Genomic DNA, 230,686 nt, shown 5'->3' on the forward strand with positions numbered 1-230,686 from the left:
TGCTGATTTCCCGCGAGTTAGATGGGTCGCAGGTCAAATATAGCTTATGCTATACCCCGCCTGGCAGACCAGCGTCGGCCGGGGCTCAGGCCCTGTACCAGCAGATGCAGCGCTACTGGATTGAGCGCGTGTTTCAGGAAGCTAAGCAGCAACTCGGCCTGCACCAGAACCAGACCCGCCACTGGCCTGCCTGGCAGCACCACGTGGCCCTAACGATGCTGGCGCTGCATTTTATGCTGGCGGCCCAACTCGAAGGCCATGAAACGATTCCCTATTTATCCTTTACCAGCCTCAAACTGATGCTGGCCCAAAAGCTGCAAAATTTGCTGCACGAGGATGAGGCGCTGTTAGCTGCTGTGCGCAAACGCGCGGCTTACGCCGCCCCTAAACCCACCGTAAAACCGCCTACCTAACTTGCCAAAGTAGAGTTAGGTAACCTGGGCCAACCCGGGGCCCTGGTCTACACGGTGGCCGGCGCTGAAGTACTGAGTAGCGTGACCCTGCTGGTACCGCGCTTCACGTGGCTGGCGGCGGCCGGGCTGGTCATCGCCGTAGCGGGCGCAGCGGAGATGCACGCCACCAAAATCCCCGGCGGGCGGGCAACCATAGTGCTGTTAGTACTTATTGTTCTACGCCGGCCTGCCCTGGCCCAGCCGGCAAGCAGCCGGCAAAAAACGTTGGGGCGGCGGGGGCCCCACGCGGAGCCCCCGCCGCCCCAAAGGGCTACGCTTCCTAAAACCAGTTACTTGCTGAACCGGTAAGCGCTGGTGGTGCCGCCGCCACTCACCGTGAGGAGGTAGAGGCCGGCGGCGGGCAGCTGGGCCGTGGGCACCCGCAGCTCCTGCGCCGGCTCGGCCAGCGTGCGGCGCTCCTGCCACACCACGCGGCCGGTACCGTCGAGCACCCGCAACTCGACGGGCCCCGCCAGGGGCTGGGCAAAGCGCAGGGTTACTTCGGTGGTGGCGGGGTTGGGGTAGAGGGTGGCCGCGCCGGGGGCCGTGTTCAGCACGGCTTCGACGGGGCTCAGGTGCGCGCTACCATTGTAATCCACCTGCCGCAGGCGGTAGTACGACTGGCCGGCCAGCGGCATCGGGTCGAGGTAGGCGTAGGCGCGCCGCTGGGTGCTGGTGCCGCTGCCGGGCAACTGGCCCACAGCGGCAAAATCGCGCCCGTCGGCGCTGCGCTCCACAGCAAAGTGCGCGCAGTCGCGCTCCGAAGCGGTTTCCCAGCTCACGCGCACCCCGCTCTTTTGCAGGGCCGCCCCGAAGCGGGCCAGCTCCACGGGTAGGGGCTGCACCAGCACGATGGCAGCAACAGCTACGCAGCCGCTGCCGTCGTAGGCCACGTTGTAGGCGTGGCCCTGGGCCAACAGGCCCACGGCGTAGGAGTTCACCGTTTTGGTATCACCCGACAGGACCCCCGTCGGTACGCCCGCGGTGCCCCACTTGTGGGCCCCCGAGGCGCTGTTGTTGCCGATGGGGTTGCGGATGGGCTTGGAGAAGTTAGGGTCCAGGTTGGTGTCGTCGTAGAACAAGAAATCGATGAAGCCGTTGTTGTTGCCGGGCCGCACCGCGCGCACCGTGATGCCCGCAGCGTCAGCCGCTTCGCAATCGTACATCGGGAAGTTGACGGGCCCTACCCCGCTGGAAAACACCAGGTTGATGGTACCCGCTGGCATGCGCGCGCCAGTATCGGTAGTGCCGTCCCACACGAAGGTGTTGGCCGTGGGCGAGGCCGTGGTTTGCCGCTCCAGCACGCGGTCGGCGGCTGCCTCGTAGGTCTGGTTGTTGTTGCCGTCGATGAACACGATACCAAACCCAGCCTGGTCCATGGCCAGCGTGAAAGTGGTGGTTTGGTTCGGGGCCGTGCCCGAGCAGGCGGTGGTCACCGTGGGCGAGTTGGGCGCCGTCGTCGATGGGTACACGGCATTGTCCGGGTCGTTCACGAACATCTTGTACTGCGCATAGCCCAAGCTAGCCCCGCTGGTGGGCTGGCTCTTGCGCCTGGCCTTGTAGTCGCCGGTTACGCTGGTACCAAACTCGTTGGCCGTTACTAACATGCCGTACGGACTGATACGCGAGTAGCTCACCTGCTTCACGAAGAAGTCGGCACCGCCGAAGTTCGGGTTGGGGATGAGCGGGTATAGGACGAAGGTGGTGGCGAACTGGTTGTTGAAGGTGGCCCCTGTGAACGACCACGCCGAGGAATACAGCCGCCCTTTCTTCTCGCCGCGCCGGGCCACGGTGGCATTCGCGTCGTCGCGCACCGTAAAGTCCCAGCAGTCGTACCACGCCTTGCTTGTGGCCACTTTGCCGGCGCTATCCACTTGCTCAAACTCGACCCATACTTCCTGGGCCGCGCCGGTGGTATTTTCAAATACCAATGGGTTGTAGCCACCGGCGGGGGCGGAGGCCGTGCCGGCCACGTCCGTGTACATGGGCCCCACGGCGGCCTGCTCGGGCGTGGCAATTACGCCCCGGGCCGCCGCCAGGGTAGCGCTGTTGGTATTAACGCCAGTGGCCGGCTCCAGAATGGTTGAGGCCCCCAAAGTGCCGGTGCCGTACTTCACCTCTAGCTGCAGGCGGCTGTTGGCGTTGCCGGCGTTGGTGCGGCGCAAGCCATAGTACAGCTTTTCCCCGGGCTCCAAGTGTACGTAGAGGCGTTCGAGGCTAGCGACTGTGGCGTTAGGCTTGAGGAAGTTACCGGAGTTAGCCCCGTCATCGTGCTGCAAATAGCCGATGTAATTATTGACGCCCGTGGCCGTGCCCCGGTTGCCGGTGCCCGGTGTAATGTCCTTCGAACCCTCCGCGTAGGCCAGCGCCGGCAGTAAGCCCGCAAGCAGCAGCGCCGTTTTCAGCGACCGCACAGTTATTCTATAAGTACAATTTTGCATAAAAATGACAAGTAGCATTTAAAGATATTTACTGAACCAAAAAGTAGATAAAGCGCAAAAAAAGTAGACCCACTAGGCACAAAGCTACCGTCAGCAATGATAAGCTAAAATTAATAAAGTTATAAAAAGGTACCATATGAAATTAATTTGAGATTTTATTTCATAATAAAATGATATTTACGAATTAACTAGGCTTTGATGGGTACAATAATATATCCTAATCTAAAGATAGATACTGTCCCCTACCTAATTAATAGCATTAGTCGAAATATTTATTTGATAAATCCTACTTAAACTTGCCCGCCGACCATCCTGTTACTTGAAGCTTACCCAATGGGAGCCGCGCGGCTGGCTGCTTACAGCCCCGTAGCCCTTGCCTGCCTTGTACCTTGCGCGGGCTTCCCAACCGGCCCCCGGGCCCTCACTCTTCACCGTCCGCAGGCCGCTGGGCCTTACCGAATGCAATTACTTTTTAGCTACCTCCGGCGCTACTGGGGCCTGCTGGCCCTGGCCCTGGTGCTGGCCACCGTCAACCAGGTTTTCTCGCTGCTCGATCCCTACATTTTTCGTAAGCTGGTGGACCAGTTCACGGCGCGCTACCCCGACATGAGTGGGATGCGGAGCGTGCCATTCGGACCATTTTTTCGGGAGGCCATTCCGCTGCTGGCCATGATGTTGGGCGTGGCCATGGTGTCGCGCATTGCCAAGAATTTTCAGGATTACTACGTCAACGTTATCACGCAACGGCTCGGGGCGACCATGTACTCCGATGGCTTGCGGCACTCACTCGATTTACCCTACCAGGTGTTTGAGGACCAGCGCTCGGGCGAGACGCTGGGCAAGCTTCAGAAGGTACGCCTCGACGTGGAGAAACTGATACAAAGCTTTGTGAACGTGCTGTTTACGGCGCTTGTGGGCATCATCTTCGTGATGTGGTACGCCATTAGCGTGTACTGGCCCATTGCGCTGGGCTATTTCCTCACCATTCCGCTGCTGGGTATTCTGAGCTTTGCCCTCAGCAAGCGCATCAAGGTGATTCAAAAGACCATTGTGGCCGAAACCACTTCGCTGGCCGGCGCCACCACCGAGAGCCTGCGCAACATTGAGTTGATAAAGAGCCTGGGCCTAGCTCAGCAGGAAACCGACCGCCTCAACGGCATCACCGGCAAAATCCTGAAACTGGAGCTGCGCAAGGTGCGCTACCTACGCTCGCTGAGCTTCGTGCAGGGCACGTTCGTAAATTTATTGCGCAACGTTATCATCTTATTGCTCTTGTACTTGCGGGTACAGAATCACATCAGCCTGGGCGAGTTTTTCTCGTTCTTCATCTACTCGTTCTCCATCTTCGGGCCGTTGCAAGAATTTGGCACCATCATCGGCAACTACCGCGAGTCGGAGGCGTCGCTGGCTAATTTCCAGAAGATCCTCGACACCCCGCGCGACGTAAAGCCCCTGCACCCGGTCGAAATCAACAAGATTGAAACACTAGCCTTTGAGGACGTGCGCTTCAAGCACCTGAGCGCCGACGTGCCCGCCCTGGATGGCATTTCCTTCGGCGCAAAGCTGGGCGAAACCATTGCCTTCGTGGGGCCCTCGGGCTCGGGCAAAACCACGCTCGTGAAGCTACTTGTGGGCCTGTACCCGCCGCTGGCCGGCCGCATCCTCTACAACGGCGTGCCCAGCACCGACGTGGACCTCGACGCCCTGCGCGAGCAAATCGGGTTCGTGACGCAGGACACGCAGCTTTTTGCCGGCACCATCCGCGAGAACCTGCGCTTCGTGGCCCCCCGCGCCACCGACGAGGAGTGCCTGCGGGCCCTGCACGAAGCGGCCGCCGATACGCTGCTAGCCCGGGCCCCCCAGGGCCTCGACACGGTACTCGGCGAGGGCGGCGTGAAGGTATCGGGCGGCGAAAAGCAGCGCCTCAGCATCGCCCGGGCCTTATTGCGCCGCCCCACTCTACTCGTGTTCGACGAGGCCACTTCGGCCCTCGACTCGCTTACGGAGGAGGAAATCGGGCGCACGGTGCGCGAGCTCTCGGGCTCACGCCAGCACATCACTATCCTCATCGCCCACCGCCTCAGCACCGTTTTACACGCCGACCGCATCTTAGTGCTCGAACGCGGCCACGTGGCCGAAGCCGGACGCCACGACGAGCTGCTGGCCAGCAAAGGCCTGTACTACGCCATGTGGCGCCAGCAAATTGGCGAGCGGGCCCCCGCGCTGGCCAAGGCCTAGAGCGATTTTCAGGTCCGTACACAGCCTGGTTGCTGCCGGTCTGTCGGCTTTTTTAGCCGGCCGACCGCTTGTCGTCAGGGAGAACAAACGGAGGCTGGTCAACCGGTCGGCCGGCTGAAAAAGCCGGTGGACTGGACCGTATACGGACCTGAAAACTACTCTAGGCGCGGCAACTGGTTGTGCCAGCGTGTTTTTCAGGCCCACATGCAGCAGTAGAAACTTCCACAAAGCCCTTGCTCTTGAAGAACGGTTTTTCGGCAGCGGCCGCAGGGCCCCCGGCGAGGGTTTCGCGTTTGTGCGCGGTGCCGGGCGCCGGGGCCTGCGCCGGGGCGACCAGACTGGCAGCCGGAAGAGAAAATAATACCGCGCGCAAAGAATCGGAGCACACGTGGGCCCCAGGCCCGCAGCCCGGCCGGGAAGCAGAATAGCGGCAAACGGCAGGGACCAGTCCTGGCTAAAAGCTGGGCACTGGCAACGGCCAGAACACCGGAGAAGTCTGATAAACACCTGTTGGCAAGCAATTACTCAACTTTAGCGCTGGCGCGACACCTCCAGATTAGCACCAGAATTGGTCGGTAGGTTTGGGTATAAATCAGTTCACCCCTCATCCCCAAACCTATGAAAAGCCTGCTCATATCCGCTACCGCTTTGCTGCTTGCCGGCACGGCCCAAGCCCAGACAATGCCGGCGGCCCAGGTGCCCGCCGCCGCCAGGGCTACCTTCAAAGCCAAGTTTCCGACGGTGCAGCGCAACACCTGGGAAAAGGAAGGCAATGCTTTTGAGGCGGCTTTTAAAATGAACGGCAAGACGATGTCGGCCGTTATTACGCCCGCCGGGGCATTGCAGGAAACCGAGACGGACATGAGCGCCAGCGAATTGCCAGCCACCGTGCGCGCCACGCTGGCCCGCGACTACAAAGCGTACAAAATCAACGAGGCGGCCACCATCGTCCGGGCCGACGGCACGACGGTGTACGAAGCGGAAGTAGCGAAAGGGGGCAAGAAACATGACGTATTGTTCACAGCTGACGGCCGGGTGGCCCCCAAATAGAGCCCGCTAAATTTTTTTCACAACAATTACTTTACGCCTCCCGGCCACGCGGCCGGGAGGCGTTTTTTACCGCCCTGGCCAACGGGGCTTGGTTACTTAAGAAGAATGAGAACGTTGACATTGCGGCGGCTGGTGCTGCTAGGAATTATGGGGGGCACGGCGGGCACGGCCTGGGCCCAGGGAGGCGCGGTGCGCGGCACATTGCAGGAAGTGGGCACCAACAAGCCCGTATCGTTTGCCAGCGTGGTGCTGCTGCGCAGCCCCGACTCAACCTTTGTGGCCGGGGCCCAGGCCGACGAGGCGGGCGTTTTTGAGCTGGGCAAGCTACCGCTGGGGCCCTACATTCTGCGGGCTACGGCCGTGGGCTACCGCACCGGGCGGCGGGCTATCAGCCTCACGGCCAGCAACCCGGCCCTGGCCCTGGGGGCCCTGCACCTACGCCCAGCTGCTACCCAGCTTGCGGGCGTGGTGGTGACGGCCGAGCGCCCCGTGCTGAGTGGCGGACTCGACAAGCGGGTGGTGGACGTGACCAAGGACCTGACCGTGACCGGGGGCACGGCCATCGATGTGCTGCAAAACGTACCCTCCGTGACCGTAGACCAGACCGGAGCGGTGAGCATCCGAGGCTCGGGCGGGGTCACGATTTTCATCGACGGCAAACCCACCGGCACCACGCTGGACCAGATTCCGGCCAGCAGCATCCAGAGCGTGGAGGTCATCACCAACCCCTCGGCGCGCTACGACGCCAGCGGAGCGGGCGGCATCCTCAACATCATCCTCAAAAAAGAGCGCCGCGACGGCCTGAATGGCCAGGTGAGCGCCACCGGCGGCACCGGCGACAAGGCTAACGCCTCGCTGGGCCTGAACTATCGCAAGGGCAAGCTGAACGTGTTTGGCCAGTACGACTACCGCCGCGACCGCCGCCGCACCAACGCCACCCTCGACCAAACCACGGCGGGTGGCACCGGCACGCTACTGCTGCACCAAGACCGCCAGGGCGCCACGCTGCAAACCTCGCACAGTGCCCGCCTGGGCTTCGACTACGACTTCACGGCTGAGCAGTCCATTACGCTGGCCGTGCAGCCGCGCTTCAACCCCACTGCGGCCGACGAGACGCTGGACTCGCGGCAGGTGAACCAAACGACGGGCGACCAGCCTGTGCTGGCCGGCACCAACCGCCGGAACAACGCTACCACCGGCACCTTCCGCGCGGCCGACGTGACGCTTGACTACCGCCACACCTGGGAGCAGCGCCCGGGCCGCGAGCTGACGGCCAGCGCCGTGTACACGCCGTTGCTAGCGGATAACAGCATTGCCTCCAGCATTTTGCACCTCGACGGTAGCCAGGTAATCCAGCAGCAGCGCACCACCAACCACACCACCCAGGGCACGGCCCAGGTCGACTACGTGCAGCCGCTGGGCGAGAAAAGCCGCTTCGAACTGGGGGCCCGCAGCAGCCTGCGGCAATACGACTTGCGCTACACGTTTGCCAGCGCGCCGGCGTTGAATTTCGACCCGTCGAACCAGTTTATTTACCAGCAGTACGTGCAGGCAGCCTACGGCATCTACGCCGGGGCCCTGCGGAAGCTCAGCTACCAAGTGGGGCTACGGGCCGAGCAAACCAACCTGAACGGCACCCAGCTGGCAGGCAGCAACCCGCCGTTTAGCCAGCACTACCTCAGTCTATTTCCGAGCGCGGCGCTAACCTACGAGCTACCCCACGACCAGCAGGTGCGCCTGGCCTACACCAAGCGCATTGGCCGGCCCGATGCGGGCGAGCTCAACCCCTTCACCGACCGCTCCGACCCGCTGAACTTGCAAACCGGCAATCCGCAGCTGCTGCCCGAATACGTGCATTCGGTGGAGCTGGGCCACGAGCGCACCTTTGCCGGGGGGCGCAGCCTAAGCACCACGGCCTTCTACCGCCTCGAAACTAACACGGCCCAAGGCTTCCGCCAGGTGATAACGGACCCGCTAACGGGCAATATCGTGACGAGCACCACCCGCCTGAACCTGGGCAAGGAAACCTCCTACGGGCTGGAGGTGGTGGGCGCAAGCCCGCTCACGCCGTTCTGGAAGGTGAACGTAACGGCCTCTACGTTTCGCCGCCTCATCAGGGGCGGGGTGGCCGGCACGCCCATCAACACGGCCAGCCAGGTATACACGGCCCGCCTGAACAACACCTTCGCGCTCAACAAAAAGCTCGGGGCCCAGCTGGCACTCAACTACCGCTCGCCCATCAACTCGGCCCAGGGCACGCGCAGCGCCAACTTCAACGTCGATGTGGCGGCCAAGTACGCCGTGCTAGGCGACCGGGGCACCGTCACGCTGCGCGTAGCCGATGTGTTCAACACGCTGCACTTCGACTACACCGCCTACGGGGCCGATTTCTCCACCTTCAGCCACTTCAAGCGCGAGTCGCGCATTGCCTTCCTGGGCTTTGCCTACCGCTTTGGGCAGAACCAGACTACCCGCCAGAAGAAGGCCGCGGCCGACGACAATAGCGGCGGCTTCGAGTAACCTACCCAATGGGAATATTGGTAGTATTTATATCTAATGTTACGCAGCCGCCGTCGCCTTCCGCCCGTTTACTACGCTTATGACGACTTGCACGCTGGACCTGTACACGGATTATTTGCTGAGTTCGACGGGTCCGACGACGGCCACGGGCTTGTCGCGCCTGGTAGATGGGGCGTTGAGCCACGACCACATCACGCGCTGGCGGAGTAGCGCCACGTGGCATTCGGCCGACATTTGGCGGCAGGCCAAGCCCCTGATTCGCCAGGCCGAAGCGCAGCGGCCGGTCGAAGAATTCGCCGTGCGCGTCGTCGATGATTCCATGCTGGGAAAGGCCCACACCGATGCCAACGAGTTGATTTGCACCCACTGGGACCACCGCCAGCAGCGCTGCGTGAAGGGCCTGAATTTCGTCACCCTGCGCTACCAGACCGGGGAGCTGACCCTGCCGCTGGCCGGCGAGCTGGTGCGCAAAACGGTACCGGTCTACCACCCAGAAAACCAGCTACCAAAGCCCTTCCACCAAGAACGAGTACCTGCAACAAATGCTACGCGGGGCCCAGCCACAGGTGGCCTACCGCTACCTGCTGGCCGGCCGCTGGTACGCCTCGGCCGAGAACATGACCCTGGTGCACGCCCTGGGTCATCACTTCGCCTTTGCCCTCGAATCCTCCCGCACCGTGGCCCTGAGCGAAGGGGCACGGGCGCAAGGCCAGTTTCAAGCCGTGCACTCGCTCGTGTTTCCCGATGCGCTGCCCCTGCGCGGCTATTTGCGGTCCGTCCAGGGGACGGTACTCGTTACCAGACAAGTCTTTATAAACAAAGACGGTACTCAGGGTATCTTATATCTGGTCAGCAGCGACACCGACTTGACGCAGGCCCAACTGACCACGATTTACCAGAGACGGTGGAAAGTGGAAGAATACCACAAATCGCTCAAACAGAATGCGTCAATGGGTAAATCGCCCACCAAAACGCTGACCACGCAGGCCAATCATTTCCTAGCCGCCGTGCTGGCTTACATCAAACTCGGGCGGTAATCTAATTTAAGATGATATTTCGATTATAATTATCGATGACTATTTTAATTCGGGCGGTGTGCATGACCAACGATTTGCTGAACGAACAGGACTTGCGCACGAGTACGCCGCAACGCTGACGTAAGGAGCAATTGATGGCTTCGACGCTGTTGGTCTGGCCCTCGCCCTTGGGACAAGGCCGGTGCTGCCAACGGGGCAGCACTTTGGCGTAAGCTTTCCACTGGTCGGTAAAATACCAGCAGTGGCGGTGGTAGCGGCGGGGCAGGGCCTGCCAAAGTTTGCGTAACGGGGCTTCACCCCTGCTGCCCAGCGCCCAGCCCACAATCCGCCGCCGGGCCCGCTCGACGGCGAGCCACAACCAGACCTTGTGCTTTTTGTGGCCCACAAAGCTCCACAATTCATCCAACTCGAGGATTTCCCATTCCTTGCGCTGCGCCTTTTTCGGGCGTAACCGGGGCAAGGGCGGGGAGGCGGCCGCCGCTTTTTTTTAGCCGCTTGGCAATGGTCATGCGTGCCACGCCCGTGATGCGGGTAATACTGCGCTGCGAATTGCGCTCGACCAGCAGGGCCTCGACTTGCGCGTACTGCACGGCTTTGGCCACGGCGGCCGGCACGAACCGCGCCTGGTAGCCGCAAGCTTTATACTGGTAGCGGGCATGGCCATTGCTGTGCCCATTGCGGCGGATATCCGCGCTGCCGCATTTCGCGCAAGTGTGAATTGTCGTGACCATAAACAATATACGTAAGCCATCTCATTTTAGACCACCGCCAGATTTTTGGCGGTGGTCTAAAACAGGATGGTACGGCAAATTACCCGAAGGGCTTCGTAGGGCCACTCTTGCCAAATAACAGCAGCTCCGGGTCATCATAAGAGTGGTTCGACAACGGAAAAAGTTGCTGGATCACCCCGTTTTAGACCACCACCAGATTTTTTTAGTTCTACCCAGTTTATAACCTAAGTTGCGGACTATAGCCCAGCTTGGTCGAGGGAGTGAACGAAGATAAATAAGACAAGTTTGAGTACAAATCCTTCGGCCGTAACGGCATGAATCTGCTTGGGAAACGGGCCGTCAACTGGCTGAAGCAGGTTTCGATGGATTTGCAAAAGTGCTGAAGCATAAAGTTTTCGTGCGGGGCATGGGGCCGGGTACTGTTCTTTTTACGGGCCGTCTGCTGGCGATTGCCCGTGGCTTTTTCAAAGAGGTCTTCCCCGACGTAGTCCGTGTAACCCGCATCGGTGTAGCACACACTGCCCTGGGGCAGGTCCGGGGCCAGGCCCCGCATGCCGATCTGGTCGACTTCACTGCCCGCGTGGATGCGAAAATCGAACGGGATGCCGTCGGTGGTGGCTACGACCTACACCTTAAAGCCATAGAACCAGCACCGCTTGCTGGCGCACTTTCCATAATACGCCTTGTCCTTTAACAACTTACAGCGCGGGCAATGACTTACAGCGCGGGATACGGGTATTGTGGCACACCGCGACCGGAAAGGAGTCGATGACGTAATGCGAGTCCGTGTGCTAGGCCTTGAGCATCCGGCCAAAGGTGGCGAACAGGCCCGCCAGTGTGTCGGCCAGGGCAGGTAGCTGGTGATTGAAACCGCTCTTATCCAGACTTTGCTGTCCCCAATGCTGCTCCATGTAGCGCTTGCCCAGCGCTAGGTTACCGCCGAAATAACGGGCGGCCACCAGGGCGGTCGTTAGCACCTGCGCATCCGACAAGTGGCGGCGCGGGTCGGCTGGCCGCGCCCACTTGGGGCGGGTCTTGGTGAGTAAATCAGCGAGGAAGCAGTACATGGCGACGGTCTCTGTTCTGTCATGGCGAGCGGAGCTTGAAGGGATTGAATACTTCAAACCTAGTCTTTTCCACGCGGAACAGACTAGGTTTGTCCCCACTATAGTCCGCAACTTGGGTTAGTTAACTGCCGATGCCCAATCCCATTATTGACCCTAAACCACCGGAATCGAAGCGCGGGCTGTGGGTGCCGCTGCTGGCGAACGCTGTGATGGTGCTGCTGCTTGGGGTGCTGGTCCGCTCCGTGGCCGAACCCGATGCTGTGACCGGGGCCCCGCATTCGCGCGATGTGGCCTACGGGATGTTTTTCTTGCTGCTTGGGTTGGCTGGATGCGACGTGCTGGCGCTTTTTGTAGCCGCGCTTTTGCGCCGGTCGCGCTGGGTGAACGGCTTTGCCCTGGCGGGCTTGCTCGTGTTCCTGATTGGGCTGGGGTCGTGCGGCTACATGCTCAACAGTTTCTAGCCGGGGCTGGGCGCGGGCTGGCACTTGGGGCAGGTGTAGGTGGCGCGGCCGCCCACGTAGGTTTTCTCGATCTTGGTTTTGGGATGGCGCGGGCAAAAGGTGTGCGCGTCGGAGCCCGGCGTGGCCGATTCGTCCCACTCGCGGGCGTGGATGAGGAACGATTTGGGGAAATTTCGGTAGTTGGCCTCGTGATGGATGGCGGTAGTGAGCACCAGCTGGATAGCGGCGTGCAGGGCCCCCACTTCCTTTTCGCTCAGCGAGTTGCCAATGCGCTCGGGGTGGATTTTGGCCTGGAACAGCACTTCGTCCACAATCCAGTTGCCAAGGCCGGCGGTGAGGCCCTGGTCGAGCAGCAGCGGCTTGACGAACACCCGGCGGCGGCTGAGCTTCGCGTACAGCTCGGCGGCGGTGATTTGCAGCGCATCGGGGCCCAGTTTCTTGGCTTTTTGGTAGGCCGCGGCGCTGTCAGCCAGGCGGATGCGGCCGAACTTGCGCGGGTCGATGAAGGCCAGGCTGAGGCCGGAGTCGCTCAGATGCCAGGCCACACGGGTGAAGCGCGGGGCATCGGGCGCGTCGCGGTAGGCCCCAATGTCGCCGGTCATGCCGAAGTGCAGCACCAGCAGGCGGCCGTTGTCGAGCTCCACGAAGCAGTTTTTGCCCAGGCGGCTGGTGCCGGTGATGGTGCGGCCCAGCAGGGCGGCGCGCAGCTCGGCTTCGGGCACGGCCAGCACGTGGGCGTCGTTCACGTCGAGGCCGGTAATGGTCTGGCCCACGGCCACTTCATCGATGAAACGGCGGTAGGTTTCGACTTCGGGTAATTCGGGCATTGGGGGAAAATAAAGGAGCAGCGGCGGGTTATTAAGCGCAAGGCGAACGGCTTGGTGCGCGCTTTTTGCTTAACAACCCGCCGCTGCTAATTGGTTACTTCCGAACGGGCCCCGGGGTTACCGCCTCTGGGGCCCCTAGCGGCCGCCGGGGGGGCAATTCTCCTTCAGGAATTTAGTGTAGGTGCTCGACAAGTGGCGGCTGGTGCCTTCGCCTTCCGAGATGCTGTGGGTGCGGTTGGGGTAGCTCATCAGCTGGAAAGTTTTGTTGTTTTTCACCAGCTCGTTGATCATCTGCTCGGCGTTGTTGTAGTGCACGTTGTCGTCGCCGGTGCCGTGGATGAGCAGCAGGCGGCCGCGCAAATCCTTGGCGTGGGCCAGCGGCGAATTGTCCACGAAGTAGTGCCGATCCTCGGGCAACAGGCCCATGTAGCGCTCCTGATAGATGTTGTCGTAGTTCAGCTGGTTGTCGACGGCGGCAATGGAGATGCCGGTTTTGTAAATTTTGGGGTACTGCATCAGGAGGCTGAGCGTGGACGAGCCGCCGCCGCTCCAGCCCCACACCGCCACGCGGCTGGTATCCACGAAGCTATTTTTCAGCACTTCCTGGGCCCCCAGGGCCTGGTCGCGGATGTTGAGGCTGCCGATGTTGTGGTAGATGGCCTTGCGGAACTCGCGGCCGCGCGGCGCAGGGGCCCCCCGGTTGTCGAGCGAGGCGTAGATGTAGCCATCGTCGGCCATGTTGCCCTGGTAGAGGCGGTTGGCGCCCGTGCCGAAGCGGTCCGTCACCGTCTGGCTGGCTGGCTCGCCGTACACGTAGAACACGATGGGGTATTTCTTGGATGGGTCGAAGTTGGTGGGCTTCACCATCCAGCCGTCCAGAGTCACACCGTCGGCGGTTTTTACCTGGAAAAACTCCGTTTTGGGGGCCCTAATGCTCTTGGCCTGCGCGGGCAGCTCGCCGCCGCTCAGGCGCTGGTGGGCAGGCAGGCTCACCACATCGGCAGTGGGGAAGGCGCTGGTACTGGAGTAGTTGTGCAGGGCCAGCTTGCCGTTGGGCGAGATGTCGTAGTTGTGCGAGCCGGCTTCGTTGGCGGGCGTCACGCGGGTGGCCGCGCCGCCCTTCAGCGGCACGCGGTAGAGATAGGTTTGGGTGGCGTTGGCGGGCGAGGCCATGAAGTACACGGTGCCGGCGCGCTCGTCGATGGCTTCGAGGCTAATCACGTCGTAGTTGCCCTTGGTGAGCAGCTGCTCGTGGCCGGCGCGGTCCACGGCGTAAAGGTGGCGCCAGCCGTCTTTCTCGCTGGCCCACACGAACTTCTTGCCGCCCTCAATCCAATTCCAGCCCACAGCGCCGTCCTTGGCGTCGACCCAGGCCTTGTCGGTTTCGCTGTAAATGGCCCGGGCGGCCCCGGTAGCGGTGTTGCAGAGCATGATTTTGCTCTCGTTCTGGCGGCGGTTCAGCTGCTGCACAATCAGCTCGGCGGGGCCGGCCCACTCCATGCGCGGCAGGTAGTGCTGCACGGCGTCGCCGGGGATGTCCATCCACTTGGTGGGGCCCCCAGATACGGGCACCACGCCCACGCGGCAGCGGCTGGGGTCTTCGCCCACCACAGGGTACTCCACGGGCACGGTGTAGGGGTAGAGCGCCGCCGTGGTGTTCAACATCAGGTAGTTGCGCGTCTTGGTGGCGTCGAGCTGCCAGTAGGCCAGGCTCAGGCCGTTGGGGGCCCAGCGGAAGCCGTCGCGGCAGTCCAGCTCCTCCTCGTACACCCAGTCGAAGGTGCCGTTGATGAGGCGGTCGGTGCCGTCGCTGGTGAGGGCGGTGATGGCGTGGTCGGCCAGGTTTTCGACGTACAGGTTGTGCTCGCTCACGTAGGCCACCTTGCTGCCGTCGGGCGAGAACTTGGCGAACATCAGCGACGACTCCGGCCGGCCCTTGCCGAGCTGCGTGAGTTGCGCGGTTTTACGGTCGTACACCCAGTAGTCGCCGTGGGTGTCGTAGCGCCATACTTTCTGGGTGTTGGTGTTGAGCAGCACCCGCTGGCCGTCGTCGGCGAGCGAAAAGCGGCGCACTTTCAGCGGGGCCGCCTGGCCGGCGGGCGTCAGCTGCTGCTTGCTGAGGATGGTGACGCCCGCGCCCGGCTTGCGGGCGTCGAGCTGTACAATTTCGTCGTCTTGCGCCCGCAGGTAGCCGTAGCCGTCTTTGGTCCACTGGGTGCCGGGGCCCACCTGGGCCTGCGTGGCGGCGGCGGCGGCCAGCAGCAGGGCCCCGGCCATGCCCGCACGGCGGGCAATATTTTGTATCATGCGTTGGGTTAGGGAAGGATAGGGGTTGAGGGCCTGAAATTAGGGCCCCCGCGCTACACCGCCCGCCCCGGGGCCCTATTCGTGCAAAGTGGCCACGCGCTGGCCCTGCGGGTCGTACACGTCGCCGCTGGCCGCAATGAACAGGCGGCGTTGCCGGCCGTCCATCAGCACGTAGGGGAAATCGGTGCTGTTGGTGCGCGTGAGGTGGCCCACCACCACGGGCGTATCGTCGTCGGCCACGCGCACCACGTTCAGGCCACTGGTGAGGTAATAGGGCTGGTCGGGGTGGTTGCGGAAGGTGAGCTGGCCTACCAGGCGCACCGGCGTGGCGGCGGCAGTAGCGTCGGCATCGTCTTTGTCGTCAGCGTCATCGGCCTGGCTGCGGCGGGCCGGGGCCAGCGCCACGGGCGCGGCCGACGGCGCGGGGCCCCGGCGGCTGGCAGCAATCTGGGTTTCGGCGCGCCGCCAGCCTGTACCGATGGCGGCCAAGCGGGGCGTGCGGCCGGGGTGGCTGGCCGAGCCTTCGTCGGTGGCCACGGCGGCCAGGGCGGCCTGGGCCTGGGCCAGGCTGGCCCCCAGCTTGCGCAGCACGAAGCCCGAAAATTCATCGGCCTCCAGCTCGTCCTGCGGGTTCGAGCCGCCGGTGCGCAGCGTGTGGCCGTTGAGGTGGTGGCCCATCTCGTGGGCCAGAATGCTGATGCCGGCCCAGTTGGTGCGGCCGGCGCGGTTCACAGCGGCCAGGAAATCGGGGTTGTAGAGCAGGTAGCGCTTGCCGCCGTACACCACGGCCGCGGCGTTGTCGACCTCGCGGGTGGCGCGCAGCTCAAAGCGGGGCTGCAAGCCCACCACGTTGGTAATTTCCTGGATGATGCCGGTGGCGGCCGGGGCCGCGGTTTGGGCCCCGGCGGTGCCGGCCAAGGCAAAGGCCGCCAGCAGCCCTAGAGCCGTGCGGCGAAGAAAAAGGGAAACGAGCGTCGGCATAGCGAACGGTGAAAAAGCGAGAGAAACTGGGAAAGGAAAGGGGCCAGGCAACCGGCCCAAAAAAACGGCCGGGGCCCCTAGCGGCTGGTCGAGCCCTTGCGGAGCTAACGTAAACCGGAGGGCTTTTCGTTTATTTTTTGAGGCCCCGGCCCGCGCGCCCGGCGGCCAGTTCAAGTTTCGCGTAAAGCGTGCTATGAAATATCCCGAAACCCCCGCCGTGCTCGTCAAAGACAAGCACTTCAAGCTGGCCGACGTATCCACCGACGACAAGGGCCCCTTCGATGAAAAGTACGCCCACAAGGAATCGGCGGAGCCGCGCCTGGCTGCCCTACGCCAGCGCCTGGCCGAGCTCCAGGAAAACCTTTACGCTGAGCATCAGCGCAGCCTGCTACTAGTGTTTCAGGCGATGGACACGGGCGGCAAGGACGGGGCCATCGGCAACCTGCTGACGGGCGTGAACCCGGCCGGCGTGCAGGTGGCGGCATTCAAGGCCCCGTCGCCGGTCGAGCTGGCGCACGATTTTTTATGGCGCGTCCACCTCAAAACGCCGGCGCGGGGCCACATCGGGGTGTTCAACCGCTCGCACTACGAAGACGTGCTCGTGACCCGCGTGCACGGCCTGATAGACAAGAAAACCGCCCATCAGCGCTTCGACGACATCAATAACTTCGAGCAGCTGCTGACGCGCAACGGTACGCACATCCTCAAGTTTTTCCTGCACATCTCCAAAAAAGAGCAGGCCGAGCGCCTCCAGGCCCGCCTCGACGATCCAGCCAAACGCTGGAAATATGAGCCCGGCGACCTCAAGGAGCGCGCCCACTGGGACGACTACCAGGACGTGTACAGCGACGCCCTGGCCCACTGCTCTACCGACGGTGCGCCCTGGTTTGTCGTGCCCGCCGACCACAAATGGTCGCGCGACCTCGCCATTACCGAAATCGTAGTGGCCGCTCTCGAAAACATGGACCCCCGGCCGCCCACAGCTGATTTTGACGTGAAAGCGCAGGTAATTAAGTAACCCAAGTTGCGGAGTATTTGGGGGCATAAAAAAAGTCTGCTCAGCAGAGCAGGAGGAGGTTCGAGGTCTCTAACCTCCTCCTGCTCTGCTTTCCCTATGCGCGAACAGGCCGTTGCCATGTACTACTTCCTAGCTGATTTACTGACCACGACAAGCGCCGGCGTGGGCTCGGCCGGCCGACCCGCGCCGGCGCTTGTCGGATGCATAAGTGCTGGCCACGGCCTTGGTAGCGGCCCGCTACTTTGGCGGTAATCTGGTGCTGGGGCAGCGCTACATGGAACAGCATTGGGGCCAGCAAAGCCTGAATAAGAGTGGCTTCAATCGCCAGCTACCTGCCCTGACCGATACGCTGGCGGGCTTGTTTGCCCCCTTTGGGCAACTGCTTAAAGGCCTGCACACCGAGGCCCGCTACGTCATCGACTCCTTCCCCGTGGCTGTATGGCATAATACGCGCTGCCCGCGCTGTAAATTACTGACCGGCAAGTCCTATCACGGCCGTTGCGCCAGCAAGCGCGGCTGGTTTTACGGGTTTAAAGTGCAGGTCGTGGCCACCACCAACAGGATTCCGGTCGACTATTAGACCTCTTTCCTAAACACGTATCATTTTTTCAACGTATCCTCTGATGTTACGCGGCGAATTGGGCTAACTCCTGATTCATGGCTTTAAGGCCAGCTAAATAGAGTTGGGCTTTTAGGCGAAAATGACCTATTCCGTGCCGCACTTTAAGCGCTTCTAACTTGCTGTAAGCTAAAATAGCGGCAAAGAAATGATTGGCTTGGGTATCGGGCTTTTTCGTGGGCGACTTCCCCATGGAGGCATTCTGTTTGAGCGACTTATGGTATTCTTCGACTTTCCACCGTCTCTGGTAAATTGTCGTCCATTGGACTTGATTCAGGCTCGTATCGCTGCTGACCAGGTATAGCACGCCATGCGACCCATCCTTGTTTATGAAGACTTGTCGGCTCACGAGTACCGCTGGCTCGACGGACCGCAAAAAGACGCGCAGGGGCTGCTCAGCGGGAAAAGCAGGGGTATCGACGGCGTGAAACTGGCCTTGCGCCCGTGCCCCTTCGCTCAGGGCGACGGTGCGGGAGGATTCGAGGGCCATCACGAAGCCATGACCTAGCTCCAGGACGGCGTTCAAGTTCTCGGCCGAGGCGTACCAGCTGTCAGCCAGCAGGTACGCCTCGGCCACTTGTCGCTGGGCCATGCGCAGCATGGCCCGCAGGTACTCGTTTTTGATGAACTTGCTTTTGGCTTTGGTTTTCTGCGCTTTGGCGTCCCACACGGCCTCCGTTTTTTCGATAAGCTCCACCGCAATTGGCAGGGCCAGTGCGCCGGCCTGGTAGAGTAGGCTCACAAAGTTGAGCCCTTTGACAAAGCGGCCCTGGCTATGGTCCCAGTGCGTACAAATCAGGGCACTGGGGTCGGTATGGGCCTTTTCCAGGATGGAATCGTCCACGATAAGTACGGCAAACTCGTCGACCGGTCGCTGGTGCTCGGCCCGGCGAATCAGCGGTTTGGCGTGCGCCCAGACCTGCTCCGAGTCCAGATAGGACGTGCTGAGCTAGCGCGTAACTTGGTCGTGGCTCAATGCCCCGCCAAAGAGCCGGGATAAGCCCGTGGCAGAAGTCGGGCCCGTCGAGCTAATCAAATAGTCCGTGTATAAATCTAGGGTGCAGGTCATCGCCGAAAATAATAACTACTAATTTAGCCGCGTAACATCAGGTATTAAATTGCCGGGACCCCGTGCAGCTACGCACTAAGTTGGCGGAGTTGCTGGTACATGGCTTTTAGCCCGACGGTGTAGAGTTGGGCTTTGAGACGAAAATGGCCGATGCCGCACTTGAGCTTAAGCACTTCGAGTTTGGTGTAGGCCAGCACGGCAGCGAAGAAGTGCGTGGCTTGCGTGGCCAGCGCCTTGGTGGGCGATTTGCCCATCGACGCGTTCTGTTTGAGCGACTTGTGGTACTCTTCCACTTTCCACCGTCTCTGGTAAATCGTGGTCAGTTGGGCTTGGTCCAGGTCGGTGTCGCTGCTGACCAGATACAGGATGCCTTGGCTACCGTCTTGGTTTGTAAAGACTTGCCTGGTTACAAGCACCGCTTCCTGGACGGCCCGCAAATAGACGTGCAAGGGTTGCGTACCGGCAAATACCAGCGACTGCACGGGCTGGAACTGCCCTTGGGCGCGCGCTGCTTCGCTCAGGGCCACGGCGCGGCTGCTTTCGAGGGCAAAAATAAAGTAGTGGCCCTGCCCGGCGCGGCGACAAACAAGGACGAAGGCGTGGTGGTGCCCGCCCGGGCGCACCGGCAGATTTGGGTGGCCGTGCCGTTGGTACCGGCCGATTCCTTGCGCCAGCTCCGGGGGGCCCTGGCCACTGGCAGCCAAGGCAATAATTCGCTGCGGCTGGTTGTACAGGTAAGCTACGCGGGGAAGCACGATGCGGGCGCATCCAACCGCGTGCACCTGTACCGGTACCTTCAGCGCCTGTCACCGCCAAAGTAGCCCGCCGCGGCCGGGCAATGGCCGCCTTCCCGCGCCGCTGCAAAGCGTGTATACTATTGAAGCTGTTTAGGAAGTCGCCAGGCCGTCATGCTGATCTGGCGTCCGCGCAGCCGAAGCATCTCTACTTGCGGCAGTAAATAATTATACTCGTCGCGCAATAGGGTGCGGGGCTTGCCCCCGCCCGTTGTTACACAATTGGCGCGCGGTTCACGCAACGGCAGGCGGGGGCAAGCCCCGCACCCTACTGCTTTTTCGCAAATCACTTCGCGACGAGTATACTTGCGCGGGAGAGATGCTTCGACTGCGCGGACGCCAGATCAGCATGACGGCCTGATAGCTTCCTAAACAGCTTTATTTTCTGCGTTACAGGCTATCCCGGTGCGAGGGCGAAAACTATTCCTCGTTGTTGTCGCGCGCGGCTTTGCGGGTGAGGGCGGTGAGGGCCGAGCGGGTGATGGCCGACTCGCTTTCGTAGCCGCGGCGGCGCTCGTTAGCGGCGGCGCTCTCGCCGGTGGCGGGCAGGGCGCGGTTCATCCAGCCCAGCATATCGGTGGTGATGCCGGGCAGCAGGCCGTGGAAGCCCGCCAGGAGCTTGGCCGGCAGCGAGAGGATGATTTCGCCGTCGCCGCGCCGGGTGGCGTTCCAGATTTGGCGCGCGGCTTGCTCGGCACTCATCGTGAGGCCAGGCAAGGCGTCGGCGATGCTGAACCAGGCGAACTCTTTCTTGTGCTGGCCCTTCATTTGGGCCTGGCCGGCGCTACCGGTGCGCAACAAGCCAGGGCATACCGTCGTCACGCGGATGCCTTCCTGCCGCAGTTCGGCCCGGAAGCCTTCCGACAGGCCCACGAGGGCAAACTTGCTGGCGCTATACGGGACCATGTGCGGAATGGCAACCTTACCGCCCAGGCTCGAAATATTGACGATGCGGCCCTCGCCGCGCCGGCGCATACTGGGCAGCACGGCCTGCATGGCGTGCAAAGGGGCCCAGAAGTGCGTGTCCATCGAGTCCTCAAAGTCGCGCAGCTCCATGTTGTCGAGCGGGCCGGCGGTGATGATGCCGGCGTTGTTCACCAGCACGTCCACGGGCCCCAGGCGGCGCTCTACCTCGGCCACCATCGTGCGCACCTCGTTGGCGTCGGTAAGGTCGCGGGGCAAAGCCAGCACATCGGCCGCGGCGGCACCGTAGGAAATCAGGTCCTGGCGGGCGCGCTCCAGCTCGGCCGCGTCGCGGGCGCAGATGGCTACCCGGGCCCCCTCCACCACCGCCTGGCGGGCCAGTACCAGGCCCAGCCCGCGCGAGCCGCCGGTGATGAGCACCACCCGACCAGTGAGCTCGTAGCTGCCGCGGCGGTTGGCCCACAGCGTGGCGGCCACGGCGGCGGCCCCCAGGCCGGCGGCCAGCAGCCAGTGGCTCGAAGAAGACTTAGACGAATCGGGGGCGGGAGAGGAAGGCGCATAGTTCATGCAGGTTAGTATGGAAAGCGGGGCCCAAAGGTTACGTCGGCTGCCGATTTAATGTACCCCCGGGGGCCCCGGCGGCCGGCTGTGGGGGCCGCTGGCCCAGCGGCCCGGGTCAGCGGCTGGTTTTTGGCCCGATATTTACACTTTCGGGCCAAGCCCTGGGTTTTCGCTGGCCCCCCCTTGGCCCATCTTAGTCTTGTTGTCATGAAGTGTTTCTTATTACTGGCCTCGCTGGCGGCCCTGGCCACGCCAGCCGCCCAGGCCCAGGCCGTAGTCAAAACCAAAGCCAAGGCCGACGGCCAGCCCACCACCAAAACCAAAACCCCGGTTCCCGCTGCCCCGGCGGCGGCGCCCGCGGGGGCCCCGGCCAGCACCGAGGCCCGCGCCAACGCCCTCACTACCAATATGCAGCAAAACCTAGGCCTCTCGCCCCAGCAAGTTGAAAAGGTGCGCGCCATCAACCAGCGCGGCGTGGCGGCGGTGGAAAACGCCCGCGCCCGCTACCGCACCGACCCAGGTAAGCTCAAGGGCCTCATCGACGGCGTGGGCCAGTCGCGCCTCGAAGCATTGAAAGAAGTGCTCACGCCCGCGCAGTTCGACAAGTACCAGCGCAAGCGCGAGGAGAAAATGGGTGTGCCCAGCGCGCCGGCCACCCAAGGCAACGCGGCCCCCGGCCTGGGCGGCAACGAGTAGCGCCGGGCCCCGCACGGGTATTTTTTTGGAAAGCGTCGAGCCAGTTGGCCCGGCGCTTTTTCTTTGGCAAAACCATTTCGGGCACCGCTACCATCCAGCCGAAGAAAGGTAGTGCACGGAACCTGCATTTAGGATCCCCAGGGGGTATATTGCAATCGATTGCCCTTTCTAAACGCAGGATTTTGATTACTTCTTTACTACCGCGTTTGCCCTCGGGGCCCCGGCTTTGCGTGGCCTGGGCCTGCTGGCTACTGCTTGGGTTGGCCCGCACCAGCTACGGGGCCCCGGCCAGCGATACGCTGTGTACCCGCGCCGCCGTCGAAGATATAGTGGTGACGCCCAGCTTCTACAGCGTGCTGGAAGACCCCACCGGCACCCTGACGCTGGCCGACGTGCAACGCCCCGCCAACGCCCGCCGCTTCGTGCTGGGGGCCCGCACGGCCAGCAGCATGCAGCACGTGGGGGCAGTATACTGGGTGCGGCTGCCGGTGAGCAACCAGGATTCGACCGGCCGGCACTGGTACCTGGAGCTGTTCGACTCGCACATCAACGACATCACCTTTTACGGCCCCGACGGCCAGTGGCACACGGGGGCCGACGTACCGTTTAACAACCGCCGCTTTCGCTACAAGAATTACCTGTTCCGGCTGCCGCTGATGCCGAGCCGCACCGAGGTATTTTACCTGCGGCTGCAATCCAACTCCAAAACCAGCTTCCTCAGCCAGCTGCGCACCGAAGAGTTGCTGGACGGCTACTTCCAAACTGTGTACGGCCTGCTGGGCAGTTTCTACGGGGTGCTGCTCATCATGGTGGTGTACAACTTGTTCATCTACCTGCTGACCCAGGACCAGAACCACCTGCGGTACGTGCTGTACGTGCTGAGCTGCGGCCTGCTGTTCCTCTCCGAAGACGGCCTGGGCTTCCAGTACATCTGGCCCGAGCTGCCCTGGCTCAACCAGGCCGTTATTGCCGGGGCCCCCATCCTACTGCTGCTCACCTTCAGCTACTACGCCCGCTACTTCCTCGACGCGCCCCAGCGCCTGCCGCGCTTTGATCCCGCGGTGCGGGCCGTGGTGCTGGGCAGCGCCGTCCTGCTGCTGGTCGACGCGGTGTGGGTGCGGTCGGGCCTGGGCTTTTGGCTGTATTTACTGCCCTACGGCCTCATTTATTACGAAGCCGTGCGCGCCTACCAGCTTGGGTTTCGGCCGGCCCGCTTATTTCTACTGGCCCAGGCCCTGGTATCCGCCAGCCTGTTGTTCCTGATCCTGCGCAAGCTGGGCATCGACGCTTTGACCACTACGTTTACTGTGTACAGCCTCAACATGGCGTTTGTGGCTGAAGTCGTGGTGCTGTCCTACGCATTGGGTGAGAAGATCAAAGCCATTAAGGACGACACCATCGAGGCACAGAAGCAGCTGGTAGAACAGCTGCGCAGCAAGCAAGTGGACCAAGGCCTGCTTGTCGAACAGCTCCACCAAAACGAAATACTTAAAGATCAGCTCAATTTCGAGCTAGAAGCCCTGGTGGTGCAGCGTACCCAGGAAATAAAGCACAAGAGCGAAACCATCGCGGCGCAGAATCGGGGGTTGCTCGAAGCCAACGGCTTGCTCGCGTTGCAGTCGGCGGCCATAGCCAAGCTCAACACCGACCTGCAGGTAGACCTGCACAATGCACAGGCGGCACGGGTCACCGCCCAGGAAATGAACTTTGGCGAGTTCAGCCAGATCTACCCCGACAAAGACGCTTGCTTGGTGTACTTGGCCAACTTGAAATGGGCTGCTGGGTACCAGTGCCGTAAGTGCGGCCATGGCAAATACTGCGAGGGCCGCGAGCTGCACTCCCGGCGGTGTACCCGTTGCCGCTACGTGGAGTCAGCCACCGCCTATACCCTACTGCAAAAATGCAAGTTTTCCGCGGTAAAAGCTTTGTATGCCGTGTTCCTTTTGCATACCCACAAAGGCCAGTACGCCACTTCACAAATGAGCCAGTTACTGGACCTGCGACAGGCCACCTGCTGGAGTTTTAGCCAAAAAACAATCGATGCCATTAAACGCCGAAGTGCCGAGGCAGACTACAATGAGCAGGAGGATTGGACCCACGTTTTACTAGCTACCGCCAGCGAACATGACGATTCGGTTGCGCTTCAGCCCGTAGCTACCACCGCAACGGTGAAAAAGAAGGCGCCGCCAGATATGGAACGGGCATAAACTAGAAATTACTACTTGCCTGCATTCCTTATTATATTGTTTTTTAATAATTTTTCATCAGTTGCTTTTGCCTGCTAATACTGAATCAAGCCGGAAAATCCGGCTTTTTCTTGTGCTATAAGCGTATTCGCTGCTTGTTATTAAAGCTTAGAATAGCCTTGTGGAGCCATTCAGACGTATTTTTGAGATGGACATTTGCAACAACTCAAAATACCTTTGGCGTTCCTAATAGATAAATACGCTATTCGTTCTCTCCTCTTTGTGTGATAGACAATCCTCTTGCTATCTACAAACTTTCTACCTGTGCGGCCTTGGCTTTACAGAACCGGACACTTGAAACGTGTACCGCTTATAAGCGCAGGTGCTTACCCAAATTTTTAGGCCCAGGACTTTTACCCGCGGCCATCCCATCGGAGCAAGCCCGCTCACAAAAAATAGTAAAATTTAGAAGCAATCGTTTGTTCAAACCGATGGATCTCTACGTATTTTTGGCGCCCTGCTCTAAGTAGTTCTTGCTTCTCCTGCTCGTCTACGCTTTTCACTTTTCCATCCACACCTCGTTTTTTTATGGATCCAACCCGTTACTTTTCCACTTTCCGCAAAGCCGCGCTGGTAGCCGCTTGCGGATTGCCAGCCTTGGCCAGCCTCGCTGCACCGGGGCCCCTGCCGGGCCAGAGCTATGCGCAGAAACTTGTATCAAAGCGCCCGCCCGTAACCGTTTCGGGTCGGGTAATCCAAGCCAACGGCGAAGCTCTCCCCGGGGTGACCGTGCTGGTCAAAGGCACTGCCCTGGGTGTCAGCACCGATGCCAACGGTGGCTTTACGCTAAGTGCTCCGGAGGGCAGCACCCTGGTATTCAGCTACGTAGGTTATCTTCGACGGGAAGTTGCCGTTACCAGCGCCAGTACGCAGCTCAACATCACCCTGACGGCCGACGTGGCGGCGCTGAATGAAGTAGTAGTGGTCGGTTACGGCACCCAGGAGCGCGGCAGCGTAACGGGAGCCATTTCGTCCGTTAACGGAGCAGAGTTGGTGCGCCAGCCGGTGGCCGATGCTACCCAGGCTCTTCAGGGCAAAGTTTCGGGCGTAACCATTACTTCCAACGGCGGGGCCCCCGGCGGCGCCGCTGGTACTTCGGTGCGCATCCGCGGCATAACGTCGGCCGGCAACAACAACCCACTGTACGTAGTCGATGGCTTTCCGCTACCGGATAATGGCGATAGCCAGCTCAGCAACATCAGCCCGAACGACATCGAGACGATTGACGTCTTGAAAGATGCCTCTGCTACCGCTATTTACGGGGTGCGGGCAGCCAACGGGGTCGTCCTCATTACCACCAAACGTGGCAAAGTCGGTAAGACCAGCGTCAACGTGGACGCTTACCGGGGAGTGCAGTCCGTGGCCCGTCGGCTGGACCTGCTTAATGCCGAACAGTATGCGGTAATCAACAACGAGGCCCGCATTGCGGCCGGCCAGCCCATCGCACTGGATAAGCTACGCAACCCGGCTGCGCTGGGTCAAGGCACCGACTGGCAGGACTTAATGTTCCGCCGGGCCAAGATTCAGAACTACTCGCTCTCGGCCACCGGGGGCAGCGAAAAGGCTCGCTATGCGCTGTCGGGCACGTACTTCCAGCAGGACGGCGTCATCCTGGGCTCCAATTTCGAGCGCTTCACGCTCCGCGCTAACGGCGACGTGCAGCTAAGCCCTATTTTTAAAATCGGCAACAGCATCTCGCTAACCCACTCGGAAGACCGCCAGATTACGAGCAACAATGGCGAGTACGGTGCCGTGCAGCAGCTATTGCGTATGCCGCCCACCGTGCAGCCCTACCGGCCCGATGGCTACTGGTATCAGCCCAACAGTCCCATGGATAACTTCACGGAAGAGAACCCGTTGGCTACTTCCCTGCGGGCCAATCAAAAGTTCGTTCGCAACCGGGCCACCACTACGTTTTATGCCGAGCTGGAGCCAGTGAAAGGCCTACGCTTCCGGACTAACGTCGGGGCCGACCTTGTTTTCGAGAACTTCAACCAATTTGCTCCCAAGGGCCCGGAGTTGGCCGGCTACACCCAGCGCTACATCACCGCCGGGGCGGGCGCTACCGCCGGCTATTCCCCAAGCTACCTGATTGAGAACACGGCCACCTACGACCGCACTTTCGCCGAAAAGCACCATGCCACGCTGTTGGTAGGGCAGTCGGCGCAGGAATTTAACTACAGCAACGTAGAGGCTTACCGCACGGGCTACCTGCGCAACGACCTGCAAACCATCAACGTGGGGCCCATCAATACGCTGCTGGCCAACGCGGGCACCATCGACCCAGCCCGGCACCTATCCAGCTACTTCGGCCGCTTAAATTACGATTACGCCGGCAAATACATTTTCCAGGCCACTGCCCGCTACGACGGTTCCTCGCGCTTCGAGCCAGGCCACAAGTTTGGTTTCTTCCCCAGCGCGTCGGTGGGCTGGCGCATTTCGGAAGAGGAATTCCTGAAGGGCAACACCACCATCAGCAACCTCAAGCTGCGCGCCGGCTACGGCCGCGTGGGCAACGAGCTGAACGCCGGACGTTTCGCTTACCTGTACTCTATCAACTTCGGCGCAGTTTATCCCTTTGGATCGGACGGTACCATCAACACGGGGGGCGCGCCGACTCGCTTATCCAACCCCAATCTGCGCTGGGAGTACAACGACCAGGCCAACATTGGTCTGGAAATGGGTTTCCTGGATAACCGCATCGAGGCGACTATCGACCTCTACAACCGCAACTCGCCCAACCTGATTGCGCCCGTGCCGCAATCCCTCGTGTCGGGCACTTACGAGTCGGTGAACTCCAACGCCGCCAGCGCCTACAACCGGGGCATCGACTTCTCGCTGACTTCGCACAATTTCGTCGGTTCGAGCGGGGCCCTGACCTGGACAACCACCTTCAACATATCAGCCTACAAAACCCGCCTGGTGTCGTTGGGAGCCGGTATTCCCTACAACGGCCCACAGTATTTGAGTGGTAATATCGTGCGCTACGATGCCGGCCATGCCTTGGGGTCTTTCTACGGCTACGTGGCCGATGGTCTGATTCAGAGCAAGGAAGAGCTGAACGCCCTGAACGCCGGGGCCCTGGCTGGCACGGCCAAGTCCGCCAATTACCAGAACGCGGGCACCGCTCCTGGCGACATTAAATTCCGGGACCTGAACGGCGACGGCGTCATCACCGAAGCTGACCGCACTTTTATCGGTAATCCGAACCCGAACTTTACGTTTGGCCTCACCAACACCCTGGGCTTTAAGGGCTTTGATTTGAGCTTCTTTATCCAGGGCGTGCAGGGCAACGATATATACAACCTGAACCGCTACATCACGGAAAACGCTCTGTACGGCACCACCAACGGCACCACCAACGTACTGAACCGCTGGACCGGTACCGGCACCAGCAACGATATGCCGCGCGCCATCGTGGGCGACCCCAACAACAACCTGCGGATATCGACCCACTACATCGAGAACGGCTCTTATGTGCGCCTCAAAAACCTGACGTTCGGCTACACACTTCCGCGCAACCTCATGGGCCGCGTCGGAGCTTCGCAGCTGCGCGTGTACGTCACGGCCCAAAACCTGGTGACGCTGACCAAATACACCGGCTACGACCCGGAAGTGAGCGCCAGCGGCATTGACTTAGGCATCTACCCGCAAACGCGCGTGTTCATGGGCGGTGTCAACATCGGGTTTTAATCCTTTCTAATTTCCACTTGTACAGTCATGACTATCTCAAAATTTACGTGCGGGGCCTTTCTGCTATCGCTCGGGTTGCTGGGCGGCTGCACGGCTAAGTTTCTGGACGAGGCCCCGGCCGACCAGATAACCGACGCTAACTTTTACCAGACCCAGCAGGACGCCATCCAGGCCGTGACGGCCGCGTACAGCGAGCTGACTAAGGAAGGCCAGTACAATGCCGCCATGTGGGCCTTCGACATATGGGCCGATATATCGAGTACGGGCGGCGACGACGGCAACGACGGCATCGAGTACAAGCAGCTCGAAGCCTTCAGTATTCCGACCACCAACTTTATAGCTACCCGGCTTTGGGGCGGCTCGTTCATCGCGCTTCAGCGGGCGAACATCGTCATCCAGAAAGTGCCGGGTATTGCCAACATGGACCCTGTTATTCAGAAGCGCTGCATCGGCGAAGCGCAGTTTCTACGGGCCAAAATGTACTTCGACCTGGTGCGAGCCTACGGCGACGTGCCCCTGTTCAAGGCCCCGCCCACTAGCCCAACGGCGGTTAACATCCCCCGGACGCCCGCGGCCGACGTGTACAAGCAGATTGAGCAGGACCTAACCGATGCCATCGGCAACCTACCGCTTTCGTACAGCGGCGATGATTTGGGCCGGGCTACTAAGTGGGCCGCTACGGGGCTTTTGGCCAAGGTTTACATTACCGAAGGCAAGAAAACGGAGGCCGCCCAGCGGGCCCGCGAGGTCATTAACAACTCGGGCAAGACCATGTGGGCCAACTACGCCGACAACTTCAAGGTCGAGAACGGGAATAATAACGCCAAAGAGTCGCTGTTTGAAATACAGTACGTGAGCGGCCGCAACCAGTACGACCGTAACCAAGTGGGCTCAGCGATGAATGAGTTTTTTGGGCCCCGGGGCGCTAACCAAACGCCTGGCAGCGGCTACGGCTTCAACACCCCGGACCCAGACTTTGTGAGCGGCTACGAAGCGGGCGACACCCGCCGAGCCGCCACCGTATGGGCCCCCGGCGACACGTACCCCGACGGCAGCAAGGTGGCTTCCAAGGCCACCGGATCGCCATTTGGCTATAGCTGCAGGAAGTGGTTCGTCGGCAAGGTGAACACCAACATCTGGGATTCGGGCCTGCACGTGCCCGTGTTGCGCCTGGCCGAAATGTACCTGATTGTAGCCGAGGCCGTGGGCCCTACCACAGAGGGCCTGGAGGCCATTAATAAGGTGCGCCGCCGCTCGTTTGGCCTCGACTATACGGTGCCATCGGCGGCCCATGACCTCACGGCCGCTACCGGGAACTTCACCAACGCAGTGCTGCGGGAGCGTAAATACGAGCTAGCGTTTGAGTTTGACCGCTGGTTTGACATGAAGCGCGCTGGCACCCTTTACCCGACGCTGACGGACCACGCCTTTATTCCGCGCATGACGCAGCAGGCGGCAACGCTCAAGGGCATTGCCCCCAACGTGCACGGAATCCCGACCCAGAACAACTTGGTGCTACCCATCCCACAGACGGAAATCGACACCAACCCCGGCTTGGTGCAAAACCCTGGCTACTAGCCCTTCTTCACCGACTATTCAGCCTGATTTAACATGAAATATATTTGGAACAAGGCGGCTTGGGCACTATTGGCCGGCCCGCTACTTCTTACTGCCTGCGACAAAAACGACAAAGGGCAGCTGAACGGCCCCGTGCCGACGGCCACCTTCACCACGTCCGCGCCCAAGTCTGTGGGGCTTACCACGTCGGTTACCTTCACCAGCACCGCCACCGATGCCGCTTTCTACGAGTGGAGCTTTGGGGATGGCACGCGCGGCACGGGCCAAACCGTGACCCACATTTACAAAACTGGTGGCACCCTCAAAACCGTGCTGCTTACCTCCGGCAAGGGGGGCACGGGCATCTCTGACACGGTGAAAGTGGTGTTACCTCCCATCACCGACGCGGTGAAGCAGTTCCTGACGGGCGGCTCTTCCAAAACCTGGAAGCTGGACAACAGCGTAGATTCCACCATTGTGGTGGGCCCCAGCGATAAAGACCCGTACAGCTACTACCACGACGGCAAAGCGGGCAGCCTACCCGCTTGCCAGGCCGACGACGAGTTCACCTTCAGCACGGCCAATATGTACACTTACGACGCGAAGGCCCAAACCTTCGTAGCCGGTGGGGTGGGCTGCTCGGATCCGCGCTCGGGTACGTCCGACTACACGTTCGGGCCGGCCGTTGGGTCGGGCTACGCCATGCTTGAATTCAAAAAAGCCGGCACCTTCATTGGCGTGACGGACGCGCCTGATTTGATCTATCGCATCGTCAACATCGACGCCCAGCACATGCGGCTGCGCGCCGGCAAGGCGAGCGGCAACCTGGTGTTTGAAATGCGGCTGGTAGCGAAATAACTACTGCGGCCGAACGACCGGCCGCGTCTATTACTTGAGCAGTATATGAAATTCTTCTTTTCCCGTTGCCAGAGGAACGGGGCCAGCATTATGCTGGCCCTGAGCCTGATGGCCTGCACCGAAACTAAATCGGGCCCCACTCCAACACCGGTGCCCCCAACGCCCGTTGCGCCAACGCCAACGCCGGTGGCCACCAATTCCGAGGCCCGGGACTACGCCCAGTACACGGAGCTTGTCTGGGGCGACGAGTTTGACGGTGCGGCGGTGGACCCGACTAAGTGGGGCTACGACCTCGGCAACAACAACGGCTGGGGCAACAACGAGTTGGAGTATTATACCAACTCGACCGAAAACGCTTCTCTGAGTGGGGGCAACCTCGTCATCCAGGCTAAAAAGCAAGCCCAAGGGGGCCGCGATTACACGTCGGCCCGGATGCTGACCAAGGGCAAGCAGGACTTTAAGTTTGGGCGCGTCGACGTGCGGGCTAAAATGCCCAAGGGCCAGGGCATCTGGCCCGCCATCTGGATGCTGGGCTCCGACATCGACCAGAACAACTGGCCGAAGTGCGGTGAGATTGACATGATGGAGCTGCGCGGCCAGGAACCCTCCAAGATCCTCTCTACCATGCACTACCCCGACGCCGCGGGGGCCCACCTCTACAAAGGTGTCAGCAATATCACGCTGCCCAACAGTGCCAGCTTCGCCGACGATTTCCACCTTTTCAGCGTGGTGCGTAGCCAGAACCAGATGCGGTTCTTTCTCGATGGCACGCTGTACTACACGTTTTCGAGCAGCGACGCTTCCATCTACCCGTTCAACAACCCGTTCTTTTTGGTGCTGAACGTGGCCGTGGGCGGCGATTTCCTCGGCAGCCCCGACGCCAACACCGTATTTCCGCAGCAAATGACGGTGGACTACGTGCGCTACTACCAATACAAGTAGGTTTTTTTTCTGCGCTGGCCCACCGCCTGCTGCTCCGGTTGGGAGGCGGCCGGGCGGTGGGCCTTGGCTTGCCGCCCCACGGCCAGCATCCTGGGGCCCTGCTTAAGTAGCTGCACAAAAGCAACCGAACTACGGGTTGTCAGCGGCTAGCCGCCAGTTACTAGTGAATTGCAAATCAACTAGCAGCTGATAGCTAATGCCTGATAATTCGGTGAGTACTGGGCTGTGCGCTTAAGCGCCGCAAGCTGCCGGGCCAGCAAGCTGCTGCTTCGCCGGGGCCCCGTCCTGAACGAAAACCGGCCGCTCTTTTAACCTGCTCTATTTTCTTATGAAAACGATCCTTTACCGGCAGCTCGCGGCCCGGTGGCTGCTTCGTTCGTGGGTGGTGGCGCTGGCTTTGGGGGGAGTGGCGCAGGCCCAAACCAAAAGCCCCAAGCGCGGCCTGGCTTACGACTACAAATCTGCCGCCGACTTGCAGGCGCTGGCCCCCGGCACGAGCTGGTGGTACAACTACACCTCCGTACCCAATGCCAGCGTGGCGGGCATGTACGGGGGCCTGGCCGTCGACTACGTGCCCATTCAGTGGGGCGCCCGCCTGGGCAATGGCCCGGTGACGGCCGACCAGCTCGCCGCCAACATTCCGGCCGGCACGCAGTATTTGCTGGGGTTCAACGAACCTAATTTCCTTTCCCAGAGCAACCTGACGCCGACGCAGGCCGCGGCCATCTGGCCGGTGCTCCAGGAAGTGGCCCGCCGCAAAAAGCTCAAGCTGGTATCGCCCGCCCTGAACTACTGCGGAGGCTGCGTGCAGGAGAACGGCGTAACCTACTATTCCCCCACCCAGTACCTGGACGCCTTTTTTGCGGCCTGCCCCAACTGCCAGGTCGACTACATCGCCCTCCATACCTACGTGTGCGAAGAGCAGTACCTGCGCCAGAAAGTAGCGGAGGTCAAAAAGTACAACAAGCCCATCTGGCTCACGGAGTTTGCCTGCGGCGACGCGCCCACGGCCCAGATTACCCTGGCCGCGCAGAAAAAGTACATGCTGGATGCCGTGAACTACCTGGAAAACGAACCAGACATTTTTCGGTATTCGTGGTTTTCGGGACGTAATAACGAGATTCCCAACATCAACCTGCTGGGCGCCGATGGCCAGCTCACCGCGCTGGGCCAGCAGTACGTGGGCCTGCCGTTCAACGGGCCGGCCAACGACTTGAACCGGCTCACGCCGGTGGCCACCACCGCCTCGTCGAGCGAAAGCGGCACCACGGGGGCCCCCAGCGCGACCGACCGCAACATCAACTCCCGGTGGTCGAGCACCTTTGCCGACCCGCAGTACCTCCAGCTGGATTTTGGCGAGGCAAAGCGGTTTACGCGGGTGAAAATTGCCTGGGAAGCGGCCTACGCCAAGGATTACCAAGTGCAAACTTCGCTCGACGGCACCACCTGGGGGCCCCTGCTGACGGTGCTGGACAGCGACGGCGGGGTAGATGACCTGACGGGCCTCGCCGGCCGCGGCCGCTACCTGCGAGTGTACGGCACCCGGCGCGCCACGGCTTTCGGCTATTCCATTTACGAAATAGATGCGTACGGCACCGCCGATACGGCGCTGGCCACGGCGCCGGCCACCGGCCCGCCGGACCCGGCGGCCGGGCTACGCCTCTACCCCAACCCAGCGGCCACGGAGCTGCACCTGGCCTTGCCCGCCGGGGCCCTGGCTCGGAGCCTGGCAGTGATGGACGCCTTGGGAAGAACGGTGCTCGCGGGCCGGGACCTGGGGCCAGGAGCTGGGGCCACCCTGAACATTGCGGCGCTGCCCGCGGGCCTGTACGTGGTGCGCGTGGCAACGGCCGGCGGGCAGCTCAGCCAACGCTTCCTAAAACCCTAGAAGCTGCTTATGAAGTCGTCAGAGCGTCATGCTCATCTGGCGTCCACTTGCCGAAGCATCTCTACCGCGGCAGTGATTGTGATTAGTAGGACTTACGCAAAAAGTGTAACTTGAAAGGAAAAGCCATGAAAGTGACGGCACAACTGTACGGGCAGTTTTTGGTGAGCAGCCAGGTCAACTACACGGGGACGTATCTGGCCGAGCATCTGGAGGGCCTCTCGCACGACAACGTGCGCTATTTTCTCAAAACCCGGCGTTTCACCCCCCGCCAGCTCTGGCAGCAAGTACGCCCACAGGTGATGCTCAGCGCGCGGGGCTACGTCCTGTTTGACGACACGGTGCTCGACAAGCACCACAGCCGGCGCATCGAACTCGTACGCCGCCAGTACAGCGGCAACGCCCACGGCGTGATTGCCGGCATCGGCCTGGTGACGTGTGTGTACGTCAACCCCGAAACCGACCAGTTCTGGCTCATTGACTACCGCCTTTTCGCCCCCGACACCGACGGCAAGACCAAGCTCGACCATGTGGCCGACATGCTCGGGCAATTGGCCCCGCGCAGTATCCCATACCGCACGGTGCTCATGGATAGCTGGTACGCCACCACGGCCCTGTTCAAGTGGCTGCTGGACGAAGGCAAAACATTTTACTGCCCGCTGAAAAGCAACCGGCTCGTCGATGATTCCGGCGGCCAGCAGCCCTACCAGCCCGTGGCCTGCCTGTGCTGGTCGGCCGCCGAAGTAGAAGCTGGCAAAATCCTGAAAGTGAAGGGCATGCCCAAAGATTTCAAACTGAAACTCTTCCGCGTACTGGTGTCCACCCACCGGACGGACTACCTCCTCACCAACGAGGTTGAGCCCTTGCACACGGCCGCTGCCGAACACGAAAGCAGCGTCCGCTGGACGATTGAGCAGTTTCACCGCGAACTCAAGCAACTCACCGGCGTGCAGGCCTGCCAGTGCCGGCTGGCCCGCAGTCAGCGCAATCATATTGCCCTGGCCGTGCGCGCTTGGACCTGCCTTAAACAAGCCGCCTACCAAACCAAACAAACCGTCTATCAGCTCAAACAAGGCTTTTTGGATGAGTATATGCGACATGAATTACGCCAGCCTTCGCTCGCGTTTGCGTAAGTCCTAATTAGTTCAGTAGTAGAAATGCTTCGGCAAGCGGACGCCAGATGAGCATGACGTTCAATTTTGATTTGAATTTCCAGACTTTCTGAACAGCTTCTATCCAAGCAACCACACCGTTCCATCCTTCTAACTTCAACCTTCTGCCGCCATGCGCCAACCTGCTACCTATTTTCATTCGACCTCGCCGCTGGCTGATTTCCGCGGCGCGGTGCGCCTTTTGGTGTTGTGCCTGGCCCTGGTGGGCTGCCCGGCGCTGGCCATTGCCCAAAGTTTTTTGCACGCCGCGGGGCCCAAAATCGTGAACGCCAGCAACCAGGAAGTACTGCTGAACGGCGTGAACCTGGGCGGCTGGGCCTTGCAGGAAGGCTACATCATCAAGCCCGGCTGGCCGGGCATCAACGGCAAGCAAACCCAGGGCACGGTGAAGCAGACGCTCTATAATGCCGGGATGACGGACGCCGCCGTGGAGGCCTTTTACCAGGGCTACCGCGACAACTTCATCACCAAGCCCGACATCGACTACCTGGCCGCCCGGGGCTTCAACTGCGTGCGCTTGCCGCTGCACTATGACCTGTTTCTGACGCCGGCCCAGCGGGCGGTGCGCAACAGCGTGCTGCGCGGCACTACGACGTATGCTTCCTACGTCAGCACCCTGACCGACTGGTACAACGGCAACCAGCTGTTCGCGGACCCGGCCAATATGGAAGCCTTTCGGATGATTGACAACACGCTGGCCTGGTGCGCGGCCAACAACATGTACGTCATCCTCGATTTGCACGCCGCGCCCGGCTCACAGGGCACCGACGTGAACATTGCCGATGCCCTCCAGCCCCTGGATTTGTGGAACCGGGCCGTGTACCGCGACATCACCGTGCGGCTGTGGGAGGCCGTGGCGGCGCGCTACAAAAACGACGCCCGCGTGGCCATGTACGACCTGATCAACGAGCCCAACAACGTGCCCAGCAACCCGCCGATTCACGACCTGTTCCAGCGCCTCATCACCGCCGTGCGGGCCCAGGGCGACAACCACCTGCTGCTCATCGAGGGCAACGGCTTCGGCAACGACTTCAACTACATGGAGCCCTTCACCTTCGCTAACGCGCCCAACCTGGTGTACAACTCGCACCGCTACAGCAACACGGGTTACCTGATGGATAACGGCGTGAACTCGACTGGCGGGGGCCCCAACAGCCTGCGCTTCATCGGCAACCTCCAGAACTTCCGCACCCAGTACAGCGTGCCCATCTGGGTGGGCGAAACCGGTGAGAACAGCCCTGGATGGATGCACGATGCGGCCACCAGCCTCAACTCGGTAGGCATTGGCTGGTGCAACTGGACGTACAAGCGCTTCGACGCGAACCCCAACGCGGCCTTGCTGCGCATCACCCCGCCCTTCATCGTGGACGGTCCCGGCGGCCTGCCGCAGGTGCTGGAAAACATCAAGTTTGCCAACTGCGTGCCCAACCCCGACGTAGTGAGCGCCATTGCGCCCAACCAGAACGGCTTGGTGAACTACCCCGGCGGTGGCAGCTACAACGGCGGGCCGGCCGTGCCCGTGGGCCGCACCGTGTGGCTGCGCGGCGCCAACGGCAAGTACGTATCCGGCGAAGACGGTACCCGGACCATGACCTGCAACCGGGCGGACTATGGCGCCTGGGAAGCGTTTTTGGTGGTGGCCAGCGGCTCCCGGGTGGCCCTGCAGAGCCAAGGCAAGTACGTGTCGTCGGAAAACGGCATGGCCCCCATGACCTGCGGCCGGTCGTACGCTTCGGCCAATGAGACGTTTGACTGGCTGGGCAACGCGGACGGCACCGTTTCGCTGCGCGGCACCAACGGCAAATACGTGTCGAGCGGGGACGGCACCCAGCCCATGACCTGCACCAGCGCCACCGTTGCGGGCACGGAAACCTTCAATTTTGGCCTGATACCGGCCGGCACAGTGCTAGCCGGCCGGGCGGCCGGCGCGGCTACCACCGGCTTCTACCCGAACCCGGTGGCCGGCCGCCTCACCTACCAGCTGCCCGCCGGCGGCAGAGCCCACCGCCTGACCGTGGTGGACACCGCGGGCCGCCAGGTATTCAGCCGCACCTTCGACAACACGGGGCCCCAAAACACCGTCGACTTATCGGGGCTGAAGAGCGGGTTTTACGTGGTCCGCCTGTCCGGCCCCGCCTTTGACACAAGCTTTAAAATCACCAAACAATAGCCCTCCTTCCCATCAGCCTGCCAATGCCCCCATTGATGCCTCAAAAACTTCTTCCCCTGCTGCTGCTGCTGGCGTGCAGCGCGGGCCCCGCAGCGGCTCAGTCAGCTCCGAACGCTGGGGCCCCGGCCGCGCCGTACTCGGCCGCGGGCCGCAGTACCCGGGCCTTCACCACGGCCCAGGGCACCGATTTGCGCCTGACGGCCGCCCCGGCCCCGCTGGCGTTCCAGCCCGCCGGGCAGCCGCTCGAAACCCAGGTGTGCGTGTTCGTCGACCCCAACCACCGCTTCCAAACCCTACTGGGCATTGGCGGGGCCCTGACGGACGCCTCAGCCGAAACCTTCTTCAAGCTGCCCAAGCCCCAGCAGCAGGAATTTCTGAAGGCCTACTACAGCCCCACCGACGGCATCGGCTACACGCTGGCGCGCACCCACATCGGCAGCTGCGACTTTTCGAGCGGCAGCTACACCTACGTGGCCGACAACGACGAAGCGCTGAAAACCTTCAGCGTGCAGCACGACGAGCAGTTCCGCATCCCGTTCATCAAGCAGGCCCAGGCCGCAGCGGGCGGCAAGCTGACGATGTTCGTGAGCCCCTGGACGCCGCCGGCCTTCATGAAAACCAACCACGACCTGCTGCACGGCGGTAAGCTGCTGCCCCAGTTCCGCCAGGCCTGGGCCAACTACTACGTCAAGTTCATCAAAGAATACGAGCGCCAGGGAATTCCAATCTGGGGCCTGTCGGTGCAGAACGAGGAAATGGCCACCCAAAAGTGGGAATCGTGCCTGTACACGGCCGAGGAGGAGCGCGACTTCATCAAGAATTTCCTGGGGCCCACGCTAGCCAAGGGCGGCCTGGGCGCTAAGAAGCTCATTGCCTGGGACCACAACCGCGACTTGCTGTTTCAGCGCGCCAGCACCGTGCTGGACGACCCCGCCGCCGCCAAGTACGTGTGGGGCATCGGCTACCACTGGTACGAAACCTGGACTACCAGCGGCATGCTCTTCGACAACGAGCGGCGCGTTCACGAGGCTTTTCCCAACACCAACCTATTGTTCACCGAGGGCTGCGTGGAGAACTTCAAGTTCGATCACGTGAACGACTGGGCCCTGGGCGAGCGCTATGGCCACTCGATGGTAAACGACTTCAACGCCGGCACCGTAGGCTGGACGGACTGGAACGTGCTGCTCGACGAAACCGGGGGCCCCAACCACGTGGGCAACTTCTGCTTCGCGCCCATCATCGCCGACACCCGCACTGGCCAGCTCCTCTACACCAACGCTTATTACTACATCGGCCACTTCTCGAAGTTCGTGCGCCCCGGGGCCCAGCGCGTGGCCGCCACCGCCAACCGCGACTGGCTGCAAACCACGGCCTTCCGCAACCCCGACGGCAAGCTGGCCGTGGTGGTGCTGAACACCGGCGACAAAAAGCAGGACTTCCAGCTCTGGCTCAACGGCCAGGCGGCCCCCACCACCAGCCTGCCCCACTCCATCATGACGTTCGTGGTGGACTGAGGGGCCCCTACCAAGTTGTTTGAGTCAGCTAAAAAGTATTCCCGAAGGTCACGCTCATCTATTGTCCGCGCAGTCGAAGCATCTCTCCCGCAGCAGTAATCAATAATTTAGTCAGCGGGAAAGATGCTTCGACTGCGTGGACAATAGATGAGCATAACGTTCTTTTTAATGCAAAACTTCACCACTCACTTATGAACAAACGCATCATGGGGGCCGGCCTGGCGCTGGCCTTTGCTACCCTCGCCGCAGGGCCCCGGGTTGTGCCCGGGGCCGGAAAGCCTGGGGCCGTGAAGGTCGAAATCCGCCTAGCCGGGGACCGCTACGAACTGCTGCGCGCGGGCAAGCCCTACTTCGTGCGGGGGGCTGGGGGCGGGCAGTTTCCGGAGCGCATCGCGGCGTACGGAGGCAACTCCATCCGCACCTGGGGCACGGGCGACGCGCCTCAGGTTTTGCGCGCCGCCCAGGCCAACGGCCTGACCGTGATGCTGGGGCTGGACGTGGCCCGCGAGCGGCACGGCTTCAACTATGCCGACCCGCGGGCCGTGGCGGCGCAGCTTCAGAAAATAAAGGCCGAAGTGCTCAAGTACAAAGACAACCCCGCGGTGCTGCTTTGGGGCATCGGCAACGAGTTGAACCTGGAGTACACCAACCCCCAGGTGTGGGACGCGGTGAACGACATCGCCAAAATGATCCACGAAGTGGACCCCAACCACCCGACTTCAACCGTTTTGGCCGGGGCGGCCCCGCGCGAAGTAGCGTTCGTTAAGGCCCGGTGCCCGGCCGTGGACGTGCTAGCCATCAACACCTACGCCGGCCTGGCCACCCTGCCCGAGCAAGTGCGCACCGCCGGCTGGACGGGGCCCTACTTGGTAACCGAATGGGGGCCCACCGGCCACTGGGAATCCCAGCAGCTGCCTTGGAAAGCGGCCGTTGAGGAAACCAGCAGCCAGAAAGCGGCCGTGTACCAGCACCGCTACGAAGCCTCGGTGCTGCAAGACCGGGCCCACTGCCTGGGTGCGTACGTGTTCTTGTGGGGCCAGAAACAAGAGCGCACGCCCACCTGGTACGGCCTCTTCACCGAGGACGGGCAGGAATCGGAGGTGGTGGACGTGATGCAGTACCTGTGGAGCGGGCACTGGCCCCGCAACCGCGCCCCGCACATCGCCAGCCTGCGCCTGAACGGCCACGCCGCCGCCGATACCGTGTACCTGCGCGCGGGCCAGCGCTACCCGGCCGCAGCCGACGTGGCCGACCCTGACCACGACGCCCTGACCTACCGCTGGGAGCTGCTGCCCGAAGCCACCGACCTCAAAAACGGCGGCGATCGCGAAAGCCGCCCCGCGCCCCTGCCGGGCTTGCTCACCACCCCGGCCCCGGGCCAGGCGCAGGTGCAGGCCCCCGCGCAGGCCGGCGCCTACCGCCTGTTCGTCTACGCCACCGACGGCCACGGCAACGTGGCAACCGGCAACGTTCCCTTCTACATCAAAGCCCAGTAAGACACTTCACCAGGCCGTGCCAGCCGGTTGGCGCGGGCTGGCGCTGCCTCTCCAGTGAAAAACTCTTGCTTTAAAAACCTAGGGTTACTTCCCAATTTATTGGAATAGTTATTCGCTTGTTATCAAAAGTTTATAGTCAGGATGTCCGGCTCATCTGGCGTCCGCTTGCCGAAACCTTTCTACTACTTTGCCTGCATCATTCAACAGAGCAGGAGATCTATGATGAGCGGTTCCGCCCCTCAGCCGCGCTGGGGGCCCCAGCAGCCAACCTGACCGCGTTCACGCGCTACGCCGGTACCGAGGAAAGCCCAAGCGCTGCGCACCGCCATGCACTTGCGGTGGCGGCACTTCAATCGGAATGAGTGCTTTCCCTTTCCCACCGCTGACGGACGCGCCTACCGCTTCACGGCCAGGGACGAACTCCAACTGGCCTAGAGCCGCGGCCGCATTGTGAGCGGCACGCCCGCGCAGAGGAAGGCTGGGTTCAAGCGCTTGGCCAACGTGGCATCGACAAAATCCCCGCCGTCACCATCACGGCTGACTTCTGGGACCAGCGGCACCCGTATGAGTTGCTGGCGGAGGCGTTTGCGCTGCCGGCCGCGCGGCGGCTGGTGGGGGCTGGAATGTCTCCCAGCCCAGCTTGAGGATGAACGTGCTGACGATACCTAAAAACAGCACCCGCACGAAGCCTGTGCCGCGCCGCAGCGCCACCTGAATGCCCAGCGTGGCGCCCAGCACGTTGCACACGGCCATCGGCAGCGCCACTTGGTAGATGACCTGCTTCGTGTACACGAAGTAGGCCAGCCCGGCCACGTTGGTGGCCATGTTCACGAATTTGGCCGAGGCCGAGGCCGTCAGGAAATCGTAGCCAAACAGCCCCACGAAAGCAAACAGCAGCAAACTGCCCGTGCCGGGCCCAAAAAACCCGTCGTAAAACCCAATGGCGGCGCCCAGCACCACGCCCACCAGTACCTCGCGGCGGCCGTGCAGCCGCGGCGCGTGCGTGCTCCCGAAGTCCTTGCGCCACAGCGTGTATCCGGCCATTAGCACCAGCAAGGCCAATACGAGCGGCCGCACGGCTTCTTTGTGCAGCCCGCTCACCGTCCGGGCTCCCAGCAGCGCGAAGCCGCCCGCCACCAACGCCGTGAGAGCCACCGTGCGCCAGCGCAGCGGCACCGCCGTAGGGCCCGTGAGGTAGCGCCGCAGGGCCGCCACGGTGCCCGCCAGGCTGGCCACTTTACCAGTTCCCAGCAGCGTGGCCACCGGCGCGCCGGGCAGCAGCAGCAGCAGCGCCGGCAGCTGGATGAGGCCCCCACCGCCCACGATGGCATCAATAAAGCCGGCCACAAACGTAAAAAAGCACAGCAGGGCGATGGTCGCCACCGAAATTGTCTCCACGAATACTACGCTTAGCCACTTGCGCCAGGTACTCGGCTAGCCACCTGAATAAGCGAAAAGATACTTTAGGCGGTCATGCTCGTCTAGCGTCCACTTGTCGAAGCAGGACCGTTTTCATTGTCGCAAATAACTCTCAGTCAACTGCCCGAATTAGAAGGGCGGCTCCTCGTACTTGTTCAGGTTACCCTTCGGGAATGGTACCGGCGACTCGTTAATCTTTGAGCCCAGCCGGATGGTGTTGGGCGCAAAATTGTTGCCGTTGCCCCCGCTCGGCTCGTCATCGAAGTTGCTTGCGGGCAGGCCCTGGGGCTGATAGCCGCCCGCGTCGCCGAAGCCCCCCCCGAACCCACCGGCCTCACTGTCAAGATCAGCAAATTTGGTGAAGCGGCCGATGAACTTGAGCTGCACGGTTTCGAGCGAGCCGTTGCGGTGCTTGGCGATGATGACCTCGCCCATGCCCTGCGTGGGGTTGCCCTCGGCATCCTGGTCGAGGCCGTAGTATTCGGGGCGGTACAGGAAAATTACCATGTCGGCGTCCTGCTCAATCGAGCCCGACTCGCGCAAATCGCTCAGCTGCGGTTTCTTGTCGCCGCCCCGCGTTTCCACCGAGCGCGAGAGCTGCGACAGCGCCAGCACGGGCACGTTCAGCTCCTTGGCAATACCCTTGAGGGCCCTGGAGATACTGGCAATTTCCTGCTCGCGATTGCCGCCGCGGCCGTCGGTGTTGCCGCTCATCAGCTGCAAGTAGTCCACGATGATGAGCTGCACGTCCTTCTGCGAGCGCAGGCGGCGGCACTTGGTGCGCAGCTCGCGGATGCTCAGGGCCGGCGTATCGTCGATGTAAATCGGGGCCGCCGAGAGGTCGGTAATCTTGTGGTTGAGCTGCTGCCACTCGTGGTCGGCCAGCGTGCCCTTCTTAATCTTGTCCGAATCCAACTCCGCCTCGGCCGAAATCAGACGGTTAACAAGCTGAAGCGACGACATTTCCAGCGAGAAAATGGCCACTGGCCGCTTGAATTCCACCGCCGCGTTGCGCATGGCCGACACCACGAACGCCGTTTTGCCCATGCCGGGGCGGGCCGCAATAATCACCAGGTCAGAGGGTTGCCAGCCGCTGGTTACGCGGTCGAGGGCGGTGAAGCCGGAGGGCACGCCGGTGAGGCCATCCTTCTGGTTTTTCTTCTCTTCCAGCTCCTTGATGGCCTTGCCCATCAGGCTGCGCATATCGTCGAAGTTCTTGCGAATGTTCGATTCCGACACTTCGAACAGAGCCTGCTCGGTTTGGTCGAGTAAGGCAAATACGTCGGTCGTGTCCTCGAAAGCGTCGCGCTGGATTTCGCTGGCAATGCGGATCAGCTCGCGCTTGATGGCCGCCTCCGTGATGATGCGGGCGTGGAACTCGACGTTGGCCGCCGAGTTCACCTTCATCGTCAGGCCGGCCACGTAAAACGCACCGCCGCAGGCTTCCAGCTCGCCCAGCTCACGCAGCTCGTGCACCACGGTGAGCTGGTCGATGGGCTCCGACTTATCAAACAGGCTGATGATGGCCTTGAAAATGCGCTGGTGCGAATCCTTGTAGAAGCTTTCGGGGCGCAGAATGTCGATAACCGACGTGAGGGCATCTTTTTCAAGCATCAGGGCCCCCAGCACGGCCACCTCCAGCTCCAGGGCCTGGGGCGGCAGCTTGCCGGCGGCGCTGGCCTGGAACGGCTGTCCGCTGGTGCCGCGCCCCGCCCAAGCGGCTTTAGCACGGGCGGCGGATTGCTTGACGCGGTCGTCCATTTCGTCTGGCATGTGATAATGAAGCAATTGTAAATAAACGCCAGGAAATTGGCAAAAACTACGGCGGGCCCGAATAACAAAGCTAACCCCGGAAGGGGGTAAACCGGCTCATAAAATCGTGACCAGCCAGGGGCCCGGGCCCGGTTTGGCGGTCAGTTTTTGTACTTTCGCGGCCCCGAACGTGGCCACTGGCCTCGCACGCTTATTTTCTTCGCATGACCGATTTGACTTCTTCCGATTCCGCGCCGCAGCGCGTGCACCTCATCGCTGTGGGCGGCAGCATTATGCACAACCTGGCGCTGGCCCTGCATCGCCAGGGGGCCCACGTGACGGGCACCGACGACGAGATTTTTGAGCCCGCCCAGGGCCGCCTGGCCGCTGCCGGCCTGCTGCCCTCGCAGGAAGGCTGGAACCCGGCCCGCATCACCCCCGACCTCGACGCCGTGATTGTGGGGATGCACGCCCGCCCTGACAACCCGGAGCTGCTACGGGCCCAGGAGCTGGGCCTGAAAATCTACTCCTTTCCTGAGTACATCTACGAGGCCAGCCGCGACAAGCAGCGGGTGGTCATCGGCGGCTCGCACGGCAAAACCAGCATCACGGCCTGCATCCTGCACGTGCTGCGCTTTTACGGCCGCAAGTTCGACTACGCCGTGGGGGCCCAGCTGGCAGGCTTCGACCTAATGGTGCAACTGACGGACGACGCGCCGGTCATCATCATCGAGGGCGACGAGTACCTATCGTCACCGGTGGACCGGCGGCCGAAGTTCCACCTCTACCAGCACCACATCGGCGTGATTTCGGGTATCAGCTGGGACCACATCAACGTGTTTCCGACCGAGGAAATCTACCGCGAGCAGTTCCGTATTTTTGCCGGCATGACGCCTAAGTCGGGCGTGCTGATCTACGACCGGGACGATGAGCAGACCCAACTCATCGCCGTGCCCACCAACCCCAGCGTGACCTACATTGGCTACGGGCCCCACGAGAACGTGGTGCGCGACGGCCAGACGTTTTTGCTAACCAGGAAGGACGAGGAGGTGCCGATTCAGGTGTTTGGCGAGCACAACCTGCGCAACATTTCGGCGGCACGCGAGGTGTGCAAGCAGCTGGGCATCAAGGGCAAGGACTTCTACCGGGCGGTGGCCTCGTTCCCCGGCGCGGCGCGGCGGCTGGAGCTGCTGGCCCGCGGGGCCACGTCGGTGGTGTACAAGGATTTTGCCCACGCCCCCAGCAAGCTGCGCGCTACCGCGGGGGCCCTGAAGCAGCAGTTTCCACAGCGGCGGCTGGTGGCCTGCCTGGAGCTGCACACCTTCAGCTCGCTCAACCCCGATTTCCTCCCGCAGTACGCGCATTGCTTCGACGCGCCCGACGTGGCGGTGGTGTACTTCAACCCCCACGTGCTGGCGCACAAGCGCTTGCCCCCGCTGCCGCCTGCGGCCGTGGCCGCCGCCTTCCAGCGCCCCGACCTGCGCGTCATTACCGACAGCCACGAGTTGGCCGAGTTCCTCCACGCTCAACTCTGGGATAATACCAACCTGCTGCTGATGTCGTCAGGCACGTTCGACGGGCTGGATTTGGCCGTGCTGGCGGCCAAGGTAGTGGGGCTGGAGGCGCGGTAGCCATGGCCCCGGAGACACCATCAGTACAAGGCAAAAAATAGCTACCTTTAGCGGGCACCCAACGCCCTGGGGCCCAAGGCACCCGCCGTGGCTGTGGGCCGCGGATTAACCATTTCTTCCCGTCTCTCCCATGCGCTTCGTTCTTTCGTTTTTGCACTTGTCTGCGGCAGTCGCTGGCAGCGCGCTACTACTGGGCTGCTCTGCTAAAAGTGCTGACCCCAAGGCCACGGCCGTGGCCGACCGCGTGCTGACCGCCATGGGCGGCGCCAACGCTTGGAACAGTACCCGCTACCTGGCCTGGGATTTCTTCGGCGGCCAGTATCAGATTTGGGATAAGCAGACTAGCGATTTCCATTGGGAAAAGGATACGCTGGTAGCCAATTACAACCTGAACACCAAGCAGGGCCACGTGTACAGCCGCGGAAAGGACATTTCGGCTTCGCCGGCCGGCCAAAAGGTACTCGAAACGCTCACGCCCACCTGGATCAACAATTCGTACTGGCTGGTGATGCCGTTTAAATTGAAAGATCCGGGCGTGAACCTCACGTACAAGGGCGAGGGCAAAACGATGGACGGGGCCCCGGCCGACGTGCTGGGCATGACCTTTAATAAAGTGGGCGTAACGCCCGAAAACCGCTACGAAGTGCTGGTGAACCGCGCCACCGGCCTCGTGGACGAGTGGGCGTATTTTCCCAAGGCCACCGACGCGCAGCCGGCCTTTCGCCGGCACTGGAACGAGTACTCCCGCCACGGCCAACTACTGCTGGCCGCCGGCCGTAGCGAGGCTGACAAGCCCGCCCGGTTCGACCACGTTGCCGCGGCCCAAACCGTGCCCGACGGCGTGATGACCAGCAAGGTACCCGTCACCAAAATTCTGTAGCGCCGCGGCTGCACACCGCCCCGGCGCATTCGCCAATACGAAAAAGCCCACCTATTCGGCGGGCTTTTTCGTGGGTAGGGGCCCCGGTTTGGGGCCCCGGCGGCGGTCGGTAGTCAGCAGCACGGCCAAGGCCGTGAGGGCGGCGCGGAGCAGCCATTTCTGGGCCGGTTTCATGGCCGTCTTTATTTGGGGAAGAGCGTGTTGCCGGGTTCACGGCGCAGATCGCAACGGCCGCCGCCGGGGTTGCCTTCGCAGAGCGTGCCCACAATCCGGTCGCCCTCAAAGTTGAAGAAGCACGACGAGCAGCCCACGCCGGTGATGATGTAGCGGTTGGCGGCGGGGCTGAGGAACACGGTGTTGTCGCCGCCGCCGAGCAGCGGCAGGGCCATGGCCCGGAACATGCCGTTGCGCAGGCCCATACCTACCAGGTAGTAGGCGGCGGGCTCGTTGGGCTCAGCGGGGGCCTTGCGCACCATCACGCGGTCAATCACGGTGCCGTCGCCGAACTCGTGGATGAAGGCCGTGGCCAGCTCCGACTGCGACACCTTGAAATCTACTTTCTCGCCTGACGTTTGCGCAATCTGCTTGTTAGACACCGTCGGCTTGGTGTTGTACTCGGGCATGGTCAGCTCGTTGGTGCCACGGCGCGAGGTTTCGCAGGCCCCCAGCAGCAGGCCCACTAAAATAGTCAGTAGGCCCAGGCCCACCAAACGGGGAAGAAACGACATAGCGCGAAGTACGGAAGAGGGCCAGAACGCCAGACTAGCGGGGTTTGTAGTATTTCTGGGCCTCGGGCAGCAGGCGTTCGATGTCGGCAATTCGGGTAGCATCGGCGGGGTGGTCAGAAAAAAATTCGGGCGTATTGTTCTGGCTTTGAGCGGCCATGCGCTGCCAGAAAGGTAAGGCCCCGCGCGGGTCATAGCCCGCCATAGCCATAAAAATCAGGCCCAGGTGGTCGGCCTCGCTCTCCTGGGTGCGGCTGAATTTGAGCATGCCCACCTGGCTACCCACGCCTACGGCCTGCATGAACAGATTTTTGGTAGCCGTTGGGTTCTGCGAAAGGGCCGTGCTCAGGGCCGTGCTCAGGCCCTGAGCCACGAGCTGGTCGCTCATGCGCTCGGCGCCGTGGCGAGCCACGGCGTGCGAAATTTCGTGGCCTAGCACCACGGCCAGCCCGTTTTCGTCGCGCGTGAGGGGCAGGATGCCGGTGTACACCACCACTTTGCCGCCGGGCATGCACCAGGCATTTACTTCCTTATTTTCCACCAGGTTGAACTCCCACTGGTAGCCGTCGAGCTGGCCCTGCATGTTGTTTTGGGCCACGTACCGCTCTACAGCATGCTGGATGCGCTGGCCCACGCGCTTCACCATGGCCGCGTTGGCGGCATCGGTGGAGAGCTTGTTTTCGGTGATGAACGTGCGGTACTGCGTGGTGGCCAGCGAGTTCATCTCGCTGCCGCTTACCAGGCTGAGCTGGCGGCGGCCAGTGATGGGCACCGTGGTGCACGAGGCCAGCAGGACGAGGCCGGCGAGAAGGGTGGTTTTGCGGAACATACAGAAAGAATGATTGGGGAAAGGTAGAACGAGGCCCCCAGGCCCTGGCATTTTTTAGGCCAAAGACGTGCCCGGGGCCCCCAGCATACGTAAACCGATCAACCAAGTGTTCGCTGGGAGCCGTAGTTTTGGGCTTTCCCCGGTTTCTTTTTTCGCGCTATGAAAATTATCTGCATCGGCCGCAACTACGCCGACCACATCGCCGAGCTGCACAACGAAACGCCGGCCGCGCCCGTCATCTTCCTCAAGCCCGAAACCGCGCTGGTGCAGCGCGGCCAGCCGTTTTTTTACCCCGATTTCTCCACCGACATCCACTACGAGCTGGAACTGGTGCTGCGCATCAGCAAGAACGGGCGCCACATCGACGCGGCCTTCGCCCACACTTACTTCGACGCCATCGGCCTGGGCCTCGATTTCACGGCCCGCGACTTGCAAAACGACCTAAAAAAGAAGGGCTTGCCCTGGGAGCTAGCCAAGGCCTTCGACGGCTCGGCGCCCATCTCCCCCACTTTCCGGCCGGTGGCCGACTTTGCGGATTTGGCCAACATTAATTTCCACCTCGAAGTGAACGGCGAAACCCGCCAGACCGGCAACTCCCGCCTGATGCTGCACCCGTTCGCCCAGATTATCAGCTTCGTATCGCGCTACATCACCCTCAAGCAGGGCGACTTGCTGTTTACCGGCACGCCCGCCGGCGTGGGCCCCGTGCAGGTGGGCGACCAGCTAGTGGGCTTCCTCGAAGGCGAAAAGCTACTGGAAGTGGCGGTAAAATAAGGATGTAGCGCGGGCTTTGTGGTTCGCGTCGCTGCACGATTGCCAGCAGGACGAAGCGAGAGCTGCGGACTACAAAGTCCACGCTACAGTGCGCCGGCTGGATATTCAAGAAAAATAAGCGTTATAAACAAGTTGGTTTTGAGGGTATTGCAAATTAAGAAAATAGCTTTCCGACGGTGGCGAGCCTGGGGCTTGGTAGTGGCAGGGGCCTTGGCTTTAGGCCTGCGGCCCGGGCCTGCCGGCGGTCAGGAAGCCGACACAGCGGAGGAGCGCAAAGCCGCCCGGCCGCTACCGGCGGGGGCCCGGCCGGCGGTGGCCCCGGGCTACTTTTTGTTCCCCATTGCGCCGGGCACGCCGAGCTTTCTGGCCGGCAGCATGGGCGAGCTGCGACCCAACCACTTCCACGGCGGCATCGACATCAAGACCGCGGGCGGAGTGAACCGGCCCGTGTACGCGGCGGCCGACGGCTACGTGTCGCGGCTTAAGCAGTCGTCGTTCGGCTACGGCAACGTGCTCTACATCACCCACCCCAACGGGCTGACGACGGTGTACGGCCACCTCAACGAGTTCCGGGGCCCCGTGGCCGCCGAGCTGCTGCGCCGCCAGTACGAGAAGCAGGCCTACGAGGTGGAGCTATTCTTTGCGAAGGACCAGTACCCCGTGCGGCGCGGCGAAGTGGTGGCCCTCTCGGGCAATACCGGCGGCTCGGCGGGGCCCCACCTGCACTGGGAAGTGCGCGACGCCCAGGACCACCAGTATAATCCCTTGCAGTGGGGCGGTTTTGCCGAGCTGCAAGACCACGTGGCCCCCACCCTCCAGGCGTTCGCCGTGGAGCCGCTGAGCATTGAGGCGCGCGTGGCCAACCGCTACGACAAGAAGGTATTTGTGCCCCGCGTGCAGCCCGGCCCGGGCGTGGCTACCACCTGGCCCGACACCATCAACTGCTTCGGTACCATTGGGTTGCTGGTTCAGGGCTTTGACCGCTTCGACGGCGCATGGAACCGCAATGGCATCCAGCGGGTGGCGGTGCAGGTGAATGGCCAGCCCTATTACGAGCACAACATCGACGCCGTGCCCTTCCCGACGGGCACCCGGCAGGTGGCCAACTTCGTCGATTTTCAGTACCAGCACACCCAAGGCCGCCTGCTGCAAAAGCTATGGGTGGACGAGGGCAACGACCTGGCCCTGTACAATGCCCCGGGGCCCCAGCGCGGCCGCCTGAATGTGGAAGCCGGCAAACTGTACCGCGTGGATGTGGTGCTGGCCGACTCCTACAACAACCAGACGCCCTTGCACTTCGTGCTGCGCGGCCAGGTCCCGACCTACTTCAAAACCCGCGCCGCGGCGGTGAAGCGCCCGGCCCTGCGCTACGAAATCGACCGCAACTTGCTGAAGGCCGTGGCTGCCGACCCCGACACGGCCGCCACGGGCGGTAACCTCGTGCTTTACAAAGGCAACCGCCAGCTCGAAGTGAAGCCCAGCTACACCGTGGCCAGCGAAAACGTGTACCTCTACGATCTGCGCGCCGGCCTACCCGACTCGCTGCAATTCGGCGGCGTGACGAAGGTGTTTGATCGCCAGGCAATGATTCCCGCGGGCAAGGAAATAAGCTACTCAACGGCCCACATCAACCTGCTGTTTGGGCCCCAGACGCTGTTTACGAACCTGTACCTCGGCACCAGCTTCCGGCCCGAGGCCACCGGCAGCGGCTTCTGGACGGTGGGCAACCCCATCGCGCCGCTTTACTACCCGCTGCGCCTCACCCTGAAACCCGCCGCGCCACCTGCTGATTTGCGCCGCTCGGCCATCTACACAGCCACGCTGAAGGGCGGCCGCGCCTACCTGGGCGGGCAGTGGGACGACCAAGGCCAGATTTCGGCCGTGGTGAAGCAGTTCGCCTCCTACCGCATCCTCACCGACGAGAAAGCCCCCACCGGCAGCCTGGTGGGGCGGCCAGGCGGCCAAGTGCTATTCCGCGTCGGCGACGACCTTTCGGGCCTGGCCAGCTACAAGCTGCTGGTAGGCGGGCAGTTCCGGCTACTGCGCTACGAATACAAGAACGCGACGCTTTTCAGCGTATCCACCGACGCCCTGGGGCCCCGGCTGCGCGGCCCCGCCGAGCTGCACCTCACCGACCAGGCCGGCAACGAGCGGGTGATTCCGCTGAACTTGTAACACTAGAGTACGTTGGGAAATTTAAAAGAACGTCATGCTTCGCTGCGCTTTGCATGACGTTCTAAAAGCATTTCTATATTCTCCCATTCAACCATTCTTCCCATGTCCCTCGCCGCTGGCCAACCCGCTCCCGATTTCTCCGCCCTCGACCAAGACGGCAACCCCGTTTCGCTCGCTGCCCTGCGCGGCCAGCGCGTGGCTTTATACTTCTACCCCAAGGATGATACGCCCGGCTGCACCGCCCAGGCCTGCAACCTGCGCGACCACCAGGAGGAACTGAATACGCACAATATCAAGGTTATCGGGGTGAGCATCGACGGCGAATCGGCCCACAAAAAGTTCGCTATGAAGTACGACCTGCCCTTCCCGCTGCTGGTGGATACCGACAAGAAAATTGTGGAAGCCTACGGCGTATGGCAGGAAAAAAAGAACTACGGCAAGACTTACATGGGCACCGTCCGCACCACGTTTCTGATTGACGCCGAAGGCGTTATTGAGAAGGTCATTAAGAAGGTGGACACCCAGGACCACGCCGCGCAGCTACTGGCATAAGGCGCTGTAGCGCGGACTTTGTAGTCCACGCTACATTCGCGCGGCCCGTAGGTTTGCACTTTCCCAGCGGTTGGCCCCGATGTTGTTCAAGAACCTATTTCTTCTTATTCGCAGAATCAGCGGTTTAGGGGCCCTGGGGCTGGGAATGTCGCTATTGGCTAGCCCGGGGGCCCCGGCCCAGAACGCTCCGCCTGAGAAGCCCAGAACCACCCGCATCCTCTTCCTGCTCGACGCCTCGGGCTCGATGCTGGCGCCCTGGGAAGGGCAGTCGCGCTGGGACGTGGCCAAGCGCATGCTGGGCAAAATGGTCGATTCGCTCAACGCCTACCCCAACCTGGAGCTGGGCCTGCGCGTGTACGGCCATCAGTTTCCAAACAGCGCCAAGAACTGCGAGGATTCGCGCCTCGAAGTGCCGTTTGCGCCGCGCAACGCCGCGGCCATCAAGGCCAGGCTCACCACGCTCAAGGCCCAGGGCAACACACCTATTACGTATGCGCTACGGCAATCGGCGGGCGATTTTCCGGCCGATAAAACGGCGCGCAACGTGCTGCTGCTCATCACCGACGGGCTGGAATCGTGCAACGCCGACCCCTGCGCCGCTTCGCTCGATTTGCAGCGCAAGCGCGTGTTTCTGAAGCCGTTTGTAATTGGCATCGGGGCCGAGAAGGAGTTTGGCAAGCAGCTCGAATGCCTGGGCCAGTACTACAACGCGGCCGAGGTGAAAACCTTCCGCACGGTAATGAACGACGTCATTGCCCAAACGCTGGCCAAAACTACCGTGGCTGTGAACCTGACCGACGCCGACGGCCGGCCGGTAGAAAGCAACGTCAACCTCACATTCATCAACAACGTGACCGGCCAGCCCGAGTACAATTACGTCCACTACCGCGACGCCCAGGGCCGGGCCGACGTGCTGGCCATCGACGCTTTGCAGAGCTACGACCTGGTGATTAACACGGTGCCGGCCGTGCGCCAGGCCAACGTGCCCATCAAGGCCGGCAAGGCCAACGTGCTGACCTTCAAAACGCCCCAGGGCACGCTGTTTCTGCAACCGCCGCCGCTCACGCCCAACCCCTACGGCGTGGTGGCGGCCGTGGTGCGGGCCGCCGGGGCCCCCGGCACGGTAGCGTCCCTACCCTTCGGCACCCGCCAAAAGCTGCTGGCCGGCAACTACGAGGTAGAAGTGCTGACGCTGCCGCGCATCACGCGCCGCGTCAGCATCCGCCAGGGCCAGGAGGTGGCCGTGACGTACCCGGCGCCCGGCACGCTCAACATCACCGCCGATTTGAAGGGCTACGGCAGCATTTACCAGCTCAACAACGACGAGTCGCAAACCTGGATTTATAGCCTGCCCGACGGCGGCAGCACCCGGCTCAACCTGCCCATGCAGCCGGGGGCCTACCGCCTCGTGTTCCGTACCAAAACTGCCCTCGGCAGCAAGTTCACCGACGTGCGCAATTTCACCATCCGCTCGGGCCAAACGACTTCGGTGGGCCTTTTTGGCAAATAACTTACTACCCTACAGGCTCTTGAAAAGACAACTAGACACCGTTGAGAAAATCGCCTGGCCTGCGGCCCTCCTAGGCCTGGCGGCTAAGTGGGCCTTGGTGCCCGCCGGCAACTACTTGCTGCTGCTGGGGCTGGGAACCCTGGGCGTGGTGTATTTTCTGCAGTCGTACTGGCCAGCCGCGTTCGCGGCGGGCGGGGAGCCACTCGACTCCTCCGCGCCCGCGCCGTTTCTGGACGACTACCTGCGCAAGGTCACGAGCATCAGCGCCGCGGTTATGGTCATCGGCATCTTGTTCAAGCTGATGAACTGGAGCAACGGCAACACCATGCTCGTGGTGGGCGTGGCCACAATGGCGTTGGTGGTGGTGATAGCAGCATTTAGGCGACGCTTAAACCGGTTCGCCGTGGCCATTGCGGCGCTGGGTGGCTTAGCGCTGTACGTACCTTCCGAAACCCTGATTCGGCAGTTTCACCGCGACGACCCAGGGCTCGTGGAAAAGCTGGTGTACCAGCTCCACCACCCGCGCGACCGCGCCGCGGCGGCCGACGTGCAGCAGTATTTGCAACAGAAACGGAGCCCCAGGTAGGGAATTCCGGGCCGCATTTTCGGGGCGGGCCCCACGCCCCAGCGGCTGCACTACCCCGTTGCTTACCGTCATGCGGGCGCAACCGCTGTCTTCACCCCGGTCACCCACAGCTCGTTGCTTTCCAGCTGTTCGGTCATCATCGGCAGGAATAGCTTGAGGTTATTGGCGTACACCCCCGGCGAGTGCCAGAGCAACTGGAGCTTCTCGCGGGCCTGTTCGTTGATGAACAACTTCCCCTTGGCGGTGAGCAGCAGCATGGCCACGTCGCCGCTGTGCTCCGTCACCACGAACAGAAATTCATCCCGGTCCCGTATCATGCCGGCCCGCCAGTACGCCAAGTGTTCTTCCAGCTCGTATTTGTAGAGCGCGTAGCTCATGTCGCCGTTTAAGACCAGCGCTTTATGCAGCCTGCTTTGAATAACTTTTTTCATTATTTGTCGCCTGCCAGTAGCGGTTGGTACTAATTATTTTGTAGCGTATAAATCTGTAAAAACAGCGCTTTATCAGCGGATTATCTCAGCTATCTTAGGCCGTTAACTTCAAAATCGGCTAGGGCTGCTCTTAAAGTGACGCATCAAAGTTTCCGGCTTACCTGTGGCGAATAATTTGAAGGATATCCTTTTGCTGAGCGCAAATTAGCTTGCTACCCGCTACCAGTAAGCGAAAAACCGGGTAGCGGCCCGAATATAGCCGGTTATGCCAGCCAGGCCCCTTCGGCCCATTAAACCTCGTGGCCCCTCCGGCGTCCAACTACCACTTTACCGCTCAGCCCCCGGCCTCCCCGTTTGGAAGACCACGAAATTCTCCTCAAGTTCCAGGACCCCGCCAGTCGCAATTTGGCGTTTAACCAGCTGGTGCTCAAGTACCAGCGGAAGGTGTATTGGCATGTGCGCAAGATGGTGGTGGACCATAACGACGCCGATGACCTCACCCAGGACGTGTTCGTGAAGGTGTGGAAGCACCTGGAAAATTTCCGCCAGGACGCCCAGCTCTTCACCTGGATTTACCGCATCGCCACCAACGAGTGCCTGGGTTTTTTGAGCAGCAAGCGCCGCAAGTTCCTGCTGCCGCTGAACGACGTGGGCGCCGAGCTGGCCGAAAAACTGGAGGCCGACCCAGCCCTGGCCGGCGACGAAATCGAGCTAACCTTACAAAAAGCCATTCTGCAACTTCCTGATAAACAGCGCCTCGTGTTCAACCTGCGCTACTACGACGAAATGCCCTACGAGCAGATGGCCCAGGTGACCGGTACCAGCGTGGGGGCCCTGAAAGCGAGCTACCACCACGCCGTGAAAAAGGTAGAGGATTACGTGACCCGCGCCAGTGGCTGAGTGGCCACTACGCAAGATTTTTTCGGGACTAGATTAAACTTTGCTGAGCCTTGTTCATCCAACCGCCATGAAAACTGCTTTCAAGCTTGACGCGCATCCCCGGCGGCCCCTGCCGCCGCTGAGCGCGCCGCCGGCGCACTACTTCGAACAGCTGCCCACCCGCGTGATGGCGCGCCGCTCGGTTCAGCCCCGCGCCCTGGCGGGCAGCGCGGCCTGGTGGGCGCTGCTACCCGGGGCCCTGCGCACCGGCCTGGCCGCGGTGGCCGTGCTGGGCGGGTTTGCGGGGTCGTTTTGGCTGAGCGGCCTGGGCAGTGTGGAGGCCCCGGCAGTGAGCACCCGCGCCGCCACGGCCGCCCTCGACGCCGTGCCCCAAACCGAGCTGGTAGCCTACCTGCTGCGCCCCAGCGCCCACTTGGATGCTACCGATATGGCCCACTTGGTGGCGGCCCGGCCCGGCATGGCTGCCACCTTTTTACAGCCTTCCACGGCCGAACTCAACGAAGCCCTCGACGCGCAAGCGACCGAAGACGTCCGATACTTATAGCCTTTTGTTTTTGCTGATGAACCTGCTTGCTTCCTTCTTTTCTGCCCTGCGCGCGCCGCGCCGGCTAGCTTTAGCCGGGGCCCTGCTGCTGGCCGCTGGCGGCCAAGCCCGGGCCCAGGCCCCCAGCCAGCAGCTGCGCGCCGCCAAAACCGAGCGCCTGAGCCAGCTAGACAACGCCCGCATCGCCTTCTTTACCAGCCGCTTGTCGCTGACGCAAGACCAGGCCCAGCGCTTCTGGCCGCTCTACACCGAATTTATTACCCGCCGCCGCGAGCTGAACCGCACCGGCCGGCCGCTCAAGCGTGAGCAGATTGAGGCCCTTACCGACCCGCAGATTCGCGAGCACCTGGCCCAAATCTACATCACCCGGCAGCAGGAGTTGAACCTGGAAAAGGAGTATTTCAACAGGTTCCAGAAGGTGCTTTCGCTGCGGCAGGTGGCTCAGCTACTGGCTGCCGAGCGCGACTTCACCAAGGAGGTTATCCGGCGCGTGGCAGCTACCCCCGGGGCCCCGGCGCCGGGCGCACCGGAGTAAGTTTTCCCGCACCACTTTGCTCTGAGACGCCCCTGCTTGCTGGGGCCGCTGCGCCCCGCAGTGGCCCCTTTATTTTTGCCAAATAATCTAAACGGGCCGGCGGCGGTTACCATGCTTGGCCGTTGCGAGAGCGCGGCGTCAACCAGCTACCTACCCAGTGCGGAACCCCAAAAATCCGTTAAATCCGTCAATAATCCGTTAAATCTGTGGTCCTTACTCCCCGCCAGCTTTTCCTGAAACACCAGGCCCAAACCTCTGATTTCCCGCTGCTGCTGGAAATTGAGCGGGCTGAGGGCGTGTACATGTACACGCCCGAAGGCCGCCCGATTCTCGACCTGATTTCGGGCATTGGGGTGAGCAACGTGGGCCACCGCCACCCGCGGGTGCTGGCCGCCATCCACGCCCAGCTCGATAAATACCTGCACCTGATGGTGTATGGCGAGCTGGTGCAGGCCGTGCCCGCCCAACTGGCCGAGGCCCTGCACCGCACCCTGCCCGCGCACCTCGATTCGGTGTACTTCACCAACTCCGGCACCGAGGCCATCGAAGGGGCCCTGAAGCTGGCCAAGCGCCACACCGGCCGCACCGAGTTGATTTCCTGCCTGAACGCCTACCACGGCTCCACGCACGGGGCGCTGTCCATCACCGGCTCCGAAGATTTCAAGAACAGCTACCGCCCGCTGCTGCCCGACGTGCGCCACCTCCGCCACAACAATTTTACCGATTTGGCCCTGATTACCGGGCGCACAGCGGCCGTCGTCATCGAAACCGTGCAGGGCGAAGCTGGCGTGCGCCTGCCCACGCCCTACTACCTGCCAGCCCTGCGCCGCCGCTGCCGGGAAGTCGGGGCCCTGCTCATCCTCGACGAAATTCAGTGCGGCTACGGGCGCACGGGCACCATGTGGGCCTTCGAGCAGTACGGCATCGAGCCCGACATTCTGGTGTGTGCCAAGGGCATGGGCGGCGGCATGCCCATCGGGGCCTTTATTTCCACGACGGAAATTATGAGCGGCTTCAAAACCAACCCTATCCTGGGGCACTGCACTACCTTCGGGGGCCATCCTGTGAGTTGCGCGGCAGCCCTGGCCACGCTCCAAGTCATGCAGGACGAAAACCTGGCCGCCGGCGTCGCCGAAAAAGCGGCGCGGTTTCGGGCGCAGCTGCGGCACCCGTCAATCCGGGCGGTGCGCAGCAGCGGCCTACTGATGGCGGTGGAATTCGACTCCTTCGACGTGCTCAAGCCCATCATCGACAGGGCCCTGGCGCACGAGGGCATCCTCACCGACTGGTTCCTGTTCTGCGACAACTCGCTGCGCTTGGCTCCGCCCCTGGTCATCACCAACGAGGAAATTGACGCTGCCTGCGCGGGCCTGCTGCGGGCCATTGACTACGTGGCGGGCGGGTAGTGACCTACTAAAGGAATGTCATGCTGAACGCAGTGAAGCATCTCTATCGCAGCAGTAATTAATTACGCGGGAGAGACGCTTCACTGCGTTCAGCATGACCGTTTTTCGAACTGTCCTACAGCACGCCCTTATCCGTCATTTGCCTAATAGTTTCGCGGTAATTAATGCCGACGGGCACTTCCATGCCATTCACAATTTCGATGGTGTTGCCGTGGATGGCTTTGATGGCCATTTTCTGCACGAGGTAGGAGCGGTTGACGCGCAGGAAATCGGCGGGGTCGAGCAGGGCGGCCATTTTGGTCATGGTCATGTGCGCGACGACGACCTCGGCTTTCGTATAGATTTTGAGGTAGTCCTTCATGCCCTCCACGAACAACACGTCGGCAACGGACACGCGCCGGAACTTCTTGTTTTCCTTGATGAGCAGCAAACGCTGGCGTTCGGGAGGGCCCGGCGGCGGCTCGGGGGCCCCGGCGGGCACCAGCTGCTTGCGCGCCTTGCCAATGGCCTTGGCGAACCGCTCGAAGGTGATGGGCTTGAGCAGGAAATCCACCGCGTCGTGCTCGAAGCCCTGCACGGCATACTCGGAGTAGGCGGTGGTGAAGATGACGGCCGGCCGCCAGCCCGTAAACGTGTTCAGGAACTCCAAGCCGTTCATTTCCGGCATGTTCACATCGAGCAGGATGAGGTCGGGGCGCAGGGCTTCTACCCGGCCCAGGGCCTCTACGGCGTTATCGAACGTTGCCAGCAGCTCCACGAAGCCGAGGCGGCTGAGGTACTTCTGGAGCAGCTCCTGGGCCAGGGGCTCGTCGTCGATGAGGACGCAGGTTAGCCGGTTTGCGGGGGCCATAGGCGGAGCAGGATGTCGAATTGGGTGGCGGTGTGGCTGGTTTGCAGCGCGTAGGCGCCGGGGTACAGGATGTCGAGCCGGCGGCGGGTGTTGCGCGTGCCGATGCCCTCGTGGATATCCGCGCCCGCCTGCGCCGGCCGGGCGTTGGCCACCGCGAAGCAGAACGCGCCCCGCTCGTCGCGGTAGGCCCGGATGCGCACCCAGGCGTCGTGGCGCAATTTATCGACGCCGTGCTTCACGGCGTTCTCCACGAAGTTGATGAGCAGCAGCGGCGGGATGCGCTGGGGCCCCAAATCGGGCGCAATGTCCAGCTCCACGGCCAGCCGCCGCCGGTGCCGAATCTGCTGGATTTCGATGTAGTTCTGGATGAATGCCAGTTCTTTAGCTACGTCTACTTCGGTGGTGGCGGCGTCGTACAGCGCGTAGCGCATCATGTCGGAGAGCGACACGACGATGAATGCCGCCGTCTTGTCCTTGTCCTCAATCAGCGAGTACACGCTGTTCAGGGTATTGAATAGAAAGTGCGGATTGATTTGCGCCCGTAGGAATTCCAGCTCCAGCTTGAGGTTGTCTTTTTCGAGGGCCAAACTGCGCAGGCGCGACTGGGCAGCCCAGCGCCCCAACTTGATAATAAAGCTAATTCGGAAGTGTGTGTTAAGTTACTGCCCGTAGGCGAGGCGTAAATTTGGCTATGGATTACCTGAGTTTGCGCGAGCGGCCCCGCCAGTTTCTGGCCCTGACCAGCCTGCGAGCGGCGGAGTTTGACGACTTGCTGACCGACTTTGCCCCGGCCTGGGAGCGCCACCACCGCTACCACACCCTGGAAGGAACCCAACGGGCGTTCCCCGCCCACCGCGAGCGGGCCAACGCCGTGCTGGCGGGCAGCGATATAAAGCTCTTTTTTCTGCTCACCTACCTCAAAAGCAACGCCTTGCAAGAGCACCAGGCCGCCAGCTTTGGCATTTCGCAAGCGCGCGTCAGCCACTTGGCTACCGCCCTGCTGGGCGTGCTCAACCAGGTGCTGGCCCGGCGCGGGCTGCTGCCCGTGCGCGACGGCGGCGAGTTGGCTCAGCGCCTGGCTAACCACCCGGAGCCGGTCTTTGCCTACGACGGGGTCGAGCGGGGCGTACCACGTAACACGGACCGGGAGGCCCAGGCCGAGGAGTACAGCGCCAAAAAAAAGCGCACCGCGTAAAAAACATGACCTTATGCGATTCCACGCAGTACGTGCATTTTCTCTCGGCTACGGAAAGCGGGCGAGCGCACGACAAAAAACTGGCCGACGAGTACGCGCTGCACCTACCGGCGGGCTGCGTGTTACGGCAGGATTTGGGCTTGCTGGGCCACGCCCCGACCGGGGTCGTGGTGGAGATGCCCCACAAGAAGCCGCCGAAGCGGGAGTTGACGTTTGCCCAAAAGCTGTATAACCAGTTGCTGAGTCCGTTGCGCGTCGTTATCGAACACGCGCACAGCGGTATCAAGCGCCTGCACATGGTGCAGGGCACTATCCGCTTGCGCGGCGAATGGGTGCGCGATACGGTCATGGTCGTGGCCTGTGGGCTGCACAACCTGCGCGTGCGCAGCCCGCACCGCGCCCATCGCGCACCTGTCCACGCGAAACTCGCTAACTACGCCGAATAAGCTTTAATGACTGGAATAAACAAGCCAATGTTCAACTGTAAGAAGTGCAGGTAGAAGGCATTCTTGTTAAGCAGAAACGTCCAGGGGCCCCTCTCAGAAATACCTTTTACAATGTTGTGAAAATATACCGGTAAGCCCGGTACGGTATCGTTAATATAGTTATACAAATAATAAGAAACCAAGTCATAACTCACTATTGCGAGACCTAATGTCATGATTACTAGCAACAGTTTCAGCAGATGAGAGTACGCACGACGGATGAGGTGCAACGTAACGTAAAATGACCCGGCGATGACCCCCCATTTGCTTAGGGCGATTAGAAGTGTACTGCGGGGATGCTCGTCGCCGGTAAACCAACTGCTTTGGTAGAAAAACAAGCAGTACAGCGCTGCCCAGAAGGCAACATGCAACAGCACAGTGGTACGCCGGCTGGCATTAATGCCCAGTAGAAGGTTTGCAAAACCCGCCGATATTTTCGACATCGAGAATAAGCTAACGAAACGCCCAAACTGTTGCTGGCCGTGGCTATTCGTTGGAGAAATAATACTAGAGGGGCGGCGCGGGGCCTCCGCTAAAGTAATCCCATTTTCACCAGCCCCCCCAATCAGGGCCCCCAGCTTAATTGATGCGGCCTTCTTCATCGCCCGATACGTTGCGGTTTTTGTTGGCGGCCTTCACTTTCTGGTTGCCCAGCTGGTAGGTGAGCGTGGCCACGAAGTAGTTGGAATCCCAGCGGTAGGTGCTGTTGGTGCGCAGGTTGGCAAACTCGGTGCGCGTGACGGCGCGGGCCGAGCGGAAGATGTCGCTGTAGGTCACGCGCAAGGCGAGGCGGTCGTCCAGGAACTTCTTTTGGGCCCCCAGGTAGGCGGAGGCCTGGCCCCGGGCCTGTGCCACGCCCCGGGGCATGGGGCTCTGGAAGTAGCCCGAAGCGCTGAGCACCCAGCCGCCCTTCACGGCGAAGTCGTTGGAAATGCTGTACACGCCGCCGGCGCCCTGCACGGTGCGCGGCGCGTTGGCCACCGAATTCAGGAAGAACGTGGCGTAGCTGACGCCCAGGGCGTTGGTGATGGTCCACCACTTCCAGGGCGAATACGGGGCCGTCACGGACAGCGTCCACTCGCGCTGGCGGTCCAGGTTTTCGGCCCGCGACTGCGTGACGAGCGAGCCGGGGGCCTCGCGCTGCGTCACCCACGAAATCACGTCCGTGGTTTGCGAGTAGCCCAGCGCAAACACGTAGGCGCTGTTGGCGGTGTAGGTAAAATCGAGGGCGTGCGAATACTCAGGCCGCAAAAAGGGGTTACCCTGTGAGTAGGTGTACACGTCCTGGAAGTAGATGAACGGGTTGAGGCTCTGGTAGCTGGGCCGCTGGATGCGCCGGCCGTAGGCCAGGCTCACGAAGTCGTGCTTGCCCACCGCCCGGCTCAGCAGCGCCGATGGGAAGAGGCTGGTGTAGTGCCGCGCATTTTGCTGGCCAGTGGTGCGCAGCTCGCCCAGCGAATTGGTATTTTCGAGGCGCAGCCCGAAGCGGTAGTCCAGCCCGTAGCGCTTGCCGGCGAAGGTGGCGTAGGCCGCCGACACGTTTTCGCGGTACGTGAAGAAGTTGGTACGCAGGGCGTCGTTCTGCCAGTCGCCGGCTTGCAGCAGCTCGTAGCGGGCATCGTTTTCCGACGTTACGTAGCTGTGCTTCAGGCCCAGCTCCAGGGTGCCGGCGCGCAGCCGGCGCTCGTAATCGAGCTGGCCTGCCACGATGCGGATGCCCGTGGGCAGGTAGTTGCGCAGCTGCACGCCCCGGTCGGGCACGGGGCCCTGGGCAGTGAAAAATGTGTTGGCAATCCGGTTTTCGCCCGCCGACTGGTAGCGCGAGTAGTCCAGGTCGGCGGTGAGCGTGCTGGCCGAATCCAGGGTGTGCTTAAGCCCCAGGTTGCCCGAGTACTGGGTGGATTGGTAGGTGGTGTTGGTCTGGCTGTCGAGCGTCGAATCGACGGGGGCCCCGGGGCCGCGCAGCAGCTGGGTGGCGGCGTTGGCGACGCTGGTGCGGTCGGTGCGCAGGCCGCGCAGGTACAGGTTGAGGCTGGTTTTGGGGCTTACCTGCCAGTCGAGGCCGGCCTTGGCGTTGTGCGCCAGCTGGCGGGTGGGCGTGGCCGACGTGAGCAAGTGCGTGGCCGTCACGTCGCCGCCGGGGCCCCCCAGGTAATCAATCTGCGTCTGGTCACTCACGCTGGTTTGGCGGCCCGCCAGGTTGTAGCCACCGTACAGGGCTAGGGCCCCTTGCTTGTGGTTGAGGGAGAGGCCGGCGTTTTGGCGGCTGTTGGTGGTGCCGCCCGCGCCGAGCGTCAGGCTGCCCTTGGTGCCGTTTTGCAAGCTTTTTTTGGTGATGATGTTGACGATGCCGCCGGGGCCCTCGGCGTCGTACTTGGCGCCGGGGCTGGTAATCAGCTCAATCTTTTGCAGCTCCTGGCTGGGCAATCCCTTGAGGAACACCGCCAAATCGGCGGCCGCCAGGTACGTGCGCTTGCCGTCCACAATCACCAGCGTGCCTTTGCCGTTGAGCGACACGGTTTCCGTGCGCGGGTCGACGTACACGCCGGGGGCGCGGGCCAGCACCTCCAGGGCGGTGTAGCCGGTGGCGAGCGGCGTGCTGGCCACGTCCATCACCAGGCGGTCGGGCAGTTGCGTGATGCGCGGGCGCAGGGCCGTCACCTGCACCTCGCCCAGCTGCTGGGGCGCCGGGCGCAGCAGCAGCTGCACGGGCGCCGGTGGGGCCCCGGCGGCCACCACCAGCCGCTGCGTGCCGGGCAGCCAGCCCACAAACGAGGCTCGCAGCCGGTAGGGCCCCGGCGCCACGCCGCGCAGCACAAAGGCGCCGCGGGCATCGGCCACGGTGGCCTGCACCCCACTCGAATCCGGGGCGCTGAGCAGCACCACGGTGGCAAATTCCACGGGCTGGCGGGCGGCGTTCAGCACGGTGCCGCGCACGTCCACGCCCTGGGCCCGGGCCCCGGCGGCCCACAGCAACAAAAGGGTAAAAATTCGGAGCCGCATAACGTCGCTGGATTGGTTAGCAGCGAAGTACCGGGGCCCCGGGGCCGGGCCGAAATTTTTTCGACCAGCTCACGCGGGCCGTAGACGTACTCAACGGTTCCGGCAATGATTGCAATGCCGCGCCTGGTGCCCAGGCCCTCAGCCACTGTCCCAATCAATGGCCCAAACCCGGCTCATGCTGCCAGAGCAGCAAAGTGCCCCCCACCTACCGCCGGCCTAAATAGCAACTGCGGCTGCCCAGCGTAACGCCGAACAGCCGCAGCCGTTGAAAAGTAGTTGTGCCTGGGCACTGATAAAAAGCCTGAACACCAGCGTCTTAGCTGGCTGCCAAGTTTTTATTCCCAGCCGCCGCCCAGGGCCCGGTACACGTTCACCGTGGCGTTAAGCTGCTTCATCTTGGTTTCGGTCAGGTCGAAGCGGGCGTTCAGGGCGTCGCGCTGGGTGAAGAGCACCTCGGTGTAGTCGGCCCGCACCGATCTGAACAGGCTGTTGGAGATGCGAATGGACAAGCTCAGAGCCTGCACTTCCTTCAGCTTGGCCTCGTAGCCCTGCTCCAGGTTGTTGATGTTCGAGAGCTGGTTAGCCACCTCGATGTACGCGTTCAGCACCGTACGCTCGTAGTTGTACACGGCTTGCAGCTGCAAGGCGTTGGCCGTGGAATACAGGGCCTTGATGCCGTTGCGGTTGATGAGCGGGGCCGATAAATCGCCGGCTATCGAGTACAGCAGGGCACCCGGCGTGGTAAACAGCAAGCCGGGCTTGAACGCCCCGAAGCCTACCCCACCGGAAATACCCAGCGACGGGTAGAAATTGGCGCGCGCCACCTGCACGTCGAGTTTGGCGGCCACCAGCTGCTGCTCGGCCCGGCGGATATCGGGCCGGTTGCTCAGCAATTGCGCCGGAATGCCGGCCTGGATGGTTTTCGGTACCAGGCCGTTAAATTCCTCGGCGTTGCGCACGATGGGCTGTGGAAACCGGCCCAGCAGAAAGTTGATGCGGTTCTCGGTTTCAGTGATGCGCTGCCGAGTGACGTATTGCAGGCTCGTGGTGTTCTGGATCTGGGCCTCGAAGCGCTTCACGGCCAATTCGGTGACGCGGGCGGCTTCTTTTTCCTGCCGCACTACTCGCAGGGCATTGTCTTGGATCTCAATACTCTGCTGTAAAATCAGCAGTTGGTTGTCAAGCGCAAGGAGCTCGTAATACGACGTGGCAATCTCGGCAATCAGGTTAGTCACCATGAAGTTCCGGCCGTCTACCGACGCCAGGTAGCGGGTGGCGGCCGACTTGCGGGCGTTGCGCAGCTTGTGCCAGATGTCCACTTCCCAGCTCGCATAGGCCCCCAGCTGGAAGTTGCCCAGCGGGTCGGGCGTGCGGCGGTCGGGCTGGATGTTGATCTGGTCCTCCGTAGCCCCCTGAATAGTGTAGCGGCTCACGCGGTCGAGGGCCGCCTGGCCCCCCAGCGTTACCGAAGGCAGGTACTCGCCCTTGCGGGCCTGAATCTCGTTGCGGGCTATCTGCAGCTCCTGTTGCGTGATGTTCAGCTCCTGGTTACGTTGCAGAGCACTGTCAATCAGCGCTTTCAGGTTAGGGTCGGTAAAGAACTCCTGCCACTGCACTTTAGCCGTGCTGAGGGTATCCTGGGTGCTGTTGTTGTAAGTGGACGGCACGCTGCGGCGCACGTTGCGCCCCACTAACTGAGGCAGTTTACAACCCGCTACCGCTAGGGCCAGGCAGGCGGCGCTCAGGCCTTGGTAGATGCGTCGCTTAAGCATAAGGCTCTGTTTCTTCAATTAATACGCGAGGCTCAACTCCCTCGAACATGGGGGATTCGTTCTCGTCCCGGATAAGCTTGTTATCGCCAGCGAGGGTACCGAAGAAGTAGTACAAGCCCGGGATAATAATTACCCCGAACACGGTGCCAAACAGCATGCCGCCGAGGGCCGACGAGCCGATGGTGCGGTTGCCGATGGCGCCCGCGCCGGTAGCAACCACCAGCGGAATCAGACCGGCGATGAAGGCGAACGAAGTCATCAGAATGGGGCGGAAACGCACTTTGGCCCCTTCAATGGCCGCATCGCGGACCGACATGCCTTGCTCGTGCTTCAGCGCCGCGAATTCGACGATAAGTACCGCGTTTTTACCCAGCAGACCGACCAGCATCACGAGGCCCACCTGCGCATAAATGTCGTTGGCCAAGCCAAACATCTTAATAAACAGGAACGACCCGAACACGCCCGCTACCAGGGAGAAAATAACGGCCAGCGGCAGCAGAAAGCTTTCGTACTGCGCGGCCAGCACCAAGTATACGAAGAGGAGCACAATCGCGAAAATGATGGTCGATTCGTTGCCGCGGCTCACCTCGTCTTTCGACAAGCCACCCCAGTCGATATCGTAGCCGTGGGGCAGCCCTTTGGCCACTTCCTGCACCGCCTTAATAGCTTCGCCCGAGCTAAAGCCCTCGGCTGCGCCGCCCCGGATGGAGGCCGTGGTGTACATGTTGTAGCGGTTGATTTCGTTGGCGCCCTGGCTCTTCACGATTTTCATGAAGGCCGAGAACGGTACCATTTCGCCCTTGTCGTTCTTGGCCCACATGTTCAGGATGTCCTTTGGCAGGCGGCGGTATTCCGGCGAAGCCTGCACATACACCTTAAAGAAGCGCTGGTACTTGATGAAACCCAGCTCGTAGGTCGAGCCCACCATGATGCTCAGCGTGTTCATGGCGTTGCCAATGCTCACGCCTTTCTGCATAGCCAGGTTGTTGTCAATCTTCAGCTCGTACTGCGGGTATTCGGCCGAGAAGAAGGTGAATAGGCCGGCCAGCTCCTTGCGCTTTTTCAGCTGGGCCATAAATTCGTTGTTCACTTTTTCCAGCGCTTTGTAGTCGCCCGAGTTGGTTTTATCCAGCAATTGCAGCTGGAAGCCGCCCGCCGCGCCGTAGCCCGGCACGGCCGGTGGCTCGAAGAATTCGATGGTCGCGCCCGGAATCTGCTTGGCTTTTTTCTCTAGGTTGCCCACAATCTCGGCAATGGATTCCTTGCGTTCCGACCACGGCTTCAGGTCAAGCAACAAGGTGCCGGCGTTCGAGCCGCGGCCTTCGGTAAGCACTTCGTAGCCGGCCAGCGAGGAGATGTTGGCAACGCCGGGGATGTCTTTGGCCAGGCTGGCCAGGCGTTGCGATACGGCATTGGTTTGCTCCAGCGTGGTGCCGGGCGGCGTCTGCACAATGGCATAAATCAGGCCCTGGTCTTCGCTCGGAATGAAGCCGGCCGGCAGCTTGGCCGTGATGGCCCAGATGCCCAGCCCAAAGGCAATCAGCATGGCGAAGGTGATGAGGCGGTTGGCCACAATTCTCCCCAGCAGGCCGGTGTAGGCGTTGGTCAGCTTCTCAAACCCGCGGTTGAACCAGTCGAAGAAGCGCTGCATGGGCGTTTTCTTCTTGGGCTGGCCGTGGTGGTTTTTCAGAATCATGGCGCAGAGCACCGGCGTCAGCGTGAGGGCTACCAAGCCCGAAATCACAATGGCGGTGGCCATGGTAATGGAGAACTGCCGGTAGAAAATACCCACCGGGCCGCTCATGAACGATACCGGAATAAACACGGCCGTCATCATAATGGTGATGGCGATGATGGCCCCGCTGATTTCGCCCACCACTTGCCTTACCGCATTATAGGGCGATAAATGCTGTTCGTCCATTTTAGCGTGCACCGCCTCGATCACCACGATGGCGTTATCGACCACAATACCAATCGAAAGCACCAGCGCAAACAGGGTTATCATGTTGATGGTGAGCCCAAACGCCTGCATGGCGATAAACGAGCCCACCAGCGACACCGGCACGGCCAGGGCCGGAATCAGCGTCGAGCGCCAATCGCCCAAGAACAGGTACACCACCAGCGCCACCAGAATAAAGGCGTCGCGCAGGGTATGGATTACGTTCTCAATCGAGGCGTCGAGGAAATTCGACACGTCGTAGGTGATTTTGTAGTCCATACCGGGCGGAAAGCTGCTTTTCTTCAGCTCTTCCAGTTTGGCTTTCACCTCTTTAATTACGTCGCTGGCATTCGAGCCGTAGGTCTGCTTCAGTACGATGGCCGCCGACGGGTACTGGTTCAGGTTAGAGTAGATATCGTAGAATTCCGAGCCCAGCTCCACGCGGGCCACATCGCTCAGGTGCAGGCTTTCCCCATTTGGGTTAGCCCTGAGAATCACGTTTTTATACTCCTCCACGTTATTGAAGCGGCCCTTATAGCTGAGCACGTATTCCAGCGACTGCGCCTGCCCGCCGTCGGAGCGGCCGATACGACCCGGCGAGCCAATCACACTCTGCTCATCCAGCGCCTTCATCACATCATCGACCGAAATACTATAGGCCCGCATGCGGTCGGGTTTCAGCCAGATGCGCATGGCGTACTGCCGGCTACCCAGAATGGTGGCCCGGCCGATACCGCCCAGGCGTTGCAGCTCCGGCAGCATGTTCACCCCCGCAAAGTTGAAGAGGTACTTCATGTCCGTGTTCTTGTCTTTCGAGTACAAGTTCACGTACATCAGCATGTTGGGTACCACGCGGTTCACAATCACGCCCTCACGCTGCACTAGCACCGGCAGGCGGTTGAGCACCTGCGCGATGCGCGTGTTCACGTTTACCACGGCCTGGTCGGGGTTGGTGCCCAGGTTGAACACAATCTGGATATTGGCCTCGCCGGCACTTACGGCGTCGGAGGTCATGTACTTCATGCCCGGCACGCCGTTCACGGCCTGCTCCAGCGGAATTAGTACCGATTCGGTGAGCACCTTGGCGCTGGCACCGGGGTAGGCCGCGCTCACCATCACCAAGGGCGGCGAAATCTCCGGAAACTGCGAAGTAGGCAGTTGCAGGATGGCCAGCCCGCCCATGAGCAGGATGACCACCGAAATAACAATGGCAAATACTGGCCTGCGAATGAATTTACTAAACATATTCTGGCTGTAGTATGTGGAGGAACCCCTACTCGCTGTACACCTTCAGGTGCGAGATAACCGTCTTCGGGTCCTTGTATGTGTAGCTTATCTTATCGCCGTCCTTCACCTTACGCAGGCCCTCCAGCAGTATCTTGTCCTGGCTGGATATACCGGATTTAATGACGTACAGGTCGGGCATTTCAGACGCGATATTTATTTCCCGCTGATGCACCACGTTGTTTTTGTCGACCACGTACACGTATTTCTTCTCCAGAATTTCGAACGTGGCTTTCTGCGGAATGAGCAGCACGTGCTTGAGCGGCACCGTCATGAGGATGCTGCCGGTTTCGCCGTTGCGCAGCAGCCCGCCGGGGTTGGGGAAGGTGGCCCGGAAGGCAATATTGCCGGTTTCGTTGTTGAAGTCGGCCTCGATGGTCTTCACTACGCCGGGGTATTTGAATACCTCGTTGTTGGCCATCAGCAGCTTCACATTCACCACGTTATCAGCCTTGGCCTGCTCTTTGTAAGCCAGGTATTCGGCCTCGGGCACGTTGAAGTAAACCCACATTTTGCTGTTGTCGGAAAGCGTCGTCAGCAGGTCGCCCTCGTTCACCACGCTGCCCAACCGGCCTTGGAAGTGGTCCATAATGCCGTTAAAGGGCGCTTTAATGGACGTGAATTGCAGGTGGGTTTGGGCCAGGGAAACGTCGGCCCGGGCCTTGTTGAGCTTGGCCTTGGACAGGGCTAACTCGTTCTTCGACACAATGTTGCTGTCGGCCAGGCTCTTCGTGTTCTTGTATTCGATGTTTACGTAGTTGGCCTCGGCCTGCGACTTTTGCAAGTCGGCTTGGTACACCAGCGGCATAATCTGGAACATGGGCTGTCCCTTGGTCACGGCCTGGCCCTCATCGACGAATATTTTCTGTAAATAGCCTTTTTCCAGGGCCCGCAACTCAATATGCTGGTAGGCGTGGATCTGGGCCACATACTCCTTGGTAATAGTCGTATCCGTAGCCAGTGGGCTGGTGGTCAACAACTTGATTTGCTCTTCTTTTTCTTCTGGTTTGCTAGAACAGCTTGTGGTGCAGTACAACACCCCCAAGCTCATAAGCATGAATAATCTTTTCATAAAATCATTAAATACCATAGTAAACGGCTGATAATCCCGGAAGGTGTGGGGGTGGAGAAGTGTGCGGCACGTTGGAGGCCAGCCATTGCGCTAAAAGCCGTTGCGTGGGCAACACCTGGTTTGCGAGCGCTGGATTCTCAGCAACGACAGCTGTCGTTACTGAAAAAACGCATTCCATCTACTCGATGAAAATACCCAAATAGATGTTTTTACATGCTTCGCAATCAGTTTTTTTCCAGCGGCTACTAGTCGCTGAATGCCAGCTAAAACGCTGGTCTTAATCAAAATCTGTGAGAGCTAATCCATGGGAATACGCCAACGATATAGGGCTGCCATCGGCGTGGTAGGTAATACAAAGCAAGCCTGACTGTATTAAAAACACATGAAGCGCTGCAGACTGATCAAGAAAACAATGCCCTGAAGCGCACTATGGCTCGTTTCAGCGTTAAGCCTGGATTTAGGGTTTGGTTTAAGCCAACGCCTGCGGCAGTCTTCCACAACGTTGCCCGAGGTGGCAAATAGCTTGGCAAACGGGCGTTAACCAGAGGTTGTGCCTTCGTTGACTGGCCTGGCTTGGGAACCAGGCTAGGGCCCCGGGAGCAAGCGTGGCTGTTCGTTGCCTTGGCAAGGCCTCGTTGGGGCCCCACTACTGGGCAAGCCGTTCTTTAGCGCGGTTTCCGGTTTGGTGTACAGCCTGGTTGCTGCCAGTTCGCCGGCTTTTTCAGCCGGCCGACCGATTCTCGTCAGGAAAAATAAACGGCGGCGGGTCAACCCGTCGGCTGGCTAAGAAAGCCAGCATCCGCTTGCCGAAGTAGCTCAGGCACAGTTTTTTTGTCAAAGGTGGAACGTCCACCATTCCCCTAAGTGGCTTGCCCTGCGCTAGGGTCATTGCGGCGGCAGGGCAGCACATTATATTACTTAAAATAGCCAGCTTACTCCACAAAAAAGCTTGGTTTGCACCGGCCAATTAATGGCCGGTGCAAACCAAGCTTCCCATTTAGCTGTGGCGCGCCTAGCGAGCGGGTAGATCGTTGTAATTCAAAAAGCTCAAGCTCTCCTCTTTGATGCGGTCTTCGGGTAGGCCGTCCTTCACGCCCTGCGATATTTTGCGAACCAGCACACCCACTATTGCATTGCGGAAGCCCAGCTTCTCGGCCATCATGATACAGAAATCCATCTCGTTCTCGTCCACAATCCCGTCGGACAGCATCATGTCCACAAGGTCATAAATCTGGTCGAATCGCTCCGAGTCGGTGTTGGGTAGGTCGGAGAGGCAATTGGTGTTGCCGGCCACAATTTTGCGCACCTCGGTGGCCCCCATTCCATTTTTTTTGCCTACGGTGATGATGAAATTCATCTCGCGTTCGTCGATGTGGCCGTCGGCTTTAGCCAAGGCCGCGAGGTTGCAAAGGTGGCCTTTGATTTTTTTGGCCTGCTCATTTTCAAAAAAACCAAACATGGGACGATGAATTAAGGGTAGGACGCGGGTGGGAAGCAGCCTTTGGTGGTAGTCGACGGTAAGTTACAGAAATTTACCGGAATTTTATATCTCTTTTGGCAGAATCCATGGAACGACACACCTAAACCGGATGGGGTTGCTAACGGCAAAAAACTAGGTTTGTTCCGCCGAAAACCTCACCTTTGCGCGGTTTGCACTGAAAACGGCGCAAAATTGGATTTTTTGAATTACCATGAAACGAATTGGAGTCTTTACGAGCGGCGGCGACGCACCGGGCATGAATGCGGCCATCCGGGCGGTGGTGCGCACGGCCACGTACCACGGCATCGAAGTGTACGGCATCATGCGCGGCTATTCGGGCATGATCCGGGGCGAATTTGTGAAACTGGACTCGGCCTCTGTGTCGAACACCGTGCAGAAGGGCGGCACCATCCTCAAGTCGGCCCGCAGCCACTCTTTCCGCAGCAAGGAAGGCCGCCAACAAGCGTTCGACCAACTTGTTAACAACGGTATCGAGGGTTTGGTAGCCATCGGTGGCAACGGCACCTTCGCCGGGGCCATGATTTTTGAGGAGGAGTTTGGCATCCCCACCGTGGGGGCCCCAGGCACCATTGACAACGACCTCTACGGCACGGATTACACCATCGGCTACGACACGGCCGTGAATACGGCCCTGGAATGCGTGGACAAGATCCGCGACACGGCCGACTCGCACGACCGCTGCTTTTTCATCGAAGTGATGGGCCGTGATTCGGGCTACATCGCCATTCCGTGCGCCATCGGCGGCGGGGCCGAAATCGTGATGGTGCCCGAAACGCAGATGAGCGTGGAGGCGGCCATCGAAACGCTGCGCAGCGGTTGGCAGCGCCACAAAACCTCGTTCATCGTCATTGTGGCCGAGGGCGACGTGGAAGGCAACGCCCACCACGTCGCGGCCCACATCAAGGCCGCCATCCCGCAGCTCGACACCCGCGTGACCGTCATCGGCCACATCCAACGCGGGGGCTCGCCCACGGCCGCCGACCGCCTGCTGGGCTCGCAAATCGGCATTGCCGCCGTCGAGGGCCTCATGAACGGCATGCGCAACGTGATGGCCGGCATCATCGACCGCAAGCTGGTCTACACGCCTTTCATCGACACCATCAGCAAGAAGAAACCTATCAACCAGAGCTTTATGCGCATGGTGGAAATCCTGAGCACATAAGTGAGTGGGTGTTTGAGTGGGTGTTTGAGTGGGAGAATAGAAGAATGCCATTGCTCATTCAAACATTCACCCATTCAAACATTTACCCATTGGTAGGCCGCATCGCGGCGTAGCCACGTGAGCTGGCGCTTGGCGTAGCGGCGCGTGTTGCGCTGAAGCAGGCGCACGGCCTCGGCCCAATCATACTCCCCGGCGAGGAAACCGAAGATTTCCTGGTAGCCTACAGTTTGCAGGGCGGGCCAGTCGCGCTGGGGCAGCAGGGCCCGTACTTCATCAAGCAAGCCTTCAGCCAGCATATTTTCTACGCGCTGATTGATGCGTTCGTATAGCACGTCCCGTTCGCGGGTGAGGGCAACTTTGACGACCCGGAAGGGCCGCGCCGCGTCGCGCGCCGCGGTGTCCTGGGTATGGTAGCTCGAAAACGGCCGGCCCGTGCCGCGGGTGATTTCCAGGGCCCGGAGCACGCGCTGGGGGTTTTGCGGGTCGATGCGGGCATGGGCCACGGAATCGGTGGCGGCCAGCTCGGCCACCAAGGGCCCCAGGCCGTGCGTGGCCAACTCGGCTTGCAGCTGGGCGCGCACCTCGGGCAGCACGCCGGGCAGCTCGTCGAGGCCGTCGGTTACGGCCTGCACGTACAGTCCCGAGCCGCCGGTGAGGATGACCACGGGGTGCGTCCGGAATAGCTCGTCGAGCTTGGCCAGCGCATCGGCGGCGAACCGGCCGGCGCTGTATTCTTCGGCAATGCTATGGCTGTCAACGAAATGGTGCGGTACGCCCTGCATCTCGGCGGGTGTGGGCTTGGCCGTACCGATGCACATCTCGCGGAAAAACTGGCGCGAGTCGGCCGACACGATTTCGGTACCGAAGTGTTGGGCCAGCCGCACACACAAGGCAGTTTTGCCCACCGCCGTGGGCCCGGCCACGACGAGCAGCACCGGGCGCCGGTCGTCGGGCCGGGGCCCTAATTGGGCCAGGATTTCCGGGGGCAGTAAGTCGGTCGGGACGTCGGGCAAACCTTAAAAATTCAGCGGTGGGTGTTTCTCGTCGAAGTCGGTGGCGTCCTGGTAGGCCTTGGCTAGGGCCAGCAGCTTGGCCTCGCCGTAAAGCTGCCCGGTGAAGGTGATAGTGGCGGGCAAGCCGTTGGGGCGCATGCCATTGGGCACTACCACGGCCGGGTGGCCGGTAAGATTGGTGATGACCAGGCTGGGGCTGTTGAACGAGGGGCCCACGTAGGCGTCGAGGCCCAGCAGGTGCTTGTCCACGTCTTCTATCAGCACGCGGCGGGCGCGCTGGGCCTGGAGGTACTCCACGGCCGGCACGAAGCGGGCGGCCCGGAACGTGGTGGGCCAGGCGTTGCGGCCTTGGTTCACCAGCAGCGCGTCGCGGCCCGAGCGGGTGAGGTCGTCGAACGCCGCCGCGCCCTCGGCGCTGAGCACGAAGGCCAGCTCACCGGCGGGCAGGTTGTGCAGGTCGAGCGGCACCAGCTCGACGCCCAGCTTGCGCAGCGCGTCGAGCGTGGCCTTATCGGTACCCTGCGAAGGGTACGGCGATTCAAAATCGGCCTTGAGGTAGCCCACGCGCATTTTTTTCACATCGGTATCGAAGGCGCAGCGGAAATCGGCGGCGGCGCGTGGGCGCAGCAGCGTGGCCACGTCGCGCGGGTCTTCGCCCTGAATGGCCCGGAATACCAGCGCGCAATCCTCGGCCGAACGGGCCAGGGGCCCTACTTTATCCATGCTCCAACTCAGGGCCATAGCGCCGGCGCGGCTCACCTGCCCGAAGGTGGGGCGCAGGCCGGTAGTGCCGCAGGCCGTGCTAGGGCTCACGATGGAGCCCAGCGTTTCGGTGCCCAGCGCAAAGGGTACGAGCCCCGCAGCCACGGCCGAGGCCGAGCCCGCCGACGAGCCGCTGGAACCCTGCTTAAGGTCCCACGGCGAGCGGGTTTGGCCGCCAAACCACACGTCGCCCATCGCCAGCTCGCCCAGCGTAAACTTGGCCACCAGCACGGCCCCGGCGTCGCGCAGGCGCGTCACCACGGCGGCGTCCTCGTCCAGCAGTTGGTCTTTGTAAGGCACCGAGCCCCAGGTGGTTTTATAGGTTTTAGTACTGAATAAATCCTTCACGCCGAAGGGTACGCCGTGCAGGGGGCCCCGGTAGCGGCCGGCCTTGATTTCAGCGTCGGCGGCGCGGGCCTGCTGCATGGCCAGCTCCTCGGTGAGGGTGATAACGCACAGCAGTTGCGGCGAATATTTGCGCAGCCGCGCCAGGAAAAACTCCGTCAGCTCTACCGACGATACCTGCTTGGTGCGCAGCAGCTCGCCCAGTTGCCGCACGGTGTAAAAGGCCAGATCGTCGCGGTTAGCGGGCAGCTTTACTTTGCCGATGGGCGCCATCCGGTCGGGGCCCGGCTTGCCGGCGGGCGCGGCCAGGCGCAGGCGCAGCGGCACGGGGTCGAACACGAGCGCGGGGGCCACGGCGTTGGGCAGGTTGATTTTGCGCAGCGCGTCGTAGCTGCTGCGGTTGCGCCCGATGGCGCCCTTGGCCGAGTCAAGCTGGGCATCGGTGAAGTGCAGGCCCAGCAGTTCCTGGGCGGCGCGCAGCAGCGGCACGGTCACGGGTTCGGCGGCGGTAGGGCGGGCCACCAGGGCCCCGGCGCCAAAGCCAGCGGCGCCCAGCAGTAAGGCAGGCAGTAGTTTTTTCAGCATATGAAATCAATGGCAAGTGCTACGGGCAAAGCTAGGATAGTTTGCCCGTAGCGCGCCCTGTTGCACAGAGTTTAGTTACGCTGACCTTTGGTTGCAGGTCTGCGCGGCTGAACGGTCGCCAAACGATTACCGGCAGGACGACGCGAGAGCTGCGGGTGTGCAGAGTCCGCGCTACATTCCCGGGGCCCTGAACAAGCCGGCGTACAAGCCCACCAGCACTTTTTCCTCGCGCTCCCAGCTCAGGTGCGGGGCGGCGCGGCGGCAGTTGGCGGCCAGCTGCTGGGCGCGGGCGGCGTCGCCGCCGGGCAGCAGGCGGTTGAGGGCCGCGGCCAGGGCTCCGGGGTCGAGATCGGCCACGAGGTCGGCCACGTCGTAGGTATCGTTCAGGGCCCGGTACTCGGGGAAGTCGATGAGCACCTGCGGAATGCCGGCGTGCACGTAGTCGAAGAACTTGTTGGCCAACGAGTAGTAATAGCTAAGGCCACGGTTTTCGAGCAGCATCACCCCCACCGCCGCCTGGGCCGTGACGGCCCGCAGCGCGTCGGGCCGCACGTAGCCCCGAAACTCCACCTGCCCCGAGGCCAGCAGCCCTAGGCCCGCCGCCCGGGCCCGCAGCGCGGCCGAGCAGTCGCCCTCGCCGCACAGCACCAGGCGGCCGCACACCTGCGGCATGGCGTCGAGCAGGGCTTCCAGGCCGCGGCCCACGTTCAGTACGCCCTGATAGAGGACGTAGCCGCCGCCCCCCCCGGGCGCCGCTGCCGCCGCCGCTGCAACTGGGGGCCCCGGGCGGCTGGCGTTGCGCACCACGGCAAACGGCCGGCCGTGGCGCGCCTCAAACACCCGCGCCAGGGCCGGGCCCACGGTGTAGGCCAGCCGGGCGCGGGGCACCACGAAGCCCTCCACCCAGCGCCAGGTGCGCTGCACGGCGGGCCGGCCCACCACTTCGGGCGTTTCGGTGAACAGCTCGTGAGCGTCGTACACCAGCGGCTGGCCGCCCAGGCGAGCGCGCAGCCACATGGGCAGGGCCGTGTCAAGGTCGACGGCGCACCAGGCATCGGCGCGCCGGCGCAGCAGGTGCAGCAGCAGGCGCAGGTTGTATTCGAGATAGAACAGCTTACCCGTTTGGAACCAGCCGCGCAGGCGGTGCTGGCGGTAGCTTTGGGCCGGCAGGGCCCCCGAGGCGGGCCGCGCCCATCCTACCAATTCTACCTGGTAGCCAGCCGCTTGCAGGCTACCACAGATGCGCTGCATGCGCTGGTCGTGCACTAAATCAGTGGTGGCGGCGAAGAGCAGCCGGGGCCCGGCGGGAGGCCGCCGCGGCGGCAACTGATTTTTTCCCGGCGGCATCATGTTTTTGGTGGTAATTTGGCCAAACTTACGTCTGCGTGGGCTGTGCCACGCGGGACCCTGTTTTTATTCGTTCGTGTTTATGTCGCCTTCCCACACGGTTCCGCCGCCCACGCCCGTCGTTCCCCCGTTGCCCGCGCTATTCGATCAATTGGGGCAATCGTATGTACTGGCCGACCGGCAGGGGCTGGTGGTGGACGTGAACGCGACGTTCCTGGCTCTCACCGGCTACGAGCGGGCGCAGGTGCTGGGGCGCTCGTTTTACCGCCTGTTTGTGCCGCCCAGCGAACGCGCCGCCCGCGAGCAGGCCCACCAGGACTTCGTGCAGCGCGAACGCCTCGACAACGGCCTGGAGTGCGCCGTGCTGACACGCGCCGGCTACGTGCGCCTGCTGCGCTGGCAGGGTGGTTTTGCCCGCGACGCCAGCGGCCAGATAACGGGCCTGTGGCTGGCGGGCCAGGAAATTGCCGACCGCAGCGCCTCCCCGATCGCGCTGGCCGGCCACGACGGCTCGCACTTACAGGAGTTTCTTGACAACGCCCAGGACCTGGTGATGCACCTGAGCGCCGATAACAACCTGCTCTTCGTGAACAAGGCCTGGAAGGAAAAGCTCGGCTACACCGACGCCGACCTGGCCCACCACTCCCTCACCGACGTAGTGCACCCCTACTACAAGGCCAAGCTGCTCTACCAGCTGCGCAACCTGTACGAGGGCGAGCCGGTGAACAAAATCGAAACGGTATTCCTCACCAGCACCGGCAAGCCGGTGCACCTCATCGGCAGCCTAAGCGCCGTGCGCGAACCCGGCCAGCCGGTGAGCGGCCACGCCATCCTGCACGACATCACCGACCGCATCAAGGCCGAGCGCCTGCAAAAGGTGTACTACAGCATCGCCAACCTGGCCATCAGCGCCAAGAATTTGGCCGCCCTCTACGGGGCCATCCACCGCGAGCTGAGCAAGATCATCGAAACCAGCAACCTGTTCATTGCCCTCTGCGACGACGCCCGCACCGAGCTGCAGTTTGCTTATTACGTCGACCAGCACCCCCAGCCCCGGGCCCACGCCCCGCGGCCGTTCTCGTCGGGCATCTCGGAATACGTCATCCGCGGCGGACAGCCGCGCTACATCACCCGCGCCGAAATGCAGCAGCTAGTGCAGGACGGCACCATCACGTCCTTCGGGCTGATGCCAGAGGTGATGCTGGCCTCGCCCCTGAGCGTGGGCGAGCGCATCATCGGGGTGCTGGTCGTTCAGGACTACCACCGCCCCGACGCTTACGCGCCCGGCGACCTGGACGTGCTCCACTTCATCTCGAACCAGGTGGCGCTGGCCATCGAGCGCAAGCGCAACGAGGAGCAGATCCAGCGCCAGAACGCGCGCCTGAACGCCATTTTTGAGAGCGGCTCGCACCTGATGTGGACCGTGGACGGGCGCGGCCGCCTGGCCTCGTTCAACCGCAACTACGGGGCCTACTTCCTGCGCCGCAACGGGGCCCCGGCCACCCGCGGCCTCGACCTGCGCGTGGCCGACCTGGCCCGCATGGACGACGAGCCCCGCTCGATCTTTACGCAATACTACCAGCTGGCCGAAACCGGGCAGCCCCAGCGCTTTGAGGTGCGCCTGCGCGACCTGCGCGGCCGCGACCTCTGGATTGAGGTGCACCTGAACCCGATTTACCTCGGCGACGGCTCGTTTGAGGAGATTTCGGCCATCGCCCACGACATCACCGAGCAGAAGCGGGCCCAGTTGGCTCTGGAGGCCCAGGAAGAGAAGTTTCGCTCCATTTTCGAGTCGTTTCAGGACGTGTACTACCGCACCGACGAGGCGGGCTTACTCACCATCGTCAGCCCCTCGGTGTACGACGTGCTGGGCTACGAGCCCCACGAGGTGCTGGGCCGCCCGGTGCAGGATTTCTACTACGAAGCCACTACCACCGACCGCCTGGCCAGCTTGGTGGAGCACACCGGCGGCCTGCGCAACTTCGAAACTGCCATGCGCCACCGCGCCGGCCACCCCGTAAGCGTGCTCATCAACGCCCGCCGGGCTGTGCAGGGGGCCCCCGGCAGCGAGGGCATTGCCCGCGACGTGACGGAGCTGCACCAGATGCAGGACGACCTGCGCCTGGCCAAAAACACGGCCGAGGCCGCCCTGGAGGCCAAAACGCAGTTCCTGGCCAACATGAGCCACGAATTGCGCACGCCCATGAACGGCATCATCGGCATGATTGACCTGCTGAACCAGACGGTGAACACCGACGAGCAGCGCGAGTACGTGGATACGCTGCGCAAGAGCAGCGACGCGCTGCTCACCATCCTCAACGACATCCTCGACCTGAGCAAGATCCAGGCCGGCAAGATGCGCTTGCAGGAAGGGGCCCTGGAGCTGAAGGCCGTGCTGGAGCGTATCCGCTCGCTGTTTCTGTACCGGGCCGAGCAGAAGCGCCTCGTCTTCACCTACCACATCACGCCCCACACGCCGCGCTTCATCGTGACGGACGAGGTGCGGCTGCTGCAAATCCTCTCCAACCTGGTGGCCAACGCCCTCAAGTTTACCAACGAGGGCACGGTGAGCGTGGTGGTGTCGTCGGTGGCTACCGACGGTGACTACCACACCGTACGCTTCGCAGTGCAGGACTCGGGCATCGGCATTTCGTCCGACGACGCTTCGCGGCTCTTCACCAACTTCACCCAGCTCGACACCACCTCCAGCAAAACCTACGGCGGCACGGGGCTGGGGCTAGCCATCAGCCGCCAGCTGTCCGAGCTGCTGGGCGGTGAGATCGGCGTATTCTCCGACACCGGCCAGGGCAGCGTGTTCTGGTTCACCATCCGCTGCCGCCAGGCCCAGTTCGAAGACCTGCCCGTGCTGCTGCCCGCCGCCGAGGGCCCCGTGCAGGCGTTCCTCACCCCGCCCCACATCCTACTCGTCGACGACAACCCCATCAACCAGAAAGTGGGCCAGCGCCTGCTGCACAAGCTGGGCTGCGTGGTGGACGTGGCCATCGACGGCCCCGACGCCATTGCCCGGGCTACGGCGCTGGGGGCCAACTACGACCTGATTTTCATGGACATCCAGATGCCCGACATGGACGGCATTACGGCCACCCGCGAGATCCGGGCACGCCTGGGCACCGGCTGCCCGCCTGTGGTGGCCATGACGGCCTACTCGATGCAGGAAGACGCCAGCCGCTTCATGCGCCAGGGCATGGACGACTACGTGGGCAAGCCCGTGAAAACCCAGCGCCTGCACGAGGTGCTGCACCGCTGGGTGCGGCCCCGCCCCGCCCGCCGCACCCGTGCCGTCGCCGAGCCCCCCGGGCCCCTGGCCCTGCTGGCCGCCCCGGCCCCTACGGTGGCCCCCGAAGCCGTAGCAGAGCCCGCTGCCGGGCCTGTACCCGCCGCGCCGGTGGCCGCGCCCGTGGTGGCTGCGCCGGCCGCCAGCTTGGAACCGGTGCTCGACGTGGCCGTGCTGCAACAGCTACAGGAGCTGGGCGGCCCCGAGTTTGCGGCCGACCTGTACCGCGAGTTTGAGGAGGAGGCCGGGCAGCTGCTGGCCGAGGCCGCCCCGCTAGCCAAAACTGCCAACGAAACCAACGGCACGGCGCTGCTCTCGCCCCTGCACCAGCTCAAGGGCACGGCCGCCACTGTGGGCGCGGTGGCCCTCGCGGCGCAGGCCCGGGTGCTCGAAATCCAACTCAAGGCGAACCCCGCCGCCGATGTAAAAGATAATTTTCTCGTGTTGCAGCATTACTTTGTAGCGTTTACGGAAGCTTACGCGTCGGCACTGGCCCTGCCCGCCGACGCTGCTTCCGGCTAACGCCGCCTTGGTTTTTGTTTTTCACTCTCTTTGCCCCGCCTGCCATGCCCCCCGAAACCAGCACGAAAACTGTGCTCATCGCCGAAGACAGCTCCGTCATTCTCAACCTGACCCGCAAAATATTAGAGCTACAAAAATACAAAATTGTGCTGGCCCGCAACGGCGGCGAAGTAATTAAGCAACTGGAAGCCAACCCGGTAGACTGCGTGTTGATGGACATTAACATCCCCGTGATGGACGGCATGGAGTGCACCCGCGTCATCCGCCGCCACCCCGACCCGGCCATCAACCAACTGCCGGTCATCGCCATTACCGGCAACGCCAACAACTACTCCATGGAGCAGTTCCGCGAAGCCGGCGTAACCGACTACTTGCCCAAGCCGCTGGATTTCGACGCCCTGGTACGCGTGGTGAAACAGTACGTGAGCTAGTATTTTATAGTATGAATTTTAAATTATAAATTATAAATAAACGAATACCTTGCCTGCGTTCTCATCTAGGCGAAATGCAACTACCCGTTTATTTATAATTTATTAATTTGAAACCAACAATTGTGAACGGTGGGCCCCTGGCGCCACGAGGACAGGGGCCCACCGTTTGCCGAGCCCGAGCCCCCAATTCACCGCACCGTGACGATTACTTTTCTTGGCACCGGCACCTCGTCGGGCGTACCCATTATTGGGTGCACGTGCCCCGTGTGCCGCTCGCTCGACCACCGCGACCAGCGCCTGCGCACGGCCGTGCACGTGGCCGTGGACGGCCGCAGCCTGGTGGTGGACACGGGCCCCGATTTCCGGCAGCAGATGCTGCGCGCCCGCATTACGCAGCTCGACGCGCTGCTCTTCACCCACGAGCACAAGGACCACACCGCGGGCCTCGACGACGTCCGCGCCTTCAACTTCCGCCAGCAGCATGAAATCCCCATTTTTGGCGAGCCCCGCGTGTTGGAGCAGCTGAAAAAGGAGTTTGCCTACGTGTTTGCTGAGCACAAGTACCCCGGCGTGCCTCAGGTCAGCCTGCACCCCATTATGGCCGACGACGCGCCGTTTGACGTGCACGGCGTGGCGGTGCAGCCTTTGCGGGCCCGCCACCACAAGCTGCCCGTGCTGGGCTTCCGCATCGGCGGCTTCTGCTACCTCACCGACGCCAACCACCTGCCCGCCGAAACCAGGGCCCTGATGCAGGGCGCCGACGTCATTGTGCTGAACGCGCTGCGGCGCGAGCAGCACGTGTCGCACTTCACCCTGGCCGAGGCCGTGGCCATTCTGGAAGAACTGCGGCCCCGGCGCGCCTATCTCACCCACATCAGCCACCAGCTGGGCCGCCACTTGGCCGTCGAAGCCGAGCTGCCCGACTGGATTCGGCTGGCGTACGACGGGCTAAAAGTGGAGGTATAGCAACCGTGAGATTTTACCCGTTTTTTAGTGAGCAGTTTCTTTCACCGCTAACTCCGGCCGAAGTGCTGCGCTGTGTGCAGAACAGCACACTTACCACGCCGAACGATAGCTGGCGCGACACTTTTGAAGTAAATCCTGCCCAGCCTTTTCAAGGCGTAATGGGCGCTGATTCGTTTCTAATCGAACGTATACTATTTTACGTATTCGCCACGCGCAGCCTCCACCAATCAGAGGTCATGTGGAGGCAGCTGTAAGTAGTCAAGGAAACACAATATTTGGCGGTGGTCCAAAGCAGGATGATACCGGACCTTTAGTTTGTTAATTAAGTCAGCTTAAAAACACGTCAGGAAAGCTGGAAAGACGAATATTCAGACATCATAAATTGAGTGAAATACCGAAATCATCTCGCTTTGGACCACCGCCCAATATTTTTAGAGTATCGTCCGCAACCGGTGGCTTCCGTGGTAGTCGCTGGTGCATTGATACTGGCCACGATTATGGCCGGCCTGGGCATCGCTAAAGAATGGCTGAGTACCGGCACAAACAGCTTATTGTACCTGTTTTACTTTATACCGCCAACCGTTGCCTGGTTTTCTCTGTTAATAAAGCTCAAAGAGGAAGCTAATAAATCGCGGCCGTTTCTGACAGAGTTATTGAGGCTGGAGCCAAGGTAGCTTCGGCTACGTAGCTTCACGGCCTCCTCAGCGCACCGTGCACACCAACTATTACTTCCTGCGCCAGTTGGCCCCGGCCCTCACTGCCCAGCTGCGGGGCTACCGGGTAGCCAGCTGTTTTTCGCAGGAAAAGGACGAGCTGGTGATTGGGCTGACGGATGGCGGGCGCGAGTTTTGGCTGAAGGCGCAGCTCGGGGCCACGTTCCCGGCCCTGGCCCTGCCCGAAACCTTCCAGCGCGCCCGCACCAACTCCGTCGATTTGTTCCCCGAGCTACTGGGCGAGCAGGTGGAAACCGTGGCCGCCTGGCCCCAGGACCGGGTGCTGCAAGTGAACTTCCGCAGCGGGGCCCGGCTGGTGTTCAAGCTCTACGGCCCGCGGCCGAACGCCATTTTCCGCCTCACCCCCGACGCCCCGGCCCAACTGTTTCAGCAGCGCCTTCTGGCCGATGCGGACCTGCACCCACTGCCCACGCCGGGGGCCCCGGCAACGGCAGTTGTCAGCCCCGCCCCTGGGGCCCCAACTGCGGCAGATACCCGCCCCGCCCCGCCGAGCCCGGCTAACAGCGGCCCACCTGCGCCGTCCCCAAAATCCGACCAATCCGCTGAATCCGATAAATCTGTGGTTCAGACAAAGGCGAAGCTGCCGCCCGCACTGGCCGACCTGCCGGCCCGCTATCTGCGCGCCCACGGCTACGATGGGGCCCCGGCCGAAACCCGGCCGCGTCTGGTGAACCAAGTGCTGGCGCAACTCGAAACCCCGGCCTACTACTACCTCATCCGCCTCGACGGCCGCACGCGGCTGAGCCTGCTGCCGCTGGGCGAAATCCTGGAGACGCTGCCCGGCACCGACCCCGTGGGGGCCCTGCGGCGCTTCGTGCCCATGGCGCTGTCCCGCCGGGCCCTCGAAACCGAAACCAAGCAGGTGCGCCAGGCCCTCACGCGCCGCGCCGACGAGGCCACCACCGGCGCCGCCCACGCCCGCCAGCGTCTGCACGCCCTGGCCCACGAGGCCGGCTACCGCCACGCCGCCGACCTCATCATGGCGCACTTACACGAGATTCCAACGGGCGCGGCCGAGGTGGAGCTACTGGATTATTACACCAACCAGCCACGCCTCATCAAGCTCAAAACCGGCGAAAAGCCCCAGCGCACCGCCGAAAACCTCTACCGCAAGGCCAAAAACCAGCAGATTGAGGAACGCCAGCTCAGCCAGCGCATCGAGCGGCGCGAAACGGAGGCCTTCGGGGCCTTGGAGCGGCTGGAGGAGCTGGACACCCAGCCCGCGCTGGCCGAACTGCGCGCCTTCCGCACCTGGCGTAAGCAGCACGGCCTGGAGCCCGCCGCGGCCGCCGGCAAGGGCCCCACGGAGCTGCCGTTCAAGGTATTCGAAGACCGGGGCTTTACTATTCTGGTGGGCCGCAACGCGGCTAATAACGACCTGCTGACCCAGAAATACGCCCACAAGGACGACTACTGGCTGCACGCCAAGGATGTGAGCGGCTCGCACGTGGTGGTGCGCCACCGCGCCGGCCAGCCCGTGCCCGCGCCGGTACTGGAGCACGCCGCCCAACTGGCCGCCTGGTACTCGCGCCGCCAAAACGATTCGCTGTGCCCGGTCACCGTTACGCCCAAAAAGTTCGTGCGCAAGCCCAAGGGGGCCCGGCCCGGGCAAGTTATTGTGGAGCGCGAGCAGGTGCTGCTGGTGGTGCCCGCCAACCCCTTCGAGGCCCAGGAGCGGTAGCTAGGGGCCCTAGCGGCCGTAAAAAAAGCCCGCTTTGCAGCGGGCTTTTTTTGTTCAGTGCGCGCGGGGAGATTCGAACTCCCACACCCGAAGGCACCACCCCCTCAAGATGGCGTGTCTACCAGTTTCACCACGTGCGCAAACTTGGGGCACTGAACCGGACAACTTCGGCCGAAACCGGCTCCGCTGAGGCGGCGAAGCGGGTGCAAAGATAGGGTGGCGGGCCGGCCCCCGCAACGATGAACGGCTTTTTTTGCTTGTACCAGAGCCTCGCTTCACCTTTTGCGAGGCAAAAACTCCCCGTCTTCACGCCTTTTCACGCTCATTTTCTGCTGCATGGCTGCCAACTTGCCCCCTGCCAAACCCAGTTCTTTTTTTGGCCGCCTGGCCGAAAGCATCACCCGCTTCTCGGGTTCGACGGCGGCTTTTATCGGCTCAGTGGGCGTGGTGGCGCTGTGGGCAGCCACGGGGCCCTGTTCAAGTACTCCGAAACCCGGCACTGGTCATCAACACGGGCACCACCATCGTCACGTTTTTGATGGTATTCCTCATCCAGCGGGCCCAGAATAAGGATTCGCTGGTGTTGCACTCAAGCTCAACTAGCTAATTGCGGCCACCCAGGGCGCCAGCAACCGCACGATCAATGCCCAGGATTTATCGGAAGAGGAAATTAGGGTGCTGCACCAGTTTTATTACCTGCTGGCCGGAAGAGCCAAGCAGGGCACCGACCTCGGCCAAACCCACTCGGTGGAGGGGGCTGATGAGAACCACGAGGGAAGACTGGCTGCTCTGCGCGACGGCAAATAAAAAGGCGGCCCCCCGTACCGAGGGCCGCCTTTCTACGAATTGTGCGCAGCCTAGCGGGCGTGCACCAAAGGCGTGTCCACAAGGTGCTCGGACACGAACCATACTTGCAGTTCGTTGGTGCGCATCACGTTGCTCACGGCCAAGTCGTTAGTGCCATCGTCGCCCGAATCATCGGCTTTCTTGGCGATTTCGTGACACTCCTGGAGGATGATCTGGTGAGCTTCCAGCAAGCGCGAAATCTGCACCGGGGCCTCTTCACGGTCGCGCGGGGGGCGCGGGATAAGGGTATTTTCAGCCACATCGTGCGCCATAGCAATGGCTACACCACCCAGGATTTGGATACGCTCGGCGATGGTATCCACCAGCTTTGATTGCTTCTCGAAGTGCTTGTCGAACAACAAGTGCAGCTGGTAAAAAGTGGGGCCCGTTACCTGCCAGTGGCTTTTCTTGTACAGGTCGCGCAGCGTCATGGTATCGGCCAGCAGCTGGTTCAGCATCCGCACGCTTTCAAGGCGCACGTTGTCGGCCAGGCCGATGGGCAGGCGCTGGCTCACAGTGCCGAACTTCTGGGTGACGGCCGGGGCGTTGATTTGCTGGTTGAGGATGGGCTGAACGTTGATGTTTTTGTTCGGGCCTTTGGCAATGGCCACCGAGGTAGTCACGTCTTTGGCGGCTTTTTTAGGAGCAGCGAGTTTAGTTTTGGCAGGAGCGGCCATAGAACAAGAGATTAAGAAGATTTTTTAGGAAAGCAGGCCACTAGAACAGCCTGCTTCCCATACGTAAGTACAGAGTCTGGGTTAAGGCCGCGGGTATATTTGTGTAGTTTCTGGCCCTGCATTTTTAGGCCCCCCTGGCGCAACCGCCGTGCGGGCACAACTTTCCTTTTTCCTGGTTTTAAAACTTCATGCCTTTCCCCTTTTTCGGCGACGATAAATCCACCGTGGCGCGCCTGCTTGCCACCCTGCCCCAAACCGGCCGCCTGGCCTGGATTGGCCAGCGCCCGGCCCGCCGCCAGCCGCTGCTGAGCGTGCCTGAGGCAGAAGTCCTCACCGACGCCCACCTGGCCGGCGACCATGCCCGCCCCAAAGCCGGCGGCAAGCGCCAAATCACCCTAATTCAGGCCGAGCACTTGCCCGCGGTGGCCGGCTTCCTGGGCCTGCCGGTGCCCCTGGACCCCGCCCGCCTGCGCCGCAACCTGGTGGTGAGCGGCCTCAACCTACTGGCCCTCAAGAACCGCCAAATTCAAATCGGCGACGAGGTACTGCTCGACATCACCGGCGAGTGCCACCCCTGCTCGCGCATGGAAGAAGAGCTAGGCCCCGGCGGCTACAACGCCATGCGCGGCCACGGCGGCCTCACGGCCCACATTGCCCGCGGCGGCACCATCCGGGTGGGCGATGCGGTGCAGGTGGTCACGCCCGAGCTAGCGGCTGAATAACGAATCCGGTAATAACGAAACCGGGCCCCGACGCACAATGCGCCGGGGCCCGGTTTCGTTGCTAATATTAACGAAGTAGGGTGCGGGGCTTACCCCCGCCCGCCGCTGCACGGAATCGTAGAAACGGTGCGAACGACGGGCGGGGGCAAGCCCCGCACCCTACTTCTTTTCACAAACCACTTCACGGTATCTAGCAGCGCAAATTATGCCCCGTCCATCCGCACGATTTTGGGCGTGAACGAGCCGAGCACGTCCACTAGGTCGAGTTGGCTGGCCATTACTTGGTGGATGTTTTTGTAGGCCATCGGGGCTTCGTCGAGGCCGCCGCCGTGCAGGGTTACGCCGTAGGCGGCCAGGTGCTGGCGCACTTCGGCTTCGCCTAGCTCGGCCTTGGCGCGGGTGCGCGACATGAGCCGGCCGGCCCCGTGCGAGGCGGAGGCCAGCGAGGCCGCCGCGCCCCGCCCCCGCACGATGAAGCCGGGGGCCGTCATCGAGCCGGGGATGATGCCGAGCACGCCCGCCCCGGCCGGCGTGGCGCCCTTGCGGTGCACCACGGCGGCGCGGCCGTCGGCCAGGGTTTCACGCCAGGCGAAGTTGTGGTGGTTTTCCACTTTCGCCAACGGCTTATCAACCAGAGCTTTGGCTAGGCACCGGTAAATCTGGTTGTGGCAGGCCGAGGCGTAGTCCCCGGCCAGGTTCATGGCGGCCCAGTATTCCTGGCCGGTTTCGGTGTCGAGGCCCAGCCAGGCGAGGTGCTTGGCTTCGGCGGGCAACATGCACTGCTCCATCGCCAGGGCCGTATAGTGGTTGGCGGTGCTAGCGCCCAGGCCCCGCGAGCCGGAGTGCGAGAGCAGGCCCACGTACTGGCCCACGGGCAGGCCAAGGTCGTTGGCCGGGTCGGTGATGTCGACCAGGCCGAACTCCACGAAGTGGTTGCCCGAGCCCGAGGTGCCGAGCTGTTCGGCGGCTTTATCAAGCTTGTTTTTCAGGAACGGCACGGCCCGGAAGGCGTCGTCAGCGAGCACGGCGTGGTCGAGGCGCTGGCCCCGCTCCCAGGCCCGGCCCGAGCCGAACCGGGTATTATCCAGCAAAAGCTTGCCTACCTCCTGCGTGCGCTGGGCGAGAAATTTGGCCGGCAGGTCGAACACCGACAGCGCCATCCGGCAGCTAATGTCCACGCCCACGGCGTAGGGAATCACGGCGTTGTCCGTAGCCAGCACGCCGCCGATGGGCAGGCCGTAGCCGTAGTGGGCGTCGGGCATGAGGGCCCCGGCGAGGGTGACGGGCAGCTTCATGGCCGTTTCCATCTGGTGAATGGCGCCGGCCTCGATGTAGTCGGCCCCGAACGTGGCGTAGGGCTTGCGCTCGGCCAGGGCAATGTGGCGCGAGGGAGCCGGCAGCAGCGCCGCGGCGGTGTGGCTCCAGGCCAGGTCGGCCAGGAAAGTGGTGGGATTGGCCAGTACCCGGCCAAGCAGCGCGAGCTGCTCGGCTTGGGTGAGGCGCTTGTGTTCTTTGCGTTGGAGCTGCGCCAGCGCCAGGCCAATGGCCCGGCCCTCGGGAAACCCGAGCTGCCGCAAATCATTGCCGCGTAGTTGAGAAGCCATAAAAGAGTAAAGTTGCACGCGAAGCGGGACCGTACGAATTGGAGCCCCGGCGTTGATGAACAGTAAAAAAATTAGCCAAAACGGGCCGGGCAAAGAGGCGCGCCGCCGGTTAACATTTGCTCTACCAAACTGAGCTACCGCTGGCACGCCAGCGGGCAGGATTCGAACCCGCGACCTAATGAATCGAAGTAAGGCGGTGCTACGGCACCGGTCCATGGTGGCTACAAAAAACGGAGCAATAAGCGGCTGGCGTGAGGCCAAATGGCGACGGGACAGGTCGAAGGAACGCCAGCCTACGGCATCCGGTATTCAGCAATTGTTTCCAGCTGGGGCAACAGTCGCCCGGCCAGCTGGCGCGGCCCTACCGTTGCGCAAGCGCCCTGCCTCGCGGCAGCACTTCGGGGGTCGAACCCGCGACCGCGCCCAGTTTGGAGCGAAGAAAGGCCCGGCTACGGCACCCACCCAGAAACATGTAATGCTCAGCCGTCTCCGAAATTCAGGGCAACGGTCGGTAGGCGCGTATTTTCTCCCGCGGCCGAAGCCAGGGGACGGGAATCGAACCCGCAACGCGGCCACAAGGGCAGCACCGGGAACAGCCAGCGAAGTAACGCCCACCTACGGCACCTGAACCAAGCGGAGTTGGCCAAGTTGGGGCGGGCCACTCGGTGGCGCCGCCCCGGTCGGCGACTACGCCAAAATGCGCAGCCGTCTTCCCAATGGAATTATTATAAGGTCATAACGAGCAAGAAAGGTTCCTGGTATGGGGACCCTGATCCGGGAACGGGGGCCGCTTAAACGGTTGAAAGGTCGTTCCCGGGACCTGCTTGGAGCAGTTTTCGAGCCGGTGTACCAGTGCTATAAAACGGAATGGTACTCCGTTGGACGTTCGCACGAAAACAGAGTACCACTCCGTTTTACAGTCCTTGCGCACTGATCTGAAAACTGCTATAAGTCAATAGCAAGGGCGACGGACGGCGGGCCTATAGGATGAGGAGACCCGAACTCCCGCCGCCGCAGCGGCCATCCCAGCACCCGCGAAGCAGGGCCCGCCTACGGCACCTTGCGCCGCGGCGGCCGGGGGTTCCGCTTTATTGCCCGGCCGCTGTTGTTAAAGGGTTTAAAAATCGATTTTTTGGATTTCGGCGAGGGCCGAGTCGCCGTTTTCCAGGGGCCCCAGCACGTCGAACACCTTGTCGGACCAGCCGGCGATGAGGGCCACGCCGTCTTCGGCGCGCACTTCGAGCGGGGCCGTGCCGAGGCCAGCCAGGTCGAAGAGGTAGAGGCGGGCTTGGGGGGCCACGGTGCGGCGGTACAGGGCCCATTCCTGGGCCAGTGAGCTGCTGTTCCACTGGCTGTTCCAGAGCTGAACGTCGGTGAAAATCATCACTTTGTCCTGCACCTCGCGGCGCTGGCGCAGGTTCTGCACCACCAGGTAGCCGTTGGTACCGTAGCCCACTTCATCCTCGCGGCGGTAGAACTCCTCCACGTTGCGGAGCACGGGGCCCCGGGGCAGCGCCACCCGCTTCCACGTATCACCGAACATGCCGGTGACCACGTTTTGGCAGCGGCTCTGGAGCGACATGCCCAGCACGAGGCTCACGTCGTAGAGCAGGACTTTGCTGCGCGGCGAAATAGGCTTTTGCATGGAGCTGGACACGTCGCAGGCCACCAGTACGCGGGTTTCGGGGCCGAGGCCGCGCAGGTTGGCCGCGCTGTGGGCAATGGCGGCCTCCAGGGCCCCCAGCACCGCGGCGGTGTGGCCGCTGGGCACCGCCTTCACCTCGCGGTAGGCGGCCAGGAAGCGCAGGGGCAGCTGCTGGCTGCGCGCCACGGCTCGCCCATCGGCCAAGGTGGCGCACACCTGCGCCATGGTCGCGGCCGACACGTTGGCTTCGAGCAAGTTGCGCAGGTTGCGCAGCAAGGCCATGTAGCCCAGCTTGCCACTACCCACGAGCGTTTCCCAGGCGGTGCGAACGGCCATTTGCCGGTCGGCTTCGGTAGCGAAGGCTTGCTGGCCGACGGCCAACAGCTCGGTTTCCCAGATGTAGGGCGTAGGCAACTCGCCGCGCACCGGCTGGTCGAACACGGCTTGCTAGGCGGCATTTTTGGCGCTGGGGTGCACCAGAAACAACGCGTCGCGCAGGCGCACGGCCCCGGCCCGGTCGTACTTAGCCAGCTGGTAGGCGTCGAAACAGTTGAAGGCTTCGGCCAGGCCGCGCTGCATTTACTTGGAGGGGCGGCCCAGGGTTTTGCGGCCGGTGCGCGCGTTGGCCGCGGCGTAGTAGGCCAGCAATTCGGTAATTTCGTCGACCCGGGCCACCACGCGGGCCACGAGGCACACCACGGTGTTACCGCCGTTGTGCACGCGGGCCAGCTCCACGGCCAGCACCAGGGGCACCGAGCGCAAGTGCAATTGCTCGCGGGCGTACACCGCCAGCTGCGCCACGAACCGGGGCTCGTTTTTGGCCACCAGCGTACGCAAGCGCAGCAAGCGGGCATCGGCGGCTTCATAGAACTGGTCGCTGAGCGCGGCGGTGGCCACGGCAGCGTACAATTCCAGCTGCGGCGTGAGGGCAAAAGCGGGGGCCCCCTCGTGGTTAGTGGTGAGGGCGGCGGTGGTACGGAAGAAGAAGTTGAAGCGCATCTGGTGGGAATTGAATGGGTGGAAGAAGTAGAGCTCGGATTTTGGCAATAATTAATCAGGCCAATTTAATTCGATTTACTAATTATTAATTTCAATTATACATAGTTATTCCAGACAAATAAAAACGTGTTTTTATTTGTGCAGTAAGGCCACGAAAAAATCCGGCTTTGGGGGACCGGGCTTTCGTTAGGTACGCAATACAAGCCGAATTTATCGGGGTATTTTACGCAGTAAGAAAGCACGGCCGCGCCGGTCCCGCTGGCCGCGGCTGGGGCGGCATTTGGGCTGTTTGCTGGAAAGCAGGGTGGGAATGAACGGCACGGAGCGGATTGGCAACTGGCTAGGAAAGGGCCACTAAACAAAAAACCCGAGCGTTATGGGCTCGGGCAGTGTCGGATTTCAGCGGAGGCTAAAATCAGGCAAACGTACCGAGCAGAGACAGCCATTCTGGCTGCGTCTTATCCGAATTACTGGTGAATTTCAGGTAGCGGTACATAATTGTTTGCTTTTTAGTACGACACAGGTTGAGGATTAATTTTAATTACGCAACTAATTATTGCAGGATTAATTAAGGATTAGAGGATTAATTAATCCTGCAATAATTATTCAAACAACAATTCTGTGTCATGCTGAAGAAGGAAACATCTTACCAAGCTATGATTACGCTGCTGGCGTAGTTTACAAAAACGGGGTAGGGTGCGGGGCTTGCCCCCGCCCGTCGTTGCACGGTCTAGGCTCGAAGCGTGCAACGACGGGCGGGGGCAAGCCCCGCACCCTACTGCGCGACGAGTGCAACGGGGAAGGATGCTTACTTCGTCAGCATGACAGGGGGCCGGCGGGAAAACGCGGGGGCCCCAAAGGGCAATGGCCCCCGCTACCGGGGCCCCAAAGCCAAATAACACCCGCCTGAAAAACATCCGGGGCGGTTTTGCAGTACCTGCCGCGTATGCCGCGCCTTGCTACTTCCGACCACTACACGCTGGATTTGCCCGCCGGGCACCGCTTCCCCATCGCCAAGTACGCCCTGATTCGGGAGCAGCTGCTGTGGCAGGGCGTGGCCGCGCCGGAGGATTTTTACGAGCCGGGGCTATGCGCGGAGGACGACGTGCTGCGGGTGCACACCGCCGCCTACTGGCACCGGGTGCGCGATTTGCAGCTTTCGGCCCGGGAGGTGCGCAACCTGGGGCTGCCGCAGAGCCCGCAGCTGGTGCGCCGCTCGCTCAGCAGCAGCGCAGGCACGCTGCAATCGGCGCTGGGGGCCCTAAAAACCGGCATCGGCCTGAACCTGGCCGGCGGCACCCACCACGCGTTTGCCGACCGCGGCGAGGGGTTTTGCGTGCTCAACGACCAGGCCATTGCTGCCGCGCACCTGCTGGCGCACGGGCTGGCGCGGCAAATTTTAATCGTGGATTTGGATGTGCATCAGGGCGACGGCACAGCCGCCATTTTCCGCGACGAGCCGCGGGTATTTACGTTTTCGATGCACGCCGGGGCCAACTACCCGCTGCGTAAGGAGCAGTCGGACCTGGATATTGCGCTGGCGTTGGGCACGGGGGACGCGGAGTATCTGCGCACGCTGGAAGCCACACTGGGGCCCCTGGTGGACCGCGTGCGGCCGGACTTTATCTTTTACCAGGCGGGGGTAGATGTGCTGGCCACCGACAAGCTGGGCAAGCTGGCCCTCACGCCCGCTGGCTGCCAGCAGCGCGACGCGCTGGTGCTGGGCCTGTGCCGCGCCCGGGCCCTGCCGGTGGCCGTGAGCATGGGCGGCGGCTACTCCGAGCGGCTGGCCGACATCGTGGACGCGCACTGCAACACGTTTCGGGTAGCGTTCAACTTTTGGCCCTAAACGGGCGTTATCTACCCGCTGCCGTTGCCATGAAAAAACTTACCGCCTCCGCTTCCTCCCCCATCCTGCCCGCGCCGGTGCGCGTGCCCGTCACCCTTGCCGAGGCCTGCGCGCCGGGGAGCCTGGCCCAGGCCGCGTTTCGGCGGGCGCTGCTGGCGCTGGAGGGGCTGCGGGCACAGGTGCAGGCAGAGCAAGAGGCCCGCGCCACGGCCCGCCAGCGGTATTGGAAGCAGGTGGGCCCCGCCGCCGCCGCCGTGGTGGCCGCCCGCCGGGCCCTGTACATGCCACTGGAAGGGGCCCTGCTGACGCCCTACTTCAGCCGCCTGGAGGAGGAGCAGATTGCTCAGTTTATCGTGGGCAACGCCGGGACACTCATCGCGCGGTTTGGCGAAGACGAGGCGGCGATGGTGGCCAAGTACGCCCCGCCGCGTCCCGCGGGGGCCCCGGCCGAAGCTCCCGCCGGGGCCCCCACCCCGCCGCCGTCGGCCCAGGAGCAGGCGGCCGAGGCGCGCCAGCAGGCCCGGACGCAGCGCCTGGCCGAGGCCACCACTCTGGCTGCTCGCGCCGACCAGCAGCGTCTGCAAACCAGCGCCAAAACTGTGTACCGCCAGCTCGCCCGCACCCATCACCCCGACCTGGAGCGCGACCCCACCCAGCAGCGCGCCAAAACGGAGCTGATGCAGGAAATAACGTCAGCCTACGAAACCGGCGACCTCTACGCCTTGCTGCAGCTGATGGCAGACTCAGCCCACGCCGACGCGGCCGATGCCGACGTGCTCATCGAGTACACCCAAGCCCTGCACCGCCAGCAAATCGACCTCAAAAACCAACTCAACGCCCTGCAATACGGCCCCGACGGCCTGGGCACCAGAACCGGCAAGAAGCGCGAAATCGAGCTGCGCCAAATCAAGCGCGACCTGCGCGCCGAGGCCGAATACGTGCAGCAAGTGGCCCGCCAGCTGCACGAAACCGCCGGCCTGCGCGAAATCCTGCGCGAACTAGCCGCCGAGGGCCTTGAGACTGTGTAAAAATGTAGCGCGGACTTTGTAGTCCGCGCTACAGATCCTTCAGCGACCGTTCAACTGCGCGGACGCGCAGCGTCCACGCTACTCTTCGCCGCTGAGGCCCAAGGACTCTACGGCGGCTTGCACGGCCTCGGCTCGGTAGGCGGGCGCGGTGGCGGGGGCCCGCAGCAGGCGGAGTAGGCGGTGGTATTTCTCGCGGCCTTCGGCAAGCATCTGGTCGGTTACTTCGAGGGGGAAGACGCCGAAGGGCTCGGATTTTTGCACGCCCACCAGCAGGAACCGCTCGGCGCCCAGGGCGTCGGTATAGAAGGCGGCCTGGCGGTCGTAGTCGTAGGCCGAGCACTGCCAGCGGAAGTGGTCGGCATCGCGGGCGTTGGTGGTTTTGAAGTCGACGACGGTGTAGGGCAAGCCGGGGGCGTCCACCACCAGGTCGGCGCGAAGCTTGCAGAGGGTGCCGGTTTGGGGCTCGGTGAAGAGTACGCTGGGCTCGGGCGTGCCGGCTTCGAGCAAGCGGTTCAGCTCGGTGTTGAGTTTCACGCCTTCCACCAGCCACCAGACCAGCGTATCGTTCAGGCCAGGCTGGCCGGGTTGGTAATCAGTGGGTTCGAGCAGAGCGGTGTGGAAAGCGGTGCCGAAGCTCAGGGCCCCGGAGTTGCTGCCGTTGCCGCCATCGGTGCGCGGGGGGCGGCCGTCGAGGGCGTCGCGCAGGCGCGAGAGGTCGGAGTTGGCAATAGCCGGCAAGGCCCGGTAGGTGTCGTAGTCGAGGCGCAGCAGGTCGGGCCGGCGAAAGGCGGGGTCGGCGGGAAGGGAGGACATGCCTTGCTAACAGCAAAACGGCGCGTTTTGCTGCATTGGGGGCGGGATTTTTCTTATGGGGCTCCACGGGGGCCCTAGGGCTTTTTGCCCAGCACCAGCGTGGTATAGCCCTGTTGGGTGGAGAAAGTGCTTTGCAGCACATACCCTTCGCGGTACAAGGCACTCAGCACCTTGTAATAGCCCTCGCCAGAAGCAACCAAGCGTTTATTTGTCCTTCCACTCGGAAATTCTATTTTCTCACTTTTGCCCTCGCCCCGGGTAACCACCAACTGCACTGAAGCGCCATTGTCAAGCATCCGCACCACCACAAGATCCGGGCTAGGAGTTTGGGCGGCGGCAGGGCGCGTGGCAAGGGCCAACAGGCACGCGCTCAGGAAAAGGAGTTTTTTCATAGCAGTAAAATAAAGCTGAGTGCGTGAATAACGGCTGAGCGGCCGTTGAATTGGTAAAAAGGCGGTCATGCTGAGCGTAGCCGAAGCATCTCTCCCACGTCGTTGCACGATTGATTTACTCAGCGGGAGAGATGCTTCGACAAGCTCAGCATGACCGCCTTTTTACCAATTCAAACAGCTTCTGGACGGACGAGGCGAAATGCGCGTATGCGTTTCCAGCGCTAAGCTTTCTCATCCATTCCTACCAAAACCTTATGGCACCTTGGCTCCCGTTCGCCCTTTTATCGGCCGTGTTTGCGGCCCTCACCGCCATTTTTGCCAAGGTTGGCATCAAGGATGTCGATTCGGATTTGGCCACAGCGATTCGCACGGTGGTGATTCTCATCCTGGCCTGGGGCATCGCCATTGGGCGCGGGGCCACGGCCGGGCTGCCCGGTATGAGCGGGCGCACGTGGCTATTTTTGGGGCTGTCGGGGCTGGCCACGGGGGCCTCTTGGCTGTGCTACTTCCGGGCCCTGAAGCTGGGGCCCGTGAGCAAGGTGGCCCCCATCGACAAGCTGAGCGTAGCGCTGGCCATTGGGCTGGCGGTGGTGTTTCTGGGGGAAAGTTTGAGCTGGCGCACGGCCCTGGGCGCGGGCCTCATTGTGGCCGGCAGCGTGGTACTGGCACTCTAACATCCAAGGTGTTACCTCTGCAATATGTAAAGTCGTAATCGGTTTTATACCAGCCGTTTCACCCGTTTTTCACTCAACCCTGGGGGCCCCGGGCTCGTTTGTGGGGAAAGCCATTCGCTTCCACTAGCCTCTCCTCCTCATGCGCTTACAAAACCGCATCGCCCTCGTCACGGGCGGCAGCTCGGGCATCGGCACGGGCATCGCCCGGCAAATGGCCGCCGACGGCGCCACCGTATTCGTCAACTACCACGGGGGGCCCTCCGCCAAGGCCGATGCCGTGGTCAAGTCCATCACCGATGCCGGCGGAAAGGCTTTCGCCATCCCGGCCGATGTGAGTAAGGAGGACGAGGTGCAGGCCATGTTCGCCCACATCATCCAGCAGTGCGGCACGCTACACATTTTGGTGAATAACTCGGGCCAGCAGCAAGATGCGGCGTTTGTGGACATGACGCTGGCCCAGTGGCAGCGCGTGATTGACGTGAACCTGACCGGGCAGTTTTTGTGCTCGCGCGAGGCGGCCCGCGAGTTTCTGCGCCGGGGGCCCCAGCCCGAAATTGCCCGCGCCACGGGCGTCATTCTGCACACCAGCAGCGTGCACGAGGTCATTCCGTGGGCCGGCCACGTGAACTACGCCACCAGCAAGGGCGGCATCATGCAGCTCATGAAAAGCACCGCCCAGGAGCTGGCGCCCCACAAAATCCGGGTGAACAGCATCGGGCCGGGCGCCATCAAAACGCCCATCAACACCAGCGCCTGGGACACGCCCGAGGCCGAAACCGCCCTGCTCAAGCTCATCCCCTACGACCGGGTGGGCGTGGTGGAGGACATTGGGGGCCTCGCCGCCTGGCTCTGCTCCGACGAGGCCGACTACATCACCGGCCAAACCATTTTCATGGACGGCGGCATGACGCTCTACCCCGGCTTCGCCACCGGCGGCTGATTTTTTAGAATGTGGGGATGTGGAAATGTGAAAATGCGCTGGCTGTGTACGCGTATTTCTCTGCCTGCTAATTATTGGCAGCCTCACCTTTACCGGCATCCGCATCCGCACATTTTCACATTCCCACATTCCCATATTTTCACATTTTTAGCATGACTGCTGAACACGAACGCCTGCGCGACGTGGGGCCCTGGCGCACCTTCGGGCCCTACCTGGCCGAGCGGCAGTGGGGCACAGTGCGCGAGGACTACTCCGCCGCCGGCGAGCCCTGGAACTTCACCACCCACGACATGGCTCGCTCCTATACCTACCGCTGGGGCGAGGATGGCCTGGGCGGCATCTCCGACGACCAGCAGCTGCTGTGCTTCGCGCCCGCATTCTGGAACGGGCAGGACCCCATCCTCAAGGAGCGGCTGTTTGGGCTGAGTGGGCCCGAGGGCAACCACGGCGAGGACGTGAAGGAGCTGTACTACTACCTCGACAACACGCCCACCCACAGCTACATGCGAATGCTGTACAAGTACCCGCAGCACGCGTTTCCGTACGACTGGCTGGTGCAGCAAAACGCCAAGCGCACCCGCGACGACCCCGAGTTTGAGCTGGCCGATACGGCCGTGTTCCGGGAGGACAAATACTTCGACATCTTCATCGAATACGCCAAGGCGGGTCCCCAGGACGTGCTGATTACCATTACAGCGCATAACCGAGGGCCCCAGGCGGCGCCGCTGCACGTGCTGCCCACGCTCTGGTTCCGCAACACCTGGGCCTGGGGCGACGATGACTACTACCCCGACCTGCGCGCCACCGACGACGGCTGCATCGCGGTGGAGCACCGCGACCTGCCCGGCCTGGCCCTGCACGCCGACGGGGCCCCCGCGCTGCTGTTTTGCGACAACGAAACCAACGCGCCCCGCCTCTACCGGGCCGCACCCCGGCCGGGTGCCAAGTTCTTCAAAGACGGCCTGAACGAGTGCGTGGTGGGCGGCCACGCCGCCGCCGTGAACGCCGACCGCGGCGGCACCAAGGCCGCCGCGCACTACGTCCTCACCATTGAAGCGGGCGAGAGCCAGACCCTGCGCCTGCGCCTGGGCCCTAACGATTTAGCCACGCCGTTTGCCGACTTTGACGCGCTGGTGGCCCAGCGCCGGCAGGAAGCCGACGCCTTTTACGGGGCCCTGCAATGCGACCTGGCCGGCGCCGACGCCCGCGCCGTGCAGCGCCAGGCTCTGGCCGGGATGCTGTGGAACAAGCAGTTCTACGACTACGACGTGCGCCGCTGGCTGGCCGGCGACCCTACCCTGCCCGCCCCGCCCGCCAGCCGCCTGGAGGGGCGCAACGCCGACTGGCTGCACGTGCGCAACCACGACATCATCTCGATGCCCGACAACTGGGAGTACCCCTGGTACGCGGCCTGGGACCTGGCTTTCCACGCCGTGCCGCTGGCGCTGGTGGACCCCGAGTTTGCCAAAAGCCAACTCCGGCTGCTGTGCCACGACCGCTACATGCACGCCAACGGCCAGCTACCGGCCTACGAGTGGCAGTTTGGTGATGTGAACCCGCCGGTGCACGCCTGGGCCACGTTCCGGGTGTTTAAAATGGACCAGAAGCAGTGCGGGGGCCCCGGCGACGTGGCGTTTCTGGAAACCGTTTTCCACCGCCTGCTGCTGAATTTCACGTGGTGGGTGAACCGCAAAGACACGGCCGGGCGCAACATTTTTGAGGGCGGCTTTCTGGGGCTCGACAACATCGGCGTGTTCGACCGCTCGGCCCCGATGCCCCCCGGCGTGTACATCGAGCAGGCCGACGGCACGGCCTGGATGGCCCTCTACGCGCTGAACCTGATGCGCATGGCGCTGGAGCTGGCCCAAACCAACCCCGTATACGAGGACCTGGCCGGCAAATACTTCGAGCATTTCCTGGCCATTGCCCAGGCCATGACCGGCTTTGGGCCCCACGACATCGACATGTGGGACGAGGAGGACGAGTTTTACTACGACGTGCTGAAATCGCCCCAGGGCCGCACCCCGCTCAAGGTGCGCTCGATGGTGGGCCTGGTGCCGCTGTTTGCGGTGGAAGTGCTCGACGACGAGCTGCTGTGCAACGCCCCGCAATTCCTGGCCCGCATGAATTGGATTTTGGCCAACCGGCCCGACCTGGCGGGCCTCGTGAGCCGCTGGCAGGAGCCGGGTAAGGGCGACCGCCACTTGCTCTCGCTGCTGCGCGGCCACCGCCTCAAGGCCCTGCTGCGCCGCATGCTCGACGAGGCCGAGTTCCTGTCTGCCCACGGCGTGCGCGCCCTGTCCAAGTACCACTTGGACCATCCCTACGTGTTCCGCACCGACGGTAAGTCGTTCACGGTGGACTACGAGCCCAGCGAATCCACCACCAGCCTCTACGGCGGCAACTCCAACTGGCGGGGCCCCGTGTGGTTTCCGGTCAACTACATGCTCATTGAGGGGTTGCAGCGCTTCCACCACTACTACGGCGACGATTTCAAGGTGGAATTTCCCACCGGCAGCGGCCAGTACAGCACGCTGCTGGCCATTGCTGAGCAGCTCACCGCGCGGCTCACCGGCCTGTTTTTGCGCGGCGAAAACGGCCAGCGCCCCTGCTTCGGCGCCGATGCGCAGCAGCAAACCGACCCCCACTTCAAGGACTACCTGCTCTTCCACGAATACTTCCACGGCGACACCGGCCAGGGCCTCGGCGCCAGCCACCAAACCGGCTGGACGGGCCTCGTGGCCAAGCTATTGCAGCCCCGGGGCAAGTAGTAACATTCTTTCTCCTTTGCAATCCAGGCCGTCATGCTGAGCGCAGCCGAAGCATCTCTCCTCTCCCCCTGAGTAATCATTTTACTGCCGCAGTAGAGATGCTTCGGCTGCGCTCAGCGTGACGGCCTGCACAAATTCTCAAAACATGAACTACCTCGACATCACCACGCCCATTTCCGGCGAAATGGTGCACTGGCCCGACAACGCTCCGGTGCACCTACGCCTCACCCGCTCGTTTGCCTACGGCGACCCGGCCAACGTGAGCGAAATCAGCATGAGCGTGCACACGGCCACCCACGTCGATGCGCCGCGCCACTTCATCAAGGACGGGCCCGACGTGACGACGCTCGACCTGAATACGCTGCTGGGGCCCTGCCGCGTGGTGCGCATCCACGACCCCCGGCTCATCACGCTGGCCGAAGTAGAGCCCATCGACCCGCAGCCCGGCCAGCGCATCCTCTTCCGCACCCGCAACTCGGACGCCGACTGGACGCACCAGCCCTTCAACCCCGACTTCGTGAAGCTGGACTTCCCCGCCGCGCAGTTCCTCCAGCAGCGCGGCGTCGTCTGCGTCGGCGTAGACTACCTCTCAGTAGGCGGCGCCTACACCCACCACGCCCTGCTCGACTACAACATCACCGTCATCGAAGCCCTGGCATTGGGCGACGTGGAGCCCGGCGATTACGAGCTGCTTTGCCTGCCCCTGGCCATCGTGGGCGCCGACGGGGCCCCCTGCCGCGCCCTGCTACGCCCACTGTAGGGCGGAAACGGCTGTACCGCCAAGCTGCGCTGGCATGTCGTCAAACCAGCCGCAAACACAAAGCCGCCCCGGGGCCCCTCATTACAAGAGTTCCTGGGGCGGCTTTATGTCTGGAGGAGCCGGGGGCTACTTGCTTAGCCGGGGGCTACTTGCTTAGTTGCTTGAGAAGCTCCTTAGCGGCAGACTCCGACGAGGCCGGGTTTTGGCCCGTGATGAGGTTACCGGCGGTTACAATGTAGGGGCCCCAGTCGGCGCCTTTGGAGTAGGTACCGCCGGCGTTTTTCAGCATGTCTTCCACCAGGAAAGGCACTACGTCGGTCAGGTGCACTGCTGCCTCCTCAGTATTGGTGAAGCCGGTTACGGCCTTGCCTTTCACGAGCAGGTCGCCATTGGGGGCCTTCACGTGGCGGAGCACGCCGGGAGCGTGGCACACCAGTGCTACCGGTTTGCCGGCGGCGTAAGCAGTTTCGATCAGGGCGATGGATTTTGGATCTTCGGCCAGGTCCCAGAGCGGGCCGTGGCCGCCGGGGTAAAACACGGCGTCAAAATCGGCGGCTTTGATGGTATCCAGCGGCACGGTGTGGGCCAGGGCTTGCTGGGCGGCGGCGTCTTGCTTGAAGCGCTTGGTAGCTTCGGTTTGGGCCCCGGGCTCGTCGCTTTTGGGGTCGAGGGGCGGCTGGCCACCTTTGGGCGAGGCCAGCGTGAGGTCAATGCCGGCATCCTTGAACACGTAATAGGGCGCGGCAAATTCTTCCAGCCAGAAGCCAGTTTTTTTGCCCGTGGTGCCCAGCTCGTCGTGCGAGGTCAAAATCATGGCGATTTTCATAATCCTGTTTATTAGGGGTGAAGTGGAAATAAAACCGGTCGGGCCAACCCGTGGCGGGCCCGACCGGTTTGGCAACAGGCTTTAGGCCAGCAACTTGTAAAAGGTAACCTTGCGCTCGGCCAGTAGCGGCATAATCTGGCCCACCACCAGGTTCTGGTAGTGCGCCGAGTCACGGTGGGCTTCGAGGGCCGCTTGGTTGGCGTATTGCTCGTAGAAGAAGAAGCGGGCCGGGTCGGCGGCGTCCTGGTGGGCGATGTAGAGCAGGTTGCCCGGCTCGTGCTGGCGCACGGCAGCAGCGGCTTGCAGCATCAGCTGGCGCACGGTGGCTTCGTGGCCGGGCTGGGCGCGCCACTCGGCGGCCACGGCGATGATATCTTGGGTTTCAGTACTCATAATCAAGAGAATAAGGGGCGCCGGGTTAGGCTACTTTCACCACGGCTTTGCCGGTGTTTTCGCCCTGGAACAAGCCCAGGAACGCGGCCGGAATCTGGTCGAAGCCCTCAGTTACGGTCTCCTCGCCCTTCAGCTGGCCTGCGGCGTACCACTCGGTGAGCTTTTTGACACCCTCGGGCCAACGCGCGTGGTAATCGCTCACGATGAAGCCTTGGAGCTTGCTGCTGGTTTTGAGGAGCTTGCCCTCGGGCCGGGGGCCTACTGGGGCTTCGGTGGCGTTGTAGGTCGAAATCTGGCCGCACAAGGCAATGCGGGCGTGCTTGTTCAGCAGGTCGTACACGGCATCGGTGATGGCGCCGCCCACGTTGTCGAAGTAGCAGTCCACGCCGTTGGGCGCGGCGGCGGCCAGGGCCCCGGCCAGGTCGGACGTGGTTTTGTAGTTAATGGCCTCATCGAAGCCCAGCTCTTTCAGGTACGCCACCTTCTCGTCGGAGCCGGCCGTGCCCACCACGCGGCAGCCCTGGATTTTAGCCAACTGGCCTACTATCGAACCCACGGCCCCGGCCGCGCCCGACACCACCACTGTTTCACCGGCCTTGGGCTGGCAAATGTCGAGCAGGCCGAAGTAGGCTGTGAGGCCCGGCATGCCCAGCAGCCCCAGGAAGTAGCTGGCGGGGGCCTGGTCGGCGGGCACGCGCTGCACGGCGCTGGCATCGGCCACGCTGTACTCCTGCCAGGGCAGGTTACCCACCACCACGCTGCCCACGGGCAGCTGCGCGCCGTGGCTTTCCACCACTTCGGCCACCACGCCGCCCGAAATTGGCTCGCCCACCGCGAAGGGCGCGACGTACGACTTGGCGGCGCTCATGCGGCCGCGCATGTAGGGGTCGACGGATACATACAGGGTTTTGAGCAGCACCTGGCCCGCGGCGGACGCGGGCACTGCGCGGGTTTCGAACTGGAACTGCGCGGCCGTGGGCACGCCCACGGGGCGGCTGGCCAGCAAAATGGTTTTAGTATTCATAAGCAACGGTATAAGGAACCCAGCGGCTTAGGCTAGCTGGGCCAGAATGTGGGTGAGGTGCACGCGCAGGGCCCCTACTTCGGCGGACGACATGTGGAGCTTGGCGAGCATTTGGGTGGGGATGCTGCCGGCCTGCGCCTCCAGGGCCCGGCCCGCGGGCAGCAGCCCGATGATGACCGAGCGCTCGTCGCGCGGGTCGCGGCGGCGGCTGAGCCACTGCCGCTGCTCCATGCGCTTGAGCAGGGGCGTGAGCGTGCCCGAATCGAGCAGGAGATTTCCGCCCAGCTCCTTCACCGTCAGCTCCTGGCGCTCCCAAAGCAGTAGAAACACGAGGTACTGCGGGTAGGTGAGGCCCAGCGCCTGCAAGTAGGGCTGGTAGGCCTTGGTGAGCTGCCGCGACACGGCGTAGAACGGAAAGCACAGCTGGCTTTCCAGCTTCAGCAAGGAGTTATCAGCGGCGGCGATGGGGAGCGTTTCCATAGGGTTCGGCCAAATAAACGGCGTTCGGTTGCATAATGTTTGATTGTACACAATTAGATTTTGCTAAAAAGCTACCCCGCGCCGATTTCGGAGTGCTGCCCAAAATTCCAAGAAGCTGTTTGACTTACTCTTTTGGCTCCTGGAACGGGGGGTAGAAACGCATCCTTGCGTCTCCGAGTTGAACGATGTTTGGACAAGTCGTTCAAGCCGGAGACGCAAGGATGCGTTTCTACCCCCGGTTCTGACGTTAACTCAAACGGCTTCTAAATTCAGCGCTGGGCTACAAGCTAAAAAAATACGTGCCCGTAAGTTGCGCCACGCGGTTGTAGGCAGCATCAGCATTGAAGTTATGCCCGTAAAAGACCGTACCGTTGCCTTGGTGCGAGTTGCGCAATCCTAGGCCGTAACCAAGTTGCACTTGCAGGGGCCCCTGCCGGTAGCCAACGCCGAAGTTCACGCCCGCATCGAAGCGCCGGCTATTGGCACCGGGGCCGTAGGAAATCTTATCATCAAAATCGACTGTCGGGCTTGGCAAAGGGTCGTAAGCCGGCGCCACCAGCCCCAGCAGCCCGGGCAAGAGCGTGCGTAAATTCATCGGTTCTTGATGCGTCCTCTAACGAAGGGACACCGCCGATACTTTTTTATCTTCTTCAACGCCCTAATTTCCGCCCCTAGGCCCTGCTCGGGGCCCCGGACCGGCGCTAAGAATCTATCCAAAATAGAATTCTCCCAACGTCATGCTTGTCTGGCAGCCGCTTGTCGAAGCATCTCTGCTGCGTTGTTGAGAGATTGATTCAGTGAGCGGTAGAGTTGCTTCGACAAGCGGACGCCAGATAAGCATGACGTTACGAGAAGCCTATTCGGATAGGTTATAAAAACAACCCCGCCCGGTGGCCTAGCTACCGGGCGGGCAACCGGGCCCCGCGCCGCTACGCCCAGGGCCCTCAGCCAGACCAGCACGTTCGCACTGGCCTAGTTGGGGCCCTTATCTGCCCGGTGAGCCGCCCGCGCTACTAGGGCGGCAGCAAAGGCACAGTGGCTACGGCATTGCCGGCACGTGCTGCGCCAACCCCACACCGGTTTTGGTACGCTGCCCAAAATCCTAAAGCCAGCGCCGGGCTACAGATTAAAGAAGTATGTACCCGTGAGTTGCGCCACGCGGTGGTAAGCCACCTCGTCGCCGAAGCGGCGGCTGTAGTTATAGTTGGTCGTGCCCGGCGAGATAAGCAGTTCAGGGGCCTGGTACAGGTTACGCAGGCCCAGGCCGTAGCCCAGCTGCACTTGCAGGGGCCCCAGGCGGTAGCCCACGCCGAAGTTCACGCCCGCGTCGAGGCGGCGGTTGGCGGTGCCGGGGCCGTAGGCTACCCGGTCGTCAAAATATACCGGCACAGTGAAGGCAGCCGGACCCAGGTATGCCACGGAAGTGCCGGTTTGCCGGCCGCCCACGGCCACGGCCACGTAGGGCCCCGCAAACACTTGCAGGCCGTGGTCGCCGTGCAGCGTGTACACCACGTTCAGCGGCAGCTCCAGCCAATTGGTGCGGGTGGTGCCGGTGGTTTCCTGGGAGGTGTAGCCCGCCACGCCGCCCGCGTAGCTGGTGTTATGGAACTTGTTGCCTTTCTGCGAGAACACCAGCGCCGGCTGCAACGCTACCTTCCCGAAGCAGGCTTCGAAGGCCACGCCGGCCTGCCAGGCCAGCAGGGCCGACTTATCGTTTTGCGCTTCGCTCGCCGGCAGGTTCGAACGGTTGCTGGCCGGATCCGTTGTCGCCAAGGCGCGGTTTAGGCCCCCGCGCAAGCCGAGGCGAAACGTAGTTTGGGCCGGAGCCGGGGCGGCGCTGGCCAGCAGGGCGGCGCCCAGCGCGAGGGTAGCGAGTGGTTGCATGGGAATTAGGAAAGGACGTGGTGCTACCACGAGCCCCGCGGGCAGCCAAAGGGTTGCAGGTCCCCCAGAGCGCGGCCGCCCCGGGGCCCCTCAAAACACGTCGCTCAGGTTGAAAATACACCCTGCGGGCCCTGCACGCCCCAGGTATAGTCTACCCCCAAGGCAAGTATTCGCTTTCTTACTCAGGTACAGCCGGATGCCAGTACCCCAGCCGGCGCAATGCGCCCATAGCCGGTGGCGGGGGCCCTGGCCGGCTGCCCGTTGGCAAACACCACGCCGCCCAGCACCCGCGAGCGGGTGGGGTTGAAGCAATACTCGGCCTCGCCGTACACCATGCTGGGGCCCTGGAAACGGCCCTGGATATAGCCCCGCCCGGTCACGCTCTACTTGTTCCAGCCGATGGCCGGCAGGTCAGAGTAGGGAGCGGCCTGGCCCAAAACAAAATTGCCTTAAAGCCAGGAGGCCAGCATATTGCCCCCGCGGACAGCGCACAGGTAGCGGCGGGATGGAACTGTGCAAGGCGGTAGTTAGCGTCCGAGCCCAGGGCCCGCAGGTTGGTACGCAGCGCCGGAAACAGGCAGGTTTCGCCGGCGGCCGGACGCAGCTGGTTGGCGCGGGTGTTGCGCAGCACCAACGCTACCAGCCCCAGCAGCCCGGGCAAGAGTGTGCGTAAATTCACCGATTCTTAATGCGCCCTCTAACGAAGAGACGCCGCCGATACTTTTTTCCTTCTTCAACGCCCCAATTTCCGCCCCTAGGCCCTGCTCGGGGCCCCGGACCGGCGCTAAGAATCTATCCAAAATAGAATTCTCCCAACGTCATGCTTGTCTGGCAGCCGCTTGTCGAAGCATCTCTGCTGCGTCGTTAAACAACTGATCCGGTGAGCGGTAGAGATGCTTCGATAAGCGGCTGACAGGTAAGTATGACCGCCTAATTGGATAGCCTCTTAGCCCAGGCGCAACGAGGAGGCGCGCACCAGCAAATCGGGCTGGAGCAGCACCCGGCGCGGCGACACGTTCTGGCGCTTTTCGCCCAGTATTTCGAGCAGTAAGCGCGCGGCGGCCTGGCCCATTTGCTCGCAGCGCTGGTCCACGGTGGTCAGCATGGGCTCGATAAACGAGGAGAACAGCTCGTTGCTGAAGCCGGCCAGGGCCACGTCGTCGGGCACGCGCAGGCCCTGGCGGCGCAGCACTTGCAGGGCCCCCACGGCCGTAATGTCGCTGGCCGAAAATACGGCGTCGGGCCGCACGGGCAGCTTCAGCAGTAGCTCCATGCCCTGGATGCCGTCCTCCAGGCGCATGTCGCAGGTGTGCACCAGGGCCTCATCGAAGGGCACGTCGTACTCGCGCAGGGCGTCGAGGTAGCCCTGGCGGCGGTTTTTGTAGATGTTCAGGTGCTGGGGGCCCGCGAAATGAGCGATGCGCCGGCAGCCCTGGCTCAGCAGGTGCCGGGTGCTCTGGTAGGCGCCCTCGCGGTCGTCGAGCAGCACGGCGTTCACGTCGCGCCCCTCCAGAATACGGTCGAAAAACACCAGCGGCAGGTCGCGCTTGGCGGCCTTATCGAAGTGCTTGAAGTCGCGCGTGGTGCGCGCCAGCGACACCAAAATACCCTCCACCTGGGCGTTGATGAGGGTTTCGATATTTTTGCGCTCATGGGCCACGTCCTCGTTCGACTGGCAGATAAGGATGTTGAAGCCCGCCTTGGTGGCCACGGTTTCGATGCCCTTCACCACCATCGTGAAAAAGTGGCCGTCGATATGCGGCACCAGCACGCCCAGCATGTTGCTGCGGCCCTTGCGCAAGCCCGCCGCCAAGTGGTTGGGGTGGTAGTTGAGTTCCTTGGCGAGCTTGTTAACGCGCTTTTTGGTGGCGTCACTAATGCTAGGGTGGTTGCTCAGGGCACGCGAAATGGTGGACACCGACACGCTCAGGGCCGTGGCCATGTCGGTAATGGAAGCGCGCTTGGAAACCACGAGGCAGAGGATTTTAGGGGATGAGCAGCGAAAACCGCTGCGCAAATATCCGCGCAAAATTTATGCAATCCGACTGGGGCCCCGTGGCACTTCGCACCTAGCCCGGTAGTGGCTGCGGCAAGTAGGTGGGCCCCAGGCAGCGGGGCCCCTGGGCCGTCCATATTAATTTATCGATACACAGCTGGCGCTCCGTCATTTGCGGGTTCCAGGCGTGGTACACCAGGTACTCAGTTTGGCCGTCGGGGCCCACGGCGTGCGAGTGGTGGCCGGGGCCCCGCACGTGGCCCGGCACCGCGTGCAGCACCCGCGCGCCGGCCCCGCCACCGGCCTCCGAGTAGGGCCCCAGGATGCTATCAGCCACGCAAAAATCCACGCCGTAGCGATCAGTCAGGAAGTTGGCCCCACTGTAAAAGCAGTAGTACTTGCCCTGGTGGCGGCGCACGCAGGGTCCCTCCAGCGTATGCCACTGGGCAAATACCCGGTTATCGTAGAGCGGCATCCGGCGGTTGGCCTCGAAAATCGTCCAGGGGTGGCGGGCGCGCAGCACCGTACGCGGCTGCTGGGCCAGCCGGGTCATGGTAACCAGGCGATCCACGGCCAGGCCGGTGCCGGGGAAATAGCCGTCGTCCGAGTCGATAAAGTCGCGGGCGTAGAACAAGTACCACTGCCCGTCGTCGTCGCGGAACGGGTGGGCGTCGATGGTGAACTGGCTGCCGGGCACGTCGAGCGCCGCCACTTCGGTGTAGGGGCCCTGGGGCAACGCGCTGGTGGCCACATGTAAGCGGTGGCCCACGGTGGCGGCAATGGCCCCGCCGCCCCGCGAGTAGTACATGTAAAACGTACCATCGTGCAACACCACTTCGGGGGCCCAAAAGTCAAGGCCGTCGCTGCCGGCCGGCGGCGCCAGGGCCCCGCCGGCGTCGCGCCAATCCACCAAATTACTGGAAACCAACACGCTGAAAATCCGCCCGTCGGCCGTGCGCCCCTGCCCAGTGGTACCGAAGGCGTAGTACAGGCCTTGGTGCTGGAGCACGGCGGGATCGGGAAAGTTGCGCGGCACCACGGGGTTGGTGTAGGTGCGGGCGGCGGCGCGGGCGTTGCGCGTGGGCAGCAGGGCCAGCAGGCCGCCGGCCACGGCGGCCATGCGCAAGAAAGTGCGGCGAGAATCGGTAACGGGCATGGCGTAGGCTAAATATTGACGCAAGGCGCAACTGCGCGGCCAACCACGGGCCCTGCTAATGCCAGCGAATGTAGGTATTTTTCAAATATAGATGCAAACGTTTGCACAAAACAATGAATAACTTATACCTTGCGGAAGATAACGCCAACGATGTTTTTAGCAAGCGCTGGAGTGTTACTTTTTGCTCTTTTTGTATCAGTTCATGACTAACGTTTGCTTAAGATCATTCCGGCGCGGCATCCGGGGCGCGTTGGCCTTAGCCCTGCTGAGTCCCGCCGCCCGGGCAGTGCCGCCGCCTCCCCCCCTGGCCCCGCTGGCGTACCAGGAACTGGCCCCGGGAGCCATCCGGCCCGACGGCTGGCTGCGGCGGCAGCTGGAAGCCATGCGCGACCACACCACCGGCCACCTCGACGAAACTTACCCCAAGCTGCGCGACGACAACGGCTGGCTCGGCGGGGCCGGCGACGGCTGGGAAGAAACTCCGTACTGGCTCGATGGGGCCCTGCCCGTAGCGCATTTGCTGCACGATAAGGCCTTGTTGGCCAAGGTGCAGCGTTACGTGAACTGGTCGCTGGCGCATCAGCGGCCGTCGGGCTATTTTGGGGCCCTTACCAAGGCCGAGCGGGCCGGGGGCGCGTCAGTGGCCGCTGGGCCCCAGGGCGAAGACTGGTGGCCGCGCATGGTGATGCTCAAGGTGTTGCAGCAACATTATCAGGCCACCCACGACGCGCGGGTGCTGCCCTTCATGACGCGCTACTTTCAGTACCAGCTGCAAAACTTGAAGACCACGCCCCTGGGCCAGTGGAGTGAATGGAGCACCACCCGCGGCGGCGACAACCTACTGGTGGTGTATTGGTTGTACCGCCAAACGGGCGCGCCCTTTTTGCTGGAACTGGGCGAGCTACTTTACCAGCAAACCACGCCCTGGACGGCCTACCTCGGCGGGCGCGACTGGGTAATGGACGCCGCCGCCAACCAGACCGGGGCCCACTGGATGGACCGCCACGGCGTGAACGTGGCCATGGGCCTGAAGCTGCCCGTGGTATACGCCCAGGCCCACCCCGCCGACCCGCAGTATAACCAGGCTTTGCGCACCGGCTGGCACGATTTGATGACGCTGCACGGCCTGCCGCACGGCATGTTTTCGGCCGACGAGGACTTGCACGGCAACCTACCCACCCAGGGTACGGAGCTGTGTGCCATCGTCGAAACCATGTTTTCGCTGGAGCAAGCCGCCGCGCTGACCGGCGAAATCGCCTACCTCGACGCCTTGGAGCGCATTGCCTACAACGCGCTGCCCGCCCAAACTACCGACGATTATACCGACCGCCAGTACTTCCAAGTGGCCAACCAAGTGCAGGTGGCCCGCGGCGTGCTCGACTTCACGCTGCCCTTCGACCACGGCATGAACAACGTGTTTGGGCCCTACGCCGGCTACACCTGCTGCACCGCCAACATGCACCAGGGCTGGGCGAAGTTCGCCACCCACCTCTGGTACGCCACCCCGGCCCAGGGCGTTGCCGCCCTCGAATACGCGCCCAATACCTTGGTTACCACCGTAAATGGTACTGTGCCGGTGACCATCCGCGAGGAAACGGCCTACCCGTTCGGCGACCAAGTGGACTTCGTGGTCGAGCTTAAAAAACCCACCGCCTTCCCGTTGGCGCTGCGGCTGCCGGCGTGGTGCGCCGAGGCCATTGTGCTGCTCAACGGCCAGCCGCTGCGCACCGACTGGGGCGGGCAAATCATTACCGTGGCCCGCACCTGGCGGCCCCACGACCGCCTCACGCTGCGCCTGCCCATGGCGGTGCGCACCAGCAACTGGGCCCGCAACTCGCGCACCCTGGAGCGGGGGCCCCTGGTGTACGCCCTCAAAATACAGGAGCAGTGGCAGGAAAGCAGCCTGCCCGAAGAAGGCCGCTACTTCACCATCCTGCCCCTGAGCCCGTGGAACTACGGCCTGCCCCGGGCCGTGGTCGACGACCCGGCCGGCCACACCTCGGTGATATCTAAAACCTTGGCTACCAATACTAACGGCTTCTACTGGAACGCCGCCAACGCCCCCGTCACCATCACCACCACCGGCCGGCGCATTCCGGCGTGGCAGCTCAGCGCGGGCGTGGCCCCGCAGCCCGTCACGCCCCGCGATGGCGTGTACAAGGGGCCCGTGGACGCGGCCACCGAAACGCTCACCTTCCTGCCCTACGGCTGCACCAAGCTGCGCGTGGTAGCCCTGCCCGTCGTTCCCTAATCAGCTTCTTATTCCCCTCGCCCCTGCCCGTGCTTCGTCGTAAAATCCTGCTTTTCCTGGTGCTGCTCGGGGCCCTGCCGGGGGCCCGAGCCCAGGGCCCCGCGGCCGGCCGCACCTTCACCAACCCGCTGAAGGCGAACGGTCCCGACCCGTGGGTTGTCCGCCACGGCGGCTATTACTACTACACCAACACGATGGGAAAAAACCTCACGCTGTGGAAGTCGAAAACCCTTGAAGGAATAAAAGACGCGCCCGGCGCGGTGGTATGGACGCCGCCCGCCGCGGGGCCCAATTCCTACGAAATCTGGGCCCCGGAGCTACACTTCCTCGCCGACAAGTGGTACCTCTACTACACCGCCACGGATAAGGCTAATTTCAGCGACCAGACACGCTACATATTCGTGCTGGAAAACGCCGGCCCCGACCCCACCGCCGGCACGTGGGTGGACAAGGGCAAAATCAACACCCGCTATTCGGGCCTCGACGGCTCGGTGTTTGAGCACCAGGGGCGGCACTACTTCCTGTACTCGGCCTATGTGGGGCCCCAGAGCGTGCTGGCCATCGCGCCTATGGCCAACCCCTGGACGCTGGACGCCGCCCAAGAAACCATTATCGCCCAGCCCACCTACGCCTGGGAAAAAGGCGGCGGCCGCCAGATTCTGGAGGGCCCCGAGTTTTTGGCGGGCCGCAAGGGGCAGCTGTTCGTAGTATACTCGGCCAGCGCTTGCTGGGACGACAACTATTGCCTGGGCATGCTCACGGCCCGCCCCGGCGCCGACCCGCTGCGGGCCGATTCGTGGACGAAAGCGCCGCAGCCGGTCTTTCACCCATCGGCCGGAAACGGCGTGTGGGGCACCGGCCACAACGGCTTCACCACCTCGCCCGACGGGCGCGAGAGCTGGATTATTTACCACGCCAAGGCGGCCGCCGACGGCAAATGCGAGGGGCGCAGCACCCGGGCCCAGCGCTTCGGCTGGAACCCCGACGGCACGCCCAATTTTGGGGCCCCGGCCGCGCTGGCCACGCCCCAGGCCGTGCCGTCGGGCGAGTAACGCTCCTTTTTCAACACCCTAATACCCAATTTCTTTCCTAATTTTTTCGCATGAAAAAAATTTCGTTCTTGCTCTTGCTCGTGGCGTTGCTCGGCGCGCCGGGGGCCCACGCCCAAAAAGTCAAAACCAAAACCAAGGGCCCCGGCGCCGCTGCGGCCACGGGCCAAAGCGCCCGATGGCCGGCCGGAAAAGCCAATGCCTGGTACCGCGCCCGCCCCTGGATGTCGGGCGCCAACTTCACGCCCAGCACGGCCATCAACCAGCTCGAAATGTGGCAGGCAGCCACCTTCGACCCGCAAACCATTGACAAAGAGCTGGGCTGGGCCGAGGGTATCGGCTTCAACACCATGCGCGTGTTTTTACACAGCCTGGCGTGGAAGCAGGACCCGGCCGGCTTCAAAAAGCGTGTGAACGACTACCTCGCCCTGGCCGATAAGCACCACATTGGCACCATTCTCGTGTTTTTTGACGACTGCTGGAACAAGGACCCCAAGGCGGGGCCCCAGCCCGCGCCCAAGCCCGGCGTGCACAACTCGGGCTGGATGCAGGACCCCGGCGACCCGGCCTCGCGCGACTCGGCCACTTTCGTGACGTTGCGGCCCTACGTGACAGACGTGCTCACGAGCTTCGCCCACGATAAGCGCGTCGTGCTCTGGGACTTGTACAACGAGCCCGGCAACTCGGGCAAAGGCCTGGCCTCGCTGCCGCTGCTGCGCAACGTGTTTGCCTGGGCCGCCGCCGTGCGCCCCGACCAGCCCCTGAGCGCCGGCCTCTGGAACTGGGACCCCAGCTACGGGCCCCTGAACGCCTTCCAGGCCCTGCACTCCGACGTCATCACCTACCACTGCTACGATGAGGTGCCATCCCATGAGCGCATCATTGCCCTGCTGGCCTCCCACGGTCGCCCGCTCATCTGCACCGAGTACATGGCCCGGCCCCGCAACTCGCGCTTCGTCAACATCATGCCCCTGCTGAAAAAGTACAACGTGGCCGCCATCAACTGGGGCCTGGTGGACGGCAAAACCAACACCAAGTACCAATGGGACGTGCCCATCGCCGACGGCTCAGAGCCCGGCGAGTGGTTCCACGAAGTGTTCCACAAAGACGGCACGCCCTACCACCAGGACGAGGTGGATTTGATCAAGAAAACCAACGGGAAATAGGCAGTTGGAGCTGAGTTTTTAGCTACGGTGAGGCCGTCATGCTGAGCGCAGTGAAGCATTTCTCTGGCAGCAGTAAGCCGCAGTAATAAATCAACGGATTACTTACGCGGGAATGATGCTTCACTGCGTTCAGCATGACCATTTTTACTTGGCAACGCTCTCGTTTAATTCACCTTCCACAGTTCAACATTTTGCCGATAACCTTCCGCTTCCTCCTTCCTTCACTGCTGGCCCTGGGCCTGCTGGGCGGTTGTGCACGGCCGGCCCGGAAACCCACCACCGGGGCCCCCACCGCGGCCAGGCCTACCGCCCCGGCGACGGCTACGTTCACCAACCCGCTGCTACCGGCGGGGGCCGACCCGTGGGTCATCTACCACGACGGCTATTATTACTACACCCAAACCACGGGCAGCAACCTCACGCTCTGGAAAACCAAGAGCCTGGCCGACCTGAAAACCGCCGAGCACCGGGTGGTGTGGACGCCGCCCGCCACGGGCCCCAACAGCCACGACATTTGGGCCCCGGAGCTGCATTTCCTCCGCGGCAAGTGGTACCTATACTACGCCGCCGATGCTGGCAGCAACTCCTCGCACCGCCTCTGGGTGCTCGAAAACGCATCGCCCAACCCGCTGCAAGGGCCCTGGGCCGACCGCGGCAAGCTGGCCGACCCCGCGGCCGACAAGTGGGCCATCGACGGGTCGGTGTTCGAGAACAACGGGCAGCTCTACCTCATTTGGTCGGGCTGGGAGGGCGATGCCAACGGCCGCCAGAACATTTACCTGGCCCCCATGCAAAACCCCTGGACGCTGGCCGGGCCGCGGGTCCTCGTCTCCACCCCTACCTACGCCTGGGAGCGCAACGGCGACCTCCCCAACCCCAGTAGCCCACCCCACGTGGACGTGAACGAGGGTCCCGAAATACTACGCCACGCGGGCAAGCTCTACCTTGTGTACTCGGCCAGCGGCTGCTGGACGGATTTTTACGCCCTCGGGATGCTGACGGCCGATGCTGACGCCGACCTGCGCAACCCCGCCGCGTGGACGAAAAGCCCCGCGCCCGTTTTCCAGCAGTCGCCCGCCAATAAAGTGTACGCACCGGGCCACAATGCCTTTTTCACCTCGCCCGACGGCCAGCAAAACTGGCTCCTCTACCACGCCAACGACGCGCCCGGCCAGGGCTGCGGCCGCTTTCGCACGCCGCGGATGCAGCCCTTCACCTGGGGCCCCGGTGGGGCCCCCAGCTTCGGCCAGCCCGTACCAGCGGGGCAGGCGTTGGCGTTGCCCGCCGGCCAGTAATGCGTAGCGTGAACTCTGCGAGTCCGCGCAGTTGAGCGCCGTAGCACGGACTTTGTAGTCCGCGGCTCTCGCTTCGTCCTGCCAATAATCGTTCAGCGACCGTTCAGCGATGCGAACTCGCAGAGTCCACGCTACATGCAAAGGCCCGCTGATTACTTAGCGGGCCTTTTTAGCAAAAAACCAGGCTACTTGCCCGGGGCTTCAGGCGGGGCCACCTCGTCGGCAACCGACGCGGCGGTGGGAGCAGACGTTTGCTTGTAGTGGATTTCGGGCAGTGAGCGCAGGCGGTCGGCGGCCCACTCGGGCGTCACGTCGCGCTGGGGGTTAGCCAGCATTTCGTAGCCCACCATGAACTTGCGCACCGTAGCCGAGCGCAGCAGCGGCGGGTAAAAGTGCATGTGCAGGTGCCATTCGGGATATTCCTGGCCGTCGGTGGGCCGCTGGTGCCAGCCGGCCGAGTACGGAAACGACAGCTCGAACAGGTTGTCGTAGCGAATGGTGAGGCGGCGCAGGATGTTGGCCAGGTCGTTCTTCTCGGCGTCGTTCAGCAACTCCAGCGAGGCCACGGCGCGGCGCGGCAGCAGCAGCGTTTCGAAGGGCCAGGTGGCCCAGAACGGTACAAGCACCACCCAAGTATCGTTTTCGATAACGACGCGCTGCTTTTCACGCAGCTCAGTGGCGAGGTAGTCGGTGAGCAGCGTGCGGCCGTGCTCCTTAAAGTAGGCGGCCTGCTGCACGGTTTCCTTGGCGGGGTCGACGGGCACGGTGTGCTGGGCCCAAATTTGGCCGTGCGGGTGCGGGTTCGAGCAGCCCATGATGAAGCCCTTGTTCTCAAAAATCTGCACGTAGTTGATGTCCGGTCGGGCCCCCAGGGCCTGGTACTCGTCCACCCACACATCCACCACGCCCCGGATAGCCTCGGGCGTCATCTCGGGCAGGGTGAGGTCGTGCTGCGGCGAGAAGCAGATGACGCGGCCCACCCCGGTTTCGGACTCGGCAATCAGCAGGTTATCAATGTTGATGCCGCCGGGCGGGCCGTCGGGTTGTAGGGCCGCAAAGTCATTGTCGAACCGGAACGTGCCGGTGTACGGCGGGTTATGGGCCCCGTTGGCACGCACGTTACCAGGGCACAGGTAGCAGGTGGGGTCGTAGGCGGGGCGGTGGTCGGGGGGCGTTTTTTCCTGCTGGCCCTGCCAGGGGCGCAGGGCGCGGTGGGGCGACACCAGCAGCCACTCCCCGGTCAGCGGGTTGTAGCGGCGGTGCGATTGGTGGGTGGGGTCGAAGGCGGGCGAAGGCATAAAGAGGGAGCGCGGGAAGAGCAAGAGCGGATGGATTACGCGGCCACGGCAGCGCCTTGCAGCTCACTCACTCCGCCCACAATGGTGGTGTGGTAAGTTTCGAGCTTCTGTTGGAACCGCTGCTCAAACGCTTTTTCCATCGCCGCCACAAACGTATCGACCAAGGCCGCGGCCACTAGGTTGATGGTGCAGCCGCCGAAACCGCCGCCCATCATGCGGGCCCCCAGCACGCCGGGCAGCGGGCGGGCCATTTCCACCAGTGCGTCCAGTTCCAGGCAACTCACCTGGTAGTCGTCGCGCAGGCCGGCGTGCGAGGCGTACATGGCCTGGCCCACGGCAGCCATATCGTTGGCCTCCAAGGCATAGCAGGCTTCTTGCACGCGCTGGTTTTCCTGCACCACGTAGCGGCAGCGGCGGTACACCACGTCGCCCAGCACGGCGCGGCCAGCTTCTATCTGGGCCAGCGTCGCGTCGCGCAGGCTCTTTATTTTGGGATAGTTCTTTTGAAGCGTGGCCACGCCCTGCATGCATTCCTGGCGGCGCTTGTTGTACTCGGTGCTGGCCAGCGAGTGCTTCACGCCCGAATTGCACAGCACGAGGTGGTACTGGTCGGCGGCAAACGGAAAATACTCGTAATCGAGCGAGCGGCAGTCGAGGCGCACCACGTGGCCGGCACGGCCGTACAGACTGGCAAACTGGTCCATGAGGCCGCTCATTACGTGGGCGTAGATGTGCTCGGCCTGCTGGCCCATTTTGGCCAGCGTCATGCGGTCGAAGCCCGTGTGCAGCAGCTCGTTGAGGGCAAACGCCAGCCCGCACTCGATGGCGGCCGACGACGACATGCCCGCCCCCATCGGCACGTTGCCACCAAACACACAGTCGAAGCCCGGTACAGCCACCCCGTGCGCCTGGAACTGGGCCACTATACCCAGCAAATAATTGGCCCACAAGTGATTGCTGGGGGACACATCAGCCACCGCTACTTCATAGGTATCGGCTTTATCGAATGCCACCAGCCGCACCGTTTCGCCCCCGTTCAGGCCCACCGCGAAAAAGATTTCCTTATCGATGGCGGCGGGCAGCACCAGGCCGTCGTTGTAGTCGGTGTGCTCGCCGATGAGGTTGATGCGGCCAGGGGCCCGTACCAGCAGAGGCTCGTAGCCGAAACGGCGGTAGAAATCGGCGACAATGGCGGCAATAGGCATGAGCAGACAAGTTTAGGCCCCTGATGGTGTATGGTTGGGCGGGTTAAAGGTCAGATTTTTCTACAAAACAGACAAACGTTTGCGCAAAACTTGCTCAATTTAAGAGTTTTTTAACACTAAATCCCCTCTTCTGCAAAGTAAGTTTTTATTCCGGACATGAGAAAAGCATCGGAAACCTTTCCCATGCCCCATGCGCACCATTGCCCGATGGCCCTTGACCCTTTCTTGATAAAGTTTAATAAGTAACTCGCGAGGTTCAATGCGATGCAGATTGAAGCCTTGACAACCGCATTTGCCCAGCGGATTCACTAACGTGTTTACTCCTTTGCCCAACTAATGCGATGCCAACATACCGTGGCTACTTCCTTCTAGGAATGCTCGGGGAAATATTATTGTCAATTATGCAATCCTATGCTCAATTTTGGCGAGAAAGCATTCCCTACTATTTGCATTTTGCTTTTATACTTTTAGTTTTACGATGAGTAGTTGGCCACACAGTGCTGAGCAATTGTACCCAGGGCCCATTTTTTTCATTTGAAGGCACATACATCTGTTCTGTTTGGGTAAGCATCTTCCATTTAAAGTGCAATAAGCATTGCCGCCATTCTGACGGTTTTTTTGCCAAAAATAGCGCAAACGTTTGCATATTTTCAACTTTTTCTTTTTATCCTTTTTTTCTTTTTTTCATGAAAAAGCTGCTACTTTATCCTCGTTATCTACTCCCCGCTTTAGTGTGCTGCCTGCCCTCGATTGGGGTTGCCAACACCCTGGCTGCGTACCGCCCGCTCGTTGTTAGACGCGCCGCCGCGGCCCAGCCCGTGACCGGGCGCGTGACCGACGAAAAAGGCGGAGGCCTGCCCGGCGTAACGGTGCTCGTGAAGGGCACCCAGAACGGTACTTCCACCAACGCCAACGGCGAGTTCACGCTTGATGCGCCCGCCGGGGCCACTCTTGTTTTTTCTTCGATTGGCTACATAACCAAAGAGGTTGCCGTGAGTGGTGACGCTCAACTGAACGTGAGCTTAGCCGCGGACGTGCAGCAGCTTTCGGAAGCGGTGGTGGTGGGCTACCTTACCCAAGAGCGCCAAAACGTAACCGGCGCGGTAGCCACGGTGGGCGGCACGGACGTGCGCCGGGCCCCGGTGGCCACGCTTTCCGAATCAATCCAGGGCCGCCTGGCCGGAGTACAGGTGACCACCAACGGCACGCCCGGGCAGACGCCCAACATCAACATCCGCGGCATTGGCTCGCTTAGCAACGGCTCGGGGCCCCTGTTCATCATCGATGGACTGTGGGTAACCGGCGGCCTGCGCGACTTTACGCCGCAGGACGTGGAGAGCGTGCAGGTGCTGAAAGATGCTGCGGCCCTGGCCCCTTACGGCGTGTCGGGGGCCAACGGGGTGATCATCATCACTACGAAAAAAGGCAAGCTGGGTACGACGGCCATCAACTTCAACGCTTACGCCGGGGTGCAGAACATTGCCAAGCGCTACGACCTGGCCAACGCGGCCCAGTACACGGCCCTGGCCACGCAAGCCTACACCAACGCCGGCACCCGCGTACCCTCCGGCATAGCCAATCCTTCGGGCGTGGATACCGACTGGCAAAAAGAATTTTTCCGGACCGGGGCGGTGCAGGACTACAACCTGGGTTTTTCGGGCGGCGGCACCAACTCCAACTACCTTATTTCGGGCGATTACTTTAGCCAGTCGGGCACGGTGACTGGGCCGAAGTATGAACGCTACAACTTGCGGGTGAATTCGGGCTTTACGAAGGGCCGACTGAAAATTGGCGAGAACCTGGCCCTGACCCGCGCCAACCAGACGCGCCTCAACGGCGCACCGTTTATCGACCTGCTGCGCATCACCCCCATCACACCGGTGCTGGACCCGGCTAACCCGGGCGGCTATGGCTACGGCGATTCCAACACCCGGCCCACGTTCGGCTCGAACCCAATTGGGGCCCAGCGGCTGCTTAACAACATTGGGACCAATAACCAGCTGCAAGGCAACGTGTTCGGGGAGTTTTCCTTCCTGCCCTCGCTGCGCTACCGCCTTAACCTGGGCACGCAGTACCGAGCGTTCCACGACCAGCGCCAGCAGCAGGCCGGGGGCCTGGCCCCCAACAACCTAACGCCCGTTTCGGGCTACACCGACGCGCAGGGCAACGAAACGTTCTTACTAGCCGAGAACACCCTGACCTACGACCAGAGCTTCGGGAAGCACAACCTGACTGTGGTGGGCGGCTATTCCGAACAGCGCAACAACTTTGAGTTCACCCAGGGCGCGGCCCAGGGCTACGGCAACGGCCCCGTGTTTTACTGGGCCCTCGATGCCGGGGCTACTCCGCTGCCGGCCACGGGCTCGACCTTCGTGTGGACCAAGCGCTCCTACTTTGGGCAGTTCACCTACGACTACGATGGGCGCTACCTCGTGACGGGGGCCTACCGCCGCGACGGCTCGTCGCGCTTCTCTGCCGACCGCAAGTACGGCAACTTCGGGGCCGGCTCGCTGGGCTGGCGCGTGTCGAAAGAAAAGTTTTTTGAAGGCATCACGGCCATCAGTGACCTGAAGCTGCGAGCTTCGTACGGTATTCTGGGCAGTGACCAGCTCAACGGGCCTTACGGTGGCTCGTACTCCTACCAAGAATTTACTAACCCCAACGTCAACTACAACTTCGGCGGGCAATCGGCCAACGGGGCCATTCGGACGGCCTTAGGCTCACCCTCAGTGGGCTGGGAAGAGCGCAGTACCCAAAACTATGGCCTCGACCTGGGATTTCTAGACAATCGCCTGACTGTGAGCGCCGATTATTACATATCGGAGACGCGTAATGCTAACGTGTATCCCTCGATTCCGCTGTTTTTGGGTAATGCCGGCGGCAACCCCTTCCAGCAAATTGGGCGCATCCAAAACAAGGGCTTTGAGCTGCTCGTGAGCTACAACGAAACGAAGGGCAAATTTCACTACGGGGCCACGGCTAACCTTACTACCATCAGCAACAAGGTCCTGGATTTGGGTACCTCCGGTGCTAAGGCTAACTTCTTTGATGCAGGTTCCGGCCCCATCACCCGCACCGAAGTAGGCTACGAAGTGGGCTCGTTCTACCTCTACCAGTTCGATGGCATTTTCCAGTCGGCCGATAATATCAAAGGTAGCGCCCAGCCCAACGCTCAGCCCGGCGATGTGCGCTACCGCGACACCAACGGCAACGGCGTAATTGACCCCGGCGACCGGGTGCACGTTGGCCGGGTGTTTCCCAAGCTCCAGTACGGCCTGAACCTGACGGCCGGCTACGGGGCCTTCGACTTCGCGGTCTTCTTCCAGGGCGTGCAGGGCAACGACGTGTACAACTCGGGGGCCTACTGGCTCGGGCGCTTCGACGACCCCACCAACTACGTGGCTAACCTCTCGCCCTGGTCGCCCACCAACCCCTCGACCACTACCCCACGCCTGGCCCAGCAAAGCGGCATCAACTCGTTTGCCAACTCTACGCGCTTCCTGGAGGACGGCTCCTACCTGCGCCTGAAAAACCTGCAAATCGGCTTCACCGTCCCCAAAACGCTGGTGGAGAAAACCAAGGGCCTGAGCAGCGTCCGCATCTACCTCACGTCGCAGAACCTGTTCACCGCCACCCACTACTCGGGCTACGACCCCGAGACCATCGGCGGCCGCGACGGCTCGCTGCTCACGCGCGGCATCGACGAAGGCAACTTTCCCAACCCGCGCACCTTCACGGTGGGGGCCCAGCTGGGCTTCTAACCGGTGACCGCGCCGACTTTCTCCCGAATTTATTCCTTATCCTGATGAAATCTACTAAGACCTTGCTGCTGGCCGTGGCCGCCACCGGCACGCTGCTCACCACGGGCTGCGAAAAAAACCTACTCGACCAGAGCAACCCCAACTTAGCCACGACGGTCACGTTCTGGCAAACGAGCGACGACGCCGTGCGGGCCTCCACGGCGTGCTACGCCGGCCTGCAAAGCATTGGGATGTACCGCCGCTGGTTCTCGTTTTTATACGACGGGCGCGGCGACGACGGCTGGAGCCAGAGCCCCTACACGGCACTGCGCGACATGACCAATTTCGTGCAGACCGACTACAACTTCGAAGCCACCGCCAGCGCCTACCGCGACTGCTACCGCACGGTGGACCGCTGCAATCAGGTGCTGGCCAACGTGCCGGCCATCCAGATGGATGCCGCCCTCAAGAGCCGCATCCTCGGCGAAGCCTACTTCCTGCGGGCCCTGAGTTACTTTAACCTGGTGTCGCTGTTCGGTAGCGGGCCGCTCTCGACGCAACCGGCCGTCCTAAGCTACCGCCCGGCCCAGGGCAAAGAAGCCGACTTATGGGCCTTGGTTATCAGCGATTTGCAGGCGGCCATCGGCACGGGCACCGCGCCCAACCTGCCCGCGTCCTATCCCTCGGGCAGCGACCGGGGCCGGGCCACCGTGGGGGCCGCCCGCACGCTGCTGGGCAAAGCCTACATGCAAAACAAGCGCTGGGCCGAGGCGCAGGCCCAGTTCGCACTGGTCATCGGCTCGGGCACTTACACGCTCACCAACAGCTACACCGATAACTTTCGCCACAATACCAAGAACAATTCGGAGGGCATTTTCGAGGTGCAGTTCCTCGACAACAACATCGGGGGGCCCGACGGGCAGGGCGGCGTAGACGCCACTACGTCGCAGGGCTTCCAGCGGCCCAAGTTTTTCGGCCCACCCCAGAACGGCGGCACCGCCAACCTGGGCTTCACCGACTGCGAGGTGCGGCCCTGGGTGGTGAGCGAGCTGTTGCAGGAAGGTACCGCCGCCGGCCAGCGCGACCCACGCCTGGCGGCCACCGTGTTCTACAACTACCGCACCTTTGCCTCGGCTCTGCCGCAAAGCGCCGACACGCTGGTATACGACCAGTCGCGGCCGGCATCTTTCCAGCCAGGCACCTACGGCTTCCTCAACCGCTACCGGCGCAATAACTTCAACCTGGGCCGCACCTACTGGCGCAAGTACCAGAGCGACTACTACCGCGGCGACGAGAACTTCGACTCGCCCAACGATTTCCGGGTGATGCGCTACGCCGACGTGCTGCTGCTGCAAGCCGAGGCCCTGAACGAGCAGGGCCAGTCGGCCGCCGCCGTGCCCCTCATCAACTTGGTGCGGCAGCGGGCCGGGCTTGCGCCCCTGACGGCCGGGGACTTTAGCCAAGCTACTTTGCGCACGCAGCTGCGCCACGAGCGCGTGACCGAGCTGACCGGCGAAGGCCTGCACTGGTTCGACTTGCAGCGCTATGGCCTGCTCGATAACCAGGCCGGCATCGACCAGCTCAAGCAGCACGACGCGCAGTTCAACAACTTCGTGGTGGGCAAGTCGCGGGTACTGCCCCTGCCCCAGCAGGACGTGGACCTCATTGGCCTCACCCAAAACCAGGGCTATTAACCGGCAAGCCGGTTGAACTTTGACGGCCGCTTCGCCTTTTTCTGGAGGGAGCGGCCGTTTAGGCCTACAGCTGTATTAAGCTTGTTGCGGCAAAATGTTTTGCAACATTTTGTATAACAGCTCATTGCTAGACTCAATGAGTGGCGGTGTTGCAACATCTGGTGTGCTTAGGCGTTTCCAGCTTCCTGACAGATTTTGGGAATGACGCAGACTGCCAAAACAACGAATTTAGCGATGTAACGAGTCTGTTTATTCTCAATTCCTTGTGTACTTATGCGCTTCAAATTCCGTTTTTCCTTCCTGAACCCGCTGCTGCTGGCAGCCCTGCTTGGTTGTAGCAATTCCGGCTCGAGCACAGCTCCCGCGCCCACGCCGCCCATACCGCCCCCTGCGGCGTCCACAACCTACACTAACCCCCTGCTATCAACGGGCCCCGACCCGTGGGTGTACCAAAAAGACGGCTTTTATTACTATCTGCACACTACCGGCGTGAACGTGACGATCTGGAAAACGGCCAAAATGAGCGAACTAAGCTCGGCCGCGAGTAAGATAATCTGGACGCCGCCGGCTTCCGGGCTGGACTCACACAACATCTGGGCCCCCGAGCTGCACTTCCTGGATGGCAAGTGGTACGTGTACTTCACGGCGGGCCCCGGAATGTGCTGCGGTGGCCAGCGCCTGTGGGTGCTTGAAAACCCCAGCCCCGACCCCACGACTGGCTCCTGGACGGAGAAAGGCCAGATTGCCGTGCCCGGCCAGGACTTATGGGCCATCGACGGCACCGTGCTGGAGCAAAACGGCGGCCGCTATCTGCTGTGGTCGGGCCAGGAGGCTAACTCCGTACAGCAGAACATATACATCTGTAAAATGAGCAACCCCTGGACGCTGACCGGCCCCCGGGTGCAGCTCAGCCATCCTCAGTACGCCTGGGAGCTGAACGGCTACCCCAAAGTAAATGAGGGGCCGGAGGTAATTCAGCACGCGGGCCAGACGTTTTTGACGTACTCGGCCAGCCATTGCAGCACCGACGACTACGCCCTGGGGATGCTCACGGCCAGCACTACGGCCGACCCGATGGACGTTAACGCCTGGACGAAATCGGCCACGCCGGTATTTGCGAAAAATACCGCCAACCACGCCTACGGTCCCGGCCACAACGGCTTTTTCGTTTCGAAAGACGGCACCCAGAACTGGCTCATCTACCATGCCAACAGCAACGCCAATGAAGGCTGCGGCAACGCCCGCAACCCGCGGATGCAGCCCTTCACCTGGAACGCCGATGGCTCGCCCAATTTTGGTACGCCGGTGGCCATTGATACGCCGCTCCCACGGCCCGGCGGCGAATGAGCAATTACCATTTCTTTACTGCTTTACGGGCAACCCCCAAGTCTTTGACCCGCCTTACGCAAGCCGATTTTTTTGTTCCGCTCATGGATATTTTAACTCGCTCCCACTTACTGGCCGCCGTGGGGCTGGCGGGCGTTGCCTCGCTGGGGGCCCTGCAACCAGCCGTGGGCCAGGCCATTGCCGGGCTTAAATCTCCCGTGCCGACGGCCGTAGTCAACCCCGTGCTACCAGGTGATTTCCCCGACCCGTCGGTGACGAAAATCGGCAATACGTACTGGGCTACGGCCACGTCGTCGAACTGGGGCCCTGTGTTTCCGCTGCTGAAATCGACCAATCTGACGGACTGGACGCTGGTGGGCCACGTGTTTTCGGGCGAGCAGCCGGCCTGGGCCGACTACTACTTCTGGGCCCCGGAAATCAGCCAGGACGGCGGCAAGACCTATATTTTTTACGCCGCCCACAAAAAAGGCGGCAACCTGGCCGTGGGCGTTGCCAGCGCCGACCGCCCCGAGGGCCCCTACCGCGACCACGGCCCGCTGGTGGGCCAGCCCGACGGCTCGATTGATGCCTTTCCGGTGCGCGACGAAAAAGGCCAGCCTTACCTGGTGTGGAAGGAAGACGGCAACAGCATCGGCCAGCCCACGCCCATCTGGGCCCAGCCAATGAACGCGGCCCGCACCGCCCTTACAGGTACCAGAACCGAGCTGTTCCGAAATACGGCACCCTGGGAGGGCAGGCTTGTGGAGGGCGTTAGCATGGTGCGCCACGGCGGCTACTTCTACGCCTTTTACGCGGCTAACGGCTGCTGCGGCGGCGGCTGCACCTACGCCACCGGCGTGGCCCGTGCCAAAACTTTGCTGGGCCCCTGGGAGAAATATGCCCGTAACCCCATACTCACCCAAAACGATACCTGGAAATGCCCCGGCCACGGTACCGCCGTGGAGCGCAACGGCCACTGGTACCTGCTGCACCACGCCTACGCCGCGGCGCCGGGCGGCGAAATGGTGGGCCGCCAAGGCCTGCTGAGCGAGTTCGTCTGGAACGCCGGCGGCTGGCCCGTCTTCGTAAGCGGCGGCCCGGGAGCCCCTGCTCCGACCCGGCCCGCGCCGCCCGTGCGCGACGGATTTGACGGTGCGGCCCTGGGCCTGGCCTGGCAGTGGCCGGTAGAGTACCGCCCCGCCGCGACCGTGGGCGGGGGCCAGCTGCATCTCACGGCGCGGCCCGACCACGGCGGGGCGGTTCTAGGCCACACCATTTATACGGCCAACTACGACGCCACCACGACCCTGCTGCGCCTGGCGACGCTGCCCGCCGGTACCACCGCCGGCCTGGCTGCCTTCGGCGACCCCGACAACGCCCTGGCCCTGTTGGCCGGCGACGGCCGCCTGCGCCTCGTGCGCCGCGCCAAAGGCCAGGAAGAAGTACTGGTCGAAACGGCGCTGCCCACCGGCGCGGGGCCCCTGCGCCTGCGCTTGCAAGCCCGCCGTAGCACGCACTTTGCCTTCGCCTACAGCGCCGACGACGGCCGGACCTGGCAGGCCCTGATGCCCCCTGGCTCCGACGTTGACGGAGCATACCTACCGCCCTGGGACCGGGGTATTCGGGTGGGGGTGCTGGCGCAGGGCCCAGCCACAGCCGTGGCCGACTTTGACGAGTTTACGCTGACTAGCCAAGCGTTGTAGCGCGGATTTTGTGGTCCGCGGCCCGGCAATTGGCAGGGCGAGCCGAAGGCCGCGGACTACAGAGGCCGCGCTACGTTTTATGCAGAGCGGTTAGGAGACGAAGCTGCGCCGGGGCCCCTCAGCGCTGGGGCTTGGCGGGATGGCGCCGGGCTTCTTCGGCGGCGTAGAAGGCAGCTTCGCGGCGGTACGCGTCCTGGTTCCAAGTGGGCTCTACGGCGGCGGCTTGCTCGGCAGCCTGTGCCACGGCCTCGGCCAGGATGGGCGGGAACACGGCGGCCGTAGGGCTGGCCGTCAGGCCCGCATAGGCTTGGTCAAGGAGCGTTTCCAGGCGCAGGATTTCGGCTTGGCCGCCCAAGGGCAACTGCTCGATGGGCGTGCGTTGCTGAGGAAACGACTGGCCGCGGTAGCTGGCAGCGGGCGCTTCGGGCAGGGCCCCGCCGCGGGCTTGGGCGTGCCCCGCCGCTACGGGCGCAACTGCGGCGAACAAAGCTAGCAGCAACAGTTTGCGGGGGGAAAAGAGCAGGAATGCGGGCATGAGCGGACTACCCGGCGCGGCCAGCGCCCCAGGCGGCCCGAAGGTAAGGCCCCGGGCAGTAAGGCCCGGGGTCGGCCCGCCACCGCCCGGGGCAGGCACCCCGTCGGGGTGGCCGGCCGCTGCGTTGATGACGGTTCCGGCCCGCCACTACCCGGCGCGCCCCCCAAACGCCGCCAGCGGTAGCAGCAGCGGACTACGGGCAAGTAATTGCTAGATTAGTATTAAAGCCAAGTAGTTGATTCAGGTACTTTTATAAATAGAGCAAAGGATTTCCAAAGCCCCTGACTGCGGCCGGCGAAACCCCTGCTTTTTAGCGTTTTACTTCCCACGTTCTTTGCACTTTTTCGCTCATTTTTTATGTCTTTTCATTCTTTACTCGACTTGCTGGGCCGCTGGGGGCGCGGCCTGGCCTTGGCCGGGGCCGTGCTGGCCCCCGCGGCCAGCACGGCCCAAACTACGATAGTACCCCTCACCAACGGCCGCGCCGAGGCCGAAGCCGGCGTGCTGACCGGCGTGACGGTGGCCACCTCGCCCACGGGCTTTTCCGGCACGGGCTTCGTCACGGGCTTCGACAACAGCGACGCCAAAAACGTAGCCATCACCTTCAACAACCCCACGGCCGGCCTCTACAAGCTGTCGGTGGGCTACACGTCGCCCTACGGCTTGAAGGTGGCCAACCTGGACGTGAATGGGTCCAAATCGACCGTATCGTTTGCCGGCACCACCACCGGGCCCGCTTTTGCCGTCAGCGATGCCGGCACCGTGCTGCTACCGCGGGGCCTGAACACCGTCACAATCGGCGGCAACTACGGCTACTATGGCATCGACTACGTGCAGCTGACGGCCACCTCGGTGGCCCCGCCGCCCAAGCCGGCTAAGCAGCTGTCCGATCCGCTGGCCACGCCCACGGCCAAGGCACTACACGGCTACCTCGTCGATTTGTACGGCACCAAAATCTTGTCGGGCCAGCAAGATGACCAATACGGCAATACCAACTCCGAAGTCAAATACGTGCTGGCCACCACCGGCAAAGAGCCCGCCATCGTGAGCATGGATTTGTTCGACTACTCGACCTCGGCGGTAGCCGCCTACGGCACGCCCAGCGGCACCACTGAGCGCTACCTGGGCTGGAGCCGTAGCGGCAACGGCCGCGGCATCACCAGCCTGATCTGGCACTGGCGGGCCCCCACCGACTTGGTAAACCCCAACGACCCGAGCGGCGCTTTTTATACCGTCAACACCACCTTCAACTTCGCGGCCGCGCTGGCCGATACTTCCGGCACCAGGTACCACCTGCTGCTGAACGACATCGACCTGATTGCCGCGCAGCTCAAGAAGTTCCAAGCAGCGGGCATTCCCGTGCTGTGGCGGCCCCTGCACGAAACCCCTGGCACGTTTTTCTGGTGGGGAAACCAGGGAGCCGATAATTTTAAGAAGCTCTGGCAACTGCTCTACACCCGCCTGACGGTGCGCCACCAGCTGCACAACTTGGTGTGGGTGTACTCGGCCAACGCCATGCCCGACCCGAACTGGTACCCGGGCGACGCCTACGTGGACGTGGCCGGCGACGACATTTACCAGTCCACCCCGACGCCCAACCCCAACGTGAACATCTCGGGCAACTGGGCCGCGATGCGGGCCATGGCCCCCAACAAACTAGTCGCCCTCACCGAGAGCGAAAGCCTGGTGAACCCCGACCAGGCTCGGGGCTACGCCACGTGGTGGTCGTGGTTTTGCGCCTGGCAAGGCAGCTACATCCGCTCCCAGCCGGTGGCGTTCCTCACCAGTTTGTACAACGACAACGACATCATTACTAAGGACAAACTAGCCGATTGGGCAGCCCAAGGGACCCTGGCGGCCCGCAGCGGCGCGGCAGCCGCGGCGGCCGGCCTCACCGCTTTTCCCAACCCGGCCAGCGGCTACACCCTCAACGCCCGCCTGCGCCTGGCCACCGCCCAGCTGGTAATGGTGGAGCTAGTGAACGCCCTGGGCCAGCGCGTGGCCACGCTGAACCCGCGCCTGGCCGCCGGCGATAACCAGTTCCAGGTGCCACTGACCGGCGTGGCCCCCGGCGTGTACCAGCTGGTGGTGCGCCCCGCCAACCAGCCCGCCCTCAGCCAGCGCGTACTGATCACCAAGTAAGTACCCGGCAGCTTTACACGAAAAGGGGCCCCGGCTGCAAGCGCAGCCGGGGCCCCTTTTCGTGTAAAGCTGCCGGCGCGGCTACGGCACGGTATACAGCCGCGGGTGGTCGGCTTCGAATACGGTGAGCGGATCTTGGTAGAAACGCAAAAAGCCAGGTACGCTGGCGTGGCCGGGGTATGGCGCGTAGAAATGGCCGGTGTGAGCGTTGCGCCACACCATGAGGTAGGCGATTTGGCGGGCCTGCGGATCGGCTTTTATTTGGCCCAATAAATTCTCGTCGAACCAGTTGGGGGTTGTCAGCTTTTCCAGGCCGGCTTCGGTAAGGGCGGGGATTTTGCGGCGCTTGTGCGCCTCGCCCACGATGGCAGCCAGCGTCGCGACGCCCTTGTTGGGCGCGGCCACGGCGTTAAAATCGCCATAGTCGTCGAAACCCAGCACGTCCACGTAGGCGTCGCCGGGGTAGCGCTCGAAGTATTCGGCCATGTTGGGCACGCGGTCGGGCGAGTAGGCGAAGAGCAGGTTGTGCACCTGCTTTTCGTCGCGCAAGTACTTCACCGTGAAGCGCCAGAGCTGCACAAACTCGGCCCGGGTGCAGTGGCGCTTGCCCCACCAAAACCACGAGCCCGTGTGCTCGTGAAACGGCCGGAAGATGACGGGCACGGCCGTGCCGTCCGGCGCCTTTAGACCCCGGAAGTAGTCGGCTGCCACGTCCAAGGCCCGCAGGTAGGCCGCGTGCTGGGCCCCGCCCGGTAAAATGGCCGCCACCACGGCCGTGGTGTCGTAGAAGTTCTTGCCGGTCACGAAGTTGTCCATGTGCCAGCAGAAGGTGTTGAGGCCCCCGCGCTGGTAGGCGTCGAGCACCAGTTGGCGGTGGCGGCGCAGCGTGGTGTCAGTGGCCACGGTGCGACCCTGGCGGGCGGCGTTCACCACCTCGGCCACGTCCCAGCCGTACACGGCGGGGTTCGAGCCGCACACGCTTTTGATGTCGCTGCGGCCGGGCTCGTCGTGCCAGCCCACGCCGTATTGCGTGGCGTCCTGCTGGCCCACCAAAATACCCGGCCCGCTGGGGTGCAGCAAGTTGTAGAACAGCGCCTTGGTTTGGTACGTGGCCTTTTTGTCGACCACCGCCACGAGGTGCGGGAAGCGGCGCGGGGCCCCCGCCTGGGGCCCTAGGCCGGCCCGGCAACCGGCCAGGGCCAGCGGTGCGGCCAGCAGCCAGGCGGCTAGGTAATGGCGCGTCATTAAGCTGTTGGTCATTATTTTAGCGGCTGCGTGGCCACGCCCTGGTTCGTCATTTTAATGGGCAAAATACGGCTATTTTTATCGAAATGCATTTCGTCGAGGCACACCTCGCGGTGGTTACCTTCGGCGTCGCCGAGCGGATGGCAGTGGTAGGCGATGTACCAGCGGTCGGTACCCGGCACTTGGATGACGGCGTGGTGGCCAGCGCCAGTGCCCACCTGAGGGTCTTACTGCAGCACCTTGCCCACCCGCCGAAACGGCCCGAACGGCGCGTCGCCCACAGCGTAGGCCACCGAGTAGCCGGAGCCCGTCCAGTCGCCTTCGCTCCACATGAAGTAGTACTTGCCCTGGCGGCGGAACATCACGGGGCCCTCCACGTAGCCTAGGGGCGTGATGGACTTGAATGTAGTGCCGTCGGTGAAGGGCACGAAGCCGGTAAAGTCCTCTTTCAACTGCGCGATATTGCAGTGCGCCCAGCCGCCGTACATGAGGTAGTGCTTACCGTCAGCGTCCTTAAGCACGAACTAGTGGTCTGACAACTTAATTCCGTTTGTAACAGTAACGAGTGGACACCATCCGTTTTTCGCTAATGCCCCACCTCGCCAAACCCGTCAATCTACCGCCTGCCGATGCCGCCAAATTGCAGGCGATTGTCAAAAAAGGCACCCACAAGAGCCGCAAAATCGCGCGCGCCCGGGCCCTGCTGGCCATGAGCAGCGGCAAAAGTGCGGCCGCCGTGCAGGCCGAAGGGGGCATTTCCACCACCCAATACTACCGCCTCAAGGGCCGCTACCTGGCCGGCGGGCTGGCCCAGGCGCTGGAAGAGCGCCCGCGCAGCGGGCAACCGCCGAAGGTGACGCCCGCCCTGGAAGCGCGTATCACCAGTCTGGCGTGCAGTGAATTGCCGACCGGCGCGGCCCGTTGGACGCTCTCGCTGCTCAACGAAACCCTCGTCTCGCTCGACTACGGACCGGCCGTTTCCAAGGAAACGATTCGCCAGGTGTTAAAAAAAGCCACCTCAAGCCCTGGCTAAAAGAAATGTGGTGCATTGGCACCATCACGGGCGAATACCTGGCCAATCTGGAGGACGTGCTCGACGTCTACAGCGCCCCGGCCGCAGCGGGCGTGGTGCGCCTGTGTTTCGACGAGCGGCCCTGCCAACTGCTCGACCACGTGCTTACGCCGCTGCCGCCCAAGCCCAACGCGACCCAAAAAGAACACCAGGAGTACGTGCGAAAAGGCGTCTGCAACGTGCTGCTGGCTTATAACATCGACACAGGTCAGCGCCACTTACAGGTGACGACGACCAAAAATAAGGGCGATTACGCCCGTTTTATGGACTGGCTCGTGCAAACCCACTACCCCGAGGCGGCCAAAATCCAGCTCGTGCAAGACAATTACAGCACCCACACCTACGGGGCCTTTTACGAACACCTACCCCTCGAGACGGCCCGCTACCTGCGCCACACCCTCGAATTCCACTACACGCCCAAGCACGGCTCCTGGCTCAACATGGCGGAAATCGAATTTGCCGCCCTCTCCCGCCAGTGCCTGGACCAGCGTATCGCCACCCAGCAACGACTCGAACAAGAGGCATTGGCCTGGCAAGCCAAGCGCAACGCCGCCGCCACCAAAGTCAATTGGTCCTTCACCACCAAAAAGGCCCGCGATAAGTTGAAAAACAGATACGCTGAATTAACCAAAAAAACTGACGAAACTAAGTTGTCAGACCACTAGTCGATGGGCTGGGCCCCGTTGTAGAACTTGTCCACCAGCGGGTGGCCGAGGTAATCCCTGAACGGGCAGGCCGGGTTGTCGGCCACGGCCACCCCGATGCCGCCGCGCTGCTGATCGTTCTGAATATCGTTGGCCCCAAAAAACAAGTAGTACCGGCCGCCCTGCGCCGCTACGGCAGGAGCCCGCACGGCCCGGCCGCCCACCCCATAGTGCTGCGCGCCGCCACCGTAGACTGGCAACGCACCCGCGTTCGGAAACGCTAGCCCCACTGCTCTGTTGGGCCTGCTACGCAGGCCCAAAACCCCAACTCCTTTCTAGTTGCCGCGCCGCGCCCAGCCCAGCCCAGCCTGCCTGGGCCGGCCAGTACCGTACCCATACCTGCCCCCGAGTGCTATTAGCACAGCAAAGGATAGCAAAATAATTTTAAATATATAATTTATCTAATGTAATCTATTCCATACGCGTTACTCAACGGCAACCAGACGAAAACTTAAAAATCCAAAAGACATCGTAACCAAGGCACCACCGCGAAAGAAATAGTTTACAGCAATCGGCACATCAAAAAAGTGGTTAAAGACCAAATTGACAGCTAAAATGCCCATTCCTAGAACCAACATCAGATGCGCCAGCGTGAACTTTTTCATAAGAGTGACTTTGAGCAAGAAAAAACAGGATGTATCTAACACCACACAATGCAATCGTATGTGTCTGCTCAAATGTAAACAAAAATATAATACACCAAAGAAAATAACGCTTAACTAAAGTACGATTTAACCCGGAGGCGCGCATCGCCGCTGCCCATGGGCACTACCAGTAATTCACTGCTTGGGGGCTAACGCCAGCGGTTGGCCTTGGCCACACCGGCCCCCGGGCAAAACCCCACTTTCTTTGCACGGCAATTGCGCCCGCCGCGCCCGCGCGGGCTTCCAGCGCATTCGCCAGAGGGCCCTCGCCCTGCCGCCTGCGCCGTGGCGCCCGCCCAAACCCGCTTCCAGATGACAATTATTAACCCGCCGACTTTTTTTCCTGGCTCCAGCGCACCGACCTATTGGGAAACAAAAAAGCCCCTGACGTTACCGAAAGGGGCTTTTAGTGATCCCGCTGGGATTCGAACCCAGGACCCGTACATTAAAAGTGTACTGCTCTACCAGCTGAGCTACAGAATCATTTTGGGGGAAACAAGAAAGGCGTTACCTTCTTTGTGGGCACAAAAGTACGGCAAGCTTTTTGGCTGCGCAACTCCAACGCAAAAAAAAGTGCCTTGGTACTTCGCAGGGGCCCTATTGCTAGGGTTTATGGCACTGCCTTTCTGGGGATTGGGTGCCAACGCTGATCCGGGAAAAAATTTATCAGCGGCCCCGGCGGCCACTGCCGGGGCCCTGCCCCGGGTCGATTCGTTACTGGCGGCGCACCAGTACGCGGCGGCCACGGCCTTGCTGCGGCGGCAGGTGTGGGGCCAGCGTCGGGCCTCGGCGCGGGCACTACTGCAACTGGCCTACGCCCAGCAGCAGCTGGGCCACTACCCGGCCGCCCTGCTGTACCTGGGTTTGGCGCAGGCCCGGCAGCCCCGCCTCGATACCTGGCGGCAGCAGGCCATGCTGGCCGCCCGGCACCGCTTGGTGGGCTACCCCACCACCTGGCAACAGGAGCTGCGCGTGCGTGCCCAGCGCTACTACTATCCCGGCTTAGAGCTACTGCTGGCGGGGGCTGTGCTGGGGGCCGTGGGGCTGGGGTGGCGCTGGCGGCGCACCCGCCCAGGCGCCTGGCTCGGCTACGCGGGCTATTTGGGGATGGCGGGAACTTATCTGCTGGCCCTGGCCCCTACGCCGGTGGGCCTGGTGGCCCGGCAGGGCGCCGTGCTCATGGCCGGGCCGGGCGCGGGCGCGGCCTGGCTGAGCACCGCGGCGGCCGGCGACCGCCTGCTGGTACTGGGCCGCGAAGACATCTGGCTGCGCGTGCGCTGGCAGAACCGCGTGGCCTACGTGCGCGCCGACGACACCTTCGTTATCGAGTAGCGCCGCCGCACGAAGCGCAAAACGGCCGGGGCCCCAAAGGCCCCGGCCTGGCTTTTCTGGCCGAGAAATTATTACTGCATGTATTCCCACAGGCCTTGGGCGAGCAGGCCAAGAATGGGGCGTTGGTGCCAATGGTGGCGGTACAGCCCCCGGCCTTTGGCAGAGCAGTAGGGTTAAGTTTTAGTTGCACTTACCGAACTTGCCCTTGGCGTGCGCGCTGAGTTTGCGCCCGCATCCTAACTGCGTTTTTGTATTTCACTTTACGATGAGGACGACAGTTGCTTCCTGCGAAATAAAACGGGTGGTAAAACTGGTTCTCCGCGCCCTGGTAGGCGCAAAGAACCGGCAAAATCCTAGCCAGGCGCAGGCGTATTAAGGTTGGGGCAACTGCTGCCCTGGGGCCCCTAGAAATCGCCTTCTTCCTTGCGGAAGTTGGCCAGTACCAGCTTGTCCATCAGGCCGGGAAGCCACTTGTTCAGAAAAACCGTGAGCTTGCCCTGGCCCGTTAGCACGAGGGTGCGGCGGCGCTGCGCCACGGCCCGCAGCACGTGGGCGGCCACGGCCTCACTGGTCATCATCCGGCCTTCGTCGCGGGGGGTATCGTTCTGGGTTTGGCCGTTGGCCACCAGTGCGGCGTGGCGGATGTTGGAGGCGGTGAAGCCCGGCGCGGCCGTGAGCACGTTCACGCCCGCGGGCAATAGCTCGGTGCGCAGGGCTTCGAGGAAACCGTTCATGGCAAACTTGGAGGCCGAGTAGCCCGTGCGCCCCGGCAGCCCCCGGAAGCCCGCGATGCTGCTGATGCCCACCACGGTGCCCTTACTAGCCAGCAGGTGCGGCAGGGCGGCCTTGGTGGTGTACACGGTGCCGAAAAAGTTGGTTTGCATGAGCTGCTCCAGCACCCGCACGTCCACGTCGGCAAACTTGGCGCGCATGCTCAGGCCGGCGTTGTTGATGAGCACGTCGAGGCCCCCGAAGCGGGCCACGGTGGCAGCCACGGCGCGGGTGGCGGCGGCGGCATCGCCCACGTCGGCCTGCACGGTGAGGTGGGCCACGCCGGCGGCGGCCAGGGCCCCGGCGGTGTCGGCGAGGCGGGCCGCGTCGCGGCCGGTCACGGCCACGGCGTACCCGGCGCGGCCAAAGGCCAGGGCGCAGGCCCGGCCGATGCCAGACGTACCCCCGGTGATGAGCACAGTTTTTTGGGACATAATAAACGCTGGAAACGAAAGCCCAAAACTACGGCTGCGTGCCCGCGCCGCACGGGCCCCAAGCCCGCGCAACTGGGGACACCAGCGACGAAAAATGCCCACTGGCCAACTCCCGGGCGGGGGCCTCAGTTTCGTGGGCTACATTTAACCACGGAAAAAATCTACCCCTTGCTTTTTGCTTATGCGCCACGGTGTACGCCTTTGGAAATCACTGCTTGCGGCCGCCATACTGGTGGCACTGGGGGCCCCGGCAGCCCGCGCCCAAACCTGCCCGGCGGCGGCCACCTGCACCCCGGGCCGGGCCAGCGCGGCGGCCGCCACGGTCACGGCCTTCAACATGGGCATCCTCAACGTGGCGCTGAGCAGCATCAACAACACCACCCTGGGGCAGGCCGACGGCTACCAGGACTACAGCTGCCGCGCACCCGCCACCACTACGGTCACCGCCCTCTCGGTGGGCCAGAACTACACCCTCACGGTGCGCACCAGCCTCAACAACAACGAAACGGTGCTGGCCTGGATTGACTACAACAACGATGGCGCGTTCGACCCCGTGACGGAGGTCATCATGGCCGCCACCCTGGGCACGGGCACGGCCACCGCGGGGGGCCTGCACACCGCCACCTTTGCCGCGCCCGCCACGGCCCGCACCGGGGTGCCGCTGCGCCTGCGCATCGCCGCCGACTACACCAACAGCCCCGTGCCCACGCCGTGCTCCACGCCCCAGTTCTCGCAGGACGAGGACTACGCCGTGACGCTGGCCGCCAGCACCGGGCCTCCGGTAGCGGCCTTCACCACCAACGGCGCCACCACCTGCTCGGGCTGCGTGCAGTTCAGCGACGCCAGCCAGAACCTGCCTACGTCGTGGCTGTGGAGCTTCGGCGACGGCACCGCCAGTACTGCCCAAAACCCCAGCCACTGCTACGCCGCCGCCGGCGCCTACCAGGTGCGGCTCGTGGCCACCAACGGCAACGGCAGCGCCACCAGCGCGGCCACCACCATTACCTACAACAGCACCGCGCCCGCCGCCGCTACCTGCGCGCCGGCCACCGCCGCCTACTGCTGCAACTACGGCGTGGTGCGCGTGCGCCTGAGCACCATCGACAACGCCTCGGCCGACGGCAGCGCGGGCTACCAGGACTTTAGCTGCGCCCAGCGGGCGGCCCTGGTAGTGGGCGTGGCCTACCCGCTGCAAGTGACGACCGGCGGCACCCTGCCCCACGACACCCGCGTATACCTCGACCTGAACAACGACGGCGCCTTTGCCGCCTCCGAGCTGGTGGGCCAGGCCCTGAATACTGCCAGCCCCACGTTTTCGCTGAAGCTGCCCGCTACGGCGCCGCTGGGCCAGCCGCTGCGCCTGCGCCTCGTGGCGGACTACGCCGGCAGCGACCCGCAGCCCTGCAAGGGCCCCACCAACGGCCAAGTGGAAGACTACGCCGTGGTGCTGGCGGCCAATCCCAACCCACCGGTGGCCGCCTTCACCTCGACCTACGTGAGTGGGGGCTGCGTGAACCCCGTGCAGTTCACCGACCAGACCACCAACGCGCCCACGGCCTGGAGCTGGAATTTTGGCGACGGCACCACCAGCGCCCTGCAAAACCCAGCCCACCAGTTTGCCGCCGGCACCTACGCGGTGGCCCTTACTGTTACCAACGCCAACGGCGCGAGCAGCACCTCGCGGGCGGGCTTCGTTATTAGCGTGCCCTGCCTGAACTACTGCGCCTCGAACGGCACGGGCTTCGGAGCGGGCGTCAGCAGCCCCCTCTGGATTACCAGCGTGAGCGCCGCACCGGGCGGCTTCAGCAACGCCAGCGGGCTGGAGCCCGGCGGCTACGGCAGCTACGTGGCCAAAACGATTACGCTGGCCGCGGGCACCACGGCTACCCTCACGGTGGGCGTCAGCAGCAGCGCCACGCACCGCACGGTGGCCTGGGCCGACTTCAACCAGGACGGGGTATTTGCGGACAATGAGCTGCTGTTCAGCACTACTGTGAGCAGCAACACCTGCACGGGCACCTTCGCGCTGCCCGCCACCGCCCGCCCGGGGCGCACCCGCCTGCGCGTGGAAACCGACCAGACCACCCGAGCGGCCGACCCCTGCGCCGTTGACCTCGCCAACGGCGAAGTGGAGGACTACACCCTGCTCATCCAGCCGGCTACCCCCACAGCTACGGCGGCCACGGCGGCCCTGCCCGGCCTCACGGTGGCGCCCAACCCCACCGCCGACGGCCGCCTGCGCCTGCACCTGGCCGGCGCCGGGGCCCCCGGGCCCTACGCCGTAGAAATACAGAACCTGCTGGGTGCCACCCTGCTGACCACCGCCGTGCGCCTGGCCCCGGGCACCGACGCGGCCCTCGACCTGGGGCCCCTGGCCGCCGGCGTATACCTGCTGCGCCTGCGCGACCCTCAGGGCCAGGTGGCCGTGCGCCGCGTGGTACGCGAGTAGGTGTAGTTGTCAGTTGCTGGTTATCAGTAATTTAGTGCGCCGAGAAGGCCGTCATGCAGAGCGTAACGAAGCATCTTTATTACGGCAGTAAACCCAATTGATTGGATTAAGTAAGTACCCGTTGCTAATTAGTTTGATGTAGTGAACGTCATGCTGAGCGCAGTCGAAGCATCTCTTATTCGGGTATAACTACAACATTTATAGTTAGTTAGTCAGCATATATATTTGAACAAACTCAGCATGGCCATCTGTTTTAACATAAGCTATTTACCAACGGGTACTTAATTACTTAGTACGCAGTAAAGATGCTTCGCTGCGCTCTGCAAGACGGCCTCCGCAGCGCATTAATAACCAGCAATGACACCTGCTTTTTTTACGCTGGCGCGACCCGGGGCCCTGCTGGCCCGCTCCTTTTTTTCTGCACGCTTCTACTTTTTGATATGCTGACAACTTTACTGCGGCAATTTTGCAGCCTGGGGGCCCTGCTGGTGCTGCTGGTGCTGGGCCTGGCCGGGCCGGCGCGCGCTACCCACTTACTGGGCGGCGAGATGAGCTACCGCTACCTCGACGCCAACGGGCCCGCCGCGGCGCCGTTCCGCTACGAGCTGACGGTGACCATTTACAACAACTCGCTGCCGGGGGCCGTAGCGCCCAACAACGAGGCCGTCGTGGGCATCTATAACCGCACCACCGGGGCCCAGATTGTGCTCACCACCACCAACTACCCGCGCATCGTGACGCAGGGTGTCCCCGGGCTGATGAGCATCGCCTCCACCTCGCTCTCGCGGGTGCTGCTGCCGCCCACCGCCACGGGCTGCACCGTGACGGGGCCCCAGCAGCCGTTTCGGCTCCAGAAATTTGTGGGCGTGGTGAACCTGCCCGTGTCGTTCGACGGCTACTACGCCGTGTTCACGCGGGGTAACCGCAACGTGGACGTGACCAACCTGAACGCCGGCAGCAACAACCAGCCGCTGACGCTGTACACGAGCATGGCCCCGGCCCTGCTGCCCAACCACTCGCCAGTGTTTTCCGACACGGCCGTGGCCATTGTGTGCCAGAACGATACGACCATCAGCCTCAACAACGCCGTGGACGCCGACGGCGACCGGCTCGTGTACTCCTTCGGCACACCCTATGGGCGGTTTGTCAGTTCGAGGCAGAACTTCCCCACGGTGTTTCCGCCTCTGCCGCTGGCCGTGGCCTACTACGCCGGCTACTCGCTGGCCAACCCGTTTGGCACCGGGGCCGGCAACTTCGCGCTGCTGAACGCCAGCACCGGCGTGGCCCGCTACGGGGCCGCCAACCAGGGCAAGTACGTGGTGGCCGTGGACGTGGCCGAGTACCGCACCATCAACGGGCGGGAGGTGCTGATTGGCACCACGCGGCGCGACCTGCAGCTGGTGGTGGCGCAGTGCCCGAGCACGCTGGCCCCAGCGCTGGCCCCGGCGGTGGCGCTGCCCCGCGCCTACACCATCGAGGAAGGCCAGGCGCTGAGCATCCCCGTCACGGCCACCCAGCCGGCGGGCAACCCCCTGGTGCTCACGGCCAACAGCGCTTTGCTTGATGGCGCGGGCGGCTTCAATGCCACCTTTAATGGCAGCGCGGGCACGGTGGCCCCGGGCAGCCTCACGGGCACGGCTACGGCCACCGGCCGCGGCACCGTAGCCGGCACATTCGTGTACAATTCGGCCTGTGGCGAAGCCCGCGCCACGCCCTACGACATAGCCCTGACCGTGCGCGACGTGGCCTGCGGCGGCAAAACCGCGGCCGACGTGCTGCGCATCACCGTGACGCGGGCCGCGGGCCCCACGACCATTGCCGGCGATGCCACCGCGTGCGCCCAAACTGCGCACGCCTACACCGCCAACGGCGCCACCGCCACCTACCGCTGGCGCGCTACGGGCGGCGTCCTGGTGGGCAGCGCCACGGGCCCCACGGTGCAGGTGCTGTGGGGCAGCGCCGGCACGGGCACGCTGGTGGCCCGGGGCATCTCAGCCTACGGCTGCCTCACCGACTCAGTGAGCCTACCGGTGACTATTTTGGCCGCCCCGGTGCTGGCCGTGGCGGGCCCGCTCAGCATCTGCCAGGGCGCGTCTACCACGCTGAGCGTGAGCGGCAGCAGCACCTATACCCTCACCGGCGGCGGCACCACCCAGGCCGGCCCGGGGCCCTTCGTGGTGGCCCCCACCCAAACCACCGCCTACACCATCACCGGCGCGGCCAACCCCAGCGGTTGCGCCGGCACGGCCCAGGTAACGGTAACTGTGCTGCCGCTGCCCACCGTGGTGCCGGGCGCGGCGGTGGCCATTTGCTCGGGCGGCACGGCGCAGTTGGGGGCCCCGGCGGTGGCGGGCGTCACCTACCGCTGGAGCCCCGCCACGGGCCTGAGCGACCCGGCCATTGCCAACCCCACCGTGACGCTGGCCAACGCTACGGCCGGGGCCCTCACCGTTACCTACACCATCACGGCCACGCTGGCCACCGGCTGCGCGGCCACTGGCACCGTGGCCGTCACCGTCAGCCCCGTGCCGGTAGTGCGCGCGGGCATGGCCACCAGTGTGTGCGCGGGCCAGACCGTGACGCTGGGGGCCCCGGCCCAAGCCGGCTTCACCTACGCCTGGACGCCGGCCGCCGGCCTGAGCAGCCCCACCGCGGCCCAGCCCGTATATACCGCCGCCAACACCACCGGGGGGCCCATCGTGGTAAAGTTCCGGGTGACGGGCACCTCGCCCCAGGGCTGCGCCGGGCGCGACTCGGTACTTATTACCGTGAACCCGCTGCCGCCCCAGCGCACCATCACCGGGCCGGCCTTTATTTGTGACCCGTCGCAGGCCTTCATGGGCACCTACGCGGTGGCGGGGGCCAGCGCCACGGCTACCTACCAGTGGGCGGTGGTGGGCGGCACCATCACCGGGGGGCAGGGCACGGGCCTGGTCACGGTGCTCTTCACTTCGGGGGCCCCCAGCCGCTCGCTGAGCGTGGTGGAAACGTCGGCCTTTGGCTGCACGGGCTCGGCAGTTTCCAGCCTAAATATTCTGCTCGACCAGCCCACCATCAGCCTCAGCACGGCCTCGGTGGACGCCGCCAGCAACGCCCGCATTATCCTCACGTTCAGCGTACCCAACGGTACCAACACGCCCAACCAGGTGCAGGTGCTGCGCCGCGTAGCGGGTACCGGCGCCTTCGCCGTGGTGGGCACCGCGGCCCCCACCGCCACTACCTACACCGACGCCAACGCGGTGGACGCGGGCGCCAATTCCTACGAATACCAGCTTTCCATCGCCAACGGCTGCGGTACGGTGCTGACCACCGCCGGGGCCCAAACCGTGCGCCTGCAAGCCACCGCCACAACCGGCGCGGGCGGCTACAGCCAGGGCAGCGTGGCCCTGCGCTGGAACCCCTACGTGGGCTTTGCCGTGGGCGGCTACCGCGTGTACCGCCGCCTCGATGGGGCCCCCGCCGCGCTGCTGGCCACCGTGCCGGCCACCACGCTCGCCTACACCCTCTCCAATGGGGCCCTGGACACGAGCAGCGACGGCGCAGGGTTCGCCCAGAACTTCCGCGTGGTGGCCTTTAGCACTGACACCACGCCCCTGCTCTCGAACTCGAACGAGGCCCTGGTGAGCTTCGCTAACCCGCTGGCGTTCTACAACATCATCACCCCTAACGGCGACAACCGCAACGACCGCCTCGTCATCGACAACGTGGCCCTGTACCCCGGCAACTCGCTCACCATCTTCAACCGCTGGGGCCGCGAGGTGTACGCCACCACTAACTACCAGAACACCTGGGGCGACGCCCCCGACGTGGCCCCCGGCAAGTACTACTACCTCTTCAAACTACCCGACGGCAGCAGCACCAAGGGCTGGGTGGAAGTGGTGAAATAATTTGTCTCGAACCGCAGATTAAGTAGATTTAACGGATAAGAACGGATTATGAGAGACGCTAACCGGCTCCCCTGGGGCCCCCAAGTTGGCCTCAAAGAATCCGTTCTTATCCGTTAAATCCACTTAATCTGCGGTTCAGACATTCCCTAAATCCACTTAATCTGCGGTTCAGACATTCCGGGGGCTATTTTTGCAGTCCCATTATGAGCAAATTCAAAAATATCCCCGCCGAGCTGCTGCGTAACGTCAAAATCCAGGACATGGTGGCCGAGGGCAAGTGCCTGGTGCGCCTGGAGAACCTGGTGATTTTCGTGAGCCAGGTGGCCCCCGGCGACGTGGTGGACCTGCGCGTGACGAAGGCCAAAAAGAACTTCCTGGAGGCCGTGCCCACGCACTTCCACCAGTATTCGGAGCTGCGCGTGGAGCCCTTTTGCCAGCACTTCGGCACCTGCGGCGGCTGCAAGTGGCAGCACCTGAGCTACGACGCCCAGCTGCGCTACAAGCAGCAGCAGGTAGAGGACCAGCTCACCCGCATCGGCAAGGTTGAGCTGCCCAAAATTGCCCCGATTTTGCCCTCGCCGGCCCAAACCTACTACCGTAACAAGCTCGAATTCACGTTCAGCGACAACGGCTGGCTGACCACTGAGCAAATCAACGACGACTCGCGCACCTACAACCGCGAGGTGGTGGGCTTCCACACCCCGGCGCGGTTCGACAAGATCATCGACGTGGAGCACTGCTGGTTGCAGCCCGAGCCGAGCAACGAAATCCGCCTTTTCATCCGCGACTACGCCCACCAGCACGGCCTGGCCTTCAACAACCTGGTGCGCCAAACCGGCCTGCTGCGCAACCTCATCGTGCGCACGGCCCAGAGCACGGGCGAGACGATGGTGATTTTGCAGTGCTACCGCGCCGACGACGCCATCGAGCCGCTGCTGGACGCGGTGCTGGCCAAGTTCCCCGAAATCACGTCGCTCAACTACGTGCTGAACGACAAGGGCAACGAAACCTTCCACGATCTGGAGGTGGTGTGCTACCGCGGCAAACCCTACATCGAGGAGGATATGGAAGGCCTGCGCTTCCGCATCGGCCCCAAGTCGTTCTACCAAACCAACTCCGCCGGGGCCCACCAGCTGTACCAAGTGGCCCGCGACTTCGCCGATTTGCAGGGCACCGAGCTGGTGTACGACCTCTACACCGGGGCCGGCACCATCGCCAGCTTCGTGGCTAAAAAGGCCCGCAAGGTCATCGGCGTGGAGTACGTGGAGCAGGCCGTGGCCGACGCCCACGTGAACGCCGAAATCAACGGCATCACCAACACCGAGTTCTACGCCGGCGACATGAAGGACATCCTCACCGCCGCCTTCACCGAAACCCACGGCCGCCCCGACCTCATCATCACCGACCCGCCCCGCGCCGGCATGCACCCCGACGTGGTGCAGCGCCTGCTGGAGCTGCGCACCCCGCGCATCGTCTACATCAGCTGCAACCCCGCCACCCAGGCCCGCGACCTGGAACTATTAGACCCCGCCTACCGCGTAACCCGCGTGCAGCCCGTGGATATGTTCCCCCACACCCACCACGTGGAAAACGTGGTGCTGCTGGAGTTGCGGTAGTTGGTGTTGTGAAAAGTCCTTTAATTACCTGGCTCGTACCACTATTCCTAGGCTGGTTAGGTGCAACAATTACTTATCTAGTAAACTATTCTATCTTTTTCGATTTAGAAGAAGATTATTTTTACGTAGTCGCGTTTATTATTGGTTCATTTTTACTTTCGTTAGTTCTTAATTTGTTCTTCGTTTTTCAATTCCGCAAAAATTAGCACTATTGCGCTTAAAGACGCACAAAATAGCATTCGCATTAATTCTTTCGGTTTATGGCTTTGTTATTTCCATGCCATTTGTTTATTGGTTTTCAGGCATTGACTTCGCGTATCCAAAACACAGGCTTATTTTCCTTAATGCGGTAGCAAATGGCTTCATTTATGGATTAGCATACCATTATTATTACAAGCCGAAAACCCAATTGATTTGATAATTAATGGATTACTTCAACGACCCTGAACTGAACGGCAAATACCTCGGCACCATCACCAAGGATTTTGCGACTGTATCCGATACGCTGAAGGAGGCGTCGTACCAGATTCGCACGCGCGACATCAGCAAGTATCCCATCTTCGTGTTTGCCAAGCAGGAGGTGCCGCTGGGCAGCCTGCTGGTGAATGCCGACGAGCTGAATTTGCAGTGGCACGTGTATGCCAGCTACGTCGAACTATTTATCCAGCAAGGTATTATCGGCGCCGAGGGCATCGACAGCTTCGAGGAGAATTATAAAAACTCCGACGAGTTTTGCTGCCTATTTGTGCTGGATGAGGAGTTCACGAAATTCGTATTCGTGCCTTATCCAGAGGATTAACAATAAATAGCCCGTCATGCTGAGCGCAGCCGAAGCATCTCTCCCGCGTAAGTAATTAATTACTGCTGCTATAGAGATGCTTCGGCTGCGCTCAGCATGACGGGCTAATTGTCTTACGTTGGTTCCTCCCTTAAAACGCTTTCCAGCCTTGGGCTTGCAAGGGCACGGCCTGGCCGGCTTTGGTGACGAGACTCACGGCGTCTTCCTTGTCGGTGAGGTGGCCGATGATGGTGATGTCGGGGTGGTTTTTGATTTTCTCGTAGGCTGTGACGGGCAGCGTGAAGAGCAGCTCGTAATCCTCACCGCCGTTGAGGGCGCAGGTGAGCGGGTCGAGGTTGAACTCGGCGGCGGCTTCGAGCGTGGGGTTGGCCACCGGAATGTTGTCGGTGAACACCCGGGCCCCCGTGCCGCTGGCGGCGCACAGGTGCATCACCTCCGAGGCCAGGCCGTCGGATACGTCGATCATACTGGTGGGCGTCAGGCCCAGCTCGCGCAGCTCGTGCACCACGTCGAGGCGGGCTTCGGGGCGGAGCTGGCGCTGCACCACGTACTCGTAGTTATCCAGCTCGGGCTGGGCCTCGGGGTCGGCCAGGAATACCTGCTTCTCGCGCTCCAGCACTTGCAGGCCCATATAGGCCCCGCCGAGGTCGCCGCTCACGCAGAGCAAATCGGTGGGCTTGCCGCCCGAGCGGCGTACCGCCTGGCCGGCGGGAGCCTCGCCGAGCACCGTGACGGCCAGCGTGAGCCCGGTGCGGGTGCTGGTGGTGTCGCCGCCCACCAAGTCCACATTATACGCCTCGCAAGCCAGGCGCACGCCTTCATACAGCTCCTCGATGGCTTCCACCGAGAAGCGCGACGGCACGGCCAAGCCCAGCACGAGCTGGGTGGGCAGGGCATTCATAGCAGCAATGTCGGACACGTTCACGGCCACGGCCTTGTAGCCCAGGTGCTTGAGGGGGCAAAACGACAGGTCGAAGTGCACGCCTTCCACCAGCAGGTCGGTGGTCATCACCACTTCCTGCCCGGCGGTGGGGGCCAGGATGGCGGCGTCGTCGCCGATGCCGAGCACGGTGCCGGGCTGACGCAGGGTAATTTTTTGCTGAAGGCGGCGGATGAGGCCAAATTCGCCGAGGGCGTGGAGCGGGGTGAGGTCGGACATGGGCGGAGCGCAGGGAAATGGGCCGGTGGCGGCCCGGCCCCAAAGGTACGGCCGGGGCCCCGGGGGCCGTTTGGGAAGCTAGGCCAGGCGCGGCACTGTGCGCGGCCCCACACTACGCGGCTACCTTTGCCGTTGTCATTTCCTACTTTATTTACCCGCCGTTATGCCGCGCCCGTTTCGCTCCGCTTTTTCCGTTAAATCCGTTTTGGGGGCCCTGCTGGTGGTGGTAGCCTGCGCCGCCTCATGCAAGCGCGGCGGCGGCACTGCCCGCACCGCCGCCGACCCAGCCTCGGCTACGGCCGTGCAGTCGCAGCTGACGGTGCTGCGCGACTCGGCCGACGCCAAGTGGCAGGCAATGGTGGCCAGCGACGACCAGAAAATCGGCATCACGCGCCTGCTGCTGCGCGAGTTGCAGCAGCAGCCCGGCTCCAACCCCACGCAGCTGGGGGCCCTGGCCGCCACCAACGACCGCCTCAAAACCCGGCGCTACACCCAAATCAACCTGCCCTCGGCCCAAATCGACGCCTACGACGCCGCCCAGGATTCGCTGCTGCACGCCCTCTACCCCGTGGCCGCGCCCACCGGCGGGGCCCCCAGCGAAAACGCCCGCAACTTCGTGGAAGGCCTCCAGCAGCTCGACGCCGGCGTGGCCAGTTTCCGCATTCAGTACGACCGCGCCGCCAAGCAGTACAACGCCTACCTGGCCCTGCACCAAGCCGACGTGGCCCATTTCGGCGGCAAGTACCCGGTGCCGCAGCCGCTGCAGCTGTTCACCATTCAATAGGGCCCCAGCGAAGAAAGTCAGGAGGACTGCACATTGCGCTGAAAGCCTTAACTTTCAAGCGAATACCGTGCGGCGGCGCTAGTATCCCGTGGTTAATTCCCTCCCCCTTTTCCGCTCTTCATATCCCCAATTTTACGCCTGCTTTCCGTCGCTTGCTACCCTTGGTGCTCCTGGGCGGCCTTGTGCTCACCTCTTGCTGGAGCAAGGATGGCGCCCCCCGGCCCCACGGCCAGTGCGGCAAAACCCAGCCCTCCACGGCCTGAACTGGTACCGCTGGCGGCAACAACTAGCCGCGCCCAACAGTTGGGCAGGGATGAAACGAATTATTGATGCGGTGTACCCGTACTTCGAGCGCACCATCTTTGGCACGCTCATTTTCATCATGATGGGCGTCATCCTGCTGGCCACCGCCAAGTATGCCTACGACATCTACCTGAGCATCCGCAGCTATTTCCACCCCGATGCCTCTATCGATTACCTCCAGCGCGTCATGCACGAGGTCTTCGGCGGGTTCCTTATCATCGTACTGGGCGTAGAATTGATCGGGTCGATTCGGACCTATTTTCAGGACCACGTTATCAAAACCGACGTGGTATTCCAAGTGGCCATTATCGCCGTGTCGCGGCACGTCATCCAGATGGATTTCGACAAGGCAAACCCCCTCACGCTGCTGGGGCTAGGGTTTCTGGCCATCGCCCTCACTGCAGGCTATTCCATATACCGACGCATCGAGCTGAAGCAACCAAGTGACAATACTTCGGCTGGCAACAACTAAAACGCTTCCAGGCTACGGGCATCGCATCGGTACACCGGGCGGCGTAAAGGTGGAGTTCATCCAGTCATCAGGTTGGTTGGCAGATTGTGCGAGACTGCGCGCGGTTCGTTAGCGCTGCAAGCCCACAAAAATCTCAGTTAGCACTACACTTTCATTGGTAGTTTCAACCAAAAAAGCCGCCCGGATTGCTCCAGGCGGCTTTTTTGGTTGAAACTACCGTCGTTTACAGCGCCGCCAGTTCCTCGCGCACGAAGTCGGCCAAGGTGCGCAGGTAGTCGGTGCTGAAGTCGAAGCGGATGCCGGCGGCGGCGTAAATCTGGCCGATGGGCGCGGTGTAGCCCAAGGCCAGGGCCCGCTTGTAGGCGGCCAAGCCCTCAGCAGGGTTTTGGCGGTAGTGGCGCCACACAGCAATGGCCCCGAGCTGGGCCATGGCATACTCGATGTAGTAGAACGGCACTTCGTAGAGGTGCAGCTGCTTCTGCCACAGGAAGGGCTTAATGCCTTCGAGCCCGCGCCAGTCCACGGTGCGCTGGTTGAACTCGTCGAAGATTTCCATCCAGCGCTGGTGGCGCTCGGTTTCGGTGTGCGCCGGGTGCTCATATACCCAGTGCTGAAACTTGTCGATGGTGGCCACCCAGGGGAAGGTTTCGAGCACGCTCTCCAGGTGCGTTTTTTTGGCCCGGCGCAGGTCGGCGGGGTTCTCAAAAAATACGTCCCAGTGGTCCATGCTAATCAGCTCCATGCTCATCGAAGCCAGCTCGGCTACTTCCGACGGCGGGTGCTTGTCGGCGCCCAGCGCCAGGTGGCGCGTGAGGAAGCTGTGCACGGCGTGGCCGCCCTCGTGCAGCATCGTAACCACGTCGCGCAGGCTGTTGGTGGCGTTCATGAAAATGAACGGCACGCCGGTTTCATCGAGAGGGTAGTTATAGCCACCGGGGGCCTTGCCCTTACGGCTTTCCAGGTCGAGCTGGCCCATCTGGCGCATCGTGCGCAGGCAGTCGCCGAGGTACGGGTCGAGGGCCTGGAACACGGCAATGGTCTTCTCCAGCAGCTCAGCACCGGTGGCGAAGGGGCGCAGTGGCGGCTGGCCGCTGGGGTCCACATCGAGGTCCCAGGGGCGCAGGGCGGGCTGGTTCAGGTCCTGGCGGCGCTCCAGATCGAGGTCGTCAATCAGCGGCACCACCGTTTCGCGGATGGCGCGGTGGAAGTTGAAGCAGTCCTGCGCCGTGTAGTCGAACCGGCCCAGCGCGGCAAACATGTAGTCGCGGAAGTTCTCAAAACCCGCGTTCAGAGCCACCTGGTGGCGCAGGGTCACCAGCTCCGTAAACAGCGCGTCGAGGCCCTTGGCGTCATGCAGGCGGCGCTGCTGCACGGCGCGCCAGGCGGTTTCGCGCACGGCGCGGTCGGGGCTCTTGAGGCGGTCGGCGGCCTGGGGCAGGGTCAATTCTTCGCCGTCGAGCGTCACGGTCATGGCCCCGGCGGTGGCAGCGTATTGCTGCTGCTTGGTACTGATTTCGGTTTTCAGCGGGATATTCTCCGCCCGGTAGATTTCCGAGGCGCGCCGCACCGAGCGCAGAAATACGCCGTAGCGCGCCTGGTCGAGCCCGCCGAGGTAAGGCGAGGCCAGCATTTTCTCATTCAGGGCGTGGTCATAAGGAGCCACGCGGGGCTCAATCTCGTTCACGAAGTACTGGAACGCTTCGGAGTGGCCGGCGTCCTGGGTGGCACAGGTCATGCGGATGTAGCGCCAGGCGAGGTCCTCGCTCAGCACAGCTTCCAGCTCCGAGCGGTCGAGCAGCCAGCGTTCCAGCGCGTCGGCCGAAGCCACGGGCCGGGCCGCCAGCTCCTGGAAATAAGTTTCCAGCACGGCCCAGTCCGTCACCTGAAAATCTTCGGGTACGTAGTGGCGCGGCGGCCGCTGGGTATCGGTGGCCGAGGCGGCCGAGGGTTCAGCAAATTGAATCATCAGAAGAAATAGTAGGCGTCGTTGGGGCGCGGGAGGGCTAGGCCGGCGCGGTATGCAATATCCGCAATATTCAGCAAAATAGGGCCCCGGGACCGAACCGGCGGAGGCCTGCCAACTGCGGCGCGCGCCGAAAAGTTGCCCCGGGGCCCCAGCGCGGTTTTCCAGTTGAGGTGCACCTTTGCCAAGAATTAAAAATGATGAATTAAAAATGATGAATTAAAAATTTAATAGTCAAATTTTTAATTCATTATTTTAATTCTTGGAGACTTTTAGTGAAGCTGAGGCGATTTGAGCATTTACTATGGAACAAATTACTGAAATTAAACAGGTTATGATTCATCGCCTATCCGCTAAGTAGCTGCTCCACTAAAAGTCTCCAAGAATCATCATTTTTAATTCCTGCCGAAGGCTCCGAAACCGCCCTAGCCAATCTCAATCACCACGTCGTCGGTTTGGGGGTGGGCCACGCAGGTGAGGATGTAGCCCTGCTTCAGCTCTGAGTCCGACAGGCCGTCGCGCTCGTCGAGGTGCACCTTGCCGCTCAGGCACTTGCCGCGGCAGGCGGTGCACACCCCCGCCTGGCATGAGTACGGTAGATCGATGTCCTGATCGAGGGCGGCGTCGAGGATGGTGATGCCGGCGGGCACGGCCACCACGTACTCGGCCCCTTCGTACTGCACCGTGACGCGCCGGGTTCCGGCCGGGGCAGCGGCCGCGCTGGCCGACCCGTCGCCGTGCGCGCTGGCCGCCGCCACGGCGGCTTCCTCAAGCGCACTGGTCGAGGCCGTGAAGCTCTCCCAGTGCACGCGGCTCTCGGGCACGTTCAGCAGGGCAAACGCGGCGCGCGCCTCCGTCATCAGCCCCTCGGGCCCGCAGAGGAAATACTCAGCCTGCTCGGCCGGAAACTGGTGGCGCTGCTCCAGAATGCGCAGCAGCGTGGTGCGGTTGAGGCGGCCGGTATGCTGGTGGGGGCCCCCGGGGCGTAGCGGCTGGCTGTACACGTGCTCCACTTGCAGGCGGCCGCGGCTGGCAGCCTCCAGCTGCGCGAGCTGCGCCTGAAAGATGACGTTTTCCTCGTTGCGGTTGCCGTAAATGAGCAGCACGTGGCTGGCGGACTCACCGTGCAGCACGGCCTTCAGCATGGCCATAAGGGGCGTGATGCCCGAGCCGGCGCCCACCAGCACCAGCGAGCGGGCGGCCTTGGGGCTGGGCTTGAGGGTGAAGTTGCCGAGCGGGTTCATCACCTCAATTTCCTGGCCTACGCGCACGGTATCAAGCAAGTAGTTGCTCATCAGACCGCCCAGCACGCGCTTCACCGTTACGGCCAGGCGCGGGGCCTCGTGCGGGGTGCTGCTGAGCGAGTAGGCGCGGCGCTCTTTTTTGCCACCGGGCCCGCAGGGCAGAATCAGGGTCAGAAACTGGCCGGGCTGGGCCGCGACGGGCTGCCGATCGGGCCGCTCCAGGTGAATGGTGATGGCATCGGGGGTTTCCTGGGTCAGCGCAACAACAGTCAGGGTTTGGTACATTTCAGTAGAGGGGATAGAAAAAAGGAAAGCGGCGGCCGGGAGAGGGTAGCCGGGCTGGCGGCCCCCTGCGGGGCGGCCGGCCAGCGGCGCAGAACCAAGGCCCAAAGGTAACTTGCCACGGCCCCAGGGGTTTTCCACCGGGGCCCCCGCGCCAAAATTTTGCCCATGCCTACTCCTTTCCTCCGCGCCCTGGCGCTGGTCCCGGCCGCGCCGGTGGTGCCCATGCTCCTGGGGGCCCCCAGCGCCGCCCGCCTCGATTTCACCGCCGCCAACACCCTACTCACCCCCGAAGCCCTGCGCGACACGCCCGCCTTCGACGCCCTGGTGCAGCAGTTACTGGCCGCTCAGCACGCCGTCACCGGCCTCGGCGGCTACCTCGAAAACCGCGTTATCTATCGCCGCAGCGCCCATTTTGGGGCGGCCGAGGGGGCCCGCTCCCTGCACCTGGGCGTGGATGTGTGGGTGCCCGCCGGCACGCCCGTGGCCGCGCCGCTGCCCGCCACCATCCACAGCCTGGCCGACAACAACAACTTCGGCGACTACGGCCCGACCGTCATTTTGCAGCACGAGCTGGCCGGCACCGTTTTTTACAGCCTCTACGGCCACCTGGGCCGGGCCGAATGGCAACACCTGCGCCCCGGCCAGGCCCTGGCCGCCGGCGAAACCTTCGCCACCGTGGGGCCCTATCCCGAAAACGGCGACTGGCCCCCGCACCTGCACTTCCAGCTGATGCTGAACCTGCAAGGCCGCCAAGGCGACTTCCCCGGCGTGGCCCGGCCCGACCAGCGGGACCACTGGGCCGTCCTTTGCCCCGATCCGAATTTGCTGCTGCGCTCGCCTCTGCTAATGTAGCGCCGGGCGGCCGGCGAAAAGCCGGCAGCCCGGCCCAGCCTCATCGTTTTTAATCGAACTTGATGGCCACCACGGGCTTGATGCGCGATATTAGGTACGTGGGAATAAGGATGGCCAGCAGCGTGGTGCCGAAGGTGGCCACGTTGAGGACGAGCAACACTTTGAAGTCCCAGAAAATCGGCACCCGGTCCATGTAGTAGTTCTCGGGGTCGAGTGGGATAACCTTGAAAAAGTACTGGATGGCGCAGAAGCCCAGCCCCACCGCATTGCCGATGAGCATGCCGCGCACCGTAAGCGAGAGGCCCCGGAAGAAGAACATCTGCCGGATTTGGTTGTCCGTTGCGCCCAGCGCCTTCAGCACGCCAATCATATTGGTGCGCTCCAAAATCATGATAAAAATGGTAGCCACCATGTTGAACGTGGCCACGAAGATAATGAGCAGCAAGAAGATAATGACGTTGCGGTTGAGTAGTTGCAGCCAGTCAAACAGCTGGGCGTACTGCTCGGTAATCTTGTCAATTTTCAGGTCGTAGGGCAGCGCTTCGTAGAGCTGGTCGGCGGTGCGGTCGAGGCGCTTGAAGTCCTTGAGCACCACTTCCAGGCCACCCACCAGCGAGTCGGGCCAGGCGTTCAGCTCCCGAATCTGGCGGATGTCGCCCACCACGTAAGCCTCGTCGAACTCGTCGAGCCCGGTCTGGTAAATGCCGCTCACCCGGAAGCGCCGGATGCGTGGCGGGTTCTGAATGAAGTAGAACAGCGCCTCGCTGCCCACCTTGAGGTTCAGCTTGTTGGCCATCTTGCGTGAGAGCAGCACGTCGGTGCTGGCCGAGTCGGCGGGAAAGTGCAGGAACTCGCCCGCCACCAGGTTTTGGCGCATGGGCGACTGGCCTTCCCGCTCGTCGATGCCCTTCACCACCACGCCCAGCACCTCGTCGGGGGTTTTGATGATGGCCGTTTTGTAGGCATAGGCCTGCACCGTTTTCACCTGCGAAAACTGGTGTAGGCGCTTCTCGACGGATGGCCCCCCGATGGGCGCCACTTCGAGCGAATTATTCGTGTCGTAGCGCGACACCTGAAGGTGGGCCCCAAACGAAAAAATCTTGCCCTGAATCTCGTGGCGGAACCCTTGCAGGATGGCAAACGACACAATCATCACGCCCAACCCCATGGCGATGCTGATGATGGCTATTTTTGTGACCGACGAAGTGAAGGAGCCGGAATCGGCCCCGCCGTCGATTTTGTGCGATATGTAGCGGGCAACGTTCATGCAGTGCCGTAAAGCTACGCAGATTGCGCACCCCCGAACCCGGAATTTTCGCTTTTTACCGCAAAAGAACGCCCCTCCCGCCATGCCCAGCCCCACTTTGCTTCCCTCCCTGGCGCTGCTGCTGGCGCTGCGCACCTGCTCCGCGGCGCCGGGCCCCCATGCGGCCCAGCCGGCAGCCAGGGCCCCGGGGGCCCCCGCGCCGGCCGGCCCGGTAGTGGGCGCCGCCCGGCTGGCCCAGTACCTGCCGCTGCTGCAAGGCAAGCGCGTGGGCCTGGTCGTCAACCAATCGAGCCGCGTAGGCAACACCTATTTAGTGGACACGCTGCGCAGCCGTGGCGTGAACGTGACGGCCATTTTCGCGCCCGAGCACGGCTTCCGCGGTGAAGCGGCCGACGGCGCTACCATCCAGGACGGGCGCGATGCCCGCAGCGGCGTGCCCGTGCGCTCGGTGTACGGCAAAACCAAGAAGCCCACCCCCGCAATGCTGGCTGACGTGGACGTGCTAATCTTTGACATTCAGGACGTGGGGGCCCGGTTCTATACCTTCATCAGCACGCTGCACCTGGTGATGGAAGCCGCCGCCGAGCAGAACAAAGCCGTCATCGTGCTCGACCGGCCCAACCCCAACGGCACCGCCGTGGACGGCCCCGTGCGCGAGCCCGCTTTCGTTTCGTTCGTGGCCCAAGACCCGCTGCCCATCGCCCACGGCCTCACGGTGGGCGAGCTGGCTGGCATGATTAACGGAGAAAAGTGGCTGGCCGGCGGCCGGCGCTGCCGCCTCACGGTGGTGCCGCTGGGCCCCGGCTACACCCACGCCACGCCCTACGCCCTGCCTGTGCGCCCCTCGCCCAACCTGCCCACGCCCCACGCCGTGGCCCTCTACCCCACCGTGTGCCTGTTTGAGGGCACCAACGTGAGCGTGGGCCGCGGCACCGATTTCCCGTTTGAGGCCATTGGGGGCCCCGCGCAGCCGGCCAGCCGGCCGTTCTCGTTCATCCCGCGGCCCAACGCCGGCTCGCCCACCCCACCGCTCAACGGCCAGCGCTGCTACGGGCTGGATTTGCGCGGGGCCCCGGTGCCGCCCACCGGCTTCTCGGTGCAGTACCTGCTCGATTTTTATAAACAAAGCACCGACAAGGAGCATTTCTTCACCAAGTATTTCGAGCAGCTCAGCGGCACGCCGGCCCTGCGCCAGCAAATCATCGCCGGCAAAACCGAAGCCGAAATCCGCACCTCCTGGGAGCCCAGGCTGGGCCAGTTTAAGCAGTTGCGCCGGAAGTATTTGCTGTATCCCGAGCGGTGATTCATCATCTAACCAACGCTAAAAAGACCGTCGTGCAGAGCGCAGCATCTCTACCGCGTAAGTAATCGATTGGATTACTGCCGCAGTAGAGTTGCTTCGCTGCGCTCTGCATGACGGCTTTATTTCATTCATTGGTCTTTCCAATATCCTATGCTGAACATCATTTTCATGGGTACGCCCGACTTTGCGGTGGCCACCCTGGAGGCGCTGCTGGGCTGGCCCGGCGGCCAGGTGGTAGCCGTTGTCACGGCCCCCGACCGGCCCGCGGGGCGCGGCCGCCAGCTCCAGGCTTCGGCCGTAAAGGCCGCCGCCGCGGGCCACGGCCTGCCCGTGCTGCAACCCACCAACCTGAAATCGCCCGATTTTCAGGCCGAGTTAAGAAGCTACGGCGCTGATTTGCAGGTGGTGGTGGCGTTCCGGATGCTGCCCGAGGCGGTATGGGCCATGCCGCGGCTGGGCAGCATCAACATCCACGCCTCGCTGCTGCCGCAGTACCGCGGGGCGGCGCCCATCAACTGGGCACTCATCCGGGGCGAAACGGAAACCGGCGTGAGCAGCTTCTTTTTGCGCCACGAAATCGACACCGGCGACCTGATTTTTCAGGACCGCGTGGCCATCGCGCCGGAAGACGATTTTGGCACACTTTACACCAAGCTCAAGCACGCCGGGGCCCTGCTGGCCCGCCGCTCGGTGGAGGCCCTGGCCGCCGGCACCGCCCCCAGCCTGCCCCAGCAAATGGGCGGCGACCTGCGCCCGGCCCCCAAAATCCAGAAGGAAACCGGCCGGCTCGACTTCACCCAGTCGGCCGTCGATTTGGTGAACCTGGTGCGTGGCCTCGCGCCCACGCCCGCGGCCTTCGCGCCGCTGCCCGACGGCCACATCCTCAAGATATTCCGCGCCGGGGCCCTACCCGCCGGCTCGGAGGAAGCGCCCGGCACCTGGGCCACCGACGGCCGCCGCTACCTGCGCGTGCGCGCCGCCGACGGCTGGCTCGACCTGCTCGACGTACAGGCCGAAGGCAAAAAGCGCCTGGGCGTGGAGGAGTTTTTAAGGGGCAACAAAGTCATTTAACAACGAACATTTATCATTTAACAACTGCTGGGCAATTAAACTTTTACCCGACTTACCAGTACGCTTAGATGACTTATGCCGACTGTTTTTGACCGTATTGCTTGTTTAATATTAATTAATAACTGTTAAATGACAATGGTAGCATTGGTAGTGGCCGTGGCCGACAACGACGTAATCGGCCGCGCCGGGCAGCTGCCCTGGGGCCGGATGAAAACTGATTTGCAGCATTTCAAGGCCCTCACTCTGGGCCATCCGGTGGTGATGGGCCGCAAAACCTATGACAGCATCGGCCGGGCCCTGCCGGGCCGCCCCAACCTGGTAGTGACGCGCCAAGCCGGTTGGGCTGCGCCCGGCTGTGAGGCCGTGGCGTCGGTACTGGGGGCCCTGGCCCGCGCCCAAGAGCTTGATAGCGAGCTGGTATGCGTCATCGGCGGCGGCGAGATATACCGCGAGGCCCTGAACGCGGCCGATATGGTGCATCTCACCGAAGTGCACCACGCCTTCGAGGGCGATGCCACGTTCCCCGCCCTCTCCCCCACCGCGTGGCGCGAGGAAACCCGCGAGCGGCACGAAGCCGATGCCGATAATCCCTACGCCTTCAGCTTCGTGACGCTCCGCCGCCGCTGACGCTTTTGGTTACTGGTTGTTCGTTGGCAGGATTTAGGGCCCCGGGCGGTGGGCACTGGGCCGTCGTGCTGAGCGCAGCCGAAGCATCTCTACCGCAGCAATAAAGCATGATTTAGTCAACGGTAGAGATGCTTCGGCTGCGTTCAGCACGACGGCCTGGGTGCCCTATACCACCTGGGGGCCCTGAATATCGCCAATGGACAACTAGCAGCCAGCAACGCATGGACATCCGGCCCATTCCCTTCGCCGCTACTTATCCACTGCGCCACCAAGTGCTGTGGCCCGGTAAACCAATGGCGTACTGCCACTTGCCCGACGACCCACTTGGGCACCACTTCGGCGTGTTTCAGAATGAGGAGCTGGTGGCAGTGATTTCGCTGTTCGTGCCGGGGCCCCTGGCGCAGTTCCGCAAGTTTGCCACCCGGCCCGATTGCCAGGGCCAGGGGCTGGGCACGGCCTTGCTGCGCCACGTTTTCGCAGAAGCGGCCCGGCTGGGGGCCCAGCGTATTTGGTGCAGCGCCCGGCTGGCTACGCTGCCGTTCTACGAGCGGTTCGGCCTGGGGCCCGACGGGCCGTTTTTTCAGAAGGAGGGTATTCCTTACGTACGGCTGCAGAAAGATTTGCCGTAGCGCCGGGAGCCCCACAAACGCAAAAAAGCCGCTCCAAAAGAGCGGCTTTTTTGCGTTGGGAAAGGCGAATCTGTTTTTGCCTTTTACCGCAGTAGCACCAGTTTGCCCCAGTCGTTCTTGAAGGCTTGGTCGCCGCTGGTGGCGCGCTGCGAGAACTTACCGTCCGGGTCGTCGAGGCTGACGCGGTAGAGATAGGTGCCGTTGGCGAGGCGGTCGCCGTACTGGTCGGTACCGTCCCAGGCGAAATCGGTGAGGTTGTTGCCCAGGTGCAAGGCCCCCAGCTCGCCCATGAAAATCTCGCGCACCACGCGGCCCGTCAGGGTCATGATTTGGATTTTCATGTTGCGCGGCAGCTCCTGGCCTGTCACCGTGAACACGAAACGCGCCTTGCTCGTCACCGGGTTCGGATACGGGTACACGTTAGTGATTTGCGAGGCGTTCACGACCGTGAATTTCACCTGGAATTCCTGGGCCGCGGCGCTGAGGTTGGCCGTATTGCGGCCCTGCGCGCGCAGGGTATAGGTGCCGTCGGGCAGCGGGGCGGTACGGCCGGGGTGATAGTCGAGGTAGGCGGTGCTACCGGCCGCAGTGGTTTGCACACGGAAGGTGGCGTCGGGGCCCAGCACGTTCACGGCCGTGGCCGGGCCGGTGCCCGCTTGCAGGTACACGGTGAAGGCCGAGGCATCGGCCAGGGGCCGCAGCTTGTCGGTATCGGTGAGCTGGATGCTGACCACGGGGCGCGGCGACACGATTTCGCCGTTCAGGATGTGGCGGCCGTCGAAGGCCACGTCGAGCACCGGCGGCACGCTGGTGTTGCCCACCTGGAAGGGCGCCAGGTTCAGCTCGTTGTTGACGTGCGTGAGCTCGGGCAGGGCCTTGGGGTCGGTGGGGGCTACGGGCAACGGGTTGAACGTCACCCGCGTGGACAGATTCCCGAACTTGCCGGTGAGGGGCACTTCCACGTTTTGGGTCAGGATGGCGTCGGGCTGCAAGGGCGCCGTTACGGTCTGGACCACCGACGCCACCTGGGTGTTGGTGTTGCTGTCGAACACCTCCGTTTTCACCCGCATCGGGGCCCCAAAGGGCAGCGCCGACACGTTCTCGAACTGCACCGGGAAGGCCAGCTTGCCAGTGCCGGTGGCTTGAGCCAGCAGCGCGGCGGGGGCGTAGGTGGCAGCCGGTACCAGGTCGCGTCGCACGATGCCCTCGGGCACGCCGGTGTAGAGCACCAGCCACTCGCGCAGCTGCGGGGCCACGCCGTTGGGATCGTCCACGCTCAGCTCCAGCTGCAAGTACGGGTAGTCGACGGCCGAAATGCCGGCCAGCGAAAACCGCGACGACGGCACGTTGGCGTTTAGCTCTTTGGTCACACCGTTGGCGTCGATGCCCAGCAGGCGCAGCCGGAAGCTGCCCGTACCGTTGCCGCGCGTTACCTGGTGCAGCAGCGTTTTCCACTCCTGCGCCGGGCCAATGCGGGCCGAGGTGATGGTGGCCCGCGTGGCTTGCGCATCAAACGACCAGCGGCCGTCGGGGCCCGCCACGCTCGCGCCGGTCAGGGTATTGCGCTGCAACTGGGCGTAGTGGCTCTGCGACCAGCCGCTGGCCCCGTCAATTATACTCGTCACGAAGTAAGTTGCGAATGAGTTGCGGGCAAAGTACTAAACTTGTGTCATGAACGTGGAGTTGACCGTTTCCGAGCGCCAGCACTTGCGCCAGTTGCAGAAGCAACGACGCGATGACGAGGGGTACGTGAAGGTCACGGTCGTGCTGATGCTCGACGCGGGCCGTGGCCTGGCGACGGTGGCTCAGGATTTGGGCCTGGACGAGACGACGGTCTACCGCTACGTGCGGGCGTTTACCGACCTGGGCCTGGAAAAGTACCTGGCCCACGAGCAGCCGGGCTACTGGGGCCTGCTGTGCAGTGCCCAACTCGCCCACTTGTGCCGGGAAGTCAACACGACGCTCTACACCGATTGCAAAGCCATACAGGCGTGGCTGTTGCGCACCTACCAAGTGACCTATTCGCTTTCCGGCCTGACGGACTTGCTCCACCGCCTGGGCTTTACCTACAAGCTGACCACCCCCGTGCCCTGCCAGGCCGATGCGGCCGCGCAAGCTGATTTTCTGGACGAGTTGGTCGTGCTTGAAGCCCACGTTGAGCGGGGCGAGGCGGTGCTCTATTACGCCGATGCGGCCCATCCGACCCACAACACGCGTTGCACCCGCGCCTGGTGCGCCGTGGGCCAGGAACGCCCCCTGCTCACGGTCAGCGGCCGCGAGCGGGTGAACCTGAACGCGGCCCTGAACGCCTACGAACCGACGCAGGTGGTGCTCGACGAAACCGCGTGCGTCAACGCGCAGAGCACCCGGCGACTCTACGAGCAGCTGCTGGCCGCCCACCCCGACAAGGCCCGCATTTACGTCGTGTGCGACAACGCCCGCTACTATAAAAACAAGGAATTGCGGGTCTGGCTGGCCGACAAGCCCATCTGCCAGGTGTTTTTGCCCCCTTACTCGCCCAATCTGAACCTGATTGAGCGCTTCTGGAAATACCTGCGCCAGAAGATTATCAACTCCACCTTCTACCGCACCAAGGGCCAGTTCAAAAAGGCCGTGCTCAACTTCTTTGACCGGCTCCCCGAGTTTGGCCAAGACCTCACGTCCCTACTAACCCGGAAATATCATATTCTCGACGCGCAACCCTCTTCGTGACGAGTATACGCGGAACGAACTGGTGGCCCAGCGGCCATCCTCGCCCACAGCGGCCGTGGCGAAGCGCACGCGCCAGTACCACACCACACTGTCGCGCCCGGCGATAGCGGGCAGCGTGGGCCGCCAGCTTATCAGCAGCGGGGCCGTGAGGTCGGTGCGCTGCACCAGCGGGCTGTTGAAGGCCGCGGTGGTATCCAGCTCCACGTTGAAGAGGCGGGCAGGGCCGTTGGGGTCGTTGGTTTGGGCTACCAGGCGGGGCGTGCGGGTGGGCACGATGGCAAACTCGGGCGGGTTGAGCACCGTCACGCCGCCCTGCAAAAAGGTGTAGCTGAGCGTGGCCGTGTTGTTAGTTTCGTCCAGCTCGGCCACCTTCTTCTGGTAGTCCAGCTCCACCGTGAACTGGTTGTTGCCGAATACGTTCACGCCGCCTACCACAATGTTGGTGATGGGAAAAGCGTACACCGTGTCGCGCCGGAACGCCTGCCGGAACACCTGCGTGTACACGTCGTCGGGCCGGCTGGTGCCCACGTAGCTGCGGGTCACGCGGATTTCCACCTTATCGAAGGTGACCTTGCCGGGGTTGCTCATCCCGATGTTCAGCAGAAACGAGGGCGAGGCCGCCGTCACGTCGGTGGGCGGGTTAGCCGAGGCCACGGCCAGGGCCGCGCTGCTGGCCACAAAGTCGGGCTTAGCCGGCGCATACAGCGTCAGCGCGGGGTCGCCCTGCCAGCCGGTACCCAGCAGCTGCTCAATGCCCACGTCGTCTTTGAAGTACGCCAGTTTCTGGAGCCGTGCTACCAGCTCGTCGTGCACGGCCGTGATGGGCTTGCCGTAGTAAATGGGGTCGTTAAGCAGCAGCCGGTAAATCGTATCCTGCGAAATCGAAAGCCGGTCGGGGTAGCTAAAGCCGTACTCGCCGAGCGAGCCCAGGGCCCCGGCGCTGGGCACGTTGAAGAGCCAATCCTCAACGCGGGTGTAGCCGGTGGTGAAGGTGTGGTTGCCCGCGCAGCCGTTCAGGAAAAGCATCGGATACTTACCGGCGTTGGTGTAGCCACTGCCCGCGTCGGCGGGCGTGCCAAAGTCGAGCAGGAAATCGTTGTTGGAGCCGTGGCCGAAATACGTGATGAGTGCGAGGCCCGCGTTCAGCTCGGTGGCAATGTTGACGGGCACGGGCAGCGTACTGGCCACTTGGCGGGTCGTAACGGTGCCCCCGAAAAAGGGCCGCTCCACCCGCACCTTGCCGCGGTCCATCGTGGCCCGGAAATCGTCGGACTCCAGCTTATCAGTGCCCGCCACCAGGTGCAGCACATTTTTGCGCCACGGGGCCAAGCCCAGCGCTTCGTACTCTTTTAGCTTAGCTAAATAGGTGAGCACCTGCTGCTCGTTGACGACCGTGAGGCGGCCGGTGCGAATCTTGGCCCGGTAGTCGCCAGCCCGGAAATCGGCCGAAATCATGTTGTCCGACACGGCCCGCGAGCTGGTGGGAATCAGATCGAAGCCCATTTCGCCGTTGGTACGGAAAAGGCGGCCTTGGTAAGCCGATTCGCTGGGCACGATGCCCTTACCCAGCAGCAGCAGGTAGCGGTTGGGGTTGGCGGGGGCCCCGGCCACCAGCCACAGGCTAAAGTGGCGCAGTGCCAGCCACGACCGCTCGCCGTAGTGGAACTGGTCGTAGAGCTGCGGGGCCGTCACCACCAGCGTGTCGTAGGCCCCGCCGGCCGCCGAAGCCCGGTAGCCCGCGTACTGCCGCGGCGCCTTGGAGGCGCCGTACACCTGCGGGTGCGTGACGATGGCGAAGGTGGCCCGGGCGTTGAGGGTGCGGAACACCATGCGGCGGGGCGCGGCCGGCACCTCAGCGGCGGCCGCATCGGCCAGCAGCAGGCGGCGCGACTGCGCGGCGGTGGCGCTCAGAAACACGAAGCGCTGGCCCAGGGCCCCCAGGGTTTGGGCAGCGGCGGGCGCGATGCGCTGCACGTTCCAGGGGTCGTGCACGTCGTAGCCGCGCGCGGTGGCCGGCAGGCTGTCCACCTCAAACGTGGCCGGGGCGCTCAGCGTGGAATCGCTGCGAAAGAACTGGGGCCCGCCTTTAAACCAGCGGCTGGCCTGCGGCACCACCGCCCGCAGGAACGACACCCGGAAGGCGTCGCGGGTGGAACTACTGGTGCTGGTGACGGGCACCGAGCACCGGATGCGCACCGTGCCGTCGGGCCCTACGTCGGAGCGCAGCAGCGTGAAACGGCGCGTCACGTTGTCGTAGTTATTATACGTAACGGTACCTAGCGTGCGAAACACGGTGGGATTCGCCGGGTTGGCCACCGATACCTGGGTGAAGTGCGGCACCAGCGTGCCACCGCCCAGGCCCACCTCGATGGTGGGGGCCGGCGCGGGCCCCGTGCCCGGCACGCCGCGCAGCCCGCCCACTACGCCGTCGAAAATGCCATTGCCATTCCTCCCCCCTGGGATGGTGCTGGAGCGAAAGCCCTCGCTCGACCCCAGCCACGGTAGAAACGTGACTTGGTTGGGCCCCACGGGGTCTTCCACGTAGGTAGTGGTGATGGCCTGGGCGGGGGCGTATAGCCACCACGCATGGGGCGCGCCCCCGCCGGCCGACTGCGACTCGGCCATACGCCGGCCCTGGGGGCCCGTGGGGCCCGGGTAGGTCAGGAAGTACGCGGCCGTGTCGGTGTAGAAGCTGTAAAGCTGGTGGGGCTGGTCGCTGTTGACCTTATAGAGGTCACGGTCGAGCACGCCGTCGTTGCGCTGGCCGTAGAACTCCAGGTACGTGCTGGCGTCGAACGTGGCGGGGGCCCCGCCCTGGTACACGGCCAGCTCCTTGCCGCGCCGCCATAGCTGCAACCGGCTGGGGTCGAGGCCGTTGCCGAGGCCGGCTTTGGTCAGGTAGTCGTAGTCGAGGCGGTAGAGGGCATCGCGGGTGATTTTTATCTTGTAGTATGCCTGGCCCGGCACAATCCATTCGTTGCCATAGGGCCCCGACTGCGCCCGGGCCGCGCCGCCGCCCAGCAGCAGCAGCAGCCAGACACACGCCGTCCATTGCACCAGTTTGCGGGTATTGAGTTGTTTCATAACCTAATGAATGCGCCCGGCCATTGCCCCGGCCGGTAAGTTGGAAGGATATAGCAGCAGGTTAATTGGTTATTTAAAACCGTAGCCTAGGCTCACAATCAGCGAGTTGGTTTGCGAGCTTTGGCCCAGGGCCTCCACCGCGAGGCGCGAGAGGGCCAGGTCCACGCGCAGGCCGCTGAGGGCCACGCCGGCCCCCAGGCTGTACTGCCCCTTCTGCACCTTGCTGCCGCTGAAGTCGGTGATTTGCTGAAAGTCACCGACGCCCCCGCGCAGAAAAACCAGGCTTTTGTAGCCCAGCTCCACCCCGGCGCGCGGGTTGATGCTCACCGGCCCGCTGGCAATGAGGGTGTTGCGCTTGCCATCGGTAGTGATTTCCAGGTCGGTCGAGACCAGGGCCGTGAACTGTTGGGGCAGCTTGAACTGCCGGCCCGCGCCCAGCACCAGGCGCGGCAGCGTGACTTCGTTGCGGTTGGCGGGCACGGGGTCCGTGCCGTTGGCCACGGCGCTGTTGGGGCCCTTCTGGTACTGGTCGGCGTTGATGCTCCAGGCGGTGAAGGTCGTGGTCACGTCGCGGGCCACGGCTGCCAGCCGCCAGCCCTTGCGGTTGTACTGCACGCCCAGGTCCACGCCGAAGCCGTAGGCGTTGGCGTAGTTGCCCACGTTGCGGTAAATCAGCTTGGCGTTAGCCCCCACGCTCAGGCCCTCCACCCGCCCAATTTTGCGGGCGTAGGAGAGCAGCATGGCGTAATCGGCCACCGAGAAATAGGTAATCCGGCTGTAGTCGATGTAGCCGTACTCGTTGATGAGGTTGCGCGTGTCGGCGATGTTGTCCACGCCCAGGCGCATAATGCTTACGCCGACGGTGCTTTCCTTGTCGAGCGGCATGGAGAACGCGGCGTAGTCATTCTTCACAATGCCCGAAAACAGTTCGGAGTGCATCAGCACGCCGTCGTACTTGTGGGTTTGGTTGGCCAGGCCGGCGGGGTTCCAGTAGCCGGCGGTGGCGTCGTCGGCCAGGGCCGTCTGCACCTTGCCCATGCCCAGGGCCCGGGCCCCCACGCCCACGTTCAGGAAGTCGTTGCTGTACTTGGGCGCGGTGGTGCTTTGGGCGGCGGCGGGCAGGGCGAGGGCCCCGAGGGCCAGGGGCCCCAGCCACCGCCGGGCGGCGGCGTAGAGTTGGGTCATATCGCTAAAAGGACGGTAGATTTTTTTTCGCAGACGGAACGCAAGTTACCGCTTTCTAGTGCAGCGCGGGGCCCCGGAATCAGACAATAATCGGCAGCGGGCAGTGCAATTGGCTCCGGCGGGGGCCCAGCGCGGTTGCGACGACAAAAATATTTTTCGACTAAAAAGGGCCTAAACAACCCGCTGGGGGCTCTTTGCAATTCCATCTAGGAAAAACACCATATTATTTTACAACAGTACCTTGCAAAACAAAGTACCTACCATACATTTGTACTGTTCATCACCCACTAGCCTTCTCATCGCCCATGAAACTTGAAAACACCCAGGTGCAGATGCGCAAAGGCATCCTGGAGTTCTGCATCCTGGAAATAATTGCCCGCGGCGAGGCCTACGCCTCCGACATGCTGGAGGAGCTGACGGTGGCCCGCATGATTGTGGTGGAGGGAACGCTCTACCCGCTACTCACGCGCCTCAAAAACGCGGCGCTGCTCGATTATACCTGGAAGGAGAGCACCAGCGGCCCGCCCCGCAAATACTATGTCCTCACCCCGGCCGGGGCGCAGTTTCTGCAGGAACTGCGCGACACGTGGGAGGAAATGGCCCTGTCCGTGGGCATCATCCGCCAGGGCCGGCCGCCCGGCGACACCCGCTGATGCGGCCCGCTTTTTTGCCTTTCACTCACCCGACTTCAACCGGCCCCGTTCGGCCTTCTTTCGCATGAAAAAGAACATCAGCATCAACTTGCAGGGCCTCATCTTCCACATTGAAGAGGACGGCTACGAAGTGCTCGGCCGCTACCTGGCCGAGGTGAAAGCCCACTTCGCCAGCTTCCGCGGCCACCAGGACATTGTGGCCGACATCGAGGGCCGCATCGCCGAAATCTTCAGCGCCCGCCTCTCAGCCGCCAAGCAGGTCATTACCCTGGAAGACGTGGAGGCCATGACGGCCAAGATGGGCCGGGTGAGCGACTTCGCCTCGGACTTGGATGAGGACGACGAAGCCGAAACGGCCGGCACCTACGCCGGGGGCCCCACGGCCGGGGCCTACGCCGGCAGCACCGCCGGCCCCGCCGCCGCCGCCGCCGACGGGGCCCCCAAGCGCCTGTTCCGCGACATGGCCCACCGCAAGGTGGCAGGCGTGGCCGCCGGCCTGGCCCAGTACTTTGCCGTGAACCCGCTGTGGATCCGCCTGGCCTTCGTGGCGCTGGTACTGTTCAAGCCGTTTTTGCGCATCGGCCACACGTTTGATTTCGACAACCCGGTGAACCTCTCGGGCTTCGCCGTGCTGCTCTACGTCATCCTGTGGGTGCTGCTGCCGAAAAACTACGACGCCCCCAACCCCGACGACATTGCGCCCGGCACGGGGCCCCTGGCCGGCCGGCGCTTGTTTCGCGACACGGACACGGGCAAAATCGGGGGCGTGGCCGCCGGCCTGGCCTACTACCTCAACCTCGACGTGACGCTGGTGCGGGTGCTGCTGCTGGCGGGCCTGTTTGCGGGCGGCTTCACGCTGGTGCTCTACCTCATCCTGTGGGTGGTGGCCCCGGAGGCCAAAACGGTGTCGGAGAAAATGCAGATGCGCGGCGAGGGCGTGACCCTCTCGGGCATCGACAACAACCTGCGCGCCACGGTGCTCGACGCCGACGGCAACCCCGTGGCCCCCGCCCCCAACCGCCCGGTGGGCGCATTTCTGGAAGGCGCGGCCCGCGGGGCCCGGCCGGCGGTAAGCTTTCTCGGCACGCTGATTCGGTGGGGCGTGGGGGCCCTGCTCATCTTCACCGGGGGTAGCCTGCTGCTCAGCTTGTTTACCATGCTGGGCGTGGTAGCGGGCCTGCTGCCGTCGACCTCGGTGCGCGGCAACGGGTGGGGTGGCCTGCACTACGACAATAGTAGCAGCGCCCAGGGCTTTGCCTCGGTGCTGCACAACGTGCAGCCCTGGGCCGGCGTGGTGGCGCTGCTGGCGGTGGGCATTCCGGTGCTGGCGTTGGTGCTGCTGGGGCTGCGGCTCATCCTGCGCCGCTCGGTGGTGGGGCGCCTGGGGGGCCTCTCGCTGCTGGGCCTGTGGTTGGTGGGCGTGGCCGGTACGGCAGTGGCCGGGGGTCAATTAGCCCGCGAGTTCCGCACTCGTGGCAACGTGACAACGACCCGCCCGCTGGCCCCCGTGCCCGGCCGCAGCATGGTGCTGGCCGTGCGCCACGGCGACGACGAGGACGGCGACGAGTTTTTTGAAAGCGTCGATGTGAACATCGCACCCGCCGACAGCGGCCGGACGCCGTTCATCGAGCAAGAAGTGCGGGCCCGGGGCGCCTCGGCCGCCGCCGCCCGCCAGATGGCCACCTCCTCGGTGCACTACAGCTTCACCCAGCAGGATTCGGTGCTGACGCTCGACCGCGGCTTCACGCTCACCAATGACGCACCCTTCCGCAACCAGAAGGTGACGCTGACGCTGCACTTGCCCCTGGGCAAGAACTACCGCCTGACCAAGGACTTCGTGGACCGCCTCGACGACGACAATTTTCAGGGCAGCCGCCGGCCCAGCGGCAACGGCGACTACCGCGCCCGCCTATTGCGCAACGGCCGCTTCCAGTGCCTCGACTGCCCCGCGGTACCGAGCGATAACGAAAATAGCGACAACAGCAGTGCCGACAACAACGACAGCAACGACGACAACGGTAACGACGACAACAACGACAGCAGCGTGCGCCTAAACTACGGCGGGGCCCCCAGCTTCGACACGGAGCTGGGCAGCTACGGCAGCGGCCGCCGCTTGTTCAGCGAGACGGACTTTACCCGGGTGAGCGTGGTGGGCGGCTACCGTGTGGTGGTACGCCACGGCGACGCCTTCAAAATCGAAGCCGGCGGCAACCAAGACGAGTTGAACGACCTGCGGATATCACGCGACGGCAACACCTTGGAGATCAAGCCCCGCGACACTTCATTTTTCGGTAAAGACTGGAACCGCGACCAGCAGAAAGTGCTCATCCGCATCGAGATGCCGGCCGTGGAAAGCCTGGAGCTGGCCGGCGGTATCCAGGCCGACCTCGGCGGCTTCGACCGCCAGGACCGCCTGCAGGTGCAGCAGGCCGGCGTGAGCCACCTGCGCCTCAACGGCAACTACGGCACCCTGAAACTGTCGCTGGCCGGGCCCTGCCGCACCACCGCCACCGGCCACGCCGACGACCTCTCCTTCGACGCCGCCGGGGCCGCTGAGCTGGCCGGCGCCAACCTCCAAACCCGCACTGCCAAGGTGAACCTGGTCGGCGGCTGCAAAGCCCGCCTCAACGTGAGCGAAGCCCTGAAGGGCGACGCCGTAGGCGGCAGCGAGGTGGCCTACAGCGGTAACCCCAAAAGTGTGAAAGTGAACGCCATCGGCGGCTCCAGCTTCCACCGGCTGTAGGATTTATTCAGTCAGGCCGTCATGCTGAGCTTGTCGAAGCATCTCTCCAGCGTCGTTGCCCGACTGACTTAGTGAAAGAGATGCTTCGACAAGCTCAGCATGACGGCCTGACTGCATAGAAAGCCTCAGCCCTATCATACTACCGAACTACCGAGAAAAGGAAGGATCTCTCAGACTGGTGAGTGAAATGAGGTTCCTTCCGGCCGAAGCCCCCGGGCCGCCCCCTGCTGCAACAGGAAGGCCCAGGCTTCGGCCATTTCGTTTTTAATGGTGCCTTCGAGAATGGCTTCAAGCACGGCGTTTTTTAGCTCGCCCACGTCCTTAGAAGGCTTAAGACCAAAAGCTTCCATAATGATTTCGCCGGTGATGACGGGCTTAAAATTGCGTAGGTGGTCCTGGGCTTCCACCTCCTTCAGCTTCTCCTCCACCTCGCCAAAATTGCGCAGGTAGCGGGCCTTGCGCTCGTGGTCCTTGCTGGTAATATCAGCCCGGCACAGCAGCATCAGCCGGTCGATGTCGTCGCCGGCCTCGAAAAGCAGGCGGCGCACGGCGGCGGCGGTCACGGTTTCCTTCACCAGCGCGATGGGGCGCAGGTGAAGGCGCACGAGCTTCTGCACCATGCGCATCTCCTCGCCCTGGGGCAATTTCATATCGGCGAAGATGCCCGGCACCCACCGGGCCCCCTTGTCCTCGTGGCCGTGAAACGTCCAGCCCTGGGCCGGAAAATACCGTTTGGTGGCGGGCTTGGCGATGTCGTGCAGCACTGCGGCCCAGCGCAGCCACAGGTCGCCGCCGGCCGCCGCCACGTTGTCGAGCACTTGCAGGGTGTGGTAAAAGTTATCCTTGTGTGTCTGCTTGCCCACTTTTTCCACCCCGTAAAGCTGCGCCATCTTCGGGAAGATGAGGTGCAGCAACCCGGTCTGGAACAGCAGCTTGAACCCATAGCTGGGCAGCGGCGACTCGATGATTTTGTTCAGCTCGGTCGTAATCCGCTCCTGCGACACAATCTTGATGCGCTCCTTGTTGCGCACAATGGCGTCGTAGGTATCGGGCTCAATATCAAAGCCCAGCTGCGAGGCAAAGCGCACGGCGCGCATCATCCGCAGCGGGTCGTCGGAAAACGTCACGTCGGGCCCCAGCGGCGTACGGATGGTCTGCGTGGCCAGGTCCTGCATCCCGCCGTAGCGGTCCACCAGGGCCCCAAAGTCGGCCGGGTTCAGGCTCAGGCCGAGGGCGTTGATGGTGAAATCGCGCCGGGCCAGGTCGTCTTCCAGGGTGCCGGTTTCCACTTCGGGCTTGCGGCTTTCGGCGCGGTAGCTTTCCTTGCGGGCCCCCACGAACTCAATTTCGCCGGCCTCCTGGGTGGGCAGCATAGCGGTGCCGAAGTTCTTGAACACCGTGACTTTGCCGCGACCCGGCAGGCGGCGGCCCACCTCCTGGGCCAAGGCGATGCCGTCGCCCACGGTCACCACGTCGATGTCTTTGCTGGGGCGGCCCAGGGCCAGGTCGCGCACATAGCCGCCAATCACGTATGCCGGCTGGCCGAGGGCCCCGGCCGCGGCGGCGATGGTGCGAAAAATGGGCAAATCGGGCAACTGGGGCGTGGTCATGGACGCAAAGGTCGGGCGCGGGCCCCAGTGCTGCGCCCCGGGGGTCCTAAAATTCCGCCGGCGCGTACCTTGCGTGCCGCCTACCGCGGCCCTTTTTGCCAGTCTGCCGAAACGGGTTGCCCCCATCTATTCCCCCAACCCGCAGGTTACGACCATGCCATTCAAATTCCTACCGCTCGCCCTGTGCGTACTGCTGATTGGGGCCCTGGCTGGGCCCCCCGCGGCGGCGCAACCGGCGTTGCTACGGGCGCTGCCCTCGCCGGTACTGCTGCGGGGCAACGCCCAAACGGCCTACCGCGATCCGGCCGCACTGTACCACCGCGGCACGTTTTACCTCTACTTCACGCTGGTGGAAACCGAGACCGACGGCCGGGTTTTTTCCTACATGGCCTACGCCAAAAGCCGCGATTTGAAGACCTGGACGCCGGCCCAAAAAATTACCGAGCGCAACCAAAACCTCGATTTTTCCAGCCCGGGCAACGTTATTCGCTACCGCAACGAGTGGGTGCTGTGCCTCCAAACCTACCCCCGCCCCAACTACACCGCCGCCCAGATGCCGCGCTTCGGCACCGGCGACGCGCGCCTGTTCCTTATGCGCAGCCCCGACCTGGAACACTGGAGCGCCCCGGCCCTGATGCGCGTGAAGGGCCCCGGCGTGGACGAGAAAAGCCTCGGCCGCATGATTGACCCTTACCTGCTGGCCGACCCGCACGAAAAGGGTAAATATTGGGTCTTCTACAAGCAAAACGGCGTCAGCCGCTCCTACTCCAACGACCTAGTGAACTGGACGTTTGCCGGCTCGGCCGAGTCGGGCGAGAACGTGTGCGTGCTCCGCGAAAAGGACGACTATGTGCTCTTCAACTCGCCCAAAAACGGCATCAACATCAAGCGCTCCCCCGACCTCCAGCACTGGACGGACTGGGGGCCCCTAATTACCCTGGGCCAGGGCCAGCCGGGCTGGGAGTGGGCGCAGGGCCGCCTCACCGCCGCCGCCGTGCTCGACCTGCGCCAGGTGCGCGGCATCGGCCAGTACCTCCTGTTCTTCCACGGCTCGGGGCCCCTCACCGAAGAGCAAGGCGACTTCGACAAGAACGCCTCCATCGGCCTGGCCTGGAGCACCGACCTGCGCACCTGGCACTGGCCCGGGCAAAGCGCGCCGTAGCGCGGGCGCTACTCGCGCACCACTTCCAGGGCCCCGCTGGGCCCCAGGCGCACCACCCGCGAGGGGGCTACGCGGGTCGCGTCGTCGCGCCGCCAGTTCACCACGTGGTCGGCGCCGCGCAGCAGGGCGGGGTCAATTTCATCGTACACGGCGGGGGCCGGCTGGCCGGGCTTGTTGGCCGACGTCGACACCACGCCGTGGCCCAGCCGCCGCACCATCTTAAAGCAAAATTCGTCGTGCACGATACGCAGGCCCACGGTGCCGTCGGGCCCCACCAGGCCGGGGGCGATGGCGCGGCTGGCGGGCAGGATGTAGGTCGTAGGGCGGGTTTGGGCGGCCAGGGCGGCCTCCAACTCGGTGGGCACCTGGGCGACGTAGCGGGCCAGCATGGCCAGGTCGGCCACCAGCACGATGCTGGGTTTGCCGACCTCACGCCCCTTCAGTTTGTACAATTTCTCGACGGCCGGCGGCACTTCGGCATCGCAGCCCAGGCCCCACACGGTATCGGTGGGGTACAGGATAACTTGCTGGAGCAGCAGCGTATCGACGGCGGCGTCTACTTCTTGCTGGAAATATTTCATAGGATCGCAGATTTAACGGATTTCTAGTGGATTTAACGGATTTTTTGGGATTCCGCCGCTGGGGGCCCTAAAAAATGGCCACCCCAACTGGCCCAAAGGACCGCCAAGACGAGCAGAACCCCAAAAAATCTGTTAAATCCACTAGAAATTCGTTAAATCTGCGATTATGGTTTGACAGAGCTCCACTAGCACGCCACCGGCGCTTTTGGGGTGTACAAAGCACACAAGCTTGTTGTCGGCGCCGCGCTTGGGGGCCTCGTTGAGCAGCACAAAGCCTTCGGTGCGCAACCGGGCCATTTCGGCCTCGATGTCGTCGACCTCGAAGGCCACGTGGTGAATGCCGGCGGGCTTCTTTTCCAGGAACCTGGTGATGGCGCTTTCGGGGCTGGTGCCGGCCAGCAGCTCGATTTTGGAGCCGCCCACTTGGAAAAAGACCGTGTCGACGGCTTCGCTGGCCACGTGCTCAGTTTTGTAGGGCTCCGTACCCAATAGCTTGGCGTAGAGGGCCGTGGCGGCGGCTAAGTCGGGCACGGCCAGGCCGAGGTGTTCGAGGTTAGTGAGCATGAAAAGGCCGGGGCAGTTATTATTAGGAATGTTTCTATTTTTGTGGGCCCAAAGAAAACCGTTTATCTTGAAACGGTGTTCTTACGACGGGTTGGTTTTCTGCCGCCCCCCCTATCCCGCCAACAACCGCTCTTGCGCAATGCTTAAGCTCCCTATTTACCTCGATAACAACTCCACCACGCCCCTCGACCCGCGGGTCCTGGAAACAATGATGCCCTACCTGACCGATGTATTCGGCAACGCGGCCTCGCGCAACCACCCCTTCGGCTGGGCCGCGGAGGAGGGTGTAGACTACGCCCGCACCCAGATTGCCCAGCTCATCGGCTGCGACGCCAAGGAGATTATCTTTACCAGCGGCGCAACCGAAGGCGATAACCTCGGCATCAAGGGCGTATTTGAGATGTACGCTCAGAAGGGTAACCACGTCATTACCACCACCACCGAGCACAAGGCCATCCTCGATACGTGCAATCACCTCGAGAAAATCGGGGGCCGCGTGACCTACCTGCCGGTGGATGAGTTAGGCCTCATTAGCCTAGCCGACCTCGAAGCCGCTATGACGCCCGAGACGATTCTGGTGACCATTATGTACGGCAATAACGAGACGGGCACTATCCAGCCCATCCGCGAAATTGCCGCCATCGCCCACAAGCACGGGGCCCTGTTCATGACCGACGGTACGCAGGCCGTTGGTAAGATTCCGGTAGATGTGAACGCCGATGGCATCGACATCATGGCCTTCACGGCTCACAAAATGTACGGTCCTAAGGGCATTGGGGCCCTGTACGTACGCCGCAAAAACCCGCGCGTCAAGGTTACGGCCCAGATGGACGGTGGCGGCCATGAGCGCGGTATGCGCTCGGGTACCCTCAACGTGCCCGGCATTGTGGGCATGGGCAAGGCCTGCGAGCTGGCCCGCCTGGAAATGGCAGCCGACGCAGCCCGCCTCAGCGTGATGCGCGACCGCCTGCAAGCCGAGTTGATGACGCTGGAAGAAACCTACGTGAACGGCTCGGTAGAAAGCCGCTTGCCCCACGTGGCCAACATCAGCTTCAAGTACGTGGAGGGCGAAGGCCTGATGATGGGCATTAAGGACTTGGCCGTGTCGTCGGGTTCGGCCTGTACTTCGGCCTCGCTGGAGCCCAGCTACGTGCTGAAGGCCCTGGGCCTGAGCGACGACCTGGCCCACAGCAGCCTGCGCTTCGGCCTGAGCCGCTTCACCACCGACGAGCAAATCGACTACGCCATCAACCACGTGAAAGAGGCCGTCACCAAGCTCCGCGAAATGTCGCCCCTGTGGGAAATGCACAAGGAAGGCATTGACCTCAGCAAAATTGAGTGGGCGGAACACTGATAACGAAGGGTTTGGGGGTGCAAAGGCAGAAGTTTAGGAATTAATCCTCCCGACTTCGCTCTTTACCCTCCTACCCGCTTACCTTCACAACTTCATACCCTACTAAAATGGCTTATTCCGATAAAGTAATCGACCACTACAGCAACCCCCGCAACGTGGGCACGCTGGACAAAAGCAAGAAAAACGTAGGCACCGGCCTAGTGGGGGCCCCCGAGTGCGGCGACGTAATGCGCCTGCAAATCGAGGTGGACAAAGCCACCAACACCATCACCGACGCCAAATTCAAAACTTTCGGCTGCGGCTCGGCCATTGCGTCGTCGTCGCTGGCCACGGAGTGGCTGAAAGGCAAGACCGTGGACGAGGCCCTGGCCATCGACAACATGGAGATTGTGGAAGAGCTGGCCCTGCCGCCGGTAAAAATTCACTGCTCGGTGCTGGCCGAAGACGCCATCAAATCGGCTATTTCGGACTACCGCGTGAAGAACGGCCTACCCGCTCTGGAGCTGGCCCACCACTAAGCCACCGAAACCAAAAAGTAGCTGTCGCAGCAGATTGGTGAAAAGCCAGTCTGCTGCGACAGCTACTTTTTTGTCTTATTTAGAATCCTTCTTGGCTGTATATTTGTTAGGAAGTTGCAGCGTCTGCTGAAAATGGGCCCCGCCCGCGCACTGAAACGAATAACTGTTCCTGCTATGATTACCGTATCCGACAAAGCCAAGGAGAAAGTGGAGCGCCTGATGCACGACTCGGAGCTGGACGCCACGTACCGCCTGCGAGCGTCGGTGGCCGGCGGCGGCTGCTCGGGCCTGAGCTACAAGCTGGACTTCGACAACGAGGTGCGGCCGATGGACCAGGAGTTTGAGGACAAAGGCGTGCACGTGGTGGTGGATATGAAAAGCTTCCTGTACTTAGCCGGCACCGAACTGGATTTCTCGGACGGCCTGAACGGCAAGGGCTTCCAGTTCAACAACCCCAACGCCTCCCGCTCCTGCGGCTGCGGCGAGAGCTTTTCAGTGTAATCCACATTAAATACCCGAATGAATTAGGGGCCCCGTGCAATGCGTACGGGGCCCCTATTCTTTTGGCCTAATCCGTGCATGGGGCCCCCGGCACCGCCGAATTAGTTTGCTCCGCGGTTTCGTAAAATGCTCACCGCACCCGCACCAGTAGCTGCTCGGCGGCGTCCCGGTCTGGTGCGGCGGGTAGGGCCGAGGCGGCGAAGGTGGCCTCTACCCGAATTACCAGCTGTTCAGCCTCGGCCACCAGGGCCCCGTATTCGAATTCGCCGCGGCGGATTTACAGCAGGAATTCCCGGTTGGGGCGGCGCACGTGCAGTTGGCCGGTTTCGGCGATTTCGCCGGCCATTTGCAGCAGCCGGAACACGTGTAGCATGTTCTTGGCGTCGTAGTTCTTGCCGTGCTGCACCGTGTTCTGGTAGCGCTCAGCGTTGCGCTTGGCCACCCAATCCCAGTATTCCCGGAACACGCGGCAGTAGGTGCTGTAGCCGTTGCGGTTGAAGGAGAGGTAAGCAACCGGCGCCACGCCCTTGGGCACGGCCGAGAGCAGCACATCCTGCGACGTATCCGCGTCGCGCACCAAGCCCCGGTAACCCAAGCCCCGGTAACCCAAGCCCCGGCCGGGCGTCTCGTCCACAAACAGCGCGTAGAGGTCTGTAAGGTGGGGCACGTTGGCCAGGCCGCACTGCGCGGCATCGTAGCCCTACCGCGCCAGCCACGGGCCCACGGGCTGGCCCCCCGCGCCCACCGTCACGTAGCAGAAGTCCAGCACGGCCTTGCGGGCTGGCGGCTCGGGGTGGTTAATCTTCTTGTTTAGGCCCTTGGCCTTGCGAATCTGCGCCACGGCGTATTCGGCGAAGCTCTGCCGGCAGAGCTGGGAGAGGAAGTCCGGGGCCCTAAACTGCGCAAACAGCGGGTGCTGGTAGATGATGCAATCGGCCGGCGTGCCCAGTAGCTCCAGCACCGTAGGGTTATTTTTCAGCAGAAGCTCCACGAAGCGGAGTAGCTCGTAAAACACCTCATCGTTGGTCGCATTCGCCACCTGCGGCACGTAATCTAAGCCAAAAAACTGGTCTTCCGGCAGCACAAACACGCCCTTCAAATCGGTATCCGAGTGCGGCAAATCCGTGCCGTACGCCCGGCTGCCGCTTACGGCTTCGAATAAAATAAGGCCCTCGTGGCGCAAATCGGCAATGGTCATGGGGCGAAAGTAGCGCACGCGCAACGCCGCCGTAGCGCGGGGTTTGCTGGTTAACTGCTACGCCAGCCTCGGCGCAAAATCTCCTGCGCCAACGCGCCGTCCCAAAACCGCCCCCGCCGGCTTACCCCGCAAACGCCTCCCGTAGCAGCGCCCGGAGTAGCGCATCCAGCTCACCGGCCCGGCCGTCGCGCGCCACCGGCAGGGCCTCCCGCGCCGCCTGCCCCGCCGCTAGTTCTTCCCGCAGAAACGCCAGCAGCGCCGTGGGCTGGGGCCCCAGCGTCTTCTCGTTTGCTTGGGCTTTGCGTTGCAGCGGCGCGTCCACATCGGCCGCCAGGGCCCCGGGCAGCAGTGCCCGCAGCGGCGCGAACTCCATCGGTGGCACCGTCTGCCGTTCCCAAATCCAGCGGGCGGCCAGCGCAGCGCGCAGGGCGTAGAACAGCCGCTTCAGCCGTACTTCTTCGCCCGCCAGGTCTTCGGCTACGCCGCGCCGCAGCTGCCCCAGGTAGTGGTGCAGCCCCGCCTTCAGGTTGAACGCTCCGGGCAGGAACGGAGCCAGCCGGGCCCGGAAATCCAGCGCCTCGTGGTACACTACCGGCGACTGCAACCACTCGAACAGCGCCGCGTTGGTGCCGCGCAGTAGCCGCAGGGCCTTGCGCAGCTCCCAGCCGGCCAGGTCCAACTCGTCGTCCACGGGGAAGTTCAGCGTGTCGGAGCCCTCGTCCAGGGCCAAGTACCAGTCCGCCGGGTGGCAATAAATGAACCGCCCGTCGTAATCCGAATCCGGCGAAGGAAACCCCCAGGCCCGGCTGCCCGACTCGCAGGCATAGAGGATGCGGATGCCGTGCGCGGCTTCGAGGTCTACAAGGGCCGTTTGGATGCGGAAAGTCATTGAGTTTCTTAAACAGGAAACCTTATCTTCGCTGAAAGTGTACCCCATGAAAGAGAAATTTCAGGTTCAGTTATCCAGCGAAGTACGCGAGTTTATTGGAAGTTTAGACGAAAAAACCCGTGACAAGATTCTCTACAACATTCGCAAAGCCCAGCTAATAAACGACCAAGAGCTATTCAAAAAGCTAACCAACGGGATATGGGAATTCAGAACCTTATTCAACAAAACCAACTACCGAATTTTTGCTTTCTGGGACAAATCCGGTTCAGTTGATACCTTGGTGCTGACAACGCATGGCATCATCAAAAAGACCGGCAAAACGCCCCAAATTGACTTGGATAAAGCTGAGAGAATTCGTAAAATTTATTTCGAACAGAAAACTAACTAGCTATGAAAACCGACGATAAAATGAAATTCTATGCGCTGGACGAAGTCGTTGATGAACACATCGGCCCCGTCGGCACGCCCAAGCGCGACGCTTTTGAAGAGGAATTACGCCTCGACCTGCTCGGCAAAGCTATCAAAGAAGCCCGCCTGCAACGCAACCTGACCCAGCAGCAACTTGGGGAACTAGTGGGCGTGCAGAAAGCGCAGATTTCCAAGCTGGAGAACAGCATAACCGATGCGCGTTTTGATACGGTAATGAAGGTGTTTAAAGCGTTGAACGCAAAGGTTAATTTCAGTGTGGAATTACTGAATCAGAATTCGGTAGTTGTATAGTAAGGTCGGTTAATTAGAAATAAAGCATTACTTCCTCTTAAAAAAAATACTTAGAATGTATACTGTAAAATCAAACTCAAAGAACGAAGGGTTGGACTTTCATACTTTTAATGAGTAATTTCTAAACATATGTAGTCAGCGTAAACATGATGGAATGGCATCAGCATTTGCATTTATACTTTATGATTTTACAAATCCACAAATTGCTGAAGTTTTAAACAAAGAAAGCTATTGGCTAAGTCTTGATTCAACATCTGAAAAATATTTGACCGTTTTTAGCTTTCATTATAAACCCAAAATGCGTTATAGAAGAATAAAACATATAAATACCCAAGGAGACTACGAAACTAAGTATTTAACTAATATTAGCAGTTTCAACAACCCATCTCATGAATCAAATGATATTATTAAGAAGTACTTTGGAGAAGAAGTACAGGTAAAATATCCTGCTATACTGTTTTTTAAAATTCAAGACGGCCAGGTTATAGATTACACTATGATTGAGCTTGAAGAAAATCTAATTGAACAATCCTTCTTAGAACTCCAGGGCTATATCACTGTTGCTGTTGAGGCTCTAAAGAAAATCAGTATAGAGAATAAAGATAATAGCGAAGAAATATTCCACTTAGTTAACCTGCGAGTGGGCGATATGAGGGATCGACGAACGATAGGAAAAGTACTCAAGAAAATTACATCAGTGGCTGAACTTGGGTCCGCAATAATGGGGCTCAAACCATAATAATTAGTTTCACTACAACCGCGGGTCCACCGCCTCGCTTTCCAGCGCGAGGACGCCGAACACGCATTGGTGTACGCGGCGCAGCGGCTGGCCGGCCACGAAGCGCTCCAGCCCTTCCACGCCCAGCGAAAACTCGCGCAGGGCCAGGTTGCGCTTGGCTTTTGGCGCTCCAGGTTGCCGGGCAGCAGGTAATCAGGCCCGTAGATGATGCGCAGGTACTCGGGGCCCCGGCACTTGAGGGCCGGTTGCAGCGGGCTCTGGCCTTTCAGGGCCACGAAGTCGTAGGGCTTCACCACCATGCCCTCGCCGCCGGCCGCCGTCAGGTCCGTCCACAACTGGATGGCGGCTTCCACGGCGGCGGGGTCTTGCAACGCTACCACTTGGTAGGGCGTGGCGCGCAGCAGGCCCGGATCGGCCAGGGCGAGGGCGCGCAGGGTTTCCATGTGCCAAGAGTAGTCGCGGTCGAAGTACGTGTGGCCCTCGGTGGCGAGCAGGTGAAGGGGGCCAGCTTGAGGTCGTCGAGGGAATGCACGGGCCTGCAGTAGCGGCGGTAGGCGTCGGCGTAGTGGGCGGCGGCTTCGCGGCGGGCTGTCGTGCGGGCCAATAGGGCCCCGGCGCCGGCGAGGCCGCGGGCGGCGGCGGCGGCCAGCACGGCTTCGGCCTGGGGCAGGGCGGCGGTGGCGGTGGCGGCCACGGCGGCGTACTGGGTTTTCACCAGCTCCTGGGCCTTGGCCGACCACGGCAGCAGCTCGGCGTCGAGGCACACCCAGTCGGTGTCGAACTTCTCCCAGAAGCCGGCCGTGGCCAGGGCGTCGCGCAGGCGGGCCAGGAAGGCCGTTTCCAGGGCCCCATCGGTGAAGAAGTTGCGCCCGGTGCGGGTGTGTAGCACTTGCCGATATCCTCGCCCACCAGGCCCAGGCGGCGCTGGATGGCGGCTTCGTCGCGGCCCAGCACCACCACCACGCGGCTGCCCATGTGCTTTTCCTCGCAGACCACGCGCGCCACGCCCTGCCGCTGGTAGTAGTCGAAGGCTTCGGCGGGGTGCTCGAGCAGGTCGGGCAGGGCCGAGGTTTCGGTGGGCGACATGGTGGGCGGCAGGTACAGCAGCCACTTAGGATGCACGGCGAAGCGGCTCATCACCTCCAGGGCGGCCACCGCGTTTTCCTCCCGAATGGTGACGCCACGCAGCAGCCGGGTTTCGATGAACTGCTTACCCGTCACGTCGCTAATGTCAAGCAGGTCGTCGTTTTCGTGCTGGGCGGCATTGGTGCCTGGTGCTTGGTGCGCGGTGCTTGGATTGTCCTGCTGCGCATCGGCAGCTAACTACTTGTAATTCAGAGGGCGCACGGGCTCGCTGTACACCTGCGCGGCGGGCACGGCCACCAGCTCGCGCTCGGGGTACCGCAGGGCCGTGAGGCGGCCCCCGAACACGCAGCCCGTGTCGAGGTCGATGGTGTTGTTGAGCCATTCGGCGTCGGGCACGGGCGTGTGGCCGAAGGCCACCAGGGCCCGGCCGCGGTACTCGCGGGCCCACTCGTAGCGCACGGGCAGGCCGAATTCGTCAATCTCGCCGGTGCTCTCGCCAAAGAGCGCAAAGGCCCGCACGGCCCCCGAGCCACGGCCCTGCATGGCCTCGGGCAGGCCGGCGTGGGCCACGACTAAGCTGCCGCCGTCGAGCACGTAGTGGCTCACCAGGCCGTCGAGGAAGCGCCGCACGTCGCCCTTGAACGCCTCGGGCTCGGCTTCGAGCTGGGCCAGGGTTTCGGCCAGGCCGTGGTTCACGGTGACCTTTTTGCCGTTGAGGTGGCGCAGGAGCTTGATGTCGTGGTTGCCGGGCATGCACAGCGCGGTGCCGGCGCGCACCATGCTCATCACCAGGCGCAACACCTGCGGCGAAGCGGGGCCCCGGTCCACGAGGTCGCCCAGGAAAATGGCGCGGCGCCCCGCCGGCGGCGTCACCCGGATGCCCAAGTCGCGCACGTCGGCCACGGGCTCGTCGTGCAGCGCGTAGCCCAGCTTCTCCAGCAGCGCGCGCAGCTCGTGGTAGCAGCCGTGCACGTCGCCGATGAGGTCGAAGGGGCCCGTTTCCTCCCGGCGGTTGTTGTAGAGCTGGTCGCGGGTGATGCTTTGCACGGCGTCGATTTCCGCTTCGCCGCGCAGGTGGTGGATGTGGCGAAACCCTTCCTCCTTGAGGGTGCGCAGGCTGCGGCGCAGCGCCTGGCGGTGCCGGGCCACCACGTGGGGCCCCACGCCGCGCCGCTCGGGGCGCTGGGCGTTGCGGGCCAGGGCCACGCCGTCGGGCACGTCGAGCACCACGGGCACGGGCAGCACGTGGTACTGCCGGGCCAGGGCCACCAGGGGCTTGCGGCTCTCGGGCTGCACGTTAGTGGCGTCCACCACGGTCAGTAGCCCGCGCTTCAGGCGCTTGGCCACCAGGTAGTGCAGCAGCTCAAAGGCGTCCTGGCTGGCCGATTGGTCGTTCTCGTCGTCGGCCACCAGGCCCCGGCAGGTGTCCGACGACACAATTTCGGTGGGCTTGAACAAGCGCCGGGCAAACGTGGACTTGCCCGCCCCCGTGCTGCCAATGAGCAGAACCAGGGCGAGTTCGGGGACCTTCAGGGTATCTTGGGGCATTGGAAAGGAATACTTTGTAATAAAATCTTATTAATTACTCGCTCAAAAAGGACTCAGATACCCTCATTTTACTACGCATTAATTCTTAAAAAATGCCTGAAGCAACTGAATTTGAGGAGAAGGAATATGAAAACCCTTTGAATCACCAACTTCTTTTAAAGTCTAATAATTTATGGACACCTGGACAAGTTTTTGAAAAAGCATTTGGAATAGACTCTGCTCTTCTTGCGCTTAACTACAATTTTTGGGCTATCAACGGTTATGATTCAATACCAGAAGGAGTGTTTCTCAACACTTATAATTGGGACCATTTATGGACTCCGTCAACAAGAGCCCGTCAAAGATTTCCATCATTTAAATTAAATGTTTTGATACAAGCAAAAAGGCCGGAATATAGATTAGGAATAAATTCCGATTATGCGAATTATGGCATCAAAAATCACTATTGGCAATTCAGCGTAACCAAACATCAACAAGAAATTTTAGAGCAGGTTGAAACAGCACTTGCATCAGATGCACTAGTCACATACGCTTGTCCAACTTTTCATAAATTTTCTGAGTTAGACAATCATATATCATCTGGAGGATTAGTGTCTAACTCTACTTTTGTTAAACCTTCAATATTAAAAGATCATAAGAGATGGATTTACGACCAACCTGGCACTACCGGCTTAGGTTGTTCTAAGATTGAGAGATACAGTGACATAAGCTTTGAACAGCAAATTCAAGAACTATTTATAGATAGACGGATTGAAATTAATGATGATAGCGACACTAACCAAGCGCTTCAAAACCTTTTACAGCTTGAAAAAATTGCTATTAGTATTTGTGAAGAAGTTAACCAAAACAATGCTATTGCTGCTGCATTTTTGAGAAGAAGGCAAATTTTGCTACCTGAAATTAATACAATTGGTGTAGATGTTGATGCGATAAGAAGTTTCCTAACATTTAAACTTTTTGTTTCAACCACAAACACACTTTGGATGACTTCCTAATTTAAATATTGCTGAACACCGCCATCTGCGACGGGGGCCCTACGCCTTCCGCTTCCTCGCCCATGCCCACCAGCTGCACTTGGTAGCCGTGCCGCTCGGCTACGGCGGTGGCCCAGGCGGCGAACTCGGCGCGGGACCATTCGAAGCGGTGGTCGGTGTGGCGGAATTCGCCGGCGTTGAGCGTTTCGTAGAGTTGGTTGTAGTCGGCGTTGGGGGTGGTGACGAAGACGTGCGCCGGGCGGGCCTGGCCGAACACCACGGTTTCCAGGGCCCCCAGGCGGTTGGCGTCGAGGTGCTCGATGACTTCGACCAGCGCCGCCGCGTCGAAGCCGGCGAGGCGCTCGTCGCGGTAGAGCAGCGAGCCCTGAATAAGGTCGAGGCGGGCGCGCTGGCGCGGGGGCATTTCGGCCAGGTGCAGGCGGGCCGCGGCGCGGCTCAGCGCCTGGTGCGACACGACCATGCCGAGAAGGTACTCGATTTTGGGCTGGCAGGAGCAGGCGCAGCAGCTTGCCTTCGCCACAGCCCAGGTCCAGCACGCGCCGGGGGCCCAAGTCGTACATTGCCTGGGCCACTTGCTGGAGGCGCTGGTCGTAGAGGGAAACCCCGCCCCCTAGCCACTAGCTCCGATAGGGAGGGGAGACTGATTCCTGGCGTTAGACCAGCTGGGTATTGCAGCCGGGGCCCCGGGCGCATTGCCCGGCCCCCCCGCGCTTGTGCGAATTGCGCGGTAGCTTATGCTCCCAAACCAGTCGCTAGGTTCACCCCGCGGTGCCTCACGTTGCCCAGCGCCACCACTTATGAAACAATTATTTCTACTACTGTTGCTGCTACCGTTATCGTTTTGCGCCACACTCCCGGAGCCGGAGTTCAAAGAGTGTCCTTGCACGCACACCAATCCGCAAAAACTCCTCTACAATCAAATCCTTACTGAATTAATCGAGCATCATTTCTACAATTATTACCTGGTAAAAGACGCTAGCGAAGCAATTGATAAAATGGCCGTAGCCAGCGTAAGTATTCCGGGAATAGAGCGCTTGGAAGTCCGCTACCAGAACCAGTTGTTCAACCGCAAATCGCGCTTCAAAACTATTTATCTAGACACGGTTTCGCGCAGTTCATTTGCCGGGTCCATTAATTTAAAAATAGACCCAGATGCAATGGATGGGCTTTCCGTGACAAAAGTCAATACGTTGCTAGCCCAGGTCGTCCCCCGGCACGAGGCCGCTACCGCAGCCCAATTAAATACCCTCCAGGCGGTAATGACACCGGCAGATTTCCAACTCTGCACTGCCAAAATAGCCTACGCCGTCCCGAGGGCACCCCACGAATACGCTAGCGAACAGGACGCCCACCAATTCGGGCGTATTCGCTTTTCCAACATCGTTTTCAGCGCGGACAAAACCCAGGCCCTGGTGAGCTACGACTGGTTCTGCGGCAGCAAATGCGGCCTGGGCGAATTATTAGTAGTCCACAGAGTAGCCGGCAAATGGCGCATCAAACACGCCGAGATGCTGTGGATTTCCTAACGAGCAAAATAGAGTGTCCACCTGATGACAAAGGGGCGCGGACCCCTATTTTGCACCAAGCGGACGGCCGCCGCTACTCCCAGAGCGGGTAGTGTTCGAGCTGCACTTCCTGGCCGAAGAAGATGCGGGTGCTTTCCTCGAACGAGCGGGTGAAATCGGACACGTAGAAGTGGTGGGCCGGTGGGGCCCCGGCGGCCGGCGCGGCCAGCAGCTGGCGGGCCCCCAGGGCCTCGGCCACGGTGGCGGCCACCACGTCGGAGGGGTCGAGTACGGCCACGCGGCCCTGGTAGTAAGCGTCGATTTGGGGCTTAATGAGGGGGAAGTGGGTGCAGGCCAGCAGCAGGGCATCAATACCTTGCAGGGCCGGGTGGTCAAGGTAGGCGCGGATGATTTCCTCCGATACGCGGCCCGCGAAAAAGCCTTCCTCAATCATGGGCACGAGCAGCGGGGTAGCCAGCGCGTGCAGGTCCACGCCGCGGTCGAGCTGGTCGATTTTTTTGCGGTAGATGTTGGAGCCCACCGTTTGCTTGGTGCCGATGAGGCCCACCGGCCGGCCGGCGTAGTGGCGACCCACGTGCTGCACCACGGGGTCAATCATGCCCACCACCAGGGCTTTAGACCCCACGTACTCGCGCACCAGCTCGTAGGCCGCGGCCGAAGCCGAATTACAGGCAATGAGGATAAGCTTACAGTGCTGGCGCAGCAGCACATCGCAGATTTTGACGGCGTAGGCCTGGATGGCGGCAGTGCTTTTCTCGCCGTAGGGCAGGTGGGCCGTATCGCCGAAGTACACCAGCCGCTCATGGGGCAGGCGTAGGGCCACGGCGCGGGCCACGGTGAGGCCCCCGATGCCGGAGTCGAAAACGCCAATGGGCTGGGCGGCGGGGTCGGGAGCGGCGGGTGGGGTCATGAGGCAAAGGTAGCGGGCGCGGCTAGGCGCGGCGGCGGCAAGCTGCTTGTTTTCGCCGGGCTGGGCCCTACCTTGCCGCCTCCATTTCTTGCCCGTTTGCCCGTTATGAGCACCGTTTTGGTTGAGATTAACAACGCTTTAGCGGCCCACGACCCGAGCCGGGGCCGGGCCGTAGCCATCTACTTGGGAGCCCATAAGTTCACCCAACTCACACTCGACGCTGCCCGGGCCCCCTTGCCCGACCTCAGCACCGACGCCGGCCGCCCCCTCGCCTACCGCCACCTGGAACTGCTGCGCGACGAAGTGAACGCGGACGGCCTGCGGGTGATTTAAACAGCTTTGACAGCCAGCCGCTCCAGCAGTAGCACGTCGCACCCGTGGTAGGCGGCCCGGCCAAACTCCTGGTAGCCCAGCTTGGCCGCCAAGCCCCGCGATGGCGCGTTGTCCTCGTCAATGAGGCACACGGTGCGCGGGGTGGGCAGGTGGGCATCACCCCAGGCCAGGGCGGCCTGAGTGGCCTCGGTGGCATAGCCGCGGCCGTGGACGTGCGGGGCCAGCACCCAACCCATTTCCGGCCAGCCTTTTATGGAGGGCGCGATGGCGCGCTGCCACTCGCCAAAGCCCACGTTGCCAATGAATTGGCCGGTGGCTTTTTCCTCCACGGCCCAGTATCCGTAGCCGTACAGGGCCCACACGCCAAGGTGGCGCAGCATTTTGGTCCATACCTCTTCCTCGGGCAAAGGCCGGCCGGCGAGGTAGCGGTAAAACGCCGGCTCCTGCCACATGGCCACGAACGGCGCCAGGTCGGCCGGGCAGTGGCCGCGCAGCCGCAGCTGCTCGGTTTCGAGGACGGGGATGGTCATGGCCGGCGTTATTTCAGCAGCGGTTGCAACGTGTGCCACACCGTGCGGGCCACGATGCGGTGCCCGGCCGGCGTGGGGTGGATGCCGTCTTTCTGGTTAAGCTTCGGGTCGCCGCCCACGCCCACGAGCAGGAATGGAATGAGCGCCACCTTGTTCTTGTCAGCGATTTCCTGGTAGAGATTCTTAAAATCAGTGGTGTACGACTGGCCCAGGTTGGGCGGAATTTGCATGCCAGCCAGCACAATTTGGGCCCCGGGGCTGCGGCGCCGCACCGTATCGATAATGCCTTGCAGGTTCGCGCGAGTGGAGCTAACGGAGATGCCGCGCAGGCCGTCGTTGCCGCCCAGCTCCAGCACAAACACGGCCACCGGCTGACGCAGCACCCAGCCCACGCGGCTGCGGCCGCCGGCGGTGGTTTCGCCGCTCAGGCCGGCGTTGATGGTTTCGTAATTCAGCTTGGCGGAGTCCAGTTTCTGGCCAATCAGGGCGGGGAAGGCTTCTTCGGGGTCGACGCCCAGGCCGGCGGTGATGCTGTTGCCGAAGAAGAGGATGCGCTTTTTGGTGTCGGGCACGGGCGCCACAGCGGGGGGCCCTGCGGCGGCGGCAGACGTTTTTTCGGCGGGCGAATTGGAGTTGCACGCGCCCAGCCCGAAGGCGAGCAGCGCGGCAACCAGCGGGAGCGGCAGTTTCATGGCAAAGGTTTGGGGCGAAAGGCGGCGCGTGGGACGAAAGTTTGCGCCGATCCTCAAACGATGCGGGGGCCCCGGCCGTTATGCTGACGCTGGCTGTAAAAAAGATAGAACGTCATGCAGGGCGCAGCGAAGCATCTCTACTGCTCAACTAACCATAGTTACTGCCGCAGTAGAGATGCTTCGCTGCGCCCTGCATGACGTTCTATTTCTGTACGATGGCCTATTGGCAGCACGAGTGGCCTTGTGTGAACCCAAACCTGTTGCTCAAATATCCGCCTCGCTTCCACGTCTACCCTGGTTAGGCCCCCGGGGCCCTTCCCTACTTCGCAATTCGTTACTAATGAGCATTCTTAAAGTCGAAAACCTCACCAAGTCGTACCCCAGCACCGAGGGCGCGCCGCTCACAGTGCTGCACGGCGTCAGCTTTGCGCTGACCGCGGGCGACACGTTCGCCATCGTGGGGCCCTCGGGCTCGGGCAAAACCACGCTGCTGGGCCTGTGCGCCGGTCTCGACCGCGCCACTTCGGGCAGCGTGTGGCTCAACGGCATTCTGCTGGATAACCTGAGCGAGGACCAGCGCGCCGCCGTGCGCAACCAGCATGTGGGTTTCATTTTCCAGAACTTCCAGCTGCTGCCCACCCTCACGGCCCTCGAAAACGTGCAGGTGCCGCAGGAGCTGCGCGGCGAAAAAGGCAGCGCCGCTTCGGCCCGGGCTCTGCTGGAGCGCGTGGGCCTGGGCAAGCGCGCCCACCACTACCCGGCCCAGCTTTCGGGCGGCGAGCAGCAACGCGTGAGCCTGGCCCGCGCCTTTGCCAACCGCCCGGCCCTGCTCTTCGCCGACGAGCCCACCGGCAACCTCGACCCTGATACCAGCGACACGGTGGTAGACCTGCTTTTCGAGCTGAACCGCGAGGCCGGCACCACGCTCGTACTTGTGACCCACGACCTAGAGTTGGCCGCCCGCACCCAGCGTACGCTGCGCGTGCGCGGCGGCACCGTGCAGGACGATGTGCGCAACCAACCCGTTAGCGTCCAGGCCCGTGCATAGCCCCCCCACGACGGAAGGCACGGCCGGCTGGGGCTGGCTACTGCGCATGGCCTGGCGCGACAGCCGCCGCGGCCGGGGCCGGCTACTGCTGTTTGTGGCCGGTGTGGCGCTGGGCATTGCGGCGCTGGTGGGCATCAACTCGTTTGGCGACAACCTGGCGCGCAGCATCAACGAGCAGGCGCGCGAGCTGGTGGGCGCTGACTTGGTGCTATCGAGCAACCAACCGTTTGATTCGACTTTGGTGCCGGCGCTGCGGCGGCTAAGCCCGGTGCAGGCGCAGGAGCGGGCGTTTGGCTCGCTGGTGCAGTTCCCGCGGGTGCAGGGCGTGCGGCTGGCGCAGGTGCGCGGCATCACGGGTGGCTTTCCTTATTACGGCGACTGGGATGTGCAGCCGCGCGCGGCCGTAGCGGCCTTTCGGGCCGGCTGCGGGGCCCTGGTAGATGACGTGCTGCTCAGCCAGTTCGGGGCCCGGGTAGGCGACTCGGTGCGGGTGGGACGGCTCAGCCTGCTCATCATCGGGAAGGTGCTGCACACGCCGGGGCAGTCGGGCCTGGGCAGCGCAGTGGCCCCCACGGTGTTCGTGCCGGGGGCCCAGGTGGCGGCCACCGGGCTGGTGCAGCGCGGCAGCCGGGTGCAGTACCGGCAGTACTTTCGCTTCGCGCCGGGCACCGACGTGGCGGCCCTCATCAAGCCCTTCGAAACCCGTTTCGACCGGGCCAACATCGACACCGACACCGTAGCCAGCCGGCAACAGCGCACCGGCCGAGCCTTCCACGACCTCACGCGCTACTTGAGTTTGGTGGCCTTCGTGGCGCTGCTACTGGGCTGCGTGGGCGTAGCCAGCACCGTGAGTTTGTACGTGCGCGAGAAGCTGGCCGCCGTGGCCGTGCTGCGCTGCCTGGGCGCCAGCGGCCGCCAGGCGCTGCTCATCTACCTGATTCAGACGGCCGGGCTGGGCCTGCTGGGGGCCCTGATTGGGGCCGCGTTGGGGGCCGGGGTGCAGGCGGTTTTGCCACGGGTACTCGGCGATTTTCTGCCGGTGGCGGTGCGCGTGGGCGTATCGTGGCCGGCCATTGCCACCGGCGTGGGCGCGGGGCTGGGGCTGGCGGTGCTCTTTGCGCTGCTGCCGCTGCTAAGCATCCGGCGGGTGGCGCCGCTACGGGTGCTGCGCGCCGCCTTCGAGGCCGACACGGCCGCGCCCGACCCGCTGCGCGGGCTGGTGCTGGGCGTACTGGCGCTGGGCATTCTGGGCTTTGCTTACCTGCAAACCCACGAGTGGAAGCTGGCCCTGGGCTTCGGCGCGGGGCTGGCGGCGGCGCTGGGGGCCCTGGCCGGCCTGGGCTGGGCCCTGACGTGGGCCGTGCGCCGCTACTTTCCCGGCGGCTGGGGCTACGTGTGGCGCCAGGGTCTGGCTAACTTATACCGCCCCCAAAACCAGACGCTTACCCTGATTATCTCCATCGGCCTGGGTACCTTCCTGCTAGCTACGCTCTACCTCACCCAGGGCCTGCTGCTCAGCCGCGTGGCCACCGCCGACGCGGGCAAACAGCCCAACCTGGTGCTCTACGACATCCAGCCCGAGCAGCGCGCCGGCGTGGAGGCTCTGCTCACGCAGCGCGGCCTGCCCATCGTGCAGCGCGTGCCCATCGTCACGATGCGCCTCTCGGCTATCAACCGCCGCACCGTCACGGAACTGAAGCGGGACACCGCCGGCGGCAAGGGCATCCCGGCCTGGATTCTATCGCGCGAGTACCGCGTGACGTACCGCGACACGCTGAGCCCCAGCGAGAAGCTGACCGCCGGCACCCTCCCCCGCCGGGGCCCTGACGGCACGCCCTACGTGTCAGTGGATAATTCCTACTTCGAGCGCGCCAAGCTCAAACTCGGCGACACGCTCACCTTCAATGTGCAGGGGGCCCCGCTGGTGGCCATCGTGGGTGGCACCCGCGAGGTGGACTGGAGCCGGGTGCAAACCAACTTCCTGGTGCTCTTCCCCAAAGGCGTGCTGGAGGGGGCCCCACAGTTCCACGTCATCCTCACGCGCACGCCCAACACGGCGGCACTAGGCGCGGTGCAGCAGGCCCTGGTGCGGCAGTTTCCCAACGTTTCGGCCCTCGATCTGGGGCTGATTCTGCAAACCGTGGACGACATTCTGAGTAAGATTTCGTTCGTGGTGCGCTTCATGGCGGGCTTTAGCATTGCCACCGGCCTGCTGGTACTGGCCAGCTCGGTGGTGGTGAGCCGCTACCAGCGCGTGCGCGAAAGCGTGCTGCTGCGCACGCTGGGGGCCAGCCGCCGCCAGATTTTGCGCATCACGCTGGTCGAATACGCGCTGCTGGGGCTGCTGGCGTCACTGGCCGGCATCATGCTGTCGGTGCTGGCGGCCTGGGCCCTGGCGGTGTGGGTATTCGATTCGCCCTACACCCCCAACCTGCTGCCGCTGTTGGTATTAGCAGGGGGCGTAGCGGGCCTCACGGCAGCCATCGGCCTCTTCAACAGCCGCGACGTGCTGACCCGCCCGCCGCTGGAAGTGCTGCGCGCCGAAGGCTGAGCCGAAATGGGCCCCGGGCCTTTGTACTGAAGCTATTTAGGAAGCCGTCGGAAATAGCCAGAACGTCATGCTGAACGCAGTGAAGCATCTCTACCGCTTCGCAGGAGCCGTTCAACGGAGCGGTAGAGATGCTTCACTACGTTCAGCATGACGTTCAATAGACTTCATAAATAGCCTCGGCTAGACTGAAAAAGCCCCCGGTGCAACCACTATAATGGTCGCGCCGGGGGCTTTTTCATGTCAAGCCAACTAGCGCTGCTGCGCCGTCAGCTGCTTGAGGTGCTTGTAGGTTTTCTTCGACTGGCCGAACTGCTTTTTCACGGCGTCGCGCATTTCGCCTTTGAGGGCTTTGCGGCGCAGCGCCTTTTTGTAGGCCCGGATGGCCCAGCGCTCGCCAAACACGTTGGCAGCCAGAATGGCCTTTTCGTCGTGGCCGGTTACGGCAGCTTGGGCATCCATCAGCTTGCGGTAGAGCTTGCCTTTGAGCGTGGTGCCGGTTTCGCGCTCGCCACCCAGCTTGGTTAAGTAGCTGTTCAGGGTGCTGGCAAACTGTTGGCTCTGGGCCACCAGCAGTTCGTAGTAACTGCGCAAATCGCCGTCCTTAGTTTCGGCCACGGCGCGCTTGTAACCCTCGATGCGGTCATTCACGAACAGCAGCAGCTCGTCGAGGGCGGCGGCTTTGCGCTTGGCTTTGCCTTTTTCCTTGGGCACCACCAGGTAAGTCAGGCCCAGCGCCACCAGGGCGCCGCCCACTATTTTCTGGGTGGTACTGAGCGAATTGAAGCCGCTAATGGTTTTGTCGCTGGCTTCTTTGAGGGAAGCAGGCACTTTGTCGAGCAGGTCGGCCACTGGGCCATCGGTGAGGGCGTGCTGGGCTTGGTCGAGCAAGTTTTTGGCCTGGTCGGCAGGCGCGGAATTAATGGGCTGGGCCATGGTATTGAAAAGGATTTATTTAAGAACACTGTATATACGGCCCCAATCCCAAACTCGTTAAAACCTCGCGGCGGGCGTTTTTTTTAGGGCCCCGGCATTGGCCAGCCGTCGGCCCCGCTGCTGGCGGCAGCCGGGCGGCGGGGCCCTACAGCCCCAGGGCTAGCTGCTGACCCACGGCTTCCACCGCGGGCACGAGGTTGGAGAGTGACACTCCCACCAGGCGCACGCCCTGCGGCACGGGCAGCAGCGCCCGCAGCAAGTCGTGGCTGATGGCCGTTAGCTGCTCGGGGCTGGCCACGGGGCCCACCAGGCTGCGGCTGCGGGTAATCTGCTGGAAGTCGGCGTACTTCACTTTCAGCGTGGCAGTGCGGCCCAGCAGGCCGGCGCGCTCGCAGTGGGCCCACACCTTGGCAATGCAGGGCCCCAGGCCGGCGGCCAGCTCGTCAAATTCGCGCCGGTCGTGCTTAAACGTAGTTTCCGCGCCCACCGATTTGCGCGGGCGGTCGGCTACCACGGGGCGGTGGTCTTCGGCCCGGGCAATGGCGTAGTAGTAGCCGCCGGCCTTGCCGAAGTGCTGGCGCAGCAGCGCCTCGGGCTGGGCCCGCAGGTCGGCCCCGGTGAAGATGCCCAGCCCGTTGAGCCGCGCCGCCGTGGCCGCCCCGATGCCGTGGAACTGCCCCACCGCCAGCCCTTCCACAAACCCGGGGCCCTGGTGCGGCCGAATCACAAACTGTCCGTTGGGCTTGCGGTAATCGGAGGCCAGCTTAGCCAAGAACTTGTTATAGGAAATGCCCGCCGAGGCCGTCAGCCCGGTTTTCTCGAAAATGCGGGCCCGGATTTCCGCCGCGATGCGCGTGGCCAGCGGCTCGTTTTGCAGGTTCTCCGTCACGTCGAGGTAGGCCTCGTCGAGCGAGAGCGGCTCAATTAGCGGCGTGTACTCGGCGAAAATGGCGTGGATTTGCCGCGACACTTCCTTGTACACCTCGAAGCGCGGCGGCACGAACAGCAGCGCGGGGCACTTGCGCCGCGCCACTACCGCCGGCATGGCCGAGCGCACCCCAAACTGCCGGGCCTCGTAGCTGGCGGCCATCACCACGCCCCGCTCGCGGGCCCCGCCCACGGCCACGGGCCGCCCGCGCAGCGCCGGGTCGTCGCGCTGCTCCACGGAGGCGTAGAACGCGTCCATGTCGAGGTGAATAATTTTGCGGGGTTCGGGGGCGGGCACGGGAGTGCGTAAAATTAGCGCACCAGCCCGGGCGGCCGGCTTTTCGCCCGCTGCCCGGTAACCGCTAGGACCACTTAGGGCCCCGGTCAGGCTTCTCCGCGATGGGTTTGGTTATCTGCAACTGGACTATGTAGCCGTCCCCCACGTCCGCAATCAGCAATTAAAATAGGCACAGGTTTTTGGCTATTACGGGCCTTGCGTTAGCTAGTCCATTTGCTTCGGCACGCGCCCTTGCTGAAGCCGCAGGGCCCTAGCAGCGGCGCCAGTTGCTGGGCTGCCGGGTGAAGTCGGGACACTCGGGAAGTCTATGCAAATGGCTATTCTCCGCAGGTTATGCGGAGAATACAAGGGGTATTATCCGCATCAGCCTTAGCAACCGCCGCGACGGGTGGCGTCGGTAGTTGCTAAAAGAGCGGACTATAGAGAATTATAGGGTAAATAAATAGAAATAATACCTATATGAATACCAAGTTTATTTTACTACTCGAGTGGTGACTTCAGTCTGAATTTTCAAACTAATAATTATAAAAACAACGCCCATAGTGTTCAGAACGAGTTGCGAAATAGCAGTAACCCCTTCCCAAAAACTATGAATATTCAAGATAGACATGGTTTTGAAGTTAGAAGCGATACTTAATGTAATAAATAGGAACAATCCAACTTCTAGCAACTTGGCCCACAAATATCCTTTTCTGACACAGTATGCACATCCGAGTACAAGAAGTACGCTCAGTAAATAGGCGAACACGAATTGCGCTTGCGTGAAAGGCGCGTAACCCCAAGAGCCATCCTTGGTAATAAAACTCCCCATCATAATATTGCCTACAATACTAAATGCAGATTGCAAAAACAAAGCGTTGGAGGCAAGAATATCATATCTACGCTGTTTGATTGTTCTCATTCAAAGGAGGAAAAGGGAGAATTCAAAACTACTGTGCTAATTCTCAGCTATCGGCAGAATTAGTTCTGGCTACCTAACCCCGCCCGCCCCGGCCGTACCTTTGCGGCCTATGAATCTGTTATCTGCCGAGAATATCTCGAAAAATTACGCCGACCGCTGGCTGTTTAAGGACCTGAACTTTGGCTTGCAGCAGGGCCAGCGCGTGGCCTTTGTGGGCATCAACGGCACCGGCAAAACCACGCTGCTACGCATTCTGGCCGGCCTGGAGACGCCCGATACCGGCCTGGTGAGCACCCGCAAGGGCATCCGCGTGACGTACCTGGGCCAGCAGCCGGTGTTCGATGAAAGCCTGAGCGTGGAGGAAACCATCTTCGCCAGCCAGAACGACACGCTCAAGGCCATCAAGGAATACGAGCACGTCATCAACGACGCCGACCACAAGGCCGATGACTTGCAGCGGGTGCTGGAGCGCATGGACGCGCTGAACGCCTGGGACTACGAGGCCCAGGTGCAGCAGATTCTGGGCCGGCTGGGCATCCTGGGCGAGCTGCTGACGCGCAACGTGAGCAAACTTTCGGGCGGGCAGCGCAAGCGCGTGGCCCTTGCCCGGGTGCTGATTGAAGAGCCGGATGTACTGCTCCTTGACGAGCCCACCAACCACCTGGACTTGAGCACGATTGAGTGGCTGGAGAACCGGCTTTCCTCCCCCACCCTCACGCTGCTGATGGTGACCCACGACCGCTACTTCCTCGACAAGGTGGCCAACGAAATCGTGGAGCTGGACAAGGGCACCATGTACCGCTACCAGGGTAATTACGCCTACTTCGTGGAGAAAAAGGCCGACCGTGAGATGCGCGAAGCCACCGAAGTGGAGAAGGCCCGCAACCTGTTCCGCAAGGAGCTGGAGTGGATGCGCCGGATGCCCCAGGCCCGCGGCACCAAGCAAAAGGCCCGCATCGACGCCTTCTATATCACCAAGGAAAAGGCCAGCACTAACCTGAGCAAGCAGCAGATTGAGCTAAGCGTGAAAACCACCCGCCAGGGCGGCAAAATCATCGAGGCCGACCATCTCAATAAGAAATTTGGCGACCTCACTGTGCTTGATGATTTCAGCTACGTGTTCAAGAAAAAGGACCGCATCGGTTTGGTGGGCCCCAACGGCGTGGGCAAGTCCACCCTTATGAACATGCTCACGGGCAAGCTCGCGCCCGATTCCGGCACCATCGATGTAGGCACGAATACCGTATTTGGCTACTACACCCAGACGGAGCTGGAATTCGACCCCTCGCAGCGGGTGATTGACATCGTAAAGGAGGTGGCCGAAGTAGTGGAGCTGGCCAACGGCGACGTGCTCACGGCCAGCCAGTTCCTCAACCTGTTCCTGTTTCCGCCGGCCCAGCAGTACACGCTGGTGAACAAGCTGAGCGGCGGCGAGAAGCGACGCCTTCAGCTGCTGCGCGTACTCATCAAGAACCCCAACTTCCTGATTCTTGACGAGCCCACCAACGACCTGGACCTGGCTACGCTCAACATCCTGGAGGATTTCCTGCTGCACTTCGCCGGCTGCCTGCTCATTGTCAGTCACGACCGCTACTTCCTCGACCACCTCGCCGAGCACCTGTTCGTACTGGAGCCGGGCGGGGCCGTGCTGAACTTCCCCGGCAACTACACCGACTACCGCGACTACCTGGAGGAGCGCGAAACCGAAGCCGCTTTGGAGGCCGAGGAGAAAGCCGCTAAGGCCGCCCGCGCCGCCGCCAAGAGGGCCCCCGCGCCGGTGGCCGCGCCCGCCCCAGCGGCCCTCGCCAAGCGCCGCGCCACCTTCGCCGAGAAGAAGGAATACGAGCAGCTCGAAGGCATCCTGGCCCAGCTCGAAACCGAGAAGCAGGCCGTCACGGCCAACCTGAACGGCGGCAGCGGAACCCCCCAGGAATTCGCCGCCTGGGGTGCCCGCCTCCAAGCCGTGGAGCAGGCGCTAGCCCAAAAAGAGGAGCGCTGGCTGGAGCTGGCCGAACTGGTGTAGGGCCCCCAGGCGGCGAATTCCTGGGGGAACCTCACCACCGGGGAAACTTCACCACCGGCCCCCAGAGCTATTAACTTCTGGTGTTGGGGGGTAGAAACTGTTTGTAACTCTGGGCGAAGTAGCGTTGGGCATAGCTCACGACTTGGTGGACGTGGAGCAGCAAATAGTTCAGGACTAAAGTGTTAAAAAGGGCCGTGTTCGCCGCCCCCACGGGGTGGCGAATGCTATTGGTATCCTGCTGAAAGTGCACATCGCGGGTGCGGTGCGGCTTATTTTCGATGCCCCCGTACCCGCGAATGCCGGCCGCCAACTCGGCCACGGGTGTGGCACGCAGGCTGGTCAGGTAGTAGCGCGTCTGCCGGCTCATTTGCTGGTCCCGCTGCACGGTCTTGACCACCACCACCCGCGCCAAGCCAGTCCAAGCGGCTTGCAGGTCGGGGTCGGCACAGGAATAAACGCTTATCCACCAAGTGCATAAGGCGCCAATGCGGCGTTTGGCCACGCAGACCGTATCCAGAGCCGGGGTGGGGTCGGCCTGCTGCTGGGCCACGATATAGGCCCGTAGTTTAGGCTGGTTATCTTTGGTTTGCAGCACGTAGTCATTGCCGCTGGCTACGATGGCAGCGGCTGTTTTTTTGGACGTGCAGTGCGGCAAGCGTCAGCACCGGGCCCCAGTCCTGGAAATCGGTGAGCAGCGTGCGCAACAGGGCCAATTCGCCCGTTTTCTTGTCGGTGTAGTCTTGCAGGGCCACCGTGAGGCCCGTGCGCTGCGCGTAGGGGCTCACCACCGAGATGAAGGTTTGCCCGGCCGCCTGCACCGTCGAGCGCAGGCTTTGGCCATCGCCGGCCACCCAGTCGCCGGCCACGGCCTAGGCGTTGAAGCACTGACCAAAGGCGTGCGCAAGCGCTTTTTTGTCAAGTGCTTGCAACACTTTACGCACGCTCACGTGCGAGGGCAGGCCGTGGGCCAGGGCGAAGTAGCCCGTGAAGAAGGCGGCATTGCTGCAGCCGAACTGACTGATTTTGTGGTAGCCCACGTAGCCGCTGGCCGTGGCCAGGAAGATGAGCTAGAGCAGGGCCGGCAACGGGTAGCGTTGGCCTTGCCGACGACGAGGGTCCGTCATTTGGACAAAAAAAGCAGTTAATTCCATGAGGCTTACCCGGGTTGAATTGGATAGAACCTACTTGCTCCCCAGAAGTTAGCAGCTCTGGGGCTAGGGGGTGAGGTTCCCAGGCGGCGGAGCGCTAGAACTTAACGGCTCTACCTCCCCAGAACGACCAACAAAAAATGACTCCCCAAAACGGCATCCACAGCGAATTTCGGTTGCTTAGGTCGTTATTGCCTGCCTATGAAACTCTTTCTGAAAACCGGCCTGTACTTCGGCCTGCTCCTGTGGGGTGCCTTGCTGGGAAGTAGCTGCAACCAAGCCCCGCGTGAGCAGCAGGCCGCCCGCCCGCCCTTCGACGTAACCGAGGCCTCGATTGCCGACGTGCAGCAAGCCCTGAAGCGGGGCGACTGCAACTGCGAGCAGCTGGTGCAGGCCTACCAGGCCCGCATTGCCGCCTACGACCAGCCCACCAAGCTCAATTCCATCGTCGTCGTCAACCCGGCGGCCCTGGCCACGGCCCGGCAGCTCGATGCCGAGTACCGCCGCAGCGGCCGGCTACGGCCACTGCACTGCATTGCCCTGATAGTGAAGGACAACTACAACACGGCCGGCCTGCAAACCACAGCCGGCTCGCGGGCCCTCAAAGGCTTTGCGCCCACCACCGATGCCACCATGGTGAAGGCGCTGAAAGCCGCTGGGGCCATCGTACTGGCCAAGTCCAACATGGCCGAGTGGGCCTTTAGCCCGATGGTGACCATCAGCTCCATCGCGGGCGAAACGCGCAACGCGTACAACCTGGCGTACGTGCCGGCGGGGTCGAGCGGGGGCACCGCGGCGGCAGTGGCCGCCAGCCTGGGCACGGCAGGCTTGGGCACTGACACCGGCAACTCTATCCGCGGGCCGTCGTCGCACAACGCCCTGGTAGGGTTCCGGCCCACGCTGGGGCTGCTGAGCCGGGCCGGCATTGCACCGCTGTACCTGCGCAACGATACCGGAGGGCCCATAGCCCGCTCGGTGGCCGATGCTACCCGCCTGCTCGACGTGCTGGCCACCGGCCCCGACCCCGCCGACCCGCTCACGAGCGCCGGCGCCGGCAAGATCCCGCCCAAAGGCTACCTCCAGTTTTTGCAGCGGGACGGGCTGAAAGGGGCCCGCATCGGCGTGCTGCGCACGCTGAGCGAGCGCCACCCCGACCCGCAGGTAAAGGCGCTGTTTGAGCAGGCGGTGGCCGACTTGCGCCGCGCCGGGGCCGTGGTGGTCGATGTCGAAATTCCGAATTTTGATCAGGTGAGCAAAGACCAGTGGTGCGCGGTATTCAAGCACGACATCAATCAGTACCTGGCCGCGCTGGGCCCCACCGCGCCAGTGCACACCATCGACGAGGTGCTGGCTTCGGGCCAGTATTCGGCCTACATCAAAGGAAATTTGCAGGATGAGCTGGCCCATGGCACCACGCCCAGCGCCGGCCAGGCGGGCTGCGGCGAGGCTTATACCGACCCGCGCCGCATCGCGTTCCGCCAAGCCGTGACGGCCGCCATGGACCGCCAGCAGCTGGGGGCCCTGGTATACCCGACCTGGAACAATCCGCCCGCCAAAATCGGCGATTGGAAGGGCTACCTGGGCGATAACAGCCAGCTCATTGCCCCGCATACCGGCCAGCCGGCCTGCAGTTTCTGGGCCGCACGTTCGACGAGCCCACGCTCATCAAGTACGCGTATGGCTACGAACAGGCCACCCACCACCGCCGGGCACCGGCGCGGTTCCCGGCCCTGCCGGCGCCCGCCCGCAAGTAGCCAGCAGCTGCGCCGTGCCCGGCCAGCAGGGCGGCCCCAACTGGCTGGCTGGAGCGGCTTTTCGCCTGCTTCCGTGTGAGCTACTGACTATACTCGTCACGAAGTAGGGTGCGGGGCTTGTCCCCGCCCGTCGTTGAACGGAAGCCGACGGAACCGTTCAACGACGGGCGGGGGCAAGCCCCGCACCCTACTTCGTTTTCGCATTCCACTTTGTGAGCAGTATAACTGACGCTTAGCAAAAGCAAAATACCGCCTGCCCGCGCTTTTCAGAGCCTAACAGCTCTTCCCACTCCCTGATTTGAGACTAACAACCACCCCTCCCCGCTTGAGTTAGCGCGGCGCGGGGGCGGCCGGGTGGGTATCGTCGAAGCCTATCTGGCCGGCTTTCATCACCCATTTAACGTGGTCTATCACCACGTTGATGTCGGTGGTCGGGTCGCCCGCAACGGCTACCACGTCGGCCAGATAACCGGGGGCAATGGCCCCCAGATTTTTTTCCTGGCCCAGCATTTCGGCGCCGGTCGTGGTGGCGGTTTGCAGCGCCTGGGTGGGCGTCATGCCGGCTTTCACGAACCAGGCCAGCTCGCGCGTATTTTCTCCGAAGCCCGTGAAGACGGCATCGGAGCCCATCGCGATTTTCACCTTGGCCTTAATGGCCCGCTTCAGGGTTTCGAAGTTTTGCGCCACGTAGCCATTCAGCGCGCTTACCACGGCCGTGTCGTAGCCAAATTCGGTCCGGTGGGCGATATAGTACTTGTTGTGCTCGACGGTGGGCACGTAGATGATGCCTTTTTTCGCCATAATGGCTAGGGTCGGCTCATCAATGTCGATGGCGTGCTCAACCGTGTTGGTGCCGGCCCGCACCGCGTCGCGGGCCCCGGCGGGGCCGTAGGAGTGAATAGCAATGCGCTTGCCGGCAAAATGGGCCACGTCGGCCGCAGCCTTCATCTCCTCGTAGGTAAAAGTCTGAAATCCAGTAACATCTTTATCACTGCCAGTCGAGCCGTACATCTTTATCCAGTCGGCCCCGGCGGCTATTTGCTGGCGGGCCACGCGCTGCACGGCCTCCACGCCATCGCACTGACCGGCGTCGGGGATGGCCCCCACTTTGTAGGGCGAGCTGCTGATATGCAAGCCATTGCCGGCCACGAACATACGCGGCCCCACCATAGCCCCCCGGTTGATGAGCTCGCGCAGGGCAAAGTCCATATTATCGAATGAGCCCAGGTCGCGCACGGTGGTAACGCCCGTGGCCAGGGCCTTGCGGGCGTTTTCCTGGGCCAGAAACACCGTCACGGCCGGCCCCAGGGTACCCAGCTGCGCCCAAGGGGTGGTACCTGGCGCTTTATCCCAATAAAAGCTCATGTGCGTGTGCGCGTCGATGAGGCCAGGAATAGCCGTGTACGCCCGCAAGTCGATGGTTTCGGCCCCGGCGGGAATAGCCACGTCCTTAGCCGCCCCCACGGCCACGATGCGGTCGGCGCGGACGAGCACCACGGCATCGGTGAACACCTTGCCGCGGCCATCCACGACCTTCCCAAAGCGAAGGGCCTTGACTTGCGCGCGCAAAACCACGGGCGACCCCACCGAAAAAAGGGCCAGGAGCAGCAGGGAGCATATTTTAGGCATGAGGGATAGCGGGCGAATGTGAATGGATGTGGAAGGTGCGGCAATATGGCATCAAATACGCCCACCCCCTGCTTTATCGCCGCGCCGGGCAATGCCTCAAACCTTTCCGAGCCCGCGCATGTAGGCCTGCACCACCGGTAAGAAAAGCGGCACGGCCGCATCGAGGTAGGCGCGGTCGGCCGCCGACCAGTGGCGCGGGTGGCCAAACACGCAGGGCTGCAAGATGCCCCAGAGCTGGCCGTGGTCAACCAGGTGCGCGTGCACCAGCGCCCGGTGGCCGAAGATAGTGCGCTCAAATTCCTGGTTGAGTACCTCGGGACCCGCCGCGAATACGTCGTCGACGAACACGGAGGGCCGGGCGGCCAGCGCGGCGCGGAACAGGGGGTCTTGCTTGGGCAAGTCGCCGGTGTCGTCTTGCCAGTCGTGGCGCGGGTCGGGCACGGCCGCATCGAGGCACCACGCGAAGGCAATGCGGCCACGGCCCTGGGCCGGGTCACGCACGTAGAGAAAGCAGCGGTCGGCGCGCAGGTGGGGGCCTACCAGGGCGAGGGCGCGGGGCAGGGCCTCGGCGGGCGGGGTGGCCGCCAGCACGGCGGCGAGTTCGGCGAGGGGAGCGTCGGGCATAGAAAGGGGCTGAAATGACTGGTAAGGGATACGTGCGGAAGCCTCGCACGGCCGGAACCGGGCGGTAGCTGTATATTTTTGAAATTAAGGATTTGGTAGTCAATTTTTTTAGCAGGGATTCTGCACCAAACCCTGTGCATTTTTAGGGCACGTTTCATAGCAGTGCACGTGTTTTAAGAGGCTATCCGAACAGGCGTTGGGCGGGCTGCCGGGGTTGAGCCAACCCACCTAACCCGTATTCGGATAACCGCTAAAAGGATTAGAAGTAAAGAGTTAAAACACAAGTCGAAAGGATTTTAACCCTTCACTTTTAATTAACTGATGTTACGCACCGCTTTGACATATTGCGTGGGAAGGGAATTTGCTAAAGCAGCTGAAGTCCCTTTCTGAAGCGTAGGCGCAATCAGTGCGTGACATCAGTTAATTAAGTACGCTCGCATGGGAACCGCTCTAAATGCCACGTTTAGAAGCACTCGTCACTTCGGGCGTCGGCGAAGGAAATCGGAGATGAAAAGTGCTTCCACGTACTGAAAAAGCAACGCGTAAAATTTGATACGGAAGCCCCGATTTTTTAATTTTTAATTTATCCTTTTTAATTTCTCACTCGAATTTAAAAAATGCTTCCGGCCCGGCAAAGCCCCCCTTGCCCATCCCTCCCGCGGCGCTAATACCCGGCCCAGGTATTTCCCTGGTTGGCTGCCTACCTTGCCCCGGCGAGTCAGCGCTGCCGTGCCAGCCCGTGCCATTCTTTCCCCAGATTCCCCCGCATTACCGATGCAGCTATTTCGAATGACCTGGCGAGCAGGCTACGCAGCGGCCCTGGGCGGCCTGCTGCTGGGCTGGCCGACCCTCGCCACCGGGCAGGCCCTGCCCCACCAAACGGGCAAAATCCCAACCGAGCAGGTGGCGCTTGGCTACGAAACGTTTGGCGCCAGCAGCAGCGCCCTGCCGCTGCTGGTCGTCAACGGCGGGCCGGGCCTTTCCCACGCCTACCTGCTGCCTACTGACGTGTGGAAGCAGCTGGCGCAAAAGCGCCGGGTGATTTTTTATGACCAGCGGGGCACGGGGGCATCCAAGCCCGTACAAGCGGGCGCGCCCCAAACCCTGGCGGCGCAGGTAGCCGACCTGGAGGCCCTGCGCAAGGGCCTGGGCCTCGCTAAAGTCGTGCTGCTCGGCGATTCTTACGGCGGGCTGCTCACCATTGCTTATGCCAGCGCTTACCCCGAGCACGTGGCCAAGCTGGTGCTCTCGAATGCGGCGGGCAGCAACCTCAACACCCTCGTGCACCTCTTCGACCAGGTTTTTCCGGAGACGATGGCCGCCGAGCGGCAGCAAAAGCAGCCGGCGGTCGTCACGCAAGCCGCGGCCGAGGCCAGCATGCGCACCCATTTCAACCTGCTCTTCTACTCGGCGGCGCAGCGCGACTTGTACTTCAAAAAGCTGGGCCCCATCCACAACGTGGGCCTGGAGCCGGCGGTAGGGCAGGCCGTGGGCGAGGATGCCGGCAAGGCAGATTTTACCCCCAAGCTGGCCGGCTTCAGGTTTCCTACGCTGGTGCTCACCGGGCGCTACGACATGAACGTGGCGCCGCTCACCGCCTGGCGCTTGCAGCAGGCAATTCCGGGCGCGAAAATCGTATTTTTCGAGCAGAGTGGGCATTTCCCCTGGTTTGAGGAGCCCGCCAAATACCGCACGGTAGTAGAGCAGTTTCTGGATGCGCCGCGCTAACCAGCTACCTCGTCCGGCTACGTTCACACATTGATCAGTTGGTGCATAGCCGTGGCCGGGCACACCCCACGCAGAGGCAAAAATGCTCATTATGCAATTTCCCTCCGCCAAGAGGCCGTCCGGCTAGCCCCGCCCCAACCCGCCCGCCAAGCGGCAAATTTACATCCACTGCTTACCGGTGAAGTTCAATCCGGGTTACCACCACGGCCGGCAGAAACAGGCCGGATTATCGATTCCAGCTGCATAGCTACAGCCAGATGAGACTTGATCATCATGGTGTTAACGGCTAATGCTGTAAATAACGGCTAATGCTGTAAAACGGAGTGGCACCCTGTTTCGCCGCCGACACGTCTTCTTACGCAGAAGCTGTTCAATAATACTCAAAACGGTCGTTCTGATTGGGTCTTTCGAATTATTAAGCAGCTTCACAAAGTGAGCTGCCGCTGCGTTCTACGTTCCTCGCAGCTCACTTCGTACTAAGTCTAGAAGCCAATTTAGGTGCCGTCGCGCAGCGCGGGCGGCAGCGCAAAGGTGCCGTCGGGGCCCGGGGCGAAGGACCAGGTGCGCGCTACAGCTCCTACCGGAATGGGGGCAAAGGCATGGGCAAAGTGCTCTTGGCGCCCGGCGGCCCATTCGCGCGCGACGCGCACCTCCGCCGCGGCTAGGGCATCCTCGTCGATTTCGAGCAGCACCAGGGGGCCCCGGCCGGCGTAGTGGCGGCGGGCGGTTTCGAGCACCTGGTGGCACGCGGAGGTGTGGATGAAACCCTCGGCCGCCAGGTCGGCGCTGGCAAAGAAGCCGGTGCGCTGGGCTTGTTCCCAATCGGCGAGGTCAGCGAGGCGGTAGAGGAATTTGAACAATGTCGGGGATCGGTTTGAGTCAACGCCTAAACGATGTAGAGACGCAAGGATGCGTCTCTACATCGTTGCAAAAATCAAACGGCTTGTTAGGCTTTCCACAGCTCCTGCTGCACCTGCTTGCCCACCGTGAGCATGATGCGCACGGGGTTGGGCACAAGCGTGATGCGGGCTTCCTTGCCGGGGTACTTCTCCGAATCGACCCACACACCCTCCTTGGGCGAGGGAGCCGAGCGCGGGTCGCTGGGCAGGTAGGCGGTGGGCAGCAGCACATCGGTATCCGATTTCAGGTCGCCGTGCACCTTGTCGAGCGCCTCTTCGAGGTAGTCGCCGTACTCGTCGTTGAAATCGTCTTCCAGGTCGTGCAGGGCCTCTTCCACCTCGTCGTAGCGGGCGTCGTCGTAGGTGAGGGTGTGCAGCTCGGCCTTCTTTTCGATGAGGGCCACGAGGGCGAGGTTCAGGTCTTCGGTTTTCATAAAAAAACAGTGAGGTGCGGACCGCCCGCCGCGGCGCGGTACGGCCGCAAAGGTGCTACGAAATCCGTAAGTGCGGCCCGTGGGGCGTGGGCGGGCTGCCACCGTACATTTAGTGCCATGAAAACCACTGCGTTGCTTCTGCTGGCGGGGGCCCTGGCCCTGGGCCGTCCCGCCCGCGCCCAAACCGGCTGCCCCGACCCCCAGGCCACCAACTACAACCCCGCCGCCCGCCTCAACGACGGCTCGTGCCAGTACGCCCCCGCCGCTGCGGCGCTGCCCGCTAAGGCCCTGCTCGACGCGGCCGTGCCCGAAACCTCGGGCCTCCAGCTGGCCGCCGGGGCCCTGTGGACCTTCAACGACGGGGGCAACCCACCGGTGCTGTTTCGGGTGGACTCGGCCACCGGCCGCGCCGCCCAGCAGGTGCGGGTACTGAACTACCCCAACACCGACTGGGAAGATATTACCGCCGATGGCCGCTACCTGTACGTGGGCGACTTCGGCAACAACTACGGCGACCGGCGCAACCTGCGCCTGCTACGCGTGCCGCTGGCCGGCCTGGGCCCCGGGGCCGATACGGTGTCGGCCCAGGCCATTAACTTCTACTACCCCGACCAGACGACGTTCGGCGGGGGCCTGAACAACCACGACTACGACTGCGAGGCCGTATTTTTCCGCAACGACTCGCTACACCTGTTCACCAAGGACTGGGCCGACCACCGCACGCGCTACTACACCGTGCCGGCCGTGCCCGGCACCCACGCCGCCCACCTCAAAGCCGTATTCAACGTGAACGGCCTGGTAACGGCCGCCGATATTAGCCCCGACGGCACCGCGGCGGCCCTGCTCGGCTACGACGAAACCACCGGGGCCACGTTCGTGTGGCTACTGTCGGACTTCCCAGGCACGCAGTTTTTCCGGGGCAATAAGCGGCGTATCGAGCTACCCAGCGCGGCGCTGGTGGGGCAGGTCGAGGGCGTGTGCTTCGCAGGGCCCCGCCGGCTGCTGGTGTCCAACGAGCGGGTGGTGGTGGGGCCCCTCGCCGTGCCGCAGCGCCTGTACGCGCTGAACGTGGGCCGCTGGCTGCCGGCCCCGGCGGTGGCGGTGGTTACGGCCGCGGCCGCGGCGGGGCCCCGGGCGGGCCTGCGCGTGTTTCCCGTCCCCGCCGCCCACACGCTGCGCATCGAGCGGGCCGGCGTGGGCCCCGGCGCACTGGCCCTCACCCTGCTTGACCTGCGGGGCCGGGCCGTGGCCACCGGCCAGCTGCCCGCCGGGGCCCCGGCGGGGACCCTCGACGTGGCCGGGCTGGCCCCGGGGGCCTACGTGCTGCGGGCCCAAGGGGCGGCGGACGTGGTTTCGCAAAAAATAATGGTGCGCTAGCAGCGGCCGGGCGCGCCGGATTGGCACCGGCCGGTATCTTCGGGGCCCCGACAGCCGTTTAACCGGAGGTGGCGAGCGCGCCGGTGGCCACCCGTCTTTTTCTATCCTCTCTTCTCCTTTTTCTCTCCGTTCGCATGGCCCTCGCCCCCGACATCCAGCAAAAAGTAAATGCCTGGCTCACGCCGGCTTACGACGCCGACACCCAAGCCGCCATCAGCGCCCAGCTCGAAGCCGGGCAGGACGAGGCACTCACCGACGCCTTCTACCGCACCCTGGAGTTTGGCACCGGCGGGCTGCGCGGCGTGATGGGCCCCGGCTCGAACCGCATGAACCGCTACACGCTGGGCATGGCCACCCAGGGCCTATGCAACTACCTGATGCAGAGCTTCCACGGCCAGGAAATTAAGGTCGCCATTGCCCACGACTCGCGCAACAACAGCCCCGAGTTTGCGCGCATCGCGGCGGGTATTTTCTCGGCCAACGGCATCACGGTGTACTTGTTTGACAGCCTGCGGCCCACGCCCGAGCTTTCGTTTGCCATCCGCCAGCTGGGCTGCCAGAGCGGCTGCGTCATCACGGCCTCGCACAATCCTAAGGAGTACAACGGCTACAAGGTGTACTGGAACGACGGGGCCCAGGTGGTATCGCCGCACGACACAAATATCATCGTGGAGGTTAATAGAATCACCGACATTGGGGAAGTCAAATTCACCGCCGTCGACACGCTCATCCACCTCATCGGCCACGACCTGGACGACCAGTACCTCACCGAGGTGCAAAAGCTGAGCGTGGACCCGGCCGCCATCCAGCGGCAGCACGATTTGAAGATTGTGTACACGCCGCTGCACGGCTCGGGCATCACGCTGGTGCCGGGGGCCCTGCAACGCTTTGGCTTTGATAACGTGCACATTGTGCAGGCCCAGGCGACGCCTGACGGCAACTTTCCTACCGTGCAGAGCCCCAACCCGGAGGAGAAATCGGCCATGCAAATGGCCCTGGATTTGGCCAAAGACCTTGACGCCGACATCGTGCTCGCCACCGACCCCGACGCTGACCGCGTGGGCCTGGGCGTGAAAAACGACAAAGGCGAGTGGGTGCTCCTCAACGGCAACCAGACCGCCGCGCTGCTCACCAACTACCTGCTGGGGGCCCGGCACCGCGCCGATAAGCTGGCGCCCAACGACTACATGGTGTACACCATCGTGACGAGCGACATCCTCGGCGACATTGCGCGCCACTACAACGTGAAGAGCTACAACACGCTCACTGGCTTCAAGTACATCGCCGGCCTCATCCGCGACCTGGCGGGCCAGGAGAATTACCTCTGCGGCGGCGAGGAAAGCTACGGCTACCTCATCGGCGATTTTGTGCGCGACAAGGACGCCGTATCGGCCTGCGCGCTGGCCGCCGAAATGGCCGCCGTGGCCAAAGACCAGGGCCGCACTCTGTACGAGGAGCTGGTCCAGATGTACGCCCAGTTTGGCCTCTACCAGGAAGACCTGATTTCGCTGACCAAGAAGGGCCAGCGCGGCGCCGAGGAAATCCAGGAGATGATGGCTGGCCTGCGCCAGGCCCCGCCCACCACCATTGCCGGCCAGCCGGTAGTAGAAATCCGCGACTACCAGACCGGCCTCATCCGCGACCTGCGCACCGGCGACACCACCGAAACCGGCATGGAAAGCTCCAACGTGCTCCAGTTCATCCTCGAGGACGGCAGCAAAATCTCGGCCCGTCCCAGCGGAACCGAGCCCAAAATCAAGTTCTACTTCAGCGTGCGCCAGCCCCTGAAATCGGTGGTGGACTTCGACCTGGCTCAACGCCTGGCCAAGGAAAAAATCCAAGCCATCATCGACGACATGCAGCTGAAATAGCCCTGGGGGCCCGCCCCGCTGCCCGGCGGCAAATTTTACGTTCCCGGTCCCAAATCTCATCGGTTTGGGACCGTTTTTTTGTGCCCACTGCGTACATTGGGCAGGATTACATTATTCGTTTATTTTTATTCACTATTGCCTGAAGGTCTTGCACTTATAACCCAAACATTCATACGATGGCCCGGTATTTCACCTGTTATCTGCACCGACACGGCGCCGCTTACCAGCGGCGCATTCAGTACCTGGCCGGGCTGGGCACGGCCCTAGGCGCGGCGGCTCTTTTCGTGCCCTGGGATACGTGGCAGCCCCTGCTGGCGGTGGGGGCCCTGGTGCCGTACTGCACCATGCTGCCGCTGCTCGCCAAAACTCGGCAGCTGGCCCTAGACCGGCCCCACGGCCAGTTCCGCTACTTCACCACGGTTTTCGGCCTCGCGCTGGGCGCCTGGCAGCCGCTGCCCCGCGTGAGCAAGGTCATCGTGAAGCCCTTCACGCAGGACGAGCCCGCCCCCGCCACCCCGCACAGCGCCCTGCGCAGCGGCCCGCCCCGGGCCCGCGTGGTGTTGCTCTCGGTGCCCGCGTCGCGCCAAGCCATCATCGCCGGCAAGTTTCGCGCCGACCAGGAATTCGAAGCGCTGCTGTTTGCCAAGGTGGTGGCCATGTACCTAGGCGTCGAGGGGTTCGTATTTGGGTGAGCCGGTGGGGCCCCGGCCGGCTACCCTTTCCGCTCGCGGCTGGTGCCCAGCAGCAACAAAATCAGCAGAAAAAACGCGGTGGTGCCCAGGCTCCACCACGTAATGGCGGCCACGCCGTGGTAGTAGCGCATGGTGGGCGCGTAGTGGCCCACCAGCGTGAAGCCCGAAAACACCAGTCCCGCCACGCACAGTAGCCCCAGGATGGTGCGGCTCACGAGCTGGTCGGCCTTGCGCAGCAGCGTGTTGTAGCCGCTCAGCTCCACCTTCACGCGCAGCTCGCCCTTGCTGATTTTGCGCACGATTTGGCGCACGTCAGCGGGCAGGGTTTGCAGCAGGGCCAGCAGCTGGGTGCCGGTGTACTCGGCCTCGTTGAGAATGTTTTCGGGCGAGTACTGTTCGCGCATAATACGGGCCCCGTAGGGCCGCACAAACTCGAAGGTGTTGAAGCTAGGGTGCAGCACCTTGCCGATGCCTTCGAGAATCACCAGGGCCCTCAAGATGAGGAAAATGGCCCCCGGCACCTGCAATTTGTAGTCGTAGATGACGGTCTGGAGGCGGTCGGCGAGGTCGCCCATGCTCATCTCCTTCACGTCAAGCAAAGCGAAGTCCTCAATGAGCAGGCTCAGGTCACTTTCGAAGGCATGCATGTCGGGGATTTCCGCCGTCAGGGCCAGGCGGCGGAAGCTGGCGGCCATACCGCGCGCGTCCTGCCGGGCCATGCCGATGAACACGCCCGCAAAGGCGTACTTCTGCTGCTTGGTGAGCTTGCCCACCATGCCGAAATCGATGAGCACCAAGCGGCCGTCGGGCTGCACCAGCACGTTGCCCGGGTGCGGATCGGCGTGGAACACCCCGAACTCGAAAATCTGGGTCAGGTAGATGTCCATGCCCGTTTCAGCCACCGCGGCCGGGCTAAGGCCCCAGGCTTCAAGCTGGGCTTTATCCGTGATTTTGCAGCCGTCCACGTACTCAATCACCAGCACCTTGGCCGTGCTCAGCTCGCGGTAGGGCCGCGGGATGTAGAAGTTGGTGTAGTCGGCGTAGAGCTTACGAAACTGCTCCATGGCGCGGGCCTCGGCGGTGTAGTCCAGCTCCTTGCTTATGCTGCGCTCGAAGGCGTCCACCACGTCCTGGGGGTTGGCCAAGCCGTGGTTGCGCAAAAAGCCACCCGTCAGGCGCACCAGCTCGTGCAGCAGGGCCAAGTCGCCGCGCACCTTGTCCTGCACGCCGGGGCGCTGGATTTTCACCACCACGTCCTCGCCCGTGCGCAGGCGCGCCCGGTGCACCTGCCCGATGCTGGCCGAGCCAATGGGCACATCGTCGAAGGCGCTGAACACATCTTCCAGAGGCCGGCCCAGCTCGTCGGCCACAATCTGGCGGGCCACGGCCACGTCGAAGGGGGGCACGTTGCTTTGCAGCTTCTCGAACTCGTCGATGAGGGCCTCGGGCAGCAGGTCGGCGCGGTTACTCAGGGCCTGGGCCAGCTTGATGAAAGTGGGCCCCAGCTCCTCAATCACGAGGCGGGCGCGCTCCCAGCGCGTGGTATCGAACACGGTGCGCTCGGCGCGCTGCCAGCTCACGCGGCGGCTGGCGCCCACCAGCCGGCGCAGGGGCGTAGTCGTCACCACGTCCTCAAAGCCGTACTTGAGCAGCACCTCCCCCACTTCTTTGAGGCGCGTGAGGTTGGAAATCGTATTCTTGAACATGGACCGCGGATTTAGCGAATTCAACGGATTTTTGGGGTTCCGCTCGTTTTTCGGGTTGGGGCGGCAAGCTACGGCGGGGCCCCGGGCTGCTGGCTTTTCGCCGGCTATCCGGTAGCCGTTGCCCGGTAATCGTTACCCGGCCGGGGCCCCTGGTTTCCAGACGGTCCAATGGTTATCGGGCGGCGATTACCGGGCAGCTGGCAAAGAACCGGCAGCCCGGCGCCGGGGCCCCACAAGCCAAAAAATCCGTTTGCCCACCGGCAAACGGATTTTTTATTTCGCTAAACTAAACGCGGGGCCTACGCCTCGGACGAACCAGCGGCGGGCTTCCGAGCCGCGGCGCGGGGCTTGGCGGGGGCTTTGGGGGCTCTGGCTTTAGCGGGGGCGCTTACCTGGCCAGCGGCTTTTTGGGTGGCGCCGGCCACTTTGCTGGCTACGCTCCCGGCGGCTTTGGGGGCCCCGGCTTTCTTGGCGGGCGCTTTTTTGGCTGGCGCTTTTTTGGCGGAGGCCGCGGGGGCGTTGTCTTTGGTTTTGCCCTTGAGGCCTACTGAGTCCTTCATGCGGTCGGCGAGGCCCTTGAGCTGCTGCTCCAGTTCGGTGCGCTTGGTTTCGCCGCTTTTCAGCAGGTCGTCCACAATTTTCTTGCCTTCCTGCTCGCTGAGTTTACTGTCTTTCACCAAGGCGTCGATGGTGCTTTGCACTTTCTTGTTACCCTGGGCCAACCCCTGGGCTAGGTAGCCCACCCCGGCGTTGATGAACTTTTTGAACAGGTCTTCCATGACGAGAAGGGGGACTGGAGTGAAAAGAGGAGAAGGCTTGGCGGCCCGGGCCCACCCGCGGCGGGCGGGACCCCGGGGCAGTTTACGAATATTTTGATAAACGGCGGGCCGGGGCCCTAAGGCTTGCGCCCGAGCTTGTGGTTTTTGTAGCCCTTGATGGCCAGCGGAATCCAGCCTAGCAGCGGAATAAAATAGGCCAGCACGAGGGGGTTGCGCCACAGCATTTTCCAGAACGCGCCCGGCGCGTCGAGGCGCATCTTGAAGTTCCGTTCGCCGTTCGTTACGAAGCGGCGCTCAAACTCGGCAAAGGCTGCGGGCCAGGCAAAGGGTAAAAAGAAGGGGAAAAAGCGGCGGTTTTCCTTCATGCGCTGCCACAGCTCGCGCCACTGGTAAGGGTGCTGGCCGTGGGCAATTACGGCGGCGTCGAGTTCGGCCTGCATGCGGCCGCGCACCTGCTCGCCCAGGGCCTCGTACTCGGGGCGCGTCAGCGCGTCGTACGCTTTGGCGGTGAGGTCGGCGGGCCGGATACGGGTGCCCATCACGAAGGTGAGCTTGGCGGGCAGGGCCAGGTAAAAAATCCAGGGCTGCACCACCATGAGCAGCAATAGCCCCGTGATGGGCAGGAACGGGATGCCGATTTTCTTGACCAGCCGGTTCACCCACGCGAAGCTGTAGGCATAGGGGTCGAGGTACTCGCCGTTGATGCAGTAGAAGGGCACAATGTCGGTGCCGTGCAGCAGGCTCATGCGGATCATGCTGGTGGCCAGGCGCTGCAGCTGGTACTTGCGGTTGAAGCCCTTGCCAATACCCGCCACGCCCTCGGGATACAGCATCAGGTTGTGGTCCTGGTAGTACATCATGGTTTCGAAGTTGCGCGTGGTGGCGTCCACGCTGCCGCACTTCTTCCAGAAATTGCGCACCAGGTAGGGATTCATCAGCGTGGTGGCCGAGAGCAGCGGGGCCGAGAGCGGCCGGGGCAGGTCGCGCAGGTGGCCGTGGCACTGCTGCAAGTGGCGCCACAGGTGCGAGAGGGCCACAATGGCGTCCCACGGAAAGGCCATGCCCGAGTGATTCGAGGCAAAAATCAGCGGCCGGTCGGGATTATTGCGCTGCGGGTAGTCGTCGAAGCCCACCAGCTCGGAGCGGAACCACACCCGGTCGAGGAGCTGCAAAATGTTTTCGTCCAGCGTTTGGGTAAACTCTTCCTTAAAGTAGTCCCTGTAGATGTGTTGGTTGGCCACCAGGTCGGGCGGGGGCGGCGCAGAAGCAACAATCGGGCGGGGCATGGCGGCGGGCGGGCGGGGCCGGGAAGGTACCGCGTTTTGGGGAATTGAAAAGCGGGAAGTGGGGAGCAGGGAGTGAGTGCTGCCCCCCATTTCCCACCTCCCGCTTCCCAAAACCCGCTCCCTAAATGCGGCGCTGGAGGCGCAGGCTGGCCGCGAGCAGCTCGCCGCCGGGGTGGCGCACAATCAGGTGCAGCACCGTGCCGCTGGTGCTGCGCAGCAGGTGGGTGAGCTGGGTGAGCGAGAGCAGCTCGACCGGCAAAATGCCCACCGCCAGCAGCTCGTCGCCGTCTTGCAAGCCAGCGGCGGCGGCGGGCGTACCCGGCACCACGCCCAGCACCTGGTAGCGCCGCAGGGCAGGCCCAACGGCCAGCACGTCGAAGCCCGCCATGTCGTGCTCGAAAGGCTCGGCGAAGGCCAAGCTCCGGCGCAGCCACAGCTGCCGGTGCGGGTAGTCGATGACGATGCGGAAGCGCCGCAGCAGCTCGTAGCCCACGCTGCCGTTGCGGAACACGTCGGTGCGCGCGTGCACATCGGCCGCGTTGGGGAACGAGGTGAGCACCGTGGGCAGGCGGTAGCGGCCCATGTCCACGGTGGCCACGCGGCCCAGCACCCCGCGCACCAGCCCGTTCAGGCCGTGGCCCAGGTCGGCGGGCAGGCCGGGCGCGGGCAGGTGCAGGCGCGGGTCGGAGGTAGTTTCGAGCGACAGCGCGTGGCTGGCCCCGGTGTCGAGCAGCAGCTTCAGGGGCCGGGCGGCCGAGTCGCCGTCCTGGCGCACAGCCACCGTGAAGTACGCCTTGCGCCCCTCAATAGCCAGCGGCAAGCCAGTCCAGCGGCGGCTGTGGGGCGGCTGGTACACTGCCGGCGGCGTAAGCACCAGCCGCTCCTGCCCCCCCACTTGCCCCTCAAACGCCGCCACGAAGCTTTGGAACAGCTCCGACCCCAGGATGCCGTGCACCCGCAGCCCCATGTAGCCCGACAGGTTCAGCGAGTCGCCGTTGAGCACCAGCAGTGCCATGGCCGGGGCCACGGCTTCTTGGCCGTGGCGGCCCAGGCCCACGTGCACCCGGGGCGACTGGTAGGCCAGCAGGCCGGTGGGCTTGCCCCCGGTCCCCACCACCCGGAAATCCTGGCCGTGGGGCAGGTGCAGCGAATCGGCAATAGCCGGCGACAGCAGCAGCGACGAGGCCACGCCAGTATCGAGCAGGAAGTTGTAGGGCCCCGTACCGTTTAGCCACACTTGTACAATAGGCAGGTTGCGCTGTACCTGTAGCAGCAGGGACATGCGCCGCTGCCCGGCCCGCGCCAGCCGAAACAGGCCGGCATCCTGGCCGTAGCCCGGTTGGACCCCTGCCAGCAGCAGGGCCAAAACCAGCAGGCGGGCCCCAGCCCGGCGCAGCGCAAATAAGCAGATTAGCGTTTTCATTACTCCCGTAAGATACGGGTTATAAGACCATTATTAACACCCTGGTCGTGCCCGTAACCCCAGATTATTGTCCGTTAGGGCAATCATTGCATAAGGGGCGCTGCGATGGGCTTATTTGTACTGCGCGAATGGAGGAGACGCCGTGGTTTTATTTCCCCATCACCAACAGCTAAGCGCTTGGCTTGGCTGCAAAGCTGTTTAGGAAGTCTGAAAATTCAAAATCGAACGTCATGCTGAGCGCAGCCGAAGCATCTCTCCCGCAGCAGTAATCCTGATTAGTTGAGCAGTAGAGATGCTTCGGCTGCGTTCAGTATGACGGTCTGACGATTTCCTAAACAGCTTCTGCGTGTACTTGTGCCGCCAAGCCATACTTAAAACCATTTTAAGGTCAGTGCACGGTCCGGTCCGCCGGCTTTTCGACCAGCCGACTGGTTGGCCAGCACCCGCTTGTTCTCCCTGACGACAAGCGGTTGGCCGGCTGAAAAAGCTAGCGGACCAGCAGCAGCCAGACCGTATACTAACCTGAAAAATGCTCTAGAGCGGTTTCCAATTCAATGTACAGAATTTCACGTACCTTCTGTTATGAAAGCGTATTCGATTGATTTGCGGGAACGGGTAGCGGCGGCATGTGCCGCGCCGCAGGCCCGGATTTACCAAGTGGCGGCGCAATTCAGCGTTTCCATCTCCTTCGTGGACAAGCTTTTGCGTCGTCAACGTACGAGCGGTTCGCTGGCGGCCCTGCCCGCGAGCGGCGGCCCGATGCCGCGCCTGGACCCGGCGGGCCAGGACCTGTTGAGGGCCTGTCTGGTGGCGCAGCCCGACGCGACACTGGCCGAAATAAGCCTCGCCTTGGCCGCCGCCGCCGGCCCGGCCCTGAGCCGCACGAGTACGTGGCGGGCGGTCGAGCGCCTGGGGTGGGGGCGCAAAAAAAAAGCATCTACGCCGCCGAGCGTGACACCGAACGCGTCGTAGCCTTGCGCCGCTTGTTTTTGGAAGCCATTCAGCCAGAAGATGTTACCCGTTTCGTATTCGTGGACGAGACGAGCACTAACCTCACCTACTGCCGCCGCTATGGCCGGGCCCCGGCCGGCCAGCGCCTGGACCAGGCCGTGCCGTTGCACAGCGGCCCGAACGTGACGCTCCTCGCCGCCCTGACCCCGGACGGGCTCGGGGCGTTGCTCAGCGTCAACGGGGCTGTCAACGGGGCTGTCAACGGCGACGTGTTTGCCGCCTACCTCGACCAGGTGCTCGGCCCCACCCTGCGGCCGGGCGACGTGGTGGTACTCGACAACCTCTCCGTGCATAAGGTGGACAGGCTGGACGATATCGTGCGCAAATACGGGGCACGGCTGCGCTACCTGCCGCCTTATTCGCCTGATTTCAACCCCATTGAACTGGCTTTTAGCAAGCTCAAGACGTGGCTGCGCACCGCCAAGACCCGTACCCGCGACCTGCTGGAGGAAGCCATCCGGGCCGCCGCCGAGTGGGTAACCGAACAGGATGCCAAAAATTGGTTTGACCATTGTGGATATCATGTACAGTGATTTGGAAACCGCTCTAGGCACCATGCTACCCTAGGGCCCTGAGGCAGTCTCCTGCGGTGCGAGCACAGCTTGGTGGTACGAGCGGGTGGCCGCTACGGCGTTTCCCAGGGGCCCGCGGGGTCGTAGTGAAGGTGGCCGGCGGCGATGTGCAGCGGGGCCCCTACGTTGTTGTGGTAGAGCTGGCCGGTACCCAGGCCCTGGGCAAAGTCGCCCACCGCAAACTCGCCCGTGAGCTGGGCCACGGCGTTCAGGCCGATGTTTGATTCCAGAGCCGAGGTCATCCACCAGCCCAGGCCGCGGGCTTCGGCGTGGGCTACCCAGCGGCGGGTGGCGGCGTGCCCACCCAGTAGCGTGGGCTTCAGCACGAGGTAGGCGGGGCGCACGGCGTCGAGCAGGGCCTCCTGCCGGGCGGAGGTTTCCAGGCCAATCAGCTCTTCATCAAGGGCCACGGGCACCGGCGAGTGGCGGCAAACCTCGGCCAGGGCCCCCCACTGCCCAGCGGCCACGGGCTGCTCGATGGAGTGCAAATCGAACCGGGCGAGCTGCCCCAGCTTGCCCAAGGCCTCGGCGGGCGCAAAGGCGCCGTTGGCGTCCACGCGCAGCACGAGTTGGGCGGGCCCAGCCACGGCCCGGATTTCGGCCAGGATTGCCAGCTCGGTGGCAAAGTCCAGGCCCCCGATTTTCAGCTTGAGGCAGCGGTAGCCGGCGGCCAGCTTTTCCTCAATCTGTTGGCGCATGAAGGCCGCGTCGCCCATCCACACCAGCCCGTTGATGGGCAAGCCTGCCTGGCCCGTGGCAAAAGCGTTGCCGTACAGCTGCCGCCGGCCGCCGCCGGCCCAGTCCAGGGCCGCAGTTTCGAGGGCAAATGCCAGGGCCGGCCGCCCGGGGCCCACCAGCACCGGGGCATCGGTGGCCACAAATTCGGCGTAGCCTGCCGCGTTGAACCGGGCGCATAGCGCCGCTACTTCAGCGGCGAAGCCCAGGCCGTGGTCGGGGCTAAGGCCAGCCAGGGGCGCGGCCTCGCCCACGCCTACCGGGCCGTCGGGGCGGGCAGCGTCGCGCAGGTGCAGGTACCAGGCCGTGTGCACGGCCAGGGCCCCGCGCGAGGTGCGGGCCGGAAAATTGAAGCGCAAGTCGCGCCGGGAAGCCGAAAGCTGGAGCATGACGCAAAGATGCGGGGGCCGCGGCTACCGGCGCGCTGAAGCGTACCAGGCAGCCGCGACCCCCGCACGTGTGAACCATGGAATGCCCTAGGCGGCGGTCTCAAATAAGCGCACTTTTTTAGATTTTAGGACTTACGCAGCGCCTGGCAAAAGCAGCGGAATAGATGGATGGCGTAGTTGCTGGCGCAGAAACGCCGCCCAGGGCAATTGGCGCGCCTGGTAAAGAGTCTGCCCAATGGCCTGCGCATACTGCCGCAACGATACCCAAGCTAAAAACGGCACGTTAAGTGATTACGCTGGGAAATAGCCTTGCGGTGCTGGCACTTTTCCGACCCCCGTTACCTGCTTGAAGCTGCGGTGAAACTCCTCCACCTACCAGCGCACTTCAACCGCGTCAATCACCATTTCACAGGCCAAGTGAGCAGCTAAATAGTTGGTAATGAAACGTTCAATATCGCCGTTTGTGACCACTAGCTTGAATAATTTTACCCCAAACGGCACCTCTTGCAGGCGCACTTCCACGCCCTTGCTCCAGCCCGGAGCAGGTGGTTCGAGCGAATCCAACTTTTGGCACCCGGTTTCTTTGCTCAAATTCACGAACCGGTTGCTTTTCAGGGTCGTGAAAAACATCCGACCGGCCCGATGAACCTTTTTCAGATCCGTGCTGCCCGCATACCAGGAATCAAATAAAATGGTACGCGCCAGCAATTTGCCCTCTGCTGCTACCTGCTGGAACATGTCCAGAAAATGGTTGTTTTTGGTCTTCGTATCCTGGTCCGGCGCGTAAAGCCGGAAATCCAGGGGCATAAAATCGCCGGCGCCGCCGCTGCTGCGCACCAAATTGACCAAGCCAATCCCAGTGGCCATGCCGTGCACGTTGCCGGAGTGTTGACGCTTGGCTACTGCGATGAACTTACGATGCGTTTGTCTTGCACGCTATCGTCCACCACCAGAAAAGCTCCCGGTGAATCGGAGAGCAGCGGTAGTACGAGCTGACGCAATTGACTAGAAGAAAACTGATTATCGCGCAAGAACCGATTCACCTGGTCGTGACTGACGTCGGGCAGATACGCCGCCAGATGCATGCACGTGTAGTTTCTTGGCGTACTCAGCAGGTAATCTGCGCACTTGCTTTGTGTGAGCAGGGTGGGTATTTTTTGCCTAATTCACCCCTAACTGCGCAAGTCCTAAGATAAATTATTCTAAAAGAGTGCGTTAGGTGGCCGCTTTGTAGCCGGCTTGGCTATTTTTAGCGGGGCGGCGGCTCACAAGGCCACCCTTGCGGCCGGCGTCGCGGGCCTCTTCGGCGGTGAAGCGGTGGCCGCGGCCGCTGGCGTGCGAGGCCTTGCCGCCTTCGCTGGCAATGCGGCGCTGGGTTTCGGGGCTCATGGCGGCAAAGCCGCGGCGGCTTTTAGCGCCGGTGCGGTTGGCCGGACGCGGAGTAGTGGCTTCGGACGTGTTTGTTACTTCCATGGCTAGTATAATTAGAAGAAGGAGTAAAATTCCACCAAGACAATGACTGTCGTTACCTTGAATAACATGTTACCGTACTGAACTGGAATATAGTTACGAATCGCCTCAGAATAAGCCTAAAATACCAGCTTTTACGGATAAGTTCTACGTATTTATGCTGAACTGTTGTGGCGAGTGCGTGGACGAGCGTTGCGCAGGCCGTGCAACCAAGCAAGCTGCCTAGCGGTTGAAGGCCTTAGTTTCCGTTTTTGCGCTTCGTTCGTATGAGTTTGCCGCTGACTACCGCCTGGGCCGCGCCCGCCCTTGCCACCGCCCCGGCCGGGGCCCTGGCCGACCGCTACCGCGCCGTGCGCGACCAATCAGAGGCCCTGTGCCGGCCGCTGCTGCCCGAAGACACCGTGGTGCAGCCCACCCTCGATGTGAGCCCACCCAAGTGGCACCTGGCCCACACCACCTGGTTTTGGGAAACCATGCTGCTGGGGCCCTACGCGCCCGGCTACCAGGTATTTCACCCCGAGTTTGCCTACCTGTTCAACTCATACTACAACTCGCTGGGCTCGCGTGTGAACCGGGCCGAGCGCGGCACCCTCACGCGCCCGGCGCTGGCCGAGGTGCTGGCCTACCGCGCCCACGTCGACGCCCACCTGCTGGCCCTGCTGGCCGACGAAGCCGCCCTGCCCGCCGCCGCCCGCGAACTAGTGGAAGTGGGCCTCCAGCACGAGCAGCAGCACCAGGAGCTGCTGGCCACTGACATCAAGTTCATCCTCAGCACCAGTCCGTTGAACCCTGAATACACGCCCGGCCCCTTTCCGGCCGACGCGGGGGCCCTGGCGCCGCCGGCCGCCTGGCTGCCGGTGCCGGGCGGCGTGTTCCCAGTCGGGTTTCAGGGCGCAGGCTTTTGCTTTGATAACGAGTTGCCGGTGCACGAGGCGCTGGTACCCGATTTTGAGCTACAAAACCGCCTGGTGACCAACGCCGAGTACCTCGAATTTGTGGAGGCCGGCGGCTACCGCGACTTCCGCCACTGGCTGGGCGAGGGCTGGGACCTGGCCCAGGCGGCGGGCTGGCAGGCGCCGCTCTACTGGGTAAAAAGCCCTGACGGCCAGTGGCTGCGCTTCACGCACCACGGCCTGCGGCCGCTGGAGCTGGCCGCGCCCGTCGCGCACGTTAGCTTTTACGAGGCCGACGCCTACGCCCAGTGGGCGGGGGCCCGCCTGCCCACCGAGCAGGAGTGGGAAGTGGCCGCCCGCCGCTTTGGGGCCAGACACGCCGACGACGGCACCTGGCTCGAAAGCCCCCGCCTTGACCCCGCCCCTGTGCCCGCCGACGCCGACCCCACCGCCTGCCACCAGCTGCTGGGCGAGTGCTGGCAGTGGACGTACTCGGCCTACCACGCCTACCCCGGCTACCGCCGCTCGGCGGGGCCCCTGGGCGAGTACAACGGCAAGTTTATGGTGAACCAGCTGGTGCTGCGCGGAGCTTCCTGCGCCACGCCGCGCAGCCACGGCCGCGTCAGCTACCGCAATTTCTTCCACGCCGATAAGCGCTGGCAATTCACCGGCATCCGGCTGGCGCGGTAGCTTTGGGGCAGTTTCCATCGGGGCACACTTGGTTAAAAGTTAAGATTGAGAAGTTAAAATACAGGTTAAAAGGTGTTTAACTCTTTGTTTTTAACGCTTTCAGAACACACGCACCGATGTGAAATATGCTCCAGGGCCCCGGCCGGCGCGGTTTGCAGCCAGCGGCGGGGCCAGCCCCGGGGGCCGGGGCGCGTTTTTAGATTACCACGCCGCCGGCATACTTTGTTTCCGTGCCAGACCCCGGCACCCGTTTTTTCGTTAAGTACCCGCATGACCCCTTCCGCCGCCCCGTCACCGGTTGTTTCCAGCCTGGCCGCCCACGTGGCCGAAGGCCTGCGCCGGGCCCCCAAAACCCTCTCGTCGATGTACTTGTACGACGACGCGGGCAGCCAGCTGTTTCAGCAAATCATGGGCCTGCCCGAGTACTACCCCACCCGGGCCGAGTACGGGATTTTTGCTGCCCACGGCCCGGCCATCGCCGCCGCCCTCAACCCCGCCGAAGCCCCCGGGGCCCTGGCGCTGGTGGAGCTGGGTGCCGGCGATGGCCTGAAAACCAAGCTGTTGCTGCGCGAGCTGCTGGCCACGTCCGACGACTTTAGCTACGTGCCGGTGGACATTTCGCCCAGCGCGCTGGCGGGGCTGGCGGCCAGCCTGGCCGCCGAGCTGCCAGGGCTGCGCACCACGCCCGTGGCCACCGACTACGCCACGGCCCTGGCCCAGCTTGCGGCCCGGCCCGGGCGCAAAGCGGTGCTGTTCCTGGGCTCGAACATCGGCAACTTTGCGCCCACCGAGCGGGCGGCGTTCCTGGCGCAGCTGGCGGCCCCGCTGGCGGCGGCCGACCGCCTGCTCATCGGCTTCGATTTGCAGAAAAACCCGCGCCGCATCCGGGCGGCCTACGACGATGCGCAGGGCGTGACAGCAGCCTTCAACCTGAACCTGCTCACGCGCCTCAACCGCGAGCTGGCCGCCGATTTCGACCTCGCCGCCTGGCAGCACTACACGGATTACGACCCGCTGACCGGCGCCGTGCGCTCGTACCTGGTGAGCACCTGCGCCCAAACCGTGCACCTGGGAGCCCTGGACCAAGCCGTGCCGTTTGCGGCCTGGGAGGTCATCCATACCGAAAATTCCTACAAGTTCACGCACCCGCAAATTGCCGCTATGGCCGCCGCCGCCGGCCTGCGCGTGGTGACTACCTTCGACGACGGCGACTTTGCCGACGTGGTGCTGGCCCGGGCATAGGGCCCCGGGGAATACCTTAGGAAGAGAAGGCTGGGGGCCGTATTGGCCCGTTTTTGAGGTATTGCCCCGTAGCGCGCGTTTGGCAGCTTGCGCCTTGTCGTCAGGAAAAACAAGCGGCGGCTGGTCAACCGGTCGGCCGGCCGAAAAAGCCGGCGGACCGGACCAGGCACGGACCTAAAAACTGCGCCAGGTTGCTGCCCAGCGCCTTCACCGCCGCCGCCGCCAATTACCCCAACCCCGCCGGCCAGGCCGTGCGCCTTATCGTACCTGGCGGTTGGCGTGTACCTGCTGCAAGGGCGGGGCCCCAGCAAACCTACGCGAGCCGCCTGCTGAAGCAGTGAGGCCATAGCGTGGCCACTGCGAATTCGCGGCACTCGCTTCGTCCTGGCGATAATCGTTTGGCGCCCGCTCAAGCTCGCGAATGCATAGCGGCTGCGCTACGGCCAAAAAGCTCCGGCTGTCCAACGCACCGCTTTTTGCGTCCCGGAGCCCCGGCGCCGTGCAACCCCGGGGCCCTGGCACCCACCTTTAAAACGACCCATCGTAAAAAAAGCGGCAACAAAATCGCATTTCCGTTCTACTTTGCGGCGGCGACCGCATTCATTTCTGCTTCATTCTGTGAAAAGACGCGACTTTGTGGGCCTAACCGGCCTGGCCGCCGGGGCCCTGTTCCTACCCGGCTTCCCCTCCCTCGGCGGCACGCCCGTCGACCCCGCCCGCCTGCTGGAACCGGGCCTGGACGTGGCCCAGAAAAAGCGCCTGGCCGACGCCGGCCTGAACGCCGCCAAGGCCGCCGGCGCTACCTACGCCGACGTGCGTATCGGGCGCTACCTCAACCAAAGCATTTTTACGCGCGAAAAGCAGGTGCAGAACCTGGCCAGCGGCGAGAGCTTCGGGGCCGGCGTGCGCGTGATTGCCGGCGGCACCTGGGGCTTTGCCGCCACCAACGATGTGAGCGACGCCGGCCTGGCCAAGGCTGCCCAACTGGCCGTGCAAATGGCCAAGGCCAACAGCAAGGTGCAGAAGGAAAAGGTGCAGCTCGCGCCCCAAAAAGGCTACGGCGAGGTGAGCTGGAAAACGCCCATTCAGCAAAACGCCTTCGAGGTACCCATCAGGCAGAAGGTGGAATTGCTGCTGGCCGCCAACGCCGCAGCCCTCGACAACGGCGCGTCGTTCGTGAACTCGTCGCTGTTCCAAATCAATGAGCAGAAGTACTTTGCCAGCACCGACGGCTCGTATATCGACCAGGATATTCACCGCATCTGGCCTACGTTCAGCGTCACGGCCATCGACAAAACTACCGGCAAGTTCCGCTCGCGCGATGCACTGAGCGCGCCCATGGGCCTGGGCTACGAGTACCTCACGCCCAAGGCCGTAGACCAAATTGCCGGGGCCGCCGGCACGGGCCTGATTGGGTACAAAAACAGCTACGACATCCTCGCCGACGCCGCCCTGGCCGCTAAGCAGGTGCGGGAAAAACTGACCGCCAAGAGCGTGGCGCCCGGCAAGTACGACCTCGTGCTCGACCCCAACCACCTGGGCCTGACCATTCACGAAAGCATCGGACACCCACTCGAACTCGACCGCGTGCTGGGCTACGAGGCCAACTACGCTGGCACCTCGTTTGCCACCATCGACAAGTGGAAGGCGGGCAATTTCCAGTATGGCTCGAAGCAGGTCAACATCGTAGCCGACAAGCTGCAACCCGGCTCGCTGGGGGCCGTGGGCTACGACGACGAGGGCGTAAAAACCAAGCGCTGGGACCTCATCAAGAACGGCGTGCTGGTGAACTACGAGAAAATCCGCGACCAGGCCTATATCCTCGGCCAAACCGAGTCGGACGGCTGCTGCTATGCCGACTCGTGGGGCAGCGTGCAGTTCCAACGGATGCCCAACGTGAGCCTGGAACCGGGTGCCGCCAAAATGAGCGTGGACGACATGATCAAGGGTGTGGAGAAGGGCGTGTACATCGCCGGGCGCGGCTCGTATTCCATTGACCAGCAGCGCTACAACTTCCAGTTTGGGGGCCAGGTATTCTACGCCATCGAAAAGGGCCAGATTGCGGGCATGATTGAGGACGTGGCCTACCAGGCCAACACGCGAGAGTTCTGGAACTCGTGCGCCGCGGTCTGCGACCAGTCCGACTACCGCCTGTTCGGCTCGTTTTTCGACGGCAAAGGCCAGCCCTCACAGGTATCGGCCGTAAGCCACGGCTCGGCCACCGCCCGCTTCAACGGCGTGAACGTCATCAACACGGCCCGCAAGCTGGGATGAGTGAATGGGTGAAGATGTGGAGATTAGGGCCCCGGGCCGTCATGCTCATCTGGCGTCCTCCACATTTTCACATTCTTCCACCTCCCCCGCATTCCCCCACATTTTCACATTCCTCACATTTTAAAAATCCTACCCTTTTGAAAAGACGTGACTTTGTGGGACTTACCGGCCTGGCGGCCGGGGCCCTGTTTTTGCCCAGCATCCCCGGCTTCGGCCACGGGCTGCTCGTGGACCCCGCGCAGCTGCTGGAGCCGGGCCTGGACGTGGCCCAGAAGAAGCGCCTGGCCGACGCCGGCCTGAACGCGGCCAAGGCTGCCGGCGCCACTTACGCTGATGTGCGCATCGGCCGCTACCTCAACCAGGGCATCTTCACGCGCGAAAAGCAGGTGCAGAACATCCTGAGCAGCGAGAGCTTCGGGGTGGGCGTGCGCGTGATTGCCAACGGCACCTGGGGCTTTGCGGCCACGAATGATGTGAGCGACGCCGGCCTGGCTAAAGCCGCCCAGCTGGCCGTGGCCATCGCCAAGGCCAACAGCAAGGTGCAGAAGGTCCAGGTACAGCTCGCGCCGCAAAAGGGTTTTGGAGAGGTGAGCTGGAAGGCCCCGATTCAGCAAAACGCCTTCGAGGTGCCCATCAAGCAGAAGGTGGACTTGCTGCTGGCCGCCAACGCCGCGGCCCTCGACAACGGCGCCAACTTCGTGAACTCGGCCCTGTTCCAGGTGAACGAGCAGAAGTATTTTGCCAGCACCGATGGCTCGTACATCGATCAGGACATCCAGCGCATCTGGCCCACGTTCTCCGTCACGGCCATCGACAAGGCCAGCGGCAAGTTCCGCTCGCGCCAGAGCCTGAGCGTGCCCATGGGCCTGGGCTACGAGTACCTCACGCCCAAGGCGGCCGATAAGATTGCGGGGCCCGCGGGCTCCGACGTTATCGGCTACAAAAACAGCTACGACATTCTGGAGGACGCCACCCGCGCCGCCAAGCAGGTGAAGGAAAAGCTGACCGCCAAAAGCGTGACGCCGGGCAAGTACGACCTCGTGCTCGACCCGCACCACCTGGGCCTCACCATCCACGAGAGCGTGGGCCACCCCCTCGAACTGGACCGCGTGCTGGGCTACGAGGCCAACTTTGCGGGCACCAGCTTCGCTACGCTGGCATGGAAGGCCAAGGGCCTACCCTACGGCTCGAAGCAGATGAACATTGTGGCCGACAAGCTCCAACCCGGCTCGCTGGGGGCCGTGGGCTGGGACGACGAGGGCGTAAAAACCAAGGAGTGGAACCTGATTGAGCAGGGCAAGCTGGTGAACTACGAGAAAATCCGCGACCAGGCAGCCATGGTGGGCCAGAAGGAATCAGACGGCTGCTGCTACTCACAGTCGTGGGAGGACGTGCAGTTCCAGCGCATGCCCAACGTGAGCCTCAAGCCCGGGGCCGCTAAGCTGAGCGTGGACGAGATGGTGAGCAAGATCGACAAAGGCATCTACATCGCCGGCAACGGCTCGTTCAGCATCGACCAGCAGCGCTACAACTTCCAGTTCGGGGGCCAGGTGTTCTACGCCATCGAGAAGGGCAAAATCACGGGCATGCTCGAAGACGTGGCCTACCAGGCCAACACCCAGGAGTTCTGGGGTTCGCTGGCCGCCACCTGCGACCAGTCGGACTACCGCTTCGCGGGCTTCTTCAATGACGGCAAGGGCCAGCCCTCGCAAAGCTCAGCCGTGAGCCACGGCTCGGCCACCTCGCGCTTCAACGCCGTGAACGTGATTAACACCGGCCGCAAGCTGGGATGATTTTTAATGTGAAAATGCGGAAAATATGGCAATGTGATGGGCACAACGGCTGACCTGATGGATAATAACGCCGCGAAAGCTGATAACCCGGTAGTGCGGCTTTCCTTCGAGCTGGCCCTGGCGGTATTGGCCTATGTGGAGGAGCTGGAAGCCGGGCGGCGCTACGTAGTGGCTCGCCAGCTGCTACGGTGCGGCACTTCGGTGGGCGCCAACGTGGGCGAGGCCAGCACGCTGAGAGCCGGGCCGACTTCATCCACAAGTGCAAAGTGGCCGCCAAGGAAGCCGAAGAAACCGACTACTGGCTTCAGCTCTGCCAGCACGCGCCCAATTATCCCAGCCCCGCCCACTCAGCTCACCGAAACGCTGCTGAGCGTGCGCCGCTTGCTGGCCCGCATCATCATCTCCAGCAAAGCCAACGCCACCTGAGGGCCCACCATTTCCCCATTTCTGCATTTCCACATTTTCCACATCTGCACATCTTCACATTTTATAAAATGGCCATCATTTCCAAAGACGACGCCCAGACCATCCTCAAAAAGGTGCTGAGCTTTAGCACCGCCGACGAGTGCGAGGCCAACCTCAGCGGCTCGCTGGAGGGCAACGTGCGCTCGGCGCGCAACGCCATCAGCACCTCCGGCATCACCGACAACGTGTCGCTGGCCGTTACCTCATACTTCGGCCGGCGCAGCGGCGTGGCCACCTGCAACCAGTTCGACGACGCCACCCTGCGCCGCTGCGTGCAGCGGGCCGAGGAAATTGCCCGCCTCGCCCCCGAAAGCCCCGAGTACCTGCCCCTGCTGGGGCCCCAGAGCTACGCGGCCTCGCCCCTGTCGTTCGCGCCGGCCACCGCCGCCATCACCCCCGACTACCGGGCCAAGCAGATGGCGACGAGTATGCAGTATTGCGACACCAAAAAGCTGAGCTCGGCCGGGTTCCTCAACGATTCGGCGGGCTTCGTAGCCAAGCGCAACAGCAAGGGCCTGGAGGCCTACCAGCAAGTGTCGAACGTGGCGTTTTCCATCACCGTGCGCACGCCCGACGGCACCGGCTCGGGCTACGCCGCAGCCGACTACACCGACGCCGGCAAGTTCGACGCCGCGCGCATGACCAAGGTAGCGGCCGACAAGGCCGCCGCCTCGATGGGCGCCAAGGCCATCGAGCCGGGCAAGTACACCGTTATTCTGGAGCCCAACGCGCTGGTGTCGAACTCCGACGCCTCGCTGCTGGGGGCCCTGATGCGCTCGTTCGACGCGCGCTCGGCCGACGAGGGGCGCAGCTTCCTGAGTAAGAAGGGCGGCGGCAACCGCAAGGGCGAGAAGCTGTTCGACGAGAAGGTAACCATCTACTCCGACCCGCTGAACCCCGAAATTGCCGACCTCACGTTCAGCGGCGACGGCCGCCCGCAGCAGCGCACTACCTGGATTGAGAAGGGCGTGGTGAAGAACCTGTACTCGTCGCGCTACTGGGCCCAGAAGGCCGGCATTCCCGACCTGCCTAGCCCCGGCGGCTTCATCATGGAAGGCGGCACCCAAAGCACCGCCGACCTCATCAAAGGCACGGCCAAGGGTATTCTGGTCACGCGCCTGTGGTACATCCGCCCCGTCGACCCGCAAACGCTGCTTTATACGGGCCTCACGCGCGACGGAACCTTCTACATCGAGAACGGCCGAATCAAGTTCCCGGTGAAGAACTTCCGCTTCAACGAGAGCCCGGTCATCATGCTCAACAACCTGGAGGCCATCGGCAAGCCCGTGCGCCTGGCCGGCAACCTGATTCCGCCGCTGAAAATCCGCGACTTCACCTTCACCAGCCTGTCGGACGCCGTGTAGAACGACTGTAGCGCGGACTACAACCAAAGGTCAGCGAAGCTAAAATCCGCGCTACAGTGGCGTTGCTTTACTAAACGTCCTGCCTGGGGGCCCCTGGGTGAGACGTTTTTCTGTCATTTTGCGCCCCTTCCACTGAATAGCAATTTTTCTATCTTTTCTTTACCGCTATGAAAAGACGCGACTTTATGGGCTTGAGCGGCCTTGCCGCCGGGGCCCTGTTTTTACCCAGCCTGCCCGGCTTCGGCCACGCCCTTGTGGACCCCGCCCGCCTGCTGGAGCCGGGGGCCGACGTGGCCCAGAAAAAGCGCCTGGCCGACGTAGCCCTCAACGCCGCTAAGAGCGCCGGGGCCGGCTACGCTGATGTGCGCATCGGCCGCTACCTCAACCAGTACGTGTTCACCCGCGAGAAGCAGGTGCAGAACATCGTGAGCACCGAGAGCTACGGCGTGGGCATCCGGGTGCTGGTGGCGGGCTGCTGGGGCTTCGCCTCGACCAGCCTGGTGACCCCCGACAGCATTGCCGCCACCGCCCAGCTGGCCGTGGCCATTGCCAAGGCCAACCACCTGGTGCAGAAGGAGCCCGTGCAGCTGGCTGCCCAGGCCGGCTACGGCGAGGTGAGCTGGAAAACGCCCATCCAGCAGAACGCCTTCGAGGTACCCATCAAGCAGAAGGTGGACTTGCTGCTGGAAGCCAACGCCCGGGCCCTGGACGCGGGCGCCAACTACATCGGCACCAGCCTATTCCAGGTGAACGAGCAGAAATATTTTGCCAGCACCGACGGTTCGTACATCGACCAGGACGTGCACCGCATCTGGCCCACGTTCAGCGTCACAGCCATCGACAAGACCACCGGCAAGTTCCGCTCGCGCGAAGCCCTTAGCTCGCCCATGGGCCTGGGCTACGAGTACCTCACGCCCAGCGCCGCCGAGCAGGTGGCGGGCCCCGCCGGCACCGAGCTGGTGGGCTATAAGCAGCGCTACGACATCCTGGCCGACGCCGCGCTGGCCGGCAAGCAGGCCAAGCAAAAACTCACCACCAAATCGGTGACGCCGGGCAAGTACGACCTTGTGCTTGACCCCAGCCACCTGGGCCTCACCATCCACGAGAGCGTGGGCCACCCGCTGGAGCTGGACCGCGTGCTGGGCTACGAAGCCAACTACGCGGGCACTTCGTTCGCCACTTTGGCATGGAAAGCCAAGGGCCTGCCCTACGGCTCGAAGCAGGTCAACATCGTGGCCGATAAGCTGCAACCGGGCTCCGTGGGCGCCGTGGGCTACGACGACGAAGGCGTGAAAACCGGCCGCTGGGACCTCATCAAGGAAGGGAAGCTGGTGAACTACGAGAAGATCCGCGACCAGGCGCACATCGTGGGCCAAAAGGCCTCCGACGGCTGCTGCTACGCCGATTCGTGGAGCAGCGTGCAGTTCCAGCGCATGCCCAACGTGAGCTTGCAACCCGGCGCGGCCAAGCTCAGCGTCGACGACATGATTAAGGGCGTCGACAAGGGCATTTATATCGCCGGAGCAGGCTCATTCTCCATTGATCAGCAGCGGTTTAACTTCCAGTTCGGCGGCCAGATGTTCTACGCCATCGAGAAGGGCCAGATTACGGGGCCCCTGGAAGACGTGGCCTACCAGTCGAACACCCAGGAATTCTGGGGCGCCTGCCACTCGGTATGCGACCAGTCGGACTACCGCCTGTTCGGCACCTTCTTCGACGGCAAGGGCCAGCCGGCCCAGATTTCGGCCGTGAGCCACGGCTCGGCCACCACCCGCTTCAACGGCGTGAACGTCATCAACACGGCCCGCAAGATTGGATAATTTTTTTAGGCGGTCATGCTCATCTGGCGTCCGCGCAGCCGAAGCATCTCTCTCGCTGACTAATTAATTACTACTTCGGGAGAGATGCTTCGGCTGCGCGGACGCCAGATGAGCATGACGTTCTACCCTTTAGCATTTAAGAAATCATGCCCATTCTTTCCCAAACCGATGCCCAGGCCCTGCTCAAGCAAGTGCTGGGCTACAGCACGGCCGACGAGTGCGAGGCCTCGCTGAACGGCAGTACCACCGGCAACATCCGCTATGCCCGTAACGGCGTGAGTACGGCCGGCGCCCAGGACACCATTTCGCTGGCCGTGGAGGCGCGCTTCGGCAAGCGCAGCGGCACCGCCACCTGCAACGAATTTGACGAGGCCACCCTACGCCGCTGCGTACAGCGAGCCGAGGAAATTGCCCGCCTCGCCCCCGAAAGCCCCGAATACGTGTCGTTGCTGGGGGCCCAAACCTACCTCAAGCCGCCCTCGGCCGCGCCCACGGTGCTCGCGCCCGCCGCCCGCGCCCAGGCCGCGGCCGACAGCATCAACCTGTGCGTGGCCAAAAACCTGACCGCCGCGGGCTTTCTCGACGGCGGCACCAGCTTCCGGGCCTTGCGCAACAACAAGGGCATGGACGCCTACCAGCAGTCGACCAACACCAACTTTTCGGTGACGGTGCGCACCACCGACGGCCGTGGCTCGGGCTACGCCATTGCCGACGTGACGGACGCCGCCAAGCTGAATACCAAGGCCCTGACGCAGCGTGCGGCCGACAAAGCCGCCGGCTCGCTCAACGCCAAGGCCATCGAGCCGGGCAAGTACACCGTTATCCTGGAGCCGGCCGCGCTGATGGCTGGCGACGACCTTTCGCTGCTCGGCGGCATGCTGTTTGGCATGGACGCGCGCTCGGCCGACGAGGGCCGCAGCTTCCTGAGCAAGAAGGGCGGCGGCAACCGCAAGGGTGAGAAACTGTTCGACGACAAGGTGACCATCTATTCCGACCCCATGAACGCGGAGGTGCCCGGCAACGCCTTCGACGGTGACGGCCTGCCCACGCAGCGCATGAGTTGGGTGGAGAAGGGCGTGGTAAAAAACCTGCTCTACTCGCGCTACTGGGCCCAGAAAAACAACGTGCCCGCCACGGCTTTCCCCGGCGGCTTCATCATGAGCGGCGGCACGCAAAGCACCGCCGAGCTCATTAAGGGCACCGCCAAGGGCATCTTAATCACGCGCTTGTGGTACATTCGCGAGGTCGACCCGCAGACGCTGCTCTACACCGGCCTCACCCGCGACGGCACGTTTTACATTGAAAACGGGGCCATCAAGTTCCCCATCAAGAATATGCGCTTTAACGAGAGCCCCATCATCATGCTCAACAACCTGGAGGCTATCGGCCGGCCCCAGCGCCTGGCCGGCTGCTTGGTGCCGCCCCTGAAAATCAGGGACTTCACCTTTACCAGCTTATCGGATGCGGTTTAATTATTTGTGAATGAGCGAGTTGTGAATGAGTGAATTGTAAAACTCAAAGCATTATAATTAACCTATTCACAACTCGCTCATTCACGAATAATTACCTGCCAAACTGGATACCGGCGTAGGCCTGGAACACGCGGTTTTGCAGCTTGGGGTCGTTGATGCCGGTGAGGTTGCGGGCATCGTTGATGTCGTTGAGGCCGGCCACGAGGCGGGCCCCCAGCGTGAGGCTGCCGAGCTTGAGGCCCGCGCCGCCGGCCACGCTGAAATCAGTTTTCTTGTACTGGTCCTTCACGTTCTGGCCATCCACGTTGGCGTAGGCCGCCGAGCCGTTGGTACCGCTGATTTCGACCTGGCCGTTGCGGGTCGCGTCCACGAGCAGGCCGAACTGCGGGCCGGCTTCCACGAACACGGGGCCCAGCGTGAGCTTGAGCAGCACCGGCACCGAGAAGTAGTGCAGTTTGGTGTCGTAGTCGGTGAAGGCGCCCTTCAGGTTGCCGCCTTGCTGGGAGTACTGTATTTCGGGCTGGATGGACAGGGGCCCCGCAATTTTGCCCTGAAAGATGAGGCCGACGTGGTAGTAGGTTTTGTAGGACGACGACTCGCCGTCGCGGCCCCGCATCTCGGCCGCGTTGATGCCCGCCTTGACGCCGAATTGGGCCTGGGCCTTGGGGGCAAACGCCACCGCCAGGGCAGCGGCGAGGGGAAAAGCAAGGAGTTTCATAATTGGTTAGAATAGAATAATGGGGGAGTGAATGCCACGAAAGTACACCCCAGCCAGCGGCCACGAGTGCCAACGCGGGCCCCTTCCGAAAGTTGTGCCTGGCTACCGGTTGGGCCCCGGCCGGCAGCGGCGCGGACGTTGGCCACCGCCGGGCCCCGACGGTAATTTTCGGGCTGGGGCGCTAAATACTTGGCCTTGGCGCAACCCCGGCCGTTTTCTGGTTTCATTTGAGTAGTTTATCCGTTCGCTTTTTCCCCCGCATGCCCGTTCCCTTCACGTTTGTGCGCCTCAGCTACCACTCCGGCGATTGGGACGCGGTGGACGAGCGCATGCCCGCCAACCTGCTGCACTCGCTGGTGCAGTACACCAAAGTACCCGTCGAACCCAAGGAAAAAGTGGTGGCCCTCGATAGCCCCGCGCTGTTCGGCTACCCGTTTTGCTACCTGAGCGGGCACCGGCTGGTGCAGTTTTCGGCGGCCGAAAAAAAGAACTTCACTCAGTACGTGCGCAACGGCGGCTTCGTGTTTGTGGACGACTGCAACCACGACATCGACGGCCTGTTTGCCCGCTCGTTTGAGGAGCAGATGCGCGTGTGCTTTGGGCCCCAGGCTTTGAAAAAAATCCCCAAAACCCACCCCATCTACTCGCAGTTTTTCCAGTTCAAAGACGGGCCCCCGAACACGGGCTTCGAGCTAAACGGCTGGGGCGACGACCTCGTGCACGACTACCTCAAGGGCATCGAAATCAAGGGCCGCCTGGGCGTGCTCTACTCCAACAAAGACTACGGCTGCGAATGGGACTACGACTTCCGCAACAAGCGCTTTTTAGCCGAAGACAACACCAAGTTTGGGGTCAACATTTTGCTCTACGCCCTTACTTGAGCCTTTGTAATATGTCTGCTAAAGCAATCTAAAAGGCCGTCATGCTGAGCGCAGCCGAAGCATCTCTAATGCGTCACTAACCATGTTTACTACCATGATAGAGATGCTTCGGCTGCGCTCAGCATGACGGCCCAATCAAATTAAAGTTAGAAGCCAACCAAAACATGACCGAACAAGACGTTAATGCCCTCCTCGCCAAGCTGCCGGTGCTGAAAGCCGAGATTGGCAAAGTCATCGTGGGGCAGTCGGCAGTGCTCGATGAGGTGCTGGTGGCGCTGCTGGCCGGCGGCCACGCCTTGCTGGAGGGCGTGCCCGGCCTGGCCAAAACCCTGCTGGTGCGCACGCTGGCGTCGGCCACCGATTTGCCGTTTCGCCGCATCCAATTCACGCCCGATTTGATGCCCACCGACATCCTCGGCACCGAGGTTTTAGAGGAGGACCACGGCACCGGGCACCGCTCGTTCAAGTTCAACCCGGGGCCCATTTTCGCCAGCCTCGTGCTGGCCGACGAAATCAACCGCACGCCGCCCAAAACCCAGGCCGCCCTGCTGGAGGCCATGCAAGAAGGCCACGTGACCTACGCCGGCCAGGAGCACGCGCTGCCCAAGCCGTTCTTCCTGCTGGCCACCCAAAACCCCATCGAGCAGAGCGGCACCTACCCGCTGCCCGAGGCCCAGCTCGACCGCTTTTTGCTGTATGTGCGCATCGGCTACCCCACCGAGCAGGAGGAAATGGCCGTGCTGAGCGGCACCACCGGCACCGCCGGGGCCCTGGTGCGCCCGGTGCTGGGGGGCGACGACGTGCGCCAGCTCCAGCAGCTGGTGCGCCAGGTGGGCCTCAGCCCCGAGCTGCTCAGCTTCGTAAACCGGCTGGTGCGTGCCACCCGCCCGGCCACGTCGGAGGTAAAGTTTATCCAGGACTACGGCCGCTGGGGCGCGGGGCCCCGGGCGGGCCAGGCGCTCATCCTCTGCGCCAAAGCGCGGGCGCTGCTGCAAGGCCGCTTCGCCGCCACCCTGGACGATATTAGGGCCCTGGCCCCGCCCGTGCTGCGCCACCGGATCCTACTGAACTTCAACGCCGAAGCCGAAAACCTGACGCCCGACGACGCCGTGGCCGCGCTACTACAAGCGGTGCAGGTGTAGCACGCTGTAGCGCGGACTTTATAGTCCGCGGCTCTCGCTTCGTCCTGCCGATTACCGTTCAGCGACCGTTCAAAGCCGCGGACTACAAAGTCCGCGCTACAACCAAACCCATGCTCAGCCCCGAACTCCTGCACGCTCTGCGCAACCTGCCGCTGGCCGCCAAACGGGCGGCCGAGGGCTTCTTGGCGGGGGCCCACGCCAGCCGGCGGCACGGCGTGGGCATGGAGTTCAGCCAGTACCGGCCCTACCAGCCGGGCGACGACCTGCGCCGGCTCGACTGGCGCCTGGCGGCCCGCTCCGACCGCTACTACCTGCGCGAATCGGAGGTGGATACGAGCCTGACTGTGCACCTGCTGCTGGACGCCAGCGCCAGCATGAACCACCGCGACACCAACGGCCTCACCAAGCTCGACTACGGCCGGCTGCTGCTGGGGGCCCTGGCCTACCTGGCGCAGCACCAGGGCGACGCCGTGGGCCTGACCATACTCAGTCCCAGCGGCTTGCGCCACCTGCCGCCCCGGGCCGACGCGCGCCAGCTGCCGCGCCTCTACCACGCCCTCGAAACCGCCGAAGCCGCCGGCACCTTCCCCGACGCGGCCACGCTGGCGCCCCTCACCGCCCGCCGCCAACGGGCCCTGGCGGTATGCGTGAGCGATTTATACGAAGACGACGGCGAGATAAACCGCCTGCTGAAACGCCTGCGCGCCGTGAGCGGCGACGTGCTGCTGCTACACCTGGTAGCCGATAACGAACTAAATTTCAGCTACCGTGGAGCCGTGACGCTGCGCGACCTTGAAACCGGCCAAACCCTGCAAATCGACGCCGACCAGCAGCGCGCCACCTACCAAACCCAGCTGCAAGCCTGGCTGGCCGACACCGCCCAAGCCGCCCGCCGCCAGGGCTTCGATTACCATTTATTGAACACCGCCGCGCCGCTCGACGGGGCCCTGCGCGAGTTTTTGCGACGACGCGCTAGCTCGTAAAGCCTTAGCGAAACTTACTTTTCACTTGGCGAAACCCTGCGCGAAATGCGTTAGCGCAAAGTTTCGCCAAGTGAAAAGTAAGTTTCTCTAAGGAAATTTTTGACCGAAATTCATCCCTACCTTTTGCTTACCCTCACCTCCCCTTCTGCGCTGCTGGCTTTGCTGGGCTTGCTGGTGCCGCTGGCCATCTACCTCTGGAACCGGCGGCCGGGGCCCGAGGTGGCGGTGGGCAGCCTGCGCTGGCTGGCCGCGGGCGCCAACCGCCGCCTGCGCAACCTGAAGCCCGAGCAGCTGGCGCTACTGCTGCTGCGCGCCGCCGTGCTGGGGGCCCTGGCGGTGGCGGTGGCCGGCCCGGCGTGGCGGCAGGTGCGCCCGGCCGGCCGCGGCCAGGTGCTGGTGGGCCCCGAGCTGGCCGGCACCCCGGCGCTGGCCGCCGCCCGCCCGGGACTCGATTCGCTGCGCCGCCGGGGCTATGCGTTGCGCTGGCTGGCCCCCGGCCTTCCGGCAGTAGCGGCCGATTCGCTGGGCCGCTACCGGGGCCCGGCGGCGGGCGATTTTGCCTGGGCACGGGTGCAGCAGGCGGTAGATTCGTTTCCCGGGCAGCCGATGCGCGTGTTGGCAGCCAGCACGTTGCGCGGCTTGCAGGGGCCCCACCCGCCGCTACCGGCCGCCGTGCGCTGGCAGCTGCTGAACCCAGGGGGCCCGGCGGTTACCTGGTTGGCCGAAGCGGCCGGCACGCCCGATAGCCTGCACCTACTGGTAGGCCGCAGCGCCGCCACCCAAACGACTTTCCAAACCTTAGCTGTGGCCCGGCCAGCCGGCGGCGCGCTGCTGCGCGCGCCGGGCCTGGGGCCCCTGCGCTACCTCACCGCGGCCGACGGCACCGGCCTGCTGCGGCCCGATGCCGCGGCGCAGGGCCCCGGCCTCGCCGTGGCGGGGCCCCTGCGCGCCGTGCTGTACGCCACGCCCGGCCACGCCGAGGAAGCCCGCTACCTGCAGGCCGCGCTGCAAGCGGCCGCCCTGGGGCTGGCCGTGCCGTTGCAGCTGACTACGGCCCCGGCAGCAACAACCCCAGCAGCCGGTATTGATTGGCTGTTTTGGCTGTCTGATGCGCCCGTGCCAGCCGCTTGGCGAGCGGCGGCAGCGCGGGGCGCGCACGTGTGGCAAGCCGCCGCCGGTCCTGGCGTGGCCGATACCGCGCAGCTGGTGGCCCCGGCCGCCGGAGCCGCGGCCGTTGCGCTATTTCGGCGGGCCCCAGGGCCCGCGCTGGCCGGCGCCGCGCCGCTGTGGGCCGATGGCCGGGGTCGTGCCGTGCTGGCGCGCCAGGCCGTGGGCCAGGGCGCTTTTTATAAATTAAGCACCCGCCTGCAACCCGCCTGGAGTGAGTTAGCCGACAGCCCGGCCCTGCCCGCTTTGCTGCTGGAGGTGCTGCGCCCCGAGCCCGCGGCCGATACCCCGGAGGCCTTCGGCGCCCACGACCAGCGCCGCTTCGACCCGGCCCAGTTGCCCGCCGCCCCAGGGCTCCAGGCAATGGCTAGTAGCCTGCCCGTCACCGCTTTTACTTTCGCTGATTTGCGGCCGTGGCTGGTACTACTAGCCGCGCTACTATTTGCCGTGGAGCGCAGGGTGGCCCGGCGCATAGCCGCCTCATCTTCAACTTCCGCCGCATGACGCCCGCCGCTTTCATTGCCGAAACGCCTGCGCTGGCCGCCTCGCGCCAGCAGCTGGGGGCCTTGGGCCGCCGCTATGCGCTGCGCCGGGCCGCGGCCTTGCTGCTGCCGGCGCTGGCCGGGGCCCTGCTGCTGGCCGGCCTGGCAAAGCACTGGCCCGGCGCCATGTGGCCACTAGCGGGGCTGGCAATCATCGTCTTAGGCCTGGCAGCCTGGCGCCTGACGCCGCTGGGGCCCCTGCCCGCCGCCGCTGTAGCCCGCCGCCTCGACCGCCGCTATCCGGCCCTCGAAGACAGCGCCGGTCTGCTCCTGCTGCCAGCCGAAAACCTGAGCTTACTAGAACAATTCCAGCAGCAACGCGTGGCCGGTCGCCTCACGCAACTTACTAAGAGCGAAGAGCAACTGTTGCCCGTTGACTTCCGCCGGCCGGGCCTGCTGGCCCTGGGGCTACTGGTGGCCGGGGCCGCCGCCTGGGCATGGCCAATGGCAAGTCCCCGGGGTGCCATTCCGGCCGCCGTGGCGGTACATTTCAACGCGCCACCGGCCCGGCCCGGGGCCCCGGCGCCGGCCCGCATCCTCGAAACACAGCTGCTGGTGACGCCGCCAGCCTACACCCGGCGGGGGGAGTTTGCCCCGGCGCAGGCGTCGTTTCGGTGCCCGCAGGGGGCGCGGATACGCTGGCGGGTGCGCGTGAGCCGGCCGGTGGCCGGTGGGGCCCCGGTGCTGGAGATGGACGGGCACCGAGTAGCCTTCCGGCCGGTGGCGGGCGCAGCTAATATGTTTGAAGCCAAGCAGATTATGAACGCCTCAGCCCTGTACCGGCTGCGCTTTGCGGGCACCGTATCCGACGATTATGCCATCGACGTGCAGGCTGACCAGGCCCCCGCGGTGCGCATCCTCACGCCCAGAGCCTACACGCTGGTGCCCGCCCGCGGGGCCCGGCCCGAGGTGCCGGTGCGCGCCCTGCTGCACGACGATTACGGATTGAGCCGCGCCGAGCTGATCATCACCGTGGCCCAGGGCGCAGGCGAGGCGGTGAAATTCCGCGAAGTGCGGCGCGACCTGAGCGGAGCCCTGGGGCCCCAGCCAGCGCAAACCACGGTGGGCAGCCTGCTCAATTTGAAGCAGTTGGGCCTGACTTATGGTGACGAGCTATACTTCTACATTTCGGCCCGCGACAACAATGGCCACAGCGCCCGCTCCGATGCCTACCTGGTGCAGTGGCAGGATACCGCCCAGGCCGCCGGCGTGTCGGGCTTGATGGGAGGGCCCAAGGTGGCCCCGGCCTATTTCCGCAGCCAGCGCCAGCTCATCATCGACACCCAAAAGCTGCTGGCCGAACGCAAGAATCTCACCCTAAGCGAGTTGACTACCCGCGCCAACGAGCTGGGGGCCGACCAGCAGGCGCTGCGCCTGCGCTACGGCAAGTTTATGGGCGAGGAGCTGGAGCCCGGCCTGGGCGTGACGGCGGGCCCCGAGACCGAGGCCCAGCCCGCACCCCGCGCCGAGTCGCACTCGCCCATTGCGGAGGACGACGACGCGCCCGCACCCACTGCGCCGGCCGCGGGCCACGACGACCACGACCACGAGGCCAGCGCGCCGGCGGGCGGCAACGCCTCGCCCACGGCCGAAACCGACGCCCTGCTCCAGCCCTACATCCACAAGCACGACGACGCGGAAACTGCTGATTTTTTGGAGCCCGCCGTAAAAACCAAGCTGCGCGCCGTGCTCGACCAGATGTGGGCCGCCGAGCTGCGCCTACGCACCGCGCAGCCCGCCGCCGCCCTGCCGTACGAGTACCGGGCCCTGCGCCTGCTCAAGGAAGTGCAGCAACAAACCCGCGCCTTCGTGAAGAAAGCCGGTTTCGCCCCGCCCGCCGCGCCCGAACCCAACCTGCGCCTCACTGGTGATTTGAAGGGCGCGGCCGCCCCGCGCCTGCAAGCGCAGGTGCCCGCGCCCGCCGCTCAGCCCGCCGTGCGCGGGGCCTTGGCCTGGCTGGCCGCCAGCACCGCTGGCCAGCCCGCCCGCCCCGCCGATGCCCGCCTGCTGGAGCCCGCCGGTGCCGCCCTGGCCCAGGCCGCCTTGCAGCAGCCGGGGGCCTACCTAGGGGCCCTGCGCGACCTTCGCCACTTGCTGGCCGACGTGCGCGCTGGCCGCCCGTCCTGCCCCGATTGCCGCCGCACGGTGGCCCGCGCCCTCACCGACCTGCTGCCCCCGCCTCCGCCCGCCGACGCGGCCCCGCCCACCCCCGACCGGCTCGCGCGGCGCTATTTTCAGAATTTAAGCAGTCAGCCAAAAGTAAACGCACATTAATTTCTTGCCACATAGCTGTTAATCAAAAAGATGGTGGTATAAAACGGAATAGTCCAGCGACTTTTCCTGTCGTCGGACCACTCTTACGATAGCCCGGAACCACTGTTTTTTAGTGAGAGTGGCCCGACGAAGTCCTTCGGGCAATTCGCCGGGCCACCCCGTTTTAAACCACCACCCAAAAAACGCTAATAGCTAGCATCTAAAAACTCATCCCTTAAGCCGTTGATTGCTTGGCCATTTCTTCCCCGACGTTGATTTATTACGGCTTGGCCGGCGCGTGCCTGCTGCTGGGCCTCGGGCTGGTGGCGGCCGCCTGGCGCCGCCCCAGCCGCCGCCAGCGCGGCCTGCGGGTGCTAGCCGGGGCCCTGGCGGCCGCGGCCCTGTGGCTCACAGCCTATCCACCCCGGCGCGCCGTACCCGCCGCCCGCGCCGAGGCCATCGTGCTGACACCTGACTACCAGCTCGATACGCTAGCCCAGCTGCGGCGGCGGCTCGGGGCGGGCACGCCCGTGTGGCGCTACGCCGGGGCCCCGGGCCCGGCCGGCGCCCGGCCGCTGGGCAGCCTGCTGGCCCTGGCCGAGCAGCGCCCGGCCCTGCGCCGCGTGCACGTGCTGGGAGAAGGCCTGCCCGACGCCGCGCTGCCCCAGCTGGGGGCCCTGGCGGTGCAAACGCACGCCGCCCCGGCCTTTGCGGGTTTTGCCACGGCCGCTTGGCCCCGGCGCGTGTTGCTAGGCGAGCCGCTGCTAGTGGAGGGCACCGCGGCAACGCCCGCCGGGGCCCCGGCCTGGGTGAGCCTGCACGCCGACGGCGCCGGGCGCGACTCAATGCGGATGCCGGCCGGCGGCGGGCCATTTCGGTTGCGCTACCGGCCCAAGGCGGCCGGGCTGGCGCGCTACCGGCTGGTGCTGCGCCAGCCCAGCCACGCCGCCTGGGCCGAGCCGGTGCCGCTGGAAGTAGCCGCCGCCCCGCACCCGCCGGTGCTGCTGCTGAGCGCTGCGCCGTCGTTCGAGTTTAAATTTTTGAAGAACCACCTCGCTGGGCAGCCGCGGGCCGTGGCCGTGCGCACGGGCATCAGCCGGGGCCTCACGCAAACCGAATTCCTAAACCAGCCCGCCCAGGACCTCAGCCGCCTCACGCCCACCCTGCTGGCACGCTACGCCGTAGTGATGGCCGATGCCGGCACCCTCGCCAGCCTGTCGGGCCCCGAAAGC

Annotated in this window: 191 protein-coding genes, 2 tRNA genes and 9 pseudogenes (3 of these 202 running past the window's edge); 110 read left to right on the forward strand and 92 right to left on the reverse strand. The window is 62.9% G+C overall.

Annotation, left to right across the window (positions count from 1 at the left end; all coding sequences use genetic code 11):
- Positions 1-6: the final stretch of a transposase gene (locus tag DDQ68_RS24685; protein WP_109655744.1), read on the forward strand. It extends 645 nt beyond the left edge of the window; the window shows 6 of its 651 coding nt (coding positions 646-651); the start codon falls outside the window, past its left edge; the stop codon is at positions 4-6.
- Positions 1-413: the 3' portion of a hypothetical protein gene (locus DDQ68_RS07515; RefSeq protein ID WP_162549647.1), read on the forward strand. Its footprint begins 58 nt before the window's first position; only the last 413 of its 471 coding nucleotides appear in the window; its start codon lies off the left edge, out of view; it ends in the stop codon at positions 411-413. Before DDQ68_RS24685 ends, DDQ68_RS07515 begins: the two co-directional genes overlap by 64 nt.
- A 329-nt stretch (positions 414-742) precedes the next feature.
- Here DDQ68_RS07515 and DDQ68_RS07525 read toward each other — a convergent pair whose 3' ends face one another.
- On the reverse strand, positions 743-2,866 hold the full coding sequence (locus DDQ68_RS07525; protein WP_162549919.1) for a T9SS type A sorting domain-containing protein: 2,124 nt from the start codon (positions 2,864-2,866) through the stop codon (positions 743-745).
- Between the two features lie 486 nt (positions 2,867-3,352).
- Between DDQ68_RS07525 and DDQ68_RS07530 the strand changes: the two genes are divergently transcribed.
- The 4 genes and pseudogenes from DDQ68_RS07530 to DDQ68_RS24950 form a co-directional block, all read left to right on the forward strand.
- Positions 3,353-5,131: an ABC transporter ATP-binding protein gene (locus tag DDQ68_RS07530; RefSeq protein WP_109655748.1), complete on the forward strand. Its 1,779-nt coding sequence runs from the start codon at positions 3,353-3,355 to the stop codon at positions 5,129-5,131.
- Between the two features lie 618 nt (positions 5,132-5,749).
- Entirely contained in the window at positions 5,750-6,181 is a 432-nt protein-coding gene (locus DDQ68_RS07535) for a PepSY-like domain-containing protein (RefSeq protein WP_109655749.1), read from the forward strand.
- A gap of 105 nt (positions 6,182-6,286) precedes the next feature.
- The gene (locus DDQ68_RS07540) at positions 6,287-8,701 is read left to right on the forward strand and encodes a TonB-dependent receptor (RefSeq protein ID WP_109655750.1); all 2,415 of its coding nucleotides are present in this window, start codon (positions 6,287-6,289) and stop codon (positions 8,699-8,701) included.
- A gap of 79 nt (positions 8,702-8,780) precedes the next feature.
- Positions 8,781-9,729: pseudogene (locus DDQ68_RS24950) on the forward strand (IS701 family transposase); the annotation flags it as partial.
- A gap of 10 nt (positions 9,730-9,739) precedes the next feature.
- Here DDQ68_RS24950 and DDQ68_RS07550 read toward each other — a convergent pair.
- The 3 genes and pseudogenes from DDQ68_RS07550 to DDQ68_RS24955 form a co-directional block, all read right to left on the reverse strand.
- Positions 9,740-10,198 (reverse strand): IS1 family transposase, encoded by a 459-nt coding sequence (locus DDQ68_RS07550; RefSeq protein ID WP_109655752.1) that lies wholly within the window; start codon positions 10,196-10,198, stop codon positions 9,740-9,742.
- On the reverse strand, positions 10,137-10,469 hold the full coding sequence (locus tag DDQ68_RS22670; protein WP_162549920.1) for an IS1 family transposase: 333 nt from the start codon (positions 10,467-10,469) through the stop codon (positions 10,137-10,139). The genes DDQ68_RS07550 and DDQ68_RS22670 overlap by 62 nt, the downstream gene beginning before the upstream one ends.
- A 236-nt stretch (positions 10,470-10,705) precedes the next feature.
- Positions 10,706-11,536: pseudogene (locus DDQ68_RS24955) on the reverse strand (IS982 family transposase).
- A gap of 131 nt (positions 11,537-11,667) precedes the next feature.
- On the opposite strand from DDQ68_RS24955, the gene DDQ68_RS07565 reads away from it, so the two are divergent.
- Positions 11,668-11,997: a hypothetical protein gene (locus DDQ68_RS07565; protein ID WP_109655755.1), complete on the forward strand. Its 330-nt coding sequence runs from the start codon at positions 11,668-11,670 to the stop codon at positions 11,995-11,997.
- On the opposite strand, the gene mutM is transcribed toward DDQ68_RS07565, so the two are convergent.
- From mutM to DDQ68_RS07580, 3 genes are all read right to left on the reverse strand, one after another.
- Positions 11,994-12,824, reverse strand: a complete 831-nt coding sequence (mutM, locus tag DDQ68_RS07570) for a DNA-formamidopyrimidine glycosylase (protein ID WP_109655756.1) — start codon at positions 12,822-12,824, stop codon at positions 11,994-11,996. The two genes, DDQ68_RS07565 and mutM, sit on opposite strands and share 4 nt — an antisense overlap.
- A gap of 135 nt (positions 12,825-12,959) precedes the next feature.
- Positions 12,960-15,131, reverse strand: a complete 2,172-nt coding sequence (locus DDQ68_RS07575) for a S9 family peptidase (RefSeq protein ID WP_245897368.1) — start codon at positions 15,129-15,131, stop codon at positions 12,960-12,962.
- A gap of 75 nt (positions 15,132-15,206) precedes the next feature.
- Complete coding sequence (locus DDQ68_RS07580) at positions 15,207-16,112, reverse strand: M48 family metalloprotease (protein WP_109655757.1); 906 nt, start codon at positions 16,110-16,112, stop codon at positions 15,207-15,209.
- Positions 16,113-16,305: 193 nt separating this feature from the next.
- Between DDQ68_RS07580 and DDQ68_RS07585 the strand changes: the two genes are divergently transcribed.
- Complete coding sequence (locus DDQ68_RS07585) at positions 16,306-17,130, forward strand: polyphosphate kinase 2 family protein (protein WP_109655758.1); 825 nt, start codon at positions 16,306-16,308, stop codon at positions 17,128-17,130.
- 96 nt (positions 17,131-17,226) lie between these two features.
- Positions 17,227-17,707, forward strand: a pseudogene (locus DDQ68_RS07590) (transposase); the annotation flags it as partial.
- Between the two features lie 49 nt (positions 17,708-17,756).
- Here DDQ68_RS07590 and DDQ68_RS07595 read toward each other — a convergent pair.
- Both DDQ68_RS07595 and DDQ68_RS22675 read right to left on the reverse strand, forming a co-directional pair.
- Positions 17,757-18,818: pseudogene (locus DDQ68_RS07595) on the reverse strand (IS701 family transposase).
- A 68-nt stretch (positions 18,819-18,886) separates the two neighbouring features.
- Positions 18,887-19,384: pseudogene (locus DDQ68_RS22675) on the reverse strand (transposase); the annotation flags it as partial.
- Here DDQ68_RS22675 and DDQ68_RS22680 point away from each other — a divergent pair.
- Positions 19,316-19,639, forward strand: a complete 324-nt coding sequence (locus DDQ68_RS22680; RefSeq protein WP_162549924.1) for a hypothetical protein — start codon at positions 19,316-19,318, stop codon at positions 19,637-19,639. The pseudogene DDQ68_RS22675 and the gene DDQ68_RS22680 overlap by 69 nt on opposite strands.
- 393 nt (positions 19,640-20,032) lie before the next feature.
- Here the strand turns inward: DDQ68_RS22680 and DDQ68_RS07605 are convergent, their stop codons facing one another.
- Positions 20,033-21,103 (reverse strand): SDR family NAD(P)-dependent oxidoreductase, encoded by a 1,071-nt coding sequence (locus tag DDQ68_RS07605; RefSeq protein WP_109655762.1) that lies wholly within the window; start codon positions 21,101-21,103, stop codon positions 20,033-20,035.
- A gap of 201 nt (positions 21,104-21,304) precedes the next feature.
- Here DDQ68_RS07605 and DDQ68_RS07610 point away from each other — a divergent pair, with 201 nt between their 5' ends.
- From DDQ68_RS07610 to DDQ68_RS07660, 11 genes are all read left to right on the forward strand, one after another.
- Positions 21,305-21,793 carry a hypothetical protein gene (locus DDQ68_RS07610; protein WP_109655763.1) on the forward strand — a complete coding sequence of 163 codons (489 nt, stop codon included), beginning with the start codon at positions 21,305-21,307 and terminating at the stop codon, positions 21,791-21,793.
- Between the two features lie 182 nt (positions 21,794-21,975).
- Entirely contained in the window at positions 21,976-24,000 is a 2,025-nt protein-coding gene (locus tag DDQ68_RS07615) for a 7TM diverse intracellular signaling domain-containing protein (protein WP_162549925.1), read from the forward strand.
- A gap of 567 nt (positions 24,001-24,567) precedes the next feature.
- Positions 24,568-27,732, forward strand: a complete 3,165-nt coding sequence (locus DDQ68_RS07620; RefSeq protein ID WP_109655765.1) for a SusC/RagA family TonB-linked outer membrane protein — start codon at positions 24,568-24,570, stop codon at positions 27,730-27,732.
- Positions 27,733-27,759: 27 nt separating this feature from the next.
- Positions 27,760-29,310, forward strand: coding sequence for a RagB/SusD family nutrient uptake outer membrane protein (locus DDQ68_RS07625; protein ID WP_109655766.1), 1,551 nt, complete (start codon positions 27,760-27,762; stop codon positions 29,308-29,310).
- A gap of 33 nt (positions 29,311-29,343) precedes the next feature.
- Positions 29,344-30,147 (forward strand): PKD domain-containing protein, encoded by an 804-nt coding sequence (locus DDQ68_RS07630; protein WP_109655767.1) that lies wholly within the window; start codon positions 29,344-29,346, stop codon positions 30,145-30,147.
- Between the two features lie 45 nt (positions 30,148-30,192).
- Positions 30,193-31,089, forward strand: a complete 897-nt coding sequence (locus DDQ68_RS07635; RefSeq protein ID WP_109655768.1) for a glycoside hydrolase family 16 protein — start codon at positions 30,193-30,195, stop codon at positions 31,087-31,089.
- A gap of 328 nt (positions 31,090-31,417) precedes the next feature.
- Complete coding sequence (locus tag DDQ68_RS07640) at positions 31,418-32,977, forward strand: glycosyl hydrolase (protein ID WP_162549926.1); 1,560 nt, start codon at positions 31,418-31,420, stop codon at positions 32,975-32,977.
- A 125-nt stretch (positions 32,978-33,102) separates the two neighbouring features.
- Positions 33,103-34,107: an IS701 family transposase gene (locus tag DDQ68_RS07645; RefSeq protein WP_109654472.1), complete on the forward strand. Its 1,005-nt coding sequence runs from the start codon at positions 33,103-33,105 to the stop codon at positions 34,105-34,107.
- 151 nt (positions 34,108-34,258) lie between these two features.
- Positions 34,259-36,316, forward strand: a complete 2,058-nt coding sequence (locus DDQ68_RS07650) for a cellulase family glycosylhydrolase (protein WP_109655769.1) — start codon at positions 34,259-34,261, stop codon at positions 36,314-36,316.
- 35 nt (positions 36,317-36,351) lie between these two features.
- Entirely contained in the window at positions 36,352-37,830 is a 1,479-nt protein-coding gene (locus DDQ68_RS07655) for a glycoside hydrolase family 30 protein (RefSeq protein WP_109655770.1), read from the forward strand.
- Positions 37,831-38,021: 191 nt separating this feature from the next.
- Positions 38,022-39,326 (forward strand): glycoside hydrolase family 2 TIM barrel-domain containing protein, encoded by a 1,305-nt coding sequence (locus DDQ68_RS07660; RefSeq protein ID WP_109655771.1) that lies wholly within the window; start codon positions 38,022-38,024, stop codon positions 39,324-39,326.
- Between the two features lie 531 nt (positions 39,327-39,857).
- Here DDQ68_RS07660 and DDQ68_RS07665 read toward each other — a convergent pair.
- Together DDQ68_RS07665 and dnaB are read right to left on the reverse strand one after the other, a co-directional pair.
- Positions 39,858-40,724 (reverse strand): sulfite exporter TauE/SafE family protein, encoded by an 867-nt coding sequence (locus tag DDQ68_RS07665; RefSeq protein ID WP_245897369.1) that lies wholly within the window; start codon positions 40,722-40,724, stop codon positions 39,858-39,860.
- 150 nt (positions 40,725-40,874) lie between these two features.
- Complete coding sequence (dnaB, locus tag DDQ68_RS07670; RefSeq protein ID WP_211320242.1) at positions 40,875-42,518, reverse strand: replicative DNA helicase; 1,644 nt, start codon at positions 42,516-42,518, stop codon at positions 40,875-40,877.
- 203 nt (positions 42,519-42,721) lie between these two features.
- On the opposite strand from dnaB, the gene DDQ68_RS07675 reads away from it, so the two are divergent.
- Both DDQ68_RS07675 and DDQ68_RS07680 read left to right on the forward strand, forming a co-directional pair.
- Entirely contained in the window at positions 42,722-44,128 is a 1,407-nt protein-coding gene (locus DDQ68_RS07675) for a UDP-N-acetylmuramate--L-alanine ligase (protein WP_109655773.1), read from the forward strand.
- A gap of 130 nt (positions 44,129-44,258) precedes the next feature.
- Positions 44,259-45,008, forward strand: coding sequence for a hypothetical protein (locus tag DDQ68_RS07680; protein WP_109655774.1), 750 nt, complete (start codon positions 44,259-44,261; stop codon positions 45,006-45,008).
- 51 nt (positions 45,009-45,059) lie between these two features.
- Here the strand turns inward: DDQ68_RS07680 and DDQ68_RS24245 are convergent, their stop codons facing one another.
- From DDQ68_RS24245 to DDQ68_RS07690, 3 genes are read right to left on the reverse strand one after another with little or no spacing between them, the layout of a single operon-like run.
- The gene (locus DDQ68_RS24245) at positions 45,060-45,182 is read right to left on the reverse strand and encodes a hypothetical protein (RefSeq protein WP_281271095.1); all 123 of its coding nucleotides are present in this window, start codon (positions 45,180-45,182) and stop codon (positions 45,060-45,062) included.
- Positions 45,183-45,190: 8 nt separating this feature from the next.
- Entirely contained in the window at positions 45,191-45,736 is a 546-nt protein-coding gene (locus tag DDQ68_RS07685) for a hypothetical protein (RefSeq protein ID WP_162549927.1), read from the reverse strand.
- Between the two features lie 34 nt (positions 45,737-45,770).
- Positions 45,771-46,562: a M48 family metallopeptidase gene (locus tag DDQ68_RS07690; RefSeq protein ID WP_109655776.1), complete on the reverse strand. Its 792-nt coding sequence runs from the start codon at positions 46,560-46,562 to the stop codon at positions 45,771-45,773.
- A gap of 159 nt (positions 46,563-46,721) precedes the next feature.
- On the opposite strand from DDQ68_RS07690, the gene DDQ68_RS07695 reads away from it, so the two are divergent.
- From DDQ68_RS07695 to DDQ68_RS07715, 5 genes are all read left to right on the forward strand, one after another.
- The gene (locus tag DDQ68_RS07695; protein WP_109655777.1) at positions 46,722-47,336 is read left to right on the forward strand and encodes a fumarylacetoacetate hydrolase family protein; all 615 of its coding nucleotides are present in this window, start codon (positions 46,722-46,724) and stop codon (positions 47,334-47,336) included.
- Positions 47,337-47,534: 198 nt separating this feature from the next.
- Positions 47,535-49,511, forward strand: a complete 1,977-nt coding sequence (locus DDQ68_RS07700; protein WP_162549928.1) for a M23 family metallopeptidase — start codon at positions 47,535-47,537, stop codon at positions 49,509-49,511.
- A 102-nt stretch (positions 49,512-49,613) separates the two neighbouring features.
- A complete protein-coding gene (gene bcp, locus DDQ68_RS07705) occupies positions 49,614-50,063 on the forward strand; it encodes a thioredoxin-dependent thiol peroxidase (RefSeq protein ID WP_109655779.1) in 450 nt (149 codons plus the stop codon).
- Between the two features lie 145 nt (positions 50,064-50,208).
- A complete protein-coding gene (locus DDQ68_RS07710) occupies positions 50,209-51,573 on the forward strand; it encodes a vWA domain-containing protein (protein ID WP_109655780.1) in 1,365 nt (454 codons plus the stop codon).
- A 19-nt stretch (positions 51,574-51,592) separates the two neighbouring features.
- Positions 51,593-52,159, forward strand: a complete 567-nt coding sequence (locus tag DDQ68_RS07715; protein WP_109655781.1) for a GldL-related protein — start codon at positions 51,593-51,595, stop codon at positions 52,157-52,159.
- 68 nt (positions 52,160-52,227) lie between these two features.
- On the opposite strand, the gene DDQ68_RS07720 is transcribed toward DDQ68_RS07715, so the two are convergent.
- On the reverse strand, positions 52,228-52,536 hold the full coding sequence (locus DDQ68_RS07720) for a hypothetical protein (RefSeq protein WP_211320243.1): 309 nt from the start codon (positions 52,534-52,536) through the stop codon (positions 52,228-52,230).
- 408 nt (positions 52,537-52,944) lie between these two features.
- Here DDQ68_RS07720 and DDQ68_RS07725 point away from each other — a divergent pair, with 408 nt between their 5' ends.
- The 4 genes from DDQ68_RS07725 to DDQ68_RS07740 all read left to right on the forward strand — a co-directional run bounded on the left by DDQ68_RS07725 (position 52,945) and on the right by DDQ68_RS07740 (position 55,975).
- Entirely contained in the window at positions 52,945-53,490 is a 546-nt protein-coding gene (locus tag DDQ68_RS07725; protein WP_109655783.1) for an RNA polymerase sigma factor, read from the forward strand.
- 67 nt (positions 53,491-53,557) lie between these two features.
- Positions 53,558-54,034, forward strand: coding sequence for a hypothetical protein (locus DDQ68_RS07730; protein WP_109655784.1), 477 nt, complete (start codon positions 53,558-53,560; stop codon positions 54,032-54,034).
- A gap of 16 nt (positions 54,035-54,050) precedes the next feature.
- The gene (locus tag DDQ68_RS07735) at positions 54,051-54,569 is read left to right on the forward strand and encodes a hypothetical protein (RefSeq protein WP_162549929.1); all 519 of its coding nucleotides are present in this window, start codon (positions 54,051-54,053) and stop codon (positions 54,567-54,569) included.
- A 206-nt stretch (positions 54,570-54,775) separates the two neighbouring features.
- Positions 54,776-55,975: an aspartate aminotransferase family protein gene (locus DDQ68_RS07740; RefSeq protein WP_211320244.1), complete on the forward strand. Its 1,200-nt coding sequence runs from the start codon at positions 54,776-54,778 to the stop codon at positions 55,973-55,975.
- Between the two features lie 115 nt (positions 55,976-56,090).
- Here DDQ68_RS07740 and DDQ68_RS07745 read toward each other — a convergent pair whose 3' ends face one another.
- Positions 56,091-56,825, reverse strand: a complete 735-nt coding sequence (locus DDQ68_RS07745; RefSeq protein ID WP_109655786.1) for a LytR/AlgR family response regulator transcription factor — start codon at positions 56,823-56,825, stop codon at positions 56,091-56,093.
- Positions 56,804-57,448, reverse strand: a complete 645-nt coding sequence (locus DDQ68_RS07750; RefSeq protein ID WP_162549930.1) for a sensor histidine kinase — start codon at positions 57,446-57,448, stop codon at positions 56,804-56,806. The genes DDQ68_RS07745 and DDQ68_RS07750 overlap by 22 nt, the downstream gene beginning before the upstream one ends.
- 68 nt (positions 57,449-57,516) lie before the next feature.
- Here DDQ68_RS07750 and DDQ68_RS07755 point away from each other — a divergent pair, with 68 nt between their 5' ends.
- Together DDQ68_RS07755 and DDQ68_RS07760 are read left to right on the forward strand one after the other, a co-directional pair.
- A complete protein-coding gene (locus DDQ68_RS07755) occupies positions 57,517-58,020 on the forward strand; it encodes a transposase family protein (RefSeq protein WP_109654768.1) in 504 nt (167 codons plus the stop codon).
- Positions 58,021-58,025: 5 nt separating this feature from the next.
- A complete protein-coding gene (locus tag DDQ68_RS07760) occupies positions 58,026-58,466 on the forward strand; it encodes a transposase family protein (RefSeq protein ID WP_109655788.1) in 441 nt (146 codons plus the stop codon).
- Here DDQ68_RS07760 and DDQ68_RS07765 read toward each other — a convergent pair.
- From DDQ68_RS07765 to DDQ68_RS07790, 6 genes are all read right to left on the reverse strand, one after another.
- Positions 58,454-59,107 carry a hypothetical protein gene (locus tag DDQ68_RS07765; RefSeq protein ID WP_162549931.1) on the reverse strand — a complete coding sequence of 218 codons (654 nt, stop codon included), beginning with the start codon at positions 59,105-59,107 and terminating at the stop codon, positions 58,454-58,456. The genes DDQ68_RS07760 and DDQ68_RS07765 overlap by 13 nt on opposite strands.
- Positions 59,085-61,508: an outer membrane beta-barrel protein gene (locus tag DDQ68_RS07770; protein ID WP_109655790.1), complete on the reverse strand. Its 2,424-nt coding sequence runs from the start codon at positions 61,506-61,508 to the stop codon at positions 59,085-59,087. Before DDQ68_RS07770 ends, DDQ68_RS07765 begins: the two co-directional genes overlap by 23 nt.
- A gap of 335 nt (positions 61,509-61,843) precedes the next feature.
- Positions 61,844-63,280, reverse strand: a complete 1,437-nt coding sequence (locus DDQ68_RS07775) for a TolC family protein (RefSeq protein ID WP_109655791.1) — start codon at positions 63,278-63,280, stop codon at positions 61,844-61,846.
- Entirely contained in the window at positions 63,273-66,464 is a 3,192-nt protein-coding gene (locus DDQ68_RS07780) for an efflux RND transporter permease subunit (RefSeq protein ID WP_109655792.1), read from the reverse strand. The genes DDQ68_RS07775 and DDQ68_RS07780 overlap by 8 nt, the downstream gene beginning before the upstream one ends.
- 28 nt (positions 66,465-66,492) lie before the next feature.
- Entirely contained in the window at positions 66,493-67,575 is a 1,083-nt protein-coding gene (locus DDQ68_RS07785) for an efflux RND transporter periplasmic adaptor subunit (RefSeq protein ID WP_109658359.1), read from the reverse strand.
- Between the two features lie 1,012 nt (positions 67,576-68,587).
- Positions 68,588-69,034: a tellurite resistance TerB family protein gene (locus DDQ68_RS07790; RefSeq protein ID WP_109655793.1), complete on the reverse strand. Its 447-nt coding sequence runs from the start codon at positions 69,032-69,034 to the stop codon at positions 68,588-68,590.
- 232 nt (positions 69,035-69,266) lie between these two features.
- On the opposite strand from DDQ68_RS07790, the gene pfkA reads away from it, so the two are divergent.
- Complete coding sequence (gene pfkA / locus DDQ68_RS07795) at positions 69,267-70,238, forward strand: 6-phosphofructokinase (RefSeq protein WP_109655794.1); 972 nt, start codon at positions 69,267-69,269, stop codon at positions 70,236-70,238.
- 74 nt (positions 70,239-70,312) lie between these two features.
- Here pfkA and miaA read toward each other — a convergent pair whose 3' ends face one another.
- The 3 genes from miaA to DDQ68_RS07810 all read right to left on the reverse strand — a co-directional run bounded on the left by miaA (position 70,313) and on the right by DDQ68_RS07810 (position 74,293).
- On the reverse strand, positions 70,313-71,251 hold the full coding sequence (gene miaA, locus DDQ68_RS07800) for a tRNA (adenosine(37)-N6)-dimethylallyltransferase MiaA (protein ID WP_245897370.1): 939 nt from the start codon (positions 71,249-71,251) through the stop codon (positions 70,313-70,315).
- 3 nt (positions 71,252-71,254) lie between these two features.
- Positions 71,255-72,943, reverse strand: a complete 1,689-nt coding sequence (locus DDQ68_RS07805) for an amidase (protein WP_109655795.1) — start codon at positions 72,941-72,943, stop codon at positions 71,255-71,257.
- A gap of 171 nt (positions 72,944-73,114) precedes the next feature.
- The gene (locus DDQ68_RS07810; protein WP_109655796.1) at positions 73,115-74,293 is read right to left on the reverse strand and encodes a glycosyltransferase; all 1,179 of its coding nucleotides are present in this window, start codon (positions 74,291-74,293) and stop codon (positions 73,115-73,117) included.
- 79 nt (positions 74,294-74,372) lie between these two features.
- On the opposite strand from DDQ68_RS07810, the gene DDQ68_RS07815 reads away from it, so the two are divergent.
- The 4 genes from DDQ68_RS07815 (at position 74,373) to DDQ68_RS07835 (ending at position 81,919) form a co-directional block, all read left to right on the forward strand.
- The gene (locus tag DDQ68_RS07815; RefSeq protein WP_245897371.1) at positions 74,373-78,107 is read left to right on the forward strand and encodes a PAS domain S-box protein; all 3,735 of its coding nucleotides are present in this window, start codon (positions 74,373-74,375) and stop codon (positions 78,105-78,107) included.
- Positions 78,108-78,151: 44 nt separating this feature from the next.
- Complete coding sequence (locus DDQ68_RS07820) at positions 78,152-78,538, forward strand: response regulator (protein ID WP_070741117.1); 387 nt, start codon at positions 78,152-78,154, stop codon at positions 78,536-78,538.
- 198 nt (positions 78,539-78,736) lie between these two features.
- Positions 78,737-79,504: an MBL fold metallo-hydrolase gene (locus tag DDQ68_RS07825; RefSeq protein WP_109658361.1), complete on the forward strand. Its 768-nt coding sequence runs from the start codon at positions 78,737-78,739 to the stop codon at positions 79,502-79,504.
- Positions 79,505-80,215: 711 nt separating this feature from the next.
- The gene (locus tag DDQ68_RS07835) at positions 80,216-81,919 is read left to right on the forward strand and encodes an NFACT RNA binding domain-containing protein (protein ID WP_109655799.1); all 1,704 of its coding nucleotides are present in this window, start codon (positions 80,216-80,218) and stop codon (positions 81,917-81,919) included.
- Between the two features lie 58 nt (positions 81,920-81,977).
- Here the strand turns inward: DDQ68_RS07835 and DDQ68_RS07840 are convergent.
- Positions 81,978-82,059, reverse strand: a tRNA-Leu gene (locus DDQ68_RS07840).
- Between the two features lie 398 nt (positions 82,060-82,457).
- Here DDQ68_RS07840 and DDQ68_RS23770 point away from each other — a divergent pair.
- Together DDQ68_RS23770 and DDQ68_RS24250 are read left to right on the forward strand one after the other, a co-directional pair.
- Positions 82,458-82,526 carry a low affinity iron permease family protein gene (locus tag DDQ68_RS23770; protein ID WP_245897430.1) on the forward strand — a complete coding sequence of 23 codons (69 nt, stop codon included), beginning with the start codon at positions 82,458-82,460 and terminating at the stop codon, positions 82,524-82,526.
- Between the two features lie 32 nt (positions 82,527-82,558).
- A complete protein-coding gene (locus DDQ68_RS24250) occupies positions 82,559-82,726 on the forward strand; it encodes a hypothetical protein (RefSeq protein ID WP_342767449.1) in 168 nt (55 codons plus the stop codon).
- 50 nt (positions 82,727-82,776) lie between these two features.
- Here the strand turns inward: DDQ68_RS24250 and DDQ68_RS07850 are convergent, their stop codons facing one another.
- Entirely contained in the window at positions 82,777-83,442 is a 666-nt protein-coding gene (locus DDQ68_RS07850) for a Dps family protein (RefSeq protein WP_109655800.1), read from the reverse strand.
- A 188-nt stretch (positions 83,443-83,630) separates the two neighbouring features.
- Between DDQ68_RS07850 and DDQ68_RS07855 the strand changes: the two genes are divergently transcribed.
- Complete coding sequence (locus tag DDQ68_RS07855) at positions 83,631-84,164, forward strand: MOSC domain-containing protein (RefSeq protein WP_109655801.1); 534 nt, start codon at positions 83,631-83,633, stop codon at positions 84,162-84,164.
- 203 nt (positions 84,165-84,367) lie between these two features.
- On the opposite strand, the gene DDQ68_RS07860 is transcribed toward DDQ68_RS07855, so the two are convergent.
- From DDQ68_RS07860 to DDQ68_RS23780, 4 genes are all read right to left on the reverse strand, one after another.
- A complete protein-coding gene (locus DDQ68_RS07860; RefSeq protein ID WP_109655802.1) occupies positions 84,368-85,768 on the reverse strand; it encodes an RtcB family protein in 1,401 nt (466 codons plus the stop codon).
- Between the two features lie 1,117 nt (positions 85,769-86,885).
- Positions 86,886-87,854, reverse strand: a complete 969-nt coding sequence (locus DDQ68_RS23775; protein WP_245897372.1) for a TROVE domain-containing protein — start codon at positions 87,852-87,854, stop codon at positions 86,886-86,888.
- Positions 87,855-87,860: 6 nt separating this feature from the next.
- Positions 87,861-87,992: a hypothetical protein gene (locus DDQ68_RS24255; protein WP_281271097.1), complete on the reverse strand. Its 132-nt coding sequence runs from the start codon at positions 87,990-87,992 to the stop codon at positions 87,861-87,863.
- Positions 87,993-88,412 (reverse strand): hypothetical protein, encoded by a 420-nt coding sequence (locus DDQ68_RS23780; RefSeq protein ID WP_245897373.1) that lies wholly within the window; start codon positions 88,410-88,412, stop codon positions 87,993-87,995.
- 946 nt (positions 88,413-89,358) lie between these two features.
- On the opposite strand from DDQ68_RS23780, the gene DDQ68_RS07870 reads away from it, so the two are divergent.
- Both DDQ68_RS07870 and DDQ68_RS07875 read left to right on the forward strand, forming a co-directional pair.
- A complete protein-coding gene (locus DDQ68_RS07870; protein ID WP_109658362.1) occupies positions 89,359-90,261 on the forward strand; it encodes a histone deacetylase family protein in 903 nt (300 codons plus the stop codon).
- Between the two features lie 29 nt (positions 90,262-90,290).
- Positions 90,291-91,289, forward strand: a complete 999-nt coding sequence (locus DDQ68_RS07875) for a J domain-containing protein (protein WP_109655803.1) — start codon at positions 90,291-90,293, stop codon at positions 91,287-91,289.
- Between the two features lie 78 nt (positions 91,290-91,367).
- Here the strand turns inward: DDQ68_RS07875 and DDQ68_RS07880 are convergent, their stop codons facing one another.
- Together DDQ68_RS07880 and DDQ68_RS22685 are read right to left on the reverse strand one after the other, a co-directional pair.
- Positions 91,368-92,102, reverse strand: a complete 735-nt coding sequence (locus tag DDQ68_RS07880) for a PD-(D/E)XK nuclease-like domain-containing protein (RefSeq protein ID WP_109655804.1) — start codon at positions 92,100-92,102, stop codon at positions 91,368-91,370.
- A gap of 74 nt (positions 92,103-92,176) precedes the next feature.
- Positions 92,177-92,494 (reverse strand): hypothetical protein, encoded by a 318-nt coding sequence (locus DDQ68_RS22685; protein ID WP_162549932.1) that lies wholly within the window; start codon positions 92,492-92,494, stop codon positions 92,177-92,179.
- A gap of 254 nt (positions 92,495-92,748) precedes the next feature.
- On the opposite strand from DDQ68_RS22685, the gene DDQ68_RS07885 reads away from it, so the two are divergent.
- From DDQ68_RS07885 to DDQ68_RS07900, 4 genes are all read left to right on the forward strand, one after another.
- A complete protein-coding gene (locus DDQ68_RS07885; RefSeq protein WP_109655805.1) occupies positions 92,749-93,168 on the forward strand; it encodes an EamA family transporter in 420 nt (139 codons plus the stop codon).
- 139 nt (positions 93,169-93,307) lie between these two features.
- On the forward strand, positions 93,308-94,108 hold the full coding sequence (locus tag DDQ68_RS07890; RefSeq protein WP_109655806.1) for a glucose 1-dehydrogenase: 801 nt from the start codon (positions 93,308-93,310) through the stop codon (positions 94,106-94,108).
- Positions 94,109-94,260: 152 nt separating this feature from the next.
- Complete coding sequence (locus DDQ68_RS07895) at positions 94,261-96,879, forward strand: MGH1-like glycoside hydrolase domain-containing protein (protein WP_109655807.1); 2,619 nt, start codon at positions 94,261-94,263, stop codon at positions 96,877-96,879.
- A gap of 145 nt (positions 96,880-97,024) precedes the next feature.
- Positions 97,025-97,639, forward strand: coding sequence for a cyclase family protein (locus DDQ68_RS07900; RefSeq protein ID WP_109655808.1), 615 nt, complete (start codon positions 97,025-97,027; stop codon positions 97,637-97,639).
- 145 nt (positions 97,640-97,784) lie between these two features.
- Here the strand turns inward: DDQ68_RS07900 and DDQ68_RS07905 are convergent, their stop codons facing one another.
- From DDQ68_RS07905 to DDQ68_RS07940, 9 genes are all read right to left on the reverse strand, one after another.
- Positions 97,785-98,465 carry a type 1 glutamine amidotransferase domain-containing protein gene (locus DDQ68_RS07905; RefSeq protein WP_109655809.1) on the reverse strand — a complete coding sequence of 227 codons (681 nt, stop codon included), beginning with the start codon at positions 98,463-98,465 and terminating at the stop codon, positions 97,785-97,787.
- An 81-nt stretch (positions 98,466-98,546) separates the two neighbouring features.
- Positions 98,547-98,858: a putative quinol monooxygenase gene (locus DDQ68_RS07910; protein ID WP_109655810.1), complete on the reverse strand. Its 312-nt coding sequence runs from the start codon at positions 98,856-98,858 to the stop codon at positions 98,547-98,549.
- A 25-nt stretch (positions 98,859-98,883) separates the two neighbouring features.
- Entirely contained in the window at positions 98,884-99,882 is a 999-nt protein-coding gene (locus tag DDQ68_RS07915; RefSeq protein ID WP_109655811.1) for an NADP-dependent oxidoreductase, read from the reverse strand.
- A 27-nt stretch (positions 99,883-99,909) separates the two neighbouring features.
- Entirely contained in the window at positions 99,910-100,362 is a 453-nt protein-coding gene (locus DDQ68_RS07920; protein WP_109655812.1) for a MarR family winged helix-turn-helix transcriptional regulator, read from the reverse strand.
- 280 nt (positions 100,363-100,642) lie between these two features.
- Entirely contained in the window at positions 100,643-100,957 is a 315-nt protein-coding gene (locus DDQ68_RS07925) for a hypothetical protein (protein WP_109655813.1), read from the reverse strand.
- 524 nt (positions 100,958-101,481) lie between these two features.
- Positions 101,482-102,246: an outer membrane beta-barrel protein gene (locus DDQ68_RS07930; RefSeq protein ID WP_109655814.1), complete on the reverse strand. Its 765-nt coding sequence runs from the start codon at positions 102,244-102,246 to the stop codon at positions 101,482-101,484.
- Positions 102,247-102,428: 182 nt separating this feature from the next.
- Entirely contained in the window at positions 102,429-102,626 is a 198-nt protein-coding gene (locus tag DDQ68_RS22690) for a hypothetical protein (protein ID WP_162549933.1), read from the reverse strand.
- A 566-nt stretch (positions 102,627-103,192) separates the two neighbouring features.
- Positions 103,193-104,218 carry a LacI family DNA-binding transcriptional regulator gene (locus DDQ68_RS07935; protein WP_162549934.1) on the reverse strand — a complete coding sequence of 342 codons (1,026 nt, stop codon included), beginning with the start codon at positions 104,216-104,218 and terminating at the stop codon, positions 103,193-103,195.
- A 97-nt stretch (positions 104,219-104,315) separates the two neighbouring features.
- A complete protein-coding gene (locus DDQ68_RS07940) occupies positions 104,316-105,398 on the reverse strand; it encodes a glycoside hydrolase family 43 protein (RefSeq protein ID WP_109655816.1) in 1,083 nt (360 codons plus the stop codon).
- A gap of 202 nt (positions 105,399-105,600) precedes the next feature.
- Here DDQ68_RS07940 and DDQ68_RS07945 point away from each other — a divergent pair, with 202 nt between their 5' ends.
- The 4 genes from DDQ68_RS07945 to DDQ68_RS07960 all read left to right on the forward strand — a co-directional run bounded on the left by DDQ68_RS07945 (position 105,601) and on the right by DDQ68_RS07960 (position 111,159).
- Positions 105,601-107,649, forward strand: coding sequence for a beta-L-arabinofuranosidase domain-containing protein (locus DDQ68_RS07945; protein WP_109655817.1), 2,049 nt, complete (start codon positions 105,601-105,603; stop codon positions 107,647-107,649).
- Between the two features lie 29 nt (positions 107,650-107,678).
- Complete coding sequence (locus DDQ68_RS07950; protein WP_211320245.1) at positions 107,679-108,701, forward strand: glycoside hydrolase family 43 protein; 1,023 nt, start codon at positions 107,679-107,681, stop codon at positions 108,699-108,701.
- A 50-nt stretch (positions 108,702-108,751) separates the two neighbouring features.
- Positions 108,752-109,864 (forward strand): glycoside hydrolase 5 family protein, encoded by a 1,113-nt coding sequence (locus tag DDQ68_RS07955; RefSeq protein ID WP_109655818.1) that lies wholly within the window; start codon positions 108,752-108,754, stop codon positions 109,862-109,864.
- 191 nt (positions 109,865-110,055) lie between these two features.
- Entirely contained in the window at positions 110,056-111,159 is a 1,104-nt protein-coding gene (locus DDQ68_RS07960) for a glycoside hydrolase family 43 protein (protein WP_245897374.1), read from the forward strand.
- Between the two features lie 185 nt (positions 111,160-111,344).
- Here DDQ68_RS07960 and DDQ68_RS07965 read toward each other — a convergent pair whose 3' ends face one another.
- The gene (locus DDQ68_RS07965) at positions 111,345-112,457 is read right to left on the reverse strand and encodes a UDP-glucose--hexose-1-phosphate uridylyltransferase (RefSeq protein ID WP_109655820.1); all 1,113 of its coding nucleotides are present in this window, start codon (positions 112,455-112,457) and stop codon (positions 111,345-111,347) included.
- Positions 112,458-112,492: 35 nt separating this feature from the next.
- Positions 112,493-113,662: a galactokinase gene (gene galK, locus DDQ68_RS07970; RefSeq protein ID WP_109655821.1), complete on the reverse strand. Its 1,170-nt coding sequence runs from the start codon at positions 113,660-113,662 to the stop codon at positions 112,493-112,495.
- 686 nt (positions 113,663-114,348) lie between these two features.
- Here galK and DDQ68_RS07975 point away from each other — a divergent pair.
- The 4 genes from DDQ68_RS07975 to DDQ68_RS07990 all read left to right on the forward strand — a co-directional run bounded on the left by DDQ68_RS07975 (position 114,349) and on the right by DDQ68_RS07990 (position 122,125).
- A complete protein-coding gene (locus tag DDQ68_RS07975; protein WP_109655822.1) occupies positions 114,349-117,423 on the forward strand; it encodes a SusC/RagA family TonB-linked outer membrane protein in 3,075 nt (1,024 codons plus the stop codon).
- Between the two features lie 44 nt (positions 117,424-117,467).
- Entirely contained in the window at positions 117,468-119,096 is a 1,629-nt protein-coding gene (locus DDQ68_RS07980) for a RagB/SusD family nutrient uptake outer membrane protein (protein WP_109655823.1), read from the forward strand.
- 273 nt (positions 119,097-119,369) lie between these two features.
- The gene (locus DDQ68_RS07985; RefSeq protein WP_109655824.1) at positions 119,370-120,443 is read left to right on the forward strand and encodes a glycoside hydrolase family 43 protein; all 1,074 of its coding nucleotides are present in this window, start codon (positions 119,370-119,372) and stop codon (positions 120,441-120,443) included.
- 83 nt (positions 120,444-120,526) lie between these two features.
- Positions 120,527-122,125 (forward strand): family 43 glycosylhydrolase, encoded by a 1,599-nt coding sequence (locus DDQ68_RS07990; RefSeq protein WP_109658364.1) that lies wholly within the window; start codon positions 120,527-120,529, stop codon positions 122,123-122,125.
- 118 nt (positions 122,126-122,243) lie between these two features.
- Here the strand turns inward: DDQ68_RS07990 and DDQ68_RS07995 are convergent, their stop codons facing one another.
- A complete protein-coding gene (locus DDQ68_RS07995; RefSeq protein ID WP_109655825.1) occupies positions 122,244-122,624 on the reverse strand; it encodes a hypothetical protein in 381 nt (126 codons plus the stop codon).
- Between the two features lie 393 nt (positions 122,625-123,017).
- Between DDQ68_RS07995 and DDQ68_RS08000 the strand changes: the two genes are divergently transcribed.
- Entirely contained in the window at positions 123,018-124,802 is a 1,785-nt protein-coding gene (locus DDQ68_RS08000; RefSeq protein ID WP_109655826.1) for a glycosyl hydrolase, read from the forward strand.
- Between the two features lie 81 nt (positions 124,803-124,883).
- On the opposite strand, the gene DDQ68_RS08005 is transcribed toward DDQ68_RS08000, so the two are convergent.
- The 3 genes from DDQ68_RS08005 to DDQ68_RS24405 are packed head-to-tail and all read right to left on the reverse strand — an operon-like array spanning position 124,884 to position 126,568.
- Entirely contained in the window at positions 124,884-126,062 is a 1,179-nt protein-coding gene (locus DDQ68_RS08005) for a glycoside hydrolase family 26 protein (RefSeq protein ID WP_109655827.1), read from the reverse strand.
- A complete protein-coding gene (locus DDQ68_RS24400) occupies positions 126,062-126,265 on the reverse strand; it encodes a hypothetical protein (protein WP_342767443.1) in 204 nt (67 codons plus the stop codon). Before DDQ68_RS24400 ends, DDQ68_RS08005 begins: the two co-directional genes overlap by 1 nt.
- Positions 126,266-126,274: 9 nt before the next feature.
- Positions 126,275-126,568, reverse strand: coding sequence for a family 43 glycosylhydrolase (locus tag DDQ68_RS24405; protein ID WP_342767444.1), 294 nt, complete (start codon positions 126,566-126,568; stop codon positions 126,275-126,277).
- A 68-nt stretch (positions 126,569-126,636) separates the two neighbouring features.
- On the opposite strand from DDQ68_RS24405, the gene DDQ68_RS08015 reads away from it, so the two are divergent.
- Both DDQ68_RS08015 and DDQ68_RS08020 read left to right on the forward strand, forming a co-directional pair.
- Complete coding sequence (locus DDQ68_RS08015; RefSeq protein ID WP_162549935.1) at positions 126,637-127,080, forward strand: helix-turn-helix domain-containing protein; 444 nt, start codon at positions 126,637-126,639, stop codon at positions 127,078-127,080.
- Positions 127,081-127,085: 5 nt separating this feature from the next.
- Positions 127,086-127,784 (forward strand): IS630 family transposase, encoded by a 699-nt coding sequence (locus DDQ68_RS08020; RefSeq protein ID WP_109655829.1) that lies wholly within the window; start codon positions 127,086-127,088, stop codon positions 127,782-127,784.
- On the opposite strand, the pseudogene DDQ68_RS08025 reads toward DDQ68_RS08020, so the two are convergent.
- The 3 genes and pseudogenes from DDQ68_RS08025 to DDQ68_RS08035 all read right to left on the reverse strand — a co-directional run.
- Positions 127,784-127,978 (reverse strand): annotated as a pseudogene (locus DDQ68_RS08025) (arabinan endo-1,5-alpha-L-arabinosidase); the annotation flags it as partial. The gene DDQ68_RS08020 and the pseudogene DDQ68_RS08025 sit on opposite strands and share 1 nt — an antisense overlap.
- A gap of 270 nt (positions 127,979-128,248) precedes the next feature.
- Positions 128,249-128,428, reverse strand: coding sequence for a hypothetical protein (locus DDQ68_RS08030; RefSeq protein ID WP_109655830.1), 180 nt, complete (start codon positions 128,426-128,428; stop codon positions 128,249-128,251).
- A 449-nt stretch (positions 128,429-128,877) separates the two neighbouring features.
- Positions 128,878-128,950, reverse strand: a tRNA-Lys gene (locus DDQ68_RS08035).
- A gap of 129 nt (positions 128,951-129,079) precedes the next feature.
- Here DDQ68_RS08035 and DDQ68_RS08040 point away from each other — a divergent pair.
- Positions 129,080-129,799, forward strand: a complete 720-nt coding sequence (locus tag DDQ68_RS08040) for a hypothetical protein (protein WP_162549936.1) — start codon at positions 129,080-129,082, stop codon at positions 129,797-129,799.
- Positions 129,800-130,203: 404 nt separating this feature from the next.
- Here the strand turns inward: DDQ68_RS08040 and DDQ68_RS08045 are convergent, their stop codons facing one another.
- Complete coding sequence (locus DDQ68_RS08045; RefSeq protein WP_109655832.1) at positions 130,204-131,004, reverse strand: SDR family oxidoreductase; 801 nt, start codon at positions 131,002-131,004, stop codon at positions 130,204-130,206.
- 181 nt (positions 131,005-131,185) lie between these two features.
- Here DDQ68_RS08045 and DDQ68_RS08050 point away from each other — a divergent pair, with 181 nt between their 5' ends.
- The 4 genes from DDQ68_RS08050 (at position 131,186) to DDQ68_RS08065 (ending at position 139,755) form a co-directional block, all read left to right on the forward strand.
- Complete coding sequence (locus DDQ68_RS08050; protein WP_109655833.1) at positions 131,186-133,453, forward strand: GEVED domain-containing protein; 2,268 nt, start codon at positions 131,186-131,188, stop codon at positions 133,451-133,453.
- A 440-nt stretch (positions 133,454-133,893) separates the two neighbouring features.
- Positions 133,894-137,340 carry a T9SS type B sorting domain-containing protein gene (locus DDQ68_RS08055; RefSeq protein WP_109655834.1) on the forward strand — a complete coding sequence of 1,149 codons (3,447 nt, stop codon included), beginning with the start codon at positions 133,894-133,896 and terminating at the stop codon, positions 137,338-137,340.
- A gap of 203 nt (positions 137,341-137,543) precedes the next feature.
- Positions 137,544-138,956, forward strand: a complete 1,413-nt coding sequence (gene rlmD / locus DDQ68_RS08060) for a 23S rRNA (uracil(1939)-C(5))-methyltransferase RlmD (protein WP_109655835.1) — start codon at positions 137,544-137,546, stop codon at positions 138,954-138,956.
- 424 nt (positions 138,957-139,380) lie between these two features.
- Positions 139,381-139,755: a hypothetical protein gene (locus DDQ68_RS08065; RefSeq protein ID WP_109655836.1), complete on the forward strand. Its 375-nt coding sequence runs from the start codon at positions 139,381-139,383 to the stop codon at positions 139,753-139,755.
- A 130-nt stretch (positions 139,756-139,885) separates the two neighbouring features.
- Here DDQ68_RS08065 and thiL read toward each other — a convergent pair whose 3' ends face one another.
- Positions 139,886-140,914 (reverse strand): thiamine-phosphate kinase, encoded by a 1,029-nt coding sequence (gene thiL, locus DDQ68_RS08070; RefSeq protein ID WP_109655837.1) that lies wholly within the window; start codon positions 140,912-140,914, stop codon positions 139,886-139,888.
- Between the two features lie 163 nt (positions 140,915-141,077).
- On the opposite strand from thiL, the gene DDQ68_RS08075 reads away from it, so the two are divergent.
- Positions 141,078-141,698, forward strand: a complete 621-nt coding sequence (locus tag DDQ68_RS08075; protein WP_109655838.1) for a hypothetical protein — start codon at positions 141,078-141,080, stop codon at positions 141,696-141,698.
- Positions 141,699-142,011: 313 nt separating this feature from the next.
- Positions 142,012-142,473, forward strand: coding sequence for a phosphate-starvation-inducible PsiE family protein (locus tag DDQ68_RS08080; protein ID WP_109655839.1), 462 nt, complete (start codon positions 142,012-142,014; stop codon positions 142,471-142,473).
- Positions 142,474-142,696: 223 nt separating this feature from the next.
- On the opposite strand, the gene DDQ68_RS08085 is transcribed toward DDQ68_RS08080, so the two are convergent.
- Together DDQ68_RS08085 and DDQ68_RS08095 are read right to left on the reverse strand one after the other, a co-directional pair.
- Positions 142,697-144,439, reverse strand: coding sequence for a M3 family oligoendopeptidase (locus tag DDQ68_RS08085; protein ID WP_109655840.1), 1,743 nt, complete (start codon positions 144,437-144,439; stop codon positions 142,697-142,699).
- Positions 144,440-144,861: 422 nt separating this feature from the next.
- The gene (locus tag DDQ68_RS08095; protein WP_109655842.1) at positions 144,862-145,965 is read right to left on the reverse strand and encodes a ferredoxin--NADP reductase; all 1,104 of its coding nucleotides are present in this window, start codon (positions 145,963-145,965) and stop codon (positions 144,862-144,864) included.
- Positions 145,966-146,130: 165 nt separating this feature from the next.
- Between DDQ68_RS08095 and DDQ68_RS08100 the strand changes: the two genes are divergently transcribed.
- A complete protein-coding gene (locus tag DDQ68_RS08100) occupies positions 146,131-146,817 on the forward strand; it encodes a peptidoglycan DD-metalloendopeptidase family protein (RefSeq protein ID WP_109655843.1) in 687 nt (228 codons plus the stop codon).
- A 49-nt stretch (positions 146,818-146,866) separates the two neighbouring features.
- Here the strand turns inward: DDQ68_RS08100 and DDQ68_RS08105 are convergent, their stop codons facing one another.
- Positions 146,867-148,084: an ABC transporter permease gene (locus DDQ68_RS08105; RefSeq protein ID WP_109655844.1), complete on the reverse strand. Its 1,218-nt coding sequence runs from the start codon at positions 148,082-148,084 to the stop codon at positions 146,867-146,869.
- An 82-nt stretch (positions 148,085-148,166) separates the two neighbouring features.
- On the opposite strand from DDQ68_RS08105, the gene DDQ68_RS08110 reads away from it, so the two are divergent.
- The 4 genes from DDQ68_RS08110 (at position 148,167) to DDQ68_RS08125 (ending at position 151,714) form a co-directional block, all read left to right on the forward strand.
- Positions 148,167-149,387, forward strand: coding sequence for an exo-beta-N-acetylmuramidase NamZ family protein (locus DDQ68_RS08110; protein ID WP_109655845.1), 1,221 nt, complete (start codon positions 148,167-148,169; stop codon positions 149,385-149,387).
- 150 nt (positions 149,388-149,537) lie between these two features.
- On the forward strand, positions 149,538-150,458 hold the full coding sequence (gene fmt, locus DDQ68_RS08115) for a methionyl-tRNA formyltransferase (protein ID WP_109655846.1): 921 nt from the start codon (positions 149,538-149,540) through the stop codon (positions 150,456-150,458).
- A 129-nt stretch (positions 150,459-150,587) separates the two neighbouring features.
- A complete protein-coding gene (locus DDQ68_RS08120; RefSeq protein ID WP_109655847.1) occupies positions 150,588-151,085 on the forward strand; it encodes a dihydrofolate reductase in 498 nt (165 codons plus the stop codon).
- 221 nt (positions 151,086-151,306) lie between these two features.
- The gene (locus tag DDQ68_RS08125) at positions 151,307-151,714 is read left to right on the forward strand and encodes a GNAT family N-acetyltransferase (protein WP_109655848.1); all 408 of its coding nucleotides are present in this window, start codon (positions 151,307-151,309) and stop codon (positions 151,712-151,714) included.
- Positions 151,715-151,797: 83 nt separating this feature from the next.
- Here the strand turns inward: DDQ68_RS08125 and DDQ68_RS08130 are convergent, their stop codons facing one another.
- On the reverse strand, positions 151,798-153,339 hold the full coding sequence (locus tag DDQ68_RS08130; RefSeq protein WP_109655849.1) for a FlgD immunoglobulin-like domain containing protein: 1,542 nt from the start codon (positions 153,337-153,339) through the stop codon (positions 151,798-151,800).
- Positions 153,340-153,385: 46 nt separating this feature from the next.
- Here DDQ68_RS08130 and DDQ68_RS08135 point away from each other — a divergent pair, with 46 nt between their 5' ends.
- The gene (locus tag DDQ68_RS08135; protein ID WP_109652031.1) at positions 153,386-154,426 is read left to right on the forward strand and encodes an IS630 family transposase; all 1,041 of its coding nucleotides are present in this window, start codon (positions 153,386-153,388) and stop codon (positions 154,424-154,426) included.
- Here the strand turns inward: DDQ68_RS08135 and porU2 are convergent.
- Positions 154,382-157,510 (reverse strand): putative type IX secretion system sortase PorU2, encoded by a 3,129-nt coding sequence (gene porU2, locus DDQ68_RS08140; protein ID WP_109655850.1) that lies wholly within the window; start codon positions 157,508-157,510, stop codon positions 154,382-154,384. The genes DDQ68_RS08135 and porU2 overlap by 45 nt on opposite strands.
- A gap of 69 nt (positions 157,511-157,579) precedes the next feature.
- The gene (locus DDQ68_RS08145) at positions 157,580-158,695 is read right to left on the reverse strand and encodes a putative type IX sorting system protein PorV2 (RefSeq protein ID WP_109655851.1); all 1,116 of its coding nucleotides are present in this window, start codon (positions 158,693-158,695) and stop codon (positions 157,580-157,582) included.
- Between the two features lie 305 nt (positions 158,696-159,000).
- On the opposite strand from DDQ68_RS08145, the gene DDQ68_RS08150 reads away from it, so the two are divergent.
- Positions 159,001-159,348, forward strand: a complete 348-nt coding sequence (locus DDQ68_RS08150) for a PadR family transcriptional regulator (RefSeq protein ID WP_109655852.1) — start codon at positions 159,001-159,003, stop codon at positions 159,346-159,348.
- Between the two features lie 64 nt (positions 159,349-159,412).
- Positions 159,413-162,091 carry a PspC domain-containing protein gene (locus tag DDQ68_RS08155; protein WP_162549937.1) on the forward strand — a complete coding sequence of 893 codons (2,679 nt, stop codon included), beginning with the start codon at positions 159,413-159,415 and terminating at the stop codon, positions 162,089-162,091.
- Between the two features lie 170 nt (positions 162,092-162,261).
- Here the strand turns inward: DDQ68_RS08155 and DDQ68_RS08160 are convergent, their stop codons facing one another.
- A complete protein-coding gene (locus tag DDQ68_RS08160; protein WP_109655854.1) occupies positions 162,262-163,701 on the reverse strand; it encodes a CCA tRNA nucleotidyltransferase in 1,440 nt (479 codons plus the stop codon).
- Between the two features lie 154 nt (positions 163,702-163,855).
- Between DDQ68_RS08160 and DDQ68_RS08165 the strand changes: the two genes are divergently transcribed.
- Complete coding sequence (locus DDQ68_RS08165; RefSeq protein ID WP_109655855.1) at positions 163,856-164,863, forward strand: family 43 glycosylhydrolase; 1,008 nt, start codon at positions 163,856-163,858, stop codon at positions 164,861-164,863.
- Positions 164,864-164,871: 8 nt separating this feature from the next.
- Here DDQ68_RS08165 and DDQ68_RS08170 read toward each other — a convergent pair whose 3' ends face one another.
- On the reverse strand, positions 164,872-165,444 hold the full coding sequence (locus DDQ68_RS08170) for an L-threonylcarbamoyladenylate synthase (protein WP_109655856.1): 573 nt from the start codon (positions 165,442-165,444) through the stop codon (positions 164,872-164,874).
- A 141-nt stretch (positions 165,445-165,585) separates the two neighbouring features.
- A complete protein-coding gene (gene mce / locus DDQ68_RS08175; protein ID WP_109655857.1) occupies positions 165,586-166,008 on the reverse strand; it encodes a methylmalonyl-CoA epimerase in 423 nt (140 codons plus the stop codon).
- A 139-nt stretch (positions 166,009-166,147) separates the two neighbouring features.
- Between mce and DDQ68_RS08180 the strand changes: the two genes are divergently transcribed.
- The 3 genes from DDQ68_RS08180 (at position 166,148) to DDQ68_RS08190 (ending at position 168,381) form a co-directional block, all read left to right on the forward strand.
- On the forward strand, positions 166,148-167,362 hold the full coding sequence (locus DDQ68_RS08180) for an IscS subfamily cysteine desulfurase (RefSeq protein ID WP_109655858.1): 1,215 nt from the start codon (positions 166,148-166,150) through the stop codon (positions 167,360-167,362).
- A gap of 107 nt (positions 167,363-167,469) precedes the next feature.
- A complete protein-coding gene (gene iscU, locus DDQ68_RS08185; protein ID WP_109655859.1) occupies positions 167,470-167,880 on the forward strand; it encodes a Fe-S cluster assembly scaffold IscU in 411 nt (136 codons plus the stop codon).
- A 174-nt stretch (positions 167,881-168,054) separates the two neighbouring features.
- A complete protein-coding gene (locus DDQ68_RS08190; protein WP_109655860.1) occupies positions 168,055-168,381 on the forward strand; it encodes a HesB/IscA family protein in 327 nt (108 codons plus the stop codon).
- Between the two features lie 277 nt (positions 168,382-168,658).
- Here DDQ68_RS08190 and DDQ68_RS23785 read toward each other — a convergent pair whose 3' ends face one another.
- The 3 genes from DDQ68_RS23785 to DDQ68_RS08200 all read right to left on the reverse strand — a co-directional run bounded on the left by DDQ68_RS23785 (position 168,659) and on the right by DDQ68_RS08200 (position 170,468).
- Positions 168,659-169,048, reverse strand: a complete 390-nt coding sequence (locus DDQ68_RS23785; RefSeq protein ID WP_245897375.1) for a hypothetical protein — start codon at positions 169,046-169,048, stop codon at positions 168,659-168,661.
- A gap of 33 nt (positions 169,049-169,081) precedes the next feature.
- Positions 169,082-169,579 carry a nucleotidyltransferase domain-containing protein gene (locus DDQ68_RS23790; protein WP_245897376.1) on the reverse strand — a complete coding sequence of 166 codons (498 nt, stop codon included), beginning with the start codon at positions 169,577-169,579 and terminating at the stop codon, positions 169,082-169,084.
- A 121-nt stretch (positions 169,580-169,700) separates the two neighbouring features.
- Positions 169,701-170,468 (reverse strand): nucleotidyltransferase domain-containing protein, encoded by a 768-nt coding sequence (locus tag DDQ68_RS08200; RefSeq protein WP_162549938.1) that lies wholly within the window; start codon positions 170,466-170,468, stop codon positions 169,701-169,703.
- 46 nt (positions 170,469-170,514) lie between these two features.
- Here DDQ68_RS08200 and DDQ68_RS08205 point away from each other — a divergent pair, with 46 nt between their 5' ends.
- From DDQ68_RS08205 to DDQ68_RS22695, 3 genes are all read left to right on the forward strand, one after another.
- On the forward strand, positions 170,515-170,856 hold the full coding sequence (locus DDQ68_RS08205) for a type II toxin-antitoxin system RelE/ParE family toxin (protein ID WP_109655862.1): 342 nt from the start codon (positions 170,515-170,517) through the stop codon (positions 170,854-170,856).
- 20 nt (positions 170,857-170,876) lie between these two features.
- The gene (locus DDQ68_RS08210) at positions 170,877-171,188 is read left to right on the forward strand and encodes a helix-turn-helix transcriptional regulator (RefSeq protein ID WP_109658365.1); all 312 of its coding nucleotides are present in this window, start codon (positions 170,877-170,879) and stop codon (positions 171,186-171,188) included.
- A gap of 154 nt (positions 171,189-171,342) precedes the next feature.
- Complete coding sequence (locus DDQ68_RS22695; protein WP_162549939.1) at positions 171,343-171,927, forward strand: hypothetical protein; 585 nt, start codon at positions 171,343-171,345, stop codon at positions 171,925-171,927.
- A gap of 12 nt (positions 171,928-171,939) precedes the next feature.
- Here DDQ68_RS22695 and DDQ68_RS24695 read toward each other — a convergent pair.
- The 3 genes and pseudogenes from DDQ68_RS24695 to DDQ68_RS23815 all read right to left on the reverse strand — a co-directional run bounded on the left by DDQ68_RS24695 (position 171,940) and on the right by DDQ68_RS23815 (position 174,561).
- Positions 171,940-172,756: pseudogene (locus tag DDQ68_RS24695) on the reverse strand (hypothetical protein).
- Positions 172,639-173,148, reverse strand: coding sequence for a hypothetical protein (locus DDQ68_RS24700; protein WP_369076533.1), 510 nt, complete (start codon positions 173,146-173,148; stop codon positions 172,639-172,641). Before DDQ68_RS24700 ends, DDQ68_RS24695 begins: the two are co-directional and overlap by 118 nt.
- Before the next feature lie 102 nt (positions 173,149-173,250).
- On the reverse strand, positions 173,251-174,561 hold the full coding sequence (locus DDQ68_RS23815) for an AAA family ATPase (RefSeq protein WP_245897379.1): 1,311 nt from the start codon (positions 174,559-174,561) through the stop codon (positions 173,251-173,253).
- A gap of 92 nt (positions 174,562-174,653) precedes the next feature.
- Between DDQ68_RS23815 and DDQ68_RS22700 the strand changes: the two genes are divergently transcribed.
- Entirely contained in the window at positions 174,654-175,556 is a 903-nt protein-coding gene (locus DDQ68_RS22700) for a hypothetical protein (RefSeq protein WP_162549940.1), read from the forward strand.
- Position 175,557: 1 nt separating this feature from the next.
- Here DDQ68_RS22700 and DDQ68_RS08225 read toward each other — a convergent pair whose 3' ends face one another.
- On the reverse strand, positions 175,558-176,016 hold the full coding sequence (locus DDQ68_RS08225; RefSeq protein ID WP_211320247.1) for a hypothetical protein: 459 nt from the start codon (positions 176,014-176,016) through the stop codon (positions 175,558-175,560).
- Here DDQ68_RS08225 and DDQ68_RS23440 point away from each other — a divergent pair.
- On the forward strand, positions 176,015-176,170 hold the full coding sequence (locus DDQ68_RS23440; protein ID WP_211320248.1) for a hypothetical protein: 156 nt from the start codon (positions 176,015-176,017) through the stop codon (positions 176,168-176,170). The genes DDQ68_RS08225 and DDQ68_RS23440 overlap by 2 nt on opposite strands.
- Before the next feature lie 183 nt (positions 176,171-176,353).
- Entirely contained in the window at positions 176,354-177,082 is a 729-nt protein-coding gene (locus tag DDQ68_RS08230) for a hypothetical protein (protein ID WP_162549941.1), read from the forward strand.
- A 73-nt stretch (positions 177,083-177,155) separates the two neighbouring features.
- Here the strand turns inward: DDQ68_RS08230 and murI are convergent, their stop codons facing one another.
- Positions 177,156-177,992, reverse strand: coding sequence for a glutamate racemase (murI, locus tag DDQ68_RS08235; RefSeq protein WP_109655865.1), 837 nt, complete (start codon positions 177,990-177,992; stop codon positions 177,156-177,158).
- Positions 177,993-178,097: 105 nt separating this feature from the next.
- Between murI and DDQ68_RS08240 the strand changes: the two genes are divergently transcribed.
- Positions 178,098-178,325, forward strand: a complete 228-nt coding sequence (locus tag DDQ68_RS08240) for a hypothetical protein (protein ID WP_109655866.1) — start codon at positions 178,098-178,100, stop codon at positions 178,323-178,325.
- On the opposite strand, the gene DDQ68_RS08245 is transcribed toward DDQ68_RS08240, so the two are convergent.
- Both DDQ68_RS08245 and DDQ68_RS08250 read right to left on the reverse strand, forming a co-directional pair.
- Positions 178,322-178,855 (reverse strand): GNAT family N-acetyltransferase, encoded by a 534-nt coding sequence (locus DDQ68_RS08245; RefSeq protein WP_109655867.1) that lies wholly within the window; start codon positions 178,853-178,855, stop codon positions 178,322-178,324. The two genes, DDQ68_RS08240 and DDQ68_RS08245, sit on opposite strands and share 4 nt — an antisense overlap.
- Before the next feature lie 8 nt (positions 178,856-178,863).
- Positions 178,864-179,547 carry an arylesterase gene (locus DDQ68_RS08250; RefSeq protein WP_109655868.1) on the reverse strand — a complete coding sequence of 228 codons (684 nt, stop codon included), beginning with the start codon at positions 179,545-179,547 and terminating at the stop codon, positions 178,864-178,866.
- 340 nt (positions 179,548-179,887) lie between these two features.
- Here DDQ68_RS08250 and DDQ68_RS08255 point away from each other — a divergent pair, with 340 nt between their 5' ends.
- Positions 179,888-180,595 carry an ABC transporter ATP-binding protein gene (locus DDQ68_RS08255; RefSeq protein WP_109655869.1) on the forward strand — a complete coding sequence of 236 codons (708 nt, stop codon included), beginning with the start codon at positions 179,888-179,890 and terminating at the stop codon, positions 180,593-180,595.
- Complete coding sequence (locus tag DDQ68_RS08260) at positions 180,588-183,146, forward strand: ABC transporter permease (RefSeq protein WP_342767445.1); 2,559 nt, start codon at positions 180,588-180,590, stop codon at positions 183,144-183,146. The genes DDQ68_RS08255 and DDQ68_RS08260 overlap by 8 nt, the downstream gene beginning before the upstream one ends.
- A gap of 249 nt (positions 183,147-183,395) precedes the next feature.
- Here the strand turns inward: DDQ68_RS08260 and DDQ68_RS08265 are convergent, their stop codons facing one another.
- The 3 genes from DDQ68_RS08265 to DDQ68_RS08275 all read right to left on the reverse strand — a co-directional run bounded on the left by DDQ68_RS08265 (position 183,396) and on the right by DDQ68_RS08275 (position 186,205).
- Positions 183,396-184,079 carry a PA2169 family four-helix-bundle protein gene (locus DDQ68_RS08265; protein ID WP_109655870.1) on the reverse strand — a complete coding sequence of 228 codons (684 nt, stop codon included), beginning with the start codon at positions 184,077-184,079 and terminating at the stop codon, positions 183,396-183,398.
- A gap of 145 nt (positions 184,080-184,224) precedes the next feature.
- Positions 184,225-185,265 (reverse strand): DNA polymerase IV, encoded by a 1,041-nt coding sequence (gene dinB, locus DDQ68_RS08270; RefSeq protein WP_109658367.1) that lies wholly within the window; start codon positions 185,263-185,265, stop codon positions 184,225-184,227.
- Between the two features lie 511 nt (positions 185,266-185,776).
- Complete coding sequence (locus DDQ68_RS08275; protein WP_162549942.1) at positions 185,777-186,205, reverse strand: hypothetical protein; 429 nt, start codon at positions 186,203-186,205, stop codon at positions 185,777-185,779.
- 109 nt (positions 186,206-186,314) lie between these two features.
- On the opposite strand from DDQ68_RS08275, the gene DDQ68_RS08280 reads away from it, so the two are divergent.
- The gene (locus tag DDQ68_RS08280) at positions 186,315-188,228 is read left to right on the forward strand and encodes an ABC-F family ATP-binding cassette domain-containing protein (protein ID WP_109655872.1); all 1,914 of its coding nucleotides are present in this window, start codon (positions 186,315-186,317) and stop codon (positions 188,226-188,228) included.
- Between the two features lie 70 nt (positions 188,229-188,298).
- Here DDQ68_RS08280 and DDQ68_RS08285 read toward each other — a convergent pair whose 3' ends face one another.
- The 3 genes from DDQ68_RS08285 to DDQ68_RS08295 are packed head-to-tail and all read right to left on the reverse strand — an operon-like array spanning position 188,299 to position 189,265.
- Entirely contained in the window at positions 188,299-188,823 is a 525-nt protein-coding gene (locus tag DDQ68_RS08285; RefSeq protein ID WP_245897380.1) for a hypothetical protein, read from the reverse strand.
- A 4-nt stretch (positions 188,824-188,827) separates the two neighbouring features.
- Complete coding sequence (locus tag DDQ68_RS08290; protein WP_109655874.1) at positions 188,828-189,094, reverse strand: hypothetical protein; 267 nt, start codon at positions 189,092-189,094, stop codon at positions 188,828-188,830.
- Positions 189,095-189,097: 3 nt separating this feature from the next.
- Complete coding sequence (locus DDQ68_RS08295) at positions 189,098-189,265, reverse strand: transposase family protein (RefSeq protein ID WP_162549943.1); 168 nt, start codon at positions 189,263-189,265, stop codon at positions 189,098-189,100.
- 312 nt (positions 189,266-189,577) lie between these two features.
- Here DDQ68_RS08295 and DDQ68_RS08300 point away from each other — a divergent pair, with 312 nt between their 5' ends.
- Positions 189,578-191,209, forward strand: coding sequence for an amidase (locus tag DDQ68_RS08300; protein WP_245897381.1), 1,632 nt, complete (start codon positions 189,578-189,580; stop codon positions 191,207-191,209).
- 251 nt (positions 191,210-191,460) lie between these two features.
- Here DDQ68_RS08300 and DDQ68_RS08305 read toward each other — a convergent pair whose 3' ends face one another.
- Entirely contained in the window at positions 191,461-192,759 is a 1,299-nt protein-coding gene (locus tag DDQ68_RS08305) for a metal-dependent hydrolase family protein (protein WP_109655876.1), read from the reverse strand.
- A 96-nt stretch (positions 192,760-192,855) separates the two neighbouring features.
- Positions 192,856-193,383, reverse strand: coding sequence for a GAF domain-containing protein (locus DDQ68_RS08310; protein ID WP_109655877.1), 528 nt, complete (start codon positions 193,381-193,383; stop codon positions 192,856-192,858).
- 774 nt (positions 193,384-194,157) lie between these two features.
- On the opposite strand from DDQ68_RS08310, the gene DDQ68_RS08315 reads away from it, so the two are divergent.
- The gene (locus DDQ68_RS08315; RefSeq protein ID WP_211320250.1) at positions 194,158-195,111 is read left to right on the forward strand and encodes an alpha/beta fold hydrolase; all 954 of its coding nucleotides are present in this window, start codon (positions 194,158-194,160) and stop codon (positions 195,109-195,111) included.
- 494 nt (positions 195,112-195,605) lie between these two features.
- On the opposite strand, the gene DDQ68_RS08320 is transcribed toward DDQ68_RS08315, so the two are convergent.
- Both DDQ68_RS08320 and DDQ68_RS08325 read right to left on the reverse strand, forming a co-directional pair.
- Positions 195,606-195,971, reverse strand: a complete 366-nt coding sequence (locus DDQ68_RS08320) for a DUF952 domain-containing protein (RefSeq protein ID WP_162549944.1) — start codon at positions 195,969-195,971, stop codon at positions 195,606-195,608.
- Positions 195,972-196,057: 86 nt separating this feature from the next.
- Positions 196,058-196,444 carry a hypothetical protein gene (locus tag DDQ68_RS08325; RefSeq protein ID WP_109655880.1) on the reverse strand — a complete coding sequence of 129 codons (387 nt, stop codon included), beginning with the start codon at positions 196,442-196,444 and terminating at the stop codon, positions 196,058-196,060.
- Between the two features lie 117 nt (positions 196,445-196,561).
- Here DDQ68_RS08325 and DDQ68_RS08330 point away from each other — a divergent pair, with 117 nt between their 5' ends.
- From DDQ68_RS08330 to DDQ68_RS08340, 3 genes are all read left to right on the forward strand, one after another.
- Positions 196,562-197,821: a T9SS type A sorting domain-containing protein gene (locus DDQ68_RS08330; protein ID WP_109655881.1), complete on the forward strand. Its 1,260-nt coding sequence runs from the start codon at positions 196,562-196,564 to the stop codon at positions 197,819-197,821.
- A 134-nt stretch (positions 197,822-197,955) separates the two neighbouring features.
- The gene (locus tag DDQ68_RS08335) at positions 197,956-199,692 is read left to right on the forward strand and encodes a phospho-sugar mutase (protein WP_109655882.1); all 1,737 of its coding nucleotides are present in this window, start codon (positions 197,956-197,958) and stop codon (positions 199,690-199,692) included.
- A gap of 176 nt (positions 199,693-199,868) precedes the next feature.
- Entirely contained in the window at positions 199,869-200,384 is a 516-nt protein-coding gene (locus DDQ68_RS08340; protein WP_109655883.1) for a hypothetical protein, read from the forward strand.
- Between the two features lie 20 nt (positions 200,385-200,404).
- Here the strand turns inward: DDQ68_RS08340 and DDQ68_RS08345 are convergent, their stop codons facing one another.
- The 4 genes from DDQ68_RS08345 to DDQ68_RS08360 form a co-directional block, all read right to left on the reverse strand.
- The gene (locus DDQ68_RS08345) at positions 200,405-202,090 is read right to left on the reverse strand and encodes an ABC1 kinase family protein (RefSeq protein WP_109655884.1); all 1,686 of its coding nucleotides are present in this window, start codon (positions 202,088-202,090) and stop codon (positions 200,405-200,407) included.
- 299 nt (positions 202,091-202,389) lie between these two features.
- Positions 202,390-202,869: a phasin family protein gene (locus DDQ68_RS08350; protein WP_109655885.1), complete on the reverse strand. Its 480-nt coding sequence runs from the start codon at positions 202,867-202,869 to the stop codon at positions 202,390-202,392.
- 116 nt (positions 202,870-202,985) lie between these two features.
- Positions 202,986-204,155, reverse strand: coding sequence for a lysophospholipid acyltransferase family protein (locus DDQ68_RS08355; protein ID WP_245897382.1), 1,170 nt, complete (start codon positions 204,153-204,155; stop codon positions 202,986-202,988).
- A 121-nt stretch (positions 204,156-204,276) separates the two neighbouring features.
- A complete protein-coding gene (locus DDQ68_RS08360) occupies positions 204,277-205,578 on the reverse strand; it encodes an aspartyl protease family protein (RefSeq protein ID WP_109655886.1) in 1,302 nt (433 codons plus the stop codon).
- Positions 205,579-206,160: 582 nt separating this feature from the next.
- On the opposite strand from DDQ68_RS08360, the gene DDQ68_RS22705 reads away from it, so the two are divergent.
- A complete protein-coding gene (locus DDQ68_RS22705) occupies positions 206,161-206,550 on the forward strand; it encodes a COG3415 family protein (RefSeq protein ID WP_162549796.1) in 390 nt (129 codons plus the stop codon).
- A 2-nt stretch (positions 206,551-206,552) separates the two neighbouring features.
- Positions 206,553-207,122, forward strand: coding sequence for an IS630 family transposase (locus tag DDQ68_RS08365; RefSeq protein ID WP_438830719.1), 570 nt, complete (start codon positions 206,553-206,555; stop codon positions 207,120-207,122).
- 92 nt (positions 207,123-207,214) lie between these two features.
- Here the strand turns inward: DDQ68_RS08365 and DDQ68_RS08370 are convergent, their stop codons facing one another.
- The 3 genes and pseudogenes from DDQ68_RS08370 to DDQ68_RS08380 all read right to left on the reverse strand — a co-directional run bounded on the left by DDQ68_RS08370 (position 207,215) and on the right by DDQ68_RS08380 (position 209,758).
- On the reverse strand, positions 207,215-208,285 hold the full coding sequence (locus tag DDQ68_RS08370; protein ID WP_109655888.1) for an o-succinylbenzoate synthase: 1,071 nt from the start codon (positions 208,283-208,285) through the stop codon (positions 207,215-207,217).
- A 132-nt stretch (positions 208,286-208,417) separates the two neighbouring features.
- Positions 208,418-209,430, reverse strand: a pseudogene (locus tag DDQ68_RS24960) (IS701 family transposase).
- Between the two features lie 70 nt (positions 209,431-209,500).
- A complete protein-coding gene (locus DDQ68_RS08380) occupies positions 209,501-209,758 on the reverse strand; it encodes a KGG domain-containing protein (protein WP_109655890.1) in 258 nt (85 codons plus the stop codon).
- Positions 209,759-210,021: 263 nt separating this feature from the next.
- On the opposite strand from DDQ68_RS08380, the gene egtB reads away from it, so the two are divergent.
- The 9 genes and pseudogenes from egtB (at position 210,022) to DDQ68_RS08420 (ending at position 221,768) form a co-directional block, all read left to right on the forward strand.
- Positions 210,022-211,338, forward strand: coding sequence for an ergothioneine biosynthesis protein EgtB (gene egtB, locus DDQ68_RS08385; RefSeq protein ID WP_109655891.1), 1,317 nt, complete (start codon positions 210,022-210,024; stop codon positions 211,336-211,338).
- Between the two features lie 270 nt (positions 211,339-211,608).
- Positions 211,609-212,580, forward strand: coding sequence for an L-histidine N(alpha)-methyltransferase (egtD, locus tag DDQ68_RS08390; protein WP_109655892.1), 972 nt, complete (start codon positions 211,609-211,611; stop codon positions 212,578-212,580).
- Positions 212,581-212,771: 191 nt separating this feature from the next.
- Positions 212,772-212,921, forward strand: coding sequence for a hypothetical protein (locus tag DDQ68_RS22710; RefSeq protein WP_162549947.1), 150 nt, complete (start codon positions 212,772-212,774; stop codon positions 212,919-212,921).
- Positions 212,922-213,198: 277 nt separating this feature from the next.
- Positions 213,199-214,854, forward strand: coding sequence for a TldD/PmbA family protein (locus DDQ68_RS08395; RefSeq protein WP_109655893.1), 1,656 nt, complete (start codon positions 213,199-213,201; stop codon positions 214,852-214,854).
- Between the two features lie 137 nt (positions 214,855-214,991).
- On the forward strand, positions 214,992-216,647 hold the full coding sequence (locus DDQ68_RS08400) for a TldD/PmbA family protein (protein ID WP_109655894.1): 1,656 nt from the start codon (positions 214,992-214,994) through the stop codon (positions 216,645-216,647).
- 57 nt (positions 216,648-216,704) lie between these two features.
- A pseudogene (locus DDQ68_RS08405) lies at positions 216,705-216,913 on the forward strand (four helix bundle protein); the annotation flags it as partial.
- A gap of 228 nt (positions 216,914-217,141) precedes the next feature.
- A complete protein-coding gene (locus DDQ68_RS08410; protein ID WP_109655895.1) occupies positions 217,142-218,476 on the forward strand; it encodes a TldD/PmbA family protein in 1,335 nt (444 codons plus the stop codon).
- A gap of 167 nt (positions 218,477-218,643) precedes the next feature.
- Complete coding sequence (locus tag DDQ68_RS08415) at positions 218,644-220,296, forward strand: TldD/PmbA family protein (protein ID WP_109655896.1); 1,653 nt, start codon at positions 218,644-218,646, stop codon at positions 220,294-220,296.
- A 146-nt stretch (positions 220,297-220,442) separates the two neighbouring features.
- Entirely contained in the window at positions 220,443-221,768 is a 1,326-nt protein-coding gene (locus DDQ68_RS08420; RefSeq protein ID WP_109655897.1) for a TldD/PmbA family protein, read from the forward strand.
- Positions 221,769-221,859: 91 nt separating this feature from the next.
- On the opposite strand, the gene DDQ68_RS08425 is transcribed toward DDQ68_RS08420, so the two are convergent.
- Complete coding sequence (locus DDQ68_RS08425; protein WP_109655898.1) at positions 221,860-222,486, reverse strand: porin family protein; 627 nt, start codon at positions 222,484-222,486, stop codon at positions 221,860-221,862.
- 260 nt (positions 222,487-222,746) lie between these two features.
- Between DDQ68_RS08425 and DDQ68_RS08430 the strand changes: the two genes are divergently transcribed.
- The 6 genes from DDQ68_RS08430 to DDQ68_RS08455 form a co-directional block, all read left to right on the forward strand.
- On the forward strand, positions 222,747-223,367 hold the full coding sequence (locus DDQ68_RS08430) for a DUF4159 domain-containing protein (RefSeq protein ID WP_109655899.1): 621 nt from the start codon (positions 222,747-222,749) through the stop codon (positions 223,365-223,367).
- 164 nt (positions 223,368-223,531) lie between these two features.
- Positions 223,532-224,509, forward strand: coding sequence for an AAA family ATPase (locus tag DDQ68_RS08435; protein ID WP_109655900.1), 978 nt, complete (start codon positions 223,532-223,534; stop codon positions 224,507-224,509).
- 110 nt (positions 224,510-224,619) lie between these two features.
- Positions 224,620-225,492 (forward strand): DUF58 domain-containing protein, encoded by an 873-nt coding sequence (locus DDQ68_RS08440; protein ID WP_109655901.1) that lies wholly within the window; start codon positions 224,620-224,622, stop codon positions 225,490-225,492.
- Positions 225,493-225,615: 123 nt separating this feature from the next.
- Complete coding sequence (locus tag DDQ68_RS08445; protein WP_162549948.1) at positions 225,616-227,163, forward strand: BatA domain-containing protein; 1,548 nt, start codon at positions 225,616-225,618, stop codon at positions 227,161-227,163.
- Complete coding sequence (locus DDQ68_RS08450) at positions 227,160-229,475, forward strand: DUF4175 domain-containing protein (RefSeq protein WP_162549949.1); 2,316 nt, start codon at positions 227,160-227,162, stop codon at positions 229,473-229,475. Before DDQ68_RS08445 ends, DDQ68_RS08450 begins: the two co-directional genes overlap by 4 nt.
- Before the next feature lie 230 nt (positions 229,476-229,705).
- Positions 229,706-230,686, forward strand: partial view of a hypothetical protein gene (locus DDQ68_RS08455; RefSeq protein ID WP_162549950.1) — the 5' portion only. Its footprint extends 825 nt past the window's final position; only the first 981 of its 1,806 coding nucleotides appear in the window; its start codon is at positions 229,706-229,708; its stop codon lies off the right edge, out of view.

Origin of the sequence: Hymenobacter nivis (genome assembly GCF_003149515.1) — a bacterium.
Taxonomy (GTDB): Bacteria; Bacteroidota; Bacteroidia; order Cytophagales; family Hymenobacteraceae; genus Hymenobacter; species Hymenobacter nivis.

Coding starts and splice junctions, on each gene's coding strand:
- DDQ68_RS08240 (WP_109655866.1), top strand. CDS start 178,098: ATGAGCACCGTTTTGGTTGAGATTAACAACGCTTTAGCGGCCCACGAC.
- DDQ68_RS08420 (WP_109655897.1), top strand. CDS start 220,443: ATGCCCATTCTTTCCCAAACCGATGCCCAGGCCCTGCTCAAGCAAGTG.
- DDQ68_RS08005 (WP_109655827.1), bottom strand. CDS start 126,062: ATGACCAACAGCTTAATGACGCGCCATTACCTAGCCGCCTGGCTGCTG.
- egtB (WP_109655891.1), top strand. CDS start 210,022: ATGAGTTTGCCGCTGACTACCGCCTGGGCCGCGCCCGCCCTTGCCACC.
- DDQ68_RS08225 (WP_211320247.1), bottom strand. CDS start 176,016: ATGGTCGTGTCGCACCAGGCGCTGAGCCGCGCCGCGGCCCGCCTGCAC.
- DDQ68_RS08345 (WP_109655884.1), bottom strand. CDS start 202,090: ATGTTCAAGAATACGATTTCCAACCTCACGCGCCTCAAAGAAGTGGGG.
- DDQ68_RS08350 (WP_109655885.1), bottom strand. CDS start 202,869: ATGGAAGACCTGTTCAAAAAGTTCATCAACGCCGGGGTGGGCTACCTA.
- DDQ68_RS08305 (WP_109655876.1), bottom strand. CDS start 192,759: ATGCCTAAAATATGCTCCCTGCTGCTCCTGGCCCTTTTTTCGGTGGGG.
- DDQ68_RS07645 (WP_109654472.1), top strand. CDS start 33,103: ATGAAAGTGACGGCACAACTGTACGGGCAGTTTTTGGTGAGCAGCCAG.
- DDQ68_RS07920 (WP_109655812.1), bottom strand. CDS start 100,362: ATGGAAACGCTCCCCATCGCCGCCGCTGATAACTCCTTGCTGAAGCTG.
- DDQ68_RS08310 (WP_109655877.1), bottom strand. CDS start 193,383: ATGCCCGACGCTCCCCTCGCCGAACTCGCCGCCGTGCTGGCGGCCACC.
- DDQ68_RS07915 (WP_109655811.1), bottom strand. CDS start 99,882: ATGAATACTAAAACCATTTTGCTGGCCAGCCGCCCCGTGGGCGTGCCC.
- DDQ68_RS07895 (WP_109655807.1), top strand. CDS start 94,261: ATGACTGCTGAACACGAACGCCTGCGCGACGTGGGGCCCTGGCGCACC.
- DDQ68_RS07685 (WP_162549927.1), bottom strand. CDS start 45,736: ATGTCGTTTCTTCCCCGTTTGGTGGGCCTGGGCCTACTGACTATTTTA.
- DDQ68_RS08440 (WP_109655901.1), top strand. CDS start 224,620: ATGCTCAGCCCCGAACTCCTGCACGCTCTGCGCAACCTGCCGCTGGCC.
- DDQ68_RS08325 (WP_109655880.1), bottom strand. CDS start 196,444: ATGAAAACCGAAGACCTGAACCTCGCCCTCGTGGCCCTCATCGAAAAG.
- DDQ68_RS07880 (WP_109655804.1), bottom strand. CDS start 92,102: ATGTCCTCCCTTCCCGCCGACCCCGCCTTTCGCCGGCCCGACCTGCTG.
- DDQ68_RS08080 (WP_109655839.1), top strand. CDS start 142,012: ATGAAACGAATTATTGATGCGGTGTACCCGTACTTCGAGCGCACCATC.
- DDQ68_RS07990 (WP_109658364.1), top strand. CDS start 120,527: ATGGATATTTTAACTCGCTCCCACTTACTGGCCGCCGTGGGGCTGGCG.
- DDQ68_RS07905 (WP_109655809.1), bottom strand. CDS start 98,465: ATGAAAATCGCCATGATTTTGACCTCGCACGACGAGCTGGGCACCACG.
- DDQ68_RS07680 (WP_109655774.1), top strand. CDS start 44,259: ATGCGCTTCGTTCTTTCGTTTTTGCACTTGTCTGCGGCAGTCGCTGGC.
- DDQ68_RS08355 (WP_245897382.1), bottom strand. CDS start 204,155: ATGCCCCGCCCGATTGTTGCTTCTGCGCCGCCCCCGCCCGACCTGGTG.
- DDQ68_RS07790 (WP_109655793.1), bottom strand. CDS start 69,034: ATGTTTGGTTTTTTTGAAAATGAGCAGGCCAAAAAAATCAAAGGCCAC.
- iscU (WP_109655859.1), top strand. CDS start 167,470: ATGGCTTATTCCGATAAAGTAATCGACCACTACAGCAACCCCCGCAAC.
- DDQ68_RS07650 (WP_109655769.1), top strand. CDS start 34,259: ATGCGCCAACCTGCTACCTATTTTCATTCGACCTCGCCGCTGGCTGAT.
- DDQ68_RS24255 (WP_281271097.1), bottom strand. CDS start 87,992: ATGCAGCGCGGCCTGGCCGAAGCCTTCAACTGTTTCGACGCCTACCAG.
- DDQ68_RS07720 (WP_211320243.1), bottom strand. CDS start 52,536: ATGAGCTACGCGCTCTACAAATACGAGCTGGAAGAACACTTGGCGTAC.
- DDQ68_RS08095 (WP_109655842.1), bottom strand. CDS start 145,965: ATGTACCAAACCCTGACTGTTGTTGCGCTGACCCAGGAAACCCCCGAT.
- DDQ68_RS07660 (WP_109655771.1), top strand. CDS start 38,022: ATGAACAAACGCATCATGGGGGCCGGCCTGGCGCTGGCCTTTGCTACC.
- DDQ68_RS07585 (WP_109655758.1), top strand. CDS start 16,306: ATGAAATATCCCGAAACCCCCGCCGTGCTCGTCAAAGACAAGCACTTC.
- DDQ68_RS07675 (WP_109655773.1), top strand. CDS start 42,722: ATGACCGATTTGACTTCTTCCGATTCCGCGCCGCAGCGCGTGCACCTC.
- DDQ68_RS07745 (WP_109655786.1), bottom strand. CDS start 56,825: ATGGCCCCCGCAAACCGGCTAACCTGCGTCCTCATCGACGACGAGCCC.
- DDQ68_RS07980 (WP_109655823.1), top strand. CDS start 117,468: ATGAAATCTACTAAGACCTTGCTGCTGGCCGTGGCCGCCACCGGCACG.
- murI (WP_109655865.1), bottom strand. CDS start 177,992: ATGACCCCACCCGCCGCTCCCGACCCCGCCGCCCAGCCCATTGGCGTT.
- DDQ68_RS07610 (WP_109655763.1), top strand. CDS start 21,305: ATGAAGTGTTTCTTATTACTGGCCTCGCTGGCGGCCCTGGCCACGCCA.
- DDQ68_RS08125 (WP_109655848.1), top strand. CDS start 151,307: ATGGACATCCGGCCCATTCCCTTCGCCGCTACTTATCCACTGCGCCAC.
- DDQ68_RS22670 (WP_162549920.1), bottom strand. CDS start 10,469: ATGGTCACGACAATTCACACTTGCGCGAAATGCGGCAGCGCGGATATC.
- DDQ68_RS08425 (WP_109655898.1), bottom strand. CDS start 222,486: ATGAAACTCCTTGCTTTTCCCCTCGCCGCTGCCCTGGCGGTGGCGTTT.
- DDQ68_RS22705 (WP_162549796.1), top strand. CDS start 206,161: ATGAAAGCGTATTCGATTGATTTGCGGGAACGGGTAGCGGCGGCATGT.
- DDQ68_RS08265 (WP_109655870.1), bottom strand. CDS start 184,079: ATGGCCCAGCCCATTAATTCCGCGCCTGCCGACCAGGCCAAAAACTTG.
- DDQ68_RS07635 (WP_109655768.1), top strand. CDS start 30,193: ATGAAATTCTTCTTTTCCCGTTGCCAGAGGAACGGGGCCAGCATTATG.
- DDQ68_RS07580 (WP_109655757.1), bottom strand. CDS start 16,112: ATGCCGACGCTCGTTTCCCTTTTTCTTCGCCGCACGGCTCTAGGGCTG.
- DDQ68_RS08415 (WP_109655896.1), top strand. CDS start 218,644: ATGAAAAGACGCGACTTTATGGGCTTGAGCGGCCTTGCCGCCGGGGCC.
- fmt (WP_109655846.1), top strand. CDS start 149,538: ATGCTGAACATCATTTTCATGGGTACGCCCGACTTTGCGGTGGCCACC.
- DDQ68_RS23780 (WP_245897373.1), bottom strand. CDS start 88,412: ATGCGCTTCAACTTCTTCTTCCGTACCACCGCCGCCCTCACCACTAAC.
- DDQ68_RS07760 (WP_109655788.1), top strand. CDS start 58,026: ATGACCTTATGCGATTCCACGCAGTACGTGCATTTTCTCTCGGCTACG.
- galK (WP_109655821.1), bottom strand. CDS start 113,662: ATGCCTATTGCCGCCATTGTCGCCGATTTCTACCGCCGTTTCGGCTAC.
- DDQ68_RS08075 (WP_109655838.1), top strand. CDS start 141,078: ATGCCGCGCCCGTTTCGCTCCGCTTTTTCCGTTAAATCCGTTTTGGGG.
- DDQ68_RS07860 (WP_109655802.1), bottom strand. CDS start 85,768: ATGGCTTCTCAACTACGCGGCAATGATTTGCGGCAGCTCGGGTTTCCC.
- DDQ68_RS08370 (WP_109655888.1), bottom strand. CDS start 208,285: ATGCTCCAGCTTTCGGCTTCCCGGCGCGACTTGCGCTTCAATTTTCCG.
- DDQ68_RS07770 (WP_109655790.1), bottom strand. CDS start 61,508: ATGCGGCTCCGAATTTTTACCCTTTTGTTGCTGTGGGCCGCCGGGGCC.
- DDQ68_RS07890 (WP_109655806.1), top strand. CDS start 93,308: ATGCGCTTACAAAACCGCATCGCCCTCGTCACGGGCGGCAGCTCGGGC.
- DDQ68_RS24245 (WP_281271095.1), bottom strand. CDS start 45,182: ATGAAACCGGCCCAGAAATGGCTGCTCCGCGCCGCCCTCACGGCCTTG.
- DDQ68_RS08335 (WP_109655882.1), top strand. CDS start 197,956: ATGGCCCTCGCCCCCGACATCCAGCAAAAAGTAAATGCCTGGCTCACG.
- DDQ68_RS08000 (WP_109655826.1), top strand. CDS start 123,018: ATGTCTTTTCATTCTTTACTCGACTTGCTGGGCCGCTGGGGGCGCGGC.
- pfkA (WP_109655794.1), top strand. CDS start 69,267: ATGAAACGAATTGGAGTCTTTACGAGCGGCGGCGACGCACCGGGCATG.
- DDQ68_RS08330 (WP_109655881.1), top strand. CDS start 196,562: ATGAAAACCACTGCGTTGCTTCTGCTGGCGGGGGCCCTGGCCCTGGGC.
- DDQ68_RS07535 (WP_109655749.1), top strand. CDS start 5,750: ATGAAAAGCCTGCTCATATCCGCTACCGCTTTGCTGCTTGCCGGCACG.
- DDQ68_RS23815 (WP_245897379.1), bottom strand. CDS start 174,561: ATGCCCCAAGATACCCTGAAGGTCCCCGAACTCGCCCTGGTTCTGCTC.
- DDQ68_RS08380 (WP_109655890.1), bottom strand. CDS start 209,758: ATGGAAGTAACAAACACGTCCGAAGCCACTACTCCGCGTCCGGCCAAC.
- DDQ68_RS08040 (WP_162549936.1), top strand. CDS start 129,080: ATGGCACTGCCTTTCTGGGGATTGGGTGCCAACGCTGATCCGGGAAAA.
- DDQ68_RS07925 (WP_109655813.1), bottom strand. CDS start 100,957: ATGAATTTACGCACGCTCTTGCCCGGGCTGCTGGGGCTGGTGGCGCCG.
- DDQ68_RS07810 (WP_109655796.1), bottom strand. CDS start 74,293: ATGATGCCGCCGGGAAAAAATCAGTTGCCGCCGCGGCGGCCTCCCGCC.
- DDQ68_RS07735 (WP_162549929.1), top strand. CDS start 54,051: ATGAACCTGCTTGCTTCCTTCTTTTCTGCCCTGCGCGCGCCGCGCCGG.
- egtD (WP_109655892.1), top strand. CDS start 211,609: ATGACCCCTTCCGCCGCCCCGTCACCGGTTGTTTCCAGCCTGGCCGCC.
- DDQ68_RS08165 (WP_109655855.1), top strand. CDS start 163,856: ATGCCATTCAAATTCCTACCGCTCGCCCTGTGCGTACTGCTGATTGGG.
- DDQ68_RS08085 (WP_109655840.1), bottom strand. CDS start 144,439: ATGATTCAATTTGCTGAACCCTCGGCCGCCTCGGCCACCGATACCCAG.
- DDQ68_RS07655 (WP_109655770.1), top strand. CDS start 36,352: ATGCCTCAAAAACTTCTTCCCCTGCTGCTGCTGCTGGCGTGCAGCGCG.
- DDQ68_RS07625 (WP_109655766.1), top strand. CDS start 27,760: ATGACTATCTCAAAATTTACGTGCGGGGCCTTTCTGCTATCGCTCGGG.
- DDQ68_RS08100 (WP_109655843.1), top strand. CDS start 146,131: ATGCCTACTCCTTTCCTCCGCGCCCTGGCGCTGGTCCCGGCCGCGCCG.
- DDQ68_RS08120 (WP_109655847.1), top strand. CDS start 150,588: ATGACAATGGTAGCATTGGTAGTGGCCGTGGCCGACAACGACGTAATC.
- DDQ68_RS08200 (WP_162549938.1), bottom strand. CDS start 170,468: ATGACTTTCCGCATCCAAACGGCCCTTGTAGACCTCGAAGCCGCGCAC.
- DDQ68_RS07930 (WP_109655814.1), bottom strand. CDS start 102,246: ATGCAACCACTCGCTACCCTCGCGCTGGGCGCCGCCCTGCTGGCCAGC.
- DDQ68_RS08065 (WP_109655836.1), top strand. CDS start 139,381: ATGGATTACTTCAACGACCCTGAACTGAACGGCAAATACCTCGGCACC.
- DDQ68_RS08190 (WP_109655860.1), top strand. CDS start 168,055: ATGATTACCGTATCCGACAAAGCCAAGGAGAAAGTGGAGCGCCTGATG.
- DDQ68_RS07975 (WP_109655822.1), top strand. CDS start 114,349: ATGAAAAAGCTGCTACTTTATCCTCGTTATCTACTCCCCGCTTTAGTG.
- DDQ68_RS07985 (WP_109655824.1), top strand. CDS start 119,370: ATGCGCTTCAAATTCCGTTTTTCCTTCCTGAACCCGCTGCTGCTGGCA.
- DDQ68_RS07885 (WP_109655805.1), top strand. CDS start 92,749: ATGGCACCTTGGCTCCCGTTCGCCCTTTTATCGGCCGTGTTTGCGGCC.
- DDQ68_RS07965 (WP_109655820.1), bottom strand. CDS start 112,457: ATGCCTTCGCCCGCCTTCGACCCCACCCACCAATCGCACCGCCGCTAC.
- DDQ68_RS07870 (WP_109658362.1), top strand. CDS start 89,359: ATGCCGCGCCTTGCTACTTCCGACCACTACACGCTGGATTTGCCCGCC.
- DDQ68_RS22685 (WP_162549932.1), bottom strand. CDS start 92,494: ATGAAAAAACTCCTTTTCCTGAGCGCGTGCCTGTTGGCCCTTGCCACG.
- DDQ68_RS07530 (WP_109655748.1), top strand. CDS start 3,353: ATGCAATTACTTTTTAGCTACCTCCGGCGCTACTGGGGCCTGCTGGCC.
- DDQ68_RS08255 (WP_109655869.1), top strand. CDS start 179,888: ATGAGCATTCTTAAAGTCGAAAACCTCACCAAGTCGTACCCCAGCACC.
- DDQ68_RS08245 (WP_109655867.1), bottom strand. CDS start 178,855: ATGACCATCCCCGTCCTCGAAACCGAGCAGCTGCGGCTGCGCGGCCAC.
- DDQ68_RS08430 (WP_109655899.1), top strand. CDS start 222,747: ATGCCCGTTCCCTTCACGTTTGTGCGCCTCAGCTACCACTCCGGCGAT.
- DDQ68_RS07640 (WP_162549926.1), top strand. CDS start 31,418: ATGAAAACGATCCTTTACCGGCAGCTCGCGGCCCGGTGGCTGCTTCGT.
- DDQ68_RS08450 (WP_162549949.1), top strand. CDS start 227,160: ATGACGCCCGCCGCTTTCATTGCCGAAACGCCTGCGCTGGCCGCCTCG.
- DDQ68_RS07730 (WP_109655784.1), top strand. CDS start 53,558: ATGAAAACTGCTTTCAAGCTTGACGCGCATCCCCGGCGGCCCCTGCCG.
- DDQ68_RS07575 (WP_245897368.1), bottom strand. CDS start 15,131: ATGATACAAAATATTGCCCGCCGTGCGGGCATGGCCGGGGCCCTGCTG.
- DDQ68_RS07565 (WP_109655755.1), top strand. CDS start 11,668: ATGCCCAATCCCATTATTGACCCTAAACCACCGGAATCGAAGCGCGGG.
- DDQ68_RS08230 (WP_162549941.1), top strand. CDS start 176,354: ATGAAACAATTATTTCTACTACTGTTGCTGCTACCGTTATCGTTTTGC.
- DDQ68_RS07785 (WP_109658359.1), bottom strand. CDS start 67,575: ATGAAAAGATTATTCATGCTTATGAGCTTGGGGGTGTTGTACTGCACC.
- DDQ68_RS08160 (WP_109655854.1), bottom strand. CDS start 163,701: ATGACCACGCCCCAGTTGCCCGATTTGCCCATTTTTCGCACCATCGCC.
- DDQ68_RS07805 (WP_109655795.1), bottom strand. CDS start 72,943: ATGCTGAAAAAACTACTGCCTGCCTTACTGCTGGGCGCCGCTGGCTTT.
- DDQ68_RS07690 (WP_109655776.1), bottom strand. CDS start 46,562: ATGTTCCGCAAAACCACCCTTCTCGCCGGCCTCGTCCTGCTGGCCTCG.
- DDQ68_RS07850 (WP_109655800.1), bottom strand. CDS start 83,442: ATGGCCGCTCCTGCCAAAACTAAACTCGCTGCTCCTAAAAAAGCCGCC.
- DDQ68_RS08105 (WP_109655844.1), bottom strand. CDS start 148,084: ATGAACGTTGCCCGCTACATATCGCACAAAATCGACGGCGGGGCCGAT.
- DDQ68_RS07710 (WP_109655780.1), top strand. CDS start 50,209: ATGTCGCTATTGGCTAGCCCGGGGGCCCCGGCCCAGAACGCTCCGCCT.
- DDQ68_RS08275 (WP_162549942.1), bottom strand. CDS start 186,205: ATGAGAACAATCAAACAGCGTAGATATGATATTCTTGCCTCCAACGCT.
- DDQ68_RS08315 (WP_211320250.1), top strand. CDS start 194,158: ATGCAGCTATTTCGAATGACCTGGCGAGCAGGCTACGCAGCGGCCCTG.
- DDQ68_RS07815 (WP_245897371.1), top strand. CDS start 74,373: ATGTCGCCTTCCCACACGGTTCCGCCGCCCACGCCCGTCGTTCCCCCG.
- DDQ68_RS08135 (WP_109652031.1), top strand. CDS start 153,386: ATGAACGTGGAGTTGACCGTTTCCGAGCGCCAGCACTTGCGCCAGTTG.
- DDQ68_RS08340 (WP_109655883.1), top strand. CDS start 199,869: ATGGCCCGGTATTTCACCTGTTATCTGCACCGACACGGCGCCGCTTAC.
- DDQ68_RS08150 (WP_109655852.1), top strand. CDS start 159,001: ATGAAACTTGAAAACACCCAGGTGCAGATGCGCAAAGGCATCCTGGAG.
- DDQ68_RS07820 (WP_070741117.1), top strand. CDS start 78,152: ATGCCCCCCGAAACCAGCACGAAAACTGTGCTCATCGCCGAAGACAGC.
- DDQ68_RS08360 (WP_109655886.1), bottom strand. CDS start 205,578: ATGAAAACGCTAATCTGCTTATTTGCGCTGCGCCGGGCTGGGGCCCGC.
- DDQ68_RS08145 (WP_109655851.1), bottom strand. CDS start 158,695: ATGACCCAACTCTACGCCGCCGCCCGGCGGTGGCTGGGGCCCCTGGCC.
- DDQ68_RS22700 (WP_162549940.1), top strand. CDS start 174,654: ATGCCTGAAGCAACTGAATTTGAGGAGAAGGAATATGAAAACCCTTTG.
- rlmD (WP_109655835.1), top strand. CDS start 137,544: ATGAGCAAATTCAAAAATATCCCCGCCGAGCTGCTGCGTAACGTCAAA.
- DDQ68_RS07630 (WP_109655767.1), top strand. CDS start 29,344: ATGAAATATATTTGGAACAAGGCGGCTTGGGCACTATTGGCCGGCCCG.
- DDQ68_RS07765 (WP_162549931.1), bottom strand. CDS start 59,107: ATGAAGAAGGCCGCATCAATTAAGCTGGGGGCCCTGATTGGGGGGGCT.
- DDQ68_RS08030 (WP_109655830.1), bottom strand. CDS start 128,428: ATGAAAAAGTTCACGCTGGCGCATCTGATGTTGGTTCTAGGAATGGGC.
- DDQ68_RS07605 (WP_109655762.1), bottom strand. CDS start 21,103: ATGAACTATGCGCCTTCCTCTCCCGCCCCCGATTCGTCTAAGTCTTCT.
- DDQ68_RS08015 (WP_162549935.1), top strand. CDS start 126,637: ATGCCCCACCTCGCCAAACCCGTCAATCTACCGCCTGCCGATGCCGCC.
- DDQ68_RS07955 (WP_109655818.1), top strand. CDS start 108,752: ATGAAAAAAATTTCGTTCTTGCTCTTGCTCGTGGCGTTGCTCGGCGCG.
- DDQ68_RS07945 (WP_109655817.1), top strand. CDS start 105,601: ATGACTAACGTTTGCTTAAGATCATTCCGGCGCGGCATCCGGGGCGCG.
- porU2 (WP_109655850.1), bottom strand. CDS start 157,510: ATGAAACAACTCAATACCCGCAAACTGGTGCAATGGACGGCGTGTGTC.
- DDQ68_RS08170 (WP_109655856.1), bottom strand. CDS start 165,444: ATGAAATATTTCCAGCAAGAAGTAGACGCCGCCGTCGATACGCTGCTG.
- DDQ68_RS08280 (WP_109655872.1), top strand. CDS start 186,315: ATGAATCTGTTATCTGCCGAGAATATCTCGAAAAATTACGCCGACCGC.
- DDQ68_RS08205 (WP_109655862.1), top strand. CDS start 170,515: ATGAAAGAGAAATTTCAGGTTCAGTTATCCAGCGAAGTACGCGAGTTT.
- DDQ68_RS07755 (WP_109654768.1), top strand. CDS start 57,517: ATGGATTACCTGAGTTTGCGCGAGCGGCCCCGCCAGTTTCTGGCCCTG.
- DDQ68_RS07910 (WP_109655810.1), bottom strand. CDS start 98,858: ATGAGTACTGAAACCCAAGATATCATCGCCGTGGCCGCCGAGTGGCGC.
- thiL (WP_109655837.1), bottom strand. CDS start 140,914: ATGTCCGACCTCACCCCGCTCCACGCCCTCGGCGAATTTGGCCTCATC.
- DDQ68_RS08050 (WP_109655833.1), top strand. CDS start 131,186: ATGCGCCACGGTGTACGCCTTTGGAAATCACTGCTTGCGGCCGCCATA.
- bcp (WP_109655779.1), top strand. CDS start 49,614: ATGTCCCTCGCCGCTGGCCAACCCGCTCCCGATTTCTCCGCCCTCGAC.
- DDQ68_RS08055 (WP_109655834.1), top strand. CDS start 133,894: ATGCTGACAACTTTACTGCGGCAATTTTGCAGCCTGGGGGCCCTGCTG.
- DDQ68_RS08045 (WP_109655832.1), bottom strand. CDS start 131,004: ATGTCCCAAAAAACTGTGCTCATCACCGGGGGTACGTCTGGCATCGGC.
- DDQ68_RS07900 (WP_109655808.1), top strand. CDS start 97,025: ATGAACTACCTCGACATCACCACGCCCATTTCCGGCGAAATGGTGCAC.
- dnaB (WP_211320242.1), bottom strand. CDS start 42,518: ATGCCAGACGAAATGGACGACCGCGTCAAGCAATCCGCCGCCCGTGCT.
- dinB (WP_109658367.1), bottom strand. CDS start 185,265: ATGGACGCGTTCTACGCCTCCGTGGAGCAGCGCGACGACCCGGCGCTG.
- DDQ68_RS23440 (WP_211320248.1), top strand. CDS start 176,015: ATGCCGAGAAGGTACTCGATTTTGGGCTGGCAGGAGCAGGCGCAGCAG.
- DDQ68_RS07540 (WP_109655750.1), top strand. CDS start 6,287: ATGAGAACGTTGACATTGCGGCGGCTGGTGCTGCTAGGAATTATGGGG.
- DDQ68_RS08210 (WP_109658365.1), top strand. CDS start 170,877: ATGAAATTCTATGCGCTGGACGAAGTCGTTGATGAACACATCGGCCCC.
- DDQ68_RS08250 (WP_109655868.1), bottom strand. CDS start 179,547: ATGAAACTGCCGCTCCCGCTGGTTGCCGCGCTGCTCGCCTTCGGGCTG.
- DDQ68_RS07775 (WP_109655791.1), bottom strand. CDS start 63,280: ATGCTTAAGCGACGCATCTACCAAGGCCTGAGCGCCGCCTGCCTGGCC.
- DDQ68_RS07780 (WP_109655792.1), bottom strand. CDS start 66,464: ATGTTTAGTAAATTCATTCGCAGGCCAGTATTTGCCATTGTTATTTCG.
- DDQ68_RS07940 (WP_109655816.1), bottom strand. CDS start 105,398: ATGCCCGTTACCGATTCTCGCCGCACTTTCTTGCGCATGGCCGCCGTG.
- DDQ68_RS08435 (WP_109655900.1), top strand. CDS start 223,532: ATGACCGAACAAGACGTTAATGCCCTCCTCGCCAAGCTGCCGGTGCTG.
- DDQ68_RS08110 (WP_109655845.1), top strand. CDS start 148,167: ATGCCCAGCCCCACTTTGCTTCCCTCCCTGGCGCTGCTGCTGGCGCTG.
- DDQ68_RS08300 (WP_245897381.1), top strand. CDS start 189,578: ATGAAACTCTTTCTGAAAACCGGCCTGTACTTCGGCCTGCTCCTGTGG.
- DDQ68_RS07695 (WP_109655777.1), top strand. CDS start 46,722: ATGAAAATTATCTGCATCGGCCGCAACTACGCCGACCACATCGCCGAG.
- DDQ68_RS23790 (WP_245897376.1), bottom strand. CDS start 169,579: ATGACCATTGCCGATTTGCGCCACGAGGGCCTTATTTTATTCGAAGCC.
- DDQ68_RS08155 (WP_162549937.1), top strand. CDS start 159,413: ATGAAAAAGAACATCAGCATCAACTTGCAGGGCCTCATCTTCCACATT.
- DDQ68_RS08020 (WP_109655829.1), top strand. CDS start 127,086: ATGTGGTGCATTGGCACCATCACGGGCGAATACCTGGCCAATCTGGAG.
- DDQ68_RS07620 (WP_109655765.1), top strand. CDS start 24,568: ATGGATCCAACCCGTTACTTTTCCACTTTCCGCAAAGCCGCGCTGGTA.
- DDQ68_RS07855 (WP_109655801.1), top strand. CDS start 83,631: ATGCCTTTCCCCTTTTTCGGCGACGATAAATCCACCGTGGCGCGCCTG.
- DDQ68_RS08410 (WP_109655895.1), top strand. CDS start 217,142: ATGGCCATCATTTCCAAAGACGACGCCCAGACCATCCTCAAAAAGGTG.
- DDQ68_RS07875 (WP_109655803.1), top strand. CDS start 90,291: ATGAAAAAACTTACCGCCTCCGCTTCCTCCCCCATCCTGCCCGCGCCG.
- mce (WP_109655857.1), bottom strand. CDS start 166,008: ATGCTCACTAACCTCGAACACCTCGGCCTGGCCGTGCCCGACTTAGCC.
- DDQ68_RS22695 (WP_162549939.1), top strand. CDS start 171,343: ATGGCATCAGCATTTGCATTTATACTTTATGATTTTACAAATCCACAA.
- mutM (WP_109655756.1), bottom strand. CDS start 12,824: ATGCCCGAATTACCCGAAGTCGAAACCTACCGCCGTTTCATCGATGAA.
- DDQ68_RS08180 (WP_109655858.1), top strand. CDS start 166,148: ATGCTTAAGCTCCCTATTTACCTCGATAACAACTCCACCACGCCCCTC.